Below are 204,639 nucleotides of genomic sequence, written 5' to 3'. Positions count from 1 at the left end.
CCCTGCGGCAGACCAACCCATCCCAACATCCAAACACGCTAAATAAGACCTAACCCTCAAACCCGCAACCAATACCAAAAAACTCAAGCAAGCAAAAATCGCAATCGAACGGCTAATGTGCTTTGGAACACCATGCCTTTGGTCGAAACCAATACAACTGCCGCAAATGGCCAGTATCCAACACCCAGTTGGTTGCAGAAACAGGCGCTGCAACAATTACAGACGCAAACGTGACTGCTTGGAGCAGGAGTTTCGTTTTATTTCACTGCTAAATATGGCAATTCTGCCCTTGCGGGTCCGATCCGCGATTGAGAAACACAAGCAGGTCGCGATCATTCGATGAGAGCTGAGATGACTTCTGAACAAGCCGTCCGCGATGCGGTTCAGACGCATTCGAAGCGTGTCTGGCGGTTTGCGCTGGCATTATCGGGTGCCTCAGATGTAGCCGACGATTTGTTGCAGGCCACATGTTTGCGCGCGCTTGAAAGACATCATCAGGTGACGTCGCATAACCGTCTGGACAGCTGGTTGATGACAATCTGCCGGTCGATCTGGCTGAATGAGCTGCGTTCGCGGTCGGTTCGGAGCGCGCAGGCGCTGTCGGTGACCCCCGAAGCGGATCTGATTGCAACGGGACCAGACACAGAAACGAATATTTTCGCGGCTGAAGTGTTTAATCAAGTGATGCAGTTGCCTGAGGCACAGCGCGAAGCGGTAACGCTCGTCTTCGTTGAGGGGTACAGTTATCGCGAAGCAGCTGCCTTGTTGGAGGTTCCAATTGGCACGATCATGAGCCGGCTTTCGAATGCCCGGCAGAAGCTTAAAACCGTGATGCAGATTGATGCAGCGGACACCGCGCGACGGAGTGGCAAATGACGTTTTCCGACGAGACGCTTCTAGCGTATCTGGAAGGCAGCCTGGACGAGGCTCAGACCCGCGCTATTGAGGCTGCGGTTGAAGATGACGCTACGTTGGAACATCGTCTGATGGCGCTGGATCCGTTTGCGCCAGTTGTTCGGGATGTTTTTGAGAACCTGCCCGCTGAAGCGCCGAAGGTGGACCTGCCGGAAAAAACGACGCGGCCCGGCATTAACGGGTTTCTGCGTCTTGTTGCGGTGGCTGCCAGCGCGGCTTTTGCAGCCGTCGCCGTAACATTCTGGGCCTCCCGGCCAGCAGATTTAAGCTGGGCCCAGCAGGCCGCGATCTATCAATCACTTTACGTGCCGGAAACGATTGCATCGCTGGACAGCTCGGACGCGTCGCTGGCCAAGCAATTTGCAATGGCCGAAGCCGAGTTGGGACGATCGCTGAATCAGGACATACTGGAAGCATTGCCAGGGTTGGAGCTGAAGCGTGCGCAGGTTCTTTCATTCAAAGGCAAGCCCTTGATCCAAGTGGTTTTTGCCGATGATCAGGGTCGACCACTTGCCTTCTGTGTTATTCGCCAAGGACCGAATGCCCAAAGTACCGACGTCCAACTATCGGTGTTGAGCGGTTTGGCAACTGCAAAGTGGGAGCAAGGCGGTTATGGATATATGCTGTTGGGCAGTTCCCCGCATACGGATTTAAGCGCTGAACTGGAAGTGTTGACCCGTACATTCTCGGGCTGATGGAAAACCCTTGTGAACAGTTGCAAATGCCCGAAGAATGCCGGGTATGACGTCGAAGAAAACCATGCCCCTTCCAGAAGACGAGGTCGATGATCTTGGCCCAGCCAGTATCTATGACGGAGATCCGGCAGAAGAGGACGACCCTTGGTTTTTGCCCCCGGACCAGGACGTGGAGGAAGATTTCTTTCTGCCTGGTCCCCGATCAGATCAGCGCCCGTTGTTCGATCCGCGCGATTGGCATTCGGCACAATCAGAATTGTCGGCAGAGCTTGCTGATCTTGCCCTGACCTTTGGCGCTCTGGATGAGCGGCTGCGTTCGGGGCCTGAGGGGTGGACGCACCGTTTGGCACTTATGGAAACGTCCGATCTGGGGTGGTGGACAGGGGATCGGGTCAGCGTAGACCGCCTGGCTTTGTGGGCGGGTCTGAGGATCGGCGCGACCCACGATGACGTGCAGGCGCTGTTTCGGGCAGGTTGGGCCGTGCGCCGTCTGAGCTCAGGCGCAGGCCCGGCTACAGGCGGGTGGGAAAGCGGGTTGACCGCGTTTCTCGACCGTCTGGCTCAGGGCTCTGATGCGACGCCCGAAGCGATCGTTGATCTGGCCGAAGTCATGCAGAATGCTGAAAGGTTGCACCCGGTAACACAATCGGCGATCGCGTTTCATGCTTGGCGAGCTATATCGCAGGGCGTCGGACACGACACCGAGGCGGCAATCATCGCAGCGCGGCACGCGGCTTCGATGGGGCGGGGCGGCGCAATGTTCATGCCACTGGCGTTGTCTGGTCCGGGTGCGTTGCGCGGAACGGGTGGGCCGACGGAAAAGTTAGGGTCTTGGATACAGGGCGCCGGGCAAGCCGTTCTTGCGGCCTTGCTGCACCTCGACCGGATCAGTGCCTGGGAGGGCAAGGCGCGCGACGCGACGCAGGATTTGAGCGGTCGCACCCCCCCGCGTCTGATTGATGCTCTGGCGGCGTGGCCCATGGTCTCGGCCCCGCTTGCGGAAGAACTTACCATTTCTTCGCGCGCGGCGGTTCAGCGGAATTTTGACCTGTTCACCCGGAGAGGTCTGGTGCGTGAAGTCACCGGCCAAGGCCGTTACCGGGTCTGGACTGCCGCACTATGATCCGTCAACCACTTGAAGATGCGTGCGGAGGGAAGCACGCTTTCAGCGCCCAACACCGACATAGGTGTCGAACCCTGACTTCAGCGCCGTAGTTTTCGAGTAGATGTTGCGCAGGTCAACCATCCTGGCTGTGTTCATTGACGCCGCAATTTCAGAAAGGTTCAGCGCGCGGAATTCATTCCATTCCGTCAGCAGCACAACAACATCTGCGCCCCGCGCGGCGATATACGGATCGTCGCACCATTCGACGCCCGGCAAAAGCGCTTCTCCTTCAGATTTTCCCTGTGGGTCAACAACGCGCACCTTTGGGCCTCCGCCGATCAGGGCGGGAACGATGGACAGTGATGGCGCGTCGCGCATATCGTCTGTGTTGGGTTTGAACGTGACACCCAGAACTGCCACGGTCTTGCCGTTGAAATGATCGTCACATGCGTCACGAATTTTCTCGATCATCCGCTTCTTGATTTCGTCATTAACGCGGATGACGGTCTCGGTGATCTGCATCGGATGCGCGTGGTCCTGCCCGATCCGCGCCAACGCGGCCGTGTCTTTTGGAAAACATGAACCACCGTAGCCGGGTCCCGCATGCAGAAATTTGTTGCCGATCCGCCCGTCAAGGCCGATGCCGCGTGCAACTTCTTTAACATCCGCGCCAACTTTTTCGCACAGTCCTGCGATTTCATTGATGAAGGTGATCTTGGTCGCCAAAAACGCGTTGGCGGCGTATTTAATCATCTCGGCACTTTCCAGATCGGTGGTTAGGATCGGGAAGTCGCGCAGATACAGAGGGCGATATATTTCTGCCATCACTTCGGCTGCGTGGTCGTTTTCCACGCCGACCACGACGCGGTCCGGGCGCATGAAATCGTCGATTGCCGCGCCTTCGCGAAGGAATTCAGGGTTCGAAGCCACGTCGAATTCGGCCTGGGGGTTGGCGGCCTTGACTGCTTCCTGCACTTTTCTGTTTGTTCCGACGGGCACAGTCGATTTCGTGACGATAACGGTATACCCGGTGACAGCCTGAGCGATTTCTTCCGCCGCTGCCATCACATAGGTCAGATCCGCATGGCCGTCTCCACGCCGGGTTGGCGTTCCAACTGCAATAAAGATAGCATCCGCGCCGTCCACTGCGGCTGCAAGATCGGTTGTAAAGCTCAGACGGCCAGCCGCGACGTTTCGAGTCATCAGCACGTCCAGACCCGGTTCATAAATAGGCACCTGTCCGGCTTTGAGCATATCGATCTTCTGCTCAGCCTTATCAACGCAAATCACATCATGTCCGAAGTCCGAGAAACACACACCGGACACAAGGCCCACATAACCTGTGCCGATCATTGCAATGCGCATCTGCCAAATCCTTTTTTGCCAATTACTATCAACGGCGTGGGCACAATCGAAGAATCCAGCGCCGGTTTCAATGATTTACAGGTATGGTTGCTGAGTTCCCATGTATTCTTGTTGTTTTTTAGGCAACAAGTGCGGGAACAAAGTTTTTACAATCCGTCGTGCAGCGCAGAAACTGTTGAATCAAGGCCATTGTCAGCTGAGAAGATACAATTCTGGGCATGGATCAGCAGTAGACAGCCACCAGGCGAGTGGTGTTGCGTCGCTCGCTTTTCGCCCGGAGCAAGGCGTCTGTGGCGGGTCCAATGAAATCGGCGATTGCTAAAGAAATGGGTCGACTACACAAAAACCGCCCGAACCAAAGTTCAGGCGGCAGCTGTACTCAGAACCAGCGCCCTATGGCGATGACACTTGGTGAAAAAGCCGCTGTATCCGAAGTTACCGAGAGGGCTCTGCAAGTGACTTGAGTGTTTTCGGGTACATCAAACCCGATGAAACGATTGTTAAATCCAGCGCTGCCACTAACGCTTGGCGCAGAGGAAAATGGCGCTGGGTAGTCCCACGTCATTGCAGCGCTTGCAAACAATGCGCCTTCAGCGGTCGTGCATGCGACAGGAGGCAACGCGGCGGTGCAGATCATGGTTCCATCAGCTAAACGCGTGAAATCGCCATTGGCATTACTTCCGCGCTCTATGACCGCACCGGTTGGTGTGCCGCCAACTTCTGATACCGGCCCCAGAAGGTTGCCCGGCCCATAGCCGTAGTCGGCACGCATCAGGCGACCCGGAGTGGTATCCGTCTTATTACCCTGAACAGCTGCACCAGCCGCTGTTCCGGTCGTGGGGTCAAAAGTCAGAGCCTCCGTCCAGGTGCCTCCGTCAGGGGACACTTTGATTGAGAACCCCGTACTTCCGGATAACCCCATTTCAGCGTGGCCGGTCCAGTTCGACTGAAACACCAGCGATGCCGTATCGCTGGCACCCGCCTTGTTGATCTTCAGCTGATGCCCGCCGCCCTCGTGGCTCAGAAGCGTGGCCGGGCTTCGGACAGACAAGCGATTCGTAACGTCCGAACTTGTCGCCACCCCGATACCATCCAGGTTCTGAGTATTGACGGGCAAGGGCAGCCAGTCAGACCCATTCCAGAACTTCAGTTCACCAGTGGCCTCATCCCAGGCACGCCAGCCCGCATACGGGGTCAAGAAATGCCAGGCGTTGTCCAGCCATGCGGCAAGCTCTCTTGCATGTCCTGCCCAGTCCCCGGTGGGGGTGGCGCCCAGAGCATAGATATCGCCCTGCTCGGGGACTACGGGTGGGGTGCTGGCATTGGTCGTCTGCACTGAAAGTTGAACGACCAGATCAAGCTGTCGCAGTGCTTCATTGTGGATGACGTGTTTTTGGGCCTGCGAAGGTTGCAGAAAAGGCAGGTGCAGTCTGGGTGAGATCTGTGACACGGGGGGCCTCCTGTGGCTGTCGGTCCGAAAATCGGTTGCGCGCCACCCTGCCGTAAGGCGCGTCAATCTCGTCTGACCTGGCCGACCGCACAGGAAATGATTTGTTAACCTGAGTATCTCCGGGGATAAGCCGACCCGAGTATGGCCTGTGGAGAACTATGTCGCCGCTTAATCCCGGGCATAAATGTCTTCATATCGAATGATGTCATCTTCGCCTAAATAGGTGCCGGTCTGCACTTCGATCAATACCATGGGCACCTTGCCAGGGTTCTCCATCCGGTGCACAGCGCCCAGCGGGATATAGACTGACTGGTTTTCACTGACCAACCGTTCCCGATCATCGATTGTGACCTTGGCGGTGCCCTCTACCACAATCCAATGCTCGGACCGATGGTGATGGGACTGCAGGCTGAGCGCTGCGCCCGGATGCACATGGATTCGCTTGACCTGAAATCTGTCACCGATCACAAGGCTCTCAAACCAGCCCCAGGGGCGGTGATCGACCGGAAGCGTATCTGCCTGTTTGGCCCCTTTTGCCTTTAAGGCAGCGACAGCCTGCTTGACGTCCTGGGCTTTATCCATGCTGGCAACCAGCACAGCATCTGGCATCGCAACTGCGATAACGTTCTCAAGCCCCATTGCCACCACTTCCTGCGCTGGCGATTCTGATCGTATCAGAACGTTGCGGCAGTCGATTGTGGTTACTTCCCCATGTGTCGCTATGTCATTTTCATCAGGATCTGACAATTCTTGAACAGCCGTCCAACTGCCAACATCAGACCAACCTGCGGAAAAGGGAACCACGCTGAGGTTGGGAGCTCTTTCCATGACCGCATAGTCGATCGATATGTCATCGACGTCAGCCCAAGCTGAAGGATCCAATCTCAGGAACCCCAAATCTGTCTTTGCGCTGTCGACGGCCTTTTGGACAGGTGCAACAAGGGTGCTAGCGTATTTTTCATATGCGGCAACGATGTCACGTGCCGCAAAAAGGAAGATGCCGGAGTTCCACAGGTAACGGCCATCTTTCACCATCGCCTGCGCCGCTTCCAGATCCGGTTTCTCCTCGAACCGATTCAGGCGAACTGCACCCTCGGACGCGTCTGGGGCGTCGTTCAGCTTTAAGTAGCCATACCCGGTTTCGGGCCGAGTGGGCGTGATGCCAAATGTCACCAGATCGCCTCGTTCGGCAACTGCGCGCACGCCTATGTCGACTGCCTGATGAAAAGCCGCCTTGTTTGGAAGCACATGATCTGAAGGTGCAACCAGCATGATGGCATCCGGATCACGTGAGGCAAGGTACAACGCAGCCGCCAGTACGGCAGGGGCCGTGTTGCGCCCTTCAGGCTCAATCAGGATCGGGCCGGGGGCGATCCCCACAGCTGTCAACTGTTCAGGGACAATAAACCGAAAGCCATCGTTGGTTAGAACCAGTGGTTTGGCATAGGGCGCATGCGAGGGCCCAAGCATCCGGTCGGCACAATCTTGTAAAAGACTGGTTTTGCCGACAAGTGGGACGAATTGCTTGGGGTAGCTTTTGCGCGACAGGGGCCACAAACGCGTTCCTGAACCACCACACAGGATGACTGGATAGATCTTACTGTTCATACGCGTGCCCCTGAATTGCTGATAACCAACGATATTTTTCAGTTCTTTTTGTGGAATGAGTGATCCCTTGGCTACTGGGCCGCTTTTCCAGTTGCAACGATGTCATTCAGATACTGGCTCAGGTCATCACGCAGGTCGTCACGGGCAAGGGCAAAGGAAACGGTTGCTTGCAGAAAACCGGATTTTGAGCCGCAGTCGAAACGCTGCCCGTCGAACTTGTAGCCAAAAACGGGCACGCCGGATGCGATATCTTCGGCGATTGCATCAGTCAGTTGGATTTCACCGCCGCTTCCGGTTTTCATTGCGTTCAGGTTGTTCAACACGGAAGGTCGAAGAATATAGCGCCCGATAACGGCCAGATTGGAAGGCGCTTTCGATGGTTCAGGCTTTTCGACCATGCTCTTGGCCGGAATGACCGGGCCGATACTGTCGACGACATCCAGCACGCCGTACGAACTTGTCTTTTCTGGCGGAACCTCCATCGTCGCCACCATGTTGCCGCCCGTTTCCTCATAGGCTTCGACCATTTGTTGGAGACATGGTTTATCTGCGGCAATCACGTCGTCAGGCAACATAACTGCAAAAGGCTCATCGCTTATCAAACGGCGCGCGCACCATACGGCGTGGCCCAGGCCCAAGGCTTTGTGTTGGCGGATATAGGCGATCGCGCCGCTTTCCATATTGGTCTTGTTCAGGATATCGAGAAGCTTGTTTTTGCCTTTGGCCATTAGTTCCTGTTCGAGGACGAGGTTATGGTCAAAGTAATCTTCAAGCGCGGATTTCCCGCGAGACGTCACAAAGATGAACTCTTTGATCCCAGCAGCGCGGGCTTCATCGATTGCATATTGCACCAGGGGGCGGTCCACCAACGTCATTATCTCTTTCGGAACGGACTTGGTTGCCGGCAAAAACCGGGTTCCCATTCCCGCCACTGGAAAAACTGCTTTTGTGACTTTGCGTGTCATGGTGCCTCTCAAATCAAAATTTGGCCGGTAAAACAGAAAACATCCGGAATGTCCTATTAGTCTTCAAAACCGTGTCAATCAATCATGCCCAGTGTGCCGGCTGTTATTGACCAAATCGTGCCACCTTGGTCCAGACGAGTCAAAAGCCGACTCCGTTGTTTCCTGTATACAAGGCCCGAACGACAGTTCCCAGCGACCCTTCCCTTACAACTCTGTGCCAAAAATCTGGCGACGATTTGTCGATCACGGAAAGTTGATATTTTGGAGCAGCATCACTTGCCTTGAAAAGCCCCCGAACGGAGTTCCGCGTGCCTTTCTTTGGATGGGCATATCGCCTTGTTATGACAAGTAGTTTTGGACTGCGCGGTCAAAAAGAACTCAGATGGAAGGGATTGCGTAACTGGAATTAACACGGCTCACTTAGTCGCAAGTTGCGTCAAGTAACGTGTCTTAAGGGCACAAGTAACCCGTCGGCAAACATCCGAGCTTCTTGGAAATACATGATCTGACGCATCAAGTCCGTTTTTTAATGAGCAACAATATAGCCGAAATTATTAAGATTGATGATAAATGCGGTCTGTTGCGACCGGCGATAAGATGCTTAAGCAAGTCGAGAGTGACCGTTCAACGCATGCTTGGTGCCTTATCGGGCCAGTTTCGTTGTCATCGAGGCTTCAGGAAAGCAGGTAGGTGCAACACCCATCGTTTCCTGCCATCTGCCTATTGATCGGCGGGTTTTGAAACCTGGCAAGCCGTCAACGCCTCCGACATCGTACCCCAAGCTTTCCAGCGCGCGCTGCATCTTTGCGATGTCAGAACGGTACAAACCGCCGACCTTGCCCCACCGCCCTGCAAAATCGTCGCTTCCAAATTGGATTCTGTCACCGACATGGCCGACGAACAAAGCATACAGATCGCTTTTGTTGTATTCCTTCAGAACGTAAAAATTCGGAGTGACAAGAAAAGCAGGACCAAATCGTCCTGCTGGCATCATCAGGTAACCTACCCCCTTCATCTCGTGGGCTGGAAAAGGTTTGCCCGAGACCCGGTTTATGCCCATCGCTTCCCACTGCTGAATTGACTGCCCCTGGTCGGGTCCTTCCAATGTACATGAAACGGTTGCCGGCACAGACACTTCGAAACCCCAGTCACGCCCGGCGATCCAGCCGTGCTGTTTCAGGTAGTTGCCAATCGAAGTGATTGTATCATCGGATGACCCCCAGATATCGACCTGTCCATCGCCGTTGCCATCTGCGGCGTAATCCAAATAGCTTGATGGCATGAACTGGGGTTGTCCTAACGCGCCTGCCCAACTGCTTTTCATTTGCCGGGCTGGCAGGGGCCCCGCTTCTGCGATTTGCAGAGCTGCGATAAGCTCGGCCGTGAAGTATTCCGCGCGTGTGCTCATGAATGCCTTGGTCGACAGAACCCTGAACGCATCATGGCGGATTGGCACCTGCCCATAGCCGCTTTCTCTGCCCCAGATTGCCAGAATGATACGAGCAGGAACGCCAGTATTGCTTTCGACTTTGGCAAGAACCGCAGAGTGTTGCTTTGCCATCCTGCGCCCGACAGACGTTGCACCCTGAATTGACCCCGGATTGAAATATCGGCTGGGCGAGCCAAACTCGGCTTGTTTTTGCGCCTTGGGCGTTTTGCGTTTATGTCCGGGCGGAACCAGATCCGGCAGGTCCCAGTTCAGAGTAACTCCGGAAAACGCCTGTTGCAGTGTGTTGCGTGAAACACCTTTGGCCTGCGCCTTGGGCCAGATCGTCTCCAACAGCCACGACTGAAACTGGCGTTCAATTGCTGCACGATCCTGTGCCAGTGCGGTCTGGGACAGAATGATCAATCCTAGAGTGAACAGCAAAATACGCATTGACGATTTATCTGTCCCGACTGGCCTTGCAAGTCAACGGGAAGATGCCGCGCGACCCGTCGCTCTTTACACCCAAAGTTGAAAGTAAGTTGAGGTTGGCAATTTATGGTTCGGAAAACTCTTGAGAAATTTCACCCGCTTGCCGATAGTTGCATGGGATTGAGATGAGGAGAGGACAGTCAGCTGTGGCACAAGTCATTTCGTCCAATCCATCCTTGCTCAGGCTTGTCGTTGTGCTCCTGTTGATCGCTTCGGCGCAACCAGCTTTGGCCAGCGACAGCTTTATGGACCCGCAAGGCCCAATAGCGGCAGTTCAGAAAACGCATTTGCTTCGGGCGACCGTATTGATCCTGCTGGCCGTTATCCCGGTATTGGTGCTGGTCCCGATAATAGCGTTTCGGTATCGCCGCCGGAGCAACCGCATTGCGCCCTACGCGCCGGATTGGGATTTCTCGGCCAAGCTGGAATTTGTCATGTGGGGTGTGCCTGTCATAATCGTGGCCTTGCTGTCTTTTTATCTTTGGAAGGCGACGCATCGGCTTGACCCGTATTCGGCACCGTTTGGTGAAGATCCGGCGCTGCGGGTTCAGGTTGTCGGTCTGGATTGGAAGTGGCTGTTTCTGTACCCCGATCTTGGGGTCGCCACTGTGGGAGAGTTCGGAATTCCGACAAAGCGGCAAGTTGCATTGACGCTGACAACCGATACCGTGATGCAGTCGTTTATGATACCCGCGCTGGCCGGACAGATTTATGCGATGCCGGGCATGACCACCCAGTTACTTCTTGTCGCGGATGCGCCGGAAGTGATGCAGGGTGAAAACACTCAGTACAACGGACGGGGCTTTGCCAAGCAGAAGTTCCGCACCATCGCAATGAGTGGTGAGGATTTCGACGCTTGGGTCGAAAAAGTGCGTAACAAAAGCATCCAACTAGATGTGGCAACTTATCGGAAACTGGCCATGCGGACCGACAGGGATGAGGTTCAGGCCGCTTTGGGAACATCTCGGATGCCGGATGATGCGCTCTACTTCACAATAGAAGACGACCTGTTTCAGAATATCCTGAGCCGCTACCACAGCGGTCAGCCTTTGCCGGTCGATCTACAGCCTGGAACAGCATCATTTGGGCAGGAGGCGCAAAAATGACGCCAACCGAGACAGGTTTCTTCGGGCGTCTGAGTTGGGACGCTTTTCCGATTGCCGGGTTGATCCAGAACCCAAATACTAATGAGATCGTGGCCAATACAGCCGCAGCTGTTGTGATTATTGGCGCTGTGGTTGTCGTAGGATTGCTGAGCTGGTTTCGTCTGTGGACACCCCTGTGGCGCGATTGGCTGACCAGCGTCGATCACAAGAAGATCGGTATCATGTATATCGTCTTTGCCATCGTGATGCTGGCACGCGGTGTGCTTGAAGGCGTTGTCATGCGCGCGCAGCAGGCTTCCGGGCCCGGCGTCGGTTTCCTCGAAGCAGAACACTTTGCCGAACTTTTCAGTACCCACGGCACAATCATGGTCTTCTTTGTTGCCGTTCCCTTTGTCTTTGGTGTAGCGAATTACATTGTCCCGCTGATGATCGGTGCGCGCGATGTGGCGTTCCCGCGACTAAACCAGATTAGTCTGGGCTTTACGGTTTCGTCAGGCATGATGCTGATGGTGTCGCTGGTGGTTGGAGAGTTTTCGACCGGCGGCTGGACAGCCTATCCACCGTATACCGGCGCGGCGTTCAATCCCGGTGTTGGGCCGGATTACTGGATCTGGGCCATCGTAGTTTCGGGCATTGGCACCTCACTGACCGGTATCAATTTTGCCGTTACCATCTACAAGTTGCGCGCTCCGGGCATGACCTTCATGCGTCTGCCGATGTATTGCTGGACAATCATTTGCAGTTCGATCCTGATCGTCTTTGCCATGCCGCCTTTGGGTGTCGCCGCGCTGATGCTTGCCGCTGATCGCTATCTTGATTTTCACTTTTTCACAAACGACCTCGGTGGCAACATGATGAACTATGCCAATCTGTTTTGGCTGTTCGGCCACCCCGAGGTTTACCTGCTGGTTTTGCCTGCTTATGGCATCTATTCCGAGGTGTTTGCGACCTTCTCGGCCAAACGGCTTTATGGCTACAACTCGCTTGTCATTGCGACCATGTCGATCGCCGTGTTGTCGTTCACAGTTTGGCTGCACCACTTTTTCACCATGGGTCAAAGCGCGTTGATCAACGCGGTATTTGGTATCGCGACCATGCTGATTGCGATCCCAACCGGCGTGAAAGTCTATGACTGGATGGCGACGTTGTGGCGGGGACGCATTCGGTTCTCGGTGCCGATGCTTTATGGGCTATCATTTTTGATGCTGTTTGCCATCGGCGGGCTGAGCGGCGTGATCCTGGCAAATCCCACCGTAGACTACCAGGTTCACAATACGCTGTTTTTGGTAGCTCATTTCCACAACGCGTTATTGCCTGGCGTGTTGTTCGGATTGTTGGCGGCATACAATTACTGGTTCCCCAAGGCCTTTGGATTCCGACTGAACGAATTCTGGGGCCGGGTTTCTGTTTATTGCTGGACCGGGGGTTTTTTGCTGACATTCATGCCTCTCTACTTCGTCGGGCTGTTGGGCATGCCGCGCCGATCTTTCAGCTATAGCGATCCGTCTTTCCACCCTTTCATGATCGTGGCCATCATCGGAGCGATTGTTATTACCTGTGGATTGTTCTCGGTCCTGATCCAGCTATGGGTCAGCATTCGTGACCGCGACCAAACCCGTGTTCCGGTTGGGGATCCCTGGGATGGTCGCACATTGGAATGGTCTATCCCTTCACCGCCTCCCGCTTATAACTTTGCGATCATCCCCAAGGTTTCGGATCGGGATGAGTTCACGGCACAGAAGGCAAAAGGAACGGCCTATCCAACACCAGACGCTTATGAAGATATCGAACTGCCCCGAAACACGGGAATTGGCTTTGTTCTGTGCGTTCTCAGTGGCATATGGATGTTTGCGCTGGTCTGGTGGATCTGGTGGCTTGCGGCGTTAATGACGGTTTTGATGATCCTTGTGGTGATCATCTGGACATTCGATGACAGTACAGAACTCACCATCCCCGCGGAAGAGGTGCGAAGGGACCACGAAGCCTGGCTGGCATTGGTCCACAGCGAAGCGGCGGTTGATCGCGATTATGAAACTTCTCCGGAAAACCGCGGCCTTGCCCGCCCGGATCTGGAGGTGGCGACATGAAGCGCGCGCCCACTCACAGCTATCCCGGTATCAATCTTGGAGAACATCACGCCAGTGCCCACAAGGCAACCGAGGTTGTCACCTTTGGGTTCTGGGTCTTCTTGATGAGTGATCTGGTCTATTTTGGCCTGATGTTTGCGATTTACATAACGATGATCGATGCGCAGGCAGGTGGCCCCGGCCCGCACGAGTTGTTTGATCTGAAAAGTGTCTTTGCGCAGACCCTGATACTGCTGACCAGCAGCCTGACAGTGGGTCTTGCCATGCTGGCGTTGAAGTACAATCTGCCGCGCGGTCGCATTGTCTTATGGTTTGGCGTCACCCTTGCGCTTGGGCTTGGTTTTCTGGTGCTGGAAGTGCGTGACTTCATGGCTATGGCGGATAAAGGCGGCATTCCGCAGCGCAGCGGTTTTCTGTCGGCTTTTTTCGGGTTGGTCCCACTGCATGGTCTGCACGTTGCGACTGGATGCCTTTGGCTGATCGTTTTGGGTATCCAGCTGCGCGTCAAGGGTATGACGGATGTGGTTATCTCGCGCGTGGTGCGACTGGCGTTGTTCTGGCATTTTCTCGATCTGATCTGGATTGGGATCATTACCATCGTGTATTTCGGAGGTCTGACCTATGGATAGGCGCTCTGAAATGCATCGTCGCGAGCGACGGCGCTATGTGATCGGGTATGGTGGCTCACTTTTGCTGACCTTGGCGATGTTTGGCGTGGCGCAGGCTTATGGGATTGAAACGGTTAGTGTTTACTTGACGATCGGGTTGCTTGGATTGGCACAGCTTGTGTTGCAGCTTGTCTACTTCCTCCATATCGACCGTCGGCGCAGCAGCCGCGAAGATCTCCACCTGGTGTTGTTTTCGACACTGGTTCTGATGATCATGATCCTTGGCACCGTCTGGGTTCTGGGTAGTCTGGCCACCCGAATGCACATGCACTTGATGTAGTGCGTACTTGAAACAAGCGGGGTAGCGGATCGAGGTTTTGGCATTCGGCGGGATCACCAATAACGAATACGGCCTCAGTACGTAGTCCGCATTTGATAACCCTGATGAAAGGTCATGCGCACAAAGGTGACCGGGGTTTTTCGAAACCACGTTGTCCGCTCCAACTGGAACAAAGGGGTGCCGGGCGGAACGGAAAGAAAATCCTGAAGCGGACCGATTGCCGGAACAGCTGAGAATGCAATTTCCGCGTTCGAAAAAGGAACCTCGGCCAGCAACCATTCGTTAGGACCGGTGGTCAGAAAGTCTTCATCCATGACGTGCGGTACTGCGGCGGTATTGATCCATCGTTCCTCGTACTGGAAGGGGCGATTATCGGCATGGTGCATACAGCGCAAATGCAGAATTTGCGTACCCTCGGGCAGTCCGAGTTTGGCTTGTAGCCATGCCGGACAATCTATCAGCGTACGGTTGACCAACGCGTATCGGTATTCGGCATTCATATCTTCAATGGTTTGCCGGACTACCGCAATAGGCAGTCGGGCTTGTTTGACCGGTGTTGTGACCACACGCGTGCCGCCTTTGCGTTTCCGTGTGACAATACCCTGATCAGCAAGTTCACGCAGAGCGCGATTGACAGTTGCACGAGCACAACCGAACTCGGCGGCAAGCTCCAGTTCGGTAGGCAGCAAGCTGCCTTGCGGCCAGATTCTGGTCTGGATGCGATTCAGAACTTCATCGCGGACATCCTGGAAGCCGACGTTTTTCTGCTCGTTCACATTGTGCTCACTATATTTTTTGAACTTATTAGTATTATGTCTAGGTTAACGGTGAGATGCAAAGAATTTGACCCAGAACCTTATCAGATTGCAGGATTGCGCGGTTACGCAATGGGCCAATGGTGGCGGTATAACAACCGAACTTGCCGCGAAGCGGGTCGGCGAGCACGTCGCCTGGCGTATTAGTGTGGCCCGGATCGATCGGGATGGGCCATTTTCCCGATTTCCAGGGATGTCGCGCGTACACACGATCATCGAAGGGGCAGGGCTTGATTTGCTCGGCGATAGCGGCGTTTTAACGGCACGCCTTTTGCTGCCGCTTTCGTTCGACGGGGCGCTCGCGCTGAATGCGCGGCTGTTGGACGGGCCGTGTCGTGCGTTCAATGTGATCTACGATCCAAAGGACGTCGTTGTGGTAGTGAACGTTTTTGCAAATGATCAGGAATTCGAGGGGGCGGCGGGCGAGTTTATCTTTGTCGCCTCGGGAATGGCCCATATGTCAGACAAAACGCCTCTGGTGGCCGGAGACGCAATGACGCTGAACGCCGCCGTTACGGTCAGGCCCGCTGCTGGTGCCAAGATCCTTCGCGTGAGTTTCAATAAGGCCCCCAGCTAAAGCTCAGCCAGAAGCTCACCTATTGCCCGTTTGTAGTTACGCGCGACCTTATCCCTCATGACGTGATACCCGTTTTGAACCTGATGTCGGCCTGCGGACCAAAGATCAGTAACGACATTATCTTTGGCGGCAAAGACAAAACCATCCAGCAACTGCTGGGGCTGTAATGCGCAAAGGGCAGGGGCTTGGCTGTCAATGGCGACAAGATCAGCCAGCATTCCTTCGGCAATTTGCCCAGCATTGCGGCCTAGCGCCTGCGCGCCGCCAATAGCTGCGCCGCGGTAAAGGGTTTGTCCGACAGAACCTTCACCAACCACCAGCACGTTACGTGACAGGTCGCGCAGTCGTTGCGAATATTCGAGTGTGCGGAGCTCTTCGGTCATGGAAATCAACACGTTGGAGTCTGATCCCACGCCAAAAGCGCCGCCTGCATTCAAATAGACAGGGCCATTGAAAGGCCCATCGCCCAGGTTGGCTTCTGTCACCGGGCACAGACCGGCAACGGCATTGCTGTGGGCCATGGCGCGAGTCTCTTCGTTGGTCATATGGGTTGCGTGGATCAGGCACCAGTTGGAATCAACCGGGGCATTATCCAGCAGCCATTCGACCGGACGCGCGCCAAGGCCAGCCTGAACTTCCTCAACTTCTCTGGGTTGTTCGGCAATGTGAATATGAATTGGACCGGAACTTTGTGATGCTACAACTTGCGCCAGATCGCGCGGACAGGTGGCGCGCAAGGAGTGTGGCGCGATGCCGACGCGACAGTCGTCGGGAAGACTACCGAGCGCATCCCGCGCCTGCGCGACAAGTTCGCAAAAACGGCCCACATCATTGCCAAAGCGTCGCTGCCCGGCCTCCAGCGGTTTTTCTCCAACTCCTGCATAGCTGTACAGAACGGGCAGATGGGTCAGGCCAATTCCGGTCTCGGCGGCGGCGGCCATGATCCGGTCGCTGAGTTCGCAAAGCCTGTCATAGGGCTGCCCGTCCGGTTGGTGGTGCAGATAATGGAATTCCCCGACCGACGCGTACCCGGCCTCCTGCATCTCAACATAGACTTGCGCGGCGATGGCCTGAATTTGGTCAGGGCTCAGGTGGGCTGTGAAACGATACATCAGATCGCGCCAAGTCCAGAAACTGTCACGGCCAGCCAACCGATATTCGGTCATTCCCGCCATGGCGCGCTGAAAGGCATGGCTGTGAAGGTTGCCCAAAGCGGGCAGGAGAGTGTCAACGCAGGTGTCGCCGTTTTGCGCGACCGCGTCGGTTGTCAGATGCGCGATACGACCATTCTTGATCTCGACTCGCAGGTTTTCTGCCCAGCCGGCTGCCAGAAAGGCCCGTTTTGCGAATATGACCGTCATTCCTACCTCCGGTTTTATGAATAGACATATGCCATAAAGACCTGTACCAGAAAAGAGAGAATTGCACCGAAGAGGGATTCGAATGCAAACCCACGATCATCTGTTCACAGATCTGCACGCCGCTACCATGGTTGGTGCGGATGCATACGGATTGATCGAAGACGCGGCGATTGTCGTGCGTGGCGACCGGATTGCATGGGTCGGTCCGAAGATGCAGTTACCGGAAGAATACGCGACGTTCTCTCCAACCTCGCTGGACGGGCGGCTGGTGACGCCGGCTCTGATCGATTGCCATACCCATGTGGTGCATGGCGGCGACCGCGCGGCTGAGTTCGAGATGCGCCTTAACGGTGCCAGCTATGAAGAGGTGGCCCGCGCAGGCGGAGGGATCATTTCGACCGTGAAAGCCACACGTGCGGCCAGTAAAGAGGATTTGATCGCGCAGGCTCTGCCGCGCGTGGACGCGATGATCGCCGAAGGGGTCTCGGTGATCGAAGTCAAATCGGGCTATGGGCTGGATCAAGAAACTGAGTTGACCATGCTGCGCGCCGCGCGGGCCCTGCAGGAAAGCCGCCCGGTGCGCATAGCGACCAGCTTTCTGGGCGCTCATGCTGTACCCGCCGAGTATAAAGACCGGCCCGAGGCGTACATTGCTGAGATTTGCATTCCGACGCTTCGCACGGCTCATGCCGAGGGTTTGGTAGACGCAGTTGACGCATTTTGCGAAGGGATTGCCTTCCTGCCCGACCAACTGGTGCCACTGTTTGACGTTGCCAAGGAACTAGGACTGCCGGTCAAATTGCATGCCGAACAACTGTCCAACCTGGGTGGCGCGAAACTTGCTGCAAGCTATGGTGCGCTTTCTGCCGACCATATCGAGTATTTGGACGAAAGCGGTGTCAAAGCCATAGAAGCGGCAGGCACGGTGGCCGTGATCCTGCCTGGGGCTTTCTACACCCTGCGCGAGACGCAACAACCGCCTGTTGACCTGTTGCGCATGTACGAGGTGCCAATGGCCCTTGCGACCGACTGCAACCCGGGTTCGGCTCCGATGACATCGCTTTTGCTTGCAATGAACATGGGGTGCACTTTGTTTCGAATGACACCTGAGGAAGCTTTGAAAGGAGTCACCGTGAATGCCGCGCGTGCACTGGGCCTGAGAGACTGCGGCAGGATCGTTCAGGGCCTGCGGGCGGATCTGGCCGTCTGGAATGTCACTCACCCGGCCGAGCTTTCCTACCGCATCGGTTTTAATCCCCTTCACGCCCGCATATTCGGAGGCGCATTTTGACCACTCTGACGTTAACTCCCGGTGCTGTATCTCTGGCGCAGCTGGAACAGGTATTCCGCCAGGAATGCGCCGTTCGGCTGGACCCGGTTTGCAGGCCTGCCATAGCCTCGGCGCACGCTCGCATTATTGAGGCGGCGACTGGTCAAGCCGCCGTTTACGGTGTTAATACGGGTTTTGGAAAACTGGCAAGCGTCAAGATCGCGGCCGAGGATACCGCGACGCTGCAACGCAACCTGATCTTGTCCCATTGCTGTGGCGTTGGACCAGCGATCCCGCGTGCTGTTGCGCGGCTCATGATGGCGCTCAAACTGCTCAGCCTCGGACGTGGCGCGTCGGGTGTGCGGTTGGAGCTGATTGACCTGCTGGAAGCGATGCTTGTCGCAGGCGTGACACCGGTGATCCCGGCACAGGGGTCTGTTGGTGCTTCTGGCGATCTGGCACCACTGTCGCACATGGCAGCCGTCATGATGGGCGATGGTGAAGCTGAGTTTGGCGGTACAGCCATGCCTGGCGGCGACGCACTGGCAGCGGCAGGTTTGACCCCGGTTGAACTTGGCCCCAAGGAAGGGTTGGCACTGATCAACGGCACTCAGTTTTCCACGGCGTTTGCGCTGTCGGGGCTTTTCGGCGCGTGGCGGGCGGCGCAAAGCGCTTTGGTCACTTCAGCCCTGACAACTGATGCGATCATGGGGTCTACCGCGCCTTTGCAACCCGAAATTCACGCCTTGCGTGGTCACCGAGGCCAGATCGAAGCGGGCGCAACCATGCGCGCGCTACTGGCTGGGTCGGTCATTCGCGAGAGCCACCGGGACGGTGATACGCGGGTTCAGGACCCGTACTGCATCCGCTGCCAACCGCAGGTTGTTGGCGCCGCGATGGATGTGCTGCGTCAGGCTTCAGTAACCCTGGAAACCGAGGCCAACGCCGCCACCGATAACCCTCTGGTTCTGGCCGAGGCCGGGTTGATCGTATCAGGCGGAAACTTTCATGCAGAACCGGTCGGATTTGCCGCCGACATGATTGCTCTGGCGGTGGCCGAGATCGGGGCGATTGCGCAGCGGCGTATCGCGCTGATCGTCGATCCGGTACTCAGCTTTGATTTGCCTCCCTTTTTGACACCCAACCCCGGATTGAACTCTGGCCTGATGATTGCCGAAGTCACGACAGCCGCGCTGATGAGCGAAAACAAGCATCTGGCCAATCCTTGCGTCACAGATTCAACACCAACTTCGGCCAATCAGGAGGATCACGTGTCAATGGCCGCCCATGGTGCGCGGCGGCTGGGGCAAATGGTGACCAATCTGGAGCGTATCCTTGGGGTCGAGTTGCTGTGTGCAACGCAAGGGGTTGAATATCGCGCGCCGCTGCCAACCAGTGAAAGCCTTCAAGGTGTCATGGCGCGCCTGCGTTCGGTTGTACCGGCGTTAGAAGATGACAGATACATGGCAAATGACATAGAAGCAGCCTCGGCCCTTATTGCAAGCGGTGAGATTGCCGAAAGCACCGGTGTCGCCATGCCGGAGCTTGGCGCATGACTGATCCGGTCGAGGTAGTTCAGGGTGGTAGTCCAATTGTTTTGGGCCTGCCTCACACGGGCACTTATGTGCCTGCGGCGATTGATGCCAAACTGAATGCTCGGGGTCGGGCGCTGAAAGATACGGATTGGCACATCCACATGCTCTACGACGGGCTTTTGCCCGGTGCTACCACGGTGCGGGCCACCTTTCATCGCTATGTGATCGATGCCAATCGTGACCCAGGCGGTACTTCTCTTTATCCTGGCCAAAACACGACGACCTTGGTGCCGCTTACGGATTTCGACGGGCAGGATATCTGGGACATCCTTCCAACTGAAAAAGATACCATTGAACGACGTGACGCATTTCATGCGCCATATCATGCCGCTTTGCTGGCCGAACTGGAAAGGGTGAAGGCGATCCACGGAATCGCTGTGCTGTATGATTGCCACTCAATCCGCAGTCACATTCCTTTTCTGTTCGACGGCGTTTTGCCCGACATGAACATTGGCACAAATAACGGGATGACCTGTGCACCGGAAATCGAAACAATTGCTCATGAATTCGCCTCTTCATCCCCTTACAGCACCGTTTTGAACGGGCGCTTCAAGGGCGGGTGGACGACACGGCACTACGGACGCCCGGATAACGGTATTCACGCGATCCAGATGGAGTTGGCGCAGTCGACCTACCTGACATCAGAAACGCCACCCTGGACTTTTGACACCGCCAAAGCCACCCGTCTCCGGCGTTGGTTGAAAGACATTCTAGACGTCCTCAATGACACAGCATTGGAGCTTGCCCGATGACCGATCCTCGCAAAAACACCCGTGACATCTTTCCACCCACCGGACCTGAACTGAACGCCAAAAGCTGGATGACCGAAGCGCCGTTGCGGATGATGATGAATAACCTGCATCCTGACGTGGCCGAAAACCCGCATGAGCTGGTGGTCTATGGCGGGATTGGCCGCGCGGCACGGACGTGGAAGGATTTTGACACCATCGTTGCCAGCCTGAAGGATCTGGAAGAGGATGAAACTCTGGTCGTCCAGTCCGGCAAGCCGGTTGCCATTGTTCGCACCCATAGCGATGCACCCCGCGTATTGATTGCAAACTCGAACCTTGTGCCGCACTGGGCCAATTGGGACCACTTCAACGAGCTCGATAAGAAAGGTCTGATGATGTACGGCCAGATGACCGCTGGCTCGTGGATCTATATTGGTACACAGGGCATCGTGCAGGGCACGTATGAAACCTTTGCCGAGGCCGGACGTCAGCACTATGGCGGTGACCTGACAGGTAAGTGGATCCTGACCGGGGGGCTGGGTGGAATGGGCGGCGCGCAGCCTCTGGCCGCTGTCTTTGCAGGGGCTTGTTGTCTGGCCGTGGAATGCAACCCGGACAGCATCGACTTTCGCTTGCGCACTAAATATCTGGACGAGAAGGCCGAGACGCTGGATGAAGCGCTGGCATTGATTGATCGCTGGACCAAGGCGGGCGAAGCGAAATCTGTTGGTCTGTTGGGAAATGCCGCTGAAATCTTCCCGGAAATTTACGCTCGGATGCAAGCTGGCGGGATGCGCCCCGATATTGTCACGGATCAGACCAGTGCCCACGATCCGGTAAATGGCTACCTGCCGCTTGGTTGGACCATGGCGCAATGGAAAGACAAGCGCGAAAGTGACCCGAAGGCGGTCGAAAAGGCTGCACGTGCTTCGATGAAGCAGCACGTCGCTGCAATGGTGGACTTCTGGAACGCGGGCGTGCCGACGTTGGATTACGGTAACAACATCCGACAGGTTGCGCAGGATGAAGGGTTGGAGAACGCCTTTGCCTTCCCCGGCTTCGTGCCCGCCTATATTCGCCCGCTGTTTTGTCGGGGTATCGGACCCTTCCGCTGGTGTGCGTTGTCCGGCGACCCTGAAGATATCTACAAGACCGACGCCAAAATGAAGGAACTGTTCCCCGACAATACCCATCTGCACAACTGGTTGGACATGGCACAGGAGCGTATTGCGTTTCAGGGCTTGCCAGCGCGGATCTGCTGGATCGGGCTGGGAGATCGCCACAAGGCTGGGCTGGCGTTCAACGAGATGGTTAGAAACGGCGAATTGAAAGCTCCGGTCGTCATCGGCAGAGACCATCTCGACAGTGGCTCTGTTGCCTCACCCAACCGCGAGACCGAGGCGATGAAGGACGGTTCGGATGCTGTTTCGGACTGGCCGCTGCTGAACGCGCTTGTCAATACGGCGTCGGGTGCGACCTGGGTTTCGCTGCATCATGGTGGCGGGGTTGGTATGGGCTTCAGCCAGCATGCGGGCGTCGTCATCTGTGCAGACGGAACAGATGCCGCGGCCAAGCGACTGGAACGGGTGCTCTGGAATGATCCCGCGTCAGGTGTCTGGCGTCACGCGGACGCAGGGTACGAGGACGCGAAAGCCTGCGCGCGTGAACATGGGCTGCGATTGCCGGGCATTTTGGGCTGACTACCACGCCAACCTTTGTTTTGTCGGTTTGCCTTAGCGCTAACGTCACATTTTCCGGTTTCGAACCGGTACTGTTTCGGCTAGGGCTAAGCCGTTCAGCAGCCCCGAGGGGTTGAAGGCAACTGACAAAGGTGGCTACCCGTTGCTCGATATTGCACATGTCCGCTCGGTGATTTCGGACGTTTATGACCTTGCCCCATCGGCCTCTCTGGCCAATGAGATGAAAGACACGTTTGCCCGCATGGATCGCGTGGTCAGCCCACCAGATTGGGCGATCTACGCGCCTTACGTGCGGGCCATCAATACGCTCAAGAAAGAACGTAACGCCGTGATCCTTGGGCACAATTACATGACGCCCGAGATTTTTCACGGTGTGTCCGATTTCGTTGGGGACAGTTTGCAGCTTGCGATCAAGGCCAGTGAGGTCGAAGAAGATGTGATCGTTCAGGCCGGTGTTCATTTCATGGCCGAGACATCAAAGATCCTCAGCCCTCAGAAGACTGTTCTGATGCCCGACATGGATGCCGGTTGTTCGTTGGCAGAATCGATCACCGCTGAGGGAATCGATGAAATGCGCGCCAAGTACCCCGGCGCGCCGGTTGTGTCCTATGTAAACACCACTGCTGAGGTCAAAGCAGCTTCGGATATCTGCTGCACCTCTTCGAACGCGCTTCAGATCGTGAACGCCATGGAAAGTGATACGGTCATCATGACACCGGATCAGTATCTGGCGCAAAATGTTGCCAATCAAAGCCACAAGAACGTGGTGTATTGGCCTGGCTCTTGCATCGTGCACGAACAATACACGGCACAGGACCTGCGCGACTTCCGCGAATGGAACCCGGGAACACGGCTGATTGCGCATCCTGAATGCCCGCCGGATGTGGTGGCCGAGGCAGACTATTCCGGTTCGACCAGCGGCATCATCAAATACGTGCATGATGAAAAGCCGAAAAAGGCGATGCTGATCACCGAGTGTTCGATGGCATCCAACATTGCCGATGAATTGCCCGAGGTCGAATTTGTCGGGCCATGCAACATGTGCCCGTATATGAAGAAGATCACGCTTGAAAAGATCCTCTACGCCCTGCACACGATGGAAGGGCAGGTCGAGGTCGCCGAAGATGTGGCTGAAAAGGCGCGCAAATCCGTTCAGGCGATGATCGATCTGTCCCGCAAGCTTGGCATTTGATCTGAAATGACCAAAGTCACCACGGATCGCGTCATTATTGTGGGGGCTGGCATCGGTGCGCTTTATGCAGCACTGAAGCTCGCGCCGCGACCAGTGGTTGTAATCTCACCCGATGTTTTGGGTGAAGGTGCAAGTTCCTCATGGGCGCAAGGCGGTGTGGCCGCAGCAATGGATTTGTCGGACAGCCCGGAAAGCCACAGCCTGGACACCGTAATGGCTGGCGCTGGCATAGTCGTTCCGGCTGTTGCCGATCTGGTCACGCGCGAGGCGCGTCAATATATCCTCGACCTGACGACATTGGGCACGCCATTCGATCGCACCAAGGATGGCAGTTATGTGTTGTCACGCGAAGCGGCGCATAGCTTCGCGCGTGTCGTACGGGTGAAAGGGGATCAGGCAGGTAGTGAAATCATGGCTGCCCTGATCGAACGGGTGCATGAAACGCCCTCGGTTCAGGTGTTGGAAGGTGTCCTTGCCACGGCGCTGGACGTATCCAACGGTCGGGTGACTGGTGTCACAGTTCAGGACGCATCAGAAACGGGGTCCGAGCCCGTTACGCTCAGCGGGCCTGCTGTGTTGCTTGCCGGGGGTGGCTCTGGCGGGTTGTATGCCTTGACGACCAACCCGGCGCGCATTCGCGGGCAGGTCATCGGGATGGCCGCGCGTGCTGGTGCACTTATTGCTGACGCCGAATTCGTTCAGTTTCATCCGACGGCAATGGATGTTGGCGAAGATCCGGCACCGCTGGCAACCGAAGCATTGCGCGGCGAAGGGGCGACCCTGATCAACAATAAGGGTGAGCGGTTCATGTTATCCGTTCATCCGGACGCAGAACTCGCCCCGCGAGACGTCGTCGCACGTGCAATTTTTGCCGAAGCGCAGGCAGGTAACCGACCCAAGCTGGACACCCGCACCGCATTGGGCTCGAAGATAACGGACCTGTTCCCGGCAGTTGCTGAATACTGCACGCGCAATGGCGTCGACCCGGTCAACGAACCGATTCCGGTCGCACCGGCAGCGCATTATCACATGGGCGGTATTGCCACCGACACTGACGGTCGCGCGACACTTGACGGGCTTTGGGTCTGCGGCGAGGCATCTTCGACAGGCCTTCACGGTGCCAACCGGTTGGCCTCGAACGGGTTGCTTGAGGCGCTTGTCTTTGCACGCATCTGCGCCGAAAGTATCGGGGCATCCGTTCCGGTGGTGTCAAATGCCGACCCCGTTGCATTGCAGTTTGTTCAGGTAATGTCCCCGGACACAACAAAATCTATCCAGGAGTTGCGCGAAACCATGACGCGCGACGTGGGCGTTGTCCGGGACCGGGCGGGCCTAATCCGTGCTCTGCAAACTATAGCGCAGTTGGAGGCGCAGCACGATGCCTGCCCGTCATTTCGCAACATGTGTGCAACCGCGACCTTGATCGCTGCCGCAGCCTTGCAGCGCGAAGAAAGCCGCGGTGCGCACAAGCGATCCGACTTTCCAAAAGCCAATGATGGGCCCGGAGAGCGGTCCCGGATGTATTTGTCCGAAGCAATGAGCATTCGGGCCAAAGCCTGCGAGGAACTGTCATGACATATGCAATCCTGCCGGATCTGATTCTGGAACCCGTGGTCCGCGCTGCGCTGATGGAGGATCTGGGAAGCTACGGTGATGTGACAACCCGTGCCGTTATCCCACAGGAAACAACCTATACAGCCAGACTGAACGCGCGCGAAAACGCTGTCGTGTCGGGGATGCAAGTTGCTGCAATCGCGTTCCGGCTTGTGGATCCGTCGCTTGAGGTTGACATGCGGATCAAGGATGGTTCGCGTTGCGCACGCGGTGATACGCTGATGACCATCAAGGGCTCTGCCGCATCGATCCTGTCCGGCGAACGTGTCGCTCTGAACTTTGCCGGTCGCCTGACGGGTATTGCCACAATGACAGCCGCATTTGTGGAGCAGACCAACGGCACAACAGCCCGTATGACCTGTACACGCAAGACAACGCCAGGTCTGCGCATCGTGGAAAAACAGGCCGTGCTGCACGGTGGCGGTTTCAACCACCGCTATTCCTTGTCAGATGCGATCCTGATCAAGGACAATCACATTGCTGCGGCAGGCGGCATCCGTAAGGTTCTTGAAGCCGCTAAGGCAAAGGCCAGTCACATGATGGCGGTCGAGATTGAGGTTGATCGACTGGACCAGCTTGCCGAAGTGCTGGACGTTGGCGGGGCTTCGGTTGTTTTACTGGACAACATGGACAATGACATGCTGCGCGAAGCGGTTGCCATGGTGGGCGGGCGGTTGAAGACTGAAGCCAGCGGCAACGTGACCTTGGAACGGGTCGCATCGATCGCGGCGACAGGGGTTGATTACATCTCGTCCGGTGCCTTGACGCATTCTGCCCGCACCGTCGATCTGGGGCTCGATTTCTGAAGGCGCGGCATTTCCGCTTGATTTAAGATCGTTTGCGCCAACACAGTTGCGTATTCAAGTTTTATCGATAATAAATCCACAGCAACGCAAGCTGCAGAGAGTTTTATAGATAAAATGATCATCCCACACTCCGGCTGGACCCGTAAAACTGCGCAAGCTATTCACGATCTTCCGCTGATGGATCTTTTGTTTCGTGCGCAGACCGTGCATCGCGAAAACTTTGATCCGAACCAGATCCAGACCTCGAAGCTATTGTCGATCAAGACTGGTGGCTGCGCCGAGGATTGCGCCTATTGCTCGCAATCAGCCCGCAATGGATCAACCTTGCCCGCATCGAAGCTGATCGAGGTTCAGAGCGTTCTGACCGAGGCCAAGAAAGCCCGCGATGGTGGCGCGACCCGGTTCTGCATGGGGGCGGCGTGGCGCGAGCCAAAGGCGCGTGACATGGATGCGCTGGTCGCGATGGTCGAGGGCGTCAAGGAACTGGGCATGGAAACCTGCATGACGCTGGGTATGCTCGACGACACCCAGGTGGTTCAGCTGCGCGACGCCGGTTTGGACTATTACAATCACAACATTGACACCTCGGAACGCTATTACTCCGAAGTCATCACCACCCGTACTTTTGCGGATCGGATTGACACGATGAACCGGGTACAGGAAGCCGGGATCAAGGTTTGCTCGGGTGGCATTCTGGGGATGGGTGAACATACTGGCGACCGTATCGACATGTTGCTGACATTGGCCAACATGACGCCTCCACCTGACTCGGTGCCGATCAATATGTTGATGCCGCAGGCTGATACCCCGCTTGCCGACGCCGAGCCGATTGACCCGATCGACTTTGTGCGGATCATTGCAACGGCCCGCATTCTGATGCCCAAGTCCTATGTGCGGCTTTCTGCCGGGCGCAGCGACATGAGTGACGAGATGCAGGCGATGTGCTTTTTCGCCGGTGCCAACTCGATCTTTGTTGGCGAAACGCTTTTGACAGCAGAAAACCCCGAAGAAGACACCGACGCGGTCCTGTTTGCGAAACTTGGTCTTCAGGCCGAAAAAGCCGAAACGCGAAACTGCACGGAAGCTGCCGAATGAAAGCAGTCAACCGACTGGAATCGATGCTTGATGCGCTTCAAGCCCGGCACCGCCGCCGGGCCTTGATCTCGACGCAAGGGCTGGATTTCGCGTCGAATGACTATCTGGGTCTTGCTGGATCTCAAGTGTTACAGCGCGCGGCGCATGACGCGCTGTCGCGGGGTGTGCCTGTAGGTTCGGGAGGTTCGCGTCTGTTGCGGGGCAACCACCCTGAACATGAAGCGCTGGAGCGGGAAGCGGCCGCATTCTTTGGAGCTGAGGCCGCGCTGTTCATGGGAGGCGGGTTCCAGGCCAATCAGGCGATCTTCTCCACGTTGCCAGCGGCTGAGGACTTGGTCCTTTATGACGCGCTGGTTCACGCGAGCGCCCATGAAGGTATGCGGGCCAGCCGTGCAGACCTGCGTACCTTCCGCCACAATGACGTTGCGGATGCACTCAACGTATTGCGCGACTGGCAATCTACAGGCGGTTCGGGTCAGGTCTGGATTGCCGTCGAAAGCGTGTATTCCATGGAAGGTGATCTGGCGCCGCTGGAAGACCTGTCCGTACTTGCGCGCGAAGCTGATGCGGTTTTGGTTGTTGATGAGGCCCACGCAACCGGCGTTTTCGGAGAGCGAGGCAGGGGTCTTGCGCATGACCTGAACGCTGATCTGCTGACATTGCATACCTGCGGTAAAGGGCTTGGTGTTTCAGGCGGGCTGATCTGCGGTCCGCGCGTGATGATTGATACCCTGATCAACCGGGCTCGTCCCTTCATCTTTGCGACCGCTCCGTCGCCTTTGAACGCTTCTCTGGTTCGTGCTGCGCTACGGGAACTGGCCGAGGATGTCAGCCTGATTGAAGGCGCGCATGAACGTATGCGCCATGCCCATGACGCCGCACGGCAACTGGGGTTGCCCGCAGCCGCGTTGAACAGCCAGATCATCCCGGTTGTACTGGGAGATGACGAGCGCACAATGGCGATGGCGGCCACTTTGCAGCAGCAGGGTTTTGACGTTCGGGGTATCCGCCCGCCTACTGTCCCAAAAGGCACATCCCGGTTGCGCGTCTCGATTACCGGAAATGTCACCCTTCAGGATATCTCGGCCCTGTTTTCAACCATCACAATCTGTCAGTCGGAGGCCGCATGAGCGCGCTGATCGTTACCGGAACCGACACAGGTGTTGGAAAAACCGTGTTTTCGGCTGGTCTGGCGGCAGCTTTGCAGGCCCAGTACTGGAAACCTGTTCAGTCTGGTCTTGAGGATGCAACAGACACTGAAACCGTGAGCGCGCTGAGTGGTGCCGAAGTCCTGCCCGAAGCGTACCGGCTGAACATGCCCGCTTCACCGCATCTGTCTGCCGAAGACATGGGCGTTGAGATTGACCTCTCGCGTCTTGAAATTCCGAAAGTGGACGGGCCTCTTGTTGTCGAAGGCGCAGGGGGCCTTATGGTGCCGCTGAACCGCCAGTCGTTCTTTCTGGACCTGATTGCCGGATGGCAGGCTCCGGTTGTTCTTGTTGCGCGCACCGCCTTGGGAACGATCAACCACACCACATTGTCTCTGATGGCGCTTCGGGCTGTTGGCTGCGAGGTAGTCGGCGTCGCATTCGTGGGTGACCCCGTGCCGGACGTAGAGCAAACCATCGTCGAGATGTGTAAAGTGCATCATCTGGGACGCCTGCCATATCTGAGCGACCTGACACCGCAGAGCCTGAACAGCGCATTTTCGGCAATCGATGTGGCGACCATTCGGAGGTTCCTGTGACCCCGTTGGAATTTGATGCGCGCCATCTGTGGCACCCTTATACACATGTGCTTGAACCCGGCCCGATGCACCTGATTACCGGGGCAGAAGGTGTCTGGCTGACGCGTGCTGATGGCGTCAGAATGATCGACGCAATGTCGTCCTGGTGGTGTACGGTGCATGGGCACAGGCACCCGGCCATCATCGATGCGATGCAAAAGCAGCTGAATACACTGCCGCATGTGATGTTTGGCGGTCTGACCCACGAACCCGCCGTGGAACTTGGCCGCAGGTTGGTCGACCTTCTGCCAGATGGCCTGGATCGCATTTTCTACAGCGACAGCGGCTCGGTCGCGATCGAAGTCGCGTTGAAGATGGCAGTCCAGTACCAGATTGCCAAAGACCGGGGCGAACGGTCTGAATTTGCCACGATCCGGGGTGGCTATCATGGCGACACATGGAAGGCGATGAGCGTTTGTGATCCCGTCAACGGGATGCATGGCCTATTTCGCGGTGCGTTGTCGATCCAGCACTTTCTGCCACGCCCTCACATTCAATTTGGCGATGTGTGGCTCGACGATCCTTCCAAGAACGGGTTGGAGGCGCTGGAGGCGCTGCTGAACGACAAAGGCAACAGGATCGCCGCACTGATCCTTGAACCGGTGGTGCAGGGCGCAGGTGGGATGTATTTCTATCACCCCGCCTGGTTACGTGGGGCGCGTGGCTTGTGTGATGCGCATGACGTTTTGCTGATCTTCGATGAGATCGCGACCGGATTCGGACGCAGTGGCGAGATGTTTGCAATGGATCACTCCGGGGTGGTTCCGGATATCCTGTGTCTTGGCAAGGCGCTGACCGGTGGGCATATCACCTTGGCCGCCACTATCGCGACTGAGGCCGTCGCTCGCGGGATCGGTGAAAGTGAGGCCGGAGTTTTGATGCACGGTCCCACCTACATGGCCAACCCTCTGGCTTGTTCGGCAGGGGTGGCGAGCCTCGACCAGTTGCAACAGCGAAACTGGAAGCAGGAAGTTGCATCAATCTCGCAGCAGATGAAGGCCGAACTCGCGCCCGCACGCAATTTGCCCGGTGTTACAGATGTGCGCGTGCTCGGCGCAATTGGCGTCATCGAGATGGATGAGCGGGTCGACCCCTCCATCGCACATGGGTTGGCTACGGAAACCGGTGTGTGGTTGCGCCCGTTTGCTCGCAATATTTATTGCATGCCTCCCTATGTTATTTCACCTGACGAACTGAGCAGGGTAACGTCCGCGATGCTTGCTCTGGCTGGGGGGCAGAAATGAAAAGCCGTTGGCTGGCGCAATCAGATGACAGTACTCTGACCCTTGTGTTTGGTGGATGGGCACTGGGCGATGCTCCGTTCCGGGGTCTTACGGGGGGCGGAAATACTCTGTTGGTGGAAGGCTACATCAGTCTCGATGATCCCCTGCCTGATCTCGCCCGTTTCGATCACATTGATATGCTGGCCTTTTCCTTCGGTGTCTCGTCGGCTGCGCATTGGCTGGCGTGCTCGGGCTTTCGTCCCGACCGATTGATCGCCATCAGCGGCACTTTGCACCCTGCGTGCCCGGAACGTGGTATTGCGCCCGACATGATCAAGGCAACAGCGGCTCAGCTTTCCGAGCGCAGCTTCGCCAAGTTCTGCCGCCGTGCAGGTTTGCCAAGTGAGCCCCCGGAACTGGACATCGCAGCGGCGCAACAGGAGCTTTTTGCCGTGATCCAACGCGGGCCTGCCCCTGATCCGGGTTTTGACAGGGTGTGGATACCCACAAACGACCGGATCATTCCGACATTGGCGCAAGAAGCCGCATGGGCCTCAACCTCGGCCCGCGTCGAGCGTGTGGCGGCGCCGCACGTACCATTCCTACCGGGGCAAAGTTGGGCGAGTTGGGTATCATGACAGCGCAACTGGCAGACAGGGTGCAGCGGAGCTTTAGCAGAAGCTTTCAAACCTACCACGACACAGCAAGTCAACAAGCCTGGGTCGCAGGCAAGCTGGTGTCTGAACTGCGTCGTGCCGGAGCTCCGGACCGCTTTGAAACTGTCTTCGAGCTGGGATGTGGCACAGGGCATCTGACCCGTCTGATGCGACAAAGCTTTCACCTGCCAAACTTCATATTGAACGACATCGCACCACAGGCTCAGGCAACAGCGGATGCGGAAAAGGCCACGTTCATTGCCGGTGATGCGCGTGAAGTTCACTGGCCCTCCCGGGTTGATCTGATCGCCTCGGCTTCGATGATCCAATGGATGGAAAGCCCGTTGCAATTGCTTCACAGAGCGATGGACGCGCTAGAGCCCGGCGGGTGGTTAGCGGTTTCGGGTTTTGGCCCCCAGCAATATCGAGAGCTTAGCGCGATCGGATCAACAGCGCGTGCACCGGGTCTTACTACTCCGGCTGCTCTTGCCGCTGCTGTCGACGGCCCAATGCAGGTATTGGCCGTTGGTGAAAGCCTGAGGCGAACCTACTTCGATACGCCCCGCGAGGTTCTTAGGTATTTGCGAAGAACAGGTGTAAACGGCAGGGCGCAAGGAACATGGACCAAGTCCACGCTGGCTCGGTTCGAAAACGTATACGCTAAGGAGTTCGGCACGGATCGCGGGGTCTCGTTGACATATCATCCCGTGTGGATCATTGCCCGGAAGCGATAGATACTTTTCTGCCGTGGCCTAACGTAGTTTATGAGACTGCCAGGCGGTCGCAAACTCCGCAGCCACGGCCCTCGGACTTGATGCGATTGTCACCAGTTCGTTTTTTCGGGTTTTTGCCGACAATCAAATCTCATGTGCCCAGGGCGGTTCTGCCCCGGCGCGTGATACTGTTACTGCGGCAACAGTTGCGCCCAACGTCATGGCCGCCCGCAAGCTTTCGGAGGTCAGATTGCGCAGCCCCTGCTTTGTCAAATTCCCTGCGCGGCTGAGTTCGGTCAAAACCCCAGCATTAAACGTGTCGCCCGCGCCGATTGTGTCGACAACCTGAACAGGTTTCACCGGAACCGAAACCTTGGAACCATCGGCCAGGTACCCATTCGCTCCGTCGCCACCCCTGGTCACGATGAGGGCTGACGGACCGGTTTGCAACAAAAGAGACGCTTTGGCACCCTCGGGTTCGGCTCCCGGGATGATCCAGTCAAGATCCTCGTCTGAAACCTTCACAATATCGGACTGTGCGATCATGCGGTTCAGGCGGGTCCGATACCGGGTCTGGTCCTTGATGAATCCCGGTCGGATATTCGGGTCCAACATCACTGCGCGATCCGTTCCGTGGCGATTCAGAAGTGAGGCATAGGCATCCGCGCAGGGTTCACATGCCAGGCTGATACCCCCAAGATACAGGGCGGACACGGCTGTTAGCTGGTCCGGCATGTCCTCGGGTTGCAGCATTCGTCCGGCGGTGTTTTCATCGACAAAGCTGTAAGTGGCGTGACCGTCTTTTAGCTGTACGAAGGCAAGGGTCGTGGGGCGGTCAGAGACAATCACATGTGACGTGTCAACATGGCTTGAATTCAGCGCCTTTGTAATTTGTTGGCCAAACATGTCAGACGACACGCCGGTCAGCATTCCGACGGAAACACCCAGACGACCGACTGCGACCGCCGTGTTCAATATCGCCCCACCTGTGTGCGGTACAAATCCTTGTTCGCCCGACACTGTCGGCTCGGAAATCATGTCGATCAGGGCTTCACCACAGCACAGGATCATTTCGTAGTCCTTTTCAGAGTATTTTGTCAGGGAGACTTGTTATCGCATCAAAGCGTTCTTGCAGAAATTGTTCGCCCCGATGATGCCGAACTCTGCTTGCTCGGAGACATACAGGTTCAACGAGCGGCGCAGCTCGCTGAAACGGCCACCGCCGTTGAACGCTTCCCGGAACTCTTCGCCGAATAACCAGCGATTCTTTTCCGCGACGCCGCCAACAAGAAACACTCCGCCCGAAGGCATCAGTGTGACAGCCATGTCGCCCATCAAAGCCCCCAGATGGGTGTTGAAAATCCGAGCGGCTTGTACCGCGATGGGGTCAGAACGGTCGCGGGCATCGAGTAGAATGTCTTTCGCCGAGCGCGTTGGTGTCTGTATATGGCCTGCCGCCAGCCCGATCGCCTGATATAGGATAGGCAAGCCCGTACCGCTCAGGAACATCTCAGCTTCCAGTGCGAGGCTGTCACCAAAAAAACACTCAGGCGCAATGCTGCGGGCTGCTTCAAAGATGTCAACTTCGTCGCGGTGACGCGGATACAGACCCACATGACCACCTTCACCGGAGACTGTGTGATAGTGGCCCTCGGAAAACAGCAACGCTCCCACGCCAAGCCCGGTGCCAGGACCCACCACCAATCGCGTGCCTGCGGGCGGTGTCGCGTGACCTTGCAAGACGGCAACATCTTTCTGGGTTACTTCTGCCACCGACCACGCGGCAGCGGTGAAATCATTGATTACAAACGTATGGCTGGCACCGGTGGCTTTTGCCAATTCGGCCTCGGACAGGTCCAGATTGGCATTTGTCAGCCGAATCGTGCCGTTCCGGACAGGGCCTGCGCCCGCCGCCACGACCGCCTGTGGATTTGTTCCGATTTCATCCCGAAGCGCGTGAAACGCTTCCAGCAGATCTTCCAGTGTCCCCGTTGGGCGCTTGCGCAGGTCTGTCAGCTCTCCGTTCGTAACCACGCCCAGCCGCGTGTTGGTGCCCCCTATGTCAGCTACCAGATTCCAATGCTCATGCACCGCACCGAATGGTTGCGCTAACGGCTGAGAGACGTTCTGACCCCCGGAATGGGCAGACTTTAGCGCCATGAAAGACGCTTTGGGTGTTCTCTCAAGCGTTTCAAAATTCACGTCCACCAGTCCAAACCTTTTTCCACATTCGAAGGCCCATTCGCATTTGTCGCAGTAGTGACCAAACAAAACAGCCCTTTACCAGAACATCTTGTGCCAAAACGTCCCTTACGGCAGCCAGGTGTCGGTCGAGACAATCCATGCGATTATCATTCTGAAGACCCCCTGCGCGTGCCATACCGTTTTTGGTGATACAGATTGGTGGCTCGCTCGTATAGCCCTTCATTGTTCGGATCAGAAATCGGTTGCGGGAAATGGCTCGATTTCCCACCCCATCTGGGTTTTAGGCTAAGGCTCGAAGCCTTATTTAAGGCTGGCGTACAGATCGCATCAATACGGCGCTTGACAAGGATGCAGCTCGTAATTCACCATATTTGAAACGTTTCAAAGGTGAGGGATGCGAGTTTCTGCCCAACTCTACACAGTGCGGCAATGCGGTGATCTTGCAGATCAGCTGCAATTGGTTGCGGCCTGCGGTTTTTCAGATGTCGAAACCACTGGCTTGCACGGCCTGACCCCAGCTCAGATGGCGGGCACTATTTACGGGTCAGGCCTTAATGTTCGGTCCGCACATTTTGATTGGGAAGAGTTCGAAGGGCGATTTTCGGATATCGTCGAAGTATTAAACCTAATGGAATGCCGGGTGGCTGTCATGCCTTGGCTGGCGCCCCAGGTGCGGCCCGACACTGCCGAGGGATGGAGGGCGGTGTCGGGCCAGTTGTCCAAATGGGCAAATCAGCTGACAGATCATGATATCAGCCTGGCGTATCACAATCATGATTTTGATCTTATCGGTGAGGCTGGTGACACACCTCTTGACCTGATCCTTGCCGGCGGAGATGTCTTTTGGCAACCAGATATCGGTTGGCTGGTTGCGGCTGGTCTGGATCCGGCGGACGCGATCCGCCGCCACGCCAATCGAATCCTGTCCGTGCATGCAAAGGATATCGACCCAGCAGGCGGAACAGGTGACGCGCGCTGGCGCGATTTGGGCGAAGGCGTAGTTGACTGGAACGCAACCCTGCGTGCGCTTGCCTCGACCAACTGCACGGACCTGTTTGTCGAACATGACGAAACCGATGATCACGTGCGCACCCTGCAAACGGGTCGGTCATTTTTGACGGAACAATTGGCAGGGTTTGGGTGATGGCGCGGGCGACGATAAAATCGATTGCCAGAAGTACTGGGTATTCCGTTGGCACAGTCTCGAATGCTTTGCGGGATTCCGTATCGGTGAAACGGGAAACCCGGGAAGAGATTCAGAAAGTTGCGTCGGATCTGGGATACCGGGTGAATCTGGATGGCCTGAAGCTGCGCACCAATAAATCCTATAGAATCGGGGTCATGGTCAGTGTTTCGAACGATGCTGCGGAAGAGTGGGAAGGTGTAGAGTTTACGCGTATTCTGGCCGGAATATCCAATGCGCTGATAGGAACGCGCTATCAGTTGAGCGTATTCAGCACATGTGATGGCGAGGCTGCGGTGCAGACGTTGAAGTCCATCGTGCAGGAAGGGCAGGCTGATGGCGTGATCTTTTCCGGCACGCGTGTTCATGATGAACGCGTCGCGTATCTGCAGGGGCAGGGCTTTCCTTTTGTCACATACGGCATGAGCGACAGCCCCCAACCGCATCCTTATGTGGATCTCGACAGTCAGGCAGCGGCTTATGATGCCACCGCCAGGCTGCTTGGGCTGGGGCATCGCCGCATCGCTTTGATAAACCCGCCGGATGACCTGATCTATGCGCAGCAACGCCGCAGGGGTTATGCTGATGCGCTGTCAGAATGCGGTGTGGAGTTCGACCCGACACTGGTTCCCACCGGCCCGACCACCGCGGAATCCGGTCAGCAGAAATTTGCTACGCTTATGGAGTTGCCGAAACCGCCGAGCGCCATCATCTGCGCTAATGAGGCCATAACCCTTGGGGCGCTGTCAGCTGCCGATAAAGCCGGAGTGCAGGTTGGAAGGGACGTTGTGGTCATCTCGAACGACGACTTGAAGCTCAGCCAGTATTTTGTACCGCCACCCAGCACTTATTACTTGCCGATTGCTGAAACAAGCCGTCTGCTGGGTGAGTTCATGTTGAAAGCTTTGGACGGGGTCGATCCGTCCGAGATTCAGAAAAAGATCAGGGCCTCATTGATCGAGCGGCAACCTGACACCCCGGCGCCCGATGCGGCGCAAACCACCTGATCCAACAAAGGAGTACCTGAAAATGTTTAAAAACCTACTTGCCGCTGCAACACTCACAACACTGATGGCTCCAGCGGCCTTTGCTGCCGACCTGGAAGGTCGTGTTCTGAAAATCGGAACCGATGCGACATACCCACCGATGGAAACCGTGGATGAAACAACCGGTGAGATCGTGGGCTTTGACGTCGATGTGATGAATGCAATCTGCGCGAAGGTCAATTGCGTCCCCAATTTCGTAAACACCGCCTGGGATGGTATCTTTGCGGCCCTTCAGCAGGGTGAGTTCGATCTGGTTATCTCGGGCGTGTCGATCACACCGGAACGCGAAGAAACCATGGACTTTTCCGAGCCTTACATCGTTGTCAGCCAGGCCATTCTGTTGCAGGTCGATAATGCTGACATGACACTTGAGGATTTCAAAGCCGGTGGCCAGAAACTGGCCGCGCAAACTGCGACGACCAACGCCCAATTGGCGGAAGAGCTTGTTGGGCGCGAGAATGTCAGCCTTTACGACAACTTCTCGGCCGCCATTTTGGCGCTTCAGAACGCGGACGTTCAGGGCGTGATCATCGATGGCACATCGGCAGCGGCCTATGAACAGGAATTTGCGGGCGAGTTGACTGTTGGCATCACAGGCTTGCAATCCGATCCATTGGGTATCGTGTTTCAAGAAGGCGATCCGACGGTGGATGCGATTAACGCCGGTCTGAAAGCCATTCAGGAGGATGGAACGCTGGACGAACTGACAGCCAAATACTGGGGCACCAATTGATCCATTAGCGCCCTTCCAGTCCGGCGGCCAGCGCCGCCGGGCCTTGTCTTAGCGGAGAAGTTCCATGTTGCGCCTCAGCACGATCCGCCCGAGTAACCTGGTGTTGCTCGCAGCAGCGCCCTTTATTATCTACCTGTTCGCCACATCCTCAAAATACTTGCGGTCTCTGGTCGCAATTCTGGGGATCGGCACCGACGCGGGGCCCATCTTTGTTGGATTTCTGCTGATTGCGACCGTTGCGATCCTTGGATATCTTTGCGCACGCTACGTGCGGTTTTCACAAAACTCTCCCGGCTGGTTGCGATTCTGCGCGCTTGCCGCGTTCCCAGCTTCTGCGGCGCTTTTGGTCATCAGCTTTGTTTCTCCGCTGCTTCTGATGCCATTTGCCGAGTCGGTCTTCTTCCATGCGCTCAGCGAAAACACATCACCCCTTATCGATCGATCCAGTCAGACCTGGGTACTGTTTCCGGGCGTGATCGCCAAGGTTCAGACGGGATTACAAGTTTTCCTGGCGGTTTACGCGGCTGTCGTCGCACTATGCCTAATTTCGGCACGTTTGCAGCCGCCCTGGCGCGGGCGCGTCTTGTTGGGGTTGGAGTGTCTCACAGGCGCGGTTCTGTTTTATCTCATGTTCATGGCTCATTGGCAGTTCGCGACCGGGGTGGCCATTACATTCCGCGCGGCCATATTTGCCTATATCTTCGCGGCCATTCTTGGTTTGGTCTGGGTCGGGTTGCAATCGTTTAAACCAAAGGCGCGTACGACGGTCGTCTATGGTTCGATCAGTTTGGCATTGCTGGCAGCCTCAGCCTTTTTCTTCATGCAGCCGCAGGTCAGCTTTGTTCTGGTGGGCAGCACCGAAGGGCGTATCGCGGTTGTGCGCGGCACGCCACAGGCGCAGGCGGACGTTATCCGGTTTGGTGAGTTCGAAGGGGCCGACGGTCAGCAATATCGCATCCGCAGCGCAACCGATGCTACTGCCGCGCTTGAACAGATCGAAACGGTCGACAGTGTCTCGGGCGCTTTTGTCCCGGCCGATGCCCATACACAAGGTTATCCGGTCCTGTGGCAAACAAGATTTCTACCAGACAAATACCGCAATCCGGCCCTGGCATTTGCTGTGTTCGGGTTTTTGTTGCTGACACTGACCATTGGCGGGGCTCAGCATAAGCTGCATCCTCTGGCGGTCGGGGCCGAGTTTTTCGTGGATACGATACGCGGCATTCCGATGCTGGTGATCATTCTTTATATCGGACTGCCACTGGCGGGCGCAGTCAAAGACGCCACCGGCGGCGGTATCGACATGACCAATATGACCCGCGGGATCATCGCGATCTCGGTTGGTTATTCCGCCTATATGGCCGAAATTTTCCGATCCGGGATCGAGGCGATACCGAAAGGCCAATTGGAAGCGGGCAGCTCTCTGGGTTTGTCGCGATGGCATACGGCGCGGCTTATTGTTCTGCCGCAAGCCCTTCGGATTGTAACTCCACCGCTTGGCAACGAGTTCATCGCGATGATCAAGGACACGTCATTGCTGTCTATCCTGTCCGTCCGCGACATGACCCAGAGGATGCGCGAATTTCAGGCGGCTAGCTTTTTGCCCTTTGCCCCCTTCAACACGGCAGCAATCCTGTATGTCGTTCTCACACTCGGCTGCGCCAGTTTCCTGAAGTGGATCGAACGACGCACGGCAAAGGACACACGATGAGCGCGCTGGAACTTGGGGTTTGTTACTACCCCGAACAGTGGGACCCTTTGCAATGGCGAGACGATGCCGCCCGAATGGCAGATATGGGGTTGGATTGGGTGCGGATTGCTGAATTCACCTGGGGCCTGATCGAACCCGCGCGCGGTCAGTTCCACTGGGGCTGGCTGGATGAGGTGATTGAGATTTTGGGGCAAGCCGGTCTGCGGGTCATGATGTCCACCCCAACAGCCGCCCCCCCAAAATGGTTGATCGATGAGTACCCCGAAATCCTGCCTGTAGGGCCGGATGGTCGGGTCAGAGGGTTCGGTTCGCGCAGGCATTATTGTTTTTCCAGTGAGGTTTATCTGACCGAGGCGCAAAGGATCGCAACCGAATACGCTCGCAGATATGGTCAGAATTCGTATGTACAAGCGTGGCAGATCGACAATGAGTATAACGACCACGATACAGTTCTCAGCTATTCCGATGCCGCGCGGACTGGTTTTCAGAACTGGTTGGAGGAACGATATGGTGCAATCGACGTATTGAACGACGCGTGGGGAACCGTTTTCTGGGGGTCGCTTTACTCACGGTTTGGTCAGATCGAACTGCCCAACGGGCTGGTCGCCACGCCCAACCCAGCCCATGCCCTGGAATTCGCGCGCTATTCTTCCGAACGGGTTCGTCTGTTCAACAAAACGCAGGTGGATGTTCTGCGCAAATATGCGCCGGGCCGGGATATTACCCATAACTTCATGGCAGGTAGTTTCGAATTCGATCACCACGCCGTAGCGGCTGATCTGGATATTGTCGGGTTCGACAGCTACCCGCTAGGGAACTTATTGGGCTCTACCCTTTCAGATGAGGAAAAGCGCCGCTATCTGCGCACCGGCGCACCGGATTATCAGGGCTTTCATTGTGATTTGTATCGCAGTCAGGGGCGCGGTCGGATGTGGGTGCTGGAACAGCAGCCGGGCCCGGTGGATTGGGCTGACAAGAATCCGTCGCCGGCAGAGGGGATGGTTCGGCTTTGGACCTGGGCGGCCTATGCACATGGCGCGCAAGCCGTGATGTTTTTTCGCTGGCGACAGGCAAAATCTGCGCAAGAGCAATACCATACTGCGATTTTGCGGTCAGATGGCAGCCCGGATCAGGCCGCTGTTGAATTGGCTGAGATCGTGAAGGATCGCGCCATTTTGCCGCCCGAGAGACGGGCAAAATCACGGGTTGCAATGCTACTGGATTATACCTCTATCTGGGCGGCGGACATCCTGCCACATGACAACGATTTCCCCAATGCCCAGATTTTTCGCGAGTGGTACACTGCAATTCGTGGTTTTGGGGTCGATCTTGATTTTGTTGGCCCTGAAGATGAACTGAGCGGCTACGCCCTCATCATATTACCTCAAAGCATGATCGTGACCGCTGACCTTGCAGACAAGCTTGACGCTTCGGGGGCCAAGATTCTGATAGGTGCTCGTTCCGGCAGCAAGACATCCGGGATGAACACCCCGTCCAATCTGGCTCCAGGCGAACTGGCAAAGTTAACAGGTATCCGTGTCACGCGCGTCGAATCACTTCCTTCACTTGCGCATGAGGCTGTGGTTCTTCCTGATGGGCAGCAATTTGAATTCACGGGTTGGCGTGAAATTGTCGAGACCAAAGAGCGCGTTTTAGCCCGCTTCAAGAGCGCTTATTGCGATGCCAGTCCGGCGGTCATCCGTTCTGACCGCACGACCTATCTGGCAATGGTTCCGCGAAATGAGCTTTTGCAGGCGATTGTCGGGGAGGTACTGAACTGGGCTGGGATAAATGCAACGCCTTGCGACCCCGATATGCGCATAACCCAACGCGGCTCGACCTACTACGCGTTCAACTTCAGTGACGTTTCAAAGCCTTTGCCTGCTGGTCGTGCACGTCAAATTCTGCTTGGTTCAGATCCGGTCAAACCAAGGGACATCACCGTTTGGCAGGAGAATGCAGCGCCTCATAAATCAGCTTAGACGTGTCAAATCGCGAAACTGGACATAAGATTTTCGCAAACTGTCACTTTTGGACTGACGGATGGGCGCAGAAAGTCCTATGAATAGAAAACAAAAAACGAGTCCAACAACGGGAGAACACTATGGTTACCAAGTCATCACTTTCCAGACGCACTGTTTTGAAAGGAGCGGGTGCCGCAGCACTTGCCGCGCCTCTTTACAGCAAGAGCGCACTGGCTTCGTCAGGTGAAATCAACATACTGATGTGGTCGGATTATCTGCCGCCCAGCTTTATCGAAGAGTTTGAGACCCTTACTGGCATCAAGGTGAACTACACCGGGATCGGCTCAAACGAAGAAATCATCAACAAGATGAAGGCGACCAAAGGTCAGGGCTTTGACATCGTCTCGCCAACCAACAACCGCTCGTTGCAGTGGGAGCCGCTGGAGTTGTTGCAGCCCTTTGACATGAACAAGGTTCCGGTCGACCTGGTGAACCCTGCCATGGCCAAAATCGGTACGGATGCTTGGAACTTTGGCGGCGCCGGGGTTCACTGGTTGCCGCATATCTGGGGCACCGAAGGCATTGCATACCGCACCGACTTGTGGCTGCCGGCTGGGGACGCCCCATCCTATGGCGATGTTTGGTCGGAAGAAAACGCAGGCAAAACCATGGGCCGCGCGCATTCGATGATGCTTGGCGCTGGTCTTTACATGGAGCGTTCCGGCGAGATGGAGCCGGGTTCGGTCTGGGCCGCTTATGGTGACGAAGAAACCATGCGCAAGGTCTGGGGTCAGATCACTGACTGGTGCATTGCACGTAAGAATCGCATCAAGCTGATCTGGAACGATGCCGATACACAGAAGAACGGTCTTCTGAATGAAGGTGTTGTTGTCGGTCAGACCTGGGACGGCCCGCCACTGGCACTGAAATCGGCTGGTGAACCAGTGCACTATCAAGCGCCCATCGAAGGGGCGATGGCATGGGTTGACGGAATGTCGATTCCGTCTGGCGCGGCAAATATCGACCAGATCTATGCCTTCATCGACTTCGCCTATCAGGCCAAACCTGCCGGTGTTGCCATCGACAGCCATGGGTACAACTCTCCTGTTCTGGGGGCGGATCAGTATTCAGGCGACACCTACAAGAAGAACTTTGCCGAGGCCTATCCGGGCGACTCGCTGGCCAACCTCAATCCGTGGCCGGCCGAAGCCCCATGGTATGCTGAAACGCGGACCGAGTTCGTCAACAAGTTCAAGAGCGCATAAGCGATCTGAAACCATGCCCCTCGCGTTCTGCGAGGGGCCACAATCTGTGCGCCGCTCCGGCGTAACGGAAAGCTATGTGGTGTGGTGACAGTGCACACCTCAGGGAGATACCAAAAATGAGTGCAGGGGTCGGAGTCGATCTGGAAAACCTGTGGATCCGTTTCGGTGACTTCGTCGCCGTGCGCGATGCAAACGTCACAATTAACGGGGGAGATTTCTTTTCATTCCTCGGACCCTCGGGTTGCGGCAAAACAACGATCTTAAGGGCTGTTTCCGGCTTTCTCGAGCCCAGCGAAGGCAATGTTCTGATCGGCGGCAAAAACATGCGCGGGATTGGGCCCAACAAACGCCCCACAGCTCTGATCTTTCAGAACCTAGCGTTGTTTCCCTTGATGAAGGTTTGGGAAAACATCACGTTCTCGATGGAAATCAAAGGCGCCAGTGCTGCCGAGCGCCGCAAGCGCGCTGACGAGCTTTTGGACATGATCGCGCTCCCGGAGCAAGGCGACAAACTTCCCAGCGAATTGTCTGGTGGCCAACGTCAGCGAGTGGCCATCGCTCGTGCCCTTTGCGCCGAGCCGGATGTATTGCTTCTTGATGAGCCTCTGTCAGCACTTGACCTCAAACTGCGCCAGCACATGCGAACGGAACTGCGAGAGATACAACAGCGTGTGGGCATTACTTTTATCTACATTACCCATGACCAGGGCGAGGCGCTGACCATGTCAGATAATATCGCCGTCATGCGTGCAGGTGTGATTGACCAGATTGCCGATGGGAAAACCATCTACAATGATCCTAACACGGCTTTCGCGGCCTCATTTGTCGGCGAAAACAATGTATTCCGTGGCAAGATCAAACAGGTCATGGGCAACGAGGCGCTGATCTCGACCAACCGCTCGGGCGATCTGGTTGCACGGATATCGACCGCCAATCAAGGCAAAATGAAAGAAGGCGATAGTGCAATGTTGTTCATTCGCCCCGAAGCCTTCGCCATTGCGCCCGAGGGGGCTTCGGGTGACCATTTTGTTACCGCGCGGGTCAACCACGAAGAATTTGAAGGCAACGTCTTCAACATCTTTACCGAAGGTGAAGGTGGAAAAGAGATCAAAGTGTCGATCCCGAACCATGGACAATCCTTCGAGGACCACACCGGACAGAACATCACGTTGGAATACAAGACGCATAACGCCGTCATCGTTCCTGCGGGTGAACTGGCTGCAGAATAAGGGGATTAACTCATGCCCCAGTTTCTGAAAGACTTCTTCAATCGCAACGGCACTGGCATGGGAGTGGCGATCCTGGGTCTGGTTCTATTCTGGACCATCGGCCTGATCATCCTTCCGCAGCTGTCGATGTTGGACTTCTCGTTCCGTCCGAATCTGCCACCGCCAGAGATTGGCGGACCCAAAGACGTATATACGCTAGAGAACTACAAATATCTCGTCTACGGCCCCGAAGGTGGCAGTCAGGACTACAACACTGTTGATCTGAGGGTGTTTTTCCGAACTCTTGTGGCCGCGGTTTTTGTGACGGTTTTCAACCTGATCATCTGCTATCCGATTGCCTATTACCTGGGTCAGGCCGAAGGCAGCCATATTCGTATCTTCGCGATCATGCTGATCATCCCTTACTGGATCAACGAGATCCTGCGCGCCTTTGCGCTGCGCATCATCTTTGGGGAAACAGGCGTGTTGAACACGTTGTTCACGGGTCTGGGCATCTGGGATACACCGTTCGACTTCATTCGCAATGACATCGCGCTCTATGCGGGTCTGGGATACGCCTATATCCTGCTGATGATTTTCCCGATGTATAACGTGATTGAAAGTCTGGACAAAAACCAGATCGAAGCAGCACGCGACCTTGGGGCGCCTTGGTGGCGGATACATTGGCGAGTGGTCATTCCTTATGCCAAGCCGGGGATCAGTTCGGGCTGTACTATGGTCTTCATGTTGTCCGCCGGTGCGTTGGCTGCGCCGCAAATTCTGGGCGGGCCGTCCAGTCTGTGGTTCACCCAACTGATCTATCAGCAGTTCAATGACAACAACGACTGGCCACAGGGCGCCGCCTACGCAATTGTTCTGCTGGTCACTTGTATTCTGTTCGTTCTGGCCATGATGCGCCTGTTCAAAGTGAACATGGGGGATATAGGGAAATGAACAATTCCTTCCTCCGCATAAGCATCTGGGTCTATCTGGCGATCTTCTTCCTGTATTTGCTGGGCCCGCTGGTGATCATGTCCGTCACCGCGTTCAACTCGCCCGGGTTCCCCCGAATGAGCCCATGGGAATGTCTGACATTCCAATGGTTTGGCGAACTGTTTCAGGATCAGCGTATCCTGAACGGGATCAAGAACTCGCTAATCATCGGAATCGGCACGGTCATCCTGTCCGTGGCGATGGGTTTGGCAGGCGCGCTGATGCTGACCCAGATCTGGCCGAAGCTTCGCGCGACCTACTATACGGTCATTATCGCACCGATCCTGATCCCCGGTGTGGTTCTTGGTATCTCGACGCTGGTCTTCTGGGACCGGATCAACCGGATGCTGGGGCTGGGGGCCGACAGTTTCCTGTCAAACGGCATCTTCCTGACGGTGATCGGCCAGTCCACCTTTATTGCCAGTTACTGTATGCTGGTGCTGGTGGCGCGGTTGCAGCGTTATGATGTCGCCCTGACTGAGGCGGCACTGGACCTTGGGGCCAGCCACGCTCAGGCTTTCCGCAAAATCCTGCTGCCGTTCATGCGCCCGGCGATTGCCTCGGCGGCGGTTTTGGCATTCCTCGCTTCTTTCGAGAACTACAACACCACCACTTTCACTTTTGGCGAATACCCGACGCTGACGATTGAGCTGGCTCAGAAGGTTCGCTACGGCATCACGCCTGCGATCTCGGCGCTGGCGTTTATCATCGTTGCGCTGACGGTTTTCTTCGCTCTGCTGAACGAAGCCAAGCTGAAACGCCAGGAACTGGTAGCCGCGGCGCGTAAAAACGCAACGGTCGAGGAACTGGCTGGCAAGATCAAGCTGCCGAGTTTCTTTGCCGGTAATATGGCCGCCGTGTTGCTGGTCGCATTTGCGGTTGTAACGATCACCGTTATAGGCACAGCGGCGACCTACAGTCCGGCGCAGTGCATTGCCGACGTTCGCGAGCAAAAGCAGTTGGAAGCGGAACAACGCATTCAGGAGCTGCGTCAGCAGCGTGAGGAGCGCCGCAAACAGCAAGAAGCGGAAAAAGCCGGGCAGGGTGATGCCCAAACCGCGCCAAAGCCGTCAAATAACAGCGGTTTTGGTAATGTCTTCGCTCCGAACTCGCTGGATGGCAGCGAGAATGAAAGCAACGAAGGTGCTTCTCAAACCGAGGGTGAGCCATCCAACAACGGCGGTTTCGGAGGGGTGTTTGACCCCAACAGCCTAAAAAGCGACTAATCGCTGTGCCAAGCGGCAACCAACGCATCTGCCCGGATAGGATTCAAGTCTGTCCGGGCAGATTGCGCTTCAGGATCTTCACGTCACAGCCGCCGATGGTCGACCCGTTCCAGACCACCGGTTCAGCGTTATAGTTGATCAGGAACATGTGGTCGGCTGTCTCACGCAGTCGAAGTCCTGGCGGCATCGGTTTCAGGCCCAAACCGCTTTCTTCCGCAGCCAAGCCGATGACGCGATCCCATAATGCTTCGTTTGGGAAGCCGGCAAGATACCAGAACCCGTCCCTTGCCATTAGCGCAGGCGCTCCATCTTCAAAACTCAGAATTTCTTCGGCTGATCCTGAAAGGCGATCGATCCAATGCTGTGCCGCGCCGCCGCCACGGACAGCCCGGTTGACAGCAGGGGGCAGCGTTTCGACCAAATCGACGTTGCAGTCCAACCCTTTCAGGCTAGGTCGACCGGCGGCGGGGATCTGGAAATCACGGGTAATTGCGCCGCTGCGTGGGCCGAGGATTGCAAGATCCGAGTTGTCCGCTAACCTACGCTCCAAATCCGGGTCAATCGTTGCCAGTCCGGGGGCAAGGATCAGCGCATAGTGCGTGGACAGGTCATTGGGCGAAACAAAATCAATCGACAGCCCCACGCGGCGCAATGCACGATAAGCTGAGAAGACCAACCGGAAATAGTCAAAGCCTGCTCCTTGCGGTAGCGATGTCCAGGCCCAGTCCGAGGGGTAATCAAACAGTATCGCAACCTTGGATTGCACCTGATGCACCTCGCCCAATGTGGATAGCTCTTCCGCTGTCTGACGGGCCTCGTGTAAGGCAGGGGCGGGGCGATTGTCCGGTGTCAGCAAACCCGCGTGCATCTGTTCCTGCGCAAAGGGGGCTTGCCGCCATCGAAAATAGCTCACAACCTCAGCACCGTGGGCGACAGCCTCAAGCGACCACAACCGCACCATTCCGGGCAAGGGTGCCGGGTTATAGGGCGCCCAATTCACCGGACCAGGTTGTTGTTCCATCACCCACCATCGGCCGCGGCCTACTGCCCGATAAAGATCATGGTGAAACGCCTGCATGTCCGGATCGCCTTGGTGAAGAAAGGCGGTCTTGTGGGCTTCGTCATCTTCCAACCGGTCCGATAGAAATCCGATCGGATAACTGTCCCAAGTCGCAATATCCAGATCTGCGCCAACCTCGAAATGGTCGAAATCCAGAATACGACCCATGTAGTTATGCAACAGCGGCGCATCGGTCAAAGCTCGCAATACATCGACCTGAGCTTTGTTGAATGCCACAACCTGATCTGAGCTGAACCGACGGAATGCCAGTACATGAGCGGGGTTTGGCTCGGTCACAGTTTGATTGGGTAGTTCAATCTCATCGAAGTTGCGGTACTCCATCGACCAGAACACGTTTCCCCAGGCCTTGTTCAGTTGTTCAATTGAGCCGTATCGAACAGCCAGCCAGCGCCTGAATGCATTCAGTGCCGGGGTGCTGTAGCTGACTGTTGTGTCGTGACACCCATACTCATTGTCGATCTGCCAAGCCGCCACATACGGGTTATGACCATAGCGCTCTCCCAAGACCCGTGCGATGCGGCCACATTCATCGACATAGCCCTGGTGGCTAAAGCAGTAATGCCGCCGTGATCCGAATTTGCGCGTGTTTCCATACGTATCCACAGCCAGCATGTCCGGATGTTTGTCCAGCATCCAACGCGGTGGCGTTGCTGTCGGTGTGCCAAGCACGACTTTCACTCCCGCCTCGCCAAGTGTTTTAACCGCGCGGTCCAGCCATTCAAATTGCAGGGTTCCGGGGTAAGGCTCCAGCCGGCTCCAAGCAAACTCTCCAATGCGTACCCACGAGATGCCGGTGTCCACCATGCGCGCGGCGTCTTCCGCCCACGTCGCTTCGGGCCAGTGTTCAGGGTAGTAACACACACCAAGTTCCGGCTTCATAAAATGATCCTGTGTTCTGCCTGCCCTCGTCCCGCGTTTGGCATTGCAAACGTCATGCCATTGGTGGGTTGGGATTCAATATCCGCGTCGCTCAACCCCTGCCTTGCTGAGGTGCAGAACAGCGTGCCTAAGCTGTCGCCACCAAAGGCCGGGCAGGACGTATGTGACGCTTCGAAAGAAATGGCCTTCAGGAAATGACCTTCGGGCGTGTAGGCCGCAACACGTCCAATCCCCCATTGCGCGATCCAGATGTTCCCGTCAGCATCAACCACCGCACCATCCGGGTTCAGGCCTTCTTTACGAAAGTCCAGAAATACCGTGCTTTCCCCTTCGGGCCATCCGCTTTCTGCATTCAAGCTCCAGCGCTTGACCTGCCTCGTTTTCGTGTCACAGAAATAGGCCACGGACCGATCCGGGGCAAAACAGATTGCATTGGAAATCGTCACATCCGACACGAGACATCGGAGCGTGCCTTTCCAGAACCGATAGATTGATCCGGCCCCGGCTTCAGCCTGTTTGCCCATTGTACCGATCCAGAAACCACCCCAAGGATCAGCGCGACCGTCATTCGAGCGGGTGATTGGGTTGTCTGCCTCGAGCGGCGTGACCAGCGTTCGATGCCCGGACTTCAAGATAAACTGCCAAAGACCCGTTTCCGACGCCAAAAGCAGTGTGTCACGATCCACCCAGCCTGCGGCGGAGACATGTTCATCGAATTCCCAGCTTATCTGATTTTCACTTTCGCGCGTGATCAGTCGTTTGTTGAGAATGTCGAACCAGAATAGCTGTTGCCGAGCAGGGTGCCAAAGCGGACCTTCGCCCAACGCGCAGGGGCGGTCGTCAAAAATCGTGCTCATCTTGCCGCCTTGTCAAAGGCTGTTACGATCTGCTTCGCGCGTGCTGCGATTTCGACTGCGTCCATGCCGGGTTTGTACAGCGCTGATCCAATCCCGAATCCATCCGCACCGGCTTTGATCCATTGCTCGAAGTTTTCAGGCCCGGCACCACCGACAGCAAAGATACGTGTTTCCTTGGGTAAAACGGGTCGAAGTGCTGCGAGCCCAACAGGGCCTGCCATGACGCCAGGAAACAGCTTTAATCCTGTGGCCCCGGCTTCGAGAGCGGCAAAGGCTTCGGTCGGCGTGTAAACGCCCGGCCAGCTTTGCATCCCCAACGCTACAGACCGTTTGATCACGTCAGCATCATAGTTGGGTGACACAATCAGCCTGCCGCCGGCATTCCGAACTGCGTCCACCTGATCAACCGTCAATACAGTACCAGCGCCTATCAGGGCGTGATCTTTGAAAGCTTCGGCCAGAATGGAAATGCTGTCGAGCGGGTCAGGCGAATTGAGTGGAACTTCGATCCGGTCGATCCCTGCATCGATGATAACTCTGCCAACGGCCTCGGCTTCCTGTGGTTGCAGACCGCGCAGAATGGCGATGATGGGGCGGCTCATGCGATTTGCCTTGTCATGTTTCGCGCCAGCGCCAGTCCGGCCAGCGTTGCTTCGGTGGCGTTTGCAGTCTCAACAAAAGCGCCCTGTTGTTTCAACGCTGCCGCATAGACCCGCGATACGGCATCTGCACCAATGATAGCCAGTTGTTGACCCAGCCAATAGGGACGGGTTGCGGCCAATTCAGCACCAATAAGCAGTCCCGACAGCCGCGCACGCGCGATGCCTTTGTCCTGATTATGCAGCAGGTCCGCAGCCCGCAAGCCGAACAGGCGCGCAGCCAATTGTTCGGGTTTGGACAATGTGTCCGCCACAGCATCGGCAAAGGTATTTTCATCCCATCCTTCACCTATCGAATGCCGCAGCACAGATTGCGCACTTAACAAATCAAAAAGCTCTCCGGTCATGAGCGTCCGAAAGCTCACGATTTCACCTGCGCTGACCTGAACCCACTTCGTGTGAGTTCCCGGAAGGCAGAGGACACCATCCCAGTTCTGGCGAGTTCCCAAAAAACCCGCGATCTGTGTTTCTTCTCCCCGCATCACATCTGGCGGGCTCAGTTGCTTTAATCCGGGTATGACGAAGGCCCGGATGCGCGGGTCTGTGCTGGGAACACGGACCGGTACTTGCGGCAAGGGCTGCGACGGAACGGTAGAATAAGGTGCTTCGACCCAGCCTTGGCGTGCACCGACCATACCGCAGGCGATCACATCGATGGGGCCATCCTTCAGCCAGTTTTCAACAAGTTCCATCAGGGCGGTCTGGAAACTGTCGGCTTCGATACGTGCCATACCTTTGTCGGACTGCGCGCAGTCCAGAACCGTTGCCCCCTGCATGGCCCAGACCCGCAGGCGAGATGTGCCCCAATCGGCGGCGATCCATTCAGTATTCATTGTGTCACCCTGAAACCACGACGCCGCCATCAACCGCCATACACTGACCAGTCATCGCCCGGCTGGCGTTGGATGCAAGAAACAATGTCGGTGCAACCATGTCTTCGGGCGTCAAATGTTCTTTCAGGCATTGTCGATCCAAATGCGCGGCCAAATCTTCGGGCGTCGCCCACATATCCAGTTGTTTTTGCGTCAAGACCCAACCGGGAGCCAGCGCATTCACACGTATGTTCTTTGGTCCCAGTTCGCGGGCCAAAGACCGAGTCATCCCTGTAATGCCCGCATTTGACGTCGTATAGATCGGATAGCCTGCATTGCCCATCATGTAACTGATCGAACTGAAGTTGATGATAACGCCGCCTTCTTTCATTTGCCGGGCCGCTTCCTGACAGGCGAAATAATAGGCTTTCAGATTCACCTCGATCATCCAGTCCCAGAACTCGGTCGTGGTTTCCTCAAGTGTATGGCGTTGGTCATTGGCCGCGTTGTTAACCAAAACGTTCAGGGGGCCGTGGGCTTTGGCGGCTTTGGCCATTGTCGTGTGAAGAAGCTGGGTGTCGGTCATGTCACCCTGCATGAACAGAGGTGCGCGGCCATGTTTGTCGCGCATCTCTTCGACAAAACCGCTGGCGTCCGATCTGCCGATAAAAGCTACATTGGCCCCCTGAGCCAGAAACCCATCCGTCAATGCTGCGCCCACGCCCGAACCACCGCCGGTGATATAGACGGATGACCCGTTCAAGTCATGAAATGTCGCTGGTTCGGTCATCAGTGGCTCTCTCTGGTCACAAGGCGGGTGTCTTTGCCGACGAGGAAATCCAGATCGGCCCCTTGATCGGCCTGCAACACGTGATCGACATATAATTTTGCATACCCGCGGGAATAATGCGGCTTGTCTGGTTTCCATTGGGCTCGGCGCGCGTCCAGTTCTTTTTCGTCCACCAATAGTTCAAGCTTGCCGGCGCTGGCAGATACGCGGATGCGGTCGCCGGTTTTCACCAGCGCCAGCGTGCCACCCGCCTGTGCCTCGGGGCTGACATGCAGGATGACGGTGCCATAGGCTGTACCGGACATACGGGCATCCGAGATACGGATCATGTCGCGAACGCCTTCCTTCACCAATCTGGCCGGAATCGGCATGTTTCCCACCTCGGGCATCCCGGGATAACCCTTGGGTCCACATCCCTTGAGCACCAGAATGCTTTTGGGTGTGACCGGCAGATCATCCCGGTCGATATTGGCTTTCAGGTCTTCGATGTTTTCGAAAACGAACGCCTCTCCCTCGGTTTCAAGAAGGGCATCTGTTGCGGCAGAAGGTTTGACGATGGCTCCGTTGGGCGCAAGATTGCCACGCAAAACGCGAAGGCCAGCAGCGGGCTTCACCGGATCGTTGAAGGGGCGGATGACGTCGCGGTTGAAACATTCGGCACCTTCGAAATGGGCCGAGATGTCCTTGTTGAGAACCGTTCTGGCCGGGCGCAGGAAAGGTTTGAGTTCGCTCAACACAGCCGGAACACCGCCAGCGTAACAGAAATCTTCCATCAGGTATGTGCCCGAGGGCATGCAGTTCACCAGAAGGGGAATCTCTGATCCGATTTCAAAGTCCTTGAGCGTCAGGTCAACGCCCACGCGACCTGCGAGCGCCAGTAGATGCACAACGGCATTGGTCGATCCCCCAACGGCCGCATTGGCGAGGATTGCATTCTCGAAGGCTTCCCTGGTCAATATGTCCGATGGTTTCAGGTCTTCGTCGACCATTTCGACAATCCGCTTGCCGGTCAAATGGGCGAGGGCCATGCGGCGGGCGTCAACGGCGGGCAGGGCGGCATTGGTGGGCAGGCTCATGCCCATCGCTTCGACCAGAGACGCCATGGTGCTGGCTGTCCCCATGGTCATGCAAACCCCGGCACTGCGGGACATCCCGGATTCCGCGTTCATAAAATCCTGAAGGGTCATCTCTCCGGCACGCACGGCCTCGGAGAACTTCCACACATCGGTTCCTGAGCCAATATCCTGACCGCGATATTTTCCATTCAGCATAGGGCCGGAGCTGACAACGATCGACGGCAGATCGACCGAGGCCGCGCCCATCAATTGGCCCGGCGTGGTCTTGTCGCACCCGCCCAGCAGAACCACACCGTCAATGCCATATGCGCGGATCGACTCTTCGACATCCATGGCCAGCAGATTGCGAAACAGCATGGCTGTGGGTTTCATCTGGGTCTCGCCCAGCGACATGACCGGGAATTCGACGGGAAAGCCCCCGGCCTCCCACACACCGCGCTTTACCCCTTCGGCCAGATCGCGCAGGCCGGAATTGCAAGGGGTCAGCTCCGACCATGTGTTGCAGATTCCGATGATTGGCCGCCCATCGAAGGCGTGATCAGGAAAACCCTGATTTTTCATCCAGGATCGATGGATGAACCCATCCTTGTCGAGTTTCCCGTACCAATGCTGTGAGCGGCGTTTTGACATTGTTCTGTGATGCTTTTTTAGGTCTGGGTGGATTTGAGTATTTGTAAAAAGGTGAAATTCAAGCGGCGCGAGATGGGTGGCACCAATCTGGCAGCCAGTCGGCATGGGCAGACAGAAGGTCGTTCACCAGATTTCGAATTTGGCGCAGGTCCAGTTCGGCGGCGGTGTGCGGGTCCATCATGGCTGCATGATAGATATGCTCGGGGTTCTGGTCGACCAATGCCCTGACTGTGAGTTCCTGAACGTTGATCTGGGTACGCATAAGGGCGATCAGCTGCGGTGGGACGTCTGTGATGACAGAAGGCTGAATGCCATTTGCATCAACCAGACACGGTGTTTCGACAGCGGCCCCCATAGGCAGCTGAGGTATCTGGCCGGTGTTTGGCAGATTGCCATAGGCCACGTAGGCGGTGTCAGAGATGATTGCGTTCATTATGTCTGCCGCAAACTCATGGCTGCGAGTGACGGCTATGTCGCGCCAGTCAGTCAGGGTTTTGGCCTGCTCTTTCCAGTTGTTCATCTGTTCCACACAGCGGGTCGGGTATTCATCGAGTGGGATTGAGAATTTCTCGATCAGGTCCGCCCGCCCGTCTTTGATGAACCATGGCACGTATTCTGCCAAATGCTCAGAACTTTCGGTGCAGAAATAGCCAAGGTGGTCCATCACTTCGTAGCGCACCTTGTTGGGGCAGCGCGGCATCAGCAGCGGCGCCTTGGGGATCCTTCCGCTGACATAACCTTGCCGAAGGGCGGGGTATAAATTATGGCCCTGATGCTCAAGCCGCAGGAAGAAGGCGACGTGATTGACGCCCGCCACCTTGTAGCGAATGTCGTCTTTTGGCAGGTCCAGATCGTGTGCCAGTTCCGCCACCGTGTTCTGAACCGAGTGGCACAGGCCGACCTGCTTCAATGATGGGTATTTCTCGGCCAGTGCCCAGGTGTTGATGGCCATCGGATTGACGTATTGCAGCAGTGTCGCATCAGGGCATAGCTGCATCATGTCATGCGCCACGTCCCACAAGACCGGCACAGTGCGCAGTCCCCGCATGATGCCACCTACGCCCAGCGTATCGGCGATGGTCTGGCGCAGCCCGTATTGCTTGGGGATTTCAAAATCTGTGACGGTACAGGGCTGGTACCCGCCAATCTGAAAGGCGGTAATAACGAAATCGGCACCATCGAGTGCGGCGCGTCGGTCTGTATGTGTGGATATTGTCGCGTTTGACCGGACCGAACGGATCATGGCGCGGGCTACAGCTTCGCTTTCTGTCAGGCGTACGGGGTCGATATCCATCAGCGCAAAGTGACTGTCCGCCAAAGCGGGGGTCAGCAGAGCATCCCCCACGATGTTCTTCATGAAAATTGTCGAACCTGCTCCGATGAAAGTTATCTTTGTCATTTTACAGCTCCGAGGGTCAGGCCCGCGATAAAGTGCTTTTGCATCAGGAAGAACATGGCAACCGGCGGCAGCGCTGCTACGATCGAGCCCGCGCTCATCAGTTGGTAGGCGGCGCGGAACTGGGCGTTGAAACTGGTTATGCCTGCTGTGACAGGCTGGCTTTCTGCGCCCTGAGTCAGGACGACCGCCCAGAAATAGTCGTTCCAGATGAAAGTGAAGATCAGCACGCTGAGTGCGGCAATTGCGGGTTTCATCAACGGCAAGACCACATACCAGAAGATCCGCCATTCGCTGATACCCTCGACCCGCGCGGCCTCGATTAATTCAAAGGGCAGGGCCCGGATAAAGTTGCGCATGAACAATGTGCAAAAGCCGGTCTGGAAGGCGATGTGGAACAAGACGAGGCCGGTTTTTGTGTTGTAGAGGCCCAAATCAAGTGTAAGGTCGCGCACAGGCACCATCAGGATCTGGAATGGCACGAAATTGCCGGCAACGAACATGAAGAAGATCCACAGGTTCGATTTGAATTTGTAGATGCCCAAAGCAAAGCCGGTCATGGAACTGAGGGCAACGGCACCGATCACCGTAGGAATGGTGATCATGAAAGAGTTCAGCAAGTATCGCGGCATGTCAGAGTTGAAGAATACCAGCCCGTAGTTGACCGCGCCCTCGAAACTGGATGGCAGGCCCCAATAGTTGGCGTTGGTGAAATCCGCCGCTGGTTTGACCGAAAACAGAGCCACCGCGAGTAGGGGGCCCAGCCACAGCAACAAGGCAAGTGGCAGCATCGCCTGATAGGTGATCTGCGCGGCGCGAGATTGTTTTTCGATGGGTTTGGGAAACATCTCAGTGCCCCCGTTCTTCGCGATACATCGACCAGAGGAAATAGGCGATGAAGCCGAGCATGATCAGGAACAGCACCACAGCGATAGCCGCGCCATACCCCATGCGGAAACCGTACTCAGATAGTGCGACCTCGAACATGTAATAGGCCAGCACTCGGGAAGATCCGAATGGCCCGCCCTGTGTCATGATCGAAATCAGGTCGAAACTGCGCAGCGCCCCGATGATTGTCACGACGAATGCAATGAAAGTGGCCGGGCGCAACTGTGGCAGAATGATGTGCCACAGCATTCTCAAGCCTTTGGCACCGTCCAGGCGTCCGGCTTCGATCTGTTCGGGGTCGACGGCATTCAGACCGGTGAGGTAGAGGATCATGCAATAGGCGGTTTGTGGCCAAAGGCCTGCGACGATGATGCCGTAGGTGACCAAACGCTCGTCGCCCAGCACGTTCAATGGACCCATTCCGAAAAAGCCGAGAAACTCATTCAGAAGACCAAATGTCGGGTCATAAAACCACGTGAATACAAGGCCAACAACAACCTGAGAGATGACAAATGGAAAGAAAAACAGCGATTTGTAAAGGCGGATACCCCAGACCGTCTGGTTCAGAAACAAAGCAATGAAAAGGCCCGCCGGAATGGCCAGAAGATACAGGATCAGCCAGATCAGGTTGTTCTTGAGCGAGATATAGAATGCGTCCCGGTCAACCCATTCCCAATACAAATCTTCATAATTGCGCATGCCGACATATTCGGCGGCACCCAACCCATCCCACTCGTACAGTGAAAGGTTGAAGGACTGGAAGACCGGAATGATCACATAGACCATGAAGAACAGCAGGCCCGGAGCAAGGAATAGCCACGGGGCGATGCGTTGTTGGTTTCTGTGGAACCAGTTCTCCTGATCAGGGGCGTCGGCGGCAGTGGTCATGGGTGTCCTGGGTTTGTTTGGGTAAGGCGGGTTGAAACCACCTTACATTCTGTGGCGAGGTAGGCCGGGCTCGAGCCCGGCCCAAGCCTGATTAGTTGTCGTAGATACGCTCTCGCGCGCGTTCCAGCTTGGCCAGAATACGGTCAGCATTGTCTGGTTTAACCATGAATTCCTGGAAACCTTCCATTGACACTTTGGCCATTTCAGCCGGTGCGTCGCGGTCCCAGAACTGAGCCACTCCGCCGGGGCTGTTGGTCGAGAGCATCGAAAAGCCCTGCTGCAGGAATTTGTCATCGTCTACTGAGGATTGCGCGTTCACCGGCAACTGACCGAGGTTCGATCCGTTGTTGATCTCGGTCTGTTCATCCGACGAGACAACAAAGCGCAGGAACTCTCGTGCGGCTTCTTTGTTCGATGCATTCGCCGGGATGTGGAACGTATCGGTCGGCGCGTCTTCAGCCAATTCGACATCAGGGTTGATTGAAACGAATTGGTAGAAATCCAGCTGATCATCGGTAAGCCCTGCTTCACGCAAAGGCGCGACTGCAAAATTTCCCATCAGATACGCAGCGGCTTCTCCGTTAACCATGAACGGCAAAGCCTCCTGCCAGCTATAGGTCTGATGGTTGTCAATGAAAGCCCCCATGTCGATCAACTGCTTCCAGTTTGTAAAGGTCTGCTTGACCCGGTCATCTTCCCAGCTGATTTCGCCGTTGGCCAGTTGATTGTGGAAGTCGAACCCGTTGGTGCGCATGTTCAGGTAGTCAAACCAACCGCCAGCGGTCCACAGGAACTTGGTCCCGATGGTATAGCAAGCACGGCCTGAATCGACGATCTTCTGGCAATTTGCCAGCTCTTCTTCCCAAGTGGTCGGTTCGCTGAGGCCTAATTCGTCAAAGATATCTTTACGATAGTAAACGCCCCACTGGTAGTAAGTGTAGGGGACGCCCCATTGTTTGCCATCGATGGTCATCGCGCCTTTGGTTGATGCCAGGTTTTCAGCAATTTCAGGTTCCGCCCAAAGATCCGAGACGTCTTCGAACAGACCGGCCTCAACATATGGTTTCATACGGTTGGCGGCGTACCAAGTGGCCACGTCAGGTGTGTCAGCCGTCAGAAAGTTGCGGATCTGGGTCTTATACGCTTCGCGGTCGATAACCGTGGTTTCGATCTCTAGGCCGGGGTGCTGCGCTGCAAACCGCTCGATCATCGCTTCCATCGTTGCGCGCGGGGCCGGGTTTGACGTGTCCAGGAATATCCGAAGCTCTCCGGTCAGGTCAGCAGCCGCCGGTGCCGCCATAGCAACGCCAAGTGCCAGCGCAGCGGTTGTGCGCTTGAAAGTGGAATACATGGTTTCCTCCCTGTTGTTTCCACACAAGTTCCAAATAATGAAACTATGTTTTATATATTGAAAACTACACATCGACTCGGTTAGTCTTGTCAAGACCCTCGTGCGAACTGCGATGGGCAAGCGGAGGAGAATGGACGCCCGTGTCAGGTGACGGAACTATTGGCAAAGCATGTGACGTGCTGGATCAGGTCGCCGCATTTCAGCGCCCTGTGCGATTTTCGGAGTTGCTGGACGGCAGCGATTTTCCGAAAGCAACATTGTATCGGTTTTTGCAATCATTAACCAATCAGGGAATGCTATGTTACGACCCCGAGCGCCAAACCTACGCGCCGGGTATGCGTTTGGTACGGCTTGCGCATGCAGCCTGGACCCAAAGCTCACTGGCCCCTATCGCACGTCCGTTCCTCGATATTCTAAGCCAGGAAACTGGAGAGACTGTGCATTTGGCGCAGCTCGATGCTGGTCAGGTTCTATACGTAGACAAACGCAACGCGGCGCAACCGATCGAGATGTATTCTCAGGCGGGTAAGGTGGGCCCGGCCTATTGCACGGGTGTCGGCAAGGCGATGCTTGCCTTTCTGAATGAAAGTGACCTTAACCGGGCAATTTCGCAGCAGAGTTTTCATCGCTTTACCGACAAGACCCTGACGTCCGACAATGACCTGCGTACGGATCTTGATCGAATTCGCAGCAAGGGTTTTGCCGTTGATGACGAAGAACATGAACCCGGAATTATTTGCGTCGCCTGCCCTGTTCTTACAACAAACGGCCGTGTCCTGGGCGCGATCTCAGTAACCGGCTCGACCCAGCGAATGGATTTTGAACAACTCGAGGCATGGGTGCCTCGTGTGCGGCGGGTGGCTGAACAAATCAGCATCGAGGCGCAGGCATGGCGTTTCCCTGAAACGCGACCAGACCTCGGCAATGACAGGATGCAAGCGACATGACAGGTGTAACCCTGAACCAAGCAATAAAGCGGTACGGCCAGACGCAAGTCATTCACGGCATCGACTTGCAGATCGAAGATGGTGAGTTCTGTGTTTTCGTTGGCCCTTCGGGATGTGGCAAATCCACATTGCTACGGATGATCGCAGGTTTGGAAGAAACGTCGGAAGGCAAGATCCACATAGGAGCGCGGGACGTAACCCATATGGACCCGGCCAAACGCGGTGTGGCGATGGTCTTCCAGACCTATGCGCTTTATCCGCATATGACCGTGGCGGAAAATATGGGCTTTGGGCTGCGCATGAACGGTGTCCCAAAGGCCGAGATCACCAGAAAAGTGCAGGAAGCCTCGAACATTCTGAAACTTGACCAGTATCTCAAACGCAAACCCAAGGCTCTGTCTGGTGGGCAACGGCAGCGGGTTGCTATTGGCCGTGCCATCGTTCGGGGCCCCGACGTTTTCCTGTTTGACGAACCCTTGTCCAATCTGGACGCCGAGTTGCGCGTGGAAATGCGTGTTGAGATCGCGCGCCTTCATCAGGAAATCGGTGCGACTATGATTTACGTAACCCATGATCAGGTCGAAGCCATGACCATGGCCGACAAGATCGTCGTGCTGCGGGATGGTCGTATCGAACAGGTCGGGGCTCCGATGGATTTGTACCGCGATCCCGACAACCGGTTTGTCGCAGGTTTCATCGGTTCGCCAGCAATGAACTTTCTGGAATGTGACTATGGGGATGGCCATGTCTCCCATCCAGCGCTAGGCAAGCCGTTGCCCGTTTCTGCAACTATCCCCTCGGGTCGGACCAAAGTGACATTGGGCATGCGGCCCGAACATATTCAGGTTGACCGTTCGGCCGATACTTGCACCGTGGACCTGACCGAAGCCTTGGGCGGCGTTTCCTATTCATATCTACGGACGCCAAATGGTGATAAGCTGATCATTGAGGAACGGGACGACCAACGAAGCAGAACCGGGGATCGGATCGGCATCGCCATACAGCCAGATCGTGTGATGTTTTTTGATCCAGAGACCGGGCAACGGTATCGTTAGTCACGACCTTCCAGCCCACGGGCAGGCTTACCCGTCCCAAGAGTTACACGACACTTTATCTGACCCGTGGCAAAACGCGCGGGCAGATGCGATTGATTCCAAGTCAAACGTGATTTAAGGGAAGCCCTGTCAAAACAGAGTCACCTAGGGGCTGTATCGTGGTTTAGCCCCTCTCACGCCACGCAATTGTGGTTGCAACTCTTGGATCGCACGCCCCGAAAGGCTAAAAAAAGGTAAAAGAATATGGCAGATAAATCGAACTTCGACATATTGTATACCATTGTAGACGAAGCGCCAGAGCTGGCCAGCGCTTCGTTCCTGCCCATCATCCGCAAGTTCGCATCTGCTGCGGGCGTCCGCGTTGGCACCAAAGATATTTCTCTGGCGGGACGTATTCTGGCAGCATTCCCCGAGAACCTTACCGACGATCAGCGTGTAAGCGACGATCTGGCTGATTTGGGCGATCTGGTGAAGACACCTGATGCCAATGTCATCAAGCTGCCGAATATCTCTGCCTCGGTTCCACAGTTGGTTGCGGCCGTCGAAGAACTGCAATCGCAGGGTTACGACATTCCGACCTACCCCGCAGAACCTGCAACGGATGAGGAAAAGGCGATCCGCGCCCGTTATGACGCGATCAAAGGTTCTGCTGTTAACCCGGTTCTGCGCGAAGGGAACAGCGACCGCCGTGCGGCGCGTGCGGTGAAAAACTATGCTCAGAACAACCCGCATTCGATGGGCGAATGGGCGTCGGACAGCAAGACCAAAGTTTCGTCCATGCCGGCCAATGATTTCTATGCAAACGAGATTTCGGCCACCATCACCGTAGCACAAGCAGGCGATGCAAAAATCGAGTTTGTAGGTAAAGATGGTGACGTCACCGTTCTGAAAGACGGCTGGTCGCTGGAAGAAGGAACCATAGCCGACGCGACTTTCATGTCGGTCAAGGCACTGTCTGCGTTCCTTTCAGATGCCATTGAGGACACCAAAAAAGACGGGACCATGTTCTCGCTGCATATGAAAGCCACGATGATGAAGGTTTCAGACCCGATCATCTTTGGATATGCGGTCAAAGCCTGGCTGGCCCCCGTGTTCGAAAAGTTCGGTGCGGAACTGGATGCGTTGGGTGTGAACCCAAATTCAGGTCTGGGCGCTCTGTTGGAGCGCGTGCAGGGTCATGCAGACATCATGGCGGCTATCGACGCGCTCAAGGCGGACCGTCCAACCATGTATATGGTGGATTCGGACCGCGGAATCACGAACCTGCATGTCCCATCGGATGTAATCATTGATGCCTCAATGCCTGCAGTGATCCGTGCCGGGGGCAAGGGCTGGGACCAGACGGGTGCCAAAGGTGACACCAACTGTGTGATCCCTGATCGCTGCTACGCGACCGTCTATGATGAGGCCATCAAGTTCTTCAAGGCCAACGGCGCGTTGAACCCGTCCACGGCCGGAGCCGTGGCGAATGTGGGCCTGATGGCTCAGAAAGCCGAGGAATACGGTTCGCACCCGACAACTTTCGAGGCGCCGGCCGATGGTACAATCCGCATCGTTCTGGCCAATGGCGAAACGTTGCACAGCCATAGTGTCGAGGCCGGCGATATCTGGCGCGCCTGCACTGTCAAAAAAGCGCCGATCGAGAACTGGATTCAGTTGGCCATGGACCGTCAGCGTCTGACCGGTTCCGAGGCGATTTTCTGGTTGGACGCAAACCGGGCCCATGACGCGGAGCTTATCAAATATGTCAAACCGGCGCTTGAGGCTGCTGGCGTGGCCGACAAGTTCCTGATCATGGCCCCGCGTGAAGCGACCCGTCAGTCGTTGGAGACGATCACAGCAGGTAATGATTCGATTGCTATCACCGGCAACGTGCTGCGGGATTATTTGACTGACCTGTTCCCTATCCTGGAATTGGGTACTTCGGCCAAGATGCTCTCCATTGTCAAACTGATGAACGGCGGTGGTTTGTTCGAAACCGGTGCCGGTGGCTCGGCGCCCAAACATGTGCAGCAGTTGGTCGAAGAAAATCACCTGCGCTGGGACTCGATGGGTGAGTTCTGTGCGTTGGGTGAATCGCTGAACTTCCTTGCTGACAGCAAAGGCAACGAGAAAGCGGGCATTCTGGGTGCGGCGGCCGAAGCAGCGACGCAGGGTATTTTGGACAACAACCGCTCACCCAGCCGCAAAGTTGGTCAGCCGGATAACCGCGACAGCCACTATTGGTTTGCACGCTACTGGGCTGAGGCTTTGGCCGCCCAGTCCGAAGATGCGGAACTGGCTGCCGAGTTTGAATCATTGGCCAAGGATCTGGCCGCCAATGAAGCGCAAATCCTGTCCGAGTTGGCCGCAGCGCAAGGTCAAGCTGCGGATTTGGGAGGTTACTATCACACGGACCCAGCCAAAACGGCAGCGGTTATGCGGCCCAGCACAACGTTGAACACAATCATCGGCTAATCGCTAACGGCAAAACAGGTGATCCCTCGCCTGTTCAAAACATGGAAAGGGACCGGCACAGTTGTGCGGTCCCTTTTTGTATCGCAGACACTGTGACGGAAAGTAGGGTCGGCAAAAGTTTTTTGCATTTACAATGCTTTATAAAAAATTTGTTTGTACTTACGGGATTCCCCTAATAGCACGACAGCGCTGACTGCTTTAAACCTTGGATAACAGAGAATTTCACTGGTGATGCCTTAGGGCCTTATCACTCACTCAGAGAATGACCAGCATTTGGGGTGCTGGTCATTTCATTTTGGTTCTCAGGATTTTCTGGACAGCTCAGCAGTTCAACCATGGTTGAACACGAAATCGAGTGCTCACAAAAATACTGGAGACAGGGTTAAAAATACTGGAGACAGGGTTTTAGCCAACACGCCGGGGTTCTGGGCTGGCAATCGGCGCTTGTATTCTGTTCGCTCCGCTAACCGCAACACCTTTATGCCGCAAATAAGAAAGGCGACGCGCCTCACGCCGGGCGAGCGCCAGGGATTCCAGGATAAGCGCGCACACGATCGACAGCATGGTTCCGACAAAACCGGATACTGCGACAACCAAAGATGGAATTCGGTCCACCAACCCCGTTTCCAGAAACTCTCGGAAAACCGATACGAATACGAAAAGCGACGGTAAGAAAATCAACAAGGCCAAAGAGAGGAAGAAAGCGATTGGTTTTTCGTCCTTGATCAGAAGGCCAATCATCTTGAGAATTCGCCACCCATCGGAATAGGTGGCTAGCTTGGAATTCGAATCCGGAAGCCGTGCGACGTATTTGGTCTCGATTTCTCCAATTGGCATGCGCATCTGCATCGCGTGTACCGTAAGTTCAGTTTCAATTTCGAAACCGTTGGAAACCGCTGGAAAACTTTTGACAAAGCGTCTGCTGAAAACACGATAGCCGGAGAGCAGGTCGTTGATTTTGCTTTTAAAGAAGAATTTCACCAGTCCGCTGAACAAGGCGTTTCCAAACTTATGACCCCTACGATAGGCTTGAATGTCCTCGTTAACACGCGCGCCATTAACCATATCAAGGTTTTGCGAGACCAGCAGATTAATCATGTCAGGTGCTGCCATACTGTCGTAGGTCGCATCCCCGTCTGCCATAACGTAGACATCCGCATCTACGTCAGCAAACATCCTACGGACAACGTTGCCTTTACCCTGATATGTTTCAGAATAGACCAGCGCGCCAGCGTCTTGCGCCATTCTGGCTGAGCCGTCCGTGGAATTGTTGTCGAATACGTAGATTACCGCCTCCGGCAGGGCGGCGCGGAACTGCTTGACAGTTTCACCAATGGCAATCGCCTCATTGTAACACGGTAAGATAACAGCAACCTCCAGCCCCGGCCATGACGCCCGTGTCAGAGATCCGTTTCTTAATTTCAAGGCAGCCTGTATCATACGTAACTCAAGCTCGCTCGGGTGTGTCATTTGAAGGAAAATTGCACTTCATTCCCAAGATGCTGCGCGCATGAGGCATTTCTGAAGCAGATAAATGGCCGAATTTTGGCATCCGATTGAAACGCCCTGATAATTCAAAAAAAATGGGCCGGTTCAAGTACCGGCCCCAAAGTTTCAGCTGAACCGAGGGATCAGTTCGAAGCTGCGTTCAACTTTGCGTTTTGCTCACGCAGCGTATCCGAGATGATCGCGTACCATTCACCGGATTGACGCATTTCGATCAGACCCTTGTTCATCATCGCGATGTATTCGCGCGCGAACGGGTTGGTGCGATGCGCAAGGAAGCTCATCGACGACAGTGTAGACACATAGGGGTTCTCAACGATGTCAGCCGAAGTCAAACCCATGTCTTTCATTGTCGATGCGAACAGATCAACTTCGAATGCCGCAACATCTGCGGTTCCGGTCAATACAGCGTCAAGGCAATCACGGGCCGAGCTCGGTTGAACCACAGTCGTGTTCTCGCGGTTCAGTCCCTGTTCTTCCAGAACAACCATGCTCCAGCCTGCCATACGGCAAATAGTCGAACCTTCTAGGTCCTTGAAGCTGGTCGCGCTTGCGTATTCGCTTTCCGGCAGTGTGAAGAAGCCACCGACGATATCGTAAACCGGGACGGAAGCTACGAATTGAGTGCAGCGAGCTTCGGTTTCCGGGGACCATTCGTATGTACGATTGGTACAATCCGGAACGGTCCATGCAATTGAAATATCAAAGGCACCAAGCGGCAACAGTGTATCCAGATGCGAACTCCAGTCGTCGACAAAGCTGACTGAATACTCACGGCTGTTTCCGGCCCGCTGAAGGCTGGTCGTTGCCAGGCGGGTCATGATGCCCCCGCCGTTCAGAGATTCGGTTGTGAACGGTTCCCATCCGTTACCCGCCACCATCTTGATCGGCGGCGCATAGACATTCGAGCGCTTGACGCTGGCTGCGCGCTTTTCTTCAGCAGCGATGATTTCCTGCGCGCTTTGGCCGTTCGGCAGGCTGCCGTCTTCACAGGGTAGGGCCAGCACCAGCCCAGGATTAAGAGACCCCGGGTTTGTGATAGCGTTCCTGTTCGCGTTGAAGATCGGCTGGTAGTTCGAGGTGCCATAGGCGGCGATGGCGATGGTTGCCAACGTGTCGCCGTCTTGCACTGTATAGTTTGTACACGCTTCCTGTGCAGCGGCAGCACCCGCGCTCAGAGCTGTGATGGCGGTTGCCGACAGCACTAGTTTCTTAATCTTCTCGTTAAACATTTCCACTTCCTCCAGACTTTTGTTTGTCAGGCCAAACATGGCCTTATCCATTTTCCATTTGATGGCGCAGGGCGGTCGAAACGATGTCGCGCCATTCGCCAGACTGCTGCATGATTGCCAGACCCTGATTCAGCGTCTCCAAGATCGCTTCCCCATCAGGATTATCTTTATGGGTCATGACATTAAGCGACTTGATCGCCGCCAGGTTGGGGTTTTCGATAATCCGGTGTTTATAGCCAAGCCGCGCGATGGCTTCCTCGGCCAGATGCGCCTCGATTGCCACGATATCGGCGGTTCCGTTCATCACAGCGTGAAAGCAGTCGTCGGGCGACGTGGGCCGCAGCAACTTGATGACGGGTTCGTAAAGGCTCACCGCATCCATATGAGACAGCGACCAGCCTTCCGGGCGGCAGATCGTTGTTCCGGCAAAGTCTGCATATGTCAACGTTTGTTCGTACCCCGATCCGTCGCGAGCAAAGAATGTATCCACGACCTCGTAGAACGGGTTCGAGAAATTGTAGGTCTCACACCGGTTGCGGTCGCTTTCGGACAGCGCTTCTGCATCTTCGCAATTTGGGCGCGACCAGGGGAAAGTGCCATCAAAAGCAAGTGTTGGCATCAACAGATCCAGATGCGACGACCAATCGTTCACGAACTGAATTTTATACGCTTGTTCTGGCGCGGCCCGCAGCATCGCTGTCTCAACCAGTTGCGTATAAAGCCCCCGGTTGGGCAGCGCTTCGTCTGTAAACGGAGCGTAATTGCCGCCGGTGATCAACAGCAACTGACGATCACGAATTTCAGGGCGCGTTTCAGCGTTAGCATTTCTGATCAGTGCGGCGGCTTCCGAGCGGGCTGCCTCAATCTCTTCTTTTGCTGCGGCACGTGCAGCCACGACCGCATCTTCACTCGCCTTCTTTGCCTCAGCTTCTGCCGCTGCAACGCGCGCTTCCGCTTCGGCCACGGCTTTTTCCGCGCGTTCTTCGGCAGCTTTTACCAGTTCCGAGGCCATTTCCGCTGCCAGGCGTCCGGCTTCCGTGTCGGGCAGCTCAGGTGCGCGCCCGACATCTTCCAGACATGGCAGATTTAAAACGTCACCAATACGAATGATATTGGGGTTTGTGCCGATAACATCCCGGTTCGCATCGTAGATTGGCCGAAAATCTTCGGTCGCGTAAACTCGGATTGCCAATTCCCGCAGGCTGTCGCCGCGCTGAATCTCGTAGCTTGAACATGCCTCTTGCGCTGACGCCGCGCCGGTGGCGGCGGCAAGGGCAAGGCTTGATATGATAAGGTGTTTTCTCATGGGTCCTGTTGCTTTGCCTGGTTATTTTCTGGTAAGTTTCGCGACTGCGATCGACAGATTGTCTTGATCGGGATCGTCCTTGGCCTGCACAGCCAGTTGCAAGGCTTCGGCGATTTCCTGTGCCAGATCTTGCTGGTGTTCACGCAGAATTTCCTGAATCTCAGCGTCGCTGAGATACTGAAGCCCGTCACTGCCAAGGATCAGAATATCAGCGGGTGACACGATCAGCGGGTCTTCTGGGCAATCCACTTTTGGAATGGCACCCCCCATGATCACCGACGTCAGTTGGTTTCTGTCCAATCCCCGTGCTTCAGCTTCCGAAAGCTCACCCGCGGCCAGTTTTGCGTCGATCACGGGGGCCATCGAGTGGTCTTCGTTCACCTGTGTCAACCTGCCTTCGCGGAACAGGTAAAGGGGGCTGTCTCCGATCGATATCCTGAACACACGCTGACCCAGAAAGAGGACACCCAACAAGGTGGAGCCCATGTTGAAACCCTGGCCCTGTGCCTCGTTATGGTCGGATATCGCTGCATTCGCTTGCATGGCTGCCAACGGCAGCGCGTCAATTGCGGCTCCTTCATTTAAGGTATCGGCTTCTAGCTCGCTATCCAGCGCGTTCCGCCAGGCGGTAATCACCATTTCTGAAGCCACTTCGCCCGCCTCGTGGCCACCCATACCGTCAGCGATCGCAATATAGCCCGCGTCCGATGCATCGAACATGCGCGCAGCAATCGCGTCTTCCTGCGTTTCCCGCTGACCCTGGTTCAGGATCAGCGCAACATCATATGCCGGAGTCGCCAGCATCTATCAGGAATCCCGCCAATCAAAACCTTCATCGCAGAAGGCCATAAATCGGATTGAGGTTTCACTGATGCGGATCAGATCACCGCTGGAGAGCGCGATTGTGCTCAGAACGGGTTTACCATTCAGGCGAACAAGGTTGGCCTTACCGCCATGCCCCAGATAGCATTTTCGATCTTCGGGGTCATAAGCAATAACGGCGTGGTTCGAACGTGAAATACCTGTGTCGCCGAAATCCAGTTGGATCGCCTGGTCATCGTTTCGACCGATTTGCATCAGGCCTTCGGTCAGGGTGATGCTGGCGCCCCGTCCGGGACCTGCCGTCACCACCAGCCAACCAACCGGGAATGTTTCCTGAGCGGCTTCGGTTTTTGAGACGGGTTCTGATGTTTCAATCAATTCCTGAACATGCGTGTCCGCACGCTCAAACCCAAGGAACGTTGTTTTGACCCGCGAGCGACGGTCTTCGGCCGGGGCGGCAGGCGTGGGTTGAGTCTGTACGGCAACCTCTTCTACCACTGCCGGTTCTTGCACGGATGGGGCTGCAACCTCAGCTTCCACCGCTTCCAGCGCGCTCATTTCCGCTACACCCAGAGGCAGCGTATCTTCATCCGGTGTTTCGGCAGGTTCGTCGGCTACATGCAAAGTGATGATATGATCGTCCGAGACTTCGTCATCGTCGGGGTCGGCCATCAAGTTCTTGGTATCTTGGTCGTCCTCGTCAATTGCATCTTCAACGAAGATGGACACTTCAACCGGTTCTTCCGCGTTTTCAGCCGCAACTTCGTCGAATTCCGGCATCTTCTCTTCACGGATAAGCTCGTCTGTTTCTTCGTAAGAGTCAGACGTCATGTTTCCACCGGCCAGTGCGGCGCGCAGCGCGTTGAAGTCCGCGATAGGCTCCTGCTTTACCGTTTCAGGCACAGCGCTGTCTGCTGCATGAGCATTTTCAGCTACATCATCTTCTTTGGATTTGCCGGCACCTTCGAGAAGCCGGCTCAGAGGGCTTTTGTATTTGAACATGGTGTCGACACCTTCGAATTGTTGGCACGGACCTTTTGTGCCATGGGGCTGCTACCTAACCCTGCGTGGAACAACGCAGAGACACTCAATTGAAAACATGGAAACTGGTACTCTCTGCGGCGGGCCGGTTCCCGCCGGGCGGCAAACTGAACGCCGCCCTCAGTAAACACACACTGGCAGATCAAAAATGAACCGGTCAGATCACTCCTGCGCTAGCTGCATGGTCGCAGCTACTTCAGCACCGTTGCGCAACACGGTCAGCTTTGCCTCTGGCTGACTGTCGGAAACCAGCGCAGCCAGCATGCCATCAATGCTTTCGGACTCATCCAATGTCATGCCGGTCTGGCTTTCGCTCAACAGAACATCGCCTTTTCGCAGGTTACCCGTCGCCTCGGCCGGAACCGAACTCACTTTTGTTTGCCACCCTTCACTTCCCGAGTTGCTGATTGTGAACGAGTAACCGTTCTCCAATCCTACCGAGCGCAGCACAGGCAGTGCCAGCAGGCCATTTTGCGCGCGGGTCTTTCCAAGCGGCCGGTAGCGGGCTGCAACCCGTGTAAAGCCATCTGGGTCGACGCTCAGCTTGTCCAGGACTTGCGCTGCGAAAGAGATGTCCTGACGAACCGGGTTGCCGTTCAGAGTAAAGATCACAACTCCGGTTTCCACCCATTCGCCGATAACGCTCATGTCCTGATTGGCGTCCACACCGGTAACCGCAATAGTTGCACCTGTTGCGGTGCGGCGGCGGGACGTCTGGAAGGGGATTTCAACATCCCAATGGTGAAAAGATACCTGTTGTTCGGCTGGAGTGCCGGAAGCAACGTCAGCATCTGGTTCGGCAACAGCCGCCGCAATCTCTTGTTCTGCAGGCTGTTCCTGAACACCGGCCGTCTCAGAAGATTCGGACGCTATTTCTGTGGCGGTTGGTTCCGCAGGTTCAACTTGCGCCTGCTCGACAGGCTCTTCTGGTTCAGGTTGTTGCTCTGAAGCGACCGCGACTTCGGGTTCAGGTGTTTCCGCCACGGGTTCTTCCACCGTGGGCGGTTCTGCTTCGGCAGTTTGTGTGGTTGCTTCAGGTAGCGTCGCCGTAACCTCAGCTTGTTCTTCACCTTTGTCGCCGGACATCACGAAGAAACCGCCTGCAGCCAACGCTGCCACAAGCACTGCTGCACCAGCGATCATCTTGCCGCTGCCACCGGATCCGCTCTGAACCACGGTATCAACTGCGACCGGTGTTTCCGCTTTTGCAGAAATCTTTGCCATCTCGGGTTCATTCTTTTTTTCGTTTTCGCGAACAATGTCCGAGTTCCCGGCGAGCAGAGCCGTCACAACCGCTTCGGCATTTTCGCTTTCGGCCTTGATCCGCGCCTTTTCTTCTTCCTTGTCCATGCGATCCATGCCGACAATCACAGAAACCGGGCGATAGGCGAATGTATCGAACATCACGCCAGGTCCGCGGAACATGCGCAGCCAATCCAAGGCTGTCTGCAAACGGTCCGTTGCGTGCACTTCCATTGCCTTGTCGATTGCTTCGAGGAATCCATCGGGGTATCCGTCAAAGCGGCCCGCCAAGGGTGCATAAGGGTCGTCCTGCCCGTTGTTGAACGCATTCAGGCGGCTCTGACCGTCGACCGGGCGTTCGCCACTGATCGCATGGTAAAGGGTTGCAGCCAAAACATAGAGGTCACTGCTGGGCCCTTGTTCGGCACCACGGACGTAAAACTCGTGCGGCGAATACCCGTCTTTTATGACGCGTAGGGTCAACAATGCGGCCGACTTGTTTGCGGCTTGCTCACGCGCGGCACCGAAATCGATCAGAACCGGGTTTCCGTTCTCGTCAATCAGGATGTTGTCGGGAGAAATGTCACGGTGCAGCATCCCGCTTTGGTGGATGAACGACACCGCGGACAGCATCTTTTCCGTTACCTGCACTATAAAGTCAGGGCCGCCGACGTTTTCCGGATTTTCAACATAGTCCAGCAGGTCGCAACCGCGGATCAGATCCATCGCGATATAGGCGGTATCGTTGTCTTCGAACACTTGATGCACGTCGACAATATTCGGGTGCACCAGACGTGCATGATTGCGGGCTTCCTGAATAAACAGGTCGATAATGGCGCGCAGATCATCTTTGTAAGACGGGTCGTTCGGCTCAACCTGGTCCCCGTTGCGACGGCACAATGCACCGGGGAAGCATTCCTTGATCACGACATCGCGCTCAAGGCTGTCGCGCGCAAGATAGGTGATCCCAAATCCGCCATTGCTGAGATACCGGATAATCTCGTACTGACCGCGCAACAGCTTTGCGCCCGGTTGCAGTCCTTCAATCTTTGGTTCGTCGTGCGTTGCACCGACAGCCTGGTTGTGGCTCATTTCAATCCGCCCGTTCTACTCATTTTGCGGCTTTATTTAACAGGGCCGGCAGCCCACGAACTCACAACCAAAAACAACCGCAGGACACTTAAGAACGGTTAGACGTTTCAAATTTGACTTTAATGGGGCCGCCTGATGGCTTCACTAAGGATCGTTTTTTTAGTATGGCATATATAGTATGGCTTCTACATGCAAATACTACATATTGACTAAAGGGGTGGGGAAAACGAAAACTGATGACCCCAAACAGGTCTGTTGGTCTACGAATTCGAAACAATAAAGGGCCGATTCTTCGGCCCTTCGAATCGCTTCAATCCTGATGGAAAGTGCTAGGTCCCGGTTTTGGATTGTGCTGCGGCAACGGTACTGCCAGCCCAGGCAAGGTTATCACCAAGCTGCACAAGTATGTTGATTGCGTCTTTCAAAGGCGCATCGCCGCTTTCAAACTGAAGCAACAATAACAAGTCAGTCGCTTTTTCAAACTCGGCCGGAATCCAGTCAGCATCCGGATCGATTTCGCCACCTTGGTCCAACCGTTCCGCGAAATCTTCGACGATTTCCTGGCAGCTTTGCAAAAAGGCCGCGGGTTCGATTGCAGCGGTGTCACGCAGATCTTCATAAATGCTGGCAATAGCTGCCAGCCAGTCTTCAAGAATGGGGTTGTTCAGTGGCGGAAGGGCAGACCCCAGCGTTGACTGCATTGACGCAGCATCGTTGACGGCCGGTTCCGGCTCTGGCCCTTTCAATGTTTCCAAGAATGGCAGAAACTCGTGCTTCAGATCCTTCCGGGCAGCGTCAAGGTCACTGCGCCGCCGGTCAGACGCCGCATCAAGGACCTTTTCCGCGAGTTCCTGGCCACCACAGTTTTCCCAAAGATCGAAATCAGGCTCCGGCTCTTGAGCCATGGCGCGCACCGCGACGGGCGTGCCAATTGGGACCACAGCGCGAAACAGTCCCTCTTTCTCTTTGTTCAATCGGGCCAGTACCCGATCCAGAGCGGCCTGCACCGGGGGCAGATCAGCATGTGTGACCGCCAGCAGGCTGTTGGCTCTTAGCTCGGGCGGCACCTGCGCCCACAAATGCCGTTCGGTTTCGCGCCATGCGCTTGTGCCATTGGTGCACCAGATGGCACAGTCGACGAATTTCAGCAGGTCCAGTGTCTGTTTATATGTATCATCCAATGCGCCAGAGCCGGGAAGATCGAACAGCGATATCTCTTTGAGAGCAGGTGTGTTCAATCCAACCGAAATAAAATCCGGCTCATCCGCAGCGGCCTTTTCCAGCGCGATGCCAGAGTATGTCTTGGGTTCCCTGTTCCACCAGCCGACAGTCGTCTCGGGCGTATCCGCGTAGGCAACGATGACAAGCGGCAGCTTCAGATGCTGCGGCCCGGTTGGAAGGATATCCGCCCCTGCCAGCATGTTCGCAAGGCTTGACTTGCCCGCTCCGAACTCCCCTGCGAAACCGATGTTGACCGCGTTGGACAGGCGCTCGGCGTGGGCGAGGGCCCGCGTGCGCATATCCTCCAATTTCGGGTCCGACGACAATTTTTCTGTCGCTGTCAGAAAGCGCTCCAGCTGCCGCACTTCCTGTTCGGTTCCGGGAAACTCAATCATTCCGCAGCCTCTGCCTGTCGTTCGTCAACGTTGTTTGTTCCAAAGACACTTTCCAACTCGTCGGTAATACGGCGCGCCCGCTCGAACGCAGCTTGTGCTTTCGCCTGAGCATTCAACTCACCCGCCCCGGAACGGTGCTCAAGATGGCCTGCCAAAAGAGCCAAGTAATGATCCAGAACGGTTTTCAACCGGTCCAGCAGGTTTTCGCGTGTTGTGTCGATCAGGTCATCGCCAATCAACTCGAATTCCTGCACTATCATGCGCTCGGCCCGCGTCACAACGCTGTTGCGCGATATCAGACGCGACAACCAGTTTACACGTAGCTCAACCGTAATGCCACGGGTTAGCGCAGTGGTGTCCGGGCGAAACCAACGTACCGCACTTGTGTTCATGCGATTGTCGACCGGCTCCTGCCACCCCGGCAGTGCCCGCAAAGCGGCGTTGCATTGCATATCGATCGCGTAAAGTTCGCTTAGCATGCGTTGGCGAACCACTTGCGAGGCGCCTTGCACCAGCTCGCGCATGTGTTCGCGCAGTGGTGAGAAATTCAACTCGGTCGCGCCACCTTTGGCAAGCAATGGGGATTGTCCTTCAGGCCCGCGCACCACAACAAAGACAGACTCGGACACCGTGTCATCCATGACTCCACGCAGGTTTGACAGAACGTCGTCCATGTCCCTGACAATGTCCTGCGTTTTGTCCGCAATCAGTTTGCGCAGATCGCCCAGCGTCTTGTCGCTGTCCTCAGCGCTGCGCGCACCCGCGCTGCCTTCATCTTGCAGGGCACGAAGATGTACCTGGGATCGCTCCAGTTCGCCACGCGCGAAGCTGTCGAGATGCTGCCACGCCATCCGCAACTGTTCGTTTATCGGCCCCTCCGTCAACGCCTGAGTGACATGGCGTCGTAAATCGGGCAAGCCTGACGCGATCATAGCAGCAAACCGCAAGACAGCCTCACGGCTGATGGGCCCCGGTCCTTGTTTGATCTCTGCCACACCGTTCAGGTATTGTTGCATCTGTTCCGGGTGCGCCCGCAACCACGCCAGAATATGATCGTGATTCACACCGGTTTCATCGCCGGTCAGCGCATAATGCGCCCATTGTGCGCTGCCCATCAGGACATCGATATTCGAAGTACCCAAAGCTTTTTCCAGCCCGTCTACAACATCCAGACGCACCTTTGCCGCATCTTCGGCCCCGCCGCCCAATTCATCGACACGGTTGATGAAGACAACGATCTGTCCAAGTTCCAGTGCCTGCATCAGCCGGAACAGTTTCAGGTCCGCACGCGACAACGCCTGATGCGCTGACAGAACCACCACAAAGAAATCGGATTCTTTGAGATACTGGCGGGAAATCTCCTCACGGATCAGCAGGGGGTCATTTACTCCGGGCGTATCGGTGACGGTCAGAGGGAATGGGAAATGTCCGATGTCAAAATAGACCTCGGCCTTGCGCGTGATGTCGCTGTAAAGTCCGCGATCACTGCCGGGGTCAACTGTCCCATCTTCTGCGGGGTCGTCCCCAGCGCACACGTAACGCGCCAGATCATCGGATGTCAGTTGATCCAGATCGTGATGTTGACCCAAAAGCTGTTCATAACTGTCCCCCAGTCGCCGACGCGCCCGGGTCTTCATGGCTTCGACCTGCTCTTCGATCATCTCGCGCTTGTAGCTGTCCTCGTCATCCGGGAACATGTTGCGCAACTCTTCGCCTTCGGCGATCAGTGATTGCCACTGATAGTTGTCGAAGAAATGGAACTCGGCTCCTTCGGTTCGACCGTTCGGGTGCCCGAAATGCATGTCGGTGATCACGGTCGTCCAGGGGTTCACGTCCGACGGCAGGTATTCTGCCTGACCGGTGAAGCCGTTGATCAAGCGCGACTTTCCTGCTTTGATTTGTCCTACAAAGGCAACTGACGGTTTCAGTTTCCCCAGATCACCAATGATGCGCGATATGAACTGACGTGTTTCGTCATTGCTCGTCCCGTTCATGTCTTCTGCGATGCGAATAAGCTCGCGACGATGTGTTTCACTCATTACTCTTTACCCTGACTACAAAAAAACAACGCATTGAATTAGTCGAAAATTTGAATGCTTTAGGGGTAGTCATTCCTCAACCTCCCCCAAAGATGTCCACAGATTAATGACCGCACCAAGTTTGCGGGCATCGTGGATGGCCACAGCAATCTGTTCGTTATCGCTCAGAATTGCCATGCCCGCACCCTTACCACCCGATGGCCGTATGACGATCAGATGTGGGCCTTCGAATTCGTCCCGGGTGTCGTTGTTCCAACCAGCAAGATCCGAAACAAAACGTGCCAAAATCTCTTGATTGGGGTGCATTCCCTCGGAAGGTTTGCAGGCTCCTTCGAAAGCCAGCGCAGTGTTTTCCATACTGCCCACAAGGACACGACCTGTGGCAAAGCGTGCAGCCCCGTCAAAAAACTGTTGTGCCAAGGAGTTGCCCGACTCTGCTACCGGGGCAGGGCTGTTGTCTGAAGATTTTTCAACATCGGGAACGACAGACACGATGGGCTCAGAGGAAAGCTCAATTCCGGCGCAGGCATTCTCGATCTCACTCAAGGTGATACCAACATCATCAGCCTCCAGCGACGAGGCGGGTTTTCCAGACATCAGTTCCAGCGGGGCAGGGGCGGCTGAAATGTCAGAAACCAGTTGGGCCAGTTTGTCGACCAGCGCGGTACGTGATTCCGTTTCGAAATCTGGGATCTTCCCGGACGGTACTTGAAACACATCCGTGATCCGGGAGCTGTTCACTTCGATCTTCAGGCAGCTTCCGTTTGCCGCGGTCAGCTCCAGTCGCCGGGGTAATATTGTTCCGCGAATGAAACGCAGTACAGCCGCGCGACGGGCTGTTGCAGTTTCACCGGGGACAATCACCGTCGGAGACAGGCGCGCAACCGAAGACCGCCCGATATCTTCGAGCATGTCGAGAATGTCTGTGTCCATCATACCGTGACCCCCTCTGGTCCCGTTCAGACTGCGGCCGCAACCGGCTTGAGGCTGAGATGCGATTTCGTGAGTGCCAGTCCTACATTTGTGCTGTTGCGGCAGATATAGCAGACCACATGATCAGGATATTCCTGGGTCCGCAAAAAGATTTTCAATCGGTCTTTTGAAAACACCGCGATTTCCCCGAACCCGGCGTTTTCCTCATCAGTGTTTCCGGCCTCGTGCAAGAGCGCTTCAAATGCAGCGACACCACGCCCCTGAAACAGATTGGCCACTGCGATTGCCAAAGTGTCCAGCGATTCAGCGCAATCGGAATCAGAGACACTGCTGCCCAAAAGCATGCCGGTCTCCATGTCGATATACCCGGCTGCGATGCAGTCGGGTATTGTTTCAATCGCGGTGTTCAATGCATCCTGAATGGACATTTAACTCTTTATCGTCCTTTTTCTCAGCGCCTTGATTAAGGCATCCTTACAAAACATGCCACTCTGCACTGCTGTTTTCTTTTGACTTTGGAATGGCTTGCAGGGCGTGTTTGGAATGTTTCGCACTATATTCAACTGCGATCTGGTCAAATTCGGCAAGAAAGGCCTTGAATACGTTCTGAAGCCCGTCTGCGTCCTTTGGCAGCTCTTCGTTGTTTGTGATTTCCCGCCACATATCCGACGCGCTAAGGGGCGACTCGATTGCGGATTCCGGAAGATTAATGCGCGGTTCGTGACTGATATTGCGGGCTTCTTCCTCGACTGAGGCCACGACTTCTATTAAACCGTTTGTCTCAGGCTCAGGTTCGTAATCCTCGGCGTTGTTCTCTGGCTGAGCCGCCATCAGCGCCGCAATGGAGGATACCGAGACTTCGATACCCCGATCATCACGCGATTCAACTTCCGGCGTGAAAACTTCAATTTCATCCGCTTCGACCGAGGCTTCCCGCAACGTCGTGTTTAAGGAGGTCAGCACGTCATCAACGGACTTGTCGCCCGTTTCAGCATCTGGAGCTTCATCCAGCAGATCGTCCGCATCATCAGCATCGTCGAATTCACCGGACAGGTCGAACTCATCCACGTCTTCTTCCAGACCGGCGACATTCTTCAATTCAAGCGGATCGTTCGCAGTATCCTTGAAGAAAGCACGCAACTCGTCGCTGGTATCGGTTTCATCGAGCATCTGCTCGGGGTCTGATACCATTTCAGCCCGCAGCCGTTCAGCGTCTTCTGGGTTGATCCGAACCCGTTCGCCTTCGTCAAGGCGTCGCTCTACACGGGCTGGCCGGATGGGGAAACTTGTTACGACATTATGATCGTCGGCTCCAGGTCGCTGTTCGTTTTCCAAAGGATTGACCAGCCGCAGAGGAGTAGCTTCGGTGACGTCTGCCAGTGCCTCTCGGTCGTCTGGTTTGCGGGCAGGGCGCAGCGGTTGAACCCTGAATGCGCCGGACTGGCTTTTGTCGATCTGATACCGTGCCAGCTGATCGGCGCGATTGTCCATGATCTGTTCTGTGATTTCCAGAAAACTGTCGATCATCTTGCCGCCACCACTGCGCGACCACATTTCGGCGTCGCCCGTCTTGTCACGGGCATTGATCGCATCGCGGGCGGAAAACAGAATGGATCGGTTGAAGAGGTGTCCGGCTTCGCGATTGACGCGGCGCAGAACCTTTTGACGATCCTTAAGGTTTAGTGCGTCGGCCCGCGTCACCAACAGCAGCGAGTTGTGTTGCAAGCGGTCCGGCAGCGAAACCCATGTTGCGCGTTCGGTTTCGCGCCAGGCTTGGGTCGCGTGGGTGCACCAAATGACCCCGTTTGCCTGTCCGACTGCCCGCTGCCAGACATCTGTCGAGATCTTGGGGTCCGAAATTCCGGGGGTGTCAATCAGATCGACGGCTTCCAGAATATCTGCCTCAAGGAAGATGCGAACGAACTGCGCGTCGTTGACGCCAACAGTCTCAAGCTGATCCAGTTCGATGGGTTCGATGCTTCCGTCATGCCGCTTGATGTATGGTGTTTCACTGCCCCAGCTAAACCAGACCGGTGGTAACTGGGTCGCGGTAACCTGCGTCGGCAAGGTTTGCGTTCGCAGTAAAAAGTTCATCAGTGTGGACTTGCCAGCGCTGAATTCACCCATCAAAGCGAAAACCGGTTTGCGACGGGACCACTGCTCGATACGTTCCCATGCTTTCGGTGAAACAAAGCGTGTTTGTGAATCTTTTGCCATTTTTCTACTTATGCCGCTTCGTTGCTTAGGTCTTTCAGGATGTCACCCAGAATTTCGTCTCGCGATTTCTGAGGTTGCAGGCCCGCCATCGCTGCCGAGGCCTGGCCGGAGTTTTTGTCCGCTGATGATGAGATGCTCAGCAGCGTTTCCTTCTGTTCCCGCATGAAGTCCGCCAGAATAGCGCGTACGTTTTCCAACACTGCCGCTATCTGGTTTTCCTCGATATCCTTGGTGATCGAATTTGCCTCGGACGCGATCAGGCGTGTGTAATCGGCAGCGTATGCCTCAAAGCCTTTGCGCTTTTGCCACCAGCGTCGCCACCAGGTACTTTGCAAGTCCAGGGCAATCGTCCGGCCAATCCCCAATGGTGGTGGAACACGCGGCACGATAGGTGCTTCGATGCTGAACTCGCCCAGATGGTTGCCAAGAATTTTGTGATACAGCGCTTCGACATCTGCAGCCGCAGTTGAGTAGAGCGCCCCGGCATCCTTACGCATTGCGCGGGCAAAACTGAAATAGGCAGCTTTTTGCAGCGTCCTCAAGCCAGCCGGGTCGTATTGCCAGGTGCCTTGCTCGCCATTCATCTCAAGATGCGCGATCAGGGAATCTGTTGCGCGCTTCACAAAACTTGCCTCGGCCGAGTTCAGGCGCTCCAGTACTTTGTCGCGTAATGCGTTGGTCAGTTCGGCCGCTTTCTTTTCATATTCCGCAGAAACCTTCGCAATCGCATCTTCCGGCGAAACACCATCAAGATCACGCGCGACGCCTTCACCCTCTGACAGAGTCTTTGCCACGGCGGTGGCACGAATCTGGCTGGCAATGTTGCGGGCGCGATGGCGAACCCGGTCTATCAGTCGCGCTCCGGCACCTTCTGCAATACGCTCGTTTATCGCCAGCAGCAGGTCAGGCAATCCGGACAATGCCCAGATTTTGTCAAGCGAGGGTGCCTGATCACCGAATCCAGCAGCGAGATAAAAAGTATTGAGTGCTTCGTGGGATTCCTCGTTCAGAATCTCGGGGTTCCCGGTCAGCGCTGCCTCAGCCCACAAGGCACTGCCGAACACGACACTAGTCTTTGCGTCGATGTTGTTCTGTTTCAGAGTGTCCAGAATCCGGTCGCGGATTTCGGGGACCTGGTTAACCGGGTCTGACAACTCGTCAATCCGGTTCACAAACAAGACGATCTGACGGTTCTCAAATTGGGCGATGATCCGCATCAAGGCCATGTCCATGGTGGTCAGGGCTTGGCTTGCGGCAAGCACCACAACACAGACCTCGGACCCGCGCAGGCTGCGCAGGGTAATCTGTTCACGCACCATGAAGGTATCGTTGACACCCGGCGTATCACAGAGTTTCAGCGCAATCGGGTACTGAGGGATATCCATGTACAACTCGGCCGACTTGGTCACATCTGCAAACCGGCCGGTTTTTGGATTGATATCCGGGTCGTCCTCATCGCCCAGGCACACATATCTTTGGATCAGTTCTTCATCGAAGTGGTCGTATTGGTGGCTTTGGCCAAGTATCAGGTCAAAGTGCTTTCCAAGACGCTCTTCGGACTTTGCTTTCATCTCGCCAATCTGACGGCGAATGTCCTCCATCTCGTCATCTGCACCGGCACGGTTGGCCAACTCGCCCAACCGGCCACCCCCGACCATCAGGTTGTCCCATTCTTCCTGCTCAAAGAAGGTGAACTTGGCCTTGGTATCGCCCGGCGGGCGCGTGTTGATGTTCAGGGTTGTGACGACCGACGTCCACGGGTTCACATCCGACGGAAGCAAAGATGGGCGCCCTGCGAGAATGTTTACAATCGATGATTTGCCCGCTTTTACCTGACCGACCATGGTGATGCTGGCGGTGAAGTTTTCCATCCGGGTCTTGAGTGTTGCCAGACGTGCCGAGGAGCGCGCATCAGCCACCTCAGTCAATTGATCAATCTGCGCCGTCAGTGATGACATTGCCGAAGTCATCGGCGCCAGAGCTTCGTTGCCTACAGACAACAGGTGATCATTGCGCGCCATGCTTAACCTCCGGTTCCCGTAGCAGCGATGCGGGGTTCAAGCGAAGGACGGCCCGTTGGAATTCCTGTCAGGGTGTCGATACGTGCGATCAGGTCCAAAGCGTTGCCCAAAATGTCAGCCTCGGCGCGCGGGCTGATGGTTTCGTAAGCCTTGGCATCAGCCAGCACCTCGATCGAGCTGAAGCGATCGCCGTTTTCAAGGCACGCAACGCGGCGTCCGGTCGGGAAACCCTCGGATTTGACCGCGGGCAATGGCATACGCGCATTGGCCAGCAGGTAGTGGTCTCCGGAATGGGTTCGGAGCGAAATCCCAAAGCCCGTGTTCGGATGGTCCCGGTTCAGGATCTTGAGTTCGCCAAGAAAGCTTTCACGAGCAAAGAAGACAGCCTCTTGCTCGGCAGTAGCGGAGGAATTCAGATCGGTCACAGCAGTAAACCTTGTACTGGAGTTGAGCAGGAAACTCGTACCGGCGCCAAAGTGGCAAAAAAGACTCATTAACTCCTGCTAAACAACAAGACCCTTCAAGGCGGTCTTATTTTGACGTGAATAAGATTTTTTAGCGTTTGAAATGTGGCAGCTTTGTGGTGGAGCGCTCTTGAGAATGCCTCAACCTGCGCGGGAATGCCTATGACGCAAGCGCCACTCGGCACCTACAGTGTGAAACCGAGCGGGGACCGGCGGAACACTATTGCTTGCACTTGACGGTACAGGTCATTCGATAATCTGTGTGGCCGTGAAGGGCACCACAGCTGAGTAAGCCATTCTTGTTATTTCAGAAACCTGAAGTCTCTCTCTGAGTTGGAAAGGGTCGCAGATGCGTTTCTTGGGATGTTGGGGTGGGTAATCCCGCGCTTCGTCCCAAGGATTTAACTATGAGCATGTGAGGGCAGTGAAGGATGATTTCTATATTCGCTATTGGTGATCTGGCAACAGGCTGTCAGCTTGTCTTTTTGGCCTTTGGTCAACGTAAACGAGATATTTCGCAGGCTAACTTGGCCGAAATCTAAACTTCTGCAGGAATGAACAGCTCTTCCAAAATTGCGTGGTCTTTGTCCCTCAGGATATCGGGTTTCACGGCCACTGATGTTCCCATCAGTTTTCCACTGACAAGTCTCTTAGGGCTTTACATTTTCATGAGGTACCGTGGTTGCTCAATATCTCATCAGAGGATCTACAAACTTGGCGATACGTGTATTTTACCTCTCGCGCTCGGAAGCAAGCTTTGTTATTGACCGCTTCATTCCAGCGCTGCGGCGCTGAGTTGCGGGTGTGGCGAAATTGGTAGACGCACCAGATTTAGGTTCTGGCGCCGCAAGGCGTGGGGGTTCAAGTCCCTCCACCCGCACCATTTTGATCAACTAAAGTTTTGAAAATATAAGTATTTATAAATTCTATTAGGCTTTAGCCCCCAGTTGGCCCCCATGTTCAATCGCTGCTGGATTCCCTGCCTTCGATCCAATCGCGCACCTCTGGCGCCCTCAAAGGTGTGCATCTTTTCCACTGGTGAATCGGGCTTTCCTTATCGGTCAATATGTCCAGAAGAGGTTAAGAATATCGCAGAGATCAAGACTGGAAGATACGAGTTGCTGCTGCCGTATGTTATGGATGTAGATTGCGACAGAGCCAAGTACATCCGGCAGACGAAGCGTTGCGGATATTGTTGCGGTCGATCTGCTAAAAAAGGCGCCCTCGGGCGCCTTGTTTTACTGGTCGGAGTGAGAGGATTCGAACATCCGGCCCCTGCCTCCCGAAGACCGGTGCAGAGGGCCAAGCCATTGATTTTTGGTCAAAGGAGCCCTGTTTTTCAAGCTGCTTTGCCAAGCAAACCAACTAAGACACGGTTCGACAGGTTCATTGAACCTGGGAGCACTGTCTACATGCGCGTTAATCCTGCAGTTCCCGTAACAGCCGCTGCGTTTTCGGCATGCGATCCAGGCTGGCCTCAATCCTAGAACGCCACTTGGGGCCACGAGAGAGTGCATCTTCGTAGGCGTCATTCAATTCATCCGGCCGATCCTGAGAAAGCACCTCTATTAGAAACGCGGCCTGTCGTCTGTCCTTTTCTGCTTTGAGGGCATTTTCACCGGGACGGCGACGGTCCGCGACGATCAACTTGTGGATGGCATAGCGTTCTGGCTGCGGGATCTGCACCAAAACGCCACTCCGGTAGGTTACAGCAGCGTTGATTGGCTCCGCGATGAGGTAGTTCAGGTGGTGCAGCCCTTGCGCATCCACTCCCAAAGCGGGCAGTTCGCGCACATCCTCATCCTCACCAAATGATGGAGTGAGGAATTCAATCAGCGTGTTGCCTCGTGTCTGTTTCCAACGCCAGGTGCGTCCGGCCGTGAGAGTGGGCTGCGCCATGAAGTCGAAATCACGGAACACATCTTCCAGCGGTGGTGATGCAGTGTCCTCCAGCACCAGCGACAACCTAGAAAAGCTGGCGATGTCGATGTCATCCGTGTGAGCGGTCATATCCATGTCGAAACGCACACCCAATTCACCTTCGTAGAGGCGGAAGGCGTGGGTCCCCACTATGGTGCCGCCTAGACGAAATACGCCGGACGTTGCCATCGCAGAGAGCAGGCTGCCCGTGGCAGCGTCCAGACCCAGGAAACCTTCTGCTCTTAGGAGCCGCACGAGGCGCGCCCGGTTGCGGCGGCGGTCTTCCTGTTGGGCTTTCAAAGTTTTGTGCTGTTCCAGCCTGCCGCGCAGTTCCTCACAATCCTCTCCCAAGTAGTGCTTTTTGACATCGGAACCGACCCGGTAGGTGTCATACCAGTAGGTCCTGTCGTTGCGTTCGACTCGTGTGGGGGTGCCCCGGATGTCCGAAACAGAATCGTCCCGCAGTGAACGCAGGAGATCGTGATAAGCGGCATGTGCTATGGATGAATGGCGCGTGAACATCTTGGCTCCCACTGTGCTCAACGGATTTTAATTTTGTTGAACATGGCGTATGTTCAACAAAAAGTAAAGATGTTGAACACAACGCTTTTAGCCCTGTAACTCGTGAATACACACAGATGGGCATATATTTCTCGCGATGTCGCAGAGATGCGCGTGATGAGTCAGGTAGATCACCTGGCCGCTTTTGCTCATCTCAGCTAGCAGGCCGAAGGCCTCGGCGGTGCGGTCGTCGTCGAAGCTTTCCATGATGTCATCGGCAATGAACGGCACTGGGCCGTTGTTGCGAGCAAACTCGTGGTAGCCTGCGATGCGTAGCGCAAGGTAGAGCTGAGCCCGGGTGCCGTCTGAGAGCTGGTCAGCCTGTTTCGAGCCACCCCCAGCGGCCAGCGCCACCAATACTTCGCGGGAACCATCCGGCTGTGCGGCAAGGCCAGAATATCGGTCTCGCGACATGATGCGGAAGGCTTCTGATGCGCGTTCGAGCATACCGCTGCGGTGAGTGTCACGATAGCTCCTGAGAGCAGCATCGACTGCCAAGAGCCCCAAACGCTGCCGTAGGTGGCGCCGGGCGCCGTCCCCAATCTCAAGCAACAATGTCTGGCGTTGTTCTTCCAGACGGGCAACTGCGTCATCGCCACCGACCGCTTCGACGGCGTCTTCCGCCTTGCGGAAGTCGTCCTGTGCTTCTTCCTGTGCTGTGCGCAGGGTTTTCAATTCGGTCCGCAGGCTGTCAGCGCGTGCGGTGAGTGCATCGGCATCTAGTTCACGCAGTTGCGCACGTGCTTCTTCGACTGTATCGCATCGCATCCCTGCACAGAGGTCTTCGGTCAGTTCGCGCTGAGTTTCACGCAGTTTCGACAGTTCCCCTGCTCGCGTGAGCGCATCGCGCGCTTCGGCCCAATCTTCGACTCCAAAGTGACGGGAAAATTCGACGGTCCGATTACGATGAATCTCGGCTTCCTCTTCCAACTCCGAGAGGGCTTGTGTGGCCGTTGTCAAACGATCTGTGAGGTTGGCTCGCTGATCTTCGCGGCTCTCCGCTGCGCGCTGTCGCCGGGTGATGTCACGCCACAGATCAGTCGCTGGCAGATCGGTAGGCATTTCGAGGCGAACCGCCAAATCGCAAGCCTCTTGTTCAAACCTTTCGCGGTTGGATTGCATGGTTGTTATCCGGTGGGTCAGTTCACCGATGCGGCCCTGATGTTCACGCAGCCGTTCGAGCTCTTCGAGGATCGCACGCATCTCGTCGACAGCGGGCGGCGCGTCGGCCATCCAAGTGTCGGCACAGGCGGCTTCCCACTTTACCTGCCATTCGGCGCGCGCGTCGTCTGCCTCTAGTTTGTTGCGCTCACGTCTGGTCAGGTTCTGGCGGGCCTCGGCCTCGGTCTCGCTCAAAGCCTCAACCTTAGACACCTGGTCCAAGAGAGATTGGGCGGTTTCAAGAGCTAGGGCCAGGCTCGTATCTTTGGGTATTTCGCGGCCCGCCTGTGCAAAAGCGTTCGAAACATCCAAACGCGCCTGGGCGACGACCTGCACGCGCCTGGCAAGATCGCGCGCCTTGTCATCGTGCTTGACCAGGGCATCCTGTGCTATGTCGAGCTTGTCGAGCCAAGCGCGGAAAGTTGGCAGGTCGATGTCGGTAGGGAGAGCGGGGGAGACGTTGGCAGCGATTCCGGCAAGCCGTTTCGCCAGGTTTTTGCGCCGTTCTCTGGCCTCGGCCGATTTCACTTTTGCAGCGTCGACTTGTTGTTGGGCTTCGACCAACGCACGCTCGGCCTCGGCTGTCTTTTCGGCATGGGCGCGCTGATCCGCAAGGGTGGCAGTCACTTGGTCGTCGAGGCGCATCGCAACTTCAAAGCGCTCTGCCGTTTCATCCGTCAGATTCGCACGGTGGTGCGACCATTCGAATTCCCGACGTGTTCGCACTTGAGCTGCCTCTTCCAGAGTAACCACGGCAGTTGTTCCGATTGCATCGCGTCGAGCGAGAGCTTGGGTCACAGACTGTTCTAGTTGCTCCAGCCAATCATCCGCCCGGTCGACCGCCCTATCAGCCTCGGCGATTTCCGCGTCCAGTTGCTCAAGAGTGGCGCCGTCTGGCGGAGTCAAACTCGCCAGTTCATCGTTGTTTCCCGTCCAGGGTGAAAGCGCAGACAGGGCCGAATTCAAACGTGCTTCCGTCTCTTCAAGCTCGGTGCTTACACGATCGTGTGCGCCTACAGGATCGTCGCGGCGAAGGTTTTGCACCAACCCGGCCAGCCCACCCAAATCTGACACGCTGCCTCCAGCCTCACGTAAACGCCGTTCAGCGCGCTCGACGTCATCTTTAGCACGCTGCAATTCTCCAGTCGCGGAATCGCTCGCGGTTTCCACACCAGAACATTTTTCGATCAGCGCGCGCAGGCGCCCCAGGGTTCTTGCCTCGGGCAACAGCGTGGTCGGATCCGCTCCAACTTGCCCAAGTCGAGACAGGCAATCATTGACTGCTCCGGCCTTAGCTTCGAGCTCTCCGCGCCGTTTGGGTAAGTCCTCCACGGCGGTGTCATGGGCCGATTTCAACTGTTCCGCCGCCTCGATGTCCTCGCGCGCATTCAGAACCGGCCCGTCGGATGGGAGATCCTTTAATTCGGCTACCAACCTTGCCACAGTCTTTTTCGCGGCCTCAAGTTGGGTGGCAAGGGCGGTCTCCCTGCGGTCAAGTTCGGGAAGCTCGGCAAGCCATCCCTCTGGAGGTTCTGGTAGTGAACCGTAACTGGCGATCTCCGCCTCCAGACGGTCCAGCCGCGGCAAAAGCGGTAGTGCTGCGATGTGGCGGTCGGTCTCGATTACATCGGTCTGTGCAGCTTCTGCCGCCTCGCGCGCCTTTTGCCAGGCATCTTTGGTCCGATCGCATTCAGTCGATAGGCGAGCATACTCGGAAGCAGCAGTGTCCAATTCCTTAATCTGCCTTCCCAAGTCGTCGTAGGCGGCACAAAGATCGCGTAACGCACCCTTGCGTCCGGTTCTGTTCAGGAACCCCTCCGACTCTGCATTCAATTCGTCCAACTGCGCCGCCAAATCGGTCATCCCGGCGCTTGCCTGAAACAGCAACTCACCGAGATCCCCCTTGCTGGCGAGGATGCTTTCGCCTCCTTCGTCCAGGGTTTGCCGATTCAGCGAGAACATCGCTGCATAGGATGTGCGGTCGAGTCCTCGCAGACCGCCATGCAACAATGCTTCACCTAGCGGTTTACCGCTGGCGTCAAGCAAAGAATTGTCACGTTTCTTTACCCGAAGCAGTTCATGCGTCTGCCCGTTGATGTCTAGCACGGCCCCCAACTGCATTGACGGGTAAGGGTGAAGAAAGTCCATGCTGCTTCGAACAGGGATCTGGAACAGCATGTCCAGCCAGCCTTCAAGCAGGGTGGATTTTCCGGCCTCGTTTGCACCGTAGATCACGTGCAGGTCGGGGCTTCCGGGTGTTGGAACGGGAAACGACAGGCTCAGATCAGTGAACTTGCCAAAACGTGTGAGGTCGAGCCGGTTCAACCGCATTGTTCAGCCACCGGTCTCTTCGAGGCGCGCAAGCACTTCCATTGCACCTTGCTGCATCGCATCGACAATAGTTGCGGCCGTTTCTTCCTCGCTATCACCCAGGAGCCCTCGCAACTCGCGCGGAAGATATTTTAGAAGTCGTTCCACGTCTTCCAAAACAGCCGGATCATTCGGGGGAAGACTTCGCTGAGCGATGATCTGAGCTAATTCCTCTACCGCGCCTCCAGTGGACGCATTGCTTGCGGCGGACAACGCAAGCTCGATCTTGTCGATCCAAAGTGACCCGATCGGCTCGGTGACATTCTGTGCTTCCGCGAGTAGAAGGTCGAGGTCACGTCCCGCTCGCCAGGCCAGTGGTGTCGTTCCAGTCAGCACAGGCCGGACAATCAGATGTTCGGCAGCATGTTCCCGCCGTGCCGAGCGCAAAGCATGCTTCAGTGCCTCGGTAAGGTCAGGCCAGTCAGACAATTGGTGGCAGTCCACCTCGAGCCGTTCGAACTGGGCCACCGCGATGTGACGCTCCTCCAGCTCGACCGAACCGTCATCGGCGACAGAAACTAGCGTCACCGACTTGTTGCCTGCCTCGCCGATGTCGCGCCCCTGAGGAATTCCTGGCATGACGACAGTTGTTGTGCCGGCGTCAACAGATCTTTGGTGGATGTGTCCCAGCGCCCAATAGTCGAACGCGGTAGCTTTTAGGTCGGCCAGCGTGCAAGGTGCGTATGGATCATGTCCCTGAGCCCCGCCGAGGGACGTATGCAACATTCCGATATTGAAAGCCCCCATCACCGGCGCCCCAAAACGGTCCAACAGAGTGTTTGGTGCATGGGGGTCACGAAATGAAACCCCGTGAACAGCAATTGAATGATCGTTCCAGTAAGTCTCGACGACCTGGGCTTTGCCTGGGAAAACCGTCACGTTTTCCGGCAGGGCCAGCTCACGCGTGATCTTAGATGCCGCATCGTGGTTGCCGCGGATAATGAAAACCGGAATGCCCGCTGCGTCTAAGCGCTCCATCTCTAGAGCGAGGAACCGAGCAGTTTTCATTGATGTTTGACTGCCGTCATACAGGTCGCCGGCAATCAGCAGCGCCTGGACATCTTCAGACTCGCACAGATCGACCATCCGCCTGAATGTGGTTCGTGTCGCGTTCCCGACTACTTCGGCCAGTGCTTCGTCGCGCATGGCTAGAGACTTTAGCGGTGAGTCCAGATGAATATCTGCAGTGTGAACGAACCGGAAGGCCAACATATTTCCCCAATAAACACTAAACCTATGAGAGAAATTGAAACCACGACGTCGTGACCGTCAAGGCGGAAGTATTGAGCTCGCTTTCTGTTAACGAGAATACGGGAACACAAACGACGTATCGTTTCCCTCGGAATCCCCAATCATCCCTTCGCTATATCGAAAACATGCAGTGAGTGCTGCGTCAATTCTGAGAGGATAGCGATGACAAAGAAACCGCACTTAGACACCCGGATGGCGATGTATGTCGAACGGAGGGTGCTCGAGCTGAAACCTACCAAGAGCCAGGCTGAGATAGCCGCGCAGGCTGGATACACCAACGCCAACATGATCACGATGATCAAGCAGGGGAGCTCCAAGGTGGCCTTGGATCGCGTTCCGGCCCTGGCGTGTTGATTTCCGCTGAGAAGTGACCCGGTGGTGTGGCCGCCACCCTAGGATCGTTGCAAGCAATGATCGTGATTTTGATGGCGTGGGGATGGCTGGGAACCCCAATACGACTTGGTGCACTCGGTGCCGCCGCGACTGGCGTAATGGGTGTGTCTCTGCTGCTGATCGGGCCAGAAGCACAACTTGATTGGATCGGCATAGCAGCGGGTTTGGGAGGAGCCGCGTCAATGGCTGCTGGCACTGTTCTCAGCCGGAAATGGCAACCTCCGGTCTCGGCGCTGAGTTTCACAGCGTGGCAATTAACAGCCGGCGGTTTGATACTGCTGCCAGTCGCACTGTTCTTTGAGCCGCCTCTACCTGCGCTCAGCGCGACAAATGTCGCCGGCCTTATTTGGCTTGGGTTGATCGGTGCTGCAGCAACCTATGCTCTTTGGTTTCGTGGGATCGCGCGCCTGGAGCCCAGTGCAGTCTCGATGCTCGGCATGATGAGTCCTGTAACAGCTGTCGTGCTCGGCTGGGTATACTTGGGACAAACGCTTAGCCTCACTCAGTCTATAGGAGCAGCCATAGTTATTGGGTCCGTTGTGGTCGGCCAGAGCGTGAGTCGAAGGGACAATTCGGGTTTGAGAAAATGGAGATCAGCAGCAGCTGGATCTGTCTGATGGGTGTTGCGTCGCAAACAATGGGCCCGATCACGCAAGTGGGCGAGGAATGGCTCAGCGCCTTACTCAAGCCCGTTCGCCGGATCCCTAGAATGTCGAAGTCCTAGGTTTCCCCACGCATGATTAAGGGGATGCGTTCTGGCGCCCCCACGTCCGGATGTTCGAATCCTCCTGTAGCATGGTGGAACGGTGGTCGAGCAACCAAGCGCTGAGAGCGCTCAGAGCTGTTCGAAAAGATGATAGAGAGAGGTCAGGAGCTCTATGAGTTGAACATCAAAGCCGACAAGTCCCTTTGCGATGATCCGGGAGCAGACACACTCGACGCATTGCTATTTGCAGTGCAAGCTGCGTGGGCATGGAGCCGCCGTAGCACAGGCTACGGCGCACCTCGAAACTGCGATGTATTAAAAGGTTGGATCGCCGATCCTCTCCTGGGTAATAGCTGACTTGCAGTGTTAATCATTTCGCGCAAGGGTGCGGTAGACTCCAACAATAAGGAAATATGCTTTGGGGCGTGCACAGAAAAAGGACATGTATGCTGAGATTTATTCCCAGTCTGTTTCAGATGCCCTCAGGCTCCTCGACTCTGAACAGTTGACGCAAGCAGAACGAACGAAGCGGCGCAATGCGATCCTTTTTTCCGCACGAGAAGAAAAACGTAAACGACGGTCTCTGCGAGATTCATTCGGTTTGGGTTACATTGAGCCGAGAGACTTCAAGCGCGTCATGCGAATACTGCGTGAAGTTTCGAGCGGGCGGCCGATCAACGACAAGGATCTCAAGTGGCTGGGATCCAACGGCATTGCCTACTGGTCAGAAAAATTGTGCAAGACACACCATGGATTGATGGCAAAATCCTTTAGCAATGAATGGGAGAAAACGCATAATGGCTGGTCTGCGGTCAATGCGTCTAGTCACTGGCGGAAAGCCGATGAGCCCCTGAAAGCGCTTCCGATAACTGAAGGGGCGCTTAGGCAAAGCAATTCGAAAAAGTTGCGCTCCGCATTGCTGACGACGCGTGGAGGTGCTTTTCGCGACTTGTGCGAACACAATCAAGCGTTACGGACTGCCGAGGAAGCACATGAGTTGGCTCCGGGCGATTTTCGACCATGCACGCTACTTGGTGCGTTGTATGTTGAAGTCTATGACTTCGCTGAGGGTCTTCGCTGGTATGAGAAAGCAGAAGCCCTCGGAGCCAATCGTTTAGAAATAAACAAGGAAATCCGATCTATCGTCGACGCCTTTCCGCCGGAAAAACACGCAGAAATTGTTGCTTTCCTTAAAAATCGTGGTGCAGATCGACTCGATTAAAGTATGGTGACAAAATTCTGCAGGATGAAACGGTATGTAGATTGTAAGCCGAACAGCCGACCATCTTAATTGTAGAGCAGTCTCAAGAAAAAAGCTTCAATAGCTATGAAGCCATTAGGTAGCTTTACTCAGCTAGGTCATGTTGACAAATGGCAGAACCAAAGGCGGATAGATGTGATGTCGACGAAGCCCAGGTAGCTTTCGGCGGTTTTGTCGTATCGTGTGGAGAAAGGCTCGGTTTTCCTCGAGAAAAGCACCGTCCCTCCAGTCTAACAGCGAAGACCTAGACGAACAGCTTACATGTGGTCGGGATGTATTCTAGTGCCGAGACGTGTTGGTTTTTCAAGCTTCCCCTGTGGCTCATGTCGCAAAACCCCAAACGACGGCGTCTGCGGTGCAGAGGATGCCTTAGTGTCTGAGATGTGGGAATTGGTTTCATAGATATGTTCAGTGGACCGCTTTAGAGCAACGCAACTTTTACTTGTGTGCAGAGCTAAAACGCTGAGATAAGAAAACCATCCTATTAATCTCCGTCCCACCAACTAATCGAGACCCTTACCATGCCACTACAAAACCGAGTTGATCCGTTCGGAGAGTTAAACCAGGTGTCATATAGGGGAACATTGATGGGCAACCGCGGCGTTCTGCATGACGAATTCGGATCCGTTCGTCGAAAGCACGCTCATCAAAATTGGGTCACATGCAGCTTGGACTACAAGGGAGTAAAGCAGCAGTTGATGAAACCTGGTCGGTATACACAGTTGTTCTTTCTTGATGAAGTCACATCTCTGGCCGCTGGTCATAGACCATGTGCAACCTGCCAACGCGAACGCTATAAGTCGTTTGTCGAAACCTGGTGTCAGGTCCACGGTCACCCTGGCGCTGGCAAGTCCGTCCCTCAGGCTATTGATAGAGTCTTGCACGCATCGCGTATCGCGCGAGGCAAAAAGATAACTTTCGAAAAACGCCTTTCTGAACTACCTGATGGCACCATGTTTGAAGTGCGCGGGCAGTGTTACTTACTTTGGAGGCAGGCCGTGTATTCGTGGTCTTTTGGAGGGTATCAAGAAACTGGAAGTCTTGTAAACGAAGAGGTCTCGGTCCTGACTCCCAAACCTGTTTGCGATTTGTTTTCGGCAGGATGGCTGCCCTCTGTTGGACTATGAAGCGGTCTAGAATTTGATAGGAGCTGCCCCGTCCAAACCGGTCGCAGAGCGAGTGATCGTAACGCCAAGTTGTCAAGAATGTTAGGAAGAAATCTGCCCCTAAGATGCTGAGACAAATTCTGGAGAGGAAAGGATTAGCCTCTTTTTCCGCGTCAATTACTCAGGGATTGCATTTGTAAGTGCCCTAGAATTCACCAATGGGCTGCTTTTCAGAAACGCACCAGAAAGGGCTTGTTTTTCAGATTAATTCAGCACCTTTTCAGGTGCACGCGTTCATGCATTGAATGTTGAGATGTAATGGCCAATATCAGCTTCTGATTGGCCACATGAATTCAATGCGGGACGAAAATGCTTGAACTCTTTTTCTTTCTCATCGTGGGAGTGATTGCCTATTTCTTTTATCAAAGAAGCCGACGCGGCACGGTGGCGAGCCAAGAAGCAAATTCAATACCATCCATCGTAGAGAACCTCAGCAACTGCGCTGAGATGTTGGCAGAGCAAGCAAAACAGTTTCGGACGCAAACGGAGATTGAAGGCCACTATTCGGAATGGTTCCGCCACTTTCGGGTCGTCGTATCCTCAATTTTGACATCGGCGGAGCAGTTTGCCGAAATCGATCGCCAACTAGAAGCAGACCCGCAGCTTCGGAAAATATTCACCCAGTTGGACTCCGAATTTTCTCAAAGAGAAAGCCGAAAACTGTCAAGTAGAAGTGCAGGTTCCAGCATAGATATTGCATGGATCAAATCTGGCCCGCCCCAAGCACTCCAACCAGATCTAGACCCAGTGGTCGATGAACTTCAAAAGCAGTTCTACGCAAAATGTATGAAAACCACGAAGAATTCATAAAGAAAATTCGTCGACATCTACACCATCAACCTGATCTGAAGTTGCATTTCGAGCGCTTGATGCGAGACAAGGGCCTTGGGCCTATTTTGCACAAGTATTTTTTCTCGTGAACTATTCGTATTGGTCGGTCTCGCAGTGAAAAGTCGGAACTCAAAAATATGACGCTCGACTGTGTCGTGATCGCGTGGCGGAGGTCTCCAACTTCCTGTAACGACCACCACTTTTTCGCGCACAGTCCAGCGCGAAACCAGCTGCGATTACAGCAGCACCTAAGTCCTGCCCATCAGCGTAACAAATACCAACATAGCGATCATATGTTCGCTCACCTGTGAGCCTACCCGACAGCTTCCGCCGTAGTCTGCTCCAAGGTGTAAGTCTTGAAGTATTTACTATCTCGACTGGAAATTCTTTTATTTCATTTCAATAAGTTATGAATTTTATTGAAATCTTAGGCGCATCCCTCGTCGCGATCGCTATAGAGTAAATGATTTTGCCAAAATGAAGGAGCGCACTTTGTCCCCGCCGTATACCCCCAAGACACTCGCAGAGCGCTGGAGCTGCAGTTCTGAAACTGTGCGTCAGCTCTGCAAATCCGGCCAGCTCGGATATTTCAGAGTTCAACGCCAGTTTCGCATCCCCGCGCACAAAGTAGAGGAATTTGAGCAGTGCAGGAATACAACATCGGTCGACTCAACAACCGCTTCGTCGTTGTCTGGTATGAGGAAGATGGACGCAGACGCAGGTATCGTCTTGACGCGGACACCCTCGAAAGTGCGGAGGCCGAAGCCCGTGACGTCCTCCTCGCCCAGACAGCCGGAAAGGATGAACTGACCGTTGCAGCGATTTGGAATGCTTATAGCGTGACAGTCGAGGGCCGGCCGGTGCACGAAAGCATGCAATACACTGGCCGTTCTGTGCTGCCTTGGTTTGGAGCATTTCGTCCGGAACAGATAAGCGTGCGGGACTGTAAAGCCTACATAGCCGATCGGCGGCAGGCTGGTATTCAGGACGGCACAATCTGGACACAGCTTGGCAAGCTAAGGACCTGTTTGAATTGGGCTGAGAAGACCGGGCTGATTGATAGGGCTCCCTACATCGAGCGCCCCAGCAAACCGGCTCCCAAGGAGAGGTATCTGACGCGCCAGGAGATTTCACAGCTCCTGGCGGTCGACTGCGCACCGCACATCAAGCTGGCTATATGGCTGATGCTGTCGACGGCGGCCAGGGTAACGGCTGTGTTAGAACTCACATGGTATCGGGTCGACTTCGAACGCCGCCAAATCAATCTCCGCACTGGCGACGGGCAGAGGAAGGGCAGGGCCATCGTCCCCATGACCGAGAGCCTGTATGCTGCGCTTTTGAACGCCCGAAAGGCCGCATTATCTGACCATGTCGTGGAGTGGGCCAGTGGACCGGTAAAGTCGATCAAAAAGGGGTTCAAGGCAGCAGCAGTCGCGGCGGGCCTGCCTGATGTGTCACCACATGTGCTGCGGCACACAGCTGCAGTTCATATGGCGGAGGCCGGCACTCCGATGGATGAGATCGCTCAGTTTCTCGGTCATTCAGACTCTCGGATCACTGCGTCCGTTTATGCACGCTATAGCCCGGAGCACCTGCGTAAAGCTGCCAAGGCGTTGGAGTTCGAATGAAGCTCAGGTTCAATGAACTTCAGATCACTGTCTTGAAAACAACAAAGGCGCCCTTGGGCGCCTTGTTTTACTGGTCGGAGTGAGAGGATTCGAACCTCCGGCCCCTGCCTCCCGAAGACAGTGCTCTACCAGGCTGAGCTACACTCCGACCGTGGCGGGTGATCTATACGGGGCTTTTTCGATGCGCAAGAGGATTTTGAGAAGCGGTCATCTGAATCTTCCGTCTTTGAACCGGTATCGGATGGGCTAAGCAGGCCACGCGACTCTCATGGCAGCGGATTCGTTTTGTACAGACGGATCTTGGTGCCTCCGTGGTCTACCACCGGACCGGGTGCCAGAAAAGGCAGACGGGTCGACCGAGCCAGGGCCGGGGCGCTGGTGACCACCCCGACACGCCATCCGCGAAACCGGGTCATCAGAGACCTACCCAAGACGCCGTAGACAGAGCGCAGACGCTTTTCATCTCCAATTCGCGCCCCGTAGGGAGGGTTCACAATGACCAGCCCGGCGGGTCCCGCAGGGGGTTTGATGTCACTGACTGATAGCTGTTGAAATCGAGTATTGGCGTTTACCTGCGCTCTCTCTGCATTGGCTGTTGCGGCTTCGATTGCACCGGCGTTGCGGTCTGAGCCGCAGAATGTGAGAGAACATTCAGCGACGTTTGAATCGCTGCGCATGTCTTGCCAGCGGTCAGGGTCGAAGCCCGCCAGGTTTTCGAACGCAAAGCTGCGGGTCCGACCGGGGTGCAGCCCCAGGGCAATCTCGGCGGCTTCGATCACGAAAGTACCCGAGCCGCACATCGGGTCCAACACCGGTTCAGTGCCGCTAAACCCGCAGTCTCGTAGAAACATGGCTGCCATCGTTTCGCGCATTGGCGCTTTGGCAATTGCCTCTTTGTGGCTGCGCTTGTGCAATAGCTCTCCCGAACTGTCGACCGATATCGTGCAGATGTCTTTTTCGATTCTCAGCAGGATCCTGATTTCGGCGTCGGAAGATATCGGAACACCCAGAGATTCTGATATCGCATGCTCAATTCTCTGCCGCGCGGCACCGGCGTGATAAATTCTGGATTTGCGGCTGGTGGCCTCGACTTTGACCGGAACATTGGGCCGCAGGAACTCGCCCCACGGAAATTTGCGCGCGCGTTTGTCCAATTGGGCCAGATGCACGGCTGGAAAACTGCCCAGACGCACCAGGACCTTATTTGCGCCGCGCAAGGTCAGGTTGGCGCGCCAGACCTCGGTCCATGAGCCACGGCAGGTGACACCCCCAGGCATCGTTTTGACCTGAGCGAATCCGTTGGATTGCGCCTCGGCACCGAGGGGGGCTACAAGACCCAGAGTGGCTACAAGAAAGATTTCGAAGTCTGTGTCTTTTTCCATTCCGGTTGCTTACACTGGAAGCTCAGCGAGCGCGACACGCAATTTTGGGCCGTTTTTTTAGCCAGCTTAATGGAAAAACTCCAAGATTTTGCGGTTTGAACTTAACTTTTGGCGGTAACAGGTTTGCGTTTACGGGCATCCGCGCGTAAAGGGTCCGTGATCAGAATTACGCCTGCGGAATTTGGACCCAATCTGACGCTTTTGCGATGGGCACCTGAAAAAACCGCGTTATTGCATGACCCCGTAAGGGTGTCAGCAAGGCTGGCGCAGGAAAGAGGCTTGGAAGAACGTAGCGGCATGCAAACTTTCAAACTGAAAAAAGGGTTGGACCTGCCGGTAGAGGGCGCTCCCGACCAAACCATTCATCCGGGTCCGGAATACTCGACCGTTGGCGTTCTGGGTGGGGATTACATTGGCCTGAAACCTAAGATGCTGGTGCAGGAAGGTGATAGTGTCGAGCGGGGTTCACCGCTCTTTTGTCACAAGGATGCACCTGACGCTGTGATGGTTGCGCCGGTCACCGGCAGGGTCGTCGCAATCAACCGCGGTGCCCGCCGGGTGTTGCAAAGCGTCGTCATCGAAGTGTCCGACGCCAATGACATGGGCTTGGATTTTTCGGGTGTGGGCGATGTGGACAGCGCCGAGGGCGTGACTGCCAAACTGTGCGCCGCTGGTCTGTGGACCTCATTCCGCACGCGACCTTATTCGAAAATGCCGGAACCCGGTGTCAAACCGAACGCGATTTTCGTGACAGCCATGGACAGTGACCCATTGGCGGCTGATGCCGCCACGATCATTGCCGAAGCGCCCGAGGCCTTTGCCTCTGGGTTGGCCGCGGTCAGCAAGCTAACCGAAGGCAAGACCTATATTTGCCAGAAACAAGGTGACACGATCCCCGGCGCGGATGTTGCCGGTGTCGAGGCCGTGGCGTTTTCGGGTCCACATCCATCGGGCCTGGCAGGAACCCATATTCACTTCCTCGAACCGATTGCAGGGGAAAAGCAGGTCTGGACCATCGGTTTTCAAGACGTCATCGCGATTGGTCGCTTAATGCAGACCGGGCATCTTGACCCGAACGTTGTGATCGCCTTGACTGGACCCGGTGCGCGTCAGCCGCGCTTGATCCGCACCGTGATGGGCGCGTCCACGGACGACTTGACACGGGATGAGGTAAATGTGGACGGAACGCCCCGCATTATCTCGGGTTCGATCCTGTCGGGTAAACATGCCGACGGACCGACCGCATATCTGGGGAGGTTTGCCCGTCAAATCTGTATCATCCGAGAGGATCACGATCAGATTCCGATGGGCTGGATCCGACCAATGCCTTCCAAGTATTCCGTCCAGCCTGTATTGGGCTCGGCTTTTTCCAGAAAACTCTATGCTTTCACGTCCAACCTGAACGGTGGCCGCCGCGCAATGGTACCAACAGGCGTGTTCGAAGAGTTGATGCCACAGGACTATCTGCCCACACAATTGCTTCGGGCGTTGTTGGTGATGGATACGGATACGGCTCAGGCACTGGGAGCGCTTGAGCTGGACGAAGAGGATCTGGGCCTTGTGGGCTTTGCCTGTCCGGCGAAATACGAATACGGGCTGGCGCTACGCGACTGCCTGAACAAGATTGAAAAGGAGGGCTGATCCGAATGGGATTGCGTAACTTCTTTGACCGGATCGAGCCGAACTTTACCAAGGGCGGCAAGTACGAGAAGCTTTTTCCGATCTACGAGATGGTGGAAAGCTTCATCTACACTCCGAAAACCGTAACCACCGTTGCTCCTCATGCGCGGTCTTATGTAGATATGAAGCGGATCATGACATATGTCGTGATTGCCACTATTCCTTGCATCCTGTGGGGAATGTGGAACACCGGTTATCAGGCAAATTCGGCCATTGCCGCGCTTGGCCCAGAGTCGGCAACCGGCTGGCGAATTGCAATTCTTCAGGTTTTTGGCATTTCGCTTAGTCCGGACAGCATCTTTGCCAATGTCATGCACGGGCTCATGTACTTCCTGCCGATCTATGTCGTCACGTTGGTGGCAGGCGGTATTTTCGAGGTCATTTTCGCAACGGTCCGCGGGCATGAGGTGAATGAAGGCTTTCTTGTCACTTCGATGCTTTACGCCCTGATCATGCCAGCAACTACGCCTCTGTGGCAGGTTGCCCTGGGAATTATTTTTGGTGTCGTGATCGGCAAAGAGGTTTTCGGTGGCACTGGTAAGAACTTCCTCAACCCTGCCTTGGTGGGGCGGGCGTTTTTGTATTTTGCCTATCCCGCGCAGATGTCGGGCGATGCCGTGTGGACCCCGGTCGACGGGTTTTCCGGTGCGACGGCTCTGGCTGTGTCGGCTGCCGAAGGCTATCAGGCGCTGGCCGCTGACGGTATCACTTGGTGGAGCGCGTTTTATGGCACCATCCAAGGCAGTATAGGGGAAACCTCGACGCTGGCCTGCATCATCGGTCTAGCCTTCCTGCTGATCACCAAGATCGCCAACTATCGGCTGATTGTGGGATGTCTGGCAGGCACAATAGCGTTCACCTGGCTGCTGAACCTGATCGGGTCCGAGACGAACCCGATGTTCGCTATGCCCTGGTACTGGCATGTCGTATTGGGTGGTTACGCCTTTGGTCTGGCTTTCATGGTGACCGAGCCGGTCTCGGCCAGCCACACCAATGCCGGTCGCTATGTCTATGGCGCCCTGATTGGTGTCATGGTTGTGTTAATACGTGTGATCAACCCAGCCTTTCCCGAAGGTATGATGCTGGCCATACTGTTCGGCAACGTCTTTGCACCGCTGATCGATTATTTTGTCGTTCAGGCCAACATCAAACGGAGGGCGCGTCGCCATGTCTGATACGCAACCCCCTGAACGCAAGGGCGTGATTGCCCGGTTTCTGGCGGCCTCACCAGATTCAGTTGGCAAAACAATCTTTATTGCTGTTGCGGTCTGTCTCGTTGCCTCGATGATCGTGTCGGCCGCCGCGGTCAGCCTGCGCCCGGTGCAGGAGGCCAACAAGCTGAAGGACAAGCAGGTCAATATCCTGCAGGTGGCGGGGGTGTATGAACCCGGCGTCAATGTCACCGAAGCATTTGCCGCATTCGAGCCGCATGTGCTGGACCTGGCAACGGGCGATTTTGTGGATAATCAGTTCGAGCCGGCCACCTTTGACGATTTGGCCGCTGCCGGCGATCCGGACCTGAGCGTCGCGCTTGACGACGATCCCGCAGGCATTGGTCGAAAGGCAAAATATCGGGTCATCTATCTGCTGCGCGACGACAGCGGAGCGTTGGACAAGGTGATCTTGCCGCTGCATGGCTATGGGTTGTGGTCTACGCTCTACGGCTTCATCGCGCTGGAAAAGAACGGCAACGACATTTTCGGCCTGCAATTCTATCAGCATGGCGAGACACCGGGTTTGGGTGCTGAGGTGGACAACCCGCGCTGGAAGACGTTGTGGAACGGCAAGAAGCTGCGCGACGACGCGGGAGTGTTGCAGATCACCGTCGCCAAGTCGCAGCCTGCGGCCGGGCCCGACTATTACATCGACGCCCTGGCAGGTGCGACCCTGACCACTGTCGGTGTCGACAACCTGGTGAGATTCTGGATGGGCGATGCGGGTTACGCGCCGTTCCTAGCCAAACTGCAAGCAGGAGAGATCTGATGTCGCAGACCAAGAAAGAGCTGTTGGTCGACCCCCTTGTCGACAACAACCCGATCACCCTGCAGGTGCTGGGCATCTGTTCGGCTCTGGCGGTGACTTCGTCGTTGCAGGTGGCCTTTGTGATGGCGCTGGCGGTGACCTTTGTGACCGCGTTTTCGTCGATGTTCATTTCGATTTTGCGAAACCAGATTCCTGGTTCGATCCGAATCATCGTGCAGATGGTGATCATCGCTTCGCTTGTGATTTTGGTGGATCAGATCCTCAAGGCGTATGCCTTTCAGATTTCCAAGACTTTGTCTGTGTTCGTCGGCCTGATCATCACCAACTGTATCGTTATGGGCCGAGCCGAGGCATTCGCTATGAAAAATCCGCCGGTAGCATCGTTCATCGACGGTTTGGGCAACGGCATGGGCTATGGCCTGATCCTGATGCTGGTGGGCATCATCCGCGAACTGTTTGGATCGGGCAGCCTGTTCGGGGTGACAATCCTGCAAACGGTCAACAATGGCGGGTGGTACGTGCCCAACGGCCTGTTGCTGCTGCCGCCGTCGGCGTTCTTTGTGATCGGCCTGCTAATCTGGGCTTTCCGCACGTGGAAGCCGAACCAGGTCGAAGAACGTGAATACAAAATCCAGCAGGTAGAGGCGCACTGATGGAAGGGCTTATCTCTCTGGCCGTGAAGGCCGTATTTATCGAAAACCTCGCGCTCAGCTTTTTCCTTGGCATGTGTACCTTCATCGCCGTGTCGAAAAAGATTTCGACTGCCATCGGGCTGGGAATATCAGTCATGGTGGTGCAGGCCATCACCGTGCCCGCCAACAACCTGTTGCTGTCCTTCCTGCTGAAACCGGGCGCATTGGCATGGGCCGGGTTCCCGGACGTGGATCTGACCTTTCTCGGGCTGATTTCCTACATCGGTGTGATTGCAGCGATGGTTCAGATCCTCGAGATGATCCTCGATAAGTATTTTCCACCCCTCTACAACGCGCTGGGGATCTTCCTGCCTTTGATCACTGTGAACTGTGCCATTCTGGGTGGTTCGCTGTTCATGGTCGAACGCGACTATAATTTTGCCGAGGCGACCACCTATGGCATCTCATCCGGTTTCGGCTGGGCGCTGGCGATCACCGCGATGGCAGGCGTGCGCGAAAAGCTGAAATACTCGGATGTGCCGGACGGGCTTCAGGGGCTGGGCATCACCTTTATCACTGCCGGGCTGATGGCGATGGCCTTTATGTCCTTCTCGGGCGTGAAACTGTAAGGGGGGCGTGAGAATGGAAACCTTTTCGCTCGGCGTTGTCCTGTTCACCCTGATCGTTCTGGCGCTGGTGGCCATCATTATGGCTGCACGTTCCAAGCTGGTGTCGACCGGCAACGTCAACATCACCATCAACGGTGAAAAGACTATCTCGGTTCCGGCTGGTGGCAAACTGCTGCAAACATTGGCGGCCGAAAAACTGTTTGTTCCGTCAGCCTGCGGTGGTGGTGGTACCTGTGCCCAGTGCCGCGTGAAAGTGCATTCGGGTGGCGGTTCGATCCTGCCGACCGAAGAAAGCCATATCACAAAGCGCGAAGCCTCCTGTGGCGACCGTCTGTCCTGTCAGGTGGCGGTCAAGCAGGACATGGAAATCGAAGTTCCAGAAGAGGTCTTCGGCGTCAAGAAATGGGAATGCACCGTTCGCTCGAACGAGAATGTCGCGACCTTTATCAAGGCCCTTACCCTAGACCTGCCCGAAGGTGAGGACGTGAATTTCCGCGCCGGTGGCTACATCCAGATCGAAGCGCCTGCTCATCAGTTGAAATACACTGATTTCGACGTGCAGGAAGAATATCGCGAGGATTGGGATCGCTTCAATCTGTGGCAATACGAGTCGGTTGTGAACGAACCTATCGAGCGCGCCTATTCGATGGCCAACTATCCGGATGAAAAGGGCATGATCATGCTTAACGTCCGGGTTGCTTCACCGCCTCCGGGCTCAGAAGGAATTCCGGCGGGACAGATGTCGTCCTACATCTTTAACCTGAAGCCGGGCGACAAAGTCACAATCTCGGGTCCATTTGGCGAGTTTTTCGCACGTGAAACCAAGAAGGAAATGGTCTTCATCGGTGGTGGCGCCGGTATGGCACCGATGCGCAGCCACATCTTTGACCAGCTCAAACGCCTTGAGAACCGCGACCGCAAGATCAGTTTCTGGTACGGTGCGCGGTCCAAGAAAGAGATGTTCTTTGTCGAGGATTTCGACCAACTGGCGGAAGAGTTCGACAATTTTGAATGGCATGTCGCTCTGTCGGATGCCCAGCCCGAGGATGAGTGGAAAGGCTATACCGGCTTCATCCACAACGTTCTGTTCGACGAATACCTCAAGAACCACCCGGCACCCGAGGATTGTGAATACTACATGTGTGGGCCGCCAATCATGAACCAGTCGGTTATCAACATGCTGCTGGATCTGGGCGTGGATCGCGAAGACATCATGCTCGACGATTTTGGCGGGTAACTAAAGTAACCGGCGCTGAGTGCGCCGGTTTTTTCATTCCGGCGCCAGATCGACCTATTTTCCGTAATAGTCCCGATACCAGGCGACGAACTGTGCGATACCGTCCTTCAGGTCGGTCTGCGGGCGATAATTCGTCAGCCGCTGCAACAGCTGATTGTCAGCCCAGGTGGCATGAACATCGCCCATCTGCATTGGCATAAAGTTTTTGACCGCTTTCTGGCCAACAGCCTCTTCGATGGCTTCTATGAAATCCATCAGACGCACCTTGTCTCCGTTGCCAATGTTGACGATGCGGTACGGTGCAACGGGCGACAAGCTGTCACCATCTTCGATATCCGCGCGGCTGGTTGGGCGGACCGGCGGAACATCGATCAGCAACCTGATCCCACGCACAAGGTCTTCTACATGCGTGAAGTCGCGATACATGTCGCCATGATTGTAGATGTCGATTGGTCTGCCATCCAGTATCGCAGCGACGAATTTGAAATAGGCCAGATCGGGGCGCCCCCAAGTGCCGTAAACGGTAAAAAATCGAAACATGGTGGTCGGCAAATCCCACAGATGGGCATAGGAATGCCCCATCGCCTCATTTGCCTTTTTGGTGGCGGAGTAGATCGTCAGTTGGGTGTCGGCTTTTTCTGTTTCGATGAACGGCATGTCTTCGTTTGCACCATAGATCGATGAGGTCGACGCCATCAAAAGATGTTCCACCTTATGCTGACGCGCAATTTCCATCACATTGAACGTGCCCACAACGTTCGACTCGATATAGCTGCGGGGATATTCAAGGCTGTGCCGCACGCCAGCCTGCGCGGCCAGATGTACGATGACATCGGGCTGAAACTCCTCAGCGACCTGCACAAGCCGATCAAAGTTTTCCAAACGGTCTTCAGTTGCCGTAAATCCTGAGGTTTGAAGCAGTATCTGATGTCGACGCTGTTTCAGGGTCACATCATAATAGTCGGTCATCCCGTCGTAGCCGTGTACCTGAAACCCTTCTGCCAAAAGCAACTTGGCCAGATGGAATCCGATGAACCCGGCAGAACCTGTAATCAATACTCGTTTCATAAAACCCTCAGAACTCACTGCAAATTCACCGCTGGCTGGAAGGCTGATCCTATCATCAGATCAACTGCTTGCGAACATCCTGCGGGCATATCGGACAATCTAAGGCTCGTGGTCAACACTTTGCCTATTCAAACAGTTGTTGATTGCGACCACCGAGCGGGGCGGGTAGGGATCAAATGCCATGATGAAAGACTGGATCAGACGGCGGTTCCAATCCGCGGCGAGGGAAAGCTCCAATGCGATGCCATGCGACGTGGCACCAGCAGAAAAAGTGACAGCTGTCGGCGATATTCACGGTCGTCTTGATCTGCTTCAGGCGGTTTTGCCACGATTCGACGATCAAAGCCCGCTGGTTTTTCTGGGCGATTACATCGACCGGGGGGCATACAGCGCGCAGGTACTGCGGCATTTGCATCACCTGAGTGAAGCGTCAGACGGGCGGGTGCAATGCTTGCTTGGCAATCACGAAGAGATGCTGCTGCAATTTGTAAACGACCCGGAACGCTACGCCAGGCTTTGGTTTCATAACGGTGGAGCGGAAACTCTGGCATCTTTCGGCCTCGTATGTCCCGACGAGTTGCACAGTGGCAAGCATCTGCCTGAACTGGCAGAGCGTCTGCGGCACAAGATGGGCGACAGCTTGCTGGACTGGCTTGCAAATCTGCCGCTGACCTGGACCAGCGGCAACGTCACCTTTGTCCACGCGGCGCTTGATCCGCGGCAATCCATTCAATCCCAGGATCGCCAAATCTGTCTATGGGGTCATCCGATGTTTCCACGGCTTGCACGCAGCGACGCGCAATGGGTTGTACACGGTCATACAATTGTAAACCAACCCCGGGTTAAAAACCGGGTTGTGTCGATTGATACCGGTGCCTTTGCCTCGGGCAGATTAACTGCCGTTGAATTAGACAGCGGTAGCATCGGGTTTCTTTCCACCGGTTGAAACTAGCCTACGATCATCTGCTTCATGCGAAGCGCTTCATACTCCAATTCCCTCAGGCGGAAATGCACTACGTCACCGATAGTGATGACACCGCACAAATTGCCATCACGCAGAACCGGCATATGGCGGAAACGTCCCTCGGTCATGGTCTTCAGCACGTCATTCAGCGTATCCTCGGGCATGCAGGCTTTTACATCTCTGGTCATCAGGTCTTCGACCGACTGTGGCAGAGTCTGTCCCGGCGTATCGGCCATGCGCCTCACGATGTCGCGTTCCGACAAAATTCCTTTCAATGCCCCGTTCTGATCGGTCACCAGAACAGCACCAATTCGCTTGTCCTTGAGCGTGTTCACTACCGAATGGATGGTATCATTAGGTCGCACCGAGAACACCGCATCCCCTTTACCCTCAAGCAGTTTGGCCACGGTCGTCTGCGAATGCGACAGGTTTGATTCCGCTGATTGGCTGTAGGTTGTCTTGTCAGCCTTGTCACCGCGCGACGGCGACTGATAAGAAGTTGGGGCCATGAGCAATCTCCTTATGGTTCTTGCAAAGTCTTTCCCTTTCACTTTAGCGCAGCTAAACGACCTGTATAGGGTGCAATTGCACGAGTTGGCCAAACGCAGGTCAGCAGAGGGAGCTTAAGCCTTTGAATGAACTCTATCTTACGCCCCCGGTTGCCGCGCTGATCTTCTTTGTGGCTGTTGTGTGCGGTCACAACTTTCGTATGGCGTGGAAGCAACAGAAGCCCGGGTGGCGGAAACGCGCGTGGTTGTTCGGAATTCCGGCTGGAACTGGTCTTCTGCTGTTGGGTTTCCTTCCATTGAAACTGTAATGCCAATTTGACTCTGGCGGGGACCGCTGTCATATGCCGGGCACAGAATGTCCCGGAGAACGCCCAATGCGTCTTTTGCCCGTACTGGCCTTTTTCACCCTTCTTTCAGGCTGTCTTTTTGACAAGGAACCCGAAGAAGTTCGTCTGTCCGGCGAGACAATGGGCACGACCTACAATATCACCGCAATTGGCGAGGACCTTGACAAAGACGCACTGGCCGCGGCCGTCAGTGATAAGTTGGCAGCAGTGAATGCCAAGATGTCCAACTGGGATCCGAACTCGGAAGTTTCTGTTTTTTCCGCATCGACCAGCACAGATCCGATGCCTGTGTCCAACGAACTCGCGCTGGTTCTTTCGGCAGCGAACGAAGTGCACTCGAAATCCGGTGGCATTTTCGACGTAACCCTCGGCCCTCTGATCGAACTTTGGGGTTTTGGCCCACGCAAGCCCGAAGACCCGGTGCCATCAGATGGGGATATCAACGCCGCGCTGAATGGTGTAGGTCAAGAACGCCTGCTAGCGCTCGATACGGATGCTGGTACGCTTGCCAAGTCAAACGCCAGTGTAGGCATTAACCTGTCCGCGATTGCAAAAGGCTATGGAATTGACGCTGTTGTGGAAACCTTGCAGGCCGCTGGCATCGAAAACTATCTGGTTGAAATTGGCGGCGATCTTGTGGCCAAAGGTAAGAATGACAAGGGCGAAGCGTGGCTCATTGGTATCGAAAAACCTGAAACGGGTTCGCAAACCATCCAGTTGATCATTTCTTTGGATGACAGGGGCATGGCCAGTTCGGGCGATTACAGGAATTTCTTTGAAAAAGATGGTGTGCGATATTCGCATATCATCGATCCGACAACAGGCCGTCCGATCACGCACCGCACCACTTCGGTCACCGTGCTGGCCGAAAACGCGATGATGGCCGATGCCTGGGCAACAGCCATGCTGGCCTTGGGGCAGGAAAAAGGGCTAGCTCTGGCAGAGGAGCATAAACTTGCAGTGTATTTCATCTCGCGGGATGTGACAGGCGGCGAAGATGCCTATATCACTGCCCATAGCACAGCGTTCAAAGACGCGCTGGGATCGAACTGACTGTTGGAGCTGAGATGAGTACCTTTATTCTGGCCTTCATTCTTCTCGCTCTCGTCATGGTGGGCATGTCATTGGGTGTCATGCTGATGGGCAAGACCATCAAAGGCAGCTGCGGTGGTCTAAACGCGATCTCGGGCGCGGATAAATGCGTTGTTTGCCAAAAAGACATCGACCCCGACAGCCCACTGCGCGACAAGCTGCAATGCAAACGTGCCAAGAAGATGCTGGAGCAAATGGACCGCCAGGCCTGACGCTGGTTTTGCTTCGCTCTGCGGATAGAAATGGCTAACTAGGTCCTCGTGACTTGTGGGGAAGGGCGTCAACTTGGCCAAGGCAAGAAACATCCTGTTCATCATGTTCGACCAGCTGCGATGGGATTATCTGAGCTGTTACGGCCATCCGCATCTGCATACCCCAAATATCGATCGTCTGGCAGCCAAAGGCGTGCGCTTCAACCGCGCCTATATCCAATCACCGATCTGCGGCAGCTCCCGCATGTCCACTTATACCGGGCGCTATGTGCATTCTCACGGGGCGTCGTGGAACGGAATTCCGTTGAAAGTCGGTGAGATTACAATGGGCGATCACCTGCGTAAGGCGGGGATGGATTGCTGGCTGGTTGGCAAAACTCATATGCGTGCAGATGCCGAAGGGATGGCGAGGTTGGGCTTGGAGCCTGACAGCCTGATCGGGGCCCGCGTCGCCGAATGTGGGTTCGACGTGTACGAACGGGATGACGGTATGCTGCCCGAAGGTCCGGATGGGTATTATGACCCGGAAGGGGCAAAGGAATACAACAAATTCCTAAAGGCCAAAGGGTATGAGAGCGACAATCCCTGGCATGACTTTGCCAATTCCGGGCTGGATGCGAATGGCAACGTTCTGTCAGGCTGGTTTCTGAAGAATTCACCCGAAGCCGCTAATATTGCCGAGGAAGACAGCGAAACGCCCTATCTGACCGGTCGCGGGATAGAGTTCATGGAAACGCATGATGGCCCGTGGTGCTGTCATCTGAGTTTTATCAAGCCGCATTGGCCGTACATCGTACCGGACCCATACGCCTCGATGTATGGACCGGAACATGTGCTGCCTGTGGTGCGATCCGAGGCGGAACGTCAGAATGCGCATCCCGTGCTTAAAGCCTTCATGGACACAAATATCGGCCAGACCTTTTCGCGGCAGGACGTACGTGAGGCGGTTATCCCGGCCTATATGGGGCTGATCAAGCAAGCAGATGACCAGATAGGCCGCCTGTTGGACTGGATGGAGAGAACCGGGCGGATGGAAAACACGATGATCGTGTTGACATCAGACCATGGTGATTTTCTGGGCGATCACTGGATGGGGGAAAAGACCTTCTTCCACAACGCCTCCACCAAGGTGCCGTTGATCATCTATGACCCGTCGCCCGAGGCGGACGCGACACGCGGTACCGTCAGCGATGCGCTTGTGGAATCCATCGACCTTGCACCGACCTTTGTCGATGCGGCTGGCGGGGAAGTGGCGACGCATATTCTGGAAGGTCACTCCCTGTTGCCTATTCTCTATGGGGAGAAGGACGCATTGCCACGCGATGTGGTGATCTGCGAATATGACTACTCGGCTTCACCAATCGCAAATGTTTTGGACGTGTCGGTCCGCGATGCGGTGATGTTCATGGCCGCAAGCAAGAAATGGAAACTGATCCATTGTGAAGGTGGGTACCGGCCAATCCTGTTCGATCTGGAAAACGACCCTGATGAGTTGAACGACCTGGGTGACAGCGCGGAGCATGCCGGTATGATCGCTGAAATGTACGAGCACCTGTTCGCCTGGACGCGGCGGGCGTCACAACGCACAACCCGGTCCGAGCAGCAATTGATTGAAATGCGAACCAAAAGCCGGGGCAGGAGTGTTGTTCTGGGCGTCTATGATGAAAACGATGCGCCGTTGGACCTGACCGTCAAATACCGCAATCGCAAGGCGCGCCCTTTCCAGAGCTATCTAAAAGACTAACACACTCTGTGTCGGTTAAAATTGTTCATCATTGCAAAGGTGGTTCACCCGTTGAAGTCCAAAGGATAGAAGGTGACCCAAGAGCAGAAAACGGAGTACATCAATGGCCACCCCCAAACCTGTTGTCCTGTGCATTCTTGATGGTTGGGGCCTGTCCGAGGACACAAAAGCCAACGCACCCTATCTGGCAAACACGCCGACGTTTGACGCGATCCTGTCTGAGTGCCCGCATTCAACCCTGATCACCCACGGCCCCGATGTGGGTCTGCCAAGCGGACAGATGGGAAATTCAGAGGTCGGGCACACCAATATCGGTGCAGGGCGTGTGGTCGCCATGGATCTGGGCCAGATTGATCTTTCCATTGAAGACCGGACTTTCTTCGAAAACGAAGCGCTGCAAGCTTTCATCGCCAGCGTCAAATCCTCTGGCGGCACTGCGCATCTGATGGGGTTGATCTCGGATGGTGGGGTGCATGGTCATCTGAACCATATCGTTGCCGCAACCACTGCCATAACGGATGCCGGTGTCCCGGTTGCACTACACGCAGTGACGGACGGGCGTGATGTCGCGCCAAGGTCAGCTCTGACTTACATCGCTGAGTTGGAAGAACGCTTGCCCGAAAACGCACGCATCGTCACCGTAAGCGGGCGGTACTTTGCCATGGATCGCGACAATCGCTGGGAGCGTGTCAGTGAAGCGTATGCTGCAATGGTCAACGGGCAGGGCCGAACAGCAAGCAGTTCCCATGGCGCGGTTGATCACGCCTATAACCAGTCCGAATCTGACGAGTTCGTCACACCAACCGTATTAACGGGGTATGACGGTATTAACGATGGCGATGGTTTCTTTTGCCTGAACTTTCGCGCCGACCGTGCCCGTGAAATTCTGCGCGCCATCGGAGAGCCAGGATTTTCCGAGTTTGCGACAGGACCGCGCCCGAAGCTTTCAGCTCTGCTGGGCATGGTCGAATATTCTGACGGGCACAATGCTTACATGACCACGGTTTTTCCAAAGCGCTCGATTGTGAATACTCTGGGCGAATGGGTCGCCAAGCAAGGGCTTCGGCAGTTTAGACTGGCTGAAACCGAGAAGTACCCGCATGTTACGTTCTTTCTGAATGGCGGTAAGGAGACGCCCGAACTAGGCGAGGATCGCTTTATGCCGAGCTCGCCGAAAGTGGCGACCTACGATCTACAGCCCGAAATGTCGGCCGCAAAGGTTACGGAGAAATTTATCGAAGCCATCGAAGGAGGGTATGACTTGATTGTTACAAATTATGCCAATCCCGATATGGTTGGCCATACAGGTGATCTGAATGCTGCGATCAAAGCGTGTGAAGCCGTCGATCAGGGGTTGGCGCAAGTCATTGCGGCTCTTGAAAAGGTCAAGGGAGCGATGATTATCACGGCCGATCACGGTAATTGCGAAGTCATGGTCGATCCTGTGACCGGCGGCCCGCACACGGCCCATACGCTCAATCCTGTTCCCGTGGCGCTGTTTGGCGGGCCTGAAGGTGCGAAATTGCGCCAAGGACGTTTGTCCGATCTTGCCCCGACCCTGCTTGAGCTGATGGGATTGCCGAAACCGCCGGAAATGACCGGGGAAAGCCTGCTGTCATGAAAATGGCTGCTCTGGCAGTGTGTCTGTTTTTAGCCTTGCCGGCACTGGCCCAGCCAGACGCCTCCAAGGCCACTTTGGACGCAGCGCAGATGCTCGAACAGGCGTCCATCGCGTTATCCGAGGCCGAAAGTGCCCGGGACCGGGTCCATGCTCTTACGGAGACGATCCATGCCTATGAGGCCGGGTTGGGCGCGATGCGGGTGGGATTGCGCCAAGCGGCAACCCGCGAGGCGCAACTGAGTGCCGAATTGCGGGCGCGCGAAAAGGAAATCCGGCGATTGCTTGGTGTTCTGCAAACCATTGAAACGACCGAACCACCCGTCTTGATGTTACATCCGTCCGGTCCGTTGGGGGCGGCCCGTGCAGGTATTATGCTGTCCGAGGTCACCCCTAGCCTGAACGCCAGCGCGCAGGAACTGGCGCAGGACCTGAATGAAGTGCAGACATTGCGTGTCTTGCAGCAAAAGGCCTCGGAAACTTTGACAGAGGGTCTGACGGGCGTTCAGGAGGCCCGTACCCGTCTGAGCGAGGCAATCGCCGACCGCACGGATTTGCCCCGCCGTTTCGTGGAAGACCCGGTGCGGACGGCCATTTTGATCTCGTCGACCGAAACACTGGATGGCTTTGCAAGTGGTCTGTCCGAGATCTCGGAGGGAGAGATCCTCGACAGCAATGCCAGTGTCATGGACAGGAAAGGCCGGATATCAATGCCGGTACAGGGAATCTTGCTGCACAAGGCCGGTGAAACGGACGCCGCCGGTGTCACGCGCCCCGGCCTGATTGTGGGTACACGCCCGCGCGCCCTGGTCACCTCGCCCACCGCCGCGACAATTCGCTATCGCGGGCCGCTTCTGGACCTGGGGAACCTGATCATACTTGAGCCTCAATCGGGTCTTTTATTCGTATTTTCCGGTTTGCAGGAGGTCTATGGCCAGCCAGGTCAGGTGATCCCGGAGGGCACACCGGTTGGCCTGATGCCCGGTGAAATGCCGGAAATCGGCGCAATTTTGTCAACAAGCAGTGATGGCACTGGAACTGACCGCTCAGAAACGCTCTATATAGAGGTAAGAGAAGATAATCGCCCCGTGGACCCGGAATCGTGGTTTCGGACCGACAAGGATGGATAAACGCGTATGAAGAAATTTGTGGTGGCCGGTCTGGCTGGAACTGTGGCAGGTATTCTTGCAACAACTCAGATCGCAGGACCCCTGCTGGCGCAGGAGGCCGAGAACAAGGCAAGCGTCTATGAACAGCTGGATTTGTTCGGCGACATTTTTGAACGTATTCGCGCACAGTATGTCGAAGAGGTTGAGCCCGAAGAGCTGATCGAGGCGGCGATTGACGGCATGTTGACATCACTTGATCCGCATTCGAGTTATCTTTCTCCTGACGATGCCGAACAAATGCGCGTGCAGACCCGGGGCGAATTTGGTGGGTTGGGTATCGAAGTCACGCAGGAAGAAGGCTTTGTCAAAGTCGTCTCACCCATTGACGATACCCCCGCCGACGCAGCCGGAATCGAAGCCGGGGATTTCATTACCCATGTGGACGGTGAAAGCATTCTGGGCCTGACGCTGGACAAAGCGGTTGACCTGATGCGCGGCCCGGTCGGGTCCGAAATTATCATCACCGTCGTACGTGAGGGTGAACCTGATCCCTTCGACGTCACTATTATCCGTGACACAATCAAGTTGACCGCTGTACGCGCACGGACCGAAGGCACCAGTGTCGTGCTGCGTGTAACCACATTCAACGACCAGACCTTCCCGAACCTGAAAGAAGGCTTGCAGGAGCAGATTGCCGAAGCAGGTGGCATCGACAAGGTGAACGGCTTTGTTCTGGACCTGCGCAACAACCCAGGCGGCCTGTTGACTCAGGCGATCAAAGTGTCGGACGCGTTCCTGAACGAAGGCGAAATCGTTTCTACGCGCGGCCGTGATCCGAACGAAGGTGAGCGGTTCAATGCAACCCCCGGGGATCTGGCCGAAGGCAAGCCGATTGTGGTGCTGATCAATGGCGGCTCGGCCTCGGCGTCCGAGATTGTGGCCGGTGCGTTGCAGGATCATCGCCGCGCTATCGTCGTTGGCACCAAGAGCTTTGGTAAAGGATCCGTGCAGACGGTCATGCCACTGCGCGGTGACGGTGCCATGCGCCTGACCACATCGCGCTATTACACGCCATCAGGACGCTCAATCCAGGCCCTTGGCGTCAGTCCAGACATCATTGTTGAGCAGCCTCGCCCGGCACCTGCACAAGAAGAGGATGAGAGTAATGTGCGGACCCGGTCCGAAGCTGACCTGCGCGGCAGCCTGAACAATGACAGCCTGAGCGAGGATGAAGTTCGCCAGATTGAGGAAGATCGCGCTAGGGCCGAAGCCACGGCCGAGCTGCGGAAAGAGGATTATCAACTAGCATATGCCATAGACATCCTTAAAGGCTTGTCAGCGTTCACCCCGCACGGGCCGTCCCAATAACCAAACCAATGGGCCGCGTACAACGCGGCCCTTTTCTTTCTGGCTCGCGGGATATTATTTCATCATCCAGCAGCGCAATACGCAGGCACCGCGCTTAGTGCACATAACTGAATGGATCATCGGACTTCGCAAGCGTTTTAGCCGTCTCCTCGGCTTTCCCGTCGGAAAGCGCGTTTCAGCATATCCAGCTCCGCGCGCAAAAGATCCACTTCAGCCCTGAGATCATCGGCGGCTGGTTCACCTGCAATAATGGAGAAACTCCCAAGTTTCTCAACGCCGTCTGCGTCGACTATGACGAAGCTGTGCACGCCTTCGGACAGGGCTGTCACGGGTACCGGAACATTCAGGTCCCATCCGTTGTCTGCGGGCGAAAGCTCAACTCCCTCCAGAGCTTTCCCCAGATATCGAACCTCCAATCCCGGTTGCCGCTCGGCCTCAACATGACCGTGCCAAATACCGTTTTCGAACCGAATGAAGGTCAGGGATGTTTGTGTCATCTTTGATCGTCTCACAAGTCGGCGCGATGGAAACGGCAAAACGTAAGGTCTCGCACACTCATACGGTTCATTTCCGGTTTTTCGAAAATAAGATCCAGCCAGATCTTTTCGATCCTGCATTCATTCAGGGGCAGGTGAGCCAAGTCAAACTCAACTGCGTTCACGGCGTCAGAAGGGTTCAGTTGCCGCAAAACCTGCTCCATGTTGGGTCCGTGCTGAACATTGAGACGTGCGAACACACCCGATGGTTTTTCGCAGTCAATCAGGGTTTCTAACCGGATCAGATGCTCGCGTGTCAGGTCACGGGCGGCCTCACGCGGCAAGTCGATCGATACTGACAGGAACGACCCCTCGAAACCAAAGACCTCTACCTCCAGACTGAACGGAGCCAGATCACTTGCCCCCCGGTTGCGGATTTGCCGCACGACGATTTCGGTCAATGGGCAGTCGTGAAACAAGCTGACCTGATCGTCCATAACCGTTCTACGGGGAACAGAGGCCATGCCGGATTGCAACAACGGTGCGCGCCAAAGTCCGGGCCGCCAGCTCCAGTCGGTACCGACAGGCCGGTGAAACTGAGTTGATCCTATTTTTGGGCGGAGCAAACGCGCATCCGCCAGTTGGATCAGGCGATCCAGTTGTCCACGCAGACTGCGTGCCTGATCGCGTTTCAATCGCAACTCGGCTTGCGCCGAATCTGGCGCCTGCCGCACAGCCCGGCTCCAGCGGCCGAGCGTCCGGCGATGAATATAGCGATCCAGAATCCTGCGCATGGTCTCTTCGTCCGATAATGTCCTTCTTTAGTCAAAGAAATGAGTAGGAATAAACCCGCAATCACAAAAACACTACTTGAGCGCTACGTTTTCTGGTTGGTGGGTAAGCGTAAAAAAGATAGGTGCCGGATTGGGGGGCTGATGCCGTCAATTCTTGCAATACGTCGGGTCAGTGCTTACCGTCTGTTTCCTAAAAATGGGTTACCCCAGAACAGCCAAACATCAGTTAAGCTATCGATAAGGCCAGGCTATGGAGCCCACATTATTTTCTTTTATTTGGAAGTATTCGAAAAAACAGCAACTTGTCCTGTTGCTGCTAACGGTCCTGTCCTTCCCTTTTCTATATGCGTCGCTGGAGCTGCCGAAACAAATCATCAATGACGCTATTGGTGCGCCGGGCGACACGGTGACAGTCTGGGGCATCACAGTGTCTCAAGTTCAGTATCTGATGATACTGTGCTTTCTATTTCTGGCCACTGTGATCGCCAGTGGTTTGATGAAGATGCGCATCAATACGATGAAAGGCATCTTGTCCGAACGTATGCTGCGCCGTCTTCGCTATACCCTGATTCAACGCTCGATGCGGTTCCCAAAGTCCTATTTCGCGACCACCAGCCAAGGAGAGCTGGTCTCGATGATCACATCCGAGGCCGAGCCGATGGGCGGCTTGATGGGGGATGCGATTGCGCAACCGGTGTTTCAGTTCGGCCAAATGATGACAATCGTCACCTTTCTGTTCATGCAAAGCCTCTGGTTTGGTCTGGCAAGCATCGCGCTGATCCCGCTTCAGGCCTGGTTGATCCCCAAGTTGCAACGCCAGATCAATTTGCTGAACAAGGACCGTATTCAGGAGGTTCGGCGCCTGAGCTCGGAAATCGGGGAAAGCGCGGCGGGCATCAGCGACCTGCGCACGAATGGCGGCTGGCGGTATCGTCTGGCACAGTTCAGCCATAGGCTGGGAACCTTGTTCGAGATCCGGTTCAAGATCTACAAAAAGAAATTCTTTATGAAGTTCCTGAACAATCTGATCACTCAGATGACGCCTTTTTTGTTTTATTCGGTGGGCGGATACCTGGCGATCACGGGCGAGGTGACAGTAGGTGCATTGGTTGCCGCGTTGGGCGCGTACAAAGACCTTAGCGGGCCCTGGAAAGACCTTCTGACCTACTACAACCAGGTACAGGATATGTCCCTGCGATGGGAAGTGGTTACTGAAAGATTTGCCCCGGACAACATGATTCCCGAAGAGCTGTTCATCGGTGAGCCGGAAACCATTCCGCATCTGACCGGTGATATCGAATTGCGCAATGTGACCGTACGCGATGGCGATGGCAAAACCATTCTAGAGGATATTGATCTGACTATCCCACGTGGCGCGCGTGTGGCGATTCAATCCACCCATGCGTCGGAACGCAGTGCATTGGGCCAGTTGCTGACCCGCGAGGTTCTGCCTGTTCAGGGCGATGTGATCATAGCTGGCCACAGGCTGGACGAATTGCACCAATCAGTTATCGCGGCCCGGATCGGTTATGCCTATTCACGCCCGTATCTGTTTGACGGGACTTTGGGCGATAACCTCATGATGTCATTGCGCACCCATCCACAGCACGAGGCAGATGCCATAAGAACCCCGTCCCGTCGTCAGATCGAGTCTGTTCGGGCCGGTAACCCACCAGACTCGCTGGAAGATGAGTGGATCGATCCGGGACTGGCCGGTCTGGACGATATTGATGGAATACGTGATTGGTGGTTCCAACTGGTGGAAGCCATGGGGATTGACGAGTTCATGTTCCGGCGCACTCTGCGCACCCAGTTTGATCCAGAGATACACCCGATACTGGCACAGGAAATAGTCAGGCTGAGAGACTCCATCGCTGAACGGTTGAAGGCAAAAGGACTGGATCGGTATGTTTATCGGTTCGATCCCAACCAGTTCAACCCGGCTGTCCCGCTTGGGGGAAACCTGTTGTTCGCGGCACCGTCGCGCGACATCTCTCCAGACATTCTGGCTGGCGACGCGCGGTTTGTACAATTGCTCAGCACCCATGATCTTGCAGATGACGCGATCAGCATATCGAATGCCGTCATGGATACTCTTGGCAAGACATTTGGGCGGGATGGGGCTGACCATCCCCTGTTTCTGCGGCTTGGCATGTCCAAGGACATGTATCATCGGCTGCTTGACATCCAGGACCGGCGCAAAGCCAAAGGGAATGCTGCGCTGAGCGATCAGGAGCGCGCCTTGCTACTGACAGTGCCTTTCCTTCTGACCGCAGAACAGATCGGTCCTGATTTCCCAGAGGAATACAAGGAAAAAATCCTTGCTATCCGCAAGACCCAGGCTGAACGGTTGCGTGGTGCAATGGACGGTTTGTTCATGTCTGTGGCGCCTGACATCTATGTGCCGCGCCTGACCGTGATGGAAAACGCGATCTATGGCCGGATATCTTTGATGGCAGGTGCCCATGCCGAAGATATCGAAGACATCGTTGCAGAGGCCATGAACGAAGCCGGTCTGCGCCGTCGAGCAGCGGCCATTATTTATGACCTTCCGTCCGGGCTGGGCGGCAACAACCTTCCAACTGTGTTTCAGGAGCGTGCCGCTTTTTCGCGCGCAGGCATCAAACGCCCCGACATTCTGATCCTGGACAAGGCGTTGGCCAGCCACGACTCGGAAAGCCGGTTGCGCACGCGCCTGAAACTGCGGGAGTTGCTGCCCGATTCCATCATGATTTTCATGGAGGATCATTTTGCGCACCCCGAAGCCTATGACTTGTTTGTAGAAATAAAGGATGGACGGATCGACGGCGTCTCGCGGAGCAGGCCAGCGCATGAGGACAGCACTTCGGACGATCTGAGCCGGAAACTCGAGATCCTGTCAGCAACGCAGCTGTTTTCTGGCTTGGATGGCCGAAACCAGCGGCTGCTGGCGTTTTCGGCGCAATGGTACGAGGCCAGCGCCGGACAAGTCATCTTTTCCCGCGGTCAGGCGCCGGATGCGGCCTATTTGTGCATTTCAGGACAGGCCAAACTGGATTGGTCCAACGAGGATGGAACGAAACGGACAATCTCGATCATAGAACCCGGACGGCTCATCGGCGACCTGTCCATCATTACAGGGGAACCACGGCAGCTGGATCTGGTCGCGACGGAAGATAGCAGCTTCTTGCGTATCGGCGCAGAAGAGCTGCGTGCCGTTGTTGAAAGCGATGCTTCGGTCGCTATGCAGTTGCTGCAGACGGTTGCAGGGTATCTGACGACGCTCTCGAACAGGATCAGCGTGACCCAGAACGCCGAAGACATGTTTCCGCCCGTGACAGATGAAACGGCGCAGGAAGGTATTGGTAAGAATGCCTAGAGCGTATTCGGCTCATGCGCGTTTGGTCGAAACAGCCCGCGCCAGACCCGAACTCTGGCGTCTTTTGCTGGGGCTGGCATTGATCGCCGCGCTGGTCAGCGTTTTGAACCTGGTGTTTTTTACCGTGATCACGGGGTTGGGCCCAGCGAAGTGGGGTCAGGAACTTTTGCAAGGCAACACACCTTTGGCGCTGCTTCTGATGCTGGCCAGTTTCGGGTTCATCATTCTTGGCGTGGCAGTGGCCGCGCGTCAGCTTCAGCACCGATCTTTGCGATCAATTTTTGGCCAACGGGGTCTGGTTGCGGCCCAATTTCTGAAAGTGCTGAAAGCCCTGCTTATCTTGGGCGCCGTCGGTGTCTTGCTGCCGCCCTACGGCTTGGGGGAATCTCTGTCAAAGAATCTGCCATTTTCAACTTGGCTCTTGTTGCTTCCGGTCTCGGTATTGGTTGTCCTGATTCAGACCAGCGCCGAAGAAGTTCTGTTTCGAGGGTACATTCAGCAAGCTCTTGCAGCCAGGTTTCAATCGCCCGTCATTTGGATGGGGGTTCCGTCTGTTTTGTTTGCCGCCGGCCACTACACACCGGAACTGGAAGGAGAAAATGCAATTCTGTTTGTGCTTTGGGCATTAATATTTGGGTTGTTTGCATCCGATCTCACAGCGCGATCAGGCACATTGGGGCCAGCTATCGCCTTGCATTTCTTCAATAACATCATCGCATTATTGTTCATTTCTTTGCCAGATAACTTGAGTGGGCTGGCGCTTTTCTCGCTTCCCTTCGATGCATCTGACGCCGAACGGCTTCGTCCCTGGCTGATGGTGGATTTGGCTGTGATGTTCGTATGCTGGCTGGCAGCGCGGCTTGCGCTCAGGCGTTGATTGCATTTCTTCCCGTGGCGTCTTATTTGACGTCAACACCGCACAAGCCAAGGTTCCGACATGAACTGGATCACAAACTACGTCCGCCCCCGGATCAACTCGATCTTCTCTCGCCGCGAAGTGCCCGAAAACCTCTGGCAGAAATGTGACGAGTGCGGAACGATGCTGTTTCATCGTGAACTTGCGGAAAATCAGAACGTCTGTACCCAATGTGACCATCACATGGCGATTACCCCACGCGAGCGATTCAATCACCTGTTCGACGGCGGTATTTTCACTGAGGTTGCAGTGCCAGCCCCCAAAGACGATCCCTTGCATTTCCGCGACCAGAAGAAATATCCCGAGCGTATGCGAGCGGCGCAGAAAAAGACCGGCGAAAAAGAGGCGATGCTGGTTGTCAAAGGAGAAATCGGGCGCACGCCTATCGTTGCAGCAGCGCAGGATTTTTCCTTCATGGGCGGATCAATGGGCATGTATGTAGGCAACGCGATCATCGCGGCCGCTCAAGAAGCGGTTAAGCTAAAGCGCCCACTGATCCTGTTCTCGGCAGCTGGTGGTGCGCGGATGCAGGAAGGCATACTCAGCCTGATGCAAATGCCGCGCACAACCGTAGCCGTCGAAATGCTGAAAGAAGCGAATTTGCCCTATATCGTTGTGCTGACCCATCCCACCACCGGTGGTGTGACGGCGTCATATGCGATGTTGGGCGATGTCCACATCTCTGAACCGAACGCGTTGATCTGCTTTGCCGGTCCCCGAGTTATCGAGCAGACGATTCGCGAAAAGTTGCCCGACGGCTTCCAGCGGGCCGAGTACCTGCTGGATCACGGGATGCTGGACCGTGTCACCAAACGTACCGAGATGCGCGACGAACTGATCACCATCACCCGGATGCTGATGAACCAACCGCCGGCGATCAAAGGTGATCTGCCAGCACCGATCCCGGATGAAACGGCCAAGGTCGCGCAGGCCGAAGAGACCGGAAAAAAATGAACACCAAGACATCTGACGCCATACTCGACCGGATGATGGCGCTGCACCCCAAGATCATTGATTTGACCTTGGACCGCGTCTGGCGATTGCTGGCCGCTTTGGACAACCCGCAGCTCAAGCTGCCTCCAGTTATCCATATTGCCGGAACCAACGGTAAAGGCTCGACCCAGGCCATGATCCGGGCGGGCTTGGAAGGGGCAGGGCGTTCCGTTCATGCCTACACTTCGCCCCATCTAGCGCGATTTCACGAACGTATCCGGTTGGCGGGCGAACTGATTTCGGAACCCGGCCTGACCGCGGTTCTGGATGAGTGCTACGCGGCGAATGGCGGCGAGAACATCACGTATTTCGAGATCACAACCTGCGCCGCCTTGCTGGCCTTCTCTCGCTGCAAAGCAGATTACACTCTGCTCGAGGTCGGTCTGGGCGGACGGCTTGACGCGACAAATGTGATTGATGAACCGGCGGTGACAGTCATTACGCCGGTTTCAATCGATCATGAACAGTATCTGGGCGACACCCTGGGAAAGATTGCCGCCGAAAAGGCGGGCATTATCAAACCTGGTGTGCCATGCATCGTCGGCCCGCAAGAAGACGAGGCGCTGGAGGTGATCGAGTACACAGCCGCCCGGTTGGGCGCACCGCTGCTTGTACATGGCCAGCATTGGCACGTTCATGAAGAAAACGGGCGCTTGATCTATCAGGACGAAACCGGGCTGCGTGATCTGCCGCTACCCAACCTGCTGGGTGCACATCAGTTCCAGAATGCCGGTGCCGCCTTAGCGGTTCTGCGTCATCTTTCAATGGGTGACGCGGCCTACGAGGCTGCCGTATCCAATGCCGATTGGCCTGCGCGTATGCAACGTCTCAAAACCGGCCCGCTGACCGAGCAAGCCCCTCAGGTCGAACTGTGGCTGGATGGAGGGCATAACGCGGCCGCAGGTATCGCGCTGGCCGATGTGCTGGCGAAAATGCCGAAACGTCCCACGCATTTAATCTGCGGTATGCTCAACACGAAAGACGTGACTGGGTATCTCGCGCCACTGTCCAGACAGGTTGCAAGTCTGACTGCCGTCTCCATACCGGGCGAGGCGGCCACGCTCAGCGCCGATGAAACCGCCGCCGCCGCCGCCAAAGTTGGCTTGCCCTCTTCGGTCGCTGCAAGCGTTTCGGATGCGTTGAAGGCAATCACGGATCAAGACCCACAGGCGCGTGTCCTGATCTGCGGCTCCCTTTATCTTGCCGGAAACATCCTGCGAGAAAACGGTTAAGCTTCATCTTTTCGCAAATACTCCGGGGGAGGCGTGCGCAGCGCGACGGGGGCAGAGCCCCCTACTTCCCCCAGTTCTGGTCCTGCATTTCCCGCAGGCGCGACGCAGTACGCTCAAACTCAAAGGTGCCTTCACCTTCGACATACAACATCTCGGGCTCTGCCGCAGCCGAGCAGATCAACCGAACTTTTGCCTCGTAGAGCGCATCAATCAGGATGACAAAGCGCTTGGCTTCGTTGAAGTTATTTCTCGACAGACGGGGGATGTCCTCAAGCACCAGCACTTTAATTGCTTCTGCGATAGCCAGATAGTCTGCCGGTCCCAGCATCCGGCCGCACAGGTCATAGAACGAAGCCCGTGCAACACCATTGCGAAATGCGGGCAGTTCGACAGCGCGGCCTTTGACCTGCAATATCAACGGATCGGCAGGACCGCCTGCAAGATCTTTCCAGACATCCCGTATTTTCTGCCGCGCTTCGGGCCCGATGGGTGTAAAATAGACCGGAGCACCCTCTAGTCTGTTCTGACGGTAATCCGTGGGCGATACCAGTTCCCATACCTGCAACTGGTCTTTGATATGGGCAATAAAAGGCAAGAATAATTGCCGGTTCAACCCATCCTTATACAGCTCGTCCGGATGCCTGTTCGACGTGGTCACAACAACAACGCCACCCTCGTGCAGCAGGTCAAACAAGCGGCCAACGATCATCGCATCCGTAATGTCAGTGATCTGCATCTCGTCGAAGGCCAGCAGGCGGACGGATTTCACAACCTCTCTCGCCACAGGTGCCAGAGCATCTTCGACGTTCTCTTTTCGGGCCTTGTGCATTCCGGCATGGATTTCCTGCATGAAGGCATGAAAGTGAACGCGCCGTGCGGGGATTTCACCCAGCGTGTCGACGAACATGTCCATCAGCATCGATTTGCCGCGTCCGACGCCGCCCCACAGGTACAGGCCTTTGGGCGTTGGCGGAGCCTTGCGGAAAAACCCTCGTTTTACCGGCTCGGCCAGTGCCGCGCGGATGCGATCAAACTGGGGCAAAACGGCTTCTTGAGCGTCGTCGCGCGTCAGAGTTCCATCCGCAACGCGGGCTTCGTAAAGCGAAATCAGATCCGTCATGACCCAGAGCCTTACCCGTGACCCAGCGCGTTGAAAAGATGCCATTTCCCTGACGTATCAAAATTGCTTATCCGTGACCGCAAATCTGTTGAATTGACGCGATCCGTAAATGCAGTACGGTCCGTCGGACCAAACTACCCGAGGTCGCTATGCCGCAATCCACCCGCATGTTGAACCCGATCCTGTTCGTTGGATGCATCATCATAACGGTCAGTTTTGCCGTGCGCGCGTCTTTCGGCGTGTTTCAGATTCCGATTGCCAGCGAATTTGGCTGGCTGCGCACGGATTTCTCATTGGCGATCGCCATCCAGAATCTGGCTTGGGGCATCGGTCAACCGATCTTTGCAGCTATCGCTGAGAAAGTAGGAGACCGAAAGGCCATTGTCCTCGGTGCCTTGACCTATGCTGCTGGTCTGGTTCTGTCGGCCTGGTCCGTCACACCGCTTGAGCATCAGGTTTATGCGTGGCTGGTGGGGTTTGGCATTGCCGGAACCGGGTTCGGCGTGGTTTTGGCTGTGGTCGGTCGCGCGTCCTCTGATGAAAATCGGTCCATGTCGCTGGCCGTCGTTACAGCGGCGGGCAGTTTCGGACAGGTTTTGGGCGCGCCGGCAGCTGAGTGGTTGCTGTCATTCCTGCCCTGGCAACAGGTCTTCGTCGTGTTTGCGGCTGCGATTCTAGCGCTTGTATTGACCTTGCCCTTCATGCGGGCGCCTCAGCTAGGTTCAAAGGCAGCGTTGCAAGAAAGCATGGGCGAAATTCTGGGCAAGGCGTTCCGAGACCCCTCTTACGCTTTGATATTTATTGGATTTTTCAGCTGCGGTTACCAGCTGGGATTTATCACGGCTCACTTCCCCGCATTCGTGACCGAAATGTGCGGCCCGATCCAACCCGGCAGCGTGCTGCATTCCATCGGCATCACATCCACGTCCGCACTTGGCGCGGTATCGATTTCACTGATTGGTTTGGCCAATATCGCCGGGACCCTTTTGGCGGGCTGGGCTGGCAATCATTTTCCCAAGAAATATCTGCTGGCCTCGGTCTATGCCGGTCGGACGCTTGCTGCGGCGTTGTTCATCATTTTCCCGATAACGCCGTTGTCCGTTATTACATTCTCGCTGGTGATGGGGTCACTTTGGCTGGCCACCGTTCCGCTTACGTCGGGTCTTGTCGCGCACCTCTATGGTCTGCGTTACATGGGAACACTCTATGGCATAATCTTCTTCAGCCATCAGGTTGGCAGTTTCCTGGGCGTCTGGCTGGGGGGACGTATGTATGACCAATATGGTGACTATGCCCTTGTCTGGTGGATCGGTGTGGCAATAGGGGCTTTCAGCGCCATCGTTCATCTACCGATCCGAGAGAACCGTCTGGCAGTCCCTGCCTGAGGTGACGTTTCGCTCTCGACCTATGTGAGCGTGCCAGCGGTCATGCCGCGTGGGGTGTAAATCTAGCCGGCTCGGTCCGGAAACAATCCGGCAAGGCCTTCGGCAGAGGCGGCACAGACGCCACGCTCGGTGATAAGCCCGGTCACCAGCCGGTTTGGTGTGACATCAAAGGCAGGATTGCCACCCTCCGTACCGTTCGGGGTGACGCGAACATCGGCAATATCCCCTTGGCCGTCCACGCCCATGACATGGGTCACTTCTTTTGTATCACGTTCCTCGATCGGTATTTCCGACACTCCATCCCGAACCATCCAGTCAATCGTAGGTGAGGGCAGGGCGACAAAAAACGGAACCCCGTTGTCCCGCGCCGCCAAAGCCTTCAGGTAGGTGCCGATTTTATTGCAGACATCGCCTTGTGCCGTAGTCCGGTCTGTACCGGTGATGACCGCGTCAACCAAACCATGTTGCATCAGGTGACCGCCTGCATTGTCCACGATGTAACGATGGGGAATGCCGTGTTCACCAAGCTCCCAGGATGTCAGCGCCCCCTGATTACGCGGTCGGGTCTCATCCACCCAGACATGAAGCGGAATGCCCGCGTCATGCGCATGATACATTGGGCTTGTCGCCGTTCCCCAATCCACCGTTGCCAGCCATCCGGCGTTGCAATGCGTCAATAGCCGCACCGGTTCACCTGCAGGCTTTCGGGCTGCAATATCTTTGATCAGTTGCAGCCCATGGCGACCTATCGATGCATTGATCTCGACATCTTCGTCTGCAACTTCCTGTGCCAGTGCCCAGGCCCGTTCAGCGCGATCACTTGGGGCAAGTGGCATCAGCGCGTCGCGGCATCTGTCTAAAGCCCATCGCAGGTTGATAGCCGTTGGCCGGGTCGCGTGCAATACGTCATATGCGGCGTCGAACGAAGCGTCAGAGCTGTCACGGGACATCTGTTCGGCAATTCCAAACGCGGCTGTTGCACCAATCAGTGGCGCACCCCTGACCCACATGTCGCGGATCGCTGTCGCAAATTCATCCAGCGTTTTCAGGGTAACCACCCGAAAGTCATGGGGCAGCCATCGCTGGTCGATAATCCGAACCTCACCTGCCGATTTGTCCCACCAAATTGACCGGTAATGAGCACCCTGTACTTTCATAATTCGGTCTCCGTTTGCGAATAGCCTGATCAGAAGTCTTTCGCAGCCTGCGTTCTTTCAGCGGGCTTGTAAACGGGCGTTTCTGGTTGCAGGCTCGCATTTTAGCTTGCTGGTGATTGCACTTACCCTCGGGTCGCAGCGCGAAGTTCCCGCTCTAACGCATCCAGAAACCTTGAACGATCTGCTTTGCTGAATGGTCGGCCGCCGCCTCCGGCCCCCAGCGGATTGGCGGCCCGCAGGTCAGCCATCAAATCACGCATTGCCAATTGCTGGCCTATGTTCGCTGCCGTAAAAGCTTCGCCGTTCGGGCGCAAAACTTGGGCACCCGCTGCGACGCATTTCGCGGCCAGAGGGATATCGGAGGTAACAACTACATCCCCTGCGCCACAGCGCTCTGCAATCCATTTGTCCGCTTCATCAGCACCTTCCGAGACCACGATGACCTGTACAAGCGGGTTTGCTGACGTTCGAAGACCGCCATTCGACACCAGTGCCATAGGCACCTTGTGTCGCGTAGCAACCCGTTCGGCCTCGGCCTTTACAGGGCAGGCATCGCCATCGACATAGAGCGTTGTCACGCCTTTTTGGCCTCTTTTTCCTCCGGTTCTGCAGGTTTCTTCCGCACCTTGAATTCCTCCGGGATCGGCATCCGGTTGAAAGCATCCAGCCCGGCGATCTTGTAAGCCTCGGCCAGAGTTGGATAGTTGAACGTGTTCTGAACGAAGTAATCGACAGTGCCCTTCAGGTTAAGCACCGCCTGAGCGATGTGGATCAGTTCAGTCGCACCTTCGCCCACAATCTGCACACCCAAGACACGGCGGGTCTTCAGCGAAAACAGCATCTTCAGCATGCCGTGTTCCAGCCCCATGATATGCCCGCGCGAGGTTTCGCGGAATCGGGCCACGCCGACCTCATACGGAATGCCACGTTCCTGAAGTTCTTCCTCGGACATGCCGCAGGTGGAAATTTCGGGAACCGAGTAGATACCATATGGGTACCACGGGCTTTCCGGCAGTGTAGGTGTCTCGAGCGCATGGCAGGCAGCCACACGCCCTTGCTGTAATGAAGTCGAGGCCAGCGAAGGGTGACCGATCACATCCCCGGTCGCGTAGATATGCGGAACCGCGGTCTGATATGTCTTGCGGTCTACCTTGATCCGATTGCGGTGATCGGTTTCCAGTCCAACTGAATCCAGATTGAGTTTCGATGTTGCGCCCATGCGCCCGGCTGCAAACAGCAGCATTTCCGCCCGCACGTGGCGCCCGTTTTCAAGGGTCACTTCCACATGCTCGCCCGCATCTTCAATCTTTTCGACAGCCGATCCCAACCTCAGATCAACACCGTTTTCGCGGATTTGATGGGTGAAATCATGAATCAAGCGGCTATCGATGAAGTCCAGAAACGTATCCCGCGGCTCGATCAGCGTCACCCGAACGTCCAGTGCCGAGAACATCGTGGCGTATTCGACCCCAATGACCCCGGCACCGATAACAACCAGTGAACGCGGGATTTCCGCCATTTCCAGAAACTCGTCGCCATCGACCACGGTCTTGCCGTTGAACGGAACATAATCGGGGCGGTAGGTCTTGGTTCCTGTCGCAATCAAAAACTTGGCGGCCGTTACACGTGTGGTCTCTCCGGCATCGGTGGCGACTTCCACTTCATGTGGCCCGACGAACTTGGCTAAACCGTCCAGAGTATCGACGTGGTTCCGGTTGAACTGATGTTCCAACACATCGACCTCGTGATCGAGGGTCATGTGCAGGCGGGCTTTCAGATCTTCGGCGCGGATCTGGTCCTTGACCCGATAGGAACGGCCATAAAAACTGCGCTCGCGCCAACCGGACAAATTCAGAACTGTTTCGCGCAATGTCTTGGATGGGATAGTGCCCGTGTGAACGGACACCCCACCAAAACGGTCTTTACGGTCGATCACCAGAACCCGTCGCTTGAGCTTGCCAGCCTGAATGGCTGCAGAACGCCCCGAAGGCCCGGAACCGATGATGACCAGATCATAATCGTATTTGCTCATACCTCAGTCTCCGTACAGCGCTTCGGCGTGGAAAACGATGTGATTTTCCATGAAGGTAGATACAAAGAAATATGAATGGTCGTACCCCGGCTGGAGGCGGATGGTTGCTTGCTGGCGACGCTCAGCGATGGCTTGGGCAAGCGCTTCGGGGCGCAGCAGGTCCATGAACTGATCATTGGTGCCCGTATCGATCAGGATGGGGCCGTCGAAACCGGTTTCTTTCATTAACAGGGAAGCATCGTGTTTGGCCCAAAGGGATTCATCACCCCCCAGATACGCGCCCAGCTGTTTGCGCCCCCAGTCAGCGCCTGTCGGGTTCGCGATGGGTGCGAAGGCCGAAACCGAGCGGTACCGTCCTGGAAGGTTCATGGCCAACGTCAATGCACCATGCCCGCCCATGGAATGACCCGTAATGGCCTGACGTTCGCTATCGATGGCAAAGCTTTCGAACAGCAGGGTAGGCAATTCGTCGGCAATGTAGTCCCACATCCGGAAATGCGGTGCCCAGGGCTCCTGCGTGGCGTTCACGTAGAACCCAGCGCCCTGACCCAAATCGTAGTCGTCGTGATCCGCAACACTTTCACCGCGTGGCGAAGTGTCGGGAAATACCACTGCAATGCCTTGTTCCGCAGCCCAAGCTTGTGCGCCGGCTTTTGTCATCGCGTTTTCATGGGTGCAGGTCAGACCAGAAAGATACCACAAGATCGGAACCGGGCCATCTTTCGCCTCGGCCGGAAGAAAAAGGCCAAACGTCATGTCGCATTGGCATGTCGACGAAGCATGGCGATACACGCCTTGCACTCCGCCGAAACAGGCATTTTCCGAAAGGGTTTCCATCAGGCATCGTCCTTATTCTAGAGTCGCAACATGGCTAACGATCCACGGACCCGGCGTAAAGTCCGAGTGCCTTTGGTGTGAGTATTTTTAAAAAGGTGAAGGTCAGGGAGTTCCTAGAGTCGCAATAACAAGCGGTATTGTTACAATGCTGACGAGCGTCGACAGCAAAATAGCAGCCGAGGCACGCTGTGGGGCAATGCCGTAATGCGCGGCCAACATATAGACATTTCCTGCTACGGGCAGAGCGGACGCCGCAATTGCAATGCTTGCCGGGAATGTTTCGACCGGGATCAGCCAGATCAGGGCGATTGCCACGAAAAGCGGGTGGAGCACCAGCTTGCAGAAACTCAACCAGGCTGCGATCTGAATTCTTTCTGCGGATTTGCCAGTCAGGGACGCGCCGATTGCAAAAAGCGCTCCGGGGGTAGCGGCACCACCGAGAATGGCCAGAAAGCTGTTCAGCGGATCGGGAACCGGGATTTGCAGGGATGACCAGACGAGCCCGGCAGAGATCGAGACAATCATCGGGTTCTTGAGCAGACCCATTCCAATCAGTTTGAAAGTGGCTGGCGTCAGCCTTCCGTCACGCCCACCGTTGATCAGGATCACGATCAGAGACGAGAATACAACCAGATCTACGGTCAGAACCAGCATGACCGGGCCAATAGCTGCTTCGGTGAACAGCACCGCGAGCATTGGCAGGCCAAGAAAGCCAACGTTTCCAATGGCAGCGCACTGTGCTTCAACCGCCGAAGTCGGCACATCAAGGCTGCGAATCCACGCTACGCAAGTGGCTATGCCATAAACAGCGGCGGTGCCTATGAGGTAACCGAAGATCAGTCTTGCGTTAAAAATCTCTGCAAAGGGCAGGGTCGCCGCAAATCGAAAAAGCATTGCCGATAGTGCGAAGAAGAATACGAACTTGGTCAGATATGCGGTTGCTTCGGCCGTAAAGAACCGTGTGCGCCCAGCCCAAAAGCCAAGGCCGATGATCGCAAAAAAGGGAAGTGTACGCAAAAAGATATCGGCCATGGGCCAAGTCCTAACACGGTTTGAAACTGTCGCAAGAGACCTGCGGCACAATTAGAGCATTGTCAGATATTAGAGAAATACGAGAATCCTTGTACCTGAACCGAACGGTTTATAAACTGTATCAGGTATTGCTCGAGGAGATGACATGACCCAGACCGCCACCATCCTGCGCACAGGCCGAAAGTTCGATCAGGTTTTGCGCGGGGCCCGAGAGGTTTTCATGGCGGATGGATTCGAGGGCGCAAGCGTGGATGATATTGCCCGCGCGGCTGGAGTATCAAAAGCAACCTTGTACAGCTATTTCCCGGACAAGCGTCTTTTGTTCATGGAAGTTGCGCAAACGGAATGCTGCCTGATGGCTGAACGGATCATCGCGATGATTGACGAGACCAAACCCGCCCGCGACGTGCTGATGATCGCGGCCACACAATTGACGGCGTTTCTGGTTTCAGATTTCGCGCAGCAAGTTTTCCGGATTTGTGTTGCCGAACGGGACCGGTTTCCGGAACTTGGCCGCGCATTTTACGAAGCGGGGCCGCAAAATGGCCAGCGTCAAATGGCGGAATATCTTGAAAAAGCCGTGGCCAAAGGTGAGTTGGCGATTGAAGATGTTTATATCGCGGCTGAGCAGTTCTCCGAGCTTTGCAAGGTAAGAATCTGGACCCGGGCCGCATTTGGAATTCAGAATTCGTTCAGCAAAGAAGAAATCACCGAAGTGGCGACACAAGCCGTGGATATGTTTCTTGCCCGTTATGGGGTCTGATCCGATTAAGAAATGGCCCATGTCCGGGTAAAGGACACAGGCCATTGCTCACACACCAGAACACTCGATGCAGTTCAGCTTAATGCAATAAGTCTTTTCAAACTCTTTATTTGTCAGAGCGTTGGCGTGGCTTGGGACCCAACGTTGGTCGGAAAGAAAAGCAAATCAGTGTTCGAGTTTGTTGCCCAGCTTGGTGCGCTTCAGCGCGTTAACAGCAGGCCAAGCCAGAAAGCGAACCAGCACAGAGCAAGGCTGATCAGAATATTGCCTGCTGCCAAAAACATTGTGCGTTCGCGGTGAAGCTCGAGCGATTGGTAGGCAAAGCTGGAGAAGGTTGTAAAACCGCCGCAAAACCCGAAAACAAGACGTTTTTGGTCCTCGGCTATGTCTACAGGACCTCCCAAATACCCCACCCAGATCCCAAGCAACAAGCTGCCCAACACGTTTACGAGCAAGGTTGCTAGTGGCAAGTCGTGCCGAATTTTCAGCGCCAGCCAATGGCGCATCACGGCCCCCAGACCTCCACCCAACGCGAACATGGAATGAAGATACAATTCGCTCATGACGGCGACTTTTCAGAGTGAAAATGACGACCAAGGCTTTCGCCAATCAGCGCGGCCGCAAGGCCAAATGAAACTTCCAGCCCGATTGCCAGGGACGTTACCCATAGGCCGCCTTCGGCCATACGTTCAAGATCAGCAACAAAAGATGAGAAGGTCGACAATCCGCCGCAAAATCCAACGGCGCTAAGATGCAGAACATGCGCGTGCACCTTATGGCGCACGGAATACAGCCAGCCCAGAACAAAACAGGCGATCACGTTGATGCCGAAAGTCGAAGTTAGAAAGCTGAGGCCGGGGATTTCTAGTGCAAACGCCTCACGCATCAACGACCCAAGCGCCCCACCGACGAAGACGGACAGAAACATCACGCTTTTTCGTTCACGCAAGAGATAGGATTGTGTACTTGGCAAGGATCGGCCCTTTGTCGTCCGGTTCGCGTGATTTATCCGCTGGATGCACTGGGTTCAACATTTGGGCGGTTCGTAACACGATTTCACGTTTTCGTCCCTATGCAGACATTTTACCGCTGACACTTGAAATAAAATTTCAATCTGTTTCACGTTGAGTTCTGACAGCATGGCTCATCAGCCCGATAAAAACACAAGGAGTTTGGAACATGATTGTACGCAGAATTTTCTTTTTTCTAAGCTGTGTCTGTCTGCCAGTGGTTCTGATCCTTGGGTTCTTCTGGTCGCCTGCCCATTGGCTTCTGATCATTTTGGTGCCGTACGCGATCATCGGTCTTTATGATGTTTTGACGACCAGGCACAACGTCCTGAACAACTATCCGGTTCTTGGCCATTTCCGGTACATGTTGGAATTTGTAAGTCCGGAAATTCGCCAATACTTCGTGGAAACCAACGAAAGTGGACGGCCTTTCAACAGAATTGTCCGAGGGCTGGTTTATTCTCGGGCCAAGGGGCAGGTGGACACACAGGCGTTCGGCACGCAATACGACATTACCGAAACCGGGTATCATCGCGCCAACCACTCACTTGCCCCCAAACATGTAGACAAAAGTGAAGAACGCATATTGCTGGGCGGTCCACAATGTACGCAACCATACAGCGCCTCGCGTCTTAATGTGTCTGCCATGAGCTTTGGCGCGCTCAGCGCCAACGCCATCCGCGCGCTGAACGGAGGAGCCAAGGATGGGGGGTTCGCGCATAACACCGGAGAGGGCGGTCTGTCACCGCATCACCTGGCTGAAGGCGGAGACATCATCTGGCAGATCGGGACGGGTTATTTCGGGTGCCGGACCCCGGCTGGTGGATTTGACAAGGACAAGTTTGCCGAAAAGGCAAGAAAGGACGTGGTCAAGGCTATTGAGATCAAGCTGTCACAAGGTGCAAAGCCCGCCCATGGCGGTGTTCTGCCTGCTGCCAAAGTTGATGCTGAGATTGCCGAGATACGTGGTGTGCCAGAACATCAGGATGTGATTTCTCCGCCCACCCACAGCGCATTCGATGGGCCCACGGGTTTGATGCATTTTGTCCAGCACCTGCGGGAAATGTCAGGTGGCAAACCTGTCGGTTTCAAACTGTGCATCGGCAGGCCGTCCGAGTTCATGGCGATCTGCAAAGCAATGCTTGAAACGGGTATCTTGCCGGATTTCATCACGATTGACGGGGCAGAAGGGGGCACAGGCGCAGCCCCGGTGGAATTTACCAACCGGTTGGGTATGCCCCTGAACGAAGCCTTGATCTTTGTCAGCAACTGTTTGCGCGGTGTCGGAGTGCGTGACAAGATTCGGATCATCTGCTCCGGCAAAGTGGCGACCGGTTATGACATGGTCGAGAAGTTGGCGCTTGGTGCAGACATGTGCAACTCGGCGCGCGCGATGATGTTTGCGGTTGGTTGCATCCAGGCATTGCATTGCAACACAAACCGTTGCCCATCAGGGGTGGCTACACAAGATCCCATCCGCGGGCGCGCCGTGAATGTGCCGCAGAAACGTCGGCGTGTTCATCGCTATCACGATGCCACGCTGGAAAGTTTCCGCGAGCTTTTGGGCGCCATGGGCAAGGAAAAAGCATCCGAGTTACATCCCCGTGATATCTTGCGCCGCACTGCGGACGAGCATGAGCGCAGCTATGCCGAACTTTATACCTATCTGGAGGATGGCGCCTTGTTAAAGGACGACATTCCCGAAGAATTTGCAGATGATTGGAACCGAGCTTCGGCTGCACAATTCTGAAAACCACATTGGGTAGAGCAATGTTTGGTCATGTGAAAGCGCGTCTGTAATTGCCCGCTTTTTCCACCGTCTTATGCGGCTTTCGTTATCTGGGAATGGATCGCGGGTTGTTTGCCACGTGGGTATTGATCTTGCGAATGCTCCATTCTACAGAATCTCGCATCGCGCGCCCCAAAGCCAGATCAAACGCGTTGATCAGATCGGGTGTCTGATCGCTTGCCGCCACGACGTTTTCCTGGAACGAGCTGGACGCAATGATCTTGTCTTCGTATTCGTCGATCACCTTGATGTTAATACGAACTTCGACGCGAATTTTGGTTCCATTCTCGGTGTCTTCGATCACGACCCCCTGAAACTCTCGAAGGTCCGGGGCAATTACGTAATCGGCTCGCAGACCAACGGTTGAGCGTCCAACAGCTGCGACTTTGCCCGAGTTCTCAAAGCTTTCGACCAATAGGGTTTGAACGATCAAGGGCGCGCGATCCACCCAGCGGGCGCGGGGCAAATATTGAACCTGCAACGCGGTAGGTTGAATGGCAATCTGATCCGTGTTCACTGCGGCAGTTGCCGTCGGTTCCTGAACGACGATCTGCTTTTCAATCCTGGGCAGCGCTGAGGAAAAAGTGCTTTTAGGGGTCAGCAGATACAAGTCATTCGGTTTCGCCGCTTGTTTCAACGTGCCCAGACCAGCACAGCCGCCAAACAACACGACCATCAGCATTGCAAGTGCAGGCTTGATCATTGACGGAACTCCGATGCTTGGGTGCCCAGAAGGAAACGTGCCGGATCGCGTTCAACTTTGTCTACGAGGCGATCCAGACTGATAACAAGACGCTGGGATTCTTCGATAAAACGAACAAACTGAGGCAACCCGACACGCAGGAAGTCTGACACTTGTCGGCGGTTGCTCTGCACGATGTCGTCGATGGTTCCCAGCAATTCGGACGCGGAATTTGACGCGCTCAGGACGTCATCCGAGATCTGATCGATCTTTTCCGTTATGCCCGCGACGGTTTCGGTCACCTGATTGGCCGCCTTCCGGACATCTTCCGCAACAGGTGCCACGTCTTCCTCCATGACACGATTTGCAGAGTCAAAAGCGGATTCTGCCGAAGCCAGCGCCCCCTTGGCGGACTCCATCGCCGTAGTAATCGAGCCAAGCGCCGTATTGGCGTTCAGAACGGTTTCGTTCAAAATTCCAAGGGTAACGCTGCCTTCATCAGACAAAACGGTCAACCGTTCAGCCAGTTGCGAGCCTCGCTCGATGAAAGGCTTCACGTCCTGCTGCAAAATGCGGTCCGCCGTCTGAAGAGTTGTTTTAGCTTCGTCCAGCGCGGTCTTGGCGGACCCGGAAGCCGTTTTGACGGCTTCCAATGTTTCCGTACCGGTTTCGAGCGTTGTTTGAGCAGTTTCGATCAGTGGGTCCAGCCGCTTTGAAAACGCGCCAATATCCTGCGCAGCGCTGCCGATGTCATTTGCCACGGATTCAAAACTTGTCAGTGTATTGTCCAGTTTACCTGTGGCCGAAGCGAGATTGTCCAGAATACCGCTCACAGCTTCCCGGTTTTTATCATCGACGACTTTGTTCAGGTTCTCCAAAAGCGTTACGGCTTCATCCAGAACTTTTGGCGCGCCTTCGAACAGGGATTGAATTGTGCTTCGTTTGCTCTTGATAATGCTCTTTTGTGGCAATCGTTCGGCGTTAGCGGACCCCCCTGTCAGTTCGACATAACCAACACCAGTCACACCAAGTGACTGAAGCTGTGCGATTGTATCATTGGTTATCGGAATGTCTGCGTCCACTTCGATCCGCACGCGAACCTTTGACGGATCATTATCATCCAGTTGCAAGGAAACGACCTGCCCGACCGGCAGGCCGTTGAAGTTCACGCCGCTGGCTGCCGACAGACCTGCGACATTGTCAAATAGTACATCGTAATAAGCGTATTGGCGCGTGATCTCAAACTTGGCGAGCCACAGGAAAAAGCCGAATGCGCCCAGCAACCCTGCAAGAGTAAACGCGCCGATCAGGATGTAGTTCGCCCGGGTTTCCATTGCCTTTACCTGTTTTGCCCCTTCTGTTGCGCCGCGCGGGCGCGGGGGCCTGTGAAGTATTCCTGTACCCAAGGATGGTCGACCTTGGTCATGTCCTCAATCGGACCTTCAACCAGTACGCGCTTTTCTGCAAGCACTGCAACGCGGTCGCAGATCGCGTAAAGACTGTCCAGATCATGGGTGACCATGAAAACGGTCAACCCAAGTGCCTGCTGTAACTCACCGATCAGTTCATCATACGCGGCTGCGCCGATCGGGTCCAATCCTGCGGTTGGTTCGTCCAGAAAAACGATCTCGGGGTCAAGGGCCAGCGCCCGAGCCAGCGCAGCGCGCTTGCGCATGCCACCCGACAGTTCTGACGGAAACTTGCCGCAACTCAGCTGTGGCAGTCCCACGAGGCTGATCTTCAACGCACCCAGAGACTCCATTAGTTTTTCGCTGAGACCTGTGTGTTCCCGCAACGGAGCCATCACGTTTTGCAGCACGGTCAGTGACGAAAACAGTGCCCCGTCCTGAAAGGCAACACCCCAGCGGCGTTCGATCCTGCGGCGGTCATCCTCTGGGCCATTCAGAACATCGACGCCCAGCACTTCGATTTCTCCGGCGGCGGGTTTGTTCAGCCCTACGATAGTTCTGAGTAATACGGATTTACCGGTGCCCGACCCGCCAACGATTCCCAGAACTTCTCCCTTCCAGACATCAAGATTCAGGTTTTCGTGTACCACCTGGGTACCGAACTGAGTTCGGAGCCCGCTTACACGAATGACAGCCTCACGGTCTGTAGTTGTGGCGACTGATGGCTGTGGTGTATCCCCGGTCATGTCATATTCCGATCTCTGAGAAGAAGATCGAAAACAAAGCGTCGATTGCGATCACCATGAAAATGGATTGAACAACTGATGCTGTCGTACGTTGACCGACACTTTGGGCGGACCCTTTGACCTGCATTGCCTGCCAGCAGGCAATAACGCCAATAACGAGCGCAAAGAACGGAGCTTTGATAAGACCGACCGCCAATTGCCAGACGTCGGTGTTTTCCTTCAAGCGAGTAAGAAACATGCCGGGGCTTACCCCCAGGTCGATCCAGCTCATCAATGCGCCACCAAACAGACCCGCGATATCGGCGACAAATCCCAGTATGGGCAGCATGATCAACAAGGCCAAAACGCGGGGAATGACCAGAACTTCGATCGGGTCCAGACCCAGCGTTCGCATTGCGTCGATTTCTTCCTGCACTTTCATCGAACCGATAGATGCGGTGAATGCAGAACCCGAGCGCCCGGCAACGATTATAGCCGTCAGCAATATGCCCAGTTCACGCAGAACCGAGATCGAGATCAGCTCGACCACGAATATCTCAGCTCCAAATTGCTTCAGTTGGGTCGCGCCCTGAAAGGCCAGTACGACACCGATCAGAAATCCCATAAGGGCCACGATTGGCAGTGCTTTGAACCCGGTCTCTTCCATGTGTGTGACCAGCGCTGCCTTGCGCAGTCGCCATGGCATGACAATGGTACGAAACAGCCGATGCAGTGTCAGACCCAGAAATTCGAGGATGGAAAGCGTATCCCGCCAGGCACCTACGGTGATGTGACCCATCTGTGCGATCAAATCCAACAGACTTCGCGGTTTATCAAGTTCACCGGGTTCGTCGGGTATGCTGCGGGTTACAGTATCTATCAGAGTGGCATGTGCCGGTTTCACCCCTTGAAATTCAAGTGTTGCACCTTGCGACGTGAAGCGTTTGCCAAGGTCCGCGATCAGCCAGGCACCGCCGGTATCCAGAGCTTCGACCTCGGACAGATCGAGAACAACCCTGTCTCCGGTTGGGCGGACAGAGGCAAAACCTTGTTCAACGGTTTGCAGCGATTGCGTGAGCAGCTCTCCGGATATGCGTACACGAGTACCGCTGGAATCGTGTTCTGAGATTATCGAAGGCTGCGTCATGAGGTCATGTGAAGTGAAACATTCAATGACCGCAATGGCTTTGTGCCGTTGAACATCTTTTTGCCGCGCCGGATGGCCTTGACGTCACGCTGACCGTCGCATTGAAACTATGCTGAACAGGTGCTTGCCAGAAGTTATCGCGCAGCGATTTTGCCGGGATAATACGCCTTTGTCCGACCGACAAATCGGTTGCGCTATGGCGGGAAGCAATACACATTCCGCGTTGTTTGTTACGGCGCGGAATCGGAGAAGTCGGTATGCATCAGACCAAGAACGTCTTGTTTGTCATCATCGATCAACTCAGAGCGGATTGCCTGTCCGGGGCCTTGGCAGACCATGTGAACCTTCCGAATTTGCGGGCTTTTATGGATGAGGCCGTGACTTTTACCCACCATTTCTCGGTCACCAATCCCTGCGGTCCCTCGCGTGCATCGATTCTGACCGGCCAATATGCGATGAATCATCGGTCGGTTAGAAACGGAACGCCGTTGCGACACGATACCCCGAACATTGCCACGGAAATGCGCAAAGCTGGTTACTTGCCAATGTTGTTTGGATACACAGATACCTCCGCCGATCCGCGCGTCCATGATCCCAATGACCCTGACCTCAAGTCTTACGAACAGTCGATGACCGGGTTCGTTGAAGTTGTCGAAATGCGCCTTGAAGAATCATATCCATGGCAAGCCCATCTGATGAAAAAGGGGTATCAGTTCGAAAAGTACTGGGACGTCTACAAGCCCGTTTCGCCCGATCGTGGACACCCGCGGCTGAATGATCCCGCGCTGTATCGGGCAGAAGACAGCGATACAGCCTTTCTGACCGATGCCTTTCTGGACGGAATCGCGCCTCATCGTGGAAAGGGTTGGTTCGCCCATTTGACTTATATCCGCCCGCATCCGCCGTTGGTCGCACCGGCCCCCTACAATGACATGTATGACCCGGCGGACATCCCTCTGCCGCACTGCTTGCCGAGCGCAGCAGCAGAAAAAGCGCTTCATCCGTTCTTCGGACCAAAGCTGGATACCTATAGCGCGAAAAAATTCGTTCACGGTTTTGATGACGTTGAACCTACGGACGAAAACAATCGCACTTTGCGTGCTATATATCTTGGCCTGGCAACAGAGGTTGATCACCACATCGGTCGTGTTGTCCAGTACCTGAAGGACAGCGGGCAATACGACGATACACTGCTGGTTATCACCGCCGATCATGGTGAAATGCTGGGGGATCGACACAGCTGGGGCAAGATGACGGTCTACGATGCGGCGTATCACACACCGCTGATGATCCGTTTGCCCGGGAATGAAGCTATGGCGGGAAGCAAGATCACCGTTCCAACCGAGTCTGTGGATGTCACACCAACCATATTGGACTGGATTGGACAGGCTGTTCCGAACGCTATGGATGGACGGTCCTTGCTGCCATTGTTGCGGGGTAATATCCCAGACGATTGGCGCGACTATTCTTTCAGCGAACTTGATTTCTCAGAACCTGAAAACCCGACGTTATGGCAGCAAGAATTGGGGACCGGTAACAGCGACTCGTGTTTGGGAATATTGCGGGATGAACGGTTCACCCTGGTCGAGTTCGCTGCCGACCTGCCCCCGATCCTGTTCGACCATCAAGGTAAGGGCGAATTCGAGAATGTCGCGGAGAATCCGGATTTTGCAACAGATCTCGCACGGTTAGGCCGACAGATGTTGCGCCACCGGATGAAAAATATGGACCACACATTGTCCTTGCACTCGATCACAACTGAAGGCGCAAAATCCTGTCCCAGATACACATCTTAGAACGCGGTTTATTGTCAACGTTCATCTATTCTGGCTGTACCGGACGCTCGGTCACGGGCGGGTTTGTCGAAGTATTTTGCTTTGTGCACTCCCGGATTGCAAAAAGCAATTGAACGAAGACAGGGTCCGAAACGCCTCACCTCAATTCCACTACCCGTGCATGGTTTCAGATGCTAGGCATGAGCCGAGGAGAAGACGAAGTTGGACATAACGGAAAAGCGTATCAAGGCGATGACGACCGCCGGGCTGAACCTGATAGGTCAGGCGCTTTCCATTTATGACAGCAAATTGCAACTGGTGCTCAGCAATCGCCGTTTCCAGGAAATGTTCGGTTTGCCGGACGAGCTTGTTCAAAGGGGTGCTTTGTTTCGGGATACGATCCACTTTCTTGCCAGCCGCGGTGAGTATGGCGACGATGAAAGTGTCGAGGAAATGGTCAATCTGCGCGTCCAGCAAGCCTTGGCGTTTGAGCCTCACTACATGGAGCGCGTGCGTCCCAATGGGCAGGTTGTTTCAATTGAAGGCGCACCGCTGCCACAAGGCGGGTGGGTCGCGGTCTACACCGATATCACCGGAACGCGGCGGGCGGAAAACCTGTTGCGCGCGCGGTCTGAGGAACTGTCGGAACAGTTGCTGAGCCACGCGGAAGAACTGTCCGCAACCAACCGCAAACTTGCGGCCACGATCGCGGCGCTGGAAGAGGCCAAGCGGGAATTGACCGAAATCGAAGCTCGCACACGTATGGTGACCGAGATGATGCCGGCTCATATTGCGCATTTGGACAGCGACGGCCGATACGATTACTCGAACCGTCGCCTGAGCGCCGTCATGCCTGGGCGTCCGTCCGATATTCTGGGGCTTCACATTTCTGAAGCGCTGGGTGCGACCGCCTTTGAACGGGTTAAGGCCCAATTGTTTAAGGCCTATAGCGGAGAGCCGTCGGTTTTCGAGTTCACCGAAGATCAGGATTCCCGACGCATCCGGGTTTCGTTTACGCCGGATGGGGCAGGGGGTGTGTACGTGATGTCGGTGGACATCACCGAAGAGACACAGGCACGCGTTGCATTACAGCAAACCCGCCGCCGGGCGATGGCAGCCCAGATGACCAGCGGGCTTGCCCATGACTTTTCCAATCTGCTCACTATCATCCTGGGGATGCAGTCCCGCCTCGACAAGATGGATTTGCCGGATGGCGCTCAGGAACTTGTGGCCGCAACTCAACAAACCGCGCGCCGGGGCGGGCAGCTGCTGAACCGGATCGCCGACATGACTGGAAACCGAACGCCGCAACCGCAGGCAACGGACATCGGGGGATTGTTGGAAGACCTGAGGATTCTGGCGACACCCTCACTGCCTCGCGGTGTGGGCCTGTCCGTCGTAAACACCTTGCCAAAACAAACATTGATGCTTGATCCGGGTATGGTTCAGGATGCGCTTTTGAATTTGGTCCTGAATGCCCGGGATGCCTGCGGGAGCACGGGTCAAATCACAATCAGTGCACATGCCATAGGTGAGATCTGGATCGAAGTCACGGTTTCCGACACCGGGCCGGGGTTTTCACCCGAGGCGCTAGAAAAGGCACTTAACCCGTTTTTCACAACAAAAGGGAGCGACGGGTCAGGACTGGGGCTGCCGATGGTTTATGATACGGTCAAGCTTGCCGGTGGCGATCTGAATCTAAGAAATACACCATCTGGGGCCTCAGTTGTCATGCGTTTGCCTTTTCGGCCCGCTCCTCCGGCTCAGGGTGGATTGGTACTGTTGGTTGAAGACAGCGAAGACCTGCGCGGGCAGTTTAGGGACATGCTGGTGGATTTGGGCTTTACTGTCATTGAAGCAAATTCAGTTGATGAAGCACTGGCCTTGATATCGAGTGTGAAGGACATTTCGCTGGTCTTGTCGGATATCCGTCTGGAAGGACACGGTACAGGCTTGGACATCCTTGAACAGTTGAAACCGGGGTTGCCGCTTATCCTTATGACATCTCTGCCAAATTCAGATCCGCTGCATCAACGGGCGCTTGCCCTGGCACCTGTTTTGCGTAAACCGTTCTCACAGGCTCAATTGTCTGCTCTGATCCAAACCGAGGCCGCCTGATGTCGCAACCACTGGTGACCATTCTCGACGACGAACCCGAGATACGGCGCATTCTGACGGATGCACTGGAGGATGCCGGTTTCCGGACGCAGAGTTTTTCCCGTGCCAGAGAGTTTGAAGCAGCCCTTAATCGAGTAACCCCTGATGTTTGCCTTGTGGACCTGTCTTTACCAGATACCGACGGGCTGGCGCTAGTTCATCGCTTGGCGCTGGAACAGGGTGCAGCAGTGATCATTATTTCCGGCCGGGCACAGGTTCAGGACCGTGTGACAGGACTGGAGTTGGGCGCGGATGACTATATTACCAAGCCGTTTGACCCGACAGAAGTCGTTGCCCGGGTGCGGGCCAGGTTGCGCGCGCCGCGCGGTCGGACATCACAATCGGACAGGGCAGAATTCAACGGCTGGATTGCGCATTTTGATCGGTATGTTCTGGAAGACGGGTCAGGGACTGAAACACCTTTCAGCCATGCTGAAGGCGAGGTTTTGCGTCTGTTTCTGGAAAGCCCCAAGCGGCTGATCAGCAGGGGGCAGATGCAGGAGTCCTTGGGCGGTGCAGCGGGCGACAGCTTTGATCGTGCTATGGATGTCAGAATCTCCAGGTTGCGTACGAAACTTGGTGAAGATCCAAAGAATCCGCGCCTGATCAAAACGATTTACGGTGCCGGGTATATTTTCCTGGGGGATGTCGACTGGAAATAGTGACGCTCTGGTGGCCAGAGTGTAAACCTGAGTTTCTTTTGTTCCCCTCCGCGTCAGGAGATGTTGATGCAAAATACTGTAAGCATCTGAAAAAAGATATTTTAGTCTTCTCACTTACTCACGCAAAGCTTGATCTTTAATCTTCACGACAGGTTCCAGCAGATACTCCAATACGGATTTTCTACCTGACAAAATGTCAACCTCTGCGATCATGCCGGGTATGATTTCCACCGCGACACCACTTCCGTCGAGCATGGTGTTGCTCGTGCGAATTTCCACAACGAACACCTCTTCGTCGTTCCGCTCTGAACGTGTGACGGTATCGGCGCCAATCCGTACGATTTCACCATCCAGCGCCCCGTATCGCGCAAAATCATAAGCCGTGATCTTTACCTTTACGGGCTGTCCAGCACGCAAAAATGCAATATCTTCGGGCTTTACGTAAGCCTCGACCAATAGTGTATCGTCCAGGGGAACAATCTCGACAAGGTCTTCGCCACTTCGCGCCAAACCTCCAATGGTGGTTCGGTGGATGCGATTAACGATACCGCGAACCGGAGAGCGAACCTGCGCTCGTGCAGCGCGGTCGCGTAGGGCAGGCAAGGCTGGTTGCAAGGCCGCCAGTTCCGCAGTTACAATTGCCAATTCAGTAAGCGCCGCACTTCGAAATCGGCTATGAGCAGCCAGAATCCGATCATCGATTTCATCCAAACCAGTTTGCAACCTGTTGGTCACGGCTTCGGCCCGGACCTTGCGACCGCGCCACTCGGCTTCGCTACGCCGCAACGCCAGCAATGTTGTCGCAGGTTCCATTTGCCTCTCAACAAGCGGAGCAATGATCGCACGCTCCTCCCCAAGTACATCTAGGGTTTCATCTGCCGTCACCTGATCCACTACACCTTCTTCGTGTTCTCGCTGCTTTTGTTCACGCTGACGTTCCAAAATTGCGATTTCTGCCGCCAGCTCTGCTTGCCGACCCTGATACAATGCAGTTTCCGAACGCACGACACTGGGTGCACCTTCGATCAGCTGCGCATCGAAACTTAATTGTGTTCCATCAATTTCTGCCTGCAGGCGTTTAGCACGGGCTTGCAGCCCGAAAACGCGCTGTTGTTCCTGGCTAAGTTGGCTGTCGATTTGTGTGGCGTCCAATTCCATCAACAATGCCCCTTTGTCGACCAACTGGCCTTCGCGCACATGGAGCGACCGCAACACGCCGGGCTCGGCAGCATCGATCACCTGTATGTCGCCCGAAGGCACGATCCGCCCTTCGACGCGCGTTACGTCATCCAACTCGGTCAAATGTGCCCACAACCCGGCCGAGACAATACAGGACAGGATCAACAGCAAGAGCAATGAACCACGAACGGGGGACCGCCCCTGCATTTCGTGCGCCAACTTCGCCAGATCAGGATGCTGCGACATTCAAGTGCCTCCCTTTCTGGCGCATGTGCTGCGTCAGCAAGCTCTTGGGTCCATCAGCTGCGATTTTTCCGTTTTCCAGAACGATAACCCTGTCCACAAGCTCCAGCAGACTGGTTCTGTGCGTTACAATGACCAGGGTTGATCCGGAGGTTGACGCACTCAGGCGTTGAACCAGTTGGGCTTCGGTTTTGACGTCCATCGCACTGGTTGGCTCATCAAAAAGCAAAACCGGAGGTCGCCCGACAAGTGCCCGTGCCAGGGCGATTGCCTGCCGTTGCCCACCGGAAAGCCCCTCACCGCGTTCCGCGAGTTGAAGGTCATAGCCCGACGGATGGCTGTTCACGAATTCTTCGACACCGGCAATACGACCGGCTTCGACGATGTCGCAATCTCTGGGTCGGACTGCGCCGCTGGCGATATTCTCCCGGACAGACCCCGAAAAAAGCCAGACATCCTGCAGGACAGATCCAATATTGCGCCGCAAGTCACCTGGGTCGATCTGACGTATGTCGAGCCCATCGATCATGACCGAGCCTACTCGTGGTGTGTAAAGCCCCAATAGCAGGCGCGCAATCGTGCTTTTCCCGCATCCGATTTGACCTAGAATTGCGACTTTCTCACCAGGCTTTATGGTGAATGACACGCCTCGCAGGGTATCTTCGCTTTGGTCAGAATACGAAAAATACACGTTATTAAAGGCAATTGCCCCTTTGAAATCAGATCGGGTCAGCCATGTGCGCCCCGCCGGGCGTTCGCTTTCTGCGTGCATTAGCGCATTGAGGTTGCGATAGGCGCACCTGGCCTGATTTACGCGGGTCAAAGTCTGCGCCAGTTGACCCAGAGGGGCCAACGCCCGACCGGTCAACATTACCGAAGCCACCAGCGCACCCATGCTGGCTTGCCCGTTTGTAATCAGAAAAACACCAAGAAATACGACAAGCACTTGTGCGGCCTGTTGGGTGAATCCGGTCAGGTTCAGGGCAAATTGCGTGACAGTCCGGCTTCGCGCACCATGCGCTGATTGCTGTTCGATGGCCTGTTCCCATCGTGCGCGCATTTTTCGGCCTGCTGCCGTTGTTTTAATGGTTTCAAGTCCCGAGACAGCCTCAACCAGAACTGATTGCTTGGACTGCCCGTCGGACAAGCTTCGTTCCGCCATCCTTGATAAAATTGGTTGCACCGCCAAACCTGTCAGGAGCACCACCGGTACGGCCAGTGCAGGGATCAAAGCCAGTTGTCCGCCTACCAGAAAAATCGCCAGGATAAACAATCCAATGAACGGCAGGTCGACAACGGCCACCAGCGTCGCGGATGTAAAGAACTCTCGCAGAGTTTCAAATTCGCGAATGGTGCTGGTCATGGCACCGGTAGACCCCGTGCGCGATTTCATCTGGATGTTCAGCAACTGGTCGAAAATGCGCCGGCCCATCAACAAGTCGGCTTTCTGCCCGGCCATGTCGATAAATCCCGCCCGCAGCAACTTGAGGGCAAAGTCAAAACACAGTGCCAACGCCACACCCACGGTCAAAGCGATCAGCGACTCCGTAGCTTCGTTGGGCAATACCCGGTCATAGACCACCATGATGAATACGGACGTGGACAAACCAAGAAGATTTGCCAGCGCCGCTGCTAGCGCGACCTGAAAGTATGACCACCGGTTTGCGGTTAGTGCGTTCCAGAACCAGTGACCGCCATGTGAAGCGGCCCCCCCCAATGTTTCACCGTCGTGATGGCGCCGGAACAGGATTGCATAACCGGTATAGCAGGTTGCCAGCCTGTCTTCGGAAATCTCACCGACACCTTCACCTAGCTCTGGGTCGAAGACCAATAAAGTACCCTTCTGCCTTCGTCCGTGAAAGACAACGGCTCTACCCTCTGCCAACAGCAACAGGGTGGGTGTCAGATTGTTATCCAAGTCGGAAAGGCGCTTTGCCCCATACCCCGCCTGCATGCCCGCCTTTTGCGCGAGGGTGAGAATGTCCCGTATTGTCAGATCCCCGTCTGCGCCACTTTGCGTCGCGTGCAGCGCCGCGAGACTCAATGGCCGTTCAAGTGCCGACGAGATATTCAACAGACAGGCTTCAAACGGTGTAAGCAGCGAAGCATTGGGGGCAGGGTCGGATGCGTTCATTGCGTATTGCCCCAGTCGCCCAATGAAACCCCGAGCAGGTCGAGTATGTCCCCGGTCAGGCTTAGGGCTGCATAATTGGTCAGAAAGTAGCTCTGTTCCGCAAGGATCAAACGTTCCTGAGCATTAACGTAGTCCCGCTGTGCATCCAGAATTTCAATGAGGCTACGACGACCGATCGAAAATTGTTCGCGGGAAGCTACGACATTTTCCGCGTTAGCCTCCACGGCAATCCGGGCTTCTCGTAACCGATCGGCACCCGCTTTTTGATCCGAACGGATAAAACCCAATTCTCGCGTTATTTCGCGGATAAGCTGCTCGCGCGCAAACTCGGTCTCTTTGACCAGCGATTCCGCCGCTGCTATTGCAGCGCGGCGCTGGCCGGTGCTGTCCAGCTCGTAATTGAAAGAAAGATCCACTCCAAAGTTCGCGTCACGATTGTTATTCTGGTTCGCGAATGCGGCGACCCTGACATCAGGGCTGCGACGCGCATGCGCTGCGGACCATTCAGCCTTGGCAGCAAGCAGGCTTGCATCGGACCGCCGAACCTGAGGGCTGTTCATTATGATCTGCATGTCACTTCTTTCCAGTCCAGGTGCCGGAACTGGTGCAGAAAGAGCGCCGGGCTCATCCCCGAAAACCTCGCGGAATCGCGCTTCGGCGCGGTCTGTTCGCGCATGCGCATCAGCCAGCTTTGTGCGCGCATCGGACATGCGCGACCGGGCTGCCAGAACGTCGGCACTCGAACCGACACCGTTTTCAGTTCGGTCGGTTATCTGGCGAACAAGCTCTTCATGTGTTAGAACATTCTGTGCTGCGATGCTTCGAATCTTTCGTTGATCGAGGACAAGTACATAGGTCTCGATAGCTGCGAGAGCAGTGGATGAGGCTGTTTGAATCTGATCGCCTCTGCTTTCCAAGACACGTGCCCGCGCAGCGGTCAGATCCCCTGAGGACGCCCCTCCGTCATAGACCAATTGTGAAACCCTCACATACGGCGATACATCCGCTACATCTGAGGCAATCCTTTCAGATCGTGCGTTTAGCCCCAGCGAAATCTCCGGGAGAAAAGCGCCTTCAGCTGCGTCTTGTTTGGCTTTCGCGATGCCCATTCTGGATTTGACTTGCGCCAGGTTGGGGCTGTTCTCGACCGCCTTTTTCACCCGCTGCCCGAAGGCGCTGTGGCTGAGTGTTTCTGATGGTTTTGTTGCCCTGGCACCGGCTGTTTGGGCTGCAAAGGACATCGCAACTGGCGTCAAATCGGGCGGGCGGGTGCAGGCGGAAATCGAGACCAAAAGCAGACTGAGCGTGACAAGATGCAGTGAATACTCATTAAATCGCATACTGATCCTCCTGCCACCGATGGTCCAGCAGGCTTTCTTTTTGTTGGGCGGCGGCCAGCGCTTCTAGAAAATCTGAAGCATCAGATCGTACGCTTGGCGACGACCTTTTAACCAATTGTTCGGCGCGCAATTGAGCGGTCGTTAGCCACGAAAAATGGGTCAAGGAAACTTGGTGGGCATATATGAGGCGCAGGCCACCGTTCATGGCGAGCAATGACAGATGCGCTGAAGGAACTTGCTGCAAGGCAACCACGTTGACACCAAAGTAACCGTCGAGGCTTTCGTCCGTTTGTGCGCAGGCGAGTGGAGAAAAAAGCCCCATACCGGCTATCGTACGGCACAACTGATTTGTGTTCTCCAGTGATGCTGTGAGAGTGCGAAAGAACGCTTGGACTTTTTGCAGTTCCGGCCCCAACTCTCCGGTTTTGTCAAAGAACGGCTCATCTTCGGGGTTGTCGGTAACCAAGTCCAAGCTTTCGTTGACAAGCAAGTCAAACTTCCCCTCACCGATTTTATCGTGAAGTTCAGGTGGCAGGAATTGAAACGGTGCACATCGCAGTGCAGAAGGAACATAGCTTGCACGCCAATCCCCTTCCGCTGACACGAATGGCGTCGGTTTGTCTGGTGTCACCGATAAGATTGCGACGGGGTAAAATCCCCGGTCGGATTTCAAAAATGCGATTGGAAAAGTGGCTGCTGCCTGAAGGATCTCTGCCTCTGCCACCGGGCAGTCGACCTTATCGCGCGCGAATTCGAACGACGTGTAACGTTTCCAGAACCGATGACCATGTCGTAATCGTGTGATTGGGGTTAAGCCATTCTGTGCCATAACTGCCTCAGGAAAATGATGGGCGCCAATTTGTTTCGAAGCCGCGTCAGGCGGTCGCGCCGGTTGGGTCGGTGTGTATGATGTTGTCCGCGGTCAAGCCGCTGAGATCGCCCAAACCATGGAAAGTGGCGAGGGTTTCGACGTTGGCGTCGCCTGGTGTCACGAAATCAACTTTGATCAGAACACTGTCCGTTCCGTCCGTTGCCATCACATAGAGCTCATCACCTGTAGATGCCCCGGCAAGGCTTTCTACAGCCGTTTCGAGTGTAACGGCATTGAGGTCCGCAAGAACGGTATCGAGGCCTACAAATCCAGTATCTATGCCCAATGTGCCACCGACAGAAAGCAGTTCGAAACCCGTACCATCACCGCGGAGCGTGGCGACATTCAGTCCGCTGAACATTAGGGCGTCGGTTACATCTGCTGCAGACCCAATTGTGAAGCCGGTTATGCTGTCTACGCCATTGTTGTTCGGGTTGGCTTCAAAGACAACGACGTCCCGCCCGGCTTCGGTGATGTCAATACTATCATTGCCACCACCGCCGCGAATGATTGTATCCGTGTTTGCCGCGGTTAGGATGTCATTGCCATTGGTGCCAAACTGAATTGCAACAGGGCCACCTTCAGGTGATTTTATCGTTAACTCAATGGGTTGAGCAGCGTCCTGTATTGTCATCGTGAAGGTGACAAGAGGTTGGGACAAATCAGTAAAAACAGTCGCCGCCCCAGCGAAGTTGATGATGTCACCTGCGCCTGGGTTTGCCAGGAACAAATCAAACGCGCTGTGTTCCGTGTCTGATCCGATGTCGAATGTGGCAACGGCTGAGTCGAACTCAAGCTCCGCTGAAAAAGCCAGGCCACCAGAGATGTCACGATTTGCATCGGCATAAATGGCAAACGTAACGGTTGACCCACTGCGTCCGACCTCAGAGATCACGTAGACAGCTGGCTCATGAGCAACCGCCTGATCCGATACAGGCAAGGGATCTGGTCCCCCTGCAACAGTTGCCTGGGCAGAGAAAATAAGATCATCCCCAGCCTCTATGGCGGCGAAATCTGACGACGCGACAGCCAGTGTCCAGGATCCGTCAGCGGTTACTGTCGCGCTACCGACGGAACTGCCGTTCAGCAAGACATCCACGGTCTGGCCGTTTGAAAGCCCGGCAGAGGAACCGCTGACAGTAATGCCTGACGCCTTGGCGTCGGCAAGGGCCACCGCGTTGTTCACGCCGATATCGTCCAGCATCAGAACAGGCCGAAAGTCCGTCGTTACCGAACTGCTTGCCGCAACCGAGCTGTTGCCGGCAATATCGTCAACTGTTGCGGTGATGGTGTGGTTTGTTCCGTCGGACAGCGCGCCTAGGTCGCTGGCTGGCACAGTGATCGCCCAGGTTCCGCCCGATGCAATACCGGTATAGGTTTGCCCGGCAAACGTGACAGGCACTGTTTGGCCATCTTCCGAGGTCGTCGTGCCTGAAATTGTCAGGTCTGTAGCTTGTTCCGTTACATCCAATACGGAGCCAACCGGCAAACTGTCGATCGTGATTGCTGGCGCCGTAAAATCGGTTGTAAAACTTGTCGAGGTTTGGTTGCCATTCCCAGCCGCGTCGGAAACAGAAGCCGTGACGTGGTAGGTGCTCGCATCCTGAAGCCCTGATAGCTCCGCCGATGTGGCTGTGTAGGTCCAGACACCACCGGTTACCGTTGCGGTACCGCTTATATCTACTGTTCCGTCTGCGCGCGCGACCTCCACGGTAATGACCGTTCCATCCTGAGCGTCTGAGGTTCCCGAGACAATCAGGTCGGTACCTTGCTCAGCAGCGTTCATAACAGTGCCGTCAGAAATACCGGTTATTCCCAGGGTAGGGGGTGTGAAATCGGTCGTGAAACTGTTGCTGGCCTGTGACGCCGGATTTCCTGCGGCATCCGAAACGTCAGCCGTGACCGTCACGGTGGCGGCATCAGAGAGGGCCGCAAGGTCGGCAACAGGGACAACTGAGCTCCAAGACCCTCCGGCTGCTGTAGCACTGTAAGATTGACCGTTCAAAGTGACGGTCACGACTTGACCGTCTTCGGCCGACGTTGCGCCCGATATTGTCAGGTCCACCGCCTGTTCGGCAGCATTCATGAATGCGCCGGTCGAGAATGTGTCGATGCTGAGGGTTGGTGCTGTGACGTCTTTCAATAGTGTCACATCAGCCTGAGGGGCTGTCAGCCCGTTTGCGTCGCTGACGTCTGCGGTGATCTGAAAGCTGCCTCCGTCGGCCAAAGATGCCAGATCACCCGCTGGGACTGTTACAGTCCATGTTCCGCCCGTCACTGTTGAGGTATATGTTTGGCCATCCAGTGTGACGGTGACTTGCTGACCATCTTCGACATTGGCGGTTGTCCCGCTTATAGCCAAGCTTGCCGCGGCTTCAGCAGCATTGAGAACTGCGCCGACGGAAAGCGGAGATATCGAAATTGAGGGGCCGGTCAGGTCCACAGGTACAGTAACAAGAATCGGCGCGGCCGGGTTGCCAGCGATATCCTCGACCGCCACAACAATTGCAGCAGGTGTTCCGGTGGATAGACTACCGAGGTCGGAATTGGGGATCGTGACAGTCCAGTTTCCGCCTGTCGCAGCACCAGTGTACACCTGACCGTCGAACGTGACGATGATGGTTTGCCCGTCCTCGGCCGTGGTGGAACCCGTTAAGGTTAAGTCACCAGCCACATCAATCAGGTCAATTGATCCACCCGCAACTGGATCCAGAGAAACACTTGGCGCGGTGAAATCCGTATCAAAACTTCCGCTGGCCTGTGCGGCCGGGTTTCCAGCCGCGTCAGTCACGTCTGCCGTTACATTTACGATTGCACCGTCAGGCAAGGCGCTAAGGTCGGCCGCCGGGACGGTTACACTCCACTGTCCACCGGAAACCGTACCGGAATAGTTTTGCCCGTTCAGTGAAACCGTTACGGTTTGCCCGTCTTCTGCATCGGTTACGCCAGTGACAGTCAGGTCGGTCGCTTGCTCGGCTAGGTTGAGAACCGGTCCGTCAGAAAAACCGGTGATGGACAGGCTTGGTGGAACCGTATCGATGTCAAATTGAACGGATTGTGTTGACAATTCAGTACCCGACCCATCCAGGTTCGTGATGGTCACCGTCGATACCCCCTGTGGAAGTGCGCCGGCTTCGGCGGCTGTCAGAGAGATACTCCAGCTGCCATCGGGGTTGGGTGTCACGGTTTTGACCAGTGACCCTATTGTGACTTCAATGGTTGCCGTCCCTTCGGGAGGGATGGCGTTGGTGCTGATGTTGTTCAGCGCAGTAGATTGCAGATCAGCCAGGTTGAGGCTTGGGTATGTCGGGGCGGGTTCGGACACGACGGAGGTGGGCTCGGATACGACGGGGCTGTCACCGCCACCGCCGCCACCTCCTGCGGCCGCAGCCGCCCCTGCCAGACCCAATCCGCCCAACGCCGCGCCGGCGCCACTGATGCCACCTGCGGACGCGCCCGCGGAAACACTGGCTTCAACCGCGCTGAATTGGGCAATCTCCTGAACCGCATTCTCAGCGATCATGATGGCACCGCTGTCCAGGATCTGGACGTTTTCAGCGGTCACAATCATTGTGCGGCCATCGGCCATTTTTAGAAGAACATCGCCATTCTTCAACAACTTGACAGAGCGAACGCCTGGAATGGTTTCCGCGAATTGAAAAGCATATAATTCTTCTATTGTGGCTTGTGACAACGCGGGCAAGGCCATCAAAGTTGAAATCAGCCCACCGGCCGCTCCGCGCCCTGCCCAGCGGCCAAGTTTTCCTTCGATCCACTGGCGAATGTGTTGCTTGCGGTCCGTTTCCGAAGGTTCAGCCGCCGGACGGTTGTTGAACTCTGGTGCTTTGGTCATCTTACCCTCACATGTGGTTTCCGCGATCACCGAAAAGGAAGACAGGTCGCGCTGATAACGGCTGGCTCATCTGTCTTTCCCACTGGTTACTGTTGCGATCGAAAGCAAAAAATTGAGTTAATCTGAAACCGAACTTCTCGTTTTCACCACAATTCCGCTTTTGTTTCGGTCCGTGCATCAGGTCATCTTTTGGTCAAGGCCAGGAGTGGCGCAGGAGGTGTTGGCTGTGATGCTTCAATTCGAAGGTGTGGTGGCAACGGGGAGCGCGGCGCTCGATTCAGGTATCGGCGATACGGCTTTAAAAACGTTTAACGGCACCACGTATCTTTATACCGTCACCGGACCGGGTGGCGGCGTCGCTGTCTGGCGGTTGGTCGAAGGTGCGTTACCGCAACTGGTCGACACGGAATATTACAGCGGAACAATCACGTTTCAGGTTGGTCGCAGTGGCACACCGATAACGCTGGCGGGAACCGAACAACTTGTACTGGATGTGAATATGGCGGTCGGGTTGGTCGGATATGACCTTAACGTAGACGGCACCCTGGACAGCCTTACGGAAACCGGATCTCTGACAGGAGGCGGAGATATCTCGGCCATTGTTCAAGTGTCGATTGGCCTGATGGATGTTCTTGCAATGGCTCATGAAGAAACGGGGCAAATCGGGACATACCTTGTCAATCAGGACAGAACGCTGAGCCTTGCTGGCCTTGTTTCTGGCACTGGTGACGCGATGCAGACGCTGCGCGCAGGGACTGACCATTTCCTGATCTCAAGTGATGCGGCCAGCAATACAGTCTCAACTTATCGGATCGACGGCATTTCCGGTCAGTTGACCGAAATTGACAACGGTTCGGCCCTCGGGACGCTCGGAATCTCAACTCCGACAGCCGTCGAAACGATCGATGCCTACGGCAAACCCTGGGTGATCGTGGCGGGTGCAGGCAGCAATTCGCTCAGTGTGCTTCAATTGAACGCTGACGGCAGCCTGAGCGCCACAGATCATATTCTGGATTCGCTCACGACCCGCTTCGAATCTGTGCAGGACCTTGAGGTCGTGGACATCAACGGGCGCGTATTCGTCGTGGCGGGTGGCGGTGACGATGGGCTTACATTGTTCACGCTGACACCTGAAGGCCAGTTGGTCTATCTGGATAGTTTCGCTGACACGTTGATTAGTGGATTACAGAACGTCGAATCGCTGAGCCTTGCCCATGTTGGTGACGAGTTGCAGGTTCTGGCTACGTCGCAACAAGACGCCGGAGTGACTGTCATTACTGTTCCTGTCGATAATCTGGGGATCGTGGACAAAGGGTTTGGAGCAGTGTCGGGGACTGCCGCAGACGACATGCTGAGCGGTAGTATTCTGGATACCGCCCTGATGGGGGGCGATGGCGACGACATACTGATAGCAGGAACGGGTGCTACGACCATGTCAGGTGGGGCAGGGGCCGACGTTTTCGTGATGCAGTCGGGCAGCAGTATGACGACGATCACGGATTTTCAGCCGGGTGTGGACCGTCTGGACATGTTCGACTATTTGCTGTTGCGGTCCCCTCAGCAACTGACCTTTACCAGCACTACACAAGGGGCCCGGATAGAGTATCGGGGCGAGGTCGTGCAGGTTCAGTCCGCTTCGGGTGGAACGCTGACCAGCGCTGATATTTTCGGGGCCGGGTTCGATGGCCCCGATCACATTCCGGTTGATTTCGGTAATTTCGGCGGTTTGACGCCGGACAGTTCGGATGGCGTGCTTGGGCCAATCACAGTGGACAGCCAATCTGCTAATCCCGGATTGTCGGATGCAGAGATCAAGTTCACACCGGTCGGTGGTGGCACGGTATCCGTCACGGCTGACGATCAGGGACAATTTGACTTGGACCTTCCGGATGGCACTTTCCCCGGAAGACTGGACATCATCAAGCACTATTCGACAGCGAGCAAAGAGATTGACGCAATGGATGCTTTGCAAGTGTTACGCATTTCGGTTGGCCTCGATCCGACATGGGGACCTGCCGATGCGGAAAACCTGATCGCGGCGGATATCAATCAAGATGGAACCATCAATGCCCTGGATGCACTGGCGATCTTGCAGGTGGCCGTTGGGCAAACCACTGCGCATGAACCTCAATGGGTCTTTTTGGATTCAGATGCGGACTTGTCGGGAATTACAAAAAGCAACGTTGATTATCAGACTGGAATGGATGTTGTTGCCATAGACGGCGTGATAACCGCCGATATGACGTCCATATTGCTCGGCAACCTCGAAGCGGCATGAATTGAATTGAACGGTGCTGCAACTCAGTCATTGCAAGCCTTCCGCTTGGACCGCAATGTTGGCCCTAGATACACAAACACAAAAGGACAGGCCATGAATCGTCTTTCGGAACGCAGAGCTTTTGCCATCGCGGTCTGTGAAGAAGCTGGGGTGATTGCCGAGAAATACTTCTTGGACAGGAGTAATCTGGTCATCGATCAAAAAGGTGCTCAGGACTGGGTGAGTGAGGCGGACAAAAACGTCGAAACCTTCATTCGCCAAAAGATCATGGATGCCTGGCCGCAAGACGGGATATTTGGCGAAGAACACGGCGCTGCCACCGGTGAGAGCGGGTTTGACTGGGTGATTGATCCAATTGATGGAACTACGAATTTCGTCAATGGCATACCGGTATGGACGATTGTTCTGGCCGGTGTCACCGAAGGGCGCACTGCGGTCGGTGTGATCCGGGATCCGAATATGGACGAAACCTTTGTGGCAACACGTGGAGAGGGCGCGACACTGAACGGTTCACCGATACACGTGGCCTCTGGGGTTGCTCTTCAGGACGGGACGGTTTCTGTGGGGTATTCGAACCGGATCGAAACTCGCCACGTCGTGCCGGTGGTCGCAGCGCTGATCGAGCGCGGTTCCATGTTTCACAGAAACGCCAGTGGTGCATTGTCATTGGCCTATGTCGCAGCCGGGCGACTTCTGGGTTATGTGGAAGAACACATGAACGCTTGGGATTGTCTGGCTGGGCAATTGTTGGTTACGGAAGCGGGTGGTGTTGTCGAAGATCAAGACGCCGACGCGATGATCCGCGACGGTGGGCGTGTGATCGTCGGAACGCCAGATGTATTTGAAAGCTTGCTGGAAATCGCAGAGAACGCTTGGGGTGCTTAACGTCTAGGCCATTGATAACCAAGTGGAATAAGGTCGTAGATTTGTCAGGCTTGCCTGCCAATAATGGCCTTGTGACGGTTGATAGTACTGGCGGTTAATCGGATTTCCAGAAAGTTCACACCACAACAATGTACCGACCGCGCCATGTGTAACGATTGCGCGGTCTCCGGCTCCATGGGCACGAATGATCTCCGACACTGCACGACGAATGCGCCTCTGAGCATCGGCCGCAGTTTCCCAACCGCGAAAGCTAATGTTCGGCTGGGCAAAGAATGCGTCGGCGGCCGCCTCGAACTTTTCCCGTGGCAGGAAACCTGTGGCACTCCGATCATTCTCGCCAAGATCCGGGTGGAAATATAAGGGCAACCCCAAGGGCGCAGCCAGAATCTCACCAGTGTCGCGAGCCTTTCGTTCGCTGCTGGCCCAGATATGGCTGACATTGGCCATAGCTTCACTGGCGGCAAAGGATGCGGCGCGCCAGCGACCTGTCGTGCTCAGACCCCATTCCGTAATGGGGGTATCCGGATCAATAACGACCTCGGGGTGAGTAATGATCAGTAAATCCGGCACCTAGTCAGGCAGAAGTACCGGTCCTTTGCCGGCAAACCCCATCCTGATTTCAGTACCCGGTGCAAGCGGTGCATCAACATCGTCGTGGACCGCAAAAACCTGACCAAATGCGCCGGTCAGTGTGTATTCCATCCGCACGCCAACATAGGTTGCCTTGGCCACTGTAGCGGCGATTCCGTCATCAGAACCAATCACAAGGCGCGATGGTCGTACAGCGATGGTCGCGGGCCCATTTGTCAAACCGCGACGCGGCAGAGTGTGACGGTAACCTTCGATCTCGATTGTTGCAGTATCACCGTCGGTTGCAACGATCTGACAGTTGAGCAGGTTTGCCTCGCCTATGAAATCGGCAACAAACCGGTCATTCGGGGCATCATAAAGCTCGCGAGGTGTACCCATCTGAGCGATCGCGGCGTTCCGCATCACAACAATCTCGTCCGAGACGGCCAGGGCCTCTTCCTGATCGTGGGTGACATAGACAACCGTCAATCCAAGGTCTTGCTGAATGGCCCGGATATCCTCGCGCACCTGGCGTCGCAGCTTGGCATCAAGGTTGGATAGCGGCTCGTCAAACAGCAGAACCTGTGGTTCAAGAACCAGAGCTCGCGCGACGGCGACACGTTGTTGCTGACCACCCGAGAGTTCGGAGGGAAGGCGATTGTCGAACCCCTTGAGCCCTACCAGTTGCAAGCCATGCAAGGCGCGGCTGCGAGCCTCATCCTTGGCAAAGCCCGAGAATGTGAGGCCGTACATTACATTCTCCAGCACGCTCATGTGCGGAAACAGCGCGTATGATTGAAACACCATTGATACGTCGCGGTCTGTCGCGGGCAGTTTGGTGACGTCCCGGTCGCCAATCATAATCTTGCCAGAGCTTGCCATCTCTAACCCGGCGATCATGCGCAACGTCGTTGTTTTGCCACAGCCTGACGGACCAAGCAGCGTGACCAGTTTTCCCGCTTCGACATGAAGGTTAATGTTATCAACAGCAACAACGTTTTTGCCGAACACTTTCGACACGTTCTCGAACCGTACCGGCGCGGCCTTGGATTGCAGGCTCATGTCAAAATCTCCTAAACATTGGTGCGTGACTGCGTCATTCGACGCCCGATCTGAGTGCGACCAACGATCAGCTGCATCAACGCAACAACTGCCAGCATCACGAAGATCAGCGTCGTCGAATACGCAATGGCTAGACCATAGTCGTTATTCTCGACCCGCCCGATAATATAGCTGGTTGCCATGTCGTATTCGGCACTGACCAGAAAGATCACAGCCGAGATCGCCGTCATCGCGCGAACAAAACTGTAAACAAGTGCGGCCAGTATCGCGGGGCGTAGCAGCGGCAGAATGATACGACGAAATGTCTGCCACGAGTTTGCACCAAGGGTCAGCGACGATTCATCAAGACTGCGGTCAAGTTGCGACATGCTGGCGATGCCCGCACGGACCCCAACCGGCATGTTGCGGAATATGAAGCTGATAACAAGGATAACGCCTGTGCCGGTTATTTCGATTGGCGGAACGTTGAAGGCAAGAATATAGCTGACACCAATCACCGTACCGGGGATAGCAAAGGACAGCATGGTTCCAAACTCGAAAGCGTTCTTTCCTGCAAAGTTCTGCCGGGTCAACAGGTAAGCCGTTACCAGCCCAACCGCCGCCGTCAGAGGTGCAGCAATTGCCGCAATGGTTATGGTGGTCCAGAAGCTGTCCCAAGCGGCGCCGGTCCAACGAATGCCCTCTTCTTCAAATCGTACAGAGAATGCAGTGACGTAGTGCTTTAGGGTCAGGGAGTTATTGACACCCCAAAGCTCGACCACACTGCCGTAGATGATCATTGCATAGACAATGATCGTGAACACCGCCCAGCCAAGGGCGAATACCAGCACGGGAACAGAAAGGCCTGTCGGCATCAAAGGGTGCACGCCTGCGTCGCCTTTGCCTGTTACGGTTGTATAGCTTTTCTTACCCAGCCAAACACGCTGTGCGTAAAAGGCCGAAAGGGTGAAAAACAGCAATACCATGGCCAGAACGGCGGCCCGTCCTTGGTCGTATTGTGCCCCTACGATGGCAAAGAAAATCTCAGTCGATAGAACGTCGAAATTCCCACCCAGAACAAGTGGGTTTCCGAAGTCGGCCATACTTTCGATGAAGCCCAAAAGAAATGCATTGGCAAGTCCGGGGCGCATCAGGGGCAGGGACACTGTCCTGAACGTTTGCCACCTGCTGGCGCGGAGAGTCTGGGCCGCTTCCTCCATAGATGGCGAGACGCCTTCCACCACGCCGATTAGAACGAGGAATGCAATAGGTGTGAACGCAAGGGCCTGTGCGATGAATATACCTGGCATTCCGTACAGCCAGCGCGTTGGCTGCGTGCCGAACAGATCGGCGACGAACCGTGTGACTGAGCCTGACAGGCCAAAAAGCAGGATCAGCGCAAGCCCAATCACAAATGGCGGGGTGATGATCGGAAGAACAGTCAAAGCCCGCAACAGGCGTTTGTAGCGAAAGCCCGAGCGGGTCACGACCAGTGCAAAGCACAAACCCAGGGCAGTCGTGACGAAGCCAACCAGGATGGCAAGAAACAGTGAGTTCCATGCCGCGCCACACCTGGCACCATAAAAACACCCCAACCCCCAAAGCCGGCCATCAAAGAACTTTGAGAAGAAGACAGCAATCGAATATGCGCCATCTTCAGTGACGAAAGCAGCGAACAGCATCTTGGCGATCGGAAAAAAGACAAAGACGGTGACGATGGTAATCACACCGCCAATCGCACTGACAACAAAGACGTCACCGTTGATGGCACCTCTTGCCGCAATGCCTTGGGTCAACAGGAACAGAAAGCTTGAAGCGCAAATCATTGCGCCATAGCCCATACCGAATTGGCGATCACCAAGTTCGCCAAAATAGGCTTCCAACCAATTGAAATTGAAACCCCTGATGCCAATCCCGAATCCCTGTGCGATCAACCAGCCGAAGCCGAGCGCACCGGAAAGGATCAGAACCCGGGCATAGAGCGGGTCAGACTTGGCTCGCTTCAGCACCAGAAGGGGTAAGGTCAGAGCGATCAACAGTGGGGCAAGCCAAAGCTTCTCACCCTGTGCGATCAGGAATGCAGCGGGGGCATAATCTTCGTCAAACGGGTAGCCTTCAAAAAGCCATTCGAATGACCACAGGCCGCCGTCGACCATATACCACGGCAGCAGGCAAAACCCGACCCACCCGGCGATGACCCAAAAGATCAGAACCGGACGGGTCTTTTTTGTAATATGGTTGGCCATTTACTGCGGCAGAACCGAAACCTCTTCGTCCCATTTCTGCAACAGACGCTTCCGTTCGTCTGAGGAACCATACTTTTTGAAGTCATAGTCGATCAGCTTGATCTGACTCATGTCAGGCGCGCTTTCCGACGTTTCTGCGCTCTTGTTCGATGGCACCTGAAACGCGCTGACCTGAAGAGCAAGGTTCTGCGCCTCGGGCGACAGCGCCCAGTCATAGAACTTCTTCGCCTCTTCCTCGTTGCGGGCGCCTTCAATAATAGACATCGACCCAATTTCGTATCCGGTACCCTCGCATGGCGCGACTACCTTGATCGGGAAACCCGATACAGCCTGCTTTACTGCATCATGCATGAAGACGATGCCAATCGTGTTCTCGCCTCGACCGGCTGCTTTGATTGGTGCTGATCCGGATTTTGTATACTGGTTGATATTCGAATGCAGGCCTTTCATGAACTCAAAACCTTCATCCTCGCCAAAGATCTGCACCATCGAGGCCAGCGTTGTATAGGCCGTACCAGACGAGTTCGGGTTGGCCATCTGAACGTGACCCTTGTATTCAGGCTTTAGCAGGTCTTTCCAACAGGTGGGTTCGGGTAGGTTATTGGCCGCCAGCAGGTCTGCGTTATAGCCATACCCAAGTGCGCCGGAATAAATGCCGATCGTTCTGTTTCCGGCACTTTCGGCTTGGGAAATTGCCCAATCATGAAGCTGGTCGCGCATTGGCGACATGTATTCCATTGTCAGGCCCTCTTCGGCGGCCTGCAAATGCGGATCACCCGTGCCGCCCCACCACACGTCTCCTTTCGGGTTCGAGCTTTCGGCACGAATCTGGGCAAAGGTTTCACCTGACGACTTACGCGTCATGTTGACGTCGATGCCCGTCGCATCTTCGAAACTGCGCGCCATGAGTTGGCACCAGTCTTCCTGCGCCGAGCAATAGAGTGTCAGCTTGTCTGCCTGCGCTGCCGACACAGATGCGGCTATTGCAATCAGCGACCCGACGGCCGTGGATGTAAGTTTTTTCATTATCATTCCTCCCTTTGGTTATCGTGCACCAGTATCTTTTGTTTTGTCAGGCGCTTTCTCATCCAGCTTTTCGTAGCTTGTTAATGACAGACTGGGCGTTCTGATTGCCCGTCAGATTTCTCAGAAAACTTGACAGATCTCTTTCTTCCACCAGCTTTGCCGCTTTCCCCGGTGAAAACCAGTGACGCGTCCGTTCGTCCCGTTCTTTCCAACGCCGCTTCAGTTTTTCAACGACCATGGGATAGAGGGTAACGCGGCAGCGAACGCTATTCGCGCCTTCAAAGCGCTTGTCGTAGAAAAATTGGCCAATCGGCTGTTTCGAGATTGCCCCGACTGCACCTGCTTCTTCCAGGGCTTCAATTTCGGCGGCATGCCAAGGTTTCTTTCCTTCCATCAACCAACCTTTTGGGATGACCCACCGCCCTGTATCGCGCGAAGTCACCATCAAAACACGCAGCTTTCCATCCCTGTCCCAGCGCATCGGAAGTGCTGCAATCTGGTCTGTTATGTTGCCGTCGCTCATGCTGTCCTCAATGACACGGTATCAATAGCGCGCCCAGAATAACCTTCAGTCGTTAACGGTGGTTCTTGGGTTTTCACTTTGAAACGGTTCAATTCACACATTCTTGCCTTGCGCTTTGGACTCTTCTGAATTGTCACAACCTACTGAGGGTTATGCAACAAAAATTATTGCATTATGCCCGAAATCCCACAAAAGTGGGGTTTGAAACCTGATTGGGTTGTTGGATGTCCAAAACGAAAATACGTGCCAAAACGATTGAAAAGGGACGGGGTAGGGTAAAGAAATCCGACCGGCGCCAGCAAATACTGCTGGAGTTGAAGCTTCGCCCGCATGTTCGTATCAATGAATTGGCTCAGCGTTTCAACGTCTCTAACGAGACGGTTCGCAGGGATTTTGACGCCCTGTCGAATGACGGCCTGATCGCACGCGCGCACGGAGGGGCATCTGCCCCGGCACAAGGGCATTATCCAGGTCTGGACGAGCGAGCCAACGCGCGGATTGAGGAGCGCGAACGCATAGGTATCAGCGCGGCGGGACTGGTTCGTGATGGTGAAACGGTCATGATCGATTCCGGTTCGACCACAATCGAAATGGCCCGTGCATTGGCCTATCTCGGCACTCCTTGCACAGTGATTACGAATTCAATCCCGGTGGCAATGACCCTCGGCCATGGGGCTGCCGAGGTTCTGCTTTGTCCAGGAGAATATCTGGCAACCGAATCTGCGACGATCGGAACCGAAACGCTGGAATTCCTGTCTCGGTTCAATGTCGACAGATGCATGATCGGCTCGTCAGGTTTTTCGGTCGAAGGCCCTTCAGAAACCGTGCGCGGCTTTGCGGCTGTCAAAAGAATGATGCTGACGCGCGCAGCAAATCGACATCTTTTAATCGATTCAGGGAAATTTGGTCGTAAAGGCCTGTCTCAGGTCGGAGACCTGACCAGCCTGGATTCCATAGTTTCCGACACGAAACCAACAGGAGAATTGCTTAACGCGATCAACGGTGCCGAGGTTGATGTTCTCGTCGCCCCGTAAACACTGAAACGAATGACGAACAGCGGACTGCAAAAAGACCGCGCATGACTGGGAGGAAAACATGAAGATAGACATCAGATTATTGATTGGGGCATCGGCAATTTCGCTTATGTCGCTTTCCGGCACAGCTTCGGCGCAAGATTGCCCGAGGGGTGATCTGGACGAGCGATTTTGCGACGTGGATGGGGATTTGATTGCGGATATCCCCACTGATCCCAATGAGTGGATTGATCCTGACACCTTGATTTTTGCGTATACACCGGTTGAGGATCCGGCGGTCTACCGGGATGCTTGGGTTGAGTTCATTGACCATCTTGAAAGTGTAACTGGCAAAAATGCCCAGATATTTCCAGTTCAATCGAACGCGGCGCAAATTGAGGCTATGCGCTCTGGACGTTTGCATATTTCGGGTTTCAACACTGGATCTAACCCTTTGGCAGTGAATTGTGCCGGTTTCCGCCCATTTACAATTATGGCGTCGGAAGATGGACATTTCGGCTACGAGATGGAATTGATCACATTTCCAGGATCAGGTGTGGAGTCGGTAGAAGACATCAAGGGCGGTAAGCTTGCTTTCTCGTCGCCCACGTCGAATTCGGGTTTCAAAGCGCCATCTGCTATCCTGAAGGGTGAGTATGACATGCTTGCAGATCGTGATTTTGAACCAGTCTTCTCAGGCAAGCACGACAATACTGTTCTCGGTGTGGCCAACAAGGATTATCCTGCAGGTGCTGTCGCCAATTCTGTGATGCAGCGTATGATCGCACGAGATGTTATCAGTGCTGATCAAGTTGTGTCGATCTACAAGTCTCAAACCTTCCCGACTACTGGTTTCGGCACTGTTTACAACCTTCCGCCCGAGCTTCAGGACAAGATTAAAGAGGCCTTCTTCACGTTTGATTGGGAAGGAACCGCGTTACAGGCAGAGTTCTCCAAGTCCAACGAGGCCCAGTTTATCGATATGAACTACAAGGACTTTTGGGACGTCATTCGGAAAATTGACGCGGCAAACGGCGTCTCCTACGCCTGCCAATAAGCCTTGGTCAATCCGGCGGGCCTGAATAGGCCCGCTAATCACCCTAATCGGGGGCAATTTATGCTGCGTCTTCAAAAGCTAACAAAAACCTACAAGACCGGAGATCAGGCACTGAAGGCCGTCGATCTTGAGGTTCCCAAAGGGCAGGTGCTTGCACTGATCGGACCCTCGGGCGCGGGTAAATCGACCATGATCCGCTGCATAAACCGTTTGGTTGAGCCCACAAGCGGCGGTGTTCTTCTGGACGACATGGATCTGACCAAACTCGGCTCGGGTGCGTTGCGGAAAGCACGCCGCGAAATGGGTATGATCTTTCAGGAATATGCCCTAGTCGAACGCCTCACCGTGATGGAAAACGTATTGTCCGGTCGGTTAGGGTATGTCGGTTTCTGGCGCAGCTTTCTGCGGCGGTATCCGCAGTCCGATGTGGACGAGGCTTTCCGCCTTCTGGACCGCGTGGGACTGTTGCATATGGCTGACAAACGCGCGGACGAGTTATCAGGTGGTCAACGCCAAAGGGTCGGTATCTGCCGCGCTCTGATCCAGAACCCAAAGTTGTTGCTGGTCGATGAACCGACCGCGTCGCTGGACCCGAAGACCAGTCGTCAGATCATGCGGTTGATCACCGAACTGTGTCAGGAACGCGGGCTGGCGGCCATTATCAACATCCATGACGTGGCACTAGCCCAGATGTTTGTTCCCCGTGTCGTAGGCCTCCGCTTTGGCGAAATCGTTTTTGATGGTCTCCCAACAGGGCTCACCCCGGAAAAGCTGACCGAGATTTACGGCGAGGAAGACTGGGAAGCGACCATCGAAAAAGTGGATGAGGATGAAGATGTCGAGGCCGCAGAATGAGCCATCGAGAACTTGACGACATGCTGGGAAAAGGTTGGCGCAAACCGGCCTTTATCAAAAACACGTTGCTGCGCAGGGCATTGATACTTGGGTTTTTCGCTTACCTGATCGCGGCTTTCATGACCATCGATGTTGATTGGGGAAGGGTCTATGAGGGACTGGACAGGGGATGGGCGTTCGTCCTTGCCTTTACCAGCCCGGATTTCATTTCACGGTGGTCAGATATCTGGGCCGGCCTTCTGGAAAGCATTGTGATGACCGTGGCCGCGTCGGTTGTTGGTATCCTGATTTCGATCCCGATTGGATTGGGGGCTGCACGTAATATCGCCCCGTTGCCAATCTACATAATTTGCCGCGGCATTGTCGCGTTAAGCCGGGCGCTGCAGGAAATTATCGTTGCTATTTTGCTTGTGGCCATTTTCGGATTTGGCCCGCTGGCAGGATTTCTGACGCTGTCCTTCGCGACAATTGGATTTCTTTCCAAGCTCTTGGCTGAAGATATCGAGGCGATGGACAAAGTTCAGGCAGAGGCGATCCAGGCCTCTGGTGCAAGATGGCTGCAATGGATCAACTACGGGGTTCAGCCTCAGATCATGCCTAGGCTTGTGGGTCTTTCCATGTACCGGATCGATATCAATTTCCGGGAAAGCGCTATTCTCGGGCTGGTGGGGGCAGGCGGCATTGGCGCGACACTGAACACTGCTTTTGATCGATATGAATATGACACGGCAGCCGCCATTCTGATCCTTATCATCGGGATCGTCATGGCCCTTGAATACCTTTCGGGGATTATCCGCGCGAGGGTTCAGTAATGCCTGTTCTTGAACGCGACGATACAAAAATCTGGCGCAGGCGGACGACGGGCCAAAGCCTGGTTCGCTGGTTTGGCTGGCTTTTGGGCGTAGCGATTTTTGTCTACTGTTGGCAGCTCATTTCAGAATCGACAACCTGGTTTTTTGTCTGGGACGCGCCCCGTATCGCCAACGATATATGGACCCGAGCAACGCCGCCCAAATGGGACTATATCACCCAGTTGGGTCGCCCGATCTGGGATACCCTGAACATTGCTACTCTGGGCACGATCATCGCTCTGTGCTTGGCTGTACCTGTTGCCTTTTTGGCGGCCCGCAACACTACTCCGTCGGCGTTGTTCATCCGCCCCATTGCCTTGTTGGTCATTGTCTCGACCCGCTCAATCAACTCGCTGATCTGGGCGCTGCTATTGATCGCTATCATTGGACCGGGCGTGTTCGCAGGTGTCATAGCAATCGCCATCCGTTCAATCGGGTTCTGCGCTAAACTTCTTTACGAAGCGATTGAAGAGATTGATCACGGTCAGGTCGAGGCGATCACAGCCACCGGTGCTTCGCGGTGGCAAGTCATGGCGTATGGGATCGTTCCGCAAATCCTGCCAGCATTTGCCGGAATTGCAGTCTTTCGTTGGGATATCAACATTCGCGAGTCCACAGTGCTTGGGCTGGTTGGCGCCGGTGGCATCGGGTTGCAGCTTTCGGCCTCGCTTAACGTTCTGGCGTGGCCGCAAGTGAGCCTGATCCTAATTGTAATTCTTTTTGCGGTCATGATCAGCGAGTGGGTTTCGGCAAAAGTACGAGGAGCGATCATTTGACCGGATTCTCAGCGCAAGAGGCTTTCAAGGCTTACGAAGCCGTCCGGCACCGCCTTCCAGATATAGAACCGAACGACGTGAGCTATCGTCGTATCGAGACTCTTTCCGAAATTATGGATGAGTTTGACGTGTTTCTTCTGGATGCGTTCGGGGTTCTTAATATAGGCGACACGGCGATCCCCGAAACGCCCGAACGGATCAAGTCGCTGAAGGCTGCGGGCAAACGTGTCTTGGTGGTGTCGAATGCCGCTGGGTTTCCCCACGCCACGCTGTTGGAGAAATACACCAGACTGGGATATGACTTCGCGCCGCAGGATGTGATCACCAGTCGGGCTACGTTGCTGTCCGGGCTGAATGGCCAACGTGGGCTGCATTGGGGTTTGATGGCGACACCCAGCGCCGGTCTTCGCGACTTGGAAGGTTTGAAATTAACCTATCTGGAAGATGACCCGCAGCCCTATGAATCTGTTGATGGTTTTCTGATGATCGGGTCAGCCGCCTGGACCGAAGCCCGGCAGGCGATGTTGGAGGTGGCATTGCTAAGCCGTCCCCGCCCGGTATTGGTGGGCAACCCGGATATCGTTGCCCCGCGCGAGTACGGCTTTTCCAAAGAACCAGGTCTTTTCGCACACCGTTTGGCCGACCGGACAGGTGTAGCCCCGCAATTTTATGGAAAGCCATTCGGCAATATCTATGATCTTGCTTTTCAGCGACTTGGGCCTGTCAACAAATCCCGCGTTCTGATGGTGGGTGACAGTTTGCATACTGACATTCTGGGCGCGCGTCATGCCGGAGTGGCTTCGGCACTTGTCTCGGATTTTGGATTCTTCGCCGGGCATGATGTCGAGGAAGCGATCAAACAGGCAGCGATCGTGCCGGATTTTGTTGTGACCCGACCTTGAGAATTTGAAGTAATGCGAATTGTAGGAGGAGTGTGAGCGATAGTTGAACTGCGACTCCTATTGCCTTCGAGGGTAGGGAGATCGAGCCAACTCTGCCATCATCCTTTCTCTGAACACTTCGGCTGGCGTTTTCCATCCGAGGCATTTGCGGGGCGTGTTGTTGAGGCGGTCACAGATCATTTTCAGTTCATGATCTGTGACCGCCGTGATGTCCCGCTTTCTCGGCAGCCACCTTCGGACCCGCCGATTGGTGTTTTCGACCGTGCCTTTCTGCCACGGAGAGCAGGGATCACAGAACCACGTCTGCGTTCCGATCTCGGCCTGAAGATGTGGCCAGCTGACGAACTCGGTGCCGCGGTCGAATGTGATGGATTTCCGGGCTAGGTGGGGCAGGTCGCGAACCGCTTTCATGATCTTGCCCATGACCGGCTTCGTGCGCTTGTTCGGGTTCTTCAGCAACACCGTAAACCGGCTGACGCGTTCGACCAGGGATGCCACGTTCGACTGCCCAAGGCTCTGTTTGAATAGCATCAAATCTCCCTCCCAGTGGCCGAACTGGCGGCGATGCGCCACGTCATCGGGACGGAACAGGATGCTGACATCGCGGTCGAACTTGGGTGCCTGACGCTTTCTGGCACGGCGGGGACGGCGATACTTGCGGTGGTTTGGCAGGTACCACCAGAGTTCCTGGCCATGCCTTCTTTCGAGTAGATATAGCGATAGATGGTTTCCTGGCAGACCCTGAGTTTGGCACCCTCATAGATCATCCGGTTGCCGATCTGTTCAGGCGTCCAGCCATGCTTGAGTCGCTCGACAACTTTCCTGAGCAAATGCGGATAGCGGATCAGCTTGCGTTGCCGGGCGCGCCGATCGGCCGCCATCAGATGGGCGGCGGCACCATAGTAGCCGTCACATTTGGGCATGCATTCATCGCTGAAAAAGTTTCGTTTGATCTCACGATGGATCGTGGCCTTTGAGCGCTTCAGCACACGCGCCATCTCGCGAACAGGGACCTTTGCATGTCGCCAGCGTTCGATTCTGCGGCGTTCCTCAATGCTCAGTTGGGTGTAAACAGCTCCCATGGCACAATCTCCTCATTAGATAACTCATTGTTTTCTAATAGGAGTCGCACTTGAAGGTAGCGCACACCCTAATAGTCGAATTTAGCGCATAATGATGATTATGTTACTTGTACGGAGACGCATCCAGTCGGCGAATTTTACCTAACCGAGGTAATACTCACAGTCACGGAAACTCGAAACTGGTTCTTCCGCATCCTAACAATCTAGAACTCAATGCTAAGGGTCACTTTCGAGAACTCAAACCATCTCAGGCTGGAAACACCGCTGTTTTCTTGACTGTTCCATAAACAAAGCTGGTGTCGATCGAAGCTATCCCGCCGATCGGGTGAATTCGGTTTCGAATAAAGTCTTCGTATGCTTCGAGGTCCGATACCAATACCCGCAACTGGTAATCCATTGCGCCGGTCAGCACGTGGCATTCTAGAACTTCATCGATCATCCGAACGCGTTTTTCGAATTTCTGCACATCTGTTTCATTGTGCCGCTCAAGCCGGATGCGGACAAAGACGGTTATCGCCATCCCGTATGCAGCAGCGTCCACATCGGCACTGTATCCCTTGATGACACCGCTGGCCTCAAGGTTTTTGACCCGCCGCAAACACGGTGAAGGAGACAGATTGACCTCATCAGCAAGATCCTGGTTCGTCATACGCCCATCCCGCTGCAACGCTCGAATGATCTGCCTGTCTTTGGCGTCCATCTTCTCTCCATTTTTTAGCATAATATGCCAATGTAGGCCCTCAACGTGGCATTATTCGCAACCCATTGCTCAAAGTAAAGGCGCAAAGTGATAGCGACTTAGATCAGGAGCCCACCGTGACCCACACAACCGGATTTGCCACTCGCGCCATTCATCATGCCTACAACCCATTTGAAAATGATGGTGCGCTGACACCGCCCCTCCACTTGACCTCAACCTTCTCCTTCGAAACCGCAGAGGCAGGCGGTGAGATGTTTGCCGGCGAGCGCGCAGGTCATATCTATAGCCGGATATCGAACCCTACATGTGACCTTCTTGAAAAGCGCATTGCAGTTCTGGAAGGTGCCGAGGCTGGGCTCGCGCTTTCCAGCGGGATGGGCGCAATTACCGCCGTATTTTGGACCCTGTTGTCGCCAGGTGACGAAGTCATTGTCGACAAAACACTCTATGGCTGCACATTCGCTTTCATGCGCCACGGTCTGGCAAAATGGGGTGTCACTATTACCCATGTTGACATGACGGACCCCGCGAACCTGAAAGCCGCTGTTTCCGAAAAAACCCGTGTCGTCTACTTCGAAACCCCAGCCAATCCAAACATGCGCTTGGTGGATATCGCCGCCAGTTCAGAGATCGCACATTCTGTCGGTGCGCAGGTTGTGGTCGACAATACATATGCCAGCCCCTATCTGACCCGCCCGATCGAGCACGGCGCGGACATCGTCCTTCACTCCGCCACCAAATATCTGGGCGGGCATGGCGATGTGGTCGCGGGTCTTGTGGTCGGAACCGCCGAGCAGATTTCTGAGATCCGGCTTGTCGGCATGAAGGACATGACAGGCGCAGTGATGGCACCATTCAACGCAATGCTGATCCTGCGTGGGCTGAAGACACTGAACCTGCGACTGGATCGCCACTGTGCGTCCGCCAAGGTTGTTGCCGATTACCTTCAGGCACACCCTGCCGTCAGTGAGGTGTATTTCCCGGGGCTTGAGAGTTTTGCCCAGCACGATGTCGCACGACGCCAGATGTCGCAGCCGGGGGCCATGATCGCCTTTGAAATCAAGTCTGGCCTGTCCGGTGGCATCAAGTTCATGAACCGCCTGAACATGATCCAGCGCGCCGTGTCCTTGGGGGACGCAGAAACCCTAATCCAGCACCCGGCATCCATGACCCATTCGACGTATACTGCGGAAGAACGAGCAGAACATGGAATCAGCGATGGCCTGATCCGACTTTCCGTCGGGTTGGAAGACGTTGAAGATATCCTTGCAGATTTAGAGCAAGCTTTGCCCTACCCTGCCCGCAGTGCCGCCTGAGTCCCGGAGACCACCATGCCGTATGATCCCAACCAGTTGAAAATCGTTGAACAGCGTCTGCTGTGGCTGTCGCATTGGATGATCCACCATGCCAACCATATCCGGCCCAAGGTTGATGGGATAAAGGTCGGTGGTCATCAAGCGTCGTCTGCGTCGATGGTTTCGATCATGACTGCGCTCTACTTTTCGGCTTTACGGCCCGAAGATCGGGTTGCGGTAAAACCGCATGCGTCACCGATTTTCCACGCGATGCAGTACCTCATGGGCAACCAGACCCGCGAGAAGATGGAAAACTTTCGCGGGTTTGGTGGCGTGCAAAGCTATCCCAGCCGGACAAAGGACATCGATGATGTCGACTTCGCGACAGGTTCGGTAGGTTTGGGTGTCGCGATCACCTCGTTTGCTTCGATCATTCAGGACTACGTCAAGGCCAAAAACTGGGGGGCAGATGCCCCGATGGGGCGAATGGTGGCGCTTGTAGGCGACGCTGAACTGGATGAAGGCAACGTATACGAGGCATTGCAGGAAGGCTGGAAAAATGGCCTGCGCAACACGTGGTGGATTATCGACTACAACCGGCAGTCACTTGATGGCATCGTTCGTGAAGGGTTGTTCGAACGGATCGAGAAAATCTTTGATGCCTTCGGATGGGATGTTGTGCGCGTGAAGCACGGCGTGTTGCAGCGTGCGGCCTTCAAAGAACCTGGCGGCGATCGGCTGCGAGACTGGATTGATGCCTGCTCGAACCAGGAATACTCGGCCCTGACGTTCATGGGCGGCGAGGTTTGGCGAAAGCGCCTCATGGACGATCTTGGGGATCAGGGGGATGTGACGGCGCTGATCGAGCGGCGCACAGATGCCGAACTCGCTGCATTGATGGAAAACCTCGGCGGCAACTGCGTTGAGACCATGGCCCAAACCTTTGCTGCCATCGAACATGACCGCCCTACTTGTTTCTTGGCCTACACGATCAAGGGATGGGGTACGCCAATTGCGGGCCACAAGGACAACCACGGTGGGCTGATGAACAACAGCCAGTTCGTCGCGTGGCAAGAACACATGGGCGTGCCTGCCGGTGAGGAATGGGAGCCACTTGCGGCAGTGCAGGACCCGGAAGCGCTGAAAGACTTTCTGTCGAAAGTTTCCTTCTTTGCCAAAGGTCCGCGACGCTATTTCGATGACAAGCTGGATGTTCCATCTATTGACATCGACACAAGCCGCGAAATCTCGACCCAAATGGCTTTCGGCAAGATTTTGGATGACTTGTCGAAGGGCGACAGTCAATTGGCCGAGCGTATCCTGACGACGTCTCCTGATGTCACAGGCACAACAAACCTTGGCCCGTGGGTAAACCGGCGCAAACTGTTTGCCAGATCCGAGCAAGCCGACGCTTTTATTGAACACCGTATCCCCTCGACGGCAAAATGGGAATTTACTCCTGAAGGGCAACATATCGAGCTTGGTATTGCCGAGATGAACCTCATGTTGCTTTTGGGCGTTGCGGGCCTTTCGCATTCCCTGTTCGGCAAGCGGCTTATCCCGATCGGTACTGTGTATGACCCCTTTGTCAGCCGCGGCCTCGATGCACTCAATTATGCTTGTTATCAGGATGCGCGCTTTATGCTGGTCGGCACGCCTTCGGGCATTACGCTGGCCCCAGAAGGCGGCGCACATCAATCCATTGGCACACCGTTGATCGGGATGAGCCAGGACGGTCTGGCGGCCTTTGAGCCAGCCTTTGCCGATGAACTGGCCGTGATCATGGAATGGGCCTTTGATTATCTTCAGCGCGACGGCGAAGGGCAGCCGGACGAACGCACCTGGCTGCGTGACGAAACAGGCGGTTCGGTTTATCTGCGCTTGACGACAAACCCGATTGAACAGCCTGGCAAACGCGTGGACGATGAGTTCCGTCAAGGTGCCATTGATGGTGCATACTGGTTGCGGAGGCCGGGCCCGAATTGCGAGGTCGTAATCGCTTATCAAGGGGCCGTTGCACCCGAAGCGATCAAAGCCGCTGGCGTGATCGGCGAAGGACGCAAAGACATCGGAGTGCTGGCGGTGACTTCAGCAGATCGGCTAAACGCCGGGTGGACGGCAGCGCAACGGGCGCGTTCGCGCGGCAATCAAACGGCTCGGTCCCACATCGAAACTTTGATGTCCGGTCTGCCGCGCCACTGCAAGCTGGTTACCGTGATTGACGGACACCCCGCGACATTGTCTTGGCTGGGTGCCGTACAGGGACATCAGACCATCCCATTAGGGGTCGAACATTTTGGCCAGACAGGGACAATCGGCGACCTCTATCGGCACCATAGCATTGACGCGGACGCTATCCTGGAGAAGGTGAACGGTCTGACCCATGGCAAGGCTTTGCTTCGCACATGAGCGGCGGTATTGGGCGTCGCAGCTAGGGCCTTACCCTCAGGGTAATTGGGCCCTTTGTGCAGGCGCTCCCTTGGGTTCGAAACCCGGAACGAAAGGCACCTTGTTCGAGCCAAACTTTTGGGATCTGAGAATAAATGCCGTTCAGGTGGAAAACCGCCTTGGCTTGGATGCACTGGATGACATTCTGACCACAGATGTCGACGGCGTATTTATCGGTCCGTCAGATTTGGCCGCGGATATGGGCCACATCGGCAATGCTGGCCACACCGACGTGGTCGAAGCGGTTTTGGACGCGTTGAAACGGATCGTGGCCGCGGGCAAGGCAGCGGGCATCCTGACGTTGGACCCTGTGATGCAGCGCAAGTGCCTGGATCTTGGGGTTAGGTTCCTGGCCACGAATATCGACGTAACACTTTTTGCGAAGGCTATGCGAGGGGCGGCTGAAACCGCGTTGGAAATGTTGCCGGACCAGAGCGCGTAAGGAAACGCGCCAACAGATGTGGCCAGCAAGTATCTTCAGCAGTTATGCAAGCACTGGTCCTACAAGGGGCAAGTAGAATTTGATGTAACTGAAGGGAAAGTTTCATTTGAAAACGGGTGCGCGGTCGCGATGAAAGCGACGGACGAGGGGCTGGACATAGTTGCTTCAGTCGGCCCACGTGGTGACTTGAACTCGTGGAAAGTTGTCATAGAAGACCACCTGAAACGCTTTGCATTTCGCGAAGAGTTCACGGTTGATTGGAATGCATAACGCTGGAATGCAGGGGCAACCGAGCGACCTCCTGACATTCGGACACCGCCGCAGGCTACGATTTGTAGTCTGCGGATATTCGACAAGACCCTGCACCGGATTCTGACTCGGGTAAGACAAGCCGCAACTGAGGATTTTCCAAACCTAAAGCGGCATCATCCTCGACAAACGTCCTGACAGCGGAAACAGACAGGCTTGCAACGAGTGGTAGATGTCCGGCTTGCCGTCAAAAATAGATGTCACTACAGCCCCTGCCCCATCCACTGCTGGAAACCAGCCGCCATGTCGATGATCCACAAGTGTTTCACTCGCATAGGTCCAGAGCTTTCTGTACCACTCCTCGTCTTCTGGCCTTCTGTCTAGCGCGATCAGAGCGGCAACCGCCCCTATGGCTTCGGTGATGGGCCACCAGAACCGCGAAGCATTGGCAACGCGACCATCAAAATCAAGAGTATAGGCCAACCCGCCGCCAGGCAGCCACGCATCATTCAAAGCCTGCGCAATCAAGCGGCGCGCCCTGTACGGAGCATTGGGGTTCGTTCGGCCTGACAAATCCCAATGCTGAAGCTGAAGCCGACCCAATTCGAACGAATGCCCCGGCGTTGTTCCGTAAGGTCTGAACATCGGGTCACCCGCATAATCCCGGTTGATCTGCCAATCAGACGAATAGTGTTCGGGAAGCCGCCAGTTTTCACCGGGTGCAATTTTGCCAATGAAGAAGTCCAGAATGCGACCGGCGCGGGACAGGAAGATTTCGTCTCCTGTGGCTTCAAAGGCGGCCAGCATTGCCTCAACGCCGTGCATATTCGCATTCATTCCGCGATATGTGGAAAACGGCGTCCAATCCCTGTTCCATTCATCGCGAAACAGGCCTGCTTCTTCGTCCCAGAAGTGTTTTTCCAGAACACTTTGGACATCTGTCATTAGCTTGTCTGCATCCGGGTGACCCGCCAGTTTCGCACTTGCCGAGGCAAGAAGGACAAAGACGTGCCCATAGGCAAGCTTGCGGTCATCCTTGATCTGATCCCCATCCAACGCCCAGAGATATCCGCCGTGGTCGCGATCTCGGTGATGGCTATCGAGATATGTCATGCCGTGATCAATGATCCGTTCAGCACCTTGGAAACCGGACAGAAGTCCTAATGCATAAGAATGAACCAACCGGGTCGTCGTGTGCAGCTCCTGCGGCTTGCCGGGCAACGGGCGGCCATCGTGACCAAGTGTATAGAACCCGGGCTCATCCCGGCAGCTCGCGCTGAAGAACGTAAGTTGCCGCATGGCCTGGTTCATCAACCAATCGCGATGTCTTGACGCTTCAATCCAAAACCCGGCTTCGGACTGCGAACCCGGCAGCAAAAGCTGGTTATCGTTCATCTAAAGATCCCGAGGTTGGAGTTTTATCGCATGCGGCGAAGCCCAATCTTCCAAATTATCCACCATCTCAGCAAGCCCGTCTCAACGCTGTACCATCCGAAGCAAACAGATGTGCATTCTGTGCTTGAATGCGCAAACCGAGGCGATCCCCGGATTTCACCGGGATATTGCCATGCTTGCGCACCATCATGGGGCCGATCCCCTCGGCATTGACGTAGATGTTCGTGTCCGACCCCAGATGTTCCACAACATCCGCCACGGCCGACAGGTCACCGGCACCGTTGTCCACGACATCGATATGTTCCGGCCTTACACCCAGTTCTTTAGCCTGAGCGGCAAGGGGTTGATCGAGAATTTTAATTTCAACCCCATTCCCGACATTCACGCCAGTTTCAGTTCCCAATACAGGCACAACATTCATGGTGGGTGAGCCGATAAACTGGGCAACAAATTTGTTGGCCGGCCTTTCATAAAGCTCGAGCGGACTGCCGACTTGCTGGATATCCCCTGCGTTGAGAACAACGATCCGATCTGCCAGCGTCAACGCTTCGACCTGATCATGGGTCACATAGATCATGGTCGCACCTAGTTTTTGATGAAGCCGCGCTATCTCCAGCCGCATCTCGACACGCAGAGCCGCATCAAGGTTTGACAATGGCTCGTCAAACAGAAATGCGCGTGGGTCTCGGATGATGGCCCGCCCCATGGCAACCCGCTGACGTTGACCTCCTGAAAGGGCCTTGGGCAAGCGATCCGTCAATTTGGTCAACCCCAGCGTCTCTGCCGCCTGGGCGACCTTTGATATGCGTTCAGCCACCGGAGTTTTGCGGATTTCCATTGAGAAGCCCATGTTCCGAGCGACATCCATATGCGGATAGAGAGCGTAGGACTGGAACACCATCGCGATGTCCCGATCCCTTGGCCTCACATCATTCATGCGCTCGCCATCGATCAGAAAGTCGCCGCTTGATATCGGTTCAAGACCAGCAACCATACGCAGCAAAGTGGACTTGCCGCAGCCTGACGGGCCGACCAGAACGATGAACTCACCATCCTGAATCTCAAGGTTGATGTTGCGCAGAACCTCGACGGATCCATAGCGTTTTGCAACGTCACGAAGTTCGATACGTGCCATGATTTGGCCTCCTATCCTTTGACCGCGCCGGACGTGAGGCCCTGCACGAGATAGCGTTGAATGAAGATGAAGAAGAGGCAACTTGGGATCAGTGCCAGCACGCCGGCTGCCATCATTTGCCCCCAATCGACCGAGAATTTGGAAACAAATGTCAACAAGCCAACCGGGAATGTCATCGCGTCGTTCTTTGAAATCAGCATCAACGCAAACAACAGCTCGGACCATGCGGCAGTAAAGACAAATCCAAGCGTCGCCCCGAGACCGGGCAATGTCAGCGGGAACACCACTTTGCGCAGCGCCTGAAACCGTGTACAGCCATCCATCATCGCCGCATCTTCCAGATCTTTGGGTATGCCATCAAAAAATGACTGCATCAGGAATGTTGCAAAGGGGATGTTGAACGCGGTGTAGACAACGATCAGGCTTGTCAGCGAATTCAGCAGCCCCAGGTCCGCGATGATCTTGTAGATGGGTGCGATGATCATCAGCAGCGGGAACATCTGGGTGACCAGCATCAAGGCAATGATGATCCGTTTGCTCGCGAAAACAAAGCGGGAAAAGGCATAACCCGCCCCAGCCGCGAACAATGTCGTAAAGAACGCCGCCCCCAGCGACACCACAAGAGAGTTCCGGAAATAGGCCACAAAATCGGTCTGAAAAATGACTGTTTTGAAGTTTGAAAAGGTCACTTCGCTTGGGAACAGGCGCGTTCCCTCTGAAAAGATCAGCGCGTCCGGGGTCAACCCGATCTTGAGCAACCAATAAAGCGGGAACAACGCAAAGATCAGATAGAACGCAAGTGCTGCGTATTTACCCAAAACCAGCAGCGGGTTGGGATTCCTGACAGCTGACATGGCCAACTCCTCAAATCTTGACCAGCTTCTTACGAAGCCAGAGCAGGACAACGGCGTAAATCAGAAGGATCACCAGCAGCGCCACAGCAATGGTTGACGCATAGCCGAAGTCCAATTTTCGAAAAGCTGTGGTGAAGATGTAGGTCGACAGGATTTGCGTCGAATTGGCAGGCCCGCCGCCGGTCATCACGTAGATCAGGTCGGCGAAATTGGCGATCCAGATCGTCCGCAGCATCACGGTGATCGCGATCATCGGAGCAAGGAACGGCAAGGTGATCTTGGTGAAGGTCTGCCATGGGGTCGCGCCATCGACTTCTGCAGCCTCATAAAGCTCACCGGGTATCGATTGCAAAGCCGCCAACAGCGTGATCGCAAAGAACGGTACGCCAAACCAGATATTTGCAGTGATCGGCCCCCACATGGCAAGCTTGGGGTCGCCAAGGATATTGTAGGGCTCTGACAGAATGCCAAGCGCGGCCAGCCAATGCGGTAGCGGGCCGATGACAGGGTTAAATAGCCACGCCCATGTCAGCGCGGACAGAAAGGTCGGGACAGCCCAGGGTAGGAAAACAAGCGCCTGAAAGAGTTTCTTTCCATAGAACTGTGTATTCAAAAGCATGGCAAGGCCAAGGCCAAGCAGAAACTGGAACGTTATTGACCAAAAGGTCCAGAACAGCGTGTTCTCCATCGCGATCCAGAACTTGCGGTCTCCCCACAGATCAACGTAGTTTTCAAACCCGATCCAGCCAGAAGCAAAAGGCTTCAACAGCTCAATGGATTGGAACGAATATGAGATTCCGATGATTAGCGGAACCATGATCACCGCACCGATCAGAAGAATAGCGGGTGACAAATAGAAAAACGGCTCGACCATGTATTGCAAGTAGAGCGAGCGTCGTGCCCGGGTTTCCCCGGGCCTGACAGTTTTCTGAGTGCGCGAAGTCACTGTTTTGCCTTCCACTTGGCGTGCTCGTCGGTGAGGAACTCAGCCCACTCATCCGCGACGTCCTGCGCGCTGCGCTGCCCCAACAGGGCTTCCTGACTGGTTTCCAGCAGAAGCGTGCTGCCAAAATAGCCCCACTGTTCCAGGTTGGTTGGCATTGTTGTTGGCACATATTGCTCGCCGTTCAGTTCTTCGAACCAGCCTTTGAATTGCTCGGTCTGGAAATGAGGATCCTGATCGGCGCCTTTGTGGATCGGAATGACACCAACACGCTTTGCCCACGCTGCATTGGCATCGGGCGTCGACAAGGCCGCAACCAGATCAAAGGCTTCGTCCTCGTGTTCTGTCGCGCTGAAAATCGACCAACCTGCGAACCCAATGGTCGGGAAAGCTTTGCCCGAAGGTCCGACAGGCATCGGAATGACCGCAAAATCTTCGGCAGGCATCCGCTCGGCAATAGCGATCAGTGCGTCCGGGTCCTGATCGAGGAATGCACATGTACCGGAATAGAAACCGGCCACGATCTCGTTAAAGCCCCAACTGACGGCGTCCTTGGGCGCATATCCGTTCTGATACATGTCGATCATGAACTGGATACCTTCGACCGAGCCGGGCTCGTTGATGCGGCTGACACCGTCTTCTGTGAAGAACTCGTTGGTGCCGTTCATGGCTGCGGCGAACATGATCCAGCCATTTGTTCCACCGGGACCACCGCGCAAACAGTACCCATACTTGCCCTCAAGCTCGGACACTGCGGCCGAGGCTGCCTTGAACTCCTCCATCGTTGTCGGGGGAGTGTCGATACCCGCTTCGGCCAGCAGTTTCTTGTTGTAGAACATCGCCCGCAGATAGAATCCGTACGGGATCATATAGAGATCACCCGCCTGGCTGCCCATAGCGACTGTCTTGTCAGTCAGCGAAGCCCCGTGTTCCCATCCGGCGACATGATCCTTGAGACTGACCAGCTGATCGGACCCAGCATAAAGAGCCTGCCAGGTATCGGGCATTTCAACCACATCAGGGATGTCGCCACCTGCCACCATTGTTGCCAGCTTTTCGAACGCGTTACCCCAAGGTAGCGATACAATCTCGACAGTGACGTCGGGATTATTGGCTTCAAACTCATCAACCAGTCCCTGAAGCACCTCTGTACGCTCGGGGCTTGTAATAACCTCGACCAGTTTCAATGTGGTCTCAGCGTAAGATGCCGATCCCATGAGCACGGCCGCAGCCGTCATTCCAGTTAGTAGTTTCTTCATGTTTTCCTCCTGTTGATTTTATTGAGCGAACGGTTCTAAGCCGTGCTTTCGGCGAGCGCCGAAGAAAAATCGGCCCATAGATCTTCTGCCGACTCGAGCCCCAGACTCAGGCGCACTAGATTGGGTGAGACCCCAAATTTCTGCATTGAGTTTTGTTCACCAGCCTGAGCAAGCCCGACGCGCGCAGGCAGGATCAGACTTTCGAAGCCACCCCAGCTCACACCGAGGCGGAAAAGGTTCAAGGCATCAGAAAGTTTGGCGATGTCGACACTGTCATCAAACTCAACCGACATAAGTCCGGACCGCCCCGTCAGCCCGGGCACGTCGTTGGCGCCTGGTGAGTTGACCCGCCTGACCTGCGGAACAGTGGCCAGGCGATCAACAAACATGTTGGCCGTCGCTTGATGCTGCATCATGCGTGCGTTCAGCGTGCGCAGGCCGCGCGTCAGCAGGAAGGCCTCAAAAGGTGCCAGTTTGGCCCCAAGCAAAGGAAGTGTCAGATCACGGATGCGGGCGATATGGTCCCGGGAGGCAACCACCACGCCCGCAACCGTGTCCGAGTGCCCCGAAATGTACTTCGAGGCCGAGTGGATGACGATGTCGATGCCCAGTGCGAGGGGGCGTTGGAACACCGGGCTTGCCCATGAATTATCGATTATCGTCAACACATTGTGGCGTCTGGCATGCTCTGCGACACGACGTAGATCCATCGCCTCAAAAACAATCGATCCGGGGCTCTCCAGATAGGCCACCGTTACATCGGCAAGCAGATCGGGGTCGTTCTCGAAACGCTCCGGCGCATGGTAGTCGATATACACCCCGAACGGGCGCAGGATGCGCTCCATAAACCGGAATGAATCCGGATAGACGTGTTCGACGCAGGCAATCCGGTCACCGGGTTTGACAAATGCCAGCAGCGTTGAGGAAATGGCCGCCATCCCGGAAGCAAATGCAACGGCAGCCTGACCTTGTTCGGCTTCAGCCATGAGCGTTTCAAACGCGGCGACGGTCGGGTTTTCCACGCGCGTGTAGATGGCTGTTTCTGATCTTCCGGCCACCCGGTCTTCAAAACTCTGATAATTGTCAAAGGTGAATAGTGAGGTTTGAACAATAGGAGGCGTGACCGAACCTGCCTCTTCCGAGAAGATAGTTGCAAGACGCGTTGCAAGGTCTCTGTAATCAGACATTCTGACTTTCCATGATTTCTAGGACTTCTGCTTCGACCATGTCCATGATCTCGCCGATAATACGCGCGGCTTCATCTGCACGGCCTGCGACAACTGCTTCAGCCAGCTGCGCATGTATTGGAATTGAGGCTTGACCCAAGTGTGGTTGGCCGAATGGGGTGTCATATACTTCGTGAAATGCTTTCTGAATTTGCCGTATCAACTGCCCGAAAAGTGGGTTTCCGCACGCTTCATGCAGTGCCGCGTGAAACCGGTAGTCGGCCGGTCGCCAATCCTCACCCGCAGAATGAACAGCTATGAGCTCGGCAACGCGGGCCGAAATCAAAAGCCGCTGCGCGTCTGAGCAATTCAATGCAGCCAACCTTGCAGCCTCGATTTCCAGTGGCCGGCGCACGGCGTGTGTCCGCAAAAGGCTTTCGGCTTCGAGCTTCAGCGTGAGTGGGAGATGGATCGTGTTGGCAGATACCTCGGCTGCCAAACGCGTCCCTGCTTTCTTGTTCCGCACAACGATGCCCATGTTCTGCCAACTTGTCAGGGCCTCGCGAACCTTCGCCCGTCCGATTCCAAGCTGATTTGCAATTTCGATCTCTGGCGGCAGGCGATCGCCTACTTTCAAACCTTCCGCTTCGATCATTCCAGAGAGAGCTTCCAGAACGTCCCGGCCACTGCTGCCAGCCGGTAGCACCTTCAAGGTGTTGCCGACACTCTCAGCTTTTTCCTTTGGGGGCGTTCTTTTGGCCACGTGCGACTTCTCCGATTCGCGTTTCATTCACTTCTACATTTAATGTAGGACAAAATAAACAATAATGTCCGACAATATAACAACACTTGCCATCCCTACAGATAAAGTCGAAAAAATTTGGTCTCGGTCATTTCGCGGCCGGATCGATACAGCCTTCCTCGCCTGCGGCTTGTTGGCGGGTTGTGGTCTTTGCGTGACCGTCTTTCTTGCTGTATTCCGCCCGAATTGCCGTTATCCTGAAGCGCCCGCCTAACGGTGCCCATAATCGCCGTTAGGTTTTTTTGTCAGCTACGGCTGAATAGTGCTTCTTTACGCCAAGGACCCGCGGTTTCTTGCCCAAAAAAAGATGTGCAAACTTGGCAAGGCTGATCTAACTTTTTAAGTGCGGGGTCGCATCTCCGAATAATATGGATTTAAAACATTGAAACCTGAACACCGCGTATCCGCGGCCCCCCGACATGAACTGCGCAATGTGCGCAATCAGGGGATCGCGTTCCTTGCTTTGGCGTTCTTGTTCAGCATTTTTGTGAACCTGCTTATGCTGACGGGCCCATTGTTTATGTTGCAGGTGTATGACCGGGTATTGGGCTCGCGTGCGGTTGAAACACTGACAGCGTTATTTTTGTTGGTGGCGTTGCTTTATGCGCTGATGGCGATGCTGGATTTTGCCCGCGGACGCATCGTTGCCCGGTTCGGCGCACGGTTCCAGTCACAGTTGGATGAGCGCGTCTTCGAAGCAACGCTGCGGCGTTCACTTATGCCGCAAATACGATCTGCCCCGGCGACGGCCTTGCGTGATCTGGAATCCATTCGAAACCTGTGTTCGTCCCCCGTTCTGCTGGCGGTAATGGATATACCATGGACGCCTGTTTTTCTGGGCGCGATTTTCCTGTTTCATCCCCTGCTGGGTTGGCTGGCCGTGACAAGCGGTGTTCTACTTGTCGTGATTGCACTGCTCAATCAGGCGCTGACCAGCAGGAAAGTCGCCGAGGCACAATCTGCAGCAGCGCGGGCAAACGCCTTTGCGGAACATGCGAGACAAGCGGCAGAGGTTGTGCGCTCTCAAGGTATGCAGGCGGACGTGACAAAGCGGTGGTTGGACCAGCGTTCGAATGCCTTACGCCAAACCATTTCTGCCAGCGATTGGACAGGCAGTTTTACATCTCTGACCAAGTCGCTACGACTGTTTCTTCAATCTGCAATGCTTGCCTTGGGCGCGTGGCTGGTTCTGCAAAATGAAATGACACCGGGCGCGATGATTGCGGGCTCAATCCTTTTGGGTAGGGCCCTCGCCCCGGTCGAACAAGCGGTTGGCCAATGGGGCATGATTGAACGTGCGCGAACGGCCTGGACTTCCCTCAGCCGGTTTTTGGATCAGACCCCACCCGAAGAGCAGCGGATCCGCTTGCCCATCCCGAAGGCGCAGCTGGAAGCAAAATCGCTGACTGTCATTCCCCCTGGGGCAACAACGCCAACGTTGCGGAACGTCAATCTGAAACTGCAACCGGGCAAGGCGCTGGGTGTCATCGGCAAAAGCGGGTCGGGAAAGACGACACTGGCCAAGGCGTTGCTGGGGCTTTGGAATCCGGCAGCCGGGGAAATTCGGCTGGGTGGCGCCACTCTGGATCAATATGACTCCAACGATTTGGGCAGCCATATCGGATATTTGCCGCAGCAGGTTACCCTATTTAACGGAACGGTGGCCGAGAACATCGCCCGGATGTCGGAGAACCCGGATTCCGAAGCGGTGGTGGCCGCGGCCAAAAAAGCCAATGCACACGACCTGATCCTGTCTTTGGAGAAAGGTTATGGTACCTTCCTTGAAGGCAATGACAGTCAGTTGTCAGGCGGGCAGAAACAGCGCATCGCTCTGGCCCGCGCCCTCTATGGCGACCCTGTTCTGCTTATTCTCGACGAACCAAACTCGGCACTGGACGCGGATGGCACCGAAGCCTTGAACGCAGCCGTGAGGGGGCTCAAGGCGGCCGGCAAAGCCGCAATCATCATGACACACCGCCCGCAGGCCATTTCGGAATGTGACGATCTGGCCGTTGTCGAAAAAGGACAAGTGGTCAGGTTCGGTAGTCGTGACGAGGTTCTCGGCGCAATGGTGCAGAATGCGGGCGCGATTAAGCGCAAGCTTAGCCCCGTAGGTGAATAATGGCAAAAAACACGACCAAGAAGCAGGCGCAGGCCTGGAGTATGAGAATCCCCGCCCTGGTAGGATTCGCCGCGCTTGCCATTTTGGTCGGCGGACTGGGCCTTTGGGCAGTGAAGACACGCCTAGCTGGTGCGATCGTATCCTCAGGCGTGATCGAGGTACAAAGCAACCGTCAGGTGGTCGAACACCCTGATGGCGGCGTTGTTGGCGAAATCTTTGTACGCGATGGTGATGTGGTCGCCTCGGGCGAGATGTTGCTGAGACTGGATGATACTTTCCTATTGTCCGAACAGACGATTGTGGAAGCGCAGCTTTTCGAACTTCTGGTCCGGCGTGCCCGGCTTCAGGCCGAACGCGACGGGCTTTCGTCGCAAGAGCTGTCGGCGCAGTTGCACGAGGTACAGGAGGAATACAGCATTGATCCCGACCTGATTGTAGGGCAACAAAACTTGTTCGACGCGCGGGTGGAAACAATGTCCAAGCAGCACGAACAACTGAAAAAGCAGTTGGTTCAGATCGAAAGTGAGATCGAAGGCACACAAGCCCAACTCGTTTCCCTGCGCCGTCAGGTTGAGTTGATCGAGGATGAGCTGGAAGACCAGCAAAGCCTGTTGAAACGTGGATTGACCCAAACCAGTCGCGTGCTGGCCCTGCAACGGGAAGAAGCCAGCCTGACAGGTGAAATAGGTCGACTGGAAGCCGCTGTCGCCCGCCTCAAAGGGCAGATCGCATCAACCGAGATCCAGATCGTTGAACTGACTGCAACCCGCCGGGAGGAGGCGATTACCACTTTGCGAGACGTACAGGCGCAAATTGCTGAACTTTCGGAACGCCGACTGTCCCTGTCCGAGCGGATGGCACGTTTGGACATCCGCGCACCTGTCAACGGAACCGTTTACGGCAGTCAGGTCTTTGCCCTGCAGTCGGTGATTCAGCCGGGCGAACCCATGATGTATGTGGTCCCACAGGATACGCCATTGCTGGTCGCCGCGCGTGTGGACGCAATCCATGTGGATCAGCTGCACGTGGGTCAACCTGTCGCTCTGCGATTTCCGGCCTTCAATCAGCGCGAAACACCTGAATTGGACGGGCAGGTCAAAAACGTGTCTGCCGACACTTTCACGGATGAACAGTCCGGCTTCACTTTCTACCGCGCCGAGGTGATTATGAATGATGGTGAAATGGACCGTCTCAACGGTCAGGAACTTTTGCCGGGTATGCCTGTTGAGACACTGATCAAAACCGATGAGCGCACTCCGTTGTCCTATCTTGTCAAGCCGCTGGCCGATTACTTCAATCGTGCATTTAGGGAATAACGGCAGGGCTATCTCTGGATTACCGCGCTTTCCCATTCGGCCAGAAACCGGCGGCGTTTTAATCTGTCCAAAAACGTCATCAACGCTGGATCCAGCCCGATCGTTTCACGTTCTTCGTCCGTGTCATAAGGTGCCAAAGGCGGGAGGGTATGGCTGCCACCTGCCCGGCTGGATTGACTGGATACAAGGTGACGGACAAAAGACGCGGCAAATTCAGGTACGGGTGTACCTTCAAGCACCATCGCCGTGCGCATCATGGTCGTCTGAAAATCCGACGGCAGAATAACCTCAAGCGTATCCTTGTGCCCGGCGCGCGCATCCGCGTAGCTGCCAAGTACATTGTAGGCGACGGCGATCTCGCCTTTAACAAGGTCGTCAATCATGTCACCCGAACAGCAGTACAGACGCACATCCAAACCGCCCATGACTTCCATCAGACGCCAGAACGTTTCTGACGCACGGGCATCCTGCGTCGCAAACAGATACCCTAGACCGGACTGGCGGATGTCATAAGTTCCCACCCGGCCCCGAAAACTGTCTGGTCGCATTCGAAGTGCTTCGATCAGTTGCTGTCGGGTCTCCGGGATAGGCGCGCCGGAAAAGGCGGCACGGTTGATCACGATGGTCGCGGGCTCGAACGTGAAGGCGAAAAGACTGCGATGCCACTGCGCCCAGGACGGCAGAGATATGTCATCGATCACGCGTCCATATCCGTCATTGGCCAGTTTCAGTTGCAGGTCCATAGCGCTGGAAATGACAATATCGAAATCTTCCGGTGCGGCACGCACGATTCGATCGATGTCGGCAGTACCCGTCACCATATACTCGACAGAAATGTCAGGGTTCTCCTTGATAAAACCGGAAATCATAGGCTCAAACAAAAACGTATCCGTGCTCGAGATGACCCGAATATGCGCCTCGTCTGCTTCGGCGTTGAATACTTGCCGATCCTCCCAGATTTGCGCCAGTGTGACAGCAGGAAACCAAAGGAAGACTAAAGCGATAATGTAACGCAAGCGCCGCCTCCCTGCCTGTTGGACAAGTCAAGCGTTCCACCATGCGCTGTTGCAACGTCCCGCGCGATGGTCAGGCCCAGACCGGACCCGATGGTGCCACTTGCGTTCTTACCCCGTTCGAAACGGCGCGTGAGAGTGTCAATTTCGTTTATGGGGAACCCCGTGCCACGATCTTTTACCCGGATTTGAACCCGTGGTTCCGAAGTGACTTCGATGCGAACAGAACTGTCGGCCGGAGCATATTTCAGTGCATTGTCAATCATGTTGCGTACGGCGTTTTGAATGAGGATGGGGTCACCTGAATACATGACCTGTGGGTCGCCACAAAGCGACAGTGACAGGTCCTTCATCTCGGCAATTGGTGTTAGGCGCTGCACAAGGTCACGGACCAAGGCGTTCAGGTCTATGTCTTCCCGCTCAAGATGATCAGCCCGGAACGTGATCATTGCGTGATCCAACAGCTGACCAGCTGCACGTGAGCTTTCGTCAATGGCGCGCACCATCGAACGCAGCGCCTCGCGGTTTTCTTCTTTTTCAACTCTTTGCAAAGTGGCATCAGCATATGACCTGACAGTGGCAAGCGGGGTGCGAACGCGGTGAGCCGCTTCGGCGATAAAATCTTCTGACTGGCTCAGTGACTGATCAAGCCGACCCATCAATGAGTTCAGTGAAGCAACCAAAGGGGCCATTTCGCGGGGTACCGGCTTTTTGAACGGGCTCAAGTCCTGTGGGCCACGGCGGGTGACAGAGGTTGTCAACCTGTTCAACTGCCCGATGGTCGAGGACGTCGCCCAAAAGGAAAGAGCGGCGGCAAGGGCAAAGAACCCTACGCCCAGAATCGCCGCATTGCGCGAAATCTGGTCCAGAGTCTCCGCCAACGCGTCTTGTGTTTGCCCCAGCGCGACTACGAGCTCGGTTTGCTTATCCAATCCCACCAAAGTCCGGCTGGCACTGACCTGACGAATGGTTTCACCGCGAATCTGACTGAACCTAAAAAGCGACTTGCCGTCATGCGGTCCAATGGTCGGTGGAAAATCCTCGTATCCAGACAGAAACGACCCGTCCTGAAAGATAGAATAGAAGATCCTGTCGTCCGCAGGGGTGCTTAGCATCGCGAAGGCCGCATACGGGATATCGACCTCCAACACGCCTTCCCGCAAAGCGGCCGCATCGAGGATAGAGGCCACTGATGCGCCAAGTATGTTGTCTTGCCCCTGTAGCGCGACCTGCGCAGCATAGTTTCGCACTGCGACAAACAGCAGGAACGCAAGTATGGCCGCGCCACCGATCAGTGTCAGAACCAGCCTGTTCCGCAGTGATCCTGACACATTGGGATCAGGAGGCATGATCCAACCTGTATCCCAGCCCACGCAAGGTGGTGATCTTCAGGTCCGAGGGTTCCAGATGCTTGCGCAAGCGGCCCACATAAACTTCGATCGCGTTATCAGAGACATCATCATCATAAGAAAACAGCCGGTCGGTTAGTTTTTGTTTCGAAAAAACCTGACCAGGTGCGCTAATGAACAATTCCAGCAGGCGCAGTTCACGGTTACGCAGCGACACGGTCTCGTCACCCACCGTCAGATGGCCTGCCAGAGGGTCGAATACGATGCCGCCGACTTCTATCGTTGTCTTCGTATTCCCAGACTTGCGGCGCAGAACAGCGCGGCAGCGCGCTTCAAGTTCGGCATGATCAAACGGTTTGGTGACATAGTCGTCAGCGCCCAGATCAAGCGAGCCGATTCGATCAGAAACCTGACTGCGGGCCGTCAAAACGATTACTGGCGTGTCCAAATGGCTCGCGCGATGCCGCTTGAGGAAATCGCGACCGTCCCCATCCGGCAGCATGATATCCAGCAGGATCAGATCGTATTCCTGAGTTTCAACAAAGGCAGTTGCATCGCCTAATGTGGACGCGTTATCAACCACATGCCCGTCCAACCTCATGCGGGAACTGATCGCGTTTGCGAGGTCTAGATTGTCTTCGACAAGCAGAAATTTCATCGGGCTTTAATACTATTCTCGCGCGTGACAGGTTGATGTCAGGTTGGTGTGTTTTTGTTCTTCCCAATCTGAGCCGCCATGCGGCCCGTTGTCAAATGGGAGGACATCATGACAACTTTCGCACTGGGCCGTCGCGCCCTGATCGCAGCTGTTGCTGCTGTAGGTCTTGCAGGACCCGTTCTGGCTGAAGACCAGCTGGTGGACAGCATCCACTTTCTGATCCCCGGCGGCGCCGGTGGTGGTTGGGACGGTACCGCTCGCGGCACCGGCGAAGCGCTTACCAACGCCGGTCTTGTGGGCACCGCGTCTTATGAAAATATGTCAGGCGGTGGCGGCGGCAAAGCCATCGGCTATCTGATTGAAAACGCCGACAGCAACCACGGGACGTTGATGGTAAACTCCACGCCTATCGTGATCCGTTCTTTGACTGGCGTGTTTCCACACAACTTTCGCGACCTGACGTTGGTGTCGGGCACGATTGGAGATTACGCAGCAATTGTTGTCGGCAAAGACAGCCCTATCAACTCTATGAGTGATCTGCTTGCTGCCTTCGACGCCGACCCGGGCAACACGGCCATCGGCGGTGGCTCGGTTCCCGGCGGCATGGACCACCTGGTCGCAGCCATGGTGATGGAAGCGGCCGGAAAAGATGCGCTTGGCGTGAAGTACATTCCATATGATGCGGGTGGCAAAGCCATGGCTGCCCTTCTGTCCGGTGAGATTGCAGCGCTGTCTACAGGTTTCTCTGAAGCCGTCGATCTGGCCAACGCAGGTGAAGTCAAAATCATCGGCGTCACATCGGCAGATCGCGTAGATGCCGCCCCAGACGCGATGACCATGAAAGAACAGGGCATCGACACCACCTTTGTGAACTGGCGTGGCTTCTTTGCGGCCCCGGGTCTGCCCGAGGACAAGCTTGCAGCCTACCAGGCCGCGATTGCCAAGATGTACGACACCCCGGAATGGGAAGAGGTTCGTGCACGCAACGGTTGGGTGAACATCCATAACTCGGGCGATGATTTCCGGTCATTTCTTGAGCAGCAGGAACAACAGATCGGTGATCTGATGAAAAAGCTGGGCTTCCTCTGAATCCAACTAGGGCAGAGCGGTAACCCGCTCTGCCATCCCTGACGACGAAAAAAAGGAGGGGGTCTCATGGCGCTGGATCGCTGGATCGCGCTCATTCTTCTGGGTATTTGTTTAACATATGGCTACGCCGCTTGGTTCACGATGGACAGTAGTCTGCCCCCTTTCATGCAAAGAAACCCCATATGGCCAAGCACTTTCCCCAAAGTGCTGTCTATTCTGGGGATCATCACGGCCACGATCATTCTGCTGGGTTTCGAAAAAGCTGAACCCAGCGAACCTGAAATCGATTATCGGCGGTTGGGCGATTACCATCTTGGTCAGGCGATCATGCTGTTGGTTCTGATGGTCGTCTATGCGCTATGCCTGCGCCCCGTCGGGTTCCTGATCTCAACTTCGGCCTTCCTGATCTTTGGATCTTTTATCCTGGGTGAACGAAAATGGCATATCATGCTGCCCGTCGCCCTGGTCGCCACTGGTACGGTCTGGTATCTGGTTCAGGAAGTCCTTGGCATTTACATGCGCCCTTTGCCCGGCATTTTCGGAGGCTGACATGCTTGAAGGACTTCTGATAGGCCTGCAAACGGCATTCTCACTGCAAAATCTGCTGATGGTCGTCGCGGGCTGTCTGATTGGCACATTCATCGGAATGCTGCCGGGTCTGGGCCCGATGTCGATCATCGCCATCATGATCCCGGTGGCAATTTCCATGGGCGATCCGTCCGCCGCGCTGATCTTGCTGGCCGGTGTGTATTATGGCGCCATTTTTGGTGGTTCGACCTCTTCTATTCTGCTGAATGCGCCGGGGGTCGCGGGTACCGTCGCCTCCAGCTTTGACGGCTACCCGATGGCACGTCAGGGCAAAGCGGGCAAAGCCCTGACCATTGCCGCAATCGCGAGCTTTGCAGGTGGCACGTTCGGCGCGTTGCTTTTGATGATCTTCGCCCCTGCCCTGTCTTCTGTTGCGTTGCTTTTCCATTCAGCCGAGTATTTCGCGCTGATGGTTGTCGGCTTGTCGGCCATTGCCGCCTTTGCGGGAACAGGTCAGGTTGCCAAGGCTATCATAATGACAATCCTTGGATTGATCATGGCCACTGTTGGCGAAGGCGTACTGTTCAACATGCCTCGTTTCACCATGGGCATCATGGATTTGCAGTCGGGCTTTGGCTTTATCACACTTGCAATGGCCATGTTCGCGTTACCCGAGGCGCTGTTTCTTGTTCTCAAACCCAAGGATCTTAAGGGCGAAGAAGGTGAAATCAAGGACCTGCGCATAAGCAGGGAGGAAGCCAAAGCCATTGCTCCGGTGATTGGTCGCCAGTCTATCCAAGGGTTTTTCATCGGCGTTCTGCCCGGTGCAGGCGCAACGATTGCCAGTTTTCTGGGCTATGCGGTTGAGCGTAACATCGCCCCAAAGGCCGAGCAGGACGAATTCGGCAAAGGGTCGATCAAAGGGCTGGCCGCGCCTGAAACAGCAAACAACGCTGCCTGTACAGGCTCGTTCGTGCCGCTTCTGACGCTTGGCATTCCCGGATCTGGAACGACGGCGATCCTGCTTGGCGCATTGATTGCCCTGAACGTGACGCCGGGCCCACGCCTTATGCTGGACGAACCGCAGATCTTTTGGGCGGTCATCATGTCCATGTTCATTGGCAATCTGGTACTTCTGATCCTGAATCTGCCGCTGATCCCCTATATTGCCAAAGTTCTCTCGGTGCCGCGTAACTATCTGATCCCCTTTATTTTGTTCTTTACTCTGATGGGGGCCTATATCGGACAGAACAATGCAACCGAACTGCTGATACTGGTGGGTTTTGGGGTATGCGCAACGGCGTTGAAATTTGCTGATTACCCACTGGCACCACTGCTGATCGGTTTCATCCTCGGCGGTATGATGGAAGACAACTTCTCACGGTCCATGCAGTTGTACGATGGCATCGCCTTTATCTGGGAACGCCCGATGACGCTGGGTCTGCTGGTTATTGCGGCGCTTCTGGTGCTCCTACCCAGCTACCGCGCGCGCCGTGCACAGGCCCGGGCGGAAGGGGTTGCCGAAGGTGACTGACCCGCTGGCGGGAATACGGGTTCTCGATCTGACCAATGTCCTCGCGGGTCCGTATTGCTGCTACCAACTGGCATTGATGGGTGCCGACGTGATCAAGGTCGAGCGCCCCGATGGTGGCGACCTCGCTCGCGTTCTGGGAGCTGATCCCGCCAGAAACAAGGCGGGGATGGGGATCAGTTTTCTGGCGCAGAATGCCGGTAAAAAATCTGTCACGCTGGACATGAAATCGGAAAAGGGCAAGGCGCTTCTGAAACGCCTTGTCCAGTCAGCTGAAGTTTTGGTGGAAAACTTCCGGCCCGGAGTAATGGATCGTCTTGGTCTTGGTTATGAAGTTCTGCGCAACGTTAATCCCAACCTGATCTATTGCGCCATCAGCGGGTTCGGGCAGGATGGCCCCCGGCGCGGCGATCCGGCTTATGACCAGATTGTGCAGGGTATCAGCGGCGTGATGTCAATCACCGGCGCCCCCGACACGGCACCGTATCGCGTCGGCTATCCGTTGGCGGACACGGTCGGGGGGATGACGGCCGCCTTTGCAGTCGCGGCGGCATTGAACGCCAAACCACGCGGCACCTATCTGGATGTTGCGATGTCCGAAGCCGTGATTTCGACAATGGGCTGGGTTGTTTCAAATTATCTGGTGGGTGGCGTAACGCCCGGAGCGCATGGGAATGAGAACACAACCTCGGCCCCCTCAGGTACATTTGCCACGCGGGACAGCCCGATCAACATCGCGGCCAATCGGGACGAGCAATGGCAGGCACTTGCCCGCTGTCTCGGGCGGGATGACCTGCTGAACAACCCCGACTACGCAACGCGTGAAGATCGCAAAACAAACCGCCACGCCTTACGTACAGAATTGGAACGCACCCTAAAGACGAAGGCCGCGGCCGAGTGGGTGAGTGAATGAAACGCATTGGGGGTACCGACAGGACAAGTTCTGACCGTACCAGAGGCCCTTGCAGACCCGCAACTTTACGATCGCGGTCTGATTGGCTCTTTACAGGTTCACGGCGAACAGATGCAGCTTGCAGGTAGTCCCGTCGTAATGGATGGCACCCGGCGAATGCCGCAAATCGCGCCACCAAATCTTGGGGCCGACAACAAGGCAGTGTGGTCTGAGATCGGATTGACCGACGCGGAAATCGACGCGCTGCGCAGAGAGGGGATCATATGAACGATGTGTCAGATTGGTGGGCAACATCCATCATCGATATGGAACCTGGCCGGATCGACCTGCGCGGAGAGCCGATTCAAAACCTGATCGGACGCCTTGGTTTCGCGGAGATGATCTGGTTCATGGTACGCGGCGACCACCCATCAAAAGCGCAGTCCCGATTGTTCGAAGCCGCGCTGGTCGCGGCAGTCGACCACGGTCCGCAGGCCCCATCGATTGCGACCGCGCGCATGGCCGTGACCTGTGGCCTGCCTCTCAACAACGCGATGGCGAGCGCCGTGAACATGTTGGGCGACATTCATGGAGGGGCTGGCGAGCAAGCCGTGGAACTCTACCACTTTGTGGGCCTTTACCCTGGCACTTTGGAGCGGGCAATCAATGCGAGGATCGAAAGCCACGGAAAGATACTTCCGGGTTTTGGTCACAGGTTTCACACACCCACAGACCCTCGTGCGCCGCGCCTGATGGAACTGGTCGCCGAAGCGGTGAAAACCGGTGCTTGCGATGGGCAGGTCATGCGCATTGCGCAGCAGATCGAGGCAGAGCTTGCGCGGCGTAAGGGTAAACCCGTCCCGATGAACATCGATGGCGCAACCGCAGTTATTTATGCCGAGCTTGGGTTTGCGCCACCATTGGCGCGCGGCCTTTTCTGCCTGTCCCGATCAGTGGGTATTCTGGCACATGCCTGGGAGCAGATGCAGCAAGGTGGTCGCAACAAAGGGCCGACCCCACCCTCGTATCGCTGGACGTACCAGCCGGGCTAAGCACTTTTCCGATGGGATCGATTTGTCAACAGATCTGCGGCAGCACGGGCAATAACCAGCTCTTCGTTTGTCGGAATAACCATGGCCACCACTCGGGACAGATCTGTCGAGATGATCCGATCATTGTCCGCGTTGGCATCGGGATCCAGTTCAATCCCCAGCCACCCCATTCCGGAACATACCCTGTCGCGTACAAGACGCGAGTTTTCTCCGATACCACCAGTGAAGATCAGGGCATCAATACCGCCCAATATTGCGGCCATTGCTCCAAGTTCGCGGCGGATGCGGAAAGTGAAATAGCTGATGGCCTGTCGGCTTTCACGGGTATCTGCTTTTTCAAGAGTGCGCATGTCGCTTGAAAGTCCGGACAGACCCAGCAAACCTGATTTGCGAAACAGAAGGTCGGAAATCTCTGAGGCGCTCAACCCTTCCTGATCCATCAGATACAACAAAACACCTGGATCGAGCTGACCGCAACGTGATCCCATCGGCAGCCCGTCCAACGACGAAAACCCCATGGTCGAACCGACGGATCGCCCCCCGATCATGGCACACATCGACGCACCGTTACCCAAATGCGCGACCACAACCCGCCCCGCGTGCAAAAGTGGCGCGGTTTTGGCCAAATGGTCCGAGATGTACTCATAACTAAGCCCGTGAAAACCATAGCGGCGAACGCCTTTGTCGTAATACTCGCGCGGCAGGGCGAATACGTCGTTCTCCCAGGGGTGATTGCGATGAAAGGCCGTGTCAAAACAGGCAATCTGGGCGGCATTTGGAAAGCGTTCCATAGCTGCCTTGACGCCAGCCAGGTTGTGCGGCTGGTGCAGAGGTGCATACGGAGAGAGCTTGTCCAACTCCTCCAAAGCAGCGGCGGTCAACGGCAATGGCGTATCGATCTCAGGTCCGCCGTGAACAATACGATGCCCAACCGCGGTGACCTCGCAACTGGGGAAGACACGTGACAACAGGTTCAGTACCCAGTCCAGGGCGGCGGCGTGATCATGAATATCTCCTGCCGTGCCATTCGCCAGAACTCCACCGCCAGATGACCGCGCCTTGACGGTTGGCTCAGGCTCGCCGATCCGCTCGACCACACCGGTGCACACCATGATTGGATCGTCTTCTGTCACTTCGAACAGGCCGAACTTCATCGAAGACGATCCGGCATTCAGTGTCACGACATGTGTCATGCATACCCTCTGGTTTACGAAAAGGTGAAGCTCAGGAAGTTTACAGATCCGCCTTGGGCCAAGGTTGTGCTTCAGACGTTATACAAGAGACTACGAACCAGCCCACCGCGACAACCCCGGTCTTTTCGAACTTTCAAGAAAGAAAAGATCAATCAGCCCAGCCGTTTCTGTAGCGCCAACATCACCTTCATTCCGGTCGTCCTAGTCGTAATCATGGATTGAACCACCTGCAAGACACTAAGCTGACGCCCCACAAAACGCGGTTTCAAGAAGGTAGCGCACTTCATCACGCGTCGTTTTGCGATCACGCGCGACGATGTCCGCCGCCACTTTGTTTTCGCATGGTCAACCCAATGCGCTTTCTCGGGACATCAACATCGACAACACGTACTTTAACCACCTGCCCGGTCTTAACCACGTCATGCGGATCTTTGACAAACCGGTCTGCCAGCTGGCTGACATGAACAAGCCCATCCTGATGCACGCCGATATCCACAAAAGCGCCAAAAGCCGCGACGTTGGTGACTGTGCCTTCCAAAACCATTCCGGGTTTCAGATCGGTGATTTCTTCGATACCATCGGTGAATGATGCGGTGACGAAACTGGGTCTGGGGTCGCGTCCGGGCTTTTCAAGTTCGGCAAAGATGTCCCGAACCGTCGGCAGGCCGAAATCCTGAGTTACAAATTGTTCCGCCCGCAACCCCTTTAACGCGCCATTATGGCCCATGATGTTTCGGATATCACGGCCGCAGGCGGCAACAACCCGGCGCGCAATGTCATAGGCTTCGGGATGTACCGAAGACGCATCCAGCGGCTCGGAACCGTCCCTGATACGCAGGAAGCCGGCACATTGTTCGAACGCGCGCGGTCCTAGGCGGGCGACGGACAGCAAATCCTTCCGCGATAGGAAGGGCCCATTCAAATCGCGGTGGGTGACAATCGCTTCGGCTTGCGCTGGCCCCAGACCTGATACGCGTGACAGCAAAGGCGCGGACGCTGTGTTCAGATCGACCCCGACAGCATTCACCACATCCTCGATCGCGGAATCCAGAGACTGTGACAGGCGATGCTGATCCACATCATGCTGATACTGGCCGACACCAATGGATTTCGGTTCGATTTTAACAAGCTCGGCCAAAGGGTCCTGCAATCGGCGCGCAATCGAGACCGCACCACGTAGCGAGACATCCAGATCCGGAAACTCGCGCGCAGCCAGTTCAGAAGCGGAATAGACCGAAGCCCCAGCTTCTGACACCACCACTTTTGTTGGTGCTTTCACCGTCTTGGGTAGTAGAGCAAGAGTGTCTGCAACCAATTTTTCGGTTTCACGGCTGGCAGTCCCGTTCCCGATTGCGATCAGTTCGATCTGATGAGCAGATATCAGATTGAGGATACTGGCCTGTGCACCACGCAAATCATTCTTCGGCTGAAATGGGTAAAAGGTGTCAGTGGCAACGACCTTGCCGGTCGCATCAACGACAGCAGCCTTTACGCCCGTACGAATGCCCGGATCCAGACCCAATGTCGCCTTGGCACCTGCCGGCGCGGCAAACAGCAGGTCTTTGAGGTTTCGCGAGAAGACCTGAATGGCTTCGTCCTGCGCCCGGCTGCGCAGATCAGCCATCAGTTCGACCATCATGGACAGCGAAAGCTTTACCCGCCATGTCCAGCCCGCGACTTTGCGCAACCATGCGTCTGCCGGCCCCGTGCCACGTGTCTGTAGATGAGCGGCAACAATCGTCTCGGCCCGCGCGGCACCAAATTCCGGTTCAGGCGCGATATCCAGCGTGACGATGCCCTCTTTGGATGCCCGCAGCATCGCCAATGCCCGATGCGACGGCACGTCTGCCCACAATTCGGCATGGTCAAAGTAGTCGCTGAACTTTGCGCCGTCCTTTTCCTTGCCTTCGATGACCTTTGCGCTGAGCAGAGCCTCGCGCTGCATGAAGCTGCGCAATTCGCCCAGCAGTGCGGCGTTTTCCGTCAGCCGCTCGGTCAAAATGTCCCGCGCGCCGTTCAATGCATCCCGGGTCGTCGTTACCGCCTCGGTGAGGTACGCCGCGGCCAATGTTTCAGGGTCGCAGTTGCGGTCCGCCAGAATAGCGTCAACCAAAGGTTCAAGCCCATTTTCGCGCGCAATCATCGCCTTGGTGCGCCGTTTTGGCTTGTATGGCAGATAAATGTCTTCCAACTGCGCTTTGGTTTCGGCACGTGCTATGGATTGGCTCAGATCTTCTGTCAGTTTACCCTGATCCTTGATCGAGTTCAGGACGGTCTCACGCCGCGCTTCAAGCTCGCGCAGATAGGTCAGCCGCTCGGACAGCAGACGCAACTGGGTGTCGTCCAATCCTCCGGTTGCTTCTTTTCGATACCGGGCGACAAAAGGCACGGTTGCTCCGTCGTCCAGTAGCTTGATCGCGGCACCGACCTGCTCGGATCGTGCATTAATCTCGGTGGCGATGGTGCGGGCGATACGGTCCAATGGGGCCTCCTGAAACGACGCTGGAAGAACTTCTTAACCAGCTGTTTCGGCAAGGGGAAGACCCTTGGTTCAATCTGAACCGGTCACAGATTGACGCCGCTCAGTTGCGGCGTGCAATCGACGATTCCAGCGTTGAGCGCAGTAGTTGCGCATCTAGCGGTTTGTAGAGCAAAGGCAGATTGGCGCGCTTGCAACGCTCGGCCAGTTCAGGTGATCGGTTGGCCGAGATAATGCAGCCGGGCAGAGGGCCAAACTCGTGCGTCAGGGCATGTATCGCGTCGACACCGGTTCTATCGTGATTTAACTGAAAATCGGCAACTATTGCGTCAGGCAGAATGTCAATTTCACGAAGTAGATTGATTGCTTCGTCTTCGCTTTCGCTCTCCAGAACCTCGACCCCCCAGGATTCGATGGTCATGGTCAGTGCACTACGGAGGTTTTCATCATTCTCAATCAACAATACGACCGTGTTACCAAGGACCTTGGAGCCCGGATCGTGGGCCGCAGGGCCGCTGCTGCAAATGGTCTGCTCTTCCTGCGCCAACGGCACTTCGACCGAGAATCCAGTTCCTTTGCCTATTTCGGAATACAGCTGGATTGGATGTTGCAACAGCCCACAGGCGCGCTCCACGATTGCAAGGCCCAATCCCATACCCTCTGCGGCGCTGGCATCAGAATGCAGGCGCTGAAATTCCTGAAAGACGAGGTCTCTTTGGTCTGACGCGATACCGATACCTGTATCCCAGACCTGCAAGGCAATTGCGCCTTTGCGACGCCGCACACCGACCAGAACCTTTCCAACCTCGGTATACCTGATCGCGTTCGAAAGCAGGTTCTGCAAAATCCGACGCAAATAGCTGGCGTCGCTGGTCACGCGCGCGTTCGTGTCAACAAAAGACAGCTCAAGCCCTTTTGCCTGCGCCACCGGGCGAAACGCATCTTCCATCTGCGAAAACAGCGTACTCACTGTTATGGTCGACAAATGCGCGGTGGCCCGCCCTGAATCAAGTTTCGAGATATCCAGCAGCGCTTCCAGAATGTGTTCAACACTGTTCAGCGCACTTTCAGCCTTTCCTGCAACGGTTCTTGCGTCGTCTTTGTCCAGACCGCTGCCCAGCGATGCAACATAAAGCTTTGCCGCTGACAGAGGTTGCAACAGGTCGTGACTGGCCGCTGCCACAAATCGCGACTTGGATGCGTTTGCACGCTCGGCCTCGTTCAAAGCGTCAGCCAGTTCCATCGTGCGCGATGTTACGCGCTGTTCCAGCAATTCTTTGGCCTCATATAAGGCCTGGGCGGATTTTCGTTCTGCGGTTACATCGGTGAAGGATATCACAAAACCGCGGTCGGGCATTTCCTGCGCAAAAACAGAAAGTATCTTCGACCTTCCACGGTGCATCTGAAATTGCAGAGGACGGCGATAGGTTTGCCGCGTCACCCAGTTCAGAAGATCGGCTTCCGTTACCCCCTTCTGGAACCTGATGTTCGCGCCAAGGCGATTGGACAGCGATTCAAACCGGGTTCCCGTCTGAAACTGTGCGATTGGAATGGCCAGCAACTCGCTAGCGCGGTTGTTCCACCCGATCAGACGGTGTTTGTTGTCAAAAATGCAAACGCCCTGTTCAATATGTTCAAGCGTTGCGCGGATCAGCCTGGCCTTGTCATCCAGTATCCGGTCACGCTCCTGCCGTTCGATCCGCATGATATCGGTCACATCGGTTTGCAGAATAACAGTGCCGCCATCCGGCGTGCGGTGTTCGGACACTTGTGACCACCGATTGCCAACAAGCCGGACGTTGAACACCACATGATCGTCCGTGTGCCGATCCAGGCGGCTTTTGGCCCAGTCTGTCGGTGTCATTGTTTCAGGCAGGGACAGAAACCCTGATCGGCTGACCAGTTCGACATATTCGGCAAAGCTCAATCCCGGGCTCAGCCGCTCCTGAATGTCGGGCATATGCAGACCAAAACGGCTGTTACACAGCACCAGTTTTTCGTCGCGATTGAAAAGGGCAAACCCCTCTTGCACCGTTTCGATTGCATTGGCCAGATCCGCGCGTGCGGCTTCGGTGTCCTTGTTCGCCTGTGCCAATCTGGCATTGGAATCGTTCAGCAATTCAAGGGCACGTTCCAGATCATTCGTCCGGGCGCGGACCTCTTGTTCAAGCACGGCCGCACGCTGAAACTGCGCATAAGCTGCGCCTGACGCATCGGTGGATTCTTCTACCCGACGCATCAGCGCTTCGGCGATCTTGCGAAGTTTCTCGTTCTGGCGGTCAACCGAGTCCGACGGGTCAGTAAGATGCTCGATCATGCGTTACTCTTTCTCGGGCGGATAAATCGCAACACCCGTCAGAGTTTGGTTCACATGGATAGAGTTGTACTGCTCTCCGTAAGTTGAAAATCCGACAACGTGATTGCGGGCCAGAATGTCCGAGATTTCGCGTGTCTTTTGCTTTTCCTGCGCTTCCAGTCGGCGGAGAATGCAATCACAGCCCAGAATTGTGTCGGGTTGCCGTTTCTCGGTCAGAAGGCCGATTTCTTCCTCAAGGTGCTCTACCATGTCCCTTGGTTCGGCCAGCGTCAGCACAAGCCCTTCATCAATGGCCGAGAAAAAGACAAGGTCCCCGTTGCCCGCCACCTGCTGAATGGCGCGGACGTGATGCTGCCCACCAATCTGCACAACAACGGGGTGCGCCGCAAAGGTGAATGTCGTCAGTTGTTCCGGATCCTTGCCAAGGATACGGGCGTACTCGCGGGCGGCGGGCTCGGCATTGATCTCCTCAACGATGCGTTTTGCCGGATCCGCCTTGGTTACGACCATACGCCGGGTCGTTGGAACCAGATGATCAGTTTTGAACACCTTGATCGGGCACCGCGTACGAACCTGAGTCAGTATGGCAGCATTGCTCAGTGCCTTGCCCTGATGCAGCACATAGGTACGCCCGAACCGGGTTCCATCACCGGCCGATCCGCCAAACAATGGCACCGGCCCCAAGCCGACGGCCAACTCGGAGGTCAACGCATCCTCTTTGGTCGACAATCCGTCGATCATCAGGAACGTAAACTCATGGCTCCAGTCGGGCGCCGTGACCATCATGGCATTTCGGTTGTGGATCATCTCGTTGATGATGCTTTCCGCCTCAAAATCGTTCAGATCGGAAACTAGGACCGTACGCGTGTCGAAATGGGATTGCGGGAGGCCGATTGCGACGATCTGGTCTTCGCAATAACCGCTATCCGCAAGTTCTCCGGCGGTGGTGCAGCCAACCACCGGCGTAGGCGCAAACACCTGCTCGGCTTTGGCAATGACCGCAGCGGCGTCCGCGTTCGGACTGACGAACAATATCACCAGCGCAAGTGGCTCAGCCCCGATTTGACGTTCGAGCACCCCAAGCGCCTGCCCGGTGTCGTAACGCACGAAAGCCGTTTTGACGATGCCTGTTGCACCGGTCCGGGCTGTCGCCCACCCGACTGCTTGGTCCATCGAGCCTCCTCCCTAAAGCGCGACGATGTGGTGAGAGTATGACGCTTAGCCTTGGTCTTGCAAGACGCTGGCAAACGAAGCTTTCTTTGCAATCAGAACGGCTTGCGTCCGGCTTTGCACACCCAGTTTCCGCATGATTGCCGTGACATGCGCTTTGACCGTGGGTTCCGCAATGGACAGGTCATAGGCAATCTGCTTGTTCAGTTTACCTTCGCAGATCAGTTGCAGGATGCGGGCTTGCTGATTTGTCAGTGTCGCAAGCCGATTGACCGCGCCGGCGTGTTCATCCTCTTCAACATTGATCAGAACGCATCCTTCGGGCACAAAAACTTTGCCGGAATGCACTGTCTCGAATGCCAGGCGAAACACATCGCGTTGGCTATGCTTGGGTACATAACCCGATGCACCCGCCTGAATCACCTGACTGACAACGCGATTATCCGTCATCGAGGACACCACAATAACCGGGGCATTCGCAGCAGCCTTCAGACGGACAAGGCCGTCCAGCCCTTCCACATCCGGCAGGTTGAGGTCCAGCATGACCGCGTCCGGTTTCAGCCCCCCTGATAGAAGTTCCATCGCGCCTTCCAGTCGGTCTGCGGTATGGATTTCGCCGATCTGCGCCACGCTTTGCAAGGTCATCGACAGCGCGTCGCAAAACAGGGGGTGGTCATCGACGATCAGCACTTTCTCGAAGCCAGACCTTACAATAGAGTCAGCAAGCATTTGGTATTGCCTTTTTTCAATCAGATTGTCCCCAGCTTACCCAATCCTAACAACGAAAGTAATCTGCGCCTACTGGCCCAAAGTCGTACATAAGATCGGCGCGGCGACACCTACACCCAAGGTCTAATAGGCAGGGCGAATAACACCGCGTAGCGTAAGCAAAAACACCTGGAGAAGAGAAATGGAGCTTAGTGACAGCCGCGTCATCGCCGCGCCGCGATCCAAGGTCTGGGACGCGCTATTGTCGGTTGAGGTTCTGAAAGAATGCGTTCCGGGATGTCAGGAAATGACGGGCTCGGTCGATGACGGGTTCGAAGCGACGGTGGTGCAGAAAGTTGGCCCCGTCAAAGCGACCTTCAAAGGGGCTGTTACCCTTTCTGATATCGTAACGCTTGAAAGCGTGAAGCTCTCGGGTGAAGGTAAGGGTGGGGCTGCGGGTTTTGCCAAGGGTGCGGCCGATGTCAGTTTGTCTGATGTGCCCGAAGGTACTCTGCTGACCTATACCGTCGACGCACGTGTCGGTGGCAAGCTGGCCCAGCTTGGCAGCCGAGTCATTGATGGCGTCGCCAGAAAAATGGCCGACCGGTTCTTTGAAAACTTTCAGAACGCGGTCGAACCGGAAAAAACGCCCGATCCGGAAACATCGGATCAGGTTCAAGCCGAACCTTCGGCCGAGGATGAAGGCGGCGAAGCAAAAAAAGGTTGGTTCAAGCGCGTATTGGGCGGTTGAACCGTTGGAATTCAGGGAGGAGAAAGTCATGAAAATTTCTATGACCGTGAACGGCAAGGCCGTAAGCGGCGAGGTTGAGGGCCGGACATTACTGTCCGGCTTTCTGCGCGAGCAACTGTCATTGACGGGCACGCATGTCGGCTGTGATACGGCCCAGTGCGGCGCTTGCGTTGTACATGTGAACGGCCAGGCCGTGAAGTCGTGCAATATGTTGGCGGTCGAAGCCGACGGCGCTGATGTTGGCACCATCGAAGGTCAGGCAAATGCGGACGGTTCGCTGAACGTGATCCAGCAAGCCTTTCAGGATCATCACGGCCTTCAATGCGGGTTCTGTACACCGGGTATGGTGATGAGCGCCGCAGCGCTGCTGAAAGACAACCCTCGCCCATCTGAGGCCGAAATCCGGAAATACCTGGAAGGCAACCTGTGCCGCTGCACAGGGTACCACAATATCGTCAAGGCGATCATGGCCGCCTCTGGCCAGGACGTCGGCAGTATCGCCGCGGAATGATGCCGCTGCGGGCGTAAATGTTGCGCCCGTGGGACAAGTGAAGGGTGCAACAGCATCCGTTTATGGGAGGAGAACAAGCAATGCCCAAAGACAGTGGCATCGGAGCCAGCTCCAAGCGGCGCGAGGACGTCCGCTTTCTGACCGGAGCAGGCAACTACACCGACGACATCAATGTACGTGGCCAGGCTTACGTATATTTCCTGCGGTCCGACATCGCGCATGGGCGGATCAATTCTGTGGATACATCAACGGCCGAGGGTATGCCCGGCGTGGTCAGGATATTCACCGGCAAAGACTTTGAAGGCGTGGGCGGAATGCCCTGTGGCTGGGAAGTGACCGACAAGCACGGCGCACCGATGCAGGAACCGCCACATCCCATTCTAGCACAGGGCAAGGTGCGCCATGTGGGCGATCCCATTGCCGCCGTGGTGGCTGACAGCCTGGAACAGGCCCGTGACGCGGCTGAGGCTATTGATCTGGATATCGAGGAACTGCCCGCCGTGATCGACATGAAATCCGCCGCGCAGGAAGGCGCGACGCTGGTTCATGACGATCTGAAAAACAACATCTGCTACGACTGGCAGCTGGGTGAGGCCGACGACGCAAAGGTGAACGACGTCTTTGCCAACGCGGCGCACGTTACCAAGCTGGATCTGGTGAACAACCGGCTGGTCGCCAACCCGATGGAACCGCGCGTGGCCGTGGCGGAATACAGCCGGGGCACGGATGAATATACGCTCTATACCACTTCGCAGAACCCGCATGTCATCCGCTTGTTGATGTGCGCCTTCGTTCTGGGTTTGCCGGAACATAAAGTCCGCGTCGTGGCCCCGGATGTGGGTGGTGGATTTGGCACCAAGATATTCCACTATGCGGAAGAAGCGTTCTGCACCTTTGCCGCCAAGGCCTGCAACCGCCCCGTCAAGTGGACCGCCAGCCGGTCCGAGGCGTTCATGTCGGATGCGCAGGGTCGTGACCATGTCAGCACGATTGAGCTGGCTCTGGATGCGGATAACAACTTCATCGGCCTGCGGACCAACACCTACGCCAATCTGGGCGCTTATCTTTCGACCTTCTCCAGCTCGGTGCCGACGTGGCTGCACGGGACGCTGATGGCGGGCAACTATAAGACCCCGGTCATTCAGGTAAATGTGAAGGCGATGTTCACGAACACGGTGCCGGTGGATGCCTATCGCGGCGCTGGCCGCCCCGAAGCAACCTTCCAGCTGGAACGTGTCATCGACAAGGCCGCCCGCGAGTTGGGTGTGGATCCGATCGCCCTGCGTCGCCAGAACTTTGTCACGCAGTTCCCCTATGACACGCCAGTGGCGCTGACTTACGACACCGGGGACTACAACGGGACAATGGACAAGCTTGAGGCTGCTGCCGATCTGGCAGGCTTTGCCGCCCGCCGTGTAAAAAGCGAGGCCAACGGAAAGCTGCGGGGCCTGGGTGTCAACTGCTATATCGAGGCCTGCGGTATCGCGCCGTCGAACATCGTTGGCATGCTGGGGGCCCGGGCGGGTCTTTATGATGCCGCGACCGTTCGGGTTAATGCCACCGGTTCGATCAGCGTCATGGTCGGCGCGCACAGCCATGGTCAGGGGCATGAGACGGCCTTCCCGCAGGTTGTGGCCGACATGATCGGCATCGACGAGTCGATGGTCGAGATCGTGCATGGTGACACCTCGAAGATTCCGTTCGGCATGGGCACCTATGGCTCACGCTCGCTGGCGGTCTGCGGCTCGGCGATGGTTAAGGCGACCGAAAAAGTGATCGACAAGGCCAAGAAGATCGCCGCCCACCTGTTGGAAGCGTCCGAGGCGGATATCGAGCTGAAGGACGGTCAGTTCAGTGTTGCGGGGACCGACAAGTCGGTGGCATGGGGGGATGTGACCCTCACGGCTTATGTCCCGCACAACTATCCGCTGGAAGTTGAACCGGGACTGGAAGAAACCGCGTTTTATGACCCGGCCAACTTTACTTTCCCGGCAGGGGCTTATGCATGTGAGGTCGAGGTTGATCCGGACACAGGTCAGGTCACGATTGAGAAGTTCACGGCTGCGGATGACTTTGGCAATATCGTCAATCCGATGATCGTTGATGGACAAGTGCATGGCGGTATTGGTCAGGGCATCGGTCAGGCCTTGCTTGAAAACTGTGCCTATGACGAGAATGGCCAACTGCTGAGCGCGTCCTTCATGGACTACGCGATGCCACGCGCTGATGACGTCCCGTTCTACAGCGTCGATCATTCAAGCCAAACACCCTGTACACACAATCCGCTTGGTGTGAAGGGTTGCGGCGAGGCCGGAGCGATCGGTTCGCCGCCGGCGGTGGTAAACGCGGTTCTGGACGCACTGAATTCGGGCGGAAAGGCTGTTGATCATATCGACATGCCGATGAGCCCGTCACGCGTTTGGACTGCGATGCATGGTTGAGAGGTTGGGGTGCGAGGGGCCAGCCCCTCGCGCTCCCTGGGATATTTATAGCCAGATGAAGGGCGGATCAGCGCCTTTCGGAAAGGAAGAACGAAATGTACAATTTCGAGTTTGAGAAGCCCTCGACCATTGCTGACGCGGTTGCAGCATTGGCAGCAGAGGATGCGCAGGCGTTGGGAGGCGGGCAAACCCTGATCCCGACATTGAAACAGCGATTGGCGGCTCCGTCCAAACTGGTGTCGATGGGCGGCATTGCCGAGATGCAAGGCGTCTGCGTTGATGATGACGGCTCGGTCTCTGTTGGGGGTGCAACACCTCACGCTGTCGTTGCTCGCGACGCTGCAGGATCTTATCCCGCGCTGGCGGCATTGGCTGGACAAATTGGCGACCCGGCAGTGCGCAATCGCGGAACCATCGGTGGTTCGGTTGCGAACAATGACCCGGCTGCCTGCTATCCGGCGGGTGTGCTGGGATCGGGCGCAACCGTGGTGACCAACGCGCGTCAAATTGCGGCAGATGACTTTTTTCAGGGCATGTTCACCACAGCCCTGGATGAAGGAGAGATCATCACCTCGATCCGCTTTCCGGTTCCGCAGGCGGCAAGCTATCAAAAATTCCTGCAACCAGCATCGCGGTTTGCACTTGTTGGGGTATATCTGGCCCGTTTCACGGACGGCGTGCGCGTGGCGGTGACCGGCGCAAGTGAGGATGGCGTCTTCCGTTGGAGCGAAGCCGAGCAGGCGCTGAACAAGGAGTTTCGCCCGGACGCCTTGATGGACCTTCGGATTAACCCCGCCAACATGATCGCTGATTTACATGGCAGCAAGAAATACCGGGCGCATCTTGTGTCGGTCATGACCAAACGCGCCGTGGAAGCCTGCATGTAGGCATTTCACGACAAGATGCTCAAAAGCCCCGGTTTTTACTGGGGCTTTTTCGTTGAGATATGGTTTTGATGTCTCACCAAGGTCGGGCTGGCCAGCACTTTTCCGTTGTTTGAGGGTCGTGGCCAGTGTCTGCGCAAAATGAAATCAGGCCGCCCATTTCCGGGCGGCCTGATCAAGTCATAAACTAAGCTTTCGCTTTATTCGGCGGCTTGTGCACCTGTAGCGGCGTGTTTGTCACGCTGGCTGTCGCGGAACAAAGCTTTGGCCAGAGCAATACACATCAGACCCATCACAGCAGTAAAGGGCAATGCACCGATGATCATCGCGTTTCGCAGCGCATCCATCGGGTTGTTTTCACCGGCTGCGAGGATCAGAGCGCCGATCACAGCCGTCAGGATGACACCCCAGATGATGCGGTGCTTGATGCCCGTCTCCTGGCTGCCACCCGACATGATGGTGTTCATCACGAGAATGCCCGAGTCTGCCGACGTGACGAGGAATGTCATGATCAGGATCACGCACATCACGTTCAACATTGACAGCAGACCACCGTCAATCATGTAAGATAGTGTCACGAACAGCTTGTTGGTGTTCGATGCGCCGATGATTGCACCTTCTGCAGCGCCTGCCAGTTCCAGATCAATCGCAGTTCCTCCCAGAACAGTCATCCACGCAAAGCACACCAAAGCCGGGGCGAACACACAGCCTACGATGAACTCGCGGACAGAGCGTCCTTTCGAAATGCGCGCGAGGAACAGGCCCACGAAGGGCGAGAACGCGATCCACCAGGCCCAGTAGAACGTGGTCCAACCCGACTGCCAGCCGAACTGACGCCCCTGCTCACCCGCCGCATAAACGGCTGCCAGGGTTGCTTCATCCAACTCGGCTGCAGCCCCTTCCAGGCCGCTCTTGAAACCGTCAAAGCTGCCCCACGCATTGGTGGCTCCGCCCATCAAATCATTGGCATGGGCTTGTGCTTCGGCAGGCAAAGCCGCAGCGAAGGCTTCAACTGACAATGGACCATAGGCGTTGAAGCTGAGCGACAGGATATGCAGGATATAGTCGACCATTGCCGTGCCATAAGTGGTCATGGCAAAGACGAACGAGCCGAAGACGATAAATGTGCCCAACAGGATGATCGACAATACGAGGTTCAGGTTCGACAGGTATTTAACACCACGACCAACGCCTGATACGGCCGAAATAATCGACAGACTCATGATGATGACCAGACCGGCGATCAAACCTACTTTGCTTGGGGTTGGAACTTCGCCACCCAGATCCATGACCCATTCCATACCGGTGATGGCATAAAGCCCGTCGATGAACTGGCTGACACCATAGCCGATGGTGACGGAAACACCGAGGATCGTCGCAACAACACCCAGAACGTCAACCACATGGCCGAAGAAGCCATTGACGAAGCGGCCAAACAGAGGCGTCAGCGCCGAACGGATGGTGAGAGGCATGTCGCGGGTATAAGCGTAATATGCCAGCGACAAACCGGTCACCACATAGATGGCCCAAGCGTGAAACCCGTAGTGCAAGAAGGTATAGCGGTAAGCCGACTGCAGTGCTTCGGGTGTATTTCCAACGACCGCCTCGGATACGACTTCGGGGTTCGAACCCCACAGCCCCAACGGTTCTGCGGTTGCAAAAACCATCAGACCAACACCCAAGCCGGCGCCGAACATCATGGAGAACCATGAGAAGTTTGAAAACTCGGGCTTTTCACCGGGTGTTCCCATCACACGGCGACCCGTGGACGGAATAGCGGCGACAACGGCCAGAAAAACGAGGAACAACCCGACAATGACAATGTAGAAGCTGTTGAAAAGCTCAAGCAGCCGCCCGTTCAGGCTGCCAAGCGTGCCGTTTGCATTTGCAGGGAATACCAATGCCCACAGAACCAGCGCGACCATGATGGCCTTGCTGATCAGGGCAATTGGGACGCTGTAGTTTTCATAAAAACCGGCATCCGCCGTCTTTATCTCAACGTCCGTGAATGGATCGGGTATCGACATATTGCGTTTTCCTCCGTGTGTTCGCCGTTTCTTGTTCTTTGGATTTCTGCTTGGGGTGCACCGCGCGGGACGGCGTAAACAAACATGCCCAATGCACCAAACGATCAGCGAGTTGACTGCAACTCAGCTGAGATTTACGGGGAAGACCACACACCATGTGGGATCGCCCACCGCTCTTTTCCTCCCGGATTGTTCTCGCTTGCAAAAGCTGTTGGCTCGAAGTGGCAAGTCTGTCTGCCGTTGAACCTGGTTGCAGCTTCGCAAGAAGTGGTTGCGCCCTTCAATTCGGGGAAACCTATGACAGAGGTTAGGGCAGCTCACCCAAGATTCCGACACATATGCAACTTGAAACGACGCTCACGGGTACTCGAAACAGATGTTAGCGAGAACAAGTAAAGGGCATGAATGTGGCTCCTTCTACAGTTTCAATACCAGTTTACCCGACTTGGCCCGCGAAACGCATGTGCACAGGAACTCATGCGTTTCCTGCTCTTGCGGGGTAAGTATACCGTCGCGATGATCAACTTCGCCGGAAACGACATCAACGATACAGGTTCCGCAAAGCCCTTCGGAGCAGCCGAAATCAACCTGCACACCATTGGCCTGCAAAACCTCCAGAATGGATTGGTCCTTGCCAACGGGATAGATCGCACCGGTCGACTGGATCTCGATCTGGAAATCGGCGTTCGGGGCGTGTTCAATGTCCGACGCGGCGGCGAACCGTTCAAAGTGTATCGCGCCGCCGCGCAGCAAGGCACCAGCTTCCAATACCGCATTCAGCATCGGTTCAGGGCCGCAGGTATAAACGTCTGCGCCCATCGGCATCGATTGCATGACCGATCTCAGGTCGAACACCCCGTCTGTGTTATCACAATGCAAATGATACCATTCATCCAGTCCAAGCGCCCGGAATTGTGCATCCATCGCCGCGTATTCTTTTGATCGAACAAGATAATAGACACGAAAATCCTGCCCTCGGTTCAGCAGCTCACGTGCCATTGCAACCAGTGGAGTGGCCCCGATGCCGCCTGCGATCAAAGTGACGTGCCGATCATGGCTTTCAAGTTTGAAGTGGTTGCGGGGGCCGCCGATTTCCACGGTCGCGCCCTCTTGCAGGTCATGCATCGCCAGTGAACCGCCTCGCCCCTTGTCTTCGCGTTTGACGGCCACGTTGATCAGGCGTCCATCCTGGCTCCAGCTCCACAGCGAGTATTGCCGTATCAGACCGTCTTCAAGATGGATGTCCACATGCGCTCCGGGCTCGAGGCTGGTGAAGCGCCCGCTTTCGATCTCGAAACAGAAGTCGGAGGTGTCGGGGCTGAGCGGCGTTTTTCGCACAAGGCGGGCGACTTGAGTATCCATCACTTGTCCTGTTCGGTCTCACGTGGCGTACATTCTGCGTCGTTCAGCAAACAACAGGAAAAAAGATAGATTTCAATTGCAAAATTTCTAACATTCGGGTGAATTGAGCTCACCCAGAGTTCAAAAGCCAACAAACCTCCATGTCTCGACGCCACTACAACCTTCCCCCTCTTACGACTTTATCGGCCTTTGAAGCCGCCGCTCGGCATCTCAGCTTCAAGGAAGCCGCGAGTGAGCTTTCCGTGACGCCGGGTGCCGTCAGTCATCAGATTAAGGCGCTGGAAGGTGAGCTGGGCGCGGCACTTTTTGTCCGAAAGCACCGCGGTGTGGAACTGACCGAGGATGGGCAAGACCTGTTTGAGGCACTCGGCGCTTCGTTCAGGCAGATTTCAAAGGTACTTGAAAAGATTCGCAGCAACGATGTCGAGAACCACGTAACCGTTGGGTCAACCACTGCCGTCGCCGCACTTTGGCTGTCGCCGTCTGTCATCCGGTTCTGGCAGGATTATCCGCACGTGAAAGTGAACCAGATGGCGCAGGACAAGGCGTTCACGGACCGGCCGGATATCGACTTGTTCATCCGCTATGGCCGGGACGCGAACGCGCAACTCACGCACACGAAACTGTATCGCGATATCCTGACACCCGTTTGCAGCCCCCAGATGGCCGCGGACCTTAAAGGGGCCAGTCTTGAAGACCTCGTGCAGCGGCGGCTGATCCATCTTGAAACGCAGGACAGTACCTGGACGACCTGGTCATCCTGGTTCCACGACCTCGGGTTTTCTGGGGTTGTTCCGGTGGAATCGCGGGTGAACAGCTATGCGCTTGCCCTTCAGGTGGCGCGTAAAGGGGCGGGTCTTGCGCTGGGGTGGAAACGTCTGGTCCAGCCCATGCTCGCATCAGGGAAACTCGTCGCATTAGAGGAATTCAGCCTACCCGCCCCGGATGATTTCTATCTTGTCGGTCGTCCGGACGATCAGCTTTCGGAAGGAGCGCTGGCTCTCAAGAATTGGTTGCTTACCGAACTGTCTGAAGGTTCGGTTTAGCCTGCCTCAATTTGCCATTAGGTTTTTTAGTATTGAACGTGGGCGGCCTCGGCCGCCAATGGATGCAGCGATAAACTCATTCAAATCACTCAGGAGTGGCCGATGAACAAGCACGCACCGCTTTCGTCTGTTCTGACACCGGTAAACACCGCAAAGGGTCTGCCGAACGAGCATTATATTGATCCCGCAGTTTTTGCCGAAGAACGGGATGCGGTCTTGTTTGCGAACTGGTCCGGCATCGGCTTTGGCAAAGACATTCCAGAGGCGGGAGATGCGTATCCGATCGATTTCCTGGGTGTGCCGCTGTTGATGGTACGCGATCGCGACGGTCAGATCGGCGTGTTCCAGAACACCTGTCGCCACCGCGGCATGATTTTGGTCGACAAGCCGCAAAAAATCCGCGGCGCGATCCGCTGCCCCTATCACAGCTGGTGCTATGGCTTGAATGGTGAACTGCGGACTGCCCCTCATGTCGGGGGCCCTGGGCAAAACACCCATGAGGATCTAGATTTCGCCGAGTTGGGCCTTATCCGCATCCGCTCGTATGTCTGGCGGGATGTTGTCTTTGTCAATGTCAGCGGCGATGCTCCGGAATTCGAAAATGTCCATGGCGAGTTGATGGAACGCTGGAAAGAATTCGATCAACCAATGTATCACGGTGGCGCTGGCGCATCGGTTTATCTTGAGTTGAACTCGAACTGGAAACTGGCTGTTGAGAACTACTGCGAAAGCTATCACCTGCCTTGGGTTCATCCCGGCCTGAACAGCTATTCGCGTCTGGAAGATCACTACAACATCAACGAACTGGGCAAGTATTCGGGTCAGGGCACCTATGTCTACCGCCAGTTCGAGGGTCACGATGGCGAAAAGCTGGATGATTTCGAGAACCTGAGTGAGCAGTGGACTGACGGCGCGGAATATATCGTCGTTTACCCGAATACCCTGCTGGGTGTTCAGCGTGACCACGGCTTTGCTTTCCTCATCGATCCGATCACGCATGAGCGTTCGAACGAACGGATTGAGCTCTACTACGCCAAAAAACCCGAAGACGCGCCCGAACACGAAGCACTGCGTGCCAAGAACGCGCAACTGTGGAAGACGGTGTTCGAGGAAGACGTCTTTGTGGTTGAAGGCATGCAGAAAGGCCGTCACGGCGTGAAATTCGATGGCGGTCGTTTCTCGCCCGCGATGGACGGCCCGACCCATTGTTTTCACCATTGGGTGGCCACGCAGATCGAAAAAGCCCGCGCTGAAGCGTAAGCAATCCTGAAAAGTCGATCTGGTCAGGCCTGACTGACCAGATCGCAGGTCGGTTGCAAACACTATAGACGGGACGGCGTTGCCGTCTTTTCTTTAGTATTGGGCAGCCGGTGTGAATTCGCTGAAAGGATCACAGTGGATCTGAACGAACTCGATAAACAACTCTTGCGAGCCCATGCGGAAAAAGATGTACCCGAATTGATCCGGCTTTATCACGAAGCGGCGATTCTGGCCGAACAACGTCAGGATCATGAAGCCTCGTGTTTTTACCTGACCCACGCATTTGTGTTTGCGTTGGAATATGGCGCGCCGGAAGCAGATGAGTTGAACCTAAAGCTGTTTGAACGTGGCCGCGCACACCGATTAACGTTCTGACGAATTCGTTTGCTTAAGCGTATTGCGCCGTCAGGCATTCTCCAAATTTGAGTTTAGCTGACTTCATTCGATCTCGAATTTTGTCGACATTGTCGATGGGTCAGTCTTCATGAAAGAACAAGCGCGAACGAAAACGCGCGAGATAGCCAAAATGCGAAACGAAGCTCAGGCCGTGGTCATCGGCGGAGGAGTGATCGGGTGCTCGATCCTGTATCATTTGACCAAACTGGGATGGTCCGATGTAGTTCTGTTGGAGCGGGACGAGCTGACCTCGGGGTCAACCTGGCACGCAGCCGCCAACATTCACGGATTGCACGACAGTACCAATATCAGCCGCATCCAGCATTACACGATGAGCCTGTATAAAGCGCTGGAAGCTGAAACCGGTCAAAGCTGCGGCGTATTCCAGCCTGGCTCGCTATACCTGGCCCAGACAGAAGAGCGCGAACATCAGCTGAAGCTACAGGCCGCAAAGGCCAGACTGTATGGCATGAACTTCTATGAGATCAGCATCGAAGAAGCTCAAAAGCTGAACCCGCTGGTCAATTACGACGGCATCCGTTGCGTGATGTTCGAACCCGATGGCGGCAATGTGGACCCGTCGGGCGTGACCAACGCCTATGCGGTCGGCGCACGTCAACGCGGGGCGCAGATTCACCGTTTCACGCCGGTCACTGCAACCGAGCAGCAGGAGGATGGCAGCTGGATCGTCAGAACGCCAAAAGGTGACATCAGGACACGCTGGGTGGTGA

At 55.5% G+C, this 204,639-nt stretch carries 168 protein-coding genes, 2 tRNA genes and 4 pseudogenes (1 of these 174 cut by a window edge); 90 read left to right on the top strand and 84 right to left on the bottom strand.

Annotated features, from left to right (window positions below):
- Positions 1-351: 351 nt before the first annotated feature.
- The 3 genes from ACR0JI_RS09985 to ACR0JI_RS09975 are packed head-to-tail and all read left to right on the top strand — an operon-like array spanning position 352 to position 2,733.
- Positions 352-876 (top strand): RNA polymerase sigma factor, encoded by a 525-nt coding sequence (locus ACR0JI_RS09985; protein WP_480477015.1) that lies wholly within the window; start codon positions 352-354, stop codon positions 874-876.
- Positions 873-1,610: an anti-sigma factor gene (locus ACR0JI_RS09980; protein ID WP_480477017.1), complete on the top strand. Its 738-nt coding sequence runs from the start codon at positions 873-875 to the stop codon at positions 1,608-1,610. Before ACR0JI_RS09985 ends, ACR0JI_RS09980 begins: the two co-directional genes overlap by 4 nt.
- Positions 1,611-1,656: 46 nt before the next feature.
- The gene (locus ACR0JI_RS09975) at positions 1,657-2,733 is read left to right on the top strand and encodes a helix-turn-helix domain-containing protein (RefSeq protein ID WP_480879593.1); all 1,077 of its coding nucleotides are present in this window, start codon (positions 1,657-1,659) and stop codon (positions 2,731-2,733) included.
- A 42-nt stretch (positions 2,734-2,775) separates the two neighbouring features.
- Here the strand turns inward: ACR0JI_RS09975 and ACR0JI_RS09970 are convergent, their stop codons facing one another.
- From ACR0JI_RS09970 to ACR0JI_RS09950, 5 genes are all read right to left on the bottom strand, one after another.
- Complete coding sequence (locus ACR0JI_RS09970; protein WP_480879591.1) at positions 2,776-4,080, bottom strand: UDP-glucose dehydrogenase family protein; 1,305 nt, start codon at positions 4,078-4,080, stop codon at positions 2,776-2,778.
- Positions 4,081-4,459: 379 nt separating this feature from the next.
- Positions 4,460-5,530: a DUF2793 domain-containing protein gene (locus tag ACR0JI_RS09965; protein WP_480477023.1), complete on the bottom strand. Its 1,071-nt coding sequence runs from the start codon at positions 5,528-5,530 to the stop codon at positions 4,460-4,462.
- 168 nt (positions 5,531-5,698) lie between these two features.
- On the bottom strand, positions 5,699-7,138 hold the full coding sequence (locus ACR0JI_RS09960; protein ID WP_480494256.1) for a mannose-1-phosphate guanylyltransferase/mannose-6-phosphate isomerase: 1,440 nt from the start codon (positions 7,136-7,138) through the stop codon (positions 5,699-5,701).
- 71 nt (positions 7,139-7,209) lie between these two features.
- Entirely contained in the window at positions 7,210-8,103 is an 894-nt protein-coding gene (gene galU, locus ACR0JI_RS09955) for a UTP--glucose-1-phosphate uridylyltransferase GalU (protein WP_480494254.1), read from the bottom strand.
- Between the two features lie 643 nt (positions 8,104-8,746).
- Positions 8,747-9,982 (bottom strand): lytic murein transglycosylase, encoded by a 1,236-nt coding sequence (locus tag ACR0JI_RS09950; protein ID WP_480494252.1) that lies wholly within the window; start codon positions 9,980-9,982, stop codon positions 8,747-8,749.
- A 185-nt stretch (positions 9,983-10,167) separates the two neighbouring features.
- Here ACR0JI_RS09950 and ACR0JI_RS09945 point away from each other — a divergent pair, with 185 nt between their 5' ends.
- Genes ACR0JI_RS09945 through ACR0JI_RS09930 form a run of 4 tightly spaced genes read left to right on the top strand, consistent with a single transcriptional unit; the run spans position 10,168 to position 14,162 of the window.
- Positions 10,168-11,127, top strand: a complete 960-nt coding sequence (locus ACR0JI_RS09945) for a cytochrome ubiquinol oxidase subunit II (protein ID WP_480494249.1) — start codon at positions 10,168-10,170, stop codon at positions 11,125-11,127.
- Complete coding sequence (locus tag ACR0JI_RS09940) at positions 11,124-13,214, top strand: cbb3-type cytochrome c oxidase subunit I (RefSeq protein WP_480494247.1); 2,091 nt, start codon at positions 11,124-11,126, stop codon at positions 13,212-13,214. The genes ACR0JI_RS09945 and ACR0JI_RS09940 overlap by 4 nt, the downstream gene beginning before the upstream one ends.
- Entirely contained in the window at positions 13,211-13,843 is a 633-nt protein-coding gene (locus tag ACR0JI_RS09935) for a cytochrome c oxidase subunit 3 (protein ID WP_480477035.1), read from the top strand. The genes ACR0JI_RS09940 and ACR0JI_RS09935 overlap by 4 nt, the downstream gene beginning before the upstream one ends.
- Entirely contained in the window at positions 13,836-14,162 is a 327-nt protein-coding gene (locus ACR0JI_RS09930) for a cytochrome o ubiquinol oxidase subunit IV (protein ID WP_480477037.1), read from the top strand. Before ACR0JI_RS09935 ends, ACR0JI_RS09930 begins: the two co-directional genes overlap by 8 nt.
- A 74-nt stretch (positions 14,163-14,236) precedes the next feature.
- Here ACR0JI_RS09930 and ACR0JI_RS09925 read toward each other — a convergent pair whose 3' ends face one another.
- Positions 14,237-14,938: a GntR family transcriptional regulator gene (locus ACR0JI_RS09925; protein ID WP_480494245.1), complete on the bottom strand. Its 702-nt coding sequence runs from the start codon at positions 14,936-14,938 to the stop codon at positions 14,237-14,239.
- Between the two features lie 67 nt (positions 14,939-15,005).
- Here ACR0JI_RS09925 and ACR0JI_RS09920 point away from each other — a divergent pair, with 67 nt between their 5' ends.
- On the top strand, positions 15,006-15,554 hold the full coding sequence (locus ACR0JI_RS09920; RefSeq protein ID WP_480477041.1) for a HutD/Ves family protein: 549 nt from the start codon (positions 15,006-15,008) through the stop codon (positions 15,552-15,554).
- Here ACR0JI_RS09920 and ACR0JI_RS09915 read toward each other — a convergent pair.
- Positions 15,551-16,915 carry a formimidoylglutamate deiminase gene (locus ACR0JI_RS09915; protein ID WP_480494243.1) on the bottom strand — a complete coding sequence of 455 codons (1,365 nt, stop codon included), beginning with the start codon at positions 16,913-16,915 and terminating at the stop codon, positions 15,551-15,553. The genes ACR0JI_RS09920 and ACR0JI_RS09915 overlap by 4 nt on opposite strands.
- A gap of 82 nt (positions 16,916-16,997) precedes the next feature.
- Between ACR0JI_RS09915 and hutI the strand changes: the two genes are divergently transcribed.
- The 13 genes from hutI (at position 16,998) to ACR0JI_RS09850 (ending at position 31,317) form a co-directional block, all read left to right on the top strand.
- Positions 16,998-18,206 (top strand): imidazolonepropionase, encoded by a 1,209-nt coding sequence (hutI, locus tag ACR0JI_RS09910; RefSeq protein WP_480494241.1) that lies wholly within the window; start codon positions 16,998-17,000, stop codon positions 18,204-18,206.
- Positions 18,203-19,741, top strand: a complete 1,539-nt coding sequence (gene hutH, locus ACR0JI_RS09905) for a histidine ammonia-lyase (RefSeq protein WP_480494239.1) — start codon at positions 18,203-18,205, stop codon at positions 19,739-19,741. The genes hutI and hutH overlap by 4 nt, the downstream gene beginning before the upstream one ends.
- Positions 19,738-20,532: an N-formylglutamate deformylase gene (hutG, locus tag ACR0JI_RS09900; protein WP_480494237.1), complete on the top strand. Its 795-nt coding sequence runs from the start codon at positions 19,738-19,740 to the stop codon at positions 20,530-20,532. The genes hutH and hutG overlap by 4 nt, the downstream gene beginning before the upstream one ends.
- Complete coding sequence (gene hutU, locus ACR0JI_RS09895) at positions 20,529-22,211, top strand: urocanate hydratase (protein WP_480494235.1); 1,683 nt, start codon at positions 20,529-20,531, stop codon at positions 22,209-22,211. Before hutG ends, hutU begins: the two co-directional genes overlap by 4 nt.
- Before the next feature lie 142 nt (positions 22,212-22,353).
- Positions 22,354-23,403 (top strand): quinolinate synthase NadA, encoded by a 1,050-nt coding sequence (gene nadA, locus ACR0JI_RS09890; RefSeq protein ID WP_480478191.1) that lies wholly within the window; start codon positions 22,354-22,356, stop codon positions 23,401-23,403.
- Between the two features lie 6 nt (positions 23,404-23,409).
- Positions 23,410-24,978 carry an L-aspartate oxidase gene (locus ACR0JI_RS09885; protein WP_480477053.1) on the top strand — a complete coding sequence of 523 codons (1,569 nt, stop codon included), beginning with the start codon at positions 23,410-23,412 and terminating at the stop codon, positions 24,976-24,978.
- Positions 24,975-25,823, top strand: a complete 849-nt coding sequence (nadC, locus tag ACR0JI_RS09880; RefSeq protein WP_480477055.1) for a carboxylating nicotinate-nucleotide diphosphorylase — start codon at positions 24,975-24,977, stop codon at positions 25,821-25,823. The genes ACR0JI_RS09885 and nadC overlap by 4 nt, the downstream gene beginning before the upstream one ends.
- Before the next feature lie 114 nt (positions 25,824-25,937).
- A complete protein-coding gene (gene bioB / locus ACR0JI_RS09875; protein WP_480477057.1) occupies positions 25,938-26,918 on the top strand; it encodes a biotin synthase BioB in 981 nt (326 codons plus the stop codon).
- Positions 26,915-28,048 carry an 8-amino-7-oxononanoate synthase gene (locus tag ACR0JI_RS09870; protein WP_480477059.1) on the top strand — a complete coding sequence of 378 codons (1,134 nt, stop codon included), beginning with the start codon at positions 26,915-26,917 and terminating at the stop codon, positions 28,046-28,048. The genes bioB and ACR0JI_RS09870 overlap by 4 nt, the downstream gene beginning before the upstream one ends.
- The gene (gene bioD, locus ACR0JI_RS09865) at positions 28,045-28,665 is read left to right on the top strand and encodes a dethiobiotin synthase (protein ID WP_480477061.1); all 621 of its coding nucleotides are present in this window, start codon (positions 28,045-28,047) and stop codon (positions 28,663-28,665) included. The genes ACR0JI_RS09870 and bioD overlap by 4 nt, the downstream gene beginning before the upstream one ends.
- Positions 28,662-29,948: an adenosylmethionine--8-amino-7-oxononanoate transaminase gene (gene bioA / locus ACR0JI_RS09860; RefSeq protein WP_480477063.1), complete on the top strand. Its 1,287-nt coding sequence runs from the start codon at positions 28,662-28,664 to the stop codon at positions 29,946-29,948. The genes bioD and bioA overlap by 4 nt, the downstream gene beginning before the upstream one ends.
- Positions 29,945-30,565, top strand: a complete 621-nt coding sequence (locus ACR0JI_RS09855; RefSeq protein WP_480477065.1) for a pimeloyl-ACP methyl esterase BioG family protein — start codon at positions 29,945-29,947, stop codon at positions 30,563-30,565. Before bioA ends, ACR0JI_RS09855 begins: the two co-directional genes overlap by 4 nt.
- Positions 30,562-31,317 carry a methyltransferase domain-containing protein gene (locus ACR0JI_RS09850; RefSeq protein ID WP_480494233.1) on the top strand — a complete coding sequence of 252 codons (756 nt, stop codon included), beginning with the start codon at positions 30,562-30,564 and terminating at the stop codon, positions 31,315-31,317. The genes ACR0JI_RS09855 and ACR0JI_RS09850 overlap by 4 nt, the downstream gene beginning before the upstream one ends.
- Positions 31,318-31,440: 123 nt before the next feature.
- On the opposite strand, the gene ACR0JI_RS09845 is transcribed toward ACR0JI_RS09850, so the two are convergent.
- Genes ACR0JI_RS09845 through ACR0JI_RS09835 form a run of 3 tightly spaced genes read right to left on the bottom strand, consistent with a single transcriptional unit; the run spans position 31,441 to position 33,676 of the window.
- Positions 31,441-32,367: a carbohydrate kinase family protein gene (locus ACR0JI_RS09845; protein WP_480494231.1), complete on the bottom strand. Its 927-nt coding sequence runs from the start codon at positions 32,365-32,367 to the stop codon at positions 31,441-31,443.
- 39 nt (positions 32,368-32,406) lie between these two features.
- A complete protein-coding gene (locus ACR0JI_RS09840; RefSeq protein WP_480494229.1) occupies positions 32,407-33,504 on the bottom strand; it encodes a glucokinase in 1,098 nt (365 codons plus the stop codon).
- Positions 33,488-33,676, bottom strand: a complete 189-nt coding sequence (locus tag ACR0JI_RS09835; protein ID WP_480494262.1) for a hypothetical protein — start codon at positions 33,674-33,676, stop codon at positions 33,488-33,490. Before ACR0JI_RS09835 ends, ACR0JI_RS09840 begins: the two co-directional genes overlap by 17 nt.
- A gap of 219 nt (positions 33,677-33,895) precedes the next feature.
- Here ACR0JI_RS09835 and ACR0JI_RS09830 point away from each other — a divergent pair, with 219 nt between their 5' ends.
- The 9 genes from ACR0JI_RS09830 (at position 33,896) to ACR0JI_RS09790 (ending at position 44,830) form a co-directional block, all read left to right on the top strand.
- On the top strand, positions 33,896-34,645 hold the full coding sequence (locus tag ACR0JI_RS09830) for a sugar phosphate isomerase/epimerase family protein (protein ID WP_480483649.1): 750 nt from the start codon (positions 33,896-33,898) through the stop codon (positions 34,643-34,645).
- Positions 34,645-35,691 (top strand): LacI family transcriptional regulator, encoded by a 1,047-nt coding sequence (locus ACR0JI_RS09825; RefSeq protein ID WP_480494227.1) that lies wholly within the window; start codon positions 34,645-34,647, stop codon positions 35,689-35,691. Before ACR0JI_RS09830 ends, ACR0JI_RS09825 begins: the two co-directional genes overlap by 1 nt.
- Positions 35,692-35,713: 22 nt before the next feature.
- Positions 35,714-36,463, top strand: coding sequence for a basic amino acid ABC transporter substrate-binding protein (locus ACR0JI_RS09820; RefSeq protein WP_480483651.1), 750 nt, complete (start codon positions 35,714-35,716; stop codon positions 36,461-36,463).
- Between the two features lie 64 nt (positions 36,464-36,527).
- On the top strand, positions 36,528-38,174 hold the full coding sequence (locus tag ACR0JI_RS09815) for an amino acid ABC transporter permease (RefSeq protein WP_480494225.1): 1,647 nt from the start codon (positions 36,528-36,530) through the stop codon (positions 38,172-38,174).
- Positions 38,171-40,156, top strand: coding sequence for a beta-galactosidase (locus tag ACR0JI_RS09810; protein ID WP_480494223.1), 1,986 nt, complete (start codon positions 38,171-38,173; stop codon positions 40,154-40,156). The genes ACR0JI_RS09815 and ACR0JI_RS09810 overlap by 4 nt, the downstream gene beginning before the upstream one ends.
- Positions 40,157-40,278: 122 nt before the next feature.
- The gene (locus ACR0JI_RS09805) at positions 40,279-41,403 is read left to right on the top strand and encodes an extracellular solute-binding protein (protein WP_480477085.1); all 1,125 of its coding nucleotides are present in this window, start codon (positions 40,279-40,281) and stop codon (positions 41,401-41,403) included.
- Between the two features lie 116 nt (positions 41,404-41,519).
- Positions 41,520-42,632, top strand: coding sequence for an ABC transporter ATP-binding protein (locus ACR0JI_RS09800; protein ID WP_480477087.1), 1,113 nt, complete (start codon positions 41,520-41,522; stop codon positions 42,630-42,632).
- Positions 42,633-42,644: 12 nt separating this feature from the next.
- Positions 42,645-43,565: an ABC transporter permease gene (locus ACR0JI_RS09795; RefSeq protein ID WP_480477089.1), complete on the top strand. Its 921-nt coding sequence runs from the start codon at positions 42,645-42,647 to the stop codon at positions 43,563-43,565.
- The gene (locus tag ACR0JI_RS09790; protein WP_480477092.1) at positions 43,562-44,830 is read left to right on the top strand and encodes an ABC transporter permease; all 1,269 of its coding nucleotides are present in this window, start codon (positions 43,562-43,564) and stop codon (positions 44,828-44,830) included. Before ACR0JI_RS09795 ends, ACR0JI_RS09790 begins: the two co-directional genes overlap by 4 nt.
- A 43-nt stretch (positions 44,831-44,873) precedes the next feature.
- Here the strand turns inward: ACR0JI_RS09790 and ACR0JI_RS09785 are convergent, their stop codons facing one another.
- The 10 genes from ACR0JI_RS09785 to ACR0JI_RS09740 all read right to left on the bottom strand — a co-directional run bounded on the left by ACR0JI_RS09785 (position 44,874) and on the right by ACR0JI_RS09740 (position 56,137).
- Positions 44,874-46,790 (bottom strand): beta-galactosidase, encoded by a 1,917-nt coding sequence (locus tag ACR0JI_RS09785; RefSeq protein ID WP_480494220.1) that lies wholly within the window; start codon positions 46,788-46,790, stop codon positions 44,874-44,876.
- Complete coding sequence (locus ACR0JI_RS09780) at positions 46,787-47,647, bottom strand: SMP-30/gluconolactonase/LRE family protein (RefSeq protein ID WP_480477096.1); 861 nt, start codon at positions 47,645-47,647, stop codon at positions 46,787-46,789. The genes ACR0JI_RS09785 and ACR0JI_RS09780 overlap by 4 nt, the downstream gene beginning before the upstream one ends.
- The gene (locus ACR0JI_RS09775; protein ID WP_480477098.1) at positions 47,644-48,249 is read right to left on the bottom strand and encodes a 2-dehydro-3-deoxy-6-phosphogalactonate aldolase; all 606 of its coding nucleotides are present in this window, start codon (positions 48,247-48,249) and stop codon (positions 47,644-47,646) included. Before ACR0JI_RS09775 ends, ACR0JI_RS09780 begins: the two co-directional genes overlap by 4 nt.
- Positions 48,246-49,139 carry a 2-dehydro-3-deoxygalactonokinase gene (locus ACR0JI_RS09770; RefSeq protein ID WP_480494218.1) on the bottom strand — a complete coding sequence of 298 codons (894 nt, stop codon included), beginning with the start codon at positions 49,137-49,139 and terminating at the stop codon, positions 48,246-48,248. The genes ACR0JI_RS09775 and ACR0JI_RS09770 overlap by 4 nt, the downstream gene beginning before the upstream one ends.
- A 4-nt stretch (positions 49,140-49,143) precedes the next feature.
- The gene (locus ACR0JI_RS09765) at positions 49,144-49,908 is read right to left on the bottom strand and encodes an SDR family NAD(P)-dependent oxidoreductase (protein WP_480477102.1); all 765 of its coding nucleotides are present in this window, start codon (positions 49,906-49,908) and stop codon (positions 49,144-49,146) included.
- Positions 49,908-51,614, bottom strand: a complete 1,707-nt coding sequence (locus ACR0JI_RS09760; protein WP_480477104.1) for an IlvD/Edd family dehydratase — start codon at positions 51,612-51,614, stop codon at positions 49,908-49,910. Before ACR0JI_RS09760 ends, ACR0JI_RS09765 begins: the two co-directional genes overlap by 1 nt.
- Positions 51,615-51,672: 58 nt before the next feature.
- Positions 51,673-53,013 carry an alpha-galactosidase gene (gene melA / locus ACR0JI_RS09755; RefSeq protein WP_480477106.1) on the bottom strand — a complete coding sequence of 447 codons (1,341 nt, stop codon included), beginning with the start codon at positions 53,011-53,013 and terminating at the stop codon, positions 51,673-51,675.
- Positions 53,010-53,858 (bottom strand): carbohydrate ABC transporter permease, encoded by an 849-nt coding sequence (locus ACR0JI_RS09750; protein WP_480494216.1) that lies wholly within the window; start codon positions 53,856-53,858, stop codon positions 53,010-53,012. Before ACR0JI_RS09750 ends, melA begins: the two co-directional genes overlap by 4 nt.
- Before the next feature lies 1 nt (position 53,859).
- On the bottom strand, positions 53,860-54,786 hold the full coding sequence (locus ACR0JI_RS09745) for a carbohydrate ABC transporter permease (protein ID WP_480477110.1): 927 nt from the start codon (positions 54,784-54,786) through the stop codon (positions 53,860-53,862).
- 91 nt (positions 54,787-54,877) lie between these two features.
- Positions 54,878-56,137: an ABC transporter substrate-binding protein gene (locus ACR0JI_RS09740; protein ID WP_480477112.1), complete on the bottom strand. Its 1,260-nt coding sequence runs from the start codon at positions 56,135-56,137 to the stop codon at positions 54,878-54,880.
- Positions 56,138-56,277: 140 nt separating this feature from the next.
- Between ACR0JI_RS09740 and ACR0JI_RS09735 the strand changes: the two genes are divergently transcribed.
- The 3 genes from ACR0JI_RS09735 (at position 56,278) to ACR0JI_RS09725 (ending at position 60,596) form a co-directional block, all read left to right on the top strand.
- The gene (locus ACR0JI_RS09735) at positions 56,278-57,084 is read left to right on the top strand and encodes an IclR family transcriptional regulator (protein ID WP_480478193.1); all 807 of its coding nucleotides are present in this window, start codon (positions 56,278-56,280) and stop codon (positions 57,082-57,084) included.
- Positions 57,081-58,139 carry an ABC transporter ATP-binding protein gene (locus tag ACR0JI_RS09730; RefSeq protein WP_480477114.1) on the top strand — a complete coding sequence of 353 codons (1,059 nt, stop codon included), beginning with the start codon at positions 57,081-57,083 and terminating at the stop codon, positions 58,137-58,139. The genes ACR0JI_RS09735 and ACR0JI_RS09730 overlap by 4 nt, the downstream gene beginning before the upstream one ends.
- 243 nt (positions 58,140-58,382) lie before the next feature.
- The gene (locus ACR0JI_RS09725; protein WP_480494214.1) at positions 58,383-60,596 is read left to right on the top strand and encodes an NADP-dependent isocitrate dehydrogenase; all 2,214 of its coding nucleotides are present in this window, start codon (positions 58,383-58,385) and stop codon (positions 60,594-60,596) included.
- Positions 60,597-61,001: 405 nt separating this feature from the next.
- Here the strand turns inward: ACR0JI_RS09725 and ACR0JI_RS09720 are convergent, their stop codons facing one another.
- From ACR0JI_RS09720 to ACR0JI_RS09660, 13 genes are all read right to left on the bottom strand, one after another.
- Entirely contained in the window at positions 61,002-62,036 is a 1,035-nt protein-coding gene (locus ACR0JI_RS09720; protein WP_480477118.1) for a glycosyltransferase family 2 protein, read from the bottom strand.
- Positions 62,037-62,227: 191 nt separating this feature from the next.
- Positions 62,228-63,334 (bottom strand): peptidoglycan-binding protein LysM, encoded by a 1,107-nt coding sequence (locus tag ACR0JI_RS09715; protein WP_480494212.1) that lies wholly within the window; start codon positions 63,332-63,334, stop codon positions 62,228-62,230.
- A gap of 43 nt (positions 63,335-63,377) precedes the next feature.
- Complete coding sequence (locus tag ACR0JI_RS09710) at positions 63,378-64,640, bottom strand: type 2 periplasmic-binding domain-containing protein (protein WP_480477122.1); 1,263 nt, start codon at positions 64,638-64,640, stop codon at positions 63,378-63,380.
- A gap of 21 nt (positions 64,641-64,661) precedes the next feature.
- A complete protein-coding gene (locus ACR0JI_RS09705; RefSeq protein WP_480477124.1) occupies positions 64,662-65,444 on the bottom strand; it encodes a PP2C family protein-serine/threonine phosphatase in 783 nt (260 codons plus the stop codon).
- 3 nt (positions 65,445-65,447) lie between these two features.
- A complete protein-coding gene (locus ACR0JI_RS09700; RefSeq protein ID WP_480477126.1) occupies positions 65,448-66,464 on the bottom strand; it encodes an FHA domain-containing protein in 1,017 nt (338 codons plus the stop codon).
- A 201-nt stretch (positions 66,465-66,665) separates the two neighbouring features.
- A complete protein-coding gene (locus ACR0JI_RS09695; protein WP_480494210.1) occupies positions 66,666-68,837 on the bottom strand; it encodes a serine/threonine-protein kinase in 2,172 nt (723 codons plus the stop codon).
- Between the two features lie 329 nt (positions 68,838-69,166).
- Complete coding sequence (locus ACR0JI_RS09690) at positions 69,167-70,453, bottom strand: dynamin family protein (protein WP_480477130.1); 1,287 nt, start codon at positions 70,451-70,453, stop codon at positions 69,167-69,169.
- Entirely contained in the window at positions 70,450-72,492 is a 2,043-nt protein-coding gene (locus tag ACR0JI_RS09685; protein WP_480494208.1) for a dynamin family protein, read from the bottom strand. The genes ACR0JI_RS09690 and ACR0JI_RS09685 overlap by 4 nt, the downstream gene beginning before the upstream one ends.
- A 69-nt stretch (positions 72,493-72,561) precedes the next feature.
- Positions 72,562-73,428: a hypothetical protein gene (locus ACR0JI_RS09680; RefSeq protein WP_480477134.1), complete on the bottom strand. Its 867-nt coding sequence runs from the start codon at positions 73,426-73,428 to the stop codon at positions 72,562-72,564.
- 23 nt (positions 73,429-73,451) lie between these two features.
- Entirely contained in the window at positions 73,452-73,853 is a 402-nt protein-coding gene (locus tag ACR0JI_RS09675; protein ID WP_480477136.1) for a hypothetical protein, read from the bottom strand.
- 46 nt (positions 73,854-73,899) lie between these two features.
- Entirely contained in the window at positions 73,900-75,642 is a 1,743-nt protein-coding gene (locus ACR0JI_RS09670; protein WP_480477138.1) for a dynamin family protein, read from the bottom strand.
- 8 nt (positions 75,643-75,650) lie between these two features.
- Positions 75,651-77,663, bottom strand: coding sequence for a dynamin family protein (locus ACR0JI_RS09665; protein ID WP_480477140.1), 2,013 nt, complete (start codon positions 77,661-77,663; stop codon positions 75,651-75,653).
- A gap of 2 nt (positions 77,664-77,665) precedes the next feature.
- Positions 77,666-78,157 (bottom strand): hypothetical protein, encoded by a 492-nt coding sequence (locus ACR0JI_RS09660; protein ID WP_480494206.1) that lies wholly within the window; start codon positions 78,155-78,157, stop codon positions 77,666-77,668.
- 768 nt (positions 78,158-78,925) lie between these two features.
- On the opposite strand from ACR0JI_RS09660, the gene ACR0JI_RS09655 reads away from it, so the two are divergent.
- Positions 78,926-79,010: transfer RNA gene (locus tag ACR0JI_RS09655), tRNA-Leu, on the top strand.
- Positions 79,011-79,546: 536 nt separating this feature from the next.
- On the opposite strand, the gene ACR0JI_RS09650 is transcribed toward ACR0JI_RS09655, so the two are convergent.
- The 3 genes from ACR0JI_RS09650 to ACR0JI_RS09640 all read right to left on the bottom strand — a co-directional run bounded on the left by ACR0JI_RS09650 (position 79,547) and on the right by ACR0JI_RS09640 (position 85,351).
- Positions 79,547-80,569: a nucleotidyltransferase family protein gene (locus ACR0JI_RS09650; RefSeq protein WP_480477144.1), complete on the bottom strand. Its 1,023-nt coding sequence runs from the start codon at positions 80,567-80,569 to the stop codon at positions 79,547-79,549.
- Between the two features lie 87 nt (positions 80,570-80,656).
- Positions 80,657-84,100 (bottom strand): AAA family ATPase, encoded by a 3,444-nt coding sequence (locus ACR0JI_RS09645; protein WP_480494204.1) that lies wholly within the window; start codon positions 84,098-84,100, stop codon positions 80,657-80,659.
- A 3-nt stretch (positions 84,101-84,103) separates the two neighbouring features.
- Positions 84,104-85,351: a metallophosphoesterase family protein gene (locus ACR0JI_RS09640; protein ID WP_480494202.1), complete on the bottom strand. Its 1,248-nt coding sequence runs from the start codon at positions 85,349-85,351 to the stop codon at positions 84,104-84,106.
- A 201-nt stretch (positions 85,352-85,552) separates the two neighbouring features.
- Between ACR0JI_RS09640 and ACR0JI_RS09635 the strand changes: the two genes are divergently transcribed.
- The 3 genes from ACR0JI_RS09635 to ACR0JI_RS09625 all read left to right on the top strand — a co-directional run bounded on the left by ACR0JI_RS09635 (position 85,553) and on the right by ACR0JI_RS09625 (position 87,711).
- Complete coding sequence (locus tag ACR0JI_RS09635) at positions 85,553-85,744, top strand: hypothetical protein (protein ID WP_480494200.1); 192 nt, start codon at positions 85,553-85,555, stop codon at positions 85,742-85,744.
- A 56-nt stretch (positions 85,745-85,800) separates the two neighbouring features.
- Positions 85,801-86,400, top strand: a complete 600-nt coding sequence (locus ACR0JI_RS09630) for an EamA family transporter (RefSeq protein WP_480494198.1) — start codon at positions 85,801-85,803, stop codon at positions 86,398-86,400.
- Between the two features lie 531 nt (positions 86,401-86,931).
- Positions 86,932-87,711: a hypothetical protein gene (locus tag ACR0JI_RS09625; RefSeq protein ID WP_480494196.1), complete on the top strand. Its 780-nt coding sequence runs from the start codon at positions 86,932-86,934 to the stop codon at positions 87,709-87,711.
- 137 nt (positions 87,712-87,848) lie between these two features.
- Here ACR0JI_RS09625 and ACR0JI_RS09620 read toward each other — a convergent pair.
- A pseudogene (locus ACR0JI_RS09620) lies at positions 87,849-87,938 on the bottom strand (IS5/IS1182 family transposase); the annotation flags it as partial.
- A gap of 1,287 nt (positions 87,939-89,225) precedes the next feature.
- On the opposite strand from ACR0JI_RS09620, the gene ACR0JI_RS09615 reads away from it, so the two are divergent.
- From ACR0JI_RS09615 to ACR0JI_RS09605, 3 genes and pseudogenes are all read left to right on the top strand, one after another.
- Positions 89,226-89,726, top strand: coding sequence for a hypothetical protein (locus ACR0JI_RS09615; RefSeq protein WP_480494194.1), 501 nt, complete (start codon positions 89,226-89,228; stop codon positions 89,724-89,726).
- A gap of 498 nt (positions 89,727-90,224) precedes the next feature.
- Positions 90,225-90,374 (top strand): annotated as a pseudogene (locus ACR0JI_RS09610) (MerR family transcriptional regulator); the annotation flags it as partial.
- 17 nt (positions 90,375-90,391) lie between these two features.
- Positions 90,392-91,375: a tyrosine-type recombinase/integrase gene (locus tag ACR0JI_RS09605; protein WP_480477162.1), complete on the top strand. Its 984-nt coding sequence runs from the start codon at positions 90,392-90,394 to the stop codon at positions 91,373-91,375.
- A 71-nt stretch (positions 91,376-91,446) separates the two neighbouring features.
- Here ACR0JI_RS09605 and ACR0JI_RS09600 read toward each other — a convergent pair.
- Together ACR0JI_RS09600 and ACR0JI_RS09595 are read right to left on the bottom strand one after the other, a co-directional pair.
- Positions 91,447-91,523 (bottom strand) — tRNA-Pro (locus ACR0JI_RS09600).
- Between the two features lie 118 nt (positions 91,524-91,641).
- Positions 91,642-92,757 carry a THUMP domain-containing class I SAM-dependent RNA methyltransferase gene (locus tag ACR0JI_RS09595; protein WP_480494192.1) on the bottom strand — a complete coding sequence of 372 codons (1,116 nt, stop codon included), beginning with the start codon at positions 92,755-92,757 and terminating at the stop codon, positions 91,642-91,644.
- A gap of 297 nt (positions 92,758-93,054) precedes the next feature.
- Between ACR0JI_RS09595 and ACR0JI_RS09590 the strand changes: the two genes are divergently transcribed.
- Genes ACR0JI_RS09590 through nqrF form a run of 6 tightly spaced genes read left to right on the top strand, consistent with a single transcriptional unit; the run spans position 93,055 to position 98,918 of the window.
- Entirely contained in the window at positions 93,055-94,398 is a 1,344-nt protein-coding gene (locus ACR0JI_RS09590) for a Na(+)-translocating NADH-quinone reductase subunit A (protein ID WP_480494190.1), read from the top strand.
- 5 nt (positions 94,399-94,403) lie between these two features.
- Positions 94,404-95,612 (top strand): NADH:ubiquinone reductase (Na(+)-transporting) subunit B, encoded by a 1,209-nt coding sequence (locus tag ACR0JI_RS09585; RefSeq protein WP_480477168.1) that lies wholly within the window; start codon positions 94,404-94,406, stop codon positions 95,610-95,612.
- Complete coding sequence (locus ACR0JI_RS09580; RefSeq protein WP_480494188.1) at positions 95,605-96,420, top strand: Na(+)-translocating NADH-quinone reductase subunit C; 816 nt, start codon at positions 95,605-95,607, stop codon at positions 96,418-96,420. Before ACR0JI_RS09585 ends, ACR0JI_RS09580 begins: the two co-directional genes overlap by 8 nt.
- The gene (locus ACR0JI_RS09575; protein WP_209507137.1) at positions 96,420-97,073 is read left to right on the top strand and encodes an NADH:ubiquinone reductase (Na(+)-transporting) subunit D; all 654 of its coding nucleotides are present in this window, start codon (positions 96,420-96,422) and stop codon (positions 97,071-97,073) included. Before ACR0JI_RS09580 ends, ACR0JI_RS09575 begins: the two co-directional genes overlap by 1 nt.
- Positions 97,073-97,681, top strand: coding sequence for an NADH:ubiquinone reductase (Na(+)-transporting) subunit E (gene nqrE, locus ACR0JI_RS09570; protein ID WP_209507136.1), 609 nt, complete (start codon positions 97,073-97,075; stop codon positions 97,679-97,681). Before ACR0JI_RS09575 ends, nqrE begins: the two co-directional genes overlap by 1 nt.
- Before the next feature lie 13 nt (positions 97,682-97,694).
- Complete coding sequence (nqrF, locus tag ACR0JI_RS09565; protein WP_480483686.1) at positions 97,695-98,918, top strand: NADH:ubiquinone reductase (Na(+)-transporting) subunit F; 1,224 nt, start codon at positions 97,695-97,697, stop codon at positions 98,916-98,918.
- 54 nt (positions 98,919-98,972) lie between these two features.
- Here nqrF and ACR0JI_RS09560 read toward each other — a convergent pair whose 3' ends face one another.
- Positions 98,973-99,986: an NAD-dependent epimerase/dehydratase family protein gene (locus tag ACR0JI_RS09560; RefSeq protein WP_480494186.1), complete on the bottom strand. Its 1,014-nt coding sequence runs from the start codon at positions 99,984-99,986 to the stop codon at positions 98,973-98,975.
- A gap of 181 nt (positions 99,987-100,167) precedes the next feature.
- Between ACR0JI_RS09560 and ACR0JI_RS09555 the strand changes: the two genes are divergently transcribed.
- Positions 100,168-100,932, top strand: coding sequence for a metallophosphoesterase family protein (locus ACR0JI_RS09555; protein ID WP_480494184.1), 765 nt, complete (start codon positions 100,168-100,170; stop codon positions 100,930-100,932).
- A 2-nt stretch (positions 100,933-100,934) separates the two neighbouring features.
- On the opposite strand, the gene ACR0JI_RS09550 is transcribed toward ACR0JI_RS09555, so the two are convergent.
- Positions 100,935-101,459: a CBS domain-containing protein gene (locus tag ACR0JI_RS09550; RefSeq protein WP_480477180.1), complete on the bottom strand. Its 525-nt coding sequence runs from the start codon at positions 101,457-101,459 to the stop codon at positions 100,935-100,937.
- 374 nt (positions 101,460-101,833) lie between these two features.
- Here ACR0JI_RS09550 and ACR0JI_RS09545 point away from each other — a divergent pair, with 374 nt between their 5' ends.
- The 6 genes from ACR0JI_RS09545 (at position 101,834) to ACR0JI_RS09520 (ending at position 108,949) form a co-directional block, all read left to right on the top strand.
- On the top strand, positions 101,834-102,859 hold the full coding sequence (locus ACR0JI_RS09545) for an FAD:protein FMN transferase (RefSeq protein WP_480477184.1): 1,026 nt from the start codon (positions 101,834-101,836) through the stop codon (positions 102,857-102,859).
- Positions 102,860-102,873: 14 nt separating this feature from the next.
- Complete coding sequence (gene nqrM / locus ACR0JI_RS09540; protein ID WP_267366293.1) at positions 102,874-103,110, top strand: (Na+)-NQR maturation NqrM; 237 nt, start codon at positions 102,874-102,876, stop codon at positions 103,108-103,110.
- Positions 103,111-103,183: 73 nt separating this feature from the next.
- Positions 103,184-104,854, top strand: coding sequence for a sulfatase-like hydrolase/transferase (locus ACR0JI_RS09535; protein ID WP_480494182.1), 1,671 nt, complete (start codon positions 103,184-103,186; stop codon positions 104,852-104,854).
- Between the two features lie 103 nt (positions 104,855-104,957).
- Positions 104,958-106,475 carry a 2,3-bisphosphoglycerate-independent phosphoglycerate mutase gene (gene gpmI, locus ACR0JI_RS09530; protein WP_480494180.1) on the top strand — a complete coding sequence of 506 codons (1,518 nt, stop codon included), beginning with the start codon at positions 104,958-104,960 and terminating at the stop codon, positions 106,473-106,475.
- A complete protein-coding gene (locus tag ACR0JI_RS09525; RefSeq protein WP_480494178.1) occupies positions 106,472-107,602 on the top strand; it encodes a murein hydrolase activator EnvC family protein in 1,131 nt (376 codons plus the stop codon). The genes gpmI and ACR0JI_RS09525 overlap by 4 nt, the downstream gene beginning before the upstream one ends.
- Before the next feature lie 6 nt (positions 107,603-107,608).
- Entirely contained in the window at positions 107,609-108,949 is a 1,341-nt protein-coding gene (locus ACR0JI_RS09520; protein ID WP_480494176.1) for a S41 family peptidase, read from the top strand.
- Positions 108,950-109,086: 137 nt separating this feature from the next.
- Here ACR0JI_RS09520 and ACR0JI_RS09515 read toward each other — a convergent pair whose 3' ends face one another.
- Positions 109,087-109,446 carry a hypothetical protein gene (locus ACR0JI_RS09515; RefSeq protein ID WP_480494174.1) on the bottom strand — a complete coding sequence of 120 codons (360 nt, stop codon included), beginning with the start codon at positions 109,444-109,446 and terminating at the stop codon, positions 109,087-109,089.
- Between the two features lie 11 nt (positions 109,447-109,457).
- On the bottom strand, positions 109,458-110,219 hold the full coding sequence (locus ACR0JI_RS09510; protein WP_480494172.1) for a DUF6478 family protein: 762 nt from the start codon (positions 110,217-110,219) through the stop codon (positions 109,458-109,460).
- Between the two features lie 250 nt (positions 110,220-110,469).
- Between ACR0JI_RS09510 and ACR0JI_RS09505 the strand changes: the two genes are divergently transcribed.
- The 4 genes from ACR0JI_RS09505 to ACR0JI_RS09490 are packed head-to-tail and all read left to right on the top strand — an operon-like array spanning position 110,470 to position 116,718.
- The gene (locus tag ACR0JI_RS09505; RefSeq protein ID WP_480477196.1) at positions 110,470-113,577 is read left to right on the top strand and encodes an ABC transporter transmembrane domain-containing protein; all 3,108 of its coding nucleotides are present in this window, start codon (positions 110,470-110,472) and stop codon (positions 113,575-113,577) included.
- Positions 113,570-114,454 (top strand): CPBP family intramembrane glutamic endopeptidase, encoded by an 885-nt coding sequence (locus ACR0JI_RS09500; RefSeq protein WP_480494170.1) that lies wholly within the window; start codon positions 113,570-113,572, stop codon positions 114,452-114,454. Before ACR0JI_RS09505 ends, ACR0JI_RS09500 begins: the two co-directional genes overlap by 8 nt.
- A 60-nt stretch (positions 114,455-114,514) precedes the next feature.
- Complete coding sequence (accD, locus tag ACR0JI_RS09495; RefSeq protein ID WP_480477200.1) at positions 114,515-115,447, top strand: acetyl-CoA carboxylase, carboxyltransferase subunit beta; 933 nt, start codon at positions 114,515-114,517, stop codon at positions 115,445-115,447.
- On the top strand, positions 115,444-116,718 hold the full coding sequence (locus ACR0JI_RS09490) for a bifunctional folylpolyglutamate synthase/dihydrofolate synthase (RefSeq protein ID WP_480477202.1): 1,275 nt from the start codon (positions 115,444-115,446) through the stop codon (positions 116,716-116,718). Before accD ends, ACR0JI_RS09490 begins: the two co-directional genes overlap by 4 nt.
- 61 nt (positions 116,719-116,779) lie before the next feature.
- On the opposite strand, the gene zapE is transcribed toward ACR0JI_RS09490, so the two are convergent.
- The gene (zapE, locus tag ACR0JI_RS09485; RefSeq protein WP_480477204.1) at positions 116,780-117,838 is read right to left on the bottom strand and encodes a cell division protein ZapE; all 1,059 of its coding nucleotides are present in this window, start codon (positions 117,836-117,838) and stop codon (positions 116,780-116,782) included.
- A gap of 149 nt (positions 117,839-117,987) precedes the next feature.
- Between zapE and ACR0JI_RS09480 the strand changes: the two genes are divergently transcribed.
- Complete coding sequence (locus ACR0JI_RS09480; RefSeq protein WP_480494168.1) at positions 117,988-119,223, top strand: MFS transporter; 1,236 nt, start codon at positions 117,988-117,990, stop codon at positions 119,221-119,223.
- Positions 119,224-119,285: 62 nt separating this feature from the next.
- Here ACR0JI_RS09480 and mtnA read toward each other — a convergent pair whose 3' ends face one another.
- The 5 genes from mtnA to ACR0JI_RS09455 form a co-directional block, all read right to left on the bottom strand.
- Positions 119,286-120,380: an S-methyl-5-thioribose-1-phosphate isomerase gene (gene mtnA / locus ACR0JI_RS09475; RefSeq protein ID WP_480494166.1), complete on the bottom strand. Its 1,095-nt coding sequence runs from the start codon at positions 120,378-120,380 to the stop codon at positions 119,286-119,288.
- Between the two features lie 122 nt (positions 120,381-120,502).
- A complete protein-coding gene (locus ACR0JI_RS09470) occupies positions 120,503-120,958 on the bottom strand; it encodes a YaiI/YqxD family protein (protein WP_480477210.1) in 456 nt (151 codons plus the stop codon).
- On the bottom strand, positions 120,955-122,412 hold the full coding sequence (gene sthA / locus ACR0JI_RS09465) for a Si-specific NAD(P)(+) transhydrogenase (RefSeq protein ID WP_480494164.1): 1,458 nt from the start codon (positions 122,410-122,412) through the stop codon (positions 120,955-120,957). Before sthA ends, ACR0JI_RS09470 begins: the two co-directional genes overlap by 4 nt.
- A 3-nt stretch (positions 122,413-122,415) precedes the next feature.
- Positions 122,416-123,249, bottom strand: a complete 834-nt coding sequence (gene fghA / locus ACR0JI_RS09460) for an S-formylglutathione hydrolase (RefSeq protein ID WP_480494162.1) — start codon at positions 123,247-123,249, stop codon at positions 122,416-122,418.
- A gap of 102 nt (positions 123,250-123,351) precedes the next feature.
- Positions 123,352-124,281, bottom strand: a complete 930-nt coding sequence (locus ACR0JI_RS09455) for an AEC family transporter (RefSeq protein ID WP_480494160.1) — start codon at positions 124,279-124,281, stop codon at positions 123,352-123,354.
- A gap of 145 nt (positions 124,282-124,426) precedes the next feature.
- On the opposite strand from ACR0JI_RS09455, the gene ACR0JI_RS09450 reads away from it, so the two are divergent.
- Positions 124,427-125,044, top strand: coding sequence for a TetR/AcrR family transcriptional regulator (locus tag ACR0JI_RS09450; protein WP_480477218.1), 618 nt, complete (start codon positions 124,427-124,429; stop codon positions 125,042-125,044).
- A 200-nt stretch (positions 125,045-125,244) separates the two neighbouring features.
- Here the strand turns inward: ACR0JI_RS09450 and crcB are convergent, their stop codons facing one another.
- Together crcB and ACR0JI_RS09440 are read right to left on the bottom strand one after the other, a co-directional pair.
- Positions 125,245-125,607, bottom strand: coding sequence for a fluoride efflux transporter CrcB (gene crcB, locus ACR0JI_RS09445; RefSeq protein ID WP_480477220.1), 363 nt, complete (start codon positions 125,605-125,607; stop codon positions 125,245-125,247).
- Positions 125,604-125,972 (bottom strand): fluoride efflux transporter FluC, encoded by a 369-nt coding sequence (locus ACR0JI_RS09440; RefSeq protein ID WP_480494158.1) that lies wholly within the window; start codon positions 125,970-125,972, stop codon positions 125,604-125,606. Before ACR0JI_RS09440 ends, crcB begins: the two co-directional genes overlap by 4 nt.
- Before the next feature lie 251 nt (positions 125,973-126,223).
- Here ACR0JI_RS09440 and ACR0JI_RS09435 point away from each other — a divergent pair, with 251 nt between their 5' ends.
- Positions 126,224-127,804, top strand: coding sequence for an FMN-binding glutamate synthase family protein (locus ACR0JI_RS09435; protein WP_480477224.1), 1,581 nt, complete (start codon positions 126,224-126,226; stop codon positions 127,802-127,804).
- An 85-nt stretch (positions 127,805-127,889) separates the two neighbouring features.
- Here the strand turns inward: ACR0JI_RS09435 and ACR0JI_RS09430 are convergent, their stop codons facing one another.
- The 4 genes from ACR0JI_RS09430 to ACR0JI_RS09415 are packed head-to-tail and all read right to left on the bottom strand — an operon-like array spanning position 127,890 to position 131,806.
- Entirely contained in the window at positions 127,890-128,546 is a 657-nt protein-coding gene (locus ACR0JI_RS09430) for an ABC-type transport auxiliary lipoprotein family protein (protein WP_480477226.1), read from the bottom strand.
- On the bottom strand, positions 128,543-129,859 hold the full coding sequence (locus ACR0JI_RS09425; RefSeq protein WP_480494156.1) for an MlaD family protein: 1,317 nt from the start codon (positions 129,857-129,859) through the stop codon (positions 128,543-128,545). Before ACR0JI_RS09425 ends, ACR0JI_RS09430 begins: the two co-directional genes overlap by 4 nt.
- A 5-nt stretch (positions 129,860-129,864) precedes the next feature.
- Entirely contained in the window at positions 129,865-130,680 is an 816-nt protein-coding gene (locus ACR0JI_RS09420; RefSeq protein WP_480494154.1) for an ABC transporter ATP-binding protein, read from the bottom strand.
- Between the two features lies 1 nt (position 130,681).
- The gene (locus ACR0JI_RS09415) at positions 130,682-131,806 is read right to left on the bottom strand and encodes an ABC transporter permease (protein WP_480494152.1); all 1,125 of its coding nucleotides are present in this window, start codon (positions 131,804-131,806) and stop codon (positions 130,682-130,684) included.
- 257 nt (positions 131,807-132,063) lie between these two features.
- On the opposite strand from ACR0JI_RS09415, the gene ACR0JI_RS09410 reads away from it, so the two are divergent.
- From ACR0JI_RS09410 to ACR0JI_RS09400, 3 genes are all read left to right on the top strand, one after another.
- Positions 132,064-133,602: an alkaline phosphatase family protein gene (locus ACR0JI_RS09410; protein WP_480494150.1), complete on the top strand. Its 1,539-nt coding sequence runs from the start codon at positions 132,064-132,066 to the stop codon at positions 133,600-133,602.
- Between the two features lie 201 nt (positions 133,603-133,803).
- On the top strand, positions 133,804-135,699 hold the full coding sequence (locus ACR0JI_RS09405) for a PAS-domain containing protein (RefSeq protein ID WP_480477236.1): 1,896 nt from the start codon (positions 133,804-133,806) through the stop codon (positions 135,697-135,699).
- Positions 135,699-136,400: a response regulator transcription factor gene (locus ACR0JI_RS09400; RefSeq protein ID WP_480477238.1), complete on the top strand. Its 702-nt coding sequence runs from the start codon at positions 135,699-135,701 to the stop codon at positions 136,398-136,400. Before ACR0JI_RS09405 ends, ACR0JI_RS09400 begins: the two co-directional genes overlap by 1 nt.
- 114 nt (positions 136,401-136,514) lie before the next feature.
- On the opposite strand, the gene ACR0JI_RS09395 is transcribed toward ACR0JI_RS09400, so the two are convergent.
- The 5 genes from ACR0JI_RS09395 to ACR0JI_RS09375 are packed head-to-tail and all read right to left on the bottom strand — an operon-like array spanning position 136,515 to position 146,020.
- Positions 136,515-137,825, bottom strand: coding sequence for an HlyD family type I secretion periplasmic adaptor subunit (locus ACR0JI_RS09395; protein WP_480494148.1), 1,311 nt, complete (start codon positions 137,823-137,825; stop codon positions 136,515-136,517).
- Positions 137,809-139,956 (bottom strand): type I secretion system permease/ATPase, encoded by a 2,148-nt coding sequence (locus ACR0JI_RS09390; protein ID WP_480494146.1) that lies wholly within the window; start codon positions 139,954-139,956, stop codon positions 137,809-137,811. The genes ACR0JI_RS09395 and ACR0JI_RS09390 overlap by 17 nt, the downstream gene beginning before the upstream one ends.
- Positions 139,953-141,296 carry a TolC family protein gene (locus ACR0JI_RS09385; RefSeq protein ID WP_480477244.1) on the bottom strand — a complete coding sequence of 448 codons (1,344 nt, stop codon included), beginning with the start codon at positions 141,294-141,296 and terminating at the stop codon, positions 139,953-139,955. Before ACR0JI_RS09385 ends, ACR0JI_RS09390 begins: the two co-directional genes overlap by 4 nt.
- Positions 141,286-142,125 (bottom strand): SapC family protein, encoded by an 840-nt coding sequence (locus ACR0JI_RS09380; RefSeq protein ID WP_480477246.1) that lies wholly within the window; start codon positions 142,123-142,125, stop codon positions 141,286-141,288. The genes ACR0JI_RS09385 and ACR0JI_RS09380 overlap by 11 nt, the downstream gene beginning before the upstream one ends.
- 46 nt (positions 142,126-142,171) lie before the next feature.
- Positions 142,172-146,020: an Ig-like domain-containing protein gene (locus ACR0JI_RS09375; RefSeq protein ID WP_480494144.1), complete on the bottom strand. Its 3,849-nt coding sequence runs from the start codon at positions 146,018-146,020 to the stop codon at positions 142,172-142,174.
- Positions 146,021-146,249: 229 nt separating this feature from the next.
- On the opposite strand from ACR0JI_RS09375, the gene ACR0JI_RS09370 reads away from it, so the two are divergent.
- Together ACR0JI_RS09370 and ACR0JI_RS09365 are read left to right on the top strand one after the other, a co-directional pair.
- A complete protein-coding gene (locus ACR0JI_RS09370; protein WP_480494260.1) occupies positions 146,250-148,298 on the top strand; it encodes a dockerin type I domain-containing protein in 2,049 nt (682 codons plus the stop codon).
- Positions 148,299-148,391: 93 nt separating this feature from the next.
- Positions 148,392-149,183, top strand: a complete 792-nt coding sequence (locus tag ACR0JI_RS09365; protein WP_480477252.1) for an inositol monophosphatase family protein — start codon at positions 148,392-148,394, stop codon at positions 149,181-149,183.
- A gap of 3 nt (positions 149,184-149,186) precedes the next feature.
- Here the strand turns inward: ACR0JI_RS09365 and ACR0JI_RS09360 are convergent, their stop codons facing one another.
- The 5 genes from ACR0JI_RS09360 to ACR0JI_RS09340 are packed head-to-tail and all read right to left on the bottom strand — an operon-like array spanning position 149,187 to position 154,589.
- Positions 149,187-149,753, bottom strand: a complete 567-nt coding sequence (locus ACR0JI_RS09360; RefSeq protein WP_480494142.1) for a histidine phosphatase family protein — start codon at positions 149,751-149,753, stop codon at positions 149,187-149,189.
- On the bottom strand, positions 149,754-150,815 hold the full coding sequence (locus ACR0JI_RS09355; RefSeq protein ID WP_480494140.1) for an ABC transporter ATP-binding protein: 1,062 nt from the start codon (positions 150,813-150,815) through the stop codon (positions 149,754-149,756).
- 11 nt (positions 150,816-150,826) lie between these two features.
- Positions 150,827-153,040: an ABC transporter permease gene (locus ACR0JI_RS09350; RefSeq protein ID WP_480494138.1), complete on the bottom strand. Its 2,214-nt coding sequence runs from the start codon at positions 153,038-153,040 to the stop codon at positions 150,827-150,829.
- A complete protein-coding gene (locus ACR0JI_RS09345; protein WP_480494136.1) occupies positions 153,041-154,066 on the bottom strand; it encodes an ABC transporter substrate-binding protein in 1,026 nt (341 codons plus the stop codon).
- 58 nt (positions 154,067-154,124) lie between these two features.
- Positions 154,125-154,589 carry an NUDIX hydrolase gene (locus tag ACR0JI_RS09340; RefSeq protein ID WP_480494134.1) on the bottom strand — a complete coding sequence of 155 codons (465 nt, stop codon included), beginning with the start codon at positions 154,587-154,589 and terminating at the stop codon, positions 154,125-154,127.
- Positions 154,590-154,813: 224 nt separating this feature from the next.
- Here ACR0JI_RS09340 and ACR0JI_RS09335 point away from each other — a divergent pair, with 224 nt between their 5' ends.
- The 6 genes from ACR0JI_RS09335 (at position 154,814) to ACR0JI_RS09310 (ending at position 160,043) form a co-directional block, all read left to right on the top strand.
- Positions 154,814-155,623, top strand: coding sequence for a DeoR/GlpR family DNA-binding transcription regulator (locus ACR0JI_RS09335; protein ID WP_480477264.1), 810 nt, complete (start codon positions 154,814-154,816; stop codon positions 155,621-155,623).
- Positions 155,624-155,684: 61 nt separating this feature from the next.
- Entirely contained in the window at positions 155,685-156,659 is a 975-nt protein-coding gene (phnD, locus tag ACR0JI_RS09330) for a phosphate/phosphite/phosphonate ABC transporter substrate-binding protein (protein WP_480477266.1), read from the top strand.
- A 60-nt stretch (positions 156,660-156,719) separates the two neighbouring features.
- On the top strand, positions 156,720-157,514 hold the full coding sequence (phnC, locus tag ACR0JI_RS09325) for a phosphonate ABC transporter ATP-binding protein (protein WP_480477268.1): 795 nt from the start codon (positions 156,720-156,722) through the stop codon (positions 157,512-157,514).
- A complete protein-coding gene (gene phnE / locus ACR0JI_RS09320; RefSeq protein WP_480477270.1) occupies positions 157,511-158,326 on the top strand; it encodes a phosphonate ABC transporter, permease protein PhnE in 816 nt (271 codons plus the stop codon). The genes phnC and phnE (ACR0JI_RS09320) overlap by 4 nt, the downstream gene beginning before the upstream one ends.
- Entirely contained in the window at positions 158,326-159,141 is an 816-nt protein-coding gene (gene phnE / locus ACR0JI_RS09315) for a phosphonate ABC transporter, permease protein PhnE (protein ID WP_480477272.1), read from the top strand. The genes phnE (ACR0JI_RS09320) and phnE (ACR0JI_RS09315) overlap by 1 nt, the downstream gene beginning before the upstream one ends.
- The gene (locus ACR0JI_RS09310; RefSeq protein WP_480494132.1) at positions 159,138-160,043 is read left to right on the top strand and encodes an HAD-IIA family hydrolase; all 906 of its coding nucleotides are present in this window, start codon (positions 159,138-159,140) and stop codon (positions 160,041-160,043) included. Before phnE (ACR0JI_RS09315) ends, ACR0JI_RS09310 begins: the two co-directional genes overlap by 4 nt.
- A 57-nt stretch (positions 160,044-160,100) precedes the next feature.
- Here the strand turns inward: ACR0JI_RS09310 and ACR0JI_RS09305 are convergent.
- Together ACR0JI_RS09305 and ACR0JI_RS09300 are read right to left on the bottom strand one after the other, a co-directional pair.
- Positions 160,101-161,125 (bottom strand): annotated as a pseudogene (locus tag ACR0JI_RS09305) (IS30 family transposase).
- 247 nt (positions 161,126-161,372) lie between these two features.
- Entirely contained in the window at positions 161,373-161,825 is a 453-nt protein-coding gene (locus tag ACR0JI_RS09300) for an Lrp/AsnC family transcriptional regulator (protein ID WP_209507088.1), read from the bottom strand.
- A 116-nt stretch (positions 161,826-161,941) separates the two neighbouring features.
- Here ACR0JI_RS09300 and ACR0JI_RS09295 point away from each other — a divergent pair, with 116 nt between their 5' ends.
- From ACR0JI_RS09295 to ACR0JI_RS09280, 4 genes are all read left to right on the top strand, one after another.
- A complete protein-coding gene (locus ACR0JI_RS09295) occupies positions 161,942-163,141 on the top strand; it encodes a methionine gamma-lyase (protein WP_480494130.1) in 1,200 nt (399 codons plus the stop codon).
- A gap of 15 nt (positions 163,142-163,156) precedes the next feature.
- Positions 163,157-165,529, top strand: coding sequence for a 1-deoxy-D-xylulose-5-phosphate synthase N-terminal domain-containing protein (locus ACR0JI_RS09290; RefSeq protein WP_480477278.1), 2,373 nt, complete (start codon positions 163,157-163,159; stop codon positions 165,527-165,529).
- Between the two features lie 100 nt (positions 165,530-165,629).
- On the top strand, positions 165,630-166,010 hold the full coding sequence (locus tag ACR0JI_RS09285; protein WP_480494128.1) for an aldolase/citrate lyase family protein: 381 nt from the start codon (positions 165,630-165,632) through the stop codon (positions 166,008-166,010).
- Positions 166,011-166,028: 18 nt separating this feature from the next.
- On the top strand, positions 166,029-166,280 hold the full coding sequence (locus ACR0JI_RS09280; RefSeq protein WP_480494126.1) for a DUF2218 domain-containing protein: 252 nt from the start codon (positions 166,029-166,031) through the stop codon (positions 166,278-166,280).
- Positions 166,281-166,424: 144 nt separating this feature from the next.
- On the opposite strand, the gene ACR0JI_RS09275 is transcribed toward ACR0JI_RS09280, so the two are convergent.
- The 7 genes from ACR0JI_RS09275 to ACR0JI_RS09245 form a co-directional block, all read right to left on the bottom strand.
- Positions 166,425-167,654, bottom strand: coding sequence for an AGE family epimerase/isomerase (locus ACR0JI_RS09275; protein WP_480494124.1), 1,230 nt, complete (start codon positions 167,652-167,654; stop codon positions 166,425-166,427).
- Positions 167,655-167,721: 67 nt separating this feature from the next.
- Positions 167,722-168,789 (bottom strand): ABC transporter ATP-binding protein, encoded by a 1,068-nt coding sequence (locus ACR0JI_RS09270; RefSeq protein WP_480494122.1) that lies wholly within the window; start codon positions 168,787-168,789, stop codon positions 167,722-167,724.
- An 11-nt stretch (positions 168,790-168,800) separates the two neighbouring features.
- Positions 168,801-169,643 (bottom strand): carbohydrate ABC transporter permease, encoded by an 843-nt coding sequence (locus ACR0JI_RS09265; protein WP_480494120.1) that lies wholly within the window; start codon positions 169,641-169,643, stop codon positions 168,801-168,803.
- A gap of 10 nt (positions 169,644-169,653) precedes the next feature.
- Positions 169,654-170,589 carry a carbohydrate ABC transporter permease gene (locus tag ACR0JI_RS09260; RefSeq protein ID WP_480494118.1) on the bottom strand — a complete coding sequence of 312 codons (936 nt, stop codon included), beginning with the start codon at positions 170,587-170,589 and terminating at the stop codon, positions 169,654-169,656.
- Positions 170,586-171,845 (bottom strand): ABC transporter substrate-binding protein, encoded by a 1,260-nt coding sequence (locus ACR0JI_RS09255; protein WP_480494116.1) that lies wholly within the window; start codon positions 171,843-171,845, stop codon positions 170,586-170,588. Before ACR0JI_RS09255 ends, ACR0JI_RS09260 begins: the two co-directional genes overlap by 4 nt.
- 35 nt (positions 171,846-171,880) lie before the next feature.
- The gene (locus tag ACR0JI_RS09250) at positions 171,881-173,032 is read right to left on the bottom strand and encodes an aminotransferase class I/II-fold pyridoxal phosphate-dependent enzyme (protein ID WP_480494114.1); all 1,152 of its coding nucleotides are present in this window, start codon (positions 173,030-173,032) and stop codon (positions 171,881-171,883) included.
- Complete coding sequence (locus tag ACR0JI_RS09245; RefSeq protein ID WP_480494112.1) at positions 173,025-173,801, bottom strand: FadR/GntR family transcriptional regulator; 777 nt, start codon at positions 173,799-173,801, stop codon at positions 173,025-173,027. Before ACR0JI_RS09245 ends, ACR0JI_RS09250 begins: the two co-directional genes overlap by 8 nt.
- A 394-nt stretch (positions 173,802-174,195) precedes the next feature.
- Here ACR0JI_RS09245 and ACR0JI_RS09240 point away from each other — a divergent pair, with 394 nt between their 5' ends.
- Together ACR0JI_RS09240 and ACR0JI_RS09235 are read left to right on the top strand one after the other, a co-directional pair.
- Positions 174,196-175,935, top strand: a complete 1,740-nt coding sequence (locus tag ACR0JI_RS09240) for a type I secretion system permease/ATPase (protein WP_480494110.1) — start codon at positions 174,196-174,198, stop codon at positions 175,933-175,935.
- Between the two features lie 41 nt (positions 175,936-175,976).
- Positions 175,977-177,251 carry an HlyD family type I secretion periplasmic adaptor subunit gene (locus ACR0JI_RS09235; protein WP_480494108.1) on the top strand — a complete coding sequence of 425 codons (1,275 nt, stop codon included), beginning with the start codon at positions 175,977-175,979 and terminating at the stop codon, positions 177,249-177,251.
- Positions 177,252-177,259: 8 nt separating this feature from the next.
- Here ACR0JI_RS09235 and ACR0JI_RS09230 read toward each other — a convergent pair whose 3' ends face one another.
- Genes ACR0JI_RS09230 through ACR0JI_RS09220 form a run of 3 tightly spaced genes read right to left on the bottom strand, consistent with a single transcriptional unit; the run spans position 177,260 to position 180,271 of the window.
- Positions 177,260-178,267, bottom strand: coding sequence for an ABC transporter substrate-binding protein (locus tag ACR0JI_RS09230; protein WP_480477300.1), 1,008 nt, complete (start codon positions 178,265-178,267; stop codon positions 177,260-177,262).
- Positions 178,246-179,613, bottom strand: coding sequence for a sensor histidine kinase (locus tag ACR0JI_RS09225; RefSeq protein ID WP_480477302.1), 1,368 nt, complete (start codon positions 179,611-179,613; stop codon positions 178,246-178,248). The genes ACR0JI_RS09230 and ACR0JI_RS09225 overlap by 22 nt, the downstream gene beginning before the upstream one ends.
- Positions 179,603-180,271 (bottom strand): response regulator transcription factor, encoded by a 669-nt coding sequence (locus ACR0JI_RS09220; protein WP_267366073.1) that lies wholly within the window; start codon positions 180,269-180,271, stop codon positions 179,603-179,605. Before ACR0JI_RS09220 ends, ACR0JI_RS09225 begins: the two co-directional genes overlap by 11 nt.
- 108 nt (positions 180,272-180,379) lie before the next feature.
- On the opposite strand from ACR0JI_RS09220, the gene ACR0JI_RS09215 reads away from it, so the two are divergent.
- The 5 genes and pseudogenes from ACR0JI_RS09215 (at position 180,380) to ACR0JI_RS09195 (ending at position 185,363) form a co-directional block, all read left to right on the top strand.
- Positions 180,380-181,360, top strand: coding sequence for a tripartite tricarboxylate transporter substrate binding protein (locus tag ACR0JI_RS09215; RefSeq protein WP_480477304.1), 981 nt, complete (start codon positions 180,380-180,382; stop codon positions 181,358-181,360).
- A gap of 66 nt (positions 181,361-181,426) precedes the next feature.
- Positions 181,427-181,909 carry a tripartite tricarboxylate transporter TctB family protein gene (locus tag ACR0JI_RS09210; RefSeq protein WP_480494105.1) on the top strand — a complete coding sequence of 161 codons (483 nt, stop codon included), beginning with the start codon at positions 181,427-181,429 and terminating at the stop codon, positions 181,907-181,909.
- 1 nt (position 181,910) lies between these two features.
- Positions 181,911-183,422, top strand: a complete 1,512-nt coding sequence (locus ACR0JI_RS09205; protein ID WP_480494103.1) for a tripartite tricarboxylate transporter permease — start codon at positions 181,911-181,913, stop codon at positions 183,420-183,422.
- Positions 183,415-184,599: pseudogene (locus tag ACR0JI_RS09200) on the top strand (CaiB/BaiF CoA transferase family protein). Before ACR0JI_RS09205 ends, ACR0JI_RS09200 begins: the two are co-directional and overlap by 8 nt.
- On the top strand, positions 184,596-185,363 hold the full coding sequence (locus tag ACR0JI_RS09195; protein ID WP_480494101.1) for a citryl-CoA lyase: 768 nt from the start codon (positions 184,596-184,598) through the stop codon (positions 185,361-185,363). Before ACR0JI_RS09200 ends, ACR0JI_RS09195 begins: the two are co-directional and overlap by 4 nt.
- On the opposite strand, the gene ACR0JI_RS09190 is transcribed toward ACR0JI_RS09195, so the two are convergent.
- From ACR0JI_RS09190 to ACR0JI_RS09170, 5 genes are all read right to left on the bottom strand, one after another.
- The gene (locus ACR0JI_RS09190) at positions 185,360-186,556 is read right to left on the bottom strand and encodes an acetate/propionate family kinase (RefSeq protein WP_480494099.1); all 1,197 of its coding nucleotides are present in this window, start codon (positions 186,554-186,556) and stop codon (positions 185,360-185,362) included. The genes ACR0JI_RS09195 and ACR0JI_RS09190 overlap by 4 nt on opposite strands.
- Positions 186,557-186,860: 304 nt before the next feature.
- Positions 186,861-189,038 carry a Tex family protein gene (locus tag ACR0JI_RS09185; RefSeq protein ID WP_480477317.1) on the bottom strand — a complete coding sequence of 726 codons (2,178 nt, stop codon included), beginning with the start codon at positions 189,036-189,038 and terminating at the stop codon, positions 186,861-186,863.
- Between the two features lie 100 nt (positions 189,039-189,138).
- Complete coding sequence (locus ACR0JI_RS09180) at positions 189,139-191,352, bottom strand: hybrid sensor histidine kinase/response regulator (RefSeq protein ID WP_480494097.1); 2,214 nt, start codon at positions 191,350-191,352, stop codon at positions 189,139-189,141.
- 3 nt (positions 191,353-191,355) lie between these two features.
- Entirely contained in the window at positions 191,356-192,525 is a 1,170-nt protein-coding gene (locus ACR0JI_RS09175; RefSeq protein WP_480477321.1) for an FIST N-terminal domain-containing protein, read from the bottom strand.
- A 45-nt stretch (positions 192,526-192,570) separates the two neighbouring features.
- Positions 192,571-193,251 carry a response regulator gene (locus ACR0JI_RS09170; RefSeq protein WP_480477323.1) on the bottom strand — a complete coding sequence of 227 codons (681 nt, stop codon included), beginning with the start codon at positions 193,249-193,251 and terminating at the stop codon, positions 192,571-192,573.
- Positions 193,252-193,432: 181 nt separating this feature from the next.
- Here ACR0JI_RS09170 and ACR0JI_RS09165 point away from each other — a divergent pair, with 181 nt between their 5' ends.
- The 4 genes from ACR0JI_RS09165 to ACR0JI_RS09150 all read left to right on the top strand — a co-directional run bounded on the left by ACR0JI_RS09165 (position 193,433) and on the right by ACR0JI_RS09150 (position 197,820).
- Entirely contained in the window at positions 193,433-193,981 is a 549-nt protein-coding gene (locus tag ACR0JI_RS09165; RefSeq protein ID WP_480494095.1) for an SRPBCC family protein, read from the top strand.
- Positions 193,982-194,009: 28 nt separating this feature from the next.
- Positions 194,010-194,492, top strand: coding sequence for a (2Fe-2S)-binding protein (locus ACR0JI_RS09160; protein ID WP_209507073.1), 483 nt, complete (start codon positions 194,010-194,012; stop codon positions 194,490-194,492).
- 80 nt (positions 194,493-194,572) lie between these two features.
- Positions 194,573-196,933, top strand: coding sequence for a xanthine dehydrogenase family protein molybdopterin-binding subunit (locus tag ACR0JI_RS09155; protein ID WP_480477329.1), 2,361 nt, complete (start codon positions 194,573-194,575; stop codon positions 196,931-196,933).
- A 95-nt stretch (positions 196,934-197,028) separates the two neighbouring features.
- Positions 197,029-197,820: an FAD binding domain-containing protein gene (locus tag ACR0JI_RS09150; RefSeq protein WP_480477331.1), complete on the top strand. Its 792-nt coding sequence runs from the start codon at positions 197,029-197,031 to the stop codon at positions 197,818-197,820.
- Positions 197,821-198,017: 197 nt separating this feature from the next.
- Here the strand turns inward: ACR0JI_RS09150 and ACR0JI_RS09145 are convergent, their stop codons facing one another.
- Complete coding sequence (locus tag ACR0JI_RS09145) at positions 198,018-199,844, bottom strand: BCCT family transporter (RefSeq protein WP_480477333.1); 1,827 nt, start codon at positions 199,842-199,844, stop codon at positions 198,018-198,020.
- A gap of 417 nt (positions 199,845-200,261) precedes the next feature.
- Positions 200,262-201,206: a PDR/VanB family oxidoreductase gene (locus ACR0JI_RS09140; protein ID WP_480477335.1), complete on the bottom strand. Its 945-nt coding sequence runs from the start codon at positions 201,204-201,206 to the stop codon at positions 200,262-200,264.
- A 140-nt stretch (positions 201,207-201,346) separates the two neighbouring features.
- Between ACR0JI_RS09140 and ACR0JI_RS09135 the strand changes: the two genes are divergently transcribed.
- The 4 genes from ACR0JI_RS09135 to ACR0JI_RS09120 form a co-directional block, all read left to right on the top strand.
- A complete protein-coding gene (locus ACR0JI_RS09135; protein ID WP_480477337.1) occupies positions 201,347-202,252 on the top strand; it encodes a LysR substrate-binding domain-containing protein in 906 nt (301 codons plus the stop codon).
- Positions 202,253-202,354: 102 nt separating this feature from the next.
- On the top strand, positions 202,355-203,512 hold the full coding sequence (locus ACR0JI_RS09130; protein WP_480477339.1) for an aromatic ring-hydroxylating oxygenase subunit alpha: 1,158 nt from the start codon (positions 202,355-202,357) through the stop codon (positions 203,510-203,512).
- Positions 203,513-203,647: 135 nt separating this feature from the next.
- Positions 203,648-203,887 (top strand): hypothetical protein, encoded by a 240-nt coding sequence (locus tag ACR0JI_RS09125; RefSeq protein ID WP_480494093.1) that lies wholly within the window; start codon positions 203,648-203,650, stop codon positions 203,885-203,887.
- Between the two features lie 151 nt (positions 203,888-204,038).
- Positions 204,039-204,639, top strand: partial view of a GcvT family protein gene (locus ACR0JI_RS09120; protein ID WP_480494091.1) — the beginning only. 1,820 nt of this gene lie beyond the right edge of the window; only the first 601 of its 2,421 coding nucleotides appear in the window; it begins with the start codon at positions 204,039-204,041; its stop codon lies off the right edge, out of view.

It is taken from the genome of Ruegeria sp. N10, from assembly GCF_056531545.1.
The sequence above is the reverse complement of the archived record's forward strand: the minus strand, read 5'-3'. Positions and strand labels throughout refer to the sequence as shown.

What these genes read in the sequence shown, in the direction of transcription:
- ACR0JI_RS09985 (WP_480477015.1), top strand. Translation starts at nt 352, where the DNA reads ATGACTTCTGAACAAGCCGTCCGCGATGCGGTTCAGACGCATTCGAAG.
- ACR0JI_RS09980 (WP_480477017.1), top strand. Translation starts at nt 873, where the DNA reads ATGACGTTTTCCGACGAGACGCTTCTAGCGTATCTGGAAGGCAGCCTG.
- ACR0JI_RS09975 (WP_480879593.1), top strand. Translation starts at nt 1,657, where the DNA reads ATGACGTCGAAGAAAACCATGCCCCTTCCAGAAGACGAGGTCGATGAT.
- ACR0JI_RS09970 (WP_480879591.1), bottom strand. Translation starts at nt 4,080, where the DNA reads ATGCGCATTGCAATGATCGGCACAGGTTATGTGGGCCTTGTGTCCGGT.
- ACR0JI_RS09960 (WP_480494256.1), bottom strand. Translation starts at nt 7,138, where the DNA reads ATGAACAGTAAGATCTATCCAGTCATCCTGTGTGGTGGTTCAGGAACG.
- galU (WP_480494254.1), bottom strand. Translation starts at nt 8,103, where the DNA reads ATGACACGCAAAGTCACAAAAGCAGTTTTTCCAGTGGCGGGAATGGGA.
- ACR0JI_RS09950 (WP_480494252.1), bottom strand. Translation starts at nt 9,982, where the DNA reads ATGCGTATTTTGCTGTTCACTCTAGGATTGATCATTCTGTCCCAGACC.
- ACR0JI_RS09940 (WP_480494247.1), top strand. Translation starts at nt 11,124, where the DNA reads ATGACGCCAACCGAGACAGGTTTCTTCGGGCGTCTGAGTTGGGACGCT.
- ACR0JI_RS09935 (WP_480477035.1), top strand. Translation starts at nt 13,211, where the DNA reads ATGAAGCGCGCGCCCACTCACAGCTATCCCGGTATCAATCTTGGAGAA.
- ACR0JI_RS09930 (WP_480477037.1), top strand. Translation starts at nt 13,836, where the DNA reads ATGGATAGGCGCTCTGAAATGCATCGTCGCGAGCGACGGCGCTATGTG.
- ACR0JI_RS09915 (WP_480494243.1), bottom strand. Translation starts at nt 16,915, where the DNA reads ATGACGGTCATATTCGCAAAACGGGCCTTTCTGGCAGCCGGCTGGGCA.
- hutI (WP_480494241.1), top strand. Translation starts at nt 16,998, where the DNA reads ATGCAAACCCACGATCATCTGTTCACAGATCTGCACGCCGCTACCATG.
- hutG (WP_480494237.1), top strand. Translation starts at nt 19,738, where the DNA reads ATGACTGATCCGGTCGAGGTAGTTCAGGGTGGTAGTCCAATTGTTTTG.
- hutU (WP_480494235.1), top strand. Translation starts at nt 20,529, where the DNA reads ATGACCGATCCTCGCAAAAACACCCGTGACATCTTTCCACCCACCGGA.
- ACR0JI_RS09885 (WP_480477053.1), top strand. Translation starts at nt 23,410, where the DNA reads ATGACCAAAGTCACCACGGATCGCGTCATTATTGTGGGGGCTGGCATC.
- nadC (WP_480477055.1), top strand. Translation starts at nt 24,975, where the DNA reads ATGACATATGCAATCCTGCCGGATCTGATTCTGGAACCCGTGGTCCGC.
- bioB (WP_480477057.1), top strand. Translation starts at nt 25,938, where the DNA reads ATGATCATCCCACACTCCGGCTGGACCCGTAAAACTGCGCAAGCTATT.
- ACR0JI_RS09870 (WP_480477059.1), top strand. Translation starts at nt 26,915, where the DNA reads ATGAAAGCAGTCAACCGACTGGAATCGATGCTTGATGCGCTTCAAGCC.
- bioD (WP_480477061.1), top strand. Translation starts at nt 28,045, where the DNA reads ATGAGCGCGCTGATCGTTACCGGAACCGACACAGGTGTTGGAAAAACC.
- ACR0JI_RS09855 (WP_480477065.1), top strand. Translation starts at nt 29,945, where the DNA reads ATGAAAAGCCGTTGGCTGGCGCAATCAGATGACAGTACTCTGACCCTT.
- ACR0JI_RS09850 (WP_480494233.1), top strand. Translation starts at nt 30,562, where the DNA reads ATGACAGCGCAACTGGCAGACAGGGTGCAGCGGAGCTTTAGCAGAAGC.
- ACR0JI_RS09845 (WP_480494231.1), bottom strand. Translation starts at nt 32,367, where the DNA reads ATGATCCTGTGCTGTGGTGAAGCCCTGATCGACATGATTTCCGAGCCG.
- ACR0JI_RS09835 (WP_480494262.1), bottom strand. Translation starts at nt 33,676, where the DNA reads ATGGCACGCGCAGGGGGTCTTCAGAATGATAATCGCATGGATTGTCTC.
- ACR0JI_RS09830 (WP_480483649.1), top strand. Translation starts at nt 33,896, where the DNA reads ATGCGAGTTTCTGCCCAACTCTACACAGTGCGGCAATGCGGTGATCTT.
- ACR0JI_RS09825 (WP_480494227.1), top strand. Translation starts at nt 34,645, where the DNA reads ATGGCGCGGGCGACGATAAAATCGATTGCCAGAAGTACTGGGTATTCC.
- ACR0JI_RS09820 (WP_480483651.1), top strand. Translation starts at nt 35,714, where the DNA reads ATGTTTAAAAACCTACTTGCCGCTGCAACACTCACAACACTGATGGCT.
- ACR0JI_RS09815 (WP_480494225.1), top strand. Translation starts at nt 36,528, where the DNA reads ATGTTGCGCCTCAGCACGATCCGCCCGAGTAACCTGGTGTTGCTCGCA.
- ACR0JI_RS09810 (WP_480494223.1), top strand. Translation starts at nt 38,171, where the DNA reads ATGAGCGCGCTGGAACTTGGGGTTTGTTACTACCCCGAACAGTGGGAC.
- ACR0JI_RS09805 (WP_480477085.1), top strand. Translation starts at nt 40,279, where the DNA reads ATGGTTACCAAGTCATCACTTTCCAGACGCACTGTTTTGAAAGGAGCG.
- ACR0JI_RS09800 (WP_480477087.1), top strand. Translation starts at nt 41,520, where the DNA reads ATGAGTGCAGGGGTCGGAGTCGATCTGGAAAACCTGTGGATCCGTTTC.
- ACR0JI_RS09795 (WP_480477089.1), top strand. Translation starts at nt 42,645, where the DNA reads ATGCCCCAGTTTCTGAAAGACTTCTTCAATCGCAACGGCACTGGCATG.
- ACR0JI_RS09790 (WP_480477092.1), top strand. Translation starts at nt 43,562, where the DNA reads ATGAACAATTCCTTCCTCCGCATAAGCATCTGGGTCTATCTGGCGATC.
- ACR0JI_RS09785 (WP_480494220.1), bottom strand. Translation starts at nt 46,790, where the DNA reads ATGAAGCCGGAACTTGGTGTGTGTTACTACCCTGAACACTGGCCCGAA.
- ACR0JI_RS09780 (WP_480477096.1), bottom strand. Translation starts at nt 47,647, where the DNA reads ATGAGCACGATTTTTGACGACCGCCCCTGCGCGTTGGGCGAAGGTCCG.
- ACR0JI_RS09775 (WP_480477098.1), bottom strand. Translation starts at nt 48,249, where the DNA reads ATGAGCCGCCCCATCATCGCCATTCTGCGCGGTCTGCAACCACAGGAA.
- ACR0JI_RS09770 (WP_480494218.1), bottom strand. Translation starts at nt 49,139, where the DNA reads ATGAATACTGAATGGATCGCCGCCGATTGGGGCACATCTCGCCTGCGG.
- ACR0JI_RS09765 (WP_480477102.1), bottom strand. Translation starts at nt 49,908, where the DNA reads ATGACCGAACCAGCGACATTTCATGACTTGAACGGGTCATCCGTCTAT.
- ACR0JI_RS09760 (WP_480477104.1), bottom strand. Translation starts at nt 51,614, where the DNA reads ATGTCAAAACGCCGCTCACAGCATTGGTACGGGAAACTCGACAAGGAT.
- melA (WP_480477106.1), bottom strand. Translation starts at nt 53,013, where the DNA reads ATGACAAAGATAACTTTCATCGGAGCAGGTTCGACAATTTTCATGAAG.
- ACR0JI_RS09750 (WP_480494216.1), bottom strand. Translation starts at nt 53,858, where the DNA reads ATGTTTCCCAAACCCATCGAAAAACAATCTCGCGCCGCGCAGATCACC.
- ACR0JI_RS09745 (WP_480477110.1), bottom strand. Translation starts at nt 54,786, where the DNA reads ATGACCACTGCCGCCGACGCCCCTGATCAGGAGAACTGGTTCCACAGA.
- ACR0JI_RS09740 (WP_480477112.1), bottom strand. Translation starts at nt 56,137, where the DNA reads ATGTATTCCACTTTCAAGCGCACAACCGCTGCGCTGGCACTTGGCGTT.
- ACR0JI_RS09730 (WP_480477114.1), top strand. Translation starts at nt 57,081, where the DNA reads ATGACAGGTGTAACCCTGAACCAAGCAATAAAGCGGTACGGCCAGACG.
- ACR0JI_RS09725 (WP_480494214.1), top strand. Translation starts at nt 58,383, where the DNA reads ATGGCAGATAAATCGAACTTCGACATATTGTATACCATTGTAGACGAA.
- ACR0JI_RS09720 (WP_480477118.1), bottom strand. Translation starts at nt 62,036, where the DNA reads ATGATACAGGCTGCCTTGAAATTAAGAAACGGATCTCTGACACGGGCG.
- ACR0JI_RS09715 (WP_480494212.1), bottom strand. Translation starts at nt 63,334, where the DNA reads ATGTTTAACGAGAAGATTAAGAAACTAGTGCTGTCGGCAACCGCCATC.
- ACR0JI_RS09710 (WP_480477122.1), bottom strand. Translation starts at nt 64,640, where the DNA reads ATGAGAAAACACCTTATCATATCAAGCCTTGCCCTTGCCGCCGCCACC.
- ACR0JI_RS09705 (WP_480477124.1), bottom strand. Translation starts at nt 65,444, where the DNA reads ATGCTGGCGACTCCGGCATATGATGTTGCGCTGATCCTGAACCAGGGT.
- ACR0JI_RS09700 (WP_480477126.1), bottom strand. Translation starts at nt 66,464, where the DNA reads ATGTTCAAATACAAAAGCCCTCTGAGCCGGCTTCTCGAAGGTGCCGGC.
- ACR0JI_RS09695 (WP_480494210.1), bottom strand. Translation starts at nt 68,837, where the DNA reads ATGAGCCACAACCAGGCTGTCGGTGCAACGCACGACGAACCAAAGATT.
- ACR0JI_RS09690 (WP_480477130.1), bottom strand. Translation starts at nt 70,453, where the DNA reads ATGATTGAGTTTCCCGGAACCGAACAGGAAGTGCGGCAGCTGGAGCGC.
- ACR0JI_RS09685 (WP_480494208.1), bottom strand. Translation starts at nt 72,492, where the DNA reads ATGAGTGAAACACATCGTCGCGAGCTTATTCGCATCGCAGAAGACATG.
- ACR0JI_RS09680 (WP_480477134.1), bottom strand. Translation starts at nt 73,428, where the DNA reads ATGATGGACACAGACATTCTCGACATGCTCGAAGATATCGGGCGGTCT.
- ACR0JI_RS09675 (WP_480477136.1), bottom strand. Translation starts at nt 73,853, where the DNA reads ATGTCCATTCAGGATGCATTGAACACCGCGATTGAAACAATACCCGAC.
- ACR0JI_RS09670 (WP_480477138.1), bottom strand. Translation starts at nt 75,642, where the DNA reads ATGGCAAAAGATTCACAAACACGCTTTGTTTCACCGAAAGCATGGGAA.
- ACR0JI_RS09665 (WP_480477140.1), bottom strand. Translation starts at nt 77,663, where the DNA reads ATGGCGCGCAATGATCACCTGTTGTCTGTAGGCAACGAAGCTCTGGCG.
- ACR0JI_RS09660 (WP_480494206.1), bottom strand. Translation starts at nt 78,157, where the DNA reads ATGAGTCTTTTTTGCCACTTTGGCGCCGGTACGAGTTTCCTGCTCAAC.
- ACR0JI_RS09650 (WP_480477144.1), bottom strand. Translation starts at nt 80,569, where the DNA reads ATGTTCACGCGCCATTCATCCATAGCACATGCCGCTTATCACGATCTC.
- ACR0JI_RS09645 (WP_480494204.1), bottom strand. Translation starts at nt 84,100, where the DNA reads ATGCGGTTGAACCGGCTCGACCTCACACGTTTTGGCAAGTTCACTGAT.
- ACR0JI_RS09640 (WP_480494202.1), bottom strand. Translation starts at nt 85,351, where the DNA reads ATGTTGGCCTTCCGGTTCGTTCACACTGCAGATATTCATCTGGACTCA.
- ACR0JI_RS09635 (WP_480494200.1), top strand. Translation starts at nt 85,553, where the DNA reads ATGACAAAGAAACCGCACTTAGACACCCGGATGGCGATGTATGTCGAA.
- ACR0JI_RS09630 (WP_480494198.1), top strand. Translation starts at nt 85,801, where the DNA reads ATGATCGTGATTTTGATGGCGTGGGGATGGCTGGGAACCCCAATACGA.
- ACR0JI_RS09625 (WP_480494196.1), top strand. Translation starts at nt 86,932, where the DNA reads ATGTATGCTGAGATTTATTCCCAGTCTGTTTCAGATGCCCTCAGGCTC.
- ACR0JI_RS09615 (WP_480494194.1), top strand. Translation starts at nt 89,226, where the DNA reads ATGCTTGAACTCTTTTTCTTTCTCATCGTGGGAGTGATTGCCTATTTC.
- ACR0JI_RS09595 (WP_480494192.1), bottom strand. Translation starts at nt 92,757, where the DNA reads ATGGAAAAAGACACAGACTTCGAAATCTTTCTTGTAGCCACTCTGGGT.
- ACR0JI_RS09590 (WP_480494190.1), top strand. Translation starts at nt 93,055, where the DNA reads ATGCAAACTTTCAAACTGAAAAAAGGGTTGGACCTGCCGGTAGAGGGC.
- ACR0JI_RS09585 (WP_480477168.1), top strand. Translation starts at nt 94,404, where the DNA reads ATGGGATTGCGTAACTTCTTTGACCGGATCGAGCCGAACTTTACCAAG.
- ACR0JI_RS09580 (WP_480494188.1), top strand. Translation starts at nt 95,605, where the DNA reads ATGTCTGATACGCAACCCCCTGAACGCAAGGGCGTGATTGCCCGGTTT.
- ACR0JI_RS09575 (WP_209507137.1), top strand. Translation starts at nt 96,420, where the DNA reads ATGTCGCAGACCAAGAAAGAGCTGTTGGTCGACCCCCTTGTCGACAAC.
- nqrE (WP_209507136.1), top strand. Translation starts at nt 97,073, where the DNA reads ATGGAAGGGCTTATCTCTCTGGCCGTGAAGGCCGTATTTATCGAAAAC.
- nqrF (WP_480483686.1), top strand. Translation starts at nt 97,695, where the DNA reads ATGGAAACCTTTTCGCTCGGCGTTGTCCTGTTCACCCTGATCGTTCTG.
- ACR0JI_RS09560 (WP_480494186.1), bottom strand. Translation starts at nt 99,986, where the DNA reads ATGAAACGAGTATTGATTACAGGTTCTGCCGGGTTCATCGGATTCCAT.
- ACR0JI_RS09555 (WP_480494184.1), top strand. Translation starts at nt 100,168, where the DNA reads ATGATGAAAGACTGGATCAGACGGCGGTTCCAATCCGCGGCGAGGGAA.
- ACR0JI_RS09550 (WP_480477180.1), bottom strand. Translation starts at nt 101,459, where the DNA reads ATGGCCCCAACTTCTTATCAGTCGCCGTCGCGCGGTGACAAGGCTGAC.
- ACR0JI_RS09545 (WP_480477184.1), top strand. Translation starts at nt 101,834, where the DNA reads ATGCGTCTTTTGCCCGTACTGGCCTTTTTCACCCTTCTTTCAGGCTGT.
- nqrM (WP_267366293.1), top strand. Translation starts at nt 102,874, where the DNA reads ATGAGTACCTTTATTCTGGCCTTCATTCTTCTCGCTCTCGTCATGGTG.
- gpmI (WP_480494180.1), top strand. Translation starts at nt 104,958, where the DNA reads ATGGCCACCCCCAAACCTGTTGTCCTGTGCATTCTTGATGGTTGGGGC.
- ACR0JI_RS09525 (WP_480494178.1), top strand. Translation starts at nt 106,472, where the DNA reads ATGAAAATGGCTGCTCTGGCAGTGTGTCTGTTTTTAGCCTTGCCGGCA.
- ACR0JI_RS09520 (WP_480494176.1), top strand. Translation starts at nt 107,609, where the DNA reads ATGAAGAAATTTGTGGTGGCCGGTCTGGCTGGAACTGTGGCAGGTATT.
- ACR0JI_RS09515 (WP_480494174.1), bottom strand. Translation starts at nt 109,446, where the DNA reads ATGACACAAACATCCCTGACCTTCATTCGGTTCGAAAACGGTATTTGG.
- ACR0JI_RS09510 (WP_480494172.1), bottom strand. Translation starts at nt 110,219, where the DNA reads ATGCGCAGGATTCTGGATCGCTATATTCATCGCCGGACGCTCGGCCGC.
- ACR0JI_RS09505 (WP_480477196.1), top strand. Translation starts at nt 110,470, where the DNA reads ATGGAGCCCACATTATTTTCTTTTATTTGGAAGTATTCGAAAAAACAG.
- ACR0JI_RS09500 (WP_480494170.1), top strand. Translation starts at nt 113,570, where the DNA reads ATGCCTAGAGCGTATTCGGCTCATGCGCGTTTGGTCGAAACAGCCCGC.
- accD (WP_480477200.1), top strand. Translation starts at nt 114,515, where the DNA reads ATGAACTGGATCACAAACTACGTCCGCCCCCGGATCAACTCGATCTTC.
- ACR0JI_RS09490 (WP_480477202.1), top strand. Translation starts at nt 115,444, where the DNA reads ATGAACACCAAGACATCTGACGCCATACTCGACCGGATGATGGCGCTG.
- zapE (WP_480477204.1), bottom strand. Translation starts at nt 117,838, where the DNA reads ATGACGGATCTGATTTCGCTTTACGAAGCCCGCGTTGCGGATGGAACT.
- ACR0JI_RS09480 (WP_480494168.1), top strand. Translation starts at nt 117,988, where the DNA reads ATGCCGCAATCCACCCGCATGTTGAACCCGATCCTGTTCGTTGGATGC.
- mtnA (WP_480494166.1), bottom strand. Translation starts at nt 120,380, where the DNA reads ATGAAAGTACAGGGTGCTCATTACCGGTCAATTTGGTGGGACAAATCG.
- sthA (WP_480494164.1), bottom strand. Translation starts at nt 122,412, where the DNA reads ATGAGCAAATACGATTATGATCTGGTCATCATCGGTTCCGGGCCTTCG.
- fghA (WP_480494162.1), bottom strand. Translation starts at nt 123,249, where the DNA reads ATGGAAACCCTTTCGGAAAATGCCTGTTTCGGCGGAGTGCAAGGCGTG.
- ACR0JI_RS09455 (WP_480494160.1), bottom strand. Translation starts at nt 124,281, where the DNA reads ATGGCCGATATCTTTTTGCGTACACTTCCCTTTTTTGCGATCATCGGC.
- ACR0JI_RS09450 (WP_480477218.1), top strand. Translation starts at nt 124,427, where the DNA reads ATGACCCAGACCGCCACCATCCTGCGCACAGGCCGAAAGTTCGATCAG.
- crcB (WP_480477220.1), bottom strand. Translation starts at nt 125,607, where the DNA reads ATGAGCGAATTGTATCTTCATTCCATGTTCGCGTTGGGTGGAGGTCTG.
- ACR0JI_RS09440 (WP_480494158.1), bottom strand. Translation starts at nt 125,972, where the DNA reads ATGTTTCTGTCCGTCTTCGTCGGTGGGGCGCTTGGGTCGTTGATGCGT.
- ACR0JI_RS09435 (WP_480477224.1), top strand. Translation starts at nt 126,224, where the DNA reads ATGATTGTACGCAGAATTTTCTTTTTTCTAAGCTGTGTCTGTCTGCCA.
- ACR0JI_RS09430 (WP_480477226.1), bottom strand. Translation starts at nt 128,546, where the DNA reads ATGATCAAGCCTGCACTTGCAATGCTGATGGTCGTGTTGTTTGGCGGC.
- ACR0JI_RS09425 (WP_480494156.1), bottom strand. Translation starts at nt 129,859, where the DNA reads ATGGAAACCCGGGCGAACTACATCCTGATCGGCGCGTTTACTCTTGCA.
- ACR0JI_RS09420 (WP_480494154.1), bottom strand. Translation starts at nt 130,680, where the DNA reads ATGACCGGGGATACACCACAGCCATCAGTCGCCACAACTACAGACCGT.
- ACR0JI_RS09415 (WP_480494152.1), bottom strand. Translation starts at nt 131,806, where the DNA reads ATGACGCAGCCTTCGATAATCTCAGAACACGATTCCAGCGGTACTCGT.
- ACR0JI_RS09410 (WP_480494150.1), top strand. Translation starts at nt 132,064, where the DNA reads ATGCATCAGACCAAGAACGTCTTGTTTGTCATCATCGATCAACTCAGA.
- ACR0JI_RS09400 (WP_480477238.1), top strand. Translation starts at nt 135,699, where the DNA reads ATGTCGCAACCACTGGTGACCATTCTCGACGACGAACCCGAGATACGG.
- ACR0JI_RS09395 (WP_480494148.1), bottom strand. Translation starts at nt 137,825, where the DNA reads ATGTCGCAGCATCCTGATCTGGCGAAGTTGGCGCACGAAATGCAGGGG.
- ACR0JI_RS09390 (WP_480494146.1), bottom strand. Translation starts at nt 139,956, where the DNA reads ATGAACGCATCCGACCCTGCCCCCAATGCTTCGCTGCTTACACCGTTT.
- ACR0JI_RS09385 (WP_480477244.1), bottom strand. Translation starts at nt 141,296, where the DNA reads ATGCGATTTAATGAGTATTCACTGCATCTTGTCACGCTCAGTCTGCTT.
- ACR0JI_RS09380 (WP_480477246.1), bottom strand. Translation starts at nt 142,125, where the DNA reads ATGGCACAGAATGGCTTAACCCCAATCACACGATTACGACATGGTCAT.
- ACR0JI_RS09375 (WP_480494144.1), bottom strand. Translation starts at nt 146,020, where the DNA reads ATGACCAAAGCACCAGAGTTCAACAACCGTCCGGCGGCTGAACCTTCG.
- ACR0JI_RS09370 (WP_480494260.1), top strand. Translation starts at nt 146,250, where the DNA reads ATGCTTCAATTCGAAGGTGTGGTGGCAACGGGGAGCGCGGCGCTCGAT.
- ACR0JI_RS09365 (WP_480477252.1), top strand. Translation starts at nt 148,392, where the DNA reads ATGAATCGTCTTTCGGAACGCAGAGCTTTTGCCATCGCGGTCTGTGAA.
- ACR0JI_RS09355 (WP_480494140.1), bottom strand. Translation starts at nt 150,815, where the DNA reads ATGAGCCTGCAATCCAAGGCCGCGCCGGTACGGTTCGAGAACGTGTCG.
- ACR0JI_RS09350 (WP_480494138.1), bottom strand. Translation starts at nt 153,040, where the DNA reads ATGGCCAACCATATTACAAAAAAGACCCGTCCGGTTCTGATCTTTTGG.
- ACR0JI_RS09345 (WP_480494136.1), bottom strand. Translation starts at nt 154,066, where the DNA reads ATGAAAAAACTTACATCCACGGCCGTCGGGTCGCTGATTGCAATAGCC.
- ACR0JI_RS09340 (WP_480494134.1), bottom strand. Translation starts at nt 154,589, where the DNA reads ATGAGCGACGGCAACATAACAGACCAGATTGCAGCACTTCCGATGCGC.
- ACR0JI_RS09335 (WP_480477264.1), top strand. Translation starts at nt 154,814, where the DNA reads ATGTCCAAAACGAAAATACGTGCCAAAACGATTGAAAAGGGACGGGGT.
- phnD (WP_480477266.1), top strand. Translation starts at nt 155,685, where the DNA reads ATGAAGATAGACATCAGATTATTGATTGGGGCATCGGCAATTTCGCTT.
- phnC (WP_480477268.1), top strand. Translation starts at nt 156,720, where the DNA reads ATGCTGCGTCTTCAAAAGCTAACAAAAACCTACAAGACCGGAGATCAG.
- phnE (WP_480477270.1), top strand. Translation starts at nt 157,511, where the DNA reads ATGAGCCATCGAGAACTTGACGACATGCTGGGAAAAGGTTGGCGCAAA.
- phnE (WP_480477272.1), top strand. Translation starts at nt 158,326, where the DNA reads ATGCCTGTTCTTGAACGCGACGATACAAAAATCTGGCGCAGGCGGACG.
- ACR0JI_RS09300 (WP_209507088.1), bottom strand. Translation starts at nt 161,825, where the DNA reads ATGGACGCCAAAGACAGGCAGATCATTCGAGCGTTGCAGCGGGATGGG.
- ACR0JI_RS09290 (WP_480477278.1), top strand. Translation starts at nt 163,157, where the DNA reads ATGCCGTATGATCCCAACCAGTTGAAAATCGTTGAACAGCGTCTGCTG.
- ACR0JI_RS09275 (WP_480494124.1), bottom strand. Translation starts at nt 167,654, where the DNA reads ATGAACGATAACCAGCTTTTGCTGCCGGGTTCGCAGTCCGAAGCCGGG.
- ACR0JI_RS09270 (WP_480494122.1), bottom strand. Translation starts at nt 168,789, where the DNA reads ATGGCACGTATCGAACTTCGTGACGTTGCAAAACGCTATGGATCCGTC.
- ACR0JI_RS09265 (WP_480494120.1), bottom strand. Translation starts at nt 169,643, where the DNA reads ATGTCAGCTGTCAGGAATCCCAACCCGCTGCTGGTTTTGGGTAAATAC.
- ACR0JI_RS09255 (WP_480494116.1), bottom strand. Translation starts at nt 171,845, where the DNA reads ATGAAGAAACTACTAACTGGAATGACGGCTGCGGCCGTGCTCATGGGA.
- ACR0JI_RS09250 (WP_480494114.1), bottom strand. Translation starts at nt 173,032, where the DNA reads ATGTCTGATTACAGAGACCTTGCAACGCGTCTTGCAACTATCTTCTCG.
- ACR0JI_RS09245 (WP_480494112.1), bottom strand. Translation starts at nt 173,801, where the DNA reads ATGAAACGCGAATCGGAGAAGTCGCACGTGGCCAAAAGAACGCCCCCA.
- ACR0JI_RS09235 (WP_480494108.1), top strand. Translation starts at nt 175,977, where the DNA reads ATGAGAATCCCCGCCCTGGTAGGATTCGCCGCGCTTGCCATTTTGGTC.
- ACR0JI_RS09225 (WP_480477302.1), bottom strand. Translation starts at nt 179,613, where the DNA reads ATGCCTCCTGATCCCAATGTGTCAGGATCACTGCGGAACAGGCTGGTT.
- ACR0JI_RS09220 (WP_267366073.1), bottom strand. Translation starts at nt 180,271, where the DNA reads ATGAAATTTCTGCTTGTCGAAGACAATCTAGACCTCGCAAACGCGATC.
- ACR0JI_RS09215 (WP_480477304.1), top strand. Translation starts at nt 180,380, where the DNA reads ATGACAACTTTCGCACTGGGCCGTCGCGCCCTGATCGCAGCTGTTGCT.
- ACR0JI_RS09210 (WP_480494105.1), top strand. Translation starts at nt 181,427, where the DNA reads ATGGCGCTGGATCGCTGGATCGCGCTCATTCTTCTGGGTATTTGTTTA.
- ACR0JI_RS09205 (WP_480494103.1), top strand. Translation starts at nt 181,911, where the DNA reads ATGCTTGAAGGACTTCTGATAGGCCTGCAAACGGCATTCTCACTGCAA.
- ACR0JI_RS09195 (WP_480494101.1), top strand. Translation starts at nt 184,596, where the DNA reads ATGAACGATGTGTCAGATTGGTGGGCAACATCCATCATCGATATGGAA.
- ACR0JI_RS09190 (WP_480494099.1), bottom strand. Translation starts at nt 186,556, where the DNA reads ATGACACATGTCGTGACACTGAATGCCGGATCGTCTTCGATGAAGTTC.
- ACR0JI_RS09180 (WP_480494097.1), bottom strand. Translation starts at nt 191,352, where the DNA reads ATGATCGAGCATCTTACTGACCCGTCGGACTCGGTTGACCGCCAGAAC.
- ACR0JI_RS09175 (WP_480477321.1), bottom strand. Translation starts at nt 192,525, where the DNA reads ATGGACCAAGCAGTCGGGTGGGCGACAGCCCGGACCGGTGCAACAGGC.
- ACR0JI_RS09170 (WP_480477323.1), bottom strand. Translation starts at nt 193,251, where the DNA reads ATGCTTGCTGACTCTATTGTAAGGTCTGGCTTCGAGAAAGTGCTGATC.
- ACR0JI_RS09165 (WP_480494095.1), top strand. Translation starts at nt 193,433, where the DNA reads ATGGAGCTTAGTGACAGCCGCGTCATCGCCGCGCCGCGATCCAAGGTC.
- ACR0JI_RS09160 (WP_209507073.1), top strand. Translation starts at nt 194,010, where the DNA reads ATGAAAATTTCTATGACCGTGAACGGCAAGGCCGTAAGCGGCGAGGTT.
- ACR0JI_RS09155 (WP_480477329.1), top strand. Translation starts at nt 194,573, where the DNA reads ATGCCCAAAGACAGTGGCATCGGAGCCAGCTCCAAGCGGCGCGAGGAC.
- ACR0JI_RS09150 (WP_480477331.1), top strand. Translation starts at nt 197,029, where the DNA reads ATGTACAATTTCGAGTTTGAGAAGCCCTCGACCATTGCTGACGCGGTT.
- ACR0JI_RS09145 (WP_480477333.1), bottom strand. Translation starts at nt 199,844, where the DNA reads ATGTCGATACCCGATCCATTCACGGACGTTGAGATAAAGACGGCGGAT.
- ACR0JI_RS09140 (WP_480477335.1), bottom strand. Translation starts at nt 201,206, where the DNA reads ATGGATACTCAAGTCGCCCGCCTTGTGCGAAAAACGCCGCTCAGCCCC.
- ACR0JI_RS09135 (WP_480477337.1), top strand. Translation starts at nt 201,347, where the DNA reads ATGTCTCGACGCCACTACAACCTTCCCCCTCTTACGACTTTATCGGCC.
- ACR0JI_RS09130 (WP_480477339.1), top strand. Translation starts at nt 202,355, where the DNA reads ATGAACAAGCACGCACCGCTTTCGTCTGTTCTGACACCGGTAAACACC.